The organism is Aquabacterium sp., from assembly GCF_041909175.1.
In the GTDB taxonomy this organism is placed as follows: domain Bacteria; phylum Pseudomonadota; class Gammaproteobacteria; order Burkholderiales; family Burkholderiaceae_C; genus Aquabacterium.
Genome location: NZ_JAYRDZ010000001.1, coordinates 396,476 through 575,760, shown reverse-complemented (window position 1 = coordinate 575,760; position 179,285 = coordinate 396,476). Strand labels below are relative to the sequence as shown.

Sequence of the window (179,285 nt, the reverse complement as noted above, 5' to 3'; positions counted from 1 at the left end):
CTGCTCGGGCGCGAGGGTGGCATCGACCGCCCGCACGTCTACTTGATGCAGCCCTACGATCCGAACAGGCGGATCATCGTCATGCTGCACGGACTGGCCAGCAGCCCTGAAGCCTGGGTGGAACTCGTCAACGAAATCCTGGGCGATGAGGCCCTGCGCCAGCATTACCAGATCTGGCAGGTCTACTACCCGACCAACATGCCAGTCGCGTTGAACCACGCCATGATTCGCAGGGCGCTCGGGGAGACGCTGACGCATTTCGACCCATCCGGCCAAGCGCCGGCGTCGTCCGACCTCGTGCTGGTGGGGCATAGCATGGGCGGGGTCATCGCGCGGTTGATGGTGTCGTCAACCGATCAATCGCTGGTGCAATTGGCTGCGGATCACAGTCGGTTGACGCCGCAGCAGATCAGGCGCATTGATCCCATGTTGCGCTTCGAGCCCTTCCCGAATGTCAGCAGTGCCATCTTCATCGCGGCGCCTCATCGGGGCACATCGGTCGCGGGTGGACGCCTGGGGCGCTGGATGGCGGGATTTATCCGCTTTCCCATTACGGTGCTCGAAGAACTCGCCCACACGCTGGTGCCCGATGCGGCTGCCAGCAGCCATGAAAGCCTGGGGCATATCCCCAATAGCGTCGACAATCTCGACGAAAACGATCCATTCGTGCGCACGGCTGCGGACTTTCCCATCTCTACCCAGGTGCGCTATCACTCGATCGTGGCCCAGGCCAATGCCGAAGTGGCCCTCGCTGATTCCGATGATGGTCTCGTGCCTTACCGCAGCGCTCATCTTCCCGGGGCGCAATCCGAGAAAATCATCATTTCAGGACACAGCGTGCAACAGAGCGCGGCGGCAGTGCTGGAAATCCAGCGCATTCTGAGAGAGGACATTGCTCTGCGGGAAGCGCATTTCATGCAGCCATAGACAACTGCCATCTGCTGTACGCAGCCGAGCTGATTTGGGCAAGCTTGGCGGATTCAAAAGTGAAGTGCAACACCTGCAACCCTGTAAGGTCCGCAGATGCAAAGCACCCCAAGACACTACCAGCAACTTCAGCCTGAAGAGCGCGTGACGTTGGCCAGTCTGGTCCAGCAAAAGTTCGGCATCAGAGAGATGGCCGGGATGCTCAACAGGTCTCCGAGCACCATCAGCCGCGAGTTGAGCCGCAACAGTGGCACAGAGGGCTACGCCAGCGCCCAGGCGCGTGAGCAAAGCACCCAGCGGCGCAAGGCTGCCCGCCCTGCCATCAAGCTCCATGCTGACGCCTTGTTGTTCGATGTGGTGTGCCACTACCGTTCCAACCATAGATCAGGTTAAATCGGCCGAAAGGTTCCAAGTCAGCTGGCCATGCGAAATGGTCAAAGATGCGATGCCCACGAATCTTGCTGATGCGATCGAGTTTCATTGGTCTCCCTGTGTCTGTTCAGAATATTAAGACACCCTCTGCTGACCTTGAGGGCAGCCCCCACCCATTTGAGCGTTAGTGCTGGTCGCTGCAAGTCGTGTAGACTTTTGCGACTAACTCGACTTCAGGCAAACCAACCAGCACCGCCCTTTCTTCATTGGCACGCACTGCGTGACCTTCGTTGACTATCGACCGGCAGAGACTTCGTCTATGTGCCGGATTGGATTAGCTCGTATCAACGAAAGGCAAGCCAATGAAAGTCGAGCTCAACGGGCAAAGCCCGACAACTGCTCCCACACATCACGTACCAACCCTTCACACAAGCCACTTCCGTGGTCAATGTGAAAAATTCCCGCAACGCATAAAAACTCTTATAAGAGTTTTACATACCATCTTTGGTGATTTCTCACCCCGAACGGGCCCAGCTCGTTCGCCCTCACCGGAGATGTACATGCGGATCAACGTGCGCCCTGCCGCATTCCCCTGCGCACAGGAAGGGGGGGCAGCATGACTGACCTCACCATCCCCAAGAAACATGGTCTGGCACAGACCAGCGCCACCGTCGCGCTCCAGGAGCGCATCGAATCCATCGCCTTCCAGTTACGACTGACAGCACCTGCCCGCCAGTACCTACACAAGTGTGTCAAGGACGGGCCATCACGTGATGTCTCTGGGCAACTGGGTAACGTCTGCTTCGACTTTCACAGTCACAAGATGAACGCTCGGCTGAGGCTCGAAAGCAGGCGGGGCGAGCATGTGCATGCCATCCTGCTCGAGAACGATCCAGAAGTGATCGCCTACTTCGCACAACCGCCCAACGTCACACTGGACATCAAGCGGGAAGACGGCATCGTCCGCTCCACGACCAACTACACGCCTGACATGCTCGTTGTGCGTGAAGCGGAAATCGTCATTGTGGAAACCAGGGACGATGCAAGGCTCATCCGAGCCATGGAGAAGAACCCTCATCAGTTTTACAAGGATGAGCAACACCGCTGGCGCTACCGCGCAGCCGAGGAGTTCTTCAGCCAGTTGGGGTTTCGGTTTGAGTTGCGCGCAAACAGTTCGCTACCAGCCATCCTGGTGGAGAACATGCGTTTTTTGGAGGATTACTGCAAAAATGACAGCCCTAAGCTGCCAGAACCGGTAGCAGCAGCCATCGAAGACCGTGTGCGAACACAGCGCATCGTCCCACTGGTCGCGCTGCTCAATGCCGGATTCTCTGCAGACGCTGTCTTCAAGTGCATTGCAGATCGGCGGATCTATGTAGATCTGACTTCAGACCGACTGGCATGCACACAAGATCTCGTCGTCTACTCCGACGTACACACGCAACAAGCGAATAAGGCCGTTGAAGCGGCCAAGCGTGAGCCACAACTCCCTATCCCGGGCACCTATGAGCTGAAGCCCAACAGCCGCGTAAGGTTCAACGGTAAGACCTACTTCGTTGTTCTCTGCGGCGAAAGAGATGTACTGCTTTCAGACGAGAACGGAGAGCAGTCTGCGCATGATCTCCAAGCGATTCTGGGCGGCCACAAGAACGGCATCGTTGAACTGGATCAGACGCCAAAAGGCAATAGAAATATCAGTTTTGCCGATGTACCGCCAGACGAGCTGAAACGAGCTCTCGGCAAGCTGGATGCCGTCCGCTCAGGAGACGATGCCAACTACTCCCAACGCAGCCTGGCTCGCTTTCGCGAGGCCATTACCCACGCTGACAACGACGTCGAAGCAATTCTTGCCCTGGTGGACAGCCGACAACATCGAGGCAATCGCAAATCCCGCATCAGCGATGCAAACAAAGCGCTAATCGAAAAGGCGATTGCCAAACATTACAACGACGAACGAAACACCAACAAGAAGGGTGCATGGGACAAGTATGTCGGTCTGTGCCAGGAGGAAACAGAGGACAACGGACAGCCTATGCGAGCGGTTTCGTACACAACTTTCTGCCGTCACGCGGAAGAGTTGGGTTCAACGCGAGCCAGAAAGGGCAAGCGTTCTGCTTACCAGTCCTCAGCGATACAGCAGGCACTGGATTGCTCCTTTCCAACACATGGTGTTCGACCTCATGAGATCTGCTACATCGATCACACCACAGCCAACATTGCACTAATTTCCCCTTCTGGCAACGAGCTTGGCAAACCAACACTGACGTTGGCGATCGATGGGCACACCGCGCAGACACGAGCCCTTTACCTCTCGTTCGATCCGCCCCGAACAGCTGTTGTGTTGATGGTGCTGCGTGACTACGTCCGGCGCCACAACAGACTACCAAGAGTACTGTCCGTTGACAACGGGAGCGACTTCCGCTCAAAGGAGCTCAGCGAGTTCTGCAAGCTGTACGGCATCGACTTGAGATTCAGAGCACCCGGGCAGCCAAGAGGCGGCGCGATGATCGAACGACTGCTGGGAGCAACCGAGGAAGAAGTGTTGTCGGAGTTGAAGGGCAACACCCGGATACTGCGTAACGACGCACGCCTCGTCACCAAGAGCGTGAACCCGTTTCGCTTTGCCGCGTGGACCTTACCCGGTCTATACGCCGTTCTGGAACATTACCTCTTCATCGAGCGTCCCGGTCGCCCACACCCCGCACTGGGTGTCACGCCAAACGAGTTCGAAGCACGCAGACTCAACGAGACAGGCGTCCGTGAGTTCAAAGGCGTGAAATTCGACGAAAACATCATGCTGCTAACCAGCCCTCACGCTGGCCGACCATTCCACAAGGTCGATCCACAAAGGGGAGTGTGGGTGGATGGCCTTTGGTACCAACACCCTGCACTACGAAAGGTGCGAAAGGGAAGCAAGGTGGAAGTACGTGTGGAGCCGTGGAATGCCAAAGTGGTCTACGTACAGGTCGCACAAGGCTGGGTCGCCGCCATTGGCAACGATCGCCGCTGGCTTTACCGTAATACGCGTCGAGAAATGGAGTTGGCGCTTCGAACCGAGAGGCGCAATGCCAAGCGTGAAGCAGCCAGAGCTCAGGTGAATCCAGCTCTACGTACCCACAGACAGAAGGCGTGGCAACCCATCGACTTCGATCCTCGCCTGGCTCTCATGCAGGCAGAAATGCGACACCTCTACGATTCAAAGGGCATGACGCTCGCCTTGCCGAAGGAGATTCCCGCAGATCTGGAGCGTAGCGATCCAGCAGTGGACACCCTCACACCTCCGACGTTCCGCGCCCTGACCAACAGTCAGATCGACCAGTTAGAACGGCCCCTCGAACCAAGGTTGTCTGAACTAGACAACTGCCCGGCAACTGCATCGATGAGCGACGACGAAATAGAAACGGCAGCTGCTGCCGTAATTGCGTCCGATATGACCGTCATCGAAGTCTACGAAGTAGTCGAACCAGCAATACCGGCAGGAACTCCAGCACGAGCTCCCAGTCTGCTTCAAAAGATTGGCCGGTTCCGCTAAATCGAAGGAAGGATCACAACCATGTCTGAAGATATCTGCGTCCCAAACACCCCCGACGAGAAATTACCTGCGGACGAGCTCATCTGGCAAACGTCTCATGCCGACATGCTCAAGCAAAGCAAGCTGTTCCGGAAGCGTTGGTACTACCTCCTCCAACTCTCTCACCGAGAACTCGAGCGTGTGGTCGGCGACTTACTTGAACTGATGGACCCTAACAATGACATCAAGATCGTGTCCATCATCGGCATGACAGGCATCGGCAAAACAACACTTGCCAAGGAACTGAGCTCGCTACTGGACAGCCATTACGGACCAACAGCAACGCCAGATCAGTGCCCAGTGCTGCACGTGAGCGCTCCGGCCAACGGTGAAAAATCACTCTCCTGGCGCATGCTCTATCGTCGGATTCTGGAGGCTGGAGCCGAACCAGAGATTGACCACAAACGGCCGTCCAAGGTCACAGAAGGCGAGCTACAAGGTGTTCGAGGCGATCGTCAATCGGTGGCGAGCTTACGCGGCCATGTCGAGAAGATGCTTCTTCGTCGCAAGGTGCGCGCACTGATTGTGGATGAAGCATTGCACCTGCTTCGCTTTTCCGAATACTCCGCCATCATGGACACACTGAAGAGCTTGGCCGACATCGGCGATACCAAGCTGGTGCTGATCGGAACACATCAGATCGCAGATTTGATGATCGAATACGGCCAAGTGGTTCGACGCAGCGAAATTGTCCACTACCAGAGGTACCAAGTCAGCTCGAAGAATGGCAAGGCCATGACCCCTGACGAGACTGAATACCGTGCGCAGCTTCAGAGGTTCCAAGAGCAATGGCCATGCCGTCAACGACCGAACCTGACCGCCATTTGGAAACCTCTGATGTTGGCGTCTCTTGGGTCAATCGGGCTAACCAAATCCATCCTGCTGCGCCTTCTGACTCTTCAAATGGATACAACAGATGAGCGACTCGACAAGGCCTTTTTCAGCAAGGCGATCAAGGGCGAAGTATCACTGAGCATCCTAGAGAAGGAGACCGTTGAGGGAGAGGCAAAACTCGCCGGCGCTTGCTATGGCGACGGTCAATTATCCGACGAGGCCCTCATGGCAGTAATGCGGCAGGAAGAACACGAGGTGGAACATGCTTGAGACGGTCATCTCACGCGCACAACCTGCATCAACACAGAAGCGCAAGGCCACACTTCTGTACAAGATCCCGCCAGAGGGACAGACCACTGCCCAGATCGAATCTTTGTACAGCCTGCTGCAAAGGCTGGCCCATGAGCACTCACTTCCACCAAGCAAGCTGGTCAACATCACCATGGCCAATGATCCTGACATCAGCTCAACGCTGGCGCCAAACAAGAAGGAGCAGCGCGTCATGCGCCGCATCTACCGGCAAGGATGGGGTTGGGGGTGGGGATGGGACAAGAACGCAGGCAACCTGATGATCGGGACAGGCCTTGGTGCCAAGAGTTGGGCTAAGGCACTGGAGATCGCGACTGGAAATCAGCAACTGGACCTCTGCACGCTGGCTGGCTTAACCAACCTGGTTTCGACCACCAAGCTCATCACCACGGAAGAACGTGTCTGCATCGACTGCCTACGGGAGGATCTAGCTGCCAGTCGAATGCCATACGAGCGACTGATGTGGCGGATGGGGCCGGTCTCGTGCTGTCCCGTGCACCGCAAGCCTTTGCTTCCCGCAAGATGCGGCAAGCCCCCCTCAGAAGCTCTAGATCCCTACCTTCGCGTCAAGCACTCTGGTGTTTGCGGAGGATGTGGCGCCCTCGGATTCTCGTGCATCCCAAAAAGTGCTGATACCTGCTCACCCTCAGAAATTTGGCGTGCAGAGCAATGTGCCCAGGTGTTGGTTGCACTAGGTACGAACTGGGTCCAATCTCCTACTCCGATGAAGCAACTTGTCCAGCAAAAGGCAGAGGATGCAGGAGGCGTCCAAGCGTACGCAGCCAAGGTAGGTGGCTCCAAGTCGATCTTCTCGAATTGGCTCAGAAAGCCCAACTCGCGAATGGCCATTGCACAGTTGCTGGACATCGCCTGGATCGAGGGAGTGTCTCTCGCATCTTTACTGCAAGGAGAATGGGTCCCCATAGAAATGCCCGAGAGCGATCGAAAGCCCTTGCGCAGACGCCGTGCCGTAAAGCGTGTTGATCATCAACGCCTGAGACAAGCCATGGCCGAAGCGATCACCCAGGGCAAAACTGCAAGCGAGGTTGCCAGAGCAATGCAAGTGGACTTGTCCACCATGCGGCGTCATGAAGACCTCTACATGCAGATGAGGGGGAACACGATCACTAACAAGCAGGCTGAAGATGAAAATCGGCGCACCATAGCGGTGTGCGAGGCTGAACAGATCGCCATCGATTTGATCCAGTCTGGGCAAACGCTCAGCTTGAGAAATGCCAGCGCAGCGGCTGGCACAAAGTGGTACCCGTCGCAACTCCGTGCCCAGGCGCTCAGGGCAATTGCAGCCACTCTCGAGAGCGGCAATACACCGAGTTCGCTGCGCATAGGCGCCACCACGCTGAGGTTGGCGACCGAGGCCGCTGAGAGGATTCGGATCAGATCCTGAATGTGACGGCCGTAGAGGGGGACACGCCACCAGCGAACTCCCCCTTTTAAGTGCATCGACCTCACAGCATGCCGAAACAAGGTTGCACACCTATCCAGAGACGCTCTGAAGGAACGTCTTGAAACCTGATCGTCAACGGGTTACTCATCCAATTCAAATCGGGCAGAGAATTGACTTCATAGTAGTTTCCGCCTCGCTCCTGGCCTCGATCAATGCACGCGAGAGCCTAGGGGCAGTCTCCAGCATCTGCGCCAAGAACATCACGGAGGTTCGTGGATCCTCGTTGGCCTGCGCCACCTTGCGCAAGAAACCAAGCAGGTCGAGTTCACCTGCGCCAACTGCCACCATCAAGTGCTCGAACTCCGCGATCGACGCAATGATGATGTTCTTGAGTGGCAGTCGAGCCAGCTGCTGCGCATCTGGACTTGGCGGACGTGAACCTGTTGACCGCTGCTCGTCCGGATCGAATACTCCTGGTTTGAAAAGACGGCGAAAGTGCTCCCCAGTGGCGCACATCATCTGCTGGCTCGTGACCACGATCAGGAAATCCTCCTGCGCTCTTGAGCAGGCCAGATCTGCAAAATCACCGCTGCGTAACGCAGTGGATACCGCCCACCCTTGAGCCATGGCTTGGCGGACACGTTTCAATCCTTGCCAAACCACAGGAGCCTGACCGCTAGCAGTCACTTCACTGGAGTAGGCTGTCATCTTCGACTCGACGAAAATGTTCGACCCATCTTTTGTAATGATGGCTTCCACGGTATTCTTGTCACGTCCGTAGCGCTTCTTGTACTCCTCTTCGCTCAAGTACACGGTTCCGCTTTCACTCAGCAACTCCAAGACATAGTCTTCGAACACCTTGCTGAACTCAGCTGCATACTCGTCCTTACGCCGTGATAGTCGGCGGTGAACGGCATTCTCCAATCCGCGCGCGAAGATCAACGGGTGCCAGACGGCATAGTCATTAGAACTGCGCTTGAAAAGAGGAAAGTTCGACAGCCATGGAAAGTCGTTGTACTCGCTGCGCGGGCGCCAGGGGTGCCCCTTGTCCAAGCGTACTTTGAGCTCTCGCTGCAACTCTGCACGCAGACCCAACAGGTCTCGAGAGAACAAGTCAAAGAATTTCTCCACACCTGCACCGAACGCTTGGCTCAGGTTCTTGAAGCTGCTCGGATGAAGAACGCGGTCGCCCTTAAAAATCAGAGCTGCACTTGCGTAACACAAACAAATGAAGACGTTCGGCGTCATGCCGAACTGCTGGTCGAACAACATCCGGCATGGGTGGTCCTCGGGTAAACGGCGAACAAGAGCTGGAAACCTCAGAAAGTCCCATCCTGGTTTGGATTGGAAAGCCAACTGCGCTTGCAGCATTGAACGAAACATCAAGTACACGCCACCGCGAGGGTCATCAAGTCGATCTTTACCTGCTTGCGCATCCCACAGAGCTTGGCGGCAACGATCAAAGACATGCTGAGGACATGCGCGCACACCGTGTCCGTGTAAAGGTATCGAGTCGTTCTCGCACGCAAGCTTGACCACCAGGCAGGTGATCCATGGCCAAGTCTGCAAGTGCTCATGGCTCTGCGGCTCTCCGTGTTGCAGCAACTCCAGAGCCAATGACACGACAGACTCCACGCTGTAGCGGCGCAATTGATTACGCACGTACATGGCAGCTTCTTCGTAAGTGATGGGTCGTGCATGCGCCTCAAGGCGAGCGGCTATCGGGTGAGTCCACGGGAGCTTCTTCATGCGGCTGATACTAAGAGACCCAGCCCAGGTATCCAGGGATACCATTCAAACGGGGGGATTTCTACGATGTGCGCCGCCCCAGGCAGCACGCAGCTCGCGCCCTTCTGGCGTCACTCAACGCGGTGCCGATATCTCGCGTTGTGCACGATCTTCCTGTGGTCACAAGGTCCCCCCAAACGGCTTCGATCACAAGTGACAGCAACAAGAACGAGCGCAGGTAGCATGGCCGATTGAGCTGCGCGTTTGCTTCCGCAGCAACGGGCCGCTAGACAACTGCTATCAAAGTGAGGGCAAGTCAATTGCATTGACTCCCATGGCGCGAGCCGCTCGCAAGAAAAAAGCGAAGGAGAACCGGCCACGGTTCACTTTGTTAGTCAGGGACTGCACCGACTCAATAGGACCATCGCCCTGCTGCGCAGCAAGAGCTTCAGCTAGCATCTTGTAACTGAACCCGCGACGAACCATCTCGGCTCGCAAGAGCCGCCTAGCCTCGTCGGCCATCAGCTCGTGCTCTTTGCCCGTGACACGACTTGGATGAGGATGGGATTTCGGGGTTGTTGCAGCCATGACCTTTGACAGGCTGAGTCAGCAAAACGCGAAAGATTTTTCGCTCGGCCTGAGCGCTACCCCTCCAAGAGGGTCAATAAAGCATTACGTGGCACAACTTCGCATAAAGCATTACGTGGCAATCGCGCCAAGTAATGCTTTACTTCACATCCGCTAAGGGCTTGATGTCATGGGGGCTCTATTGGCGCGCCCGGCTGGGATCGAACCAGCAACCCCTGCCTTCGGAGGGCAGTACTCTATCCATTGAGCTACGGGCGCGCAGCAGTGCAGTCGGGATTCTAACGCGGCAATTGACAAAGACCTTCTATAATTGAGGTTTTCACGATTTCCGTCGCGATTTGCGCCTCTGAGGATTCCATGAGCCAAGAACGCCAAGCCTCTTCCGCCTCTCTCGCCGCTGCTGCCCTGGTTTCCTTCGGGGTGCCAGTGCTGGCCATCTCCGCACTGGTGGCCTATGTGCAAGTGCTGCACACCAATGCAGCCCAAGCTTCGATGATGAGCCCGCAGGCAACCGGCCAGCGCATCATGCCGGTCGGCACGGTGGAAATCAAAGCGGTGGCCGCCAACACGGGCAACCGCACCGGTGAAGAAGTCTTCAAGGCGCAGTGCTCCACCTGTCACGCCACGGGTGCTCTGGGCTCCCCCAAGTTTGGTGATGCTGCAGCCTGGGGCCCACGTATTGGCGCAGGCCTGGAAGCGCTCGCGCAGTCGGCCATCAAGGGCAAGAACAACATGACCGCTCAAGGTGGCGGTCAATTCACTGACGTGGAAATCACCCGTGCTGCTGCCTACATGGCCAACAACGCTGGCGCCAAGTTTGTCGAGCCTCCGGTACAAGCTGCTGACGCTGCATCGAAGTGATCAACAGGCCTGACATCAGGCCTGCCGCATCGACCAAAAAGAGCCGACCTCAGGGTCGGCTTTTTTCATTGGGGTGCAGGGTGCAGCACGTAGGCGAACTGTCTGGGCAGGTCATCGAAGCGGATGTCCTGCGGCTCCCAGACACCGGCCTCGACCGCATCGGCCGCGGCATCCATGTCGAGTGAGCGCACCACGCCGAGGCCCCACTCCGTTTCCAGAAACAGGCGCCCCATGTCGTCCAGCCAGGCCGACTTGATGGTCTGCACCGGCTTGCCCGTGTGCGTGTCCACCTCGAACCGACCACCTTCGCGCCGCTGCACACCCAGCACCCACGGCGCGGCCTCCAGCGTCAGGTACACGCGCTGCGGGCCATTCTGAAAGAACCAGGCCCCTCGCTCATCGGATTCGTAATTGCGCCCGATGAACTCCTTGAGCTTGTCGTGCACGATGCGGCTGCCCTTGACCTGCGGGAAGGGGCCGGCATGCTGGGTGCGCTCGTCACGCATGTACCAGTCGCCCCGCGCATCCAGCGCGAGCCAGTCATAGCAATCAGGCACATTGGGCCACTTCTTCAGGGCGGCTTTGACGATGTCATCCATGGTGTTCCATCCGGTGGAGGTTCAGGTCAGGTGCTGAGCCAGCCAGTTGCCCACCGTGCGGGGCAGCGGCGTCACATAGCCCGGCACGGGCCCGCCAGGAAAGCCTACATGTCCGCCCTCGTCTGGCTGCCACAGCGTCACCCATGAGCTGACCTCATGGCGCTCGGGCAGACAACTGGCTGGCACGAATGGGTCATTGCGGGCGTTGAGCACCAAGGTTGGCAAACCGGTGATGTCCTTCAGCCAAGGCTTGGCGGAACACCGTGCCCAATAATCTTCGGTACTGGCAAAGCCATGCACCGGTGCCGTGAACGCATTGTCAAAAGCATAGAGATCAGGCGCCGCCATCAACGCAGCACGGTCGAACAAGCCAGGGTGCTGCTGCCACTTGGTCAAGGCACGCGGCTTGAGCGAGCGCATGAACATGCGGGTATAGACCAGCCGATTGAAGCCGCTGCCAATCGCCCGGCCAGCCGCGGCCAGATCAAGCGGGGCCGACACGGCCGCCGCAGCGCACACAGTGCTGGATGCCGTGCTGCCGGCCTCTTCCACCCAGCGCAACAAGGCGTTGCCGCCGAGCGAGATGCCCATGGCCATCACCGGGCCATGGTGTGCCGCCTTGAAGCGCGACAGGATCCAGCCAACCTCTTCGAAGTCGCCCGAATGATAGGTGCGGGGTGCGCGGTTCGGTTCGCCCGAACAGCCTCTGAAGTGCGGCACCGCATAGTCCCAGTCGCGCTCATGGGCCCAGTGCGCAAATGCCTGCGCGTAGTGGCTTTCAGAGGAACCTTCCAGGCCGTGGAACAGCACCAGCAAGGGCCGCTCGGCATCGGCGGGGCCGGCACAGTACCAGTCGACGTCGATGAAGTCCTCATCGGGCGTAGTCCAGCGTTCGCGCTGAAAGGGAACACCACGCGGGCGGCGGTCATCATGGTGGTGGGAGAACAAGGCCGGCCAGATGGTCTGGACATTGCCCCCCCAGGCGCCCACGCCTGCCAGCCAGGGCGGCGCCTTGTAGCCGTGCATGGGCATGGTGGTGCTCAGTGCAGCATGGTGGCCGGCTCAGCCACTTCCTGCATGTCATGTGGCTGACCCGGGCTGGCATGGTGCAGCACCATGCGCCAACCCAGCGCGGTGCGCATGTAGACGTTCGTTGCCAGGATATAGGCGGTTTGCGTGCCCTCGGGCGACTCGGCCTGCACACGCTCGATCACGTGGTGCACCGCGGCCGTACCCGACTCCAGGCGACGCACCTGGTGGATCGACACCTGGACCGGGCCATTGACGAAGATGGCCTCGAAGCCGGCCCGCACCGCCACCGGGCCGACCACGCGGGGGCCACTGGGGTGCACGCAGGCGATTTCGTCGTCATCAGCCCACACGCCCATCATGCGATCCAGATCCGCTCGCTGCATCGCTTCGTAGAAGGACGCTTCGGTGTCATCTGCCGAAGCCAACAACACCGCCTGTGAGGCCTTGCGGGCTCGTGAATCGCTCATGGGTTTTGCCTTTAACGGAATACCACGGTCTTGTGGCCATTCATCAGCACGCGGTGTTCGACGTGCCACTTCACGGCACGCGCCAGCACCACGCACTCCACATCGCGCCCCACTGCCGTGAGGTCTTCGGGGCTCAGGGCATGCTCCACACGGGCCACGTCCTGCTCGATGATCGGGCCTTCATCCAGGTCAGCAGTGACGTAGTGTGCCGTGGCACCGATCAGCTTCACGCCGCGGTTGTGTGCCTGGTAGTAAGGCTTGGCACCCTTGAAGCTGGGCAGGAAGCTGTGGTGGATGTTGATAGCCCGCCCCTTGAGGAACGCGCAGAACTCGGGCGAGAGGATCTGCATGTAGCGAGCCAGCACCACCAGGTCCACACCAGCCTGGTCGATCAGGGCCTCGACCTGCTGCTCCTGGGCCCGCTTCACGTCGGCGCCCGCCCCGGTGGGCAAAGGCAGATGGTGGAAGGGGATGCCATAGCTGGCGGCCAGTTCGGCGTAATCGGGGTGGTTGGACACGATAGCCGGGATCTCGACCGGCAACAGCCCCGAGCGCCAGCGGAACAACAGGTCATTGAGGCAATGGCCTTGCTTGCTCACCATGATGAGCACGCGGGGCTTGCGATCGCGCGCACGGATCGTGGCGGTCATGGAGAACTGCTCGCGCACATGGCCGAACAGGTTCATCAGGGTCGACTCGTCGGCCAGGTGCTCCGGCGCATCGAAATGCACGCGCATGAAAAACAAGCCCGTGCTGTCATCGCTTTGCACGTCGCCAAACTGTTGCGAGTCCACGATGTTGCAACCGGCCTGGAACAGGAGGCCGGAGACAGCGTGAACGATGCCCTTGGCATCAGGGCAGGACAAGGTCAGGACAAATTCGCGGGAGTTCTTCATGGTCGGGGCAATTGTAGGTGCGACAGGCCCCTGAGCAAAAAAGCCCGAGCGAGCTCGGGCCTCTTGCCATGGGGCAGTTTGGGCGGCGCAGACTCAGTGTCCGTGGCCGACCTTCTCGCCTTCCTTGAGCTTGTACTCGGTGCCGCAGTAAGGACACTTGCCGTGACCATGCTTGGCCACATTGATGAACACCTTGGGATGGGTGCTCCACTGGGCCATCTTCGGGTTCGGGCAGAACACCACGCCGTCGCCTTGCAGGTCGGCAGCAGACACTTCCACCACAGCTTGTGCTTGTGCAGTCATCGCAAACTCCTGATCAGACCTTGGTCAGCCACTCGGCGTACTTGGCGTTGCGGCCATTGACGATGTCGAAGAAGGCGCTCTGGATCTTCTCGGTGATCGGGCCACGCGAACCCTGCCCGATCTGGATGCGGTCCAGCTCGCGGATGGGGGTCACTTCGGCAGCGGTACCGGTGAAGAAGGCTTCATCAGCGATGTAGACCTCATCGCGGGTGATGCGCTTTTGCACGATCTCCAGGCCCAGGTCCTTGGCAATGTGGAAGATCGTGTTGCGGGTGATGCCGTTGAGGGCGCCAGCAGACAGATCAGGCGTGTAGATGACACCGTTCTTGATGACGAAAATGTTTTCGCCAGCACCTTCGGAGACAAAGCCGGCGGCATCCAGCAGCAGGGCTTCGTCGTAGCCGTCTTCGGTGGCTTCCAGGTTGGCCAGAATGGAGTTGGTGTAGTTGCTCACCGCCTTGGCCTGCGTCATCGTGATGTTCACGTGGTGACGCGTGTAGCTGGAGGTCTTCACGCGGATGCCGCGCTTGAGACCTTCTTCACCCAGGTAGGCACCCCAGGCCCAGGCAGCCACCATGACGTGCACCTTGGCACCCTTGGGGCTCACACCCAGCTTCTCGGAGCCGAGCCACACCAGCGGACGCAGGTAGCAACTTTCCAGGTTGTTGGCCTTGACCACTTCCAGCTGAGCCTGCTCGACCTGCTCCATCGTGAAGGGCATGGGCATACGCAGGATCTTGGCGCTGTTGAACAGACGCTCGGTGTGTTCACGCAGACGGAAGATGGCTGGACCATTGACGGTGTTGTATGCTCGTACGCCTTCGAACGCCCCGCAGCCATAGTGCAAAGTGTGGGTCAGTACGTGGATCTTGGCATCACGCCACTCCACCAACTGGCCATCCATCCAGATCTTGCCGTCGCGATCGTCCATCGACATGAGGGGTCCTTTCGGGAAAAGTCTTGCCCCGGCCATAACAGGGCGCACCGTGCGCACAACCGGGTAACCTGTGATTGTAGCCCCGCCGAGCAGTTGCCATCGCCCCTCCCCCGCAAAGTTCGGCCCACAAAGGAGATGCCAAAATGAAAAAGGCCACTCGGTTTCGAGTGGCCTTTTTTATAAGTGGTTGCGGGAGCCGGATTTGAACCAACGACCTTCGGGTTATGAGCCCGACGAGCTACCAGACTGCTCCATCCCGCGCCAATTTTTTTGGGGGTCAGATTTGACGCTTGACCCTGCAGCCGAGCCTTAAGCCAACTGCGACATACTTGGTTGCGGGGGCAGGATTTGAACCTACGACCTTTGGGTTATGAGCCCAACGAGCTACCAGACTGCTCCACCCCGCGACAGAGACATAGATCATAGCACGTTTCCGACAATAGTGCAGTATATCCAACAAAGATTTCACTGAACCAAGATCGGGGCGGCCATGAAAAAAGCCAGCTTGCGCTGGCTTCTTCCTCCGGGTCTACCTACAGGCAGATCAAGCAGCAGCTTGGTCAGCAGCAGGAGCCTCGGTCACTTCAGGACGGTCCACCAGTTCCATGAAGGCCATCGGTGCGTTGTCGCCAACACGGAAGCCCATCTTCAGGATACGGGTGTAGCCGCCAGGACGAGCCTGGTAGCGAGGAGCCAGCACGGCAAACAGCTTCACGACGTTGTCGCGGTTACGCAGACGGTCGAAAGCCAGACGCTTGTTGGCCAGGGTGTCCTTCTTGGCCAGGGTGATCAGCGGCTCGACGATGCGACGCAGTTCCTTGGCCTTGGGCACGGTGGTCTTGATGGCTTCGTGCTCGATCAGCGAGTTGGCCATGTTGCGGAACATGGCTGCGCGGTGAGACGAAGTACGGTTCAGTTTACGGAGGCCGTTTCCGTGACGCATGGTGCTTTCCTTTCCTTATGTTTGCCGGCGGCCGTTTCAAGGTACCGCCGGGTGCACCGGGAACCCGCCTGTAGACGGGTCACCCATTTTCAAAAAATCAACGCTTGTCGAGACCTTGGGGAGGCCAGCTCTCGAGACGCGAACCCAGGGCCAGGCCACGGGAGGCCAGGACTTCCTTGATTTCGTTGAGCGACTTGCGACCCAGGTTCGGAGTCTTGAGCAGCTCGGTCTCGGTACGCTGAATCAGGTCGCCGATGTAATAGATGTTTTCTGCCTTCAGGCAGTTGGCCGAACGCACGGTCAGTTCGAGCTCGTCGACCGGACGCAGCAGGATCGGATCGAAGTTCTGAGCAGACTTCGACGGCGATTCCATGATGCCGCCTAGTTCGCTGCCTTCCAGCTGAGCGAACACAGCCAGCTGTTCAACCAGGATCTTGGCCGAAGCACGGATCGCTTCCTCGGGCGAGATGGCGCCGTTGGTTTCGATTTCCATGACCAGCTTGTCCAGATCGGTACGCTGCTCCACACGGGCGCTTTCGACGGTGTAGCTCACGCGACGCAGCGGCGAGAACGAGGCATCCAGCACGATGCGGCCGATGGCCTTGGTGCTCTCTTCACCGTAGCGGCGGATGTTGCCCGGCACATAGCCACGGCCCTTTTCCACCTTGATCTGCATGTCGAGCTTGCCGCCTTGCGACAGGTTGGCGATCACGTGACCCGGGTTGACGATTTCGACGTCATGCGGCGTCTGAATATCGGCAGCCGTCACAGGACCTTCGCCGTCCTTGCGCAGGACCAGGGTCACTTCATCACGGTTGTGCAGACGGAACACCACGCCCTTGAGGTTCAGCATGATGTGCACGACATCTTCCTGCACGCCATCGATCGACGAGTACTCGTGGAGCACGCCGGCAATGGTGACTTCCGTCGGTGCAAAACCCACCATCGAGGACAGCAGCACGCGGCGCAGAGCATTGCCGAGCGTGTGACCGTAGCCACGTTCGAACGGCTCGAGCGTGACCTTCGCGCGGTGACCGCCGAGCGGCTCCACTTGGATGGCTTTGGGTTTCAGCAAATTGGTTTGCATGAGGTCTTCCTGTCAATACCCTCGGCTCGTTACACCGATAAGGCTGCTGGACCAACCGAAGCACCATGCTTCGGTTTCCGAAATCAGAACGCACAAAGGCCACGCATCGCGACATACCGTCACGAGGCGCAGCCTGAGCATCAATTAACGAGAATACAGTTCGACGATCAGCGATTCGTTGATGTCGGAGCCGAATTCGTCGCGGTCAGGCGACTTCTTGAACACGCCTTCGAGCTTGGCGCCGTCCACCTGAACCCATGCAGGCATGCCGATCGACTCGGCCAGCTTGTAAGCTTCCTGCACGCGCACTTGCTTCTTGGCCTTTTCACGCACGGCCACCACGTCATTCACCTTCACGCTGAAGGAAGGAATGTTCACAACGCCACCGTTGACCACCACACCCTTGTGCGACACCAGCTGACGAGCTTCGGCGCGGGTCGAGGCAAAGCCCATGCGATAGACGACGTTGTCGAGGCGCGACTCGAGCAGCGACAGCAGGTTGGCACCGGTGTTGCCCTTGCGGCGTTCGGCTTCTTCGAAGTAGCGACGGAATTGCTTTTCCAGCACGCCGTACATGCGCTTGACCTTCTGCTTTTCACGCAGTTGCAGACCGTAGTCGGAGGTGCGCGAGCCGGAGGTGCGGCCGTGTTGGCCAGGCTTCGAATCAAACTTGGCCTTGTCGCTGATGGAACGACGAGCGCTCTTCAGGAACAGGTCGGTGCCTTCACGGCGGGCCAGCTTGGCCTTGGGTCCGAGGTAACGTGCCACGTGTATATCCTTGATCAATCTGACGCCCGAGCAACCTGGAGGTCACTTCAGACGCGAGTCTGGCGCATGTTGTTCGTATGGCGTCCAGACGGTGGGCTTCAAAAACGCCGCAACAGACACCAAAGGCCCTCCAATCACGCACGTGATCAGAAGGCCGACAGGGCTAGCTGCAAGCGCAGGGAACTTTGAATTCTAGCACAGCATTCAGACTACTGCCTGAAGCCGCACTGACACACAAGCTCAACGCCTGTGCGTGGTCTCGGAGGCTGCCCGAAAGCAGACCCCGAAACAAACCACCCTCAGATGCGACGACGCTTCTGAGGACGGCAGCCGTTGTGAGGAACGGGGGTGACGTCCGAAATGGTGTTGATGCGGATACCCAGGGCAGCCAGGGCGCGCACCGACGATTCACGGCCAGGACCAGGACCCTTGATTTCGACGTCGAGGTTCTTGATGCCTTGTTCCTGAGCAGCGCGACCAGCCACTTCCGCAGCCACCTGAGCGGCGAACGGGGTGGACTTACGCGAGCCCTTGAAACCTTGGCCACCGCTCGAAGCCCAAGCCAACGAGTTGCCTTGGCGATCGGTGATCGTGATGATGGTGTTGTTGAACGAAGCGTGCACGTGAGCAATGCCGTCCGCAATGTTCTTGCGGACCTTCTTGCTCACACGTCGTGCAGCGCTGTTGGCAGGTGCTTTAGCCATGTTTACCTTCTCTCGCAGCTAGTCCAGTACGGGCTTAGCTCACTATCTATCGTTGATGACGACGGGCGCCCGAATTACTTCTTGCCAGCGATGGCCTTGCGCGGGCCCTTGCGGGTACGCGCATTCGTACGGGTGCGCTGACCGCGCATCGGCAGACCACGACGATGGCGGAAGCCGCGGTAGCAGCCCAGATCCATCAGTCGCTTGATGTTCATCGAGAGTTCGCGGCGCAGGTCACCTTCAATGGTGAGCTTGCCCACTTCCTCACGAATCTTTTCCAAGTCGCCGTCGGTCAGGTCTTTCACCTTCTTGTCGAAGGGGATGCCAGCCACAGAGCAGATCTTCTGCGCGGTGGTGCGACCAATGCCGTAGATATAAGTCAGACCGATTTCGGTGTGCTTATGCGGCGGAATATTGATGCCAGCAATACGTGCCATAACTGTCCTCTGAACGCGTGTGTCGTCGCCAGCCCAGGATTAACCTTGGCGCTGCTTGTGGCGGGGGTCGGTGCAGATGACACGAACCACGCCCTTGCGGCGGATGATTTTGCAATTACGGCACATCTTCTTGACGGATGCCGAGACTTTCATGGTCTTCTCCTGAACCGTTGACAACTCAACGGAAATTCGCCCACGTTTCCGGGGTCACCAAACTTAAGCTCACTTCGCCCGGAACACGATGCGAGCACGACTCAAATCATACGGAGTCATTTCTACGGTCACTTTGTCCCCAGGCAGGATGCGGATGTAGTGCATACGCATCTTCCCGGAGATGTGTCCGAGAACGACATGTCCGTTCTCAAGCTTGACGCGGAAGGTTGCATTCGGAAGGTTTTCCAGAATTTCACCTTGCATTTGAATGACGTCGTCTTTCGCCATATCTTCACGCTTGCGGTGCCACCGGGCTCCGCGCTCAGCTCGATTTAAAATTCGCCTTCTTCAGCAGAGATTCGTACTGCTGAGACATCACGTAGGACTGCACCTGGGCCCAGAAGTCCATCGTGACAACCACGATGATGAGCAGGGAAGTCCCACCGAAATAGAACGGCACGTTGTACTTGAGCACGAGGAACTCGGGCAACAGGCACACCGCAGTGATGTACACAGCACCAACCAGCGTCAGGCGGCCCAAGATTTTATCCAAATATCGGGCAGTTTGATCACCAGGACGGATGCCGGGTACAAATGCGCCACTCTTCTTCAGGTTGTCAGCCGTTTCGCGGCTGTTGAACACCAGTGCGGTGTAGAAGAAACAGAAGAAGATGATCGCAACAGAATACAGAATCACATAGATCGGCTGACCAGGCGAGAGCAGCGACGCCATGTCCTTCAGCCAACGCATGCTGTCACCCGTGGCAAACCAGCCCACCGCCGTGGTCGGCAGCAGAATGATCGACGACGCGAAGATCGGCGGGATCACACCAGCCATATTGATCTTCAGAGGCAGGTGAGACGACTGCCCGCCGTAGACACGGTTACCAACCTGACGCTTGGCGTAATTGACCAGGATCTTGCGCTGACCACGCTCGACGAACACCACGAAGTAGGTCACACCGAACACCAGGGCCACGATGAAGATCGCGCTCGGGATGCTCATGGCACCGGTATTCACCAGCCCGAAGAGACCACCGATGGCATTCGGCAAACCAGCCGCAATACCGCCGAAGATCAGGATCGAGATGCCGTTACCCAGCCCACGCTCGGTGATCTGCTCGCCCAGCCACATCAGGAACATGGTGCCCGCGGTCAGGCTGACGACCGTCGTCAGACGGAAGCCCATACCGGGGTTCAACACCAAGCCTGCAGTGCCCTCGAGCGCCACAGCGATACCGAAGGACTGGAACAACGCCAGACCAACCGTCGCATAACGGGTGTACTGCGTGATCTTGCGGCGACCTGCCTCACCTTCCTTCTTCAAGGCTTCGATGCTCGGAATCACGTAGCCCATCATCTGCATGATGATCGACGACGAGATGTAAGGCATGATGCCCAGGGCGAAGACGGTGAAGCGAGACAGCGCGCCACCCGAGAACATGTTGAACAGGCTCAGGATGCCGCCCTGCTGGCCCTTGAAGAGCTGCTGCAGTTGCGTCGGATCGATACCAGGCACGGGGATGTGTGCCCCGATGCGGTAGACGACCAACGCCAGCAGCAGGAAAACCAGCCGGCGACGCAGGTCACCGAATTTTCCGCTCTGAGCCAGTTGATTGGGAGATGTAGCCACGCCGAGTCCTGTTCAGGGTCGTTCTATCGTCAAGCCTTATTCGGCCAGGGCGCCACCAGCAGCCTCAATGGCTTGCTTGGCAGCGGCCGTTGCGCCGATACCCTTGAGGGTCACTTTCTTGCTCAGTTCGCCGGTGTTGATCACCTTGACGACCTTAGCTAGTTGCGACACCAGGCCAGCTTCCTTCAGCGTGAGCACGTCCACTTCAGCGAGGTCCAGAGCCTGCAGGTCACCCAGGGTGATCTCGGCATTGAACTTCAGCGAAGCCGACTTGAAGCCACGCTTGGGCAGGCGACGGTGCAGAGGCATTTGACCGCCTTCGAAACCGACCTTGTGGAAGCCACCCGAACGCGACTTCTGACCCTTGTGACCACGACCAGCGGTCTTGCCCAGACCAGAGCCGATGCCGCGACCGACGCGACGCTTGGCGTGCTTGGCGCCCGCTCCGGGCTTGATGGTATTGAGTTCCATAGTGTTCCCCTAGGCTCCGGTGACTCAGATCACCTGAACCAGGTAGCTGACCTTGTTGATCATGCCGCGCACAGCAGGGGTGTCTTCCAGGACAGCCGTGCTGTTGAGGCGACGCAGACCCAGACCGCGAACGGTCTCACGGTGATCCTTGCGGGTGCTGATGACGCTGCGCACCAGCTTGACCGTGATAGTTTTCTTTTCGCTCATGAGAGTTCTCCCGCGATCAGTTGAAGATTTCTTCAACAGTCAGACCGCGCTTGGCAGCGACTTCGGCCGGGGTGGTCGAGTTGGCCAGAGCATCGAACGTGGCGCGAACCATGTTGTAAGGGTTGCTCGAACCGAAGCTCTTGGCCACGATGTCGGTCACGCCCATCATTTCGAAGACAGCGCGCATCGGGCCGCCAGCGATGATACCGGTACCAGCGGGAGCCGGTGCCAGCATGACGCGGGCTGCGCCGTGTTCGCCGAACACGGTGTGATGCACGGTGCCGTTCTTCAGGCTGACCTTGATCATGTTGCGACGTGCTTGGTCCATGGCCTTGGACACGGCCAGAGGCACTTCACGCGCCTTGCCCTTGCCCATGCCAACGCGGCCATCGCCGTCACCAACGACTGTCAGGGCTGCGAAACCCATGATCCGACCGCCCTTGACCACTTTGGTCACGCGGTTCACCTGGATCATCTTTTCGCGCAGACCGTCGTCGCGACCTTCGTCTGCTACCTTGGGTTGAAACTTAGCCATTTTAAATTCCTTCCGGTTGCCGACGCGGCTTAGAACTGCAGGCCGGCTTCACGCGCGGCGTCAGCCAAAGCCTTGATGCGACCGTGGTACTGGAAGCCAGCGCGGTCGAAAGCGACCTTCTCGACTCCAGCAGCCTTCGCCTTTTCGGCGATGCGCTTGCCGATCAGCGTAGCAGCGTTGACGTTGCCACCCTTGCCAGTAGCGCCCAGCTGTTCGCGAACTTCCTTCTCGACGGTCGAGGCCGAAGCGATCACCTTGCTGCCGTCGCCAGAAATCACGCTGGCGTAGATGTGCAGGTTGGTGCGAAACACGGTCAGACGTGCTGCGCCTTGCAGGGCGATACGCGCACGAGTCTGACGCGAGCGACGCAGGCGCTGTTCCTTCTTGTTGAACATGATGAATCAGCTCCTTACTTCTTCTTGGTCTCTTTGAGAACCACACGCTCGTCGGCATAACGGATGCCCTTGCCCTTGTAGGGCTCAGGCGAACGGTATGCACGCACTTCAGCGGCGACCTGACCAACGACCTGGCGATCAACGCCCTTGATCAAGATTTCGGTCTGAGACGGGGTCTCAACCTTGATGCCGGCAGGCATTTCCTTGACCACGGGGTGCGAGAACCCGATTTGCAGGTTCAGCTTTTGACCTTGAGCCTGGGCCCGGAAGCCCACGCCGACCAGGGTCAGCTTCTTTTCGAAGCCCTTGCTGACGCCGTTGACCATGTTGGCCAGCAGTGCGCGAACCGTGCCAGACATGGCATTGGCTTCGGCGCTGTCGTCAGCGGGGGCCACCTTCAGCGAGCCGGCGTCGTTCTTGACGGTCACCAGCTTGTGCTGAGCACGCGTCAGGGAACCCAGGGTGCCCTTGACGGTGATTTGATCAGCGGTGATCTGCACGTCCACACCTTGAGGGACGGCGATCGGCATTTTTCCAACGCGGGACATTGCGATTGCTCCTCAAGTATTAGGCGACGTAGCAGAGCACTTCGCCGCCGATACCGGCAGCGCGAGCCTTGCGGTCGGTCATCACACCCTTCGGGGTGGTCACGATTGCCACACCCAAGCCATTCATGACGTGGGGGATATCGTGACGGCCCTTGTAGATGCGCAGACCGGGGCGGGACACACGCTCGATACGCTCGATAACCGGGCGACCAGCGTAGTACTTCAATGCAATTTCCAGCTGAGGCTTGGTAGCCTCGCCAGTGACGGCGTAACCGTCGATGTAGCCTTCGTCCTTCAGGACCTGGGCGATCGCGACTTTCAGCTTAGACGACGGCATCGACACGCTGGCCTTGTCGACCATTTGCGCGTTGCGGATGCGGGTCAGCATGTCGGCGATGGGATCACTCATGCTCATGGAATAACTCCTGTTCGTGCCCTGGCCGATTACCAGCTAGCCTTGGTGACACCGGGGATGTCGCCAGCGAAAGCCAATTCACGGATCTTGGTGCGGCCGAGACCGAATTGACGGAAAGTGCCACGAGGACGACCTGTCAGATTGCAGCGGTTGCGCAGACGGGTCGGGTTGGCATTGCGGGGCAGCTTTTGCAGCTCAAGACGGGCGAGGTAACGCTCTTCGTCGGACTTCTGGGCATCATCGATGATGGCCTTCAGTTCGGCGTACTTCTTGGCGTACTTGGCAACCAGCTTTTCGCGCTTGTCTTCGCGTTGCTTCAGAGAGACTTTTGCCACGATGTACCTCAGTTCTTGAACGGGAACTTGAAAGCAGCCAGGAGAGCCTTGGCTTCTTCGTCGGTCTTGGCCGTCGTCGTGATGCTGATGTTCAGACCACGGATGGCATCGATCTTGTCGTACTCGATTTCCGGGAAGATGATCTGTTCCTTGACGCCGACGTTGTAGTTGCCGCGACCGTCAAAAGAACGACCAGAGATACCGCGGAAGTCACGCACGCGAGGCAGCGAGATGGTGACGAAGCGGTCCAGGAATTCGAACATCTGGACACCACGCAGGGTGACCATGCAGCCGATAGGCACGTTTTCGCGGATCTTGAAACCGGCGATAGCCTTGCGCGACTTGGTGACCACAGGCTTCTGGCCGGCGATCTTGGTCAGATCACCCACAGCGTGATCCATGACCTTCTTGTCGGACACAGCTTCAGACACACCCATGTTCAGGGTGATCTTGGTCAGGCGAGGCACTTCCATGACGGACTTGTAGCCAAACTTGGCCATCAGTTCCGGCACGATCTTCTCGCGATAGACGTCTTGCAGGCGAGCAGTTTGTTGAGTCATGGTAAACCTCAAGCCTTGATTTCTTCGCCGCTGGACTTGTAGACGCGCACTTTCTTGCCGTCCTCCAGGAGCTTGATGCCAACACGATCAGCCTTGCCGGTGGCGCCATTGAAGATGGCCACGTTGGACTGATGGATGGGCATGGTCTTGTCCACGATGCCGCCTTGGGTACCCTTCATGGGGTTCGGGCGAACGTGCTTTTTGACCACGTTGACGCCTTCGACCACCAGATGGTCAGCATCGACGCGCGACGTCACGACGCCACGCTTACCTTTGTCACGACCAGTCAACACGATGACTTGGTCGCCTTTACGAATCTTGTTCATGGGCTGTCCTTTGCCTGATCTGTTGTGCCGAGGATCAGAGAACTTCGGGAGCCAGCGACACGATCTTCATGAAACGCTCGGTACGCAGTTCACGCGTCACCGGGCCGAAGATACGGGTGCCGATAGGCTCCAGCTTGCTGTTCAGCAGCACAGCGGCGTTGCCGTCAAACTTGACGAGCGAACCATCTTGGCGACGAACACCCTTGGCGGTGCGCACCACCACTGCACTGTAGACCTCGCCTTTCTTGACGCGGCCACGAGGTGCAGCTTCTTTGATGCTGACCTTGATGATGTCGCCGATGCCGGCGTAACGACGCTTTGAGCCACCGAGCACCTTGATGCACATGACGCTCTTAGCACCCGTGTTGTCAGCGACATCAAGTCGCGATTGCATTTGGATCATGGTGTACCCCAACTTGCCCCATCCGGCTGCGCAAACCACTGCACAACAACGGACGGTCAGTCTTGGGCCCGTAGAACGGGCGGATCTGAAAGAAGGCCTGCTTTCGAGAACACCCACCAGGAGCGGCGGGCCGAATACAGACATTCCAACAGCGAAGCATTGAATTATGCCCGAACTCAAACTGACGCGTCAAGCGCCCTTTGCAAATTATTTGCAAGCACATGGGCGATGCGCGTGGGCTCGGCGCACAACACGGGAAATCGGTCATGATCCGTCCGACTGGCGGAGCCAAACTTCGCCCAACCCAGCTGAACGAGAGCAGTACATGAGCACCATCATCGATGCCGCCAAGCGGCGCTACACCACCAAAGCATTCGACGCCAGCCGCAAGCTGACGGCGGAACAGATCGACCAGATTGAAACCCTGCTGCAACTGAGCCCGTCGTCCACCAATGCCCAGCCGTGGCACTTTGTGATTGCAGGCACCGACGAGGGCAAGGCCCGCATCGCCAAGGCCACACTGGGCGCCACCGCCTACAACGAACCCAAGGTCCGCCAGGCTTCGCATGTGGTCGTGCTGTGCTCTCGTGCGGTCATGACCGATGTGCATCTGGCGCAGGTGCTTGCCCAGGAGGAGCGAGACGGCCGGTTCGCCTCACCCGACGCCAAGGAAGGTCAACACCGCGGCCGCTCGATGTTCGTCAACCTGCACCGCTTCGAGCGGCGTGACGCGCAACACTGGACCGACAAGCAAGCCTATATCGCCTTGGGCTTCCTGCTGCTGGGGGCGGCAGCCATGGGAATTGATGCCTGCCCGATCGAGGGATTCGACCAATCGGTGCTGGACGCCGAGTTGGGCTTGCGCGAACAAGGCTTGTGCAGTGCCGTGATCGTGGCGCTCGGTCACCACAGCGAACAGGATTTCAATGCCAAGCTGCCGAAATCCCGGCTGCCCAAGGAGCAAGTGATCACACGACTGTGATCGCGCCGACCTCGACGGGTGAGCCGAACTCAGGCCGTCCCGCCGACGGTCAGCCCGTCGATGCGCAGCGTCGGCTGGCCGACACCAACCGGCACACTCTGGCCCTCTTTCCCGCAGGTGCCCACGCCGGAGTCCAGTTGCAGGTCGTTGCCGATCATGCTGATGCGGGTCAGGGAGTCCGGGCCGTTGCCGATCAGGGTGGCGCCCTTGACCGGATACTGGATCTTGCCGTTTTCCACCCAATACGCCTCGCTCGCAGAGAACACGAACTTGCCACTGGTGATGTCGACCTGGCCACCGCCAAAGTTGACGGCATAGAGGCCCCGGTCGATCGACGCGACGATTTCCTGCGGGTCGTGCTGGCCCGCCAGCATGTAGGTGTTGGTCATGCGGGGCATCGGCACGTGGGCGTAGCTCTCGCGTCGACCATTGCCGGTCTGGCGGGTCTTCATCAGGCGGGCATTGGTCGCGTCCTGCATATAGCCCTTGAGGATGCCGTCTTCGATCAGCACCGTGCGCTCGGTGGGGCAGCCCTCGTCGTCGATATTGAGGGAACCACGGCGATCGGCAATGGTGCCGTCATCGAGCACGGTGACACCCTTGGCCGCCACGCGCTCGCCAACGCGACCGGAAAACACGCTCGAGCCCTTGCGGTTGAAATCGCCCTCCAGCCCGTGGCCGACTGCCTCGTGCAGCAGGATGCCCGGCCAGCCACTGCCCAGCACGACGGTCATTTCTCCCGCCGGGGCGGGGCGAGCCTCCAGGTTCACCAGCGCAGCGTGCACTGCCTGGTCGACGTATTGCTGGAGCAGATCGTCGGTGAAGTAAGCCAGGCCGTACCGCCCACCACCACCCGATGAGCCCACCTCACGACGGCCGTTCTGTTCAGCAATCACCGTGACCGACATGCGGATCAGGGGGCGCACATCGGCGGCGAGCGTGCCGTCGGCACGCGCCACCATCACCACGTCGTATTCACAACCCAGCCCGGCCATCACCTGCACGACCCGCGGGTCTTTGGCGCGCGCACGGCGCTCGACGTTCTCCAGCAAGGCCACCTTGGCCGCGCTGTCCAGGGTGGCGATCGGGTCCAGACCCGGATAGAGCCTGCGCCCCCCTGCAATGGACGGCACCGCCGCGACCTTCACGCGGCGGCTCTGCCCTGCTGCGGCAATGGTCCGCACGGTTCGGGCGGCATCCAGCAAGGCCGCCTCGGAGATGTCGTCAGAGTAGGCGAAAGCGGTCTTCTCACCTGCAACCGCCCGCACGCCGACACCCTGGTCGATACCGAAGCTGCCCGACTTGACGATGCCCTCTTCAAGGCTCCAGCCTTCGCTTCGGGTGTACTGGAAGTACAGATCCGCATCATCGACCCGGTGGGCCGTGATGACGCCAAGCGCCTTCAACAGGGTGGATTCATCCAGGCCGTAAGGGGCGAGCAGCAACTCGCGGGCAGTCTGGAGGCGTTCGATGGTGGCTTCGCGGGCAATCATGTCCTGATTGTAGGAGGGGGATCCACCTTTTTGCACAGTAGGACATTGCCGCACTCGGCCGACACAGCGGCTTGCTTGCGGCGTTCAGTCTTCCGACTGCTGGTCCTGGCGCCACTGCAGCGCCTGTTCATACAGTTGCTTGCGGGGCAGACGGGTGACATCGGCCACCAGGCCGGCCGCCTGTTTGATGGGCAAGTGCGCGGCCAGGGTTTGCAGCAAAGTCTGCACTTCCGGGCTGAGGTCGGCGGCCTGGTCGGTGGACGGCGCTGCATGCACCACCACCACAAATTCGCCTCGTTCACGGTTCGAGTCTGCCTGGAGCCATGCGTTCAGACCGCCGGCCGTCACCGTTGCCACCTCTTCAAACTGCTTGGTGAGCTCGCGGCAGACCGTGACGCGCCGCTCCGCCGCCAGCGCTTTGTGCAGGTCCTTGAGCAAATCGGCAATGCGGTGGGGTGCTTCAAAGAACACGATGCTGCCTGGCCAGGCCAGCGCTGCATCCAGCGCATGCGCACGCTGCGCCCCTTTGGCTGGCAGGAAACCGGCAAAGTGGAATGCCGCAGACAAGGTGTCTCCACTGACGCTCAGGGCCGTCGTGGCACTGCTCACGCCGGGAATGGGGACCGCGCGCAAGCCGACGGCCTGCACCTGCGCCACCAGATGCGCGCCGGGGTCGGACACCGCCGGGGTGCCTGCGTCGCTGACGTAAACCACCCGCAACCCTTGTTGCAAAGCGTCAATGATGTCCGAAGCAGATCCTGCCTCATTGTGCTGATGAACCGACATCAAGCGTTTCTCCAGCCCCAGATGCTGCAGCAGTCGGGCCGTGACACGGGTGTCCTCACAGGCGACGATGTCGGACAGCGCCAGCACATGGATGGCACGCAAGGTCAAGTCCGCCAGATTACCGATGGGCGTGGCCACCAGATAGAGCGCACCTTTGGGATACTGCTGTCCAGCGGCCGCATGGGAGGCGGCCTGGAGCAACAAGTTGGCATCTAACGTCACGACAAAGTCCAGGGGTGATGCGGCAGAAGACCGCGCCCTGCTCTATTTGCAGAATCAGGGCTTGTTGTTGGTTGAGCGCAATTATCGGGTCGCCAGGGGCCCTTCTGCACGGGGCGCAGAAGTTGATCTCATCATGCGGGACCGCGATGGCACGCTGGTGTTTGTGGAGGTGCGCCAGCGCAGCAGCAACCAGCATGGCGGGGCGGCCGCCAGTGTGGGGCGCGGCAAGCAACAACGGTGCATTCGCGGGGCACAACACTATTTGATGGAACTAAATGCGTGGCCGCCGTGTCGATTCGATGTCGTGGCCATCGACGGCGATTTGCTGACGTGGTTGCCAGCCGCCTTTGACGCCGCCTGAGCCACGGCAACTGACTTATCATCGGCCCCCATGTCGGATCAACACCTTCAGCAGCCTTTCCTGCAACAGCCGTTTCTGGAAACGGCAGACCTGCTGTATCAGTCAGCCGACCGGCTGGCTTCGCAACTCCACTATGCAGCCCAGGCCATCACCCACACGCTCACTGCGGGTGGCAAGGTACTGTGTGCCGGGCAAGCCGAGGCCCATGGGCTGGCGCGTCAGGCAGCCCAGTGGCTGGTGCACGGCACCTCGGATCGGCCCCGGCCACCGCTGGCTGCCCTGGCGCTCGCACAGGACCCCAGCGATCTGGTCGCGCAGGTGCGCGCACTTGGTCACCCAGGCGACATCTGGCTGGCGTTTTCGCTTGAGCGGGACGAGCCGGGCCTGGCAGCCGCGACCGAAGCGGCGCGCGAGCAGGATCTGACCATCGTCGCCTTCACGGGGGAAACCGCCCTGGTACTGGGGCCGATGCTCAGAGACACCGATGTGTGGGTGCCCATTCCGGGCGCCCAGCCATCTCGATTGATGTCCGTCGCGTGGCTGGCCCTGCACGGGCTGTGCGAGGCGGTCGATACGCAACTGTTAGGAGAAGTGGCATGACGACTCGACAAACCCCGACCCTTTCGCGACTGGCTCGCTGGACAGCCCTGGCGGTCGCCCTGCAAGCGCTGGCGGGATGCGCCCCGCTGGTCCTGGGTGCTGCCGCTGGCGGCGCCTTTGTGGCCACTGACCGCCGCACATCCGGCACACAGCTGGAAGACCAGGGCATAGAGATCAAGGCGGCCAACCGCTTGCGTGATGCGCTCAATGGCCGTGGTCACATCAACACCAATGCCTATAACCGCAAGGTGCTGCTGACCGGTGAGGTGCCCAGCGAGGCCGACCGTCAGGCCGCCGAACAGGCTGTGACGCGCATCGAGAACGTGCAGGGCGTGATGAATGAGCTGGCTGTGATGGGCAACAGCTCATTGAGCGACCGATCGAACGACGTGTGGATCGCAGGCAAGGTCAAGGCCACCTATGTGGACGCCAAGGACGTCATCTCGAACGCCATCTCCGTGGTGGTCGAACGTGGCGATGTCTACCTGCTGGGCATGGTGACCGAGCGCGAAGGCAATCGGGCAGCCGAGCTGGCAGCCGGCGTCAAGGGCGTGCACAAGGTGGTCAAGCTCTTCCAGATCCTGACGGAAGAAGAGCTGGCCAACAAGCTGCCAACCCCCGCGCCTGCTGCCGCGAGCAAGTGATCAGCGCAGCCGTTTGATCAGGCTGGAGGTGTCCCAGCGCCCGCCACCCATGCCCTGCACATCGGCATAGAACTGGTCGATCAGGGCCGTGGTGGGCAACTCGGCACCGACACGCCGGGCCTCATCCAGACACAGGCCCAGGTCCTTGCGCATCCAGTCCACGGCAAAGCCAAAGTCGAACTGGTCATCGACCATGGTGTGACCCCGGTTGGCCATCTGCCAACTGCCGGCCGCCCCCTGGGTGATGGCGTTGAGCACGGCATGCATGTCCAGCCCCGCCTTTTGCCCGAAGGCGATGGCTTCAGCCAGGCTCTGCACCAGCCCGGCCACACAGATCTGGTTGACCATCTTGGCCAGCTGCCCCGACCCCACTGCGCCCAGATGGGTCACCGCCCGGGCATAGCACGACAGCACCGGACGCAGGCGCTCGACATCACTGTGCTCGCCGCCACACATGACAGTCAGCGCGCCGTTGAGGGCGCCAAGGTTGCCACCCGATACCGGGGCGTCCACGTAGGCAAAGCCCTTGGCTTGGGCTGCCTGCGCCAGTTCGCGGGCCACCTCGGCAGATGTGGTGGTGTGGTCGACAAACAGGCTGCCAGGCTTCATGCGCTGGAACGCGCCCTGCTCGCCCACAGTCACACTACGCAGGTCATCGTCGTTGCCCACGCAGGCCAACACGATGTCGGCAGACGCCGCAGCCGCTGCCGGGGTTTCGGCCGCTTGCCCACCATGCTCGGCCACCCAGGCCAACGCCTTGGCATGTGTGCGGTTGTAGACCGTGACCTGGTGCCCGCCTCGCGACAGGTGTGCAGCCATGGGCGCCCCCATGGTTCCCAGGCCCAGAAATGCCACAGACCGCGACGGTACGCCGCGGTCGTAATCCTTGTCGGGAATCATCAGACGATCTTCAGGTGTTCGGTGCCAGACGCCAGGTCGGCATTGCGTGCGCGATGGCTGTTGAGCTTGATCTGCAGACGCAGGTCATTGACCGAGTCTGCGTTACGCAGCGCATCTTCGTAGGTGATGTAGTTGCCTTCGTACAGGTCGAACAGCGACTGGTCGAAGGTCTGCATGCCCTGCTCGCGGGACTTCTTCATGATTTCCTTGATCTCACCGACTTCACCCTTGAAGATGAGGTCGGAGATCAGGGGGGTATTGAGCATGATTTCAACGGCGGCCACGCGGCCCTTGCCTTCCTGGCGAGGCAGCAGACGCTGTGAAATCAAACCGCGCAGGTTGAGCGACAGGTCCATCAGCAACTGCGCACGGCGCTCTTCAGGGAAGAAGTTGATGATGCGGTCCAGCGCCTGGTTGGCACTGTTGGCGTGCAGCGTGGCCATGCAAAGGTGACCGGTTTCGGCAAACGCCACCGCGTGTTCCATCGTTTCACGGTCACGGATTTCACCCATGAGGATGACATCCGGGGCCTGACGCAGGGTGTTCTTCAGGGCCATGCCCCAACCATCGGTGTCGATCCCGACTTCGCGCTGCGTGACGATGCAGTTCTTGTGCGGGTGAACGAATTCGACCGGATCTTCGATGGTAATGATGTGCCCGAACGAGTTTTCGTTGCGGTGGTCGATCATGGCCGCCAGGGTGGTCGACTTGCCGGAGCCCGTGCCCCCAACCAGGATGACCAGACCGCGTTTGGTCATGGTCACGTCCTTGAGGATCTGAGGCAGCCCCATGCCATCGACGGTAGGCAGCTGTTGCGGAATGGTCCGCAGCACCATGCCGACATAACTTTGCTGGACGAACACATTCACCCGAAACCGGCCGATACCCGCGGGGGCGATGGCGAAGTTGCACTCCTTCGTGCGCTCGAACTCGGCCGCCTGCTTGTCGTTCATGATGGCACGCGCCAGCGCCAGGGTGTGCTGGGCCGTCAGGGGCTGAGGCGACACCTTGGTGACCTTGCCATCGACCTTGATCGCAGGGGGAAAATCAGCTGTCAGGAACAGATCGGACCCACCTCGCGCCACCATGAGCTTGAGCAGGTCATTGATGAATTTCGAGGCCTGGTCGCGTTCCATGAGATGAAATCCTGAAAATTAATACTGATTGAAGGCTAATGTAAAGCCTTCGCCGTCTTCATGGGGGAAATTCACCCGGCGGTGAGCAAGGCCCCCAGTCGCGCACTCAGCTGACGCATGCGCAGGCTCTGGCGCCGCGCAATGGAGGCCATCAGGGCAAACGCCAGCCTGGGCTCTTCAATGGCAAATTCATCGAGCGCAGCGCGCGTGATCACGGCCACCGAGCAGCGACTCAAGGTGACACAGGAGGCGAAGCGGGCACCCGCATCCAGCAGCGACATCTCACCCAGGATGTCACCCTCACGGGCTTCAGCCAGGCGTGCGCGGGCCCCTGTGGGCTGAACACGGTCTACCGCGACAACCCCCTCCAGCACGATCAGGGCGTAGTCACCCTTCTCATCCTGAACGATCAACTCGCGCCCCGGCGGCACGGTCACGAACTCCAGGTGAGTCTGCAGCGCTACATGGTCCTCTGGCTGAACCAGGGACACCATGAAGGTGTCTTCAGACCACGCCTTCATGAGCATCTCGACTCCGGTCGCCACCGGCAGGGCATGCGCCCCCACCACCAGGGCGCGAGCAGCCCATGCCGACGGTGCACGGGTGGCCTCGGGCCGCTCCATGAACTGGGTGGCATAGAAGCCCTCGTCGTCCGCCTCGGGGGCATCCGACAGGGCACTCTTGAACCGATCCAGCAGACGCTTCATATCAGCCCGGGAAATTTTCTGGGAACTTCGCTTTTGCACGGGCCTCGGCCGGAGAAATCAGATTGCGACGGACGAGGTCGGACAGGTTCTGGTCCAGCGTCTGCATGCCCAGGGCATTGCCCGTCTGGATGGACGAATACATCTGCGCGATCTTGTTCTCACGGATCAGGTTACGGATGGCAGCGGTACCGATCATGATTTCGTGGGCAGCAACCCGCCCCGTGCCATCCTTGAGCTTGCACAGCGTCTGGGAGATCACGGCCACGAGCGATTCGGACAACATGGCGCGAACCATGTCCTTTTCTGCAGCTGGGAACACGTCCACAATGCGGTCCACCGTCTTGGCGGCGCTGGACGTGTGCAGGGTGCCGAACACCAAGTGCCCTGTTTCTGCCGCGGTCAGTGCCAGCCGGATGGTTTCCAGGTCACGCATTTCGCCCACCAGGATCGCGTCCGGGTCTTCACGCAGTGCAGAGCGCAGCGCATTGGCAAAGCTCATGGTGTGCGGACCGACTTCGCGCTGGTTGATCAGGCACTTTTTCGATTCGTGCACGAATTCGATGGGATCTTCCACCGTCAGGATGTGCCCGTACTCGGTTTCATTGAGGTGGTTGACCATGCCGGCCAGGGTGGTCGACTTACCCGAGCCGGTTGGCCCGGTCACCAGCACCAGCCCCCGTGGGCGCAAGGCCAGATCGGCAAACACCTTGGGCGCATTGAGCTGCTCCAGGGTGAGGATCTTGGACGGAATGGTCCGGAACACGGCGCCTGCGCCGCGGTTCTGGTTGAAGGCGTTCACACGGAACCGCGCCAGCCCCTGGATCTCGAACGAGAAGTCGCATTCCAGCGTCTCTTCGTACATCTTGCGCTGCGCGTCGTTCATGATGTCGTACACCATGTCGTGGACCTGTTTGTGGTCCAGCGCATCGACGTTGATGCGGCGCACATCGCCGTGCACACGGATCATCGGCGGCAAGCCCGCGGACAAATGCAGGTCAGATGCCTTGTTCTTGACCGAAAACGCGAGAAGTTGGGTGATATCCATGGATGATGTGAACCGGATTTCCTTGGAAGACCATTATGGCGACGATCGCTAGCAAGCTACAACTCGTTCAAAACCGAATTTTTCAGGCTTGTTCGACAGCAGGCCGCGCTGCCGACAGTGTGAAGCTGCTGGCTGTCAGCAAAACGTTTCCAGCTGTAACAGTGCGCGAAGCCTTTGAGGCAGGTCAACGCTGCTTCGGGGAAAACTACGTGCAGGAGGCGATCGACAAGATTCAGGCCCTGGCAGACCTGCGCAGCCAGATCGAATGGCACCTCATCGGGCCGCTGCAAAGCAACAAGACGCGGGTGGTGGCCGAGCATTTCGACTGGGTGCACACGGTCGACCGCCTCAAAGTGGCGCAACGGCTCAGCGAACAACGGCCGGCCAACCTGCCCCCTCTGCAGGTATGCATCCAGATCAACACCAGCGGTGAAGACAGCAAGAGTGGCGTTGCCCCCGAACACGCGGCCGAACTGGCTGACGCTGTGGCGCAACTGCCACGCCTGACACTGCGAGGCGTCATGGCCCTGCCGGCGCCAAGTGAAGACCCTGCCGTTCAACACGCGGCACTCCGGCAGGTGCGTGCCTTGTTCGACACGTTGCGAGCGCGCAACCCTGCGCTCGACACCCTGTCGATGGGCATGAGCGCCGACCTGGAGGCTGCGGTCGAGGAAGGGGCCACCATGGTCCGCATCGGGACGGCCATTTTCGGTCACCGGTGAGCCATGTCGGCCCACACTGAGGCATCATTGCCCATCATGAACACGCTCTACGACATCGCTTTCATTGGCGGCGGCAACATGGCCACGGCCATCATTGGCGGGCTGCTGCGACAAGGCACGCCAGCCCAACGGATCCTCGTCATCGACCCAAGTGACACGCAACGCGAACACCTGACGCTCACACTGGGCGTGATGACCGCGCCAGCACCAGACAGCACGCTGAAGGGCATTCCCACCGTGGTCTGGGCCGTCAAGCCTCAACAATTCAAGCTGGCCGCTGCGAACACGGCGCCCTTCACGTCGGCCGCGCTGCACTACAGCGTGATGGCGGGACTGCGGACAGATGACATTGCCCGCCTGATGGGGACGCCCCGCGTGGTGCGCGCCATGCCCAACACGCCTGCACTGGTTGGCCAGGGGATGACCGGTCTGTTCGCCCGCCCGGAGGTTTCCGCTGAAGAGCGTGCACTGATCGAGCAACTGGTGGCGCCCACCGGGCAGTGGCTGTGGGTCAGGCAGGAGGCGGACCTGGATGCGGTCACCGCCCTGTCAGGTTCCGGCCCGGCTTATGTGTTCTATTTCGTGGAAGCCATGATGGCTGCCGCCGTGGAAATGGGGCTGACCGAAGAACAGGGCCGCACCCTGGCGCTGGCGACATTTGGCGGAGCCACGATGCTGGCCAGCCAGTCAAGCGAAAGCCCGGCCGTGCTGCGTGAACGCGTGACTTCCAAGGGTGGCACCACCTATGCAGCGCTGACCGCCATGGACAGCGCCGACATGAAGCAGGCCTTTGTCAAGGCCATGCAGGCCGCGCAACAGCGCGCACGCGAACTGGGCGACGAATTCGGTCGTTGAGCAAAACGCTCAGTGGGGCAGCCAGCCGTCGAGCAGCAGCCCCACCCAAACCGTCAGGCCCAGCCAGTGGTTGAGGCGAAAGGCCTTGAAGCAGTCCGCCCGCTCACGGCGGTGGATGAGTTGCCAATGCCACAGTGCCTGGGCCGCCCCCACCAGCACGCCCAAGCCATACCAGAGCCCACGGCCGGCCAGGTAGCCTGCCAGCCCCCAACACAACAGGGCGCCGGCATAAAAGCCCATCACACCGAGCACATCAAAACGCCCCAGCGTGATGGCGGACGTGCGGATACCGATCTTCAGGTCGTCGTTGCGATCGACCATCGCGTATTCGGTGTCATAGGCCAGCACCCATAGCAGGTTGCCCACCACGAACCACCAGGCCACAGCCGGAATGCGGTGCTGGATGGCGGTGAAGGCCATCGGAATCCCGAAGCTGAAGGCGATACCCAGCACCGCCTGCGGCATCGCGAAGAAGCGCTTCGTGAAGGGGTAGATGATGGTGACCGCCAGCGCGCCAAACGACCACAGCACGGTCAGCCAGTTGGTGGTGAGCACCAGACCGAAGGAGACCAGCGCCAACACGGCGCCAACCAGCAGGGCCTCCTTGACGGAGACCCGCCCACTGGTGACAGGGCGTTGTGCGGTGCGCTCAACATGCCGGTCAAACTCGCGATCGGCGATGTCGTTGACAGCGCAGCCTGCGCTGCGCATCAGGACGGTGCCCAGGGTGAACACCACAAGCAGGTGCCACCCCGGGAACCCGCCGGCTGCAAACCAAAGGGCCGACCAGGTCGGCCACAGCAGCAGCAACCAGCCCTGCGGGCGGTTCCAGCGGATCAGATCCAGATACAGATCCAGACGAGACGGTGTCGGTGCGGCAGAGGTATTCACAGCCGACATTATCGCGAAGGTCAGTGGGTGCCGGACGCGTCCCAACCGCCACCCAGCGCAGCGTAGAGGCTGACATGGGCCAACTGACGCGAGAGCTGTGCAGAAATCAGCGACTGCTGGGCAGAAAACAGACTGCGCTGCGCATCCAGCAGGTCGAGCTGGTTGGCCACGCCCGAGTCATAGCGCAACAAGGAGAGCTTGTAGCGCGCCGCCTCGGCTGCGGTCTGCGCCTGCTGCGCGTCGAGCTGGTCGGTGTAGGTCTTGCGTGCAACCAGGGCATTGGCCACTTCACGGAAGGCGCTTTGCAGCGTCTTCTCGTACTGCGCCACCGCGATGTCTTTCTTGACCTTGGCCGAGTCGATGCCGGCCTGGGTGCGCCCCATGTCAAAGATGGGCACACTCAACGAGGGCACCAGACTCCATGCGTTGTGGTTGTCGCTGAACAGATTGGACAAGGCATCGCTGGCCACACCGGCCGTGGCCGTCAGGCTGATGCGAGGGAACATGGCCGCGCGCGCCGCGCCAATATTGGCATTGGCCGCAATCAGCGTTTGCTCGGCCTGAGCCACGTCAGGGCGCTTGAGCAACACATCAGACGGCGCACCGACGGGCACCGCACTCAACACCGGCCACAAGGAACCATCGCCCAGCTGGCTGGCCAGATCCTTCGGGCTGTCCATCTCGGCCACCATGGGCGCCGGTGGCAACAGGTCTGCAGGGACGGTGCCGCCGACCAGCAAGGTCAGGCCATTGAGATCCTGATCCAGCTGGCGACGAGCCTGCTCCACGCTGATGCGGGCCGTCTCGTATGAGGACTGGGCACTGCGCAGATCCAGCTCATTGAGAACGCCGGAATCGAACTTCATCTGAGACAGGTCCAGGCTACCCTTGCGCGCCTTGAGCGTGCGCTCTGCCAGCATCAGCTGCCAGCGATCGGCCCACACGGTGTAGTACTGCGTGGCGACCGATGAGATGAGGCTGATCTGCGTGACCTTGCGTGCTTCTTCCGTCGACAGCAACTGTGCTGCAGCGACATCCGTCAGGGCACGCACACGGCCGAAGAAATCAAGCTCATATGCCGGCACAGACAGACCGATCGACGCCACCGTACCCACGTTGTAAGGGGCATAGCTCGAGGTGCCACGCGAATGGGACGCCGCACCGTTGACGGTGGGGAACTCATCGGCACGGGTCACACGATACTGAGCTCGCAGCTGTTCGATGTTGAGGATGGCAACCCGCATGTCGCGGTTGTCTGCCAGCGCCTGGCGGATCAGGCCCTGCAGCCGAGGGTCCGGGTAGTACTGCTGCCAGTTCATCGCAGGCGCATCGGCTACGGCTGATGCCGCCTGCGCTTGTGGCCAGGCCGCTTCCACCGGCGCCACCGGACGCTCGTACGTTGGGATCAGGGAGCACGCGCCCAGCGTGCTGGCCAGCAGCACGACCGAGAGGCGCAGGGACAGGGATGTCATGGATTTATTCATGGGTTGCCTCCACCGAATCGGTCGAAGCGGGCTTGACCTTGTCTCTGGAGAGCCACTTGCGGACCACCACAAAGAACACAGGCACGAAGAACACGGCCAGCACCGTCGCTGCGATCATGCCGCTCATCACACCGGTACCGATAGCACGCTGGCTGGCAGAGCCCGCGCCGGTGGCCACCACCAGCGGCAGAACACCGAGGATGAAGGCGACCGAGGTCATGATGATGGGACGGAAGCGCAGGTGACAGGCCTGCAGGGTGGCCTCGACCAGACCCATGCCCTTTTGCTGGAGCTCTCGTGCGAATTCGATGATCAGGATGGCGTTCTTGGCCGACAGACCGATGATCGTGATCAGACCGACCTTGAAGAAGACATCGTTGGGCATGTCACGCAAGGTGGCACCCAGCAGCGAGCCCAACACCCCCAGCGGCACCACCAGCATCACCGCGAACGGGATCGACCAGCTTTCATACAAGGCAGCCAGACAGAGGAAAACCGCCAGCAGGGAGAAGGTCAACAGGATGGACGCTTCGGAACCCGCGAGCTGCTCTTCACGAGACAGCCCAGTCCACTCGATACCAATGCCGGCCGGCAGTTTGGCAGCCAGGGCCTCGACTTCAGCCATGGCCTGGCCCGTGCTGTAACCGGCGGCAGCGTCACCAGCCAGACGCATGGCGGGGTAGCCGTTATAGCGAACCGCCTGCATCTGCCCTGTCACCCAGCGTGCACTGACGAAGGCCGACAGCGGGATGTTCTGACCAGCGCTGTTGGTCACATTGATCTGCAGTACCTGGTCAGCCTGCATCCGCGCCTGCGTGTCGGCCTGCACCACCACCCGCTGCATGCGCGCCTGGTTGGGGAAGTCGTTCACATAAGACGAACCCAGGGCGGTCGACAGGGTCGAACTGATGGTGTCAAAGCTCACCCCCAGGGCATAGGCCTTGTCACGGTCGATATCGAGCTGCAACTGCGGCGCATCTTCCAGACCGTCGGGACGCACCCCCGTCACCACCTTGCTCTTGGAGAGCATGCCCAGCAACTGGTTGCGCGCAGCCAGCAAGGCGTCATGCCCCAGGCCACCACGGTCCTGCAAGCGCACCGAGAAGCCGGTGGCATTGCCCAACTCGCGGATCGGCGGCGGGTTCAGCGGATAGATGAAGGCGTCACGCACGCTCATCAAAGCACCAAAGGCACGCTTGGCCAGCGCCTGAGAGGAATGCTCGGCACCCTTGCGCTCCTCGAAGTCCTTCAAGGTGACGAATGCCAGCGCGGCGTTCTGGCCCGTGCCGGAGAAGCTGAAGCCCACTACGCCGACCACATCCTGCACCTCAGGCTGCTTGCGGAAATAGTCTTCGACCTGCGAGATCACTGCCTCGGTTCGAGGTGCCGTGGCACCCGGCGGCAACTGGACGTTGACGATCAGGTTGCCCTGGTCTTCACTCGGCAGGAAGGCACCCGGCATGCGCATGTAGAGCCAGCCTACGACACCGACGATCACCGCGTACAGGATCAGAACACGGCCGCCACGGTGCACCAGCTTCGACGCCAGGCCTTCGTACCCATGGGTGGTGGACTTGAAAAAGCGGTTGAACGCACCGAAGAACCCACCCTTTTCATGGTGGTCATCGGGCACCGGCTTGAGCAGGGTGGCGCACAAGGCCGGGGTGAGCGACAGTGCCAGGAACGCCGAGAAGAGCATCGACGACACCATGGCCATCGAGAACTGGCGATAGATGTTGCCAACCGACCCGGCAAAGAAAGCCATCGGGATGAACACCGACACCAACACCACGGTGATGCCGACGATGGCCCCACTGATCTGGGTCATGGCTTTCTTGGTGGCCTCGTACGGCGACAGGCCTTCTTCAGCCATCAGCCGCTCGACGTTTTCCACCACCACGATGGCATCGTCCACCAGGATGCCGATGGCCAGCACCATGCCGAACATGGTCAGCACGTTGATCGAGAAGCCCGCGGCCAGCATCACACCAAAGGTGCCCAGCAAGGCCACCGGCACCACCAGCGTCGGGACCAGGGTATAGCGGATGTTCTGCAGGAACAGGTACATCACCAGGAACACCAGGATCACGGCTTCCACCAGGGTTTCGACCACCTGACTGATGGAGATCTCGATGAAGCCCGACGTGTCATACGGGAAGGAGTAGGACACGGCCTTCGGGAAGTACTTCTGCAGCTCCACCATGCGCGCCTTGACCAGCTTGGCGGTCTCCAGTGCGTTACCCGTGGGTGACAACTGGATGCTCATGCCCAAAGCAGGTTTGCCATTGAGACGGGCATAGGTGCCATAGGTCTGAGCGCCCAGTTCCAGCCGGGCCACGTCCTTGAGCCGCACGGTCGAGCCATCGGTCTTGGCGCGCAGCACCAGGTTGCCGAACTGCTCGACGTTTTCCATCTGGCCCTGCACGATGACCGTGGCCGTCATGGTCTGATCGGTGAAGTTCGGGCGGTCGCCCAGCGCACCACCAGGAACCAGGACGTTTTGCGCCTTGATGGCGTTGTTGACGTCGGCCACACTCAAGCCGTAGGACACGAGCTTGGCCGGATCCACCCACACCCGCATGGCCCGCTCGGTACCAAACAGGGTGACCTGGCCGACGCCCTTGACGCGCTGCAATTCAGGCAGGATGTTGCGCGAGGCATAGTCGCCCAACGCCACCGGATCGTAAGCCGGGTCCTTCGAGGACAGCATCACGAACATCAACACATTGCTGCGCGACTTGTCGACCTTCACGCCCTGTTGGGTCACCGCCGAGGGCAATCGGGGCGTGGCACGCGACAGGCGGTTTTGAACGTCCACCTGAGCCATGTCGATGTTGGTGCCTGTCTCGAAGGTCACGGTGATCGTGCCCGTGCCATTGGCCTGGCTGACCGACTCCATATAGGCCAGACCCGGCGAGCCATTGAGCTCCTGCTCGATGACGCTGATGACGCTGTCATCCAGTGTCTTGGCAGACGCACCAGGGTAGGTGGCCGTGATCACCACGGAGGGCGGCGCCACCGTGGGGTACTGCGAAATCGGCAACTGGGTGATGGCCACCCCGCCGAAGATCAGGATAAAGATGGCAATGACCCACGCAAAGATGGGTCTCTCAATGAAAAACCGTGGCATGAACCGGCTCCTCTCAGCGCGATGCGGCAGAAGCAGCCGACGCGGCCGCCACCGGCGCAGACGCAGATGGCGGTGTCCACGGCACGGCCTTCACGGGCGCCTTCGGATTCATCATCTTCTGGAAGCCATCGACCATCACTTGCTCGCCATCATTGAGGCCGCCGAGTACCACCCACTGGTTGCCTCGTGCACCACCCAGCTTCACCGGGCGAGGAGAGACCATGCCCTGCGCATCGACCACCATCACGGTGTCACCACGGCTGGAGCGGGTGACTGCCTGCTGAGGCACCAACATGCCCCCATCTACCTCAGCCTGCTCGATGCGCACGCGCACGTACATGCCTGGCAGCAGCAAACCCTTGGGGTTGGGCAACTCTGCACGCAGAGAGACCTGGCCCGACGTGGCGTCCACACTCAGATCAGAGAACAACAGCTTGCCCTGCTGAGGGAACTCGCTGCCATCATCGAGCACCACGCGCACCGCCGCTGCACCCTGGCCAATACGCTTGATCTGTCCGGACTCCATGGCCTTCTTGAGCCGAAGCACCTCGTTGGCCGACTGCGTGAAGTTCACATAGAGGGGATCGATCTGTTGGACCGTGGCCAACTGGGTGACCTCACCTTGACCGACCAGCGCGCCTTCCGTCACCAAGGCTCGACCAATTCGACCAGAGATGGGCGACTCGACCGAGGCATAGCCCAGGTTCAGCCGCGCGGTCTGGACCGATGCCTTGGCAGACGCCACATCAGCTGAGGCCTGGCGGGCAGCCACCTCGGCGTTGAGGAACTCTTGGGGGCTGATGGCCTTTGCAGCGCGCAAAGGCTGATATCGCTCAACCAGCGCAGCGGCCTGGGCCAGGTTGGCCTCGGCCTTCACCTGGGCGGCCTGCGCACTGTCCAGCGCTGCCTTGTAGGCAGTCGGATCAATCTGAAACAGCGATTGCCCCTGCTTCACGTCGGACCCCTCGACAAACAGGCGGCGCTGAACCACACCCGCTACACGTGCACGAACCTGCGCTACACGGAAGGCCTCCAGCCGGCCGGGCAGTTCGTTGATGACCGGCACCGCTTGCTTGTGCACCACGATGACACCAACCTGCGCGGGCGGCATGGCGGGCGCGCCTCCGGCCGTTGGCGCCGCACCGTCCTTCTGCCCGCACGCAGCCAACACCACTGCTGCACCCACTGCGGTAAACAGACCCCAATGCGTCTGCGACCAACCCTTGTTCCGAACGGCCATGCGCTACCTCTTCAAACTTGATACATCAACAATTGATTTCAGTTTACATACATTCGTGTATGTATGCAGAACGATCTGTGATAATTCCCCGAAGCATTCAAAGACTTCACATTACTCAGGCAGGACGGGCCATGCGGCGCACCAAGGAAGACGCGCAACTGACACGCGAACGGCTGCTCGATGCAGCCGAGTTGCTGTTTGCCGACCGCGGCGTATCGGGCACGTCGCTGCAGGACATTGCTCAGCAGGCCGGGCTCACACGCGGGGCGCTCTACTGGCACTTCAAGGACAAGGGCGAGTTGTTCAACGCGATGATGCGGCGCACGACCCTGCCACTGGAGGAAGCGCTGCAACGCGCAACGGACCGCAGCAGCCTCCATCCCCTGCAAGATATTCGGAAAAATTTGCTCTACACGATGAGCCGCGTCGTGAATGACCCTCAAATGCGACGGGTCTTCGACATCGCAACACAGAAGATTGAATACATCAACGAGATGACGGCCGCCAAGGAGCGGCACCTGCAGGCACTGGGCAACAAGCGGCGATTCATTGAAGGCGCCATCCGGCGCGCCCGAGCACTCGGGCAGGTTGGCCCCAACGTGACGCCCAAGACCACCGGGCTGGGCTTGATGGCCCTGATGAGCGGCCTGCTCAACATCTGGATGCTCGACCCTGACCAGTTCAACCTCCAGGCAGTCGCGGCCAAGTCGATTGACGCCTTCCTGGCGGGACTGACCCGAGACGCCCCCACGCCCGACATCGACTAAGCGGCGTCAGGCAGGCGCCAGAACCCCGTCCGTGCTTTCATCAAGCCCGCCTGACTCAAGGTGGCGCACATCTGCCCAACTGAGCAAGCTGAACCCCTCCGGGCTGTAAAGCAGACGATTGATGCTGGCGTTGGAAATCACCCAGGTGCGCGGCACATTCAAGGCTACCCGATTGGCTGCACGGTAGAAGCAGTCAAGCACGCCGCCATGGGCCACCAGGGCCACGGTCTGGCCGGGATGCAGACTGGCCAACCGCGTGGCCGTCGCCACGCACCGGTCATAGAAGTCCTGCAAGGTCTCGCCACCTTCAGGCGCATAGGCTGGGTCGCGCTCCCGCCAGCGTCGACCGTCTTCCGGCCAGCGGGAGGACACTTCCAGTTGGGTCATGCCCTCGAACCGCCCAAAGCGACGCTCACGCAAACCGGGCTCGGCCGTCAACGGCAAACCAGTGACATCTGCGATGGCATGGGCTGTATCAAAGGCCCGACTCAGGTCGCTCGCATACAGCACATCAACCCCCTCATCCGCCACCGCCTCAGCCATACGCTGGGCTTGCCATCGCCCGGTGTCATTGAGGGGGATATCGATATGGCCCTGAATACGACCGTCCTGATTCCAGGCGGTCTCGCCATGACGGATGGCCAGAATGCGTGTGATGTGCTCGCTCATGACGACATGATGCCGCATTCATGCTGCACCGCACAACCACCAGGGGATTGTGGTGCTCAGACGCCCCAGACGATCGACGCGCCACCCGCCTGAGCCCGCTCGATCATCTGGATCAAGGGCCAGGCCCGCTGACGCAAACTGACATGCTCATCCGCGAATGACGGTGACGCAGGCGCCTGCCCGTCCTCATCCGGTTCAGGCGGTGTCTCTTCTTCTGTCGGCAGCGCCCTCAAGGCGGCAAGCGCCGCGGGCATGTCCTCGGGCTGCAGGATGCCGCGCACCGACGGCTCACGCCCGATGACACGCATCAGTGCCTCCGCGTGAGACGTCAACATCAGCAAGTCGCCGGTGACCTTGGACTTGAACTTCACAGCCATTGCAACACCTCCATTTGCTTCACATTGTGAACCGATCAAGGGCGGCTGCAATAGCCTGCACAAGGGCGCGCTCATGAAGGCAACCCGGCTTCCGGCACGCCCCCTACGACCCGCATGCTCATGGCTTTCGCCACGGCCTGCGCGCGGTTGGCCGCACCCAGTTTGCGCAAGATCTTCTGCACGTGGTTTTTCACCGTCAAGGCGCTGATGCCCAGCTTGGTAGCAATCTGATGATTGCTCAAGCCATTGCGCACCCACAGCAAAATCTCTCGCTCTCTCGCGGTGATGGATGCGGGACGGGCGGCCGCCTCGCGCCCCACCATCGGGTATCTGGCCGGCGCCATGTCACGCTCGGTATCCAGTACGTGAAGGCTGGTGCGCTGCAAGGACGGCAACAGCATGTCAAAAGCCGTGACCGCTTCGGATGTGTACCCGTGGCCTGGGCGCGCCACGATGAACAGGCACTCGGCCTCATCCGGCAAGCCGGCGCGGTGCAACCCATGGATCATCAACTCTTCGAAACCGGCCTGCCTCAGCCTTTCCGCACGGGGATCGAACTCCACCAGAGCCCGCACCGGCACCCTGGCGGGGCGGCCATTTGCCTGCCCCTGCACCATGCGGAGGTGTCCCATCAGTGGGGAATGGAATTGCCGCAAGGCGTCAACGAGGGACTCTGCCAGCGGCACGCTGTTGAACACATCCATGACCATCTCGCCCTGTTGATGGTCAAAGACGCCACAGACCATCAAGGCATGCGGAACCCAGCGCTGCAGATCGCCTTGCGTCCAGATGAAAAACTGCGGCCGGCGGCGGACCTGGAGTCCGGCTTCAAGAACCCGAACCAGGCTCTCGGAAGGGGCAGGAACAGGCTGAAGCATGATAGGGGCACCCTGGGTGAGGAGTCTGGGCGACTCTAGCCAGAAGGCGTGACGGTTTATTGACGCTTAGTGGTGCACCATACGGACCCTGGCACTCCTGCTTTGTCACCATGCGCCCCGCCCTGACCCACCTGCTCTACCTTCACGGATTCCGGTCATCGCCTCACTCGACCAAGGCCCGGATGCTGGCCCACGCGGTGTCGCCGCAGCAACTGGGCGAGCGCGCTCCGCAGTGGGTCTGCCCCCAACTGCCGCCCTCGCCGGCACAGGCCGCAACAAACATCAGGTCGCTGATCGCCGGCTGGCCCGTCGACAGCATGATGGTGGTGGGCTCGTCACTCGGCGGCTTCTATGCAACCTGGGTGGCCGAGCTCACTGGCTGCGAGGCGGTGGTCATCAACCCGGCAGTGGCCCCCGCCCGAGATCTGGCAAAGCACATCGGGCAGCAAAGCCAGTTTCACGACCCGACCGACACGTTCTTCTTCCGCGCCGAATTCATTGATGAATTTCGCGCACTGGCCCCCTACCCCATCCGTCACGCTGATCGTTACCACGCACTGATCACAACAGGCGACGAAGTACTCGACTGGCGCGAGATGCGAGCCAGCTACCAAGGGGCTGACATCGCCCTCGTGGAAGGATCGGACCACGCGGTCACCGACTTCGCGTCACACCTGCCCACCGTGCTCAGGTGGCTGAGGATGACGCCGCAAGCTGATCTCGGGTAAAGGCATAGAGCCAGGCATCGCGTGGGTGAGGCGCCGCATGCGGGTGCGATAGTGCACGTCGGGCCAGCCCCTCACGGACAAAACCCGCGCGGCCCAACAGCCTTGCCGAGGGTTCATTGTCGACATCGCACCAGGCCTCCATACGCCAGACGTGGGGCAGCACCGCCCAGGCCTGCGCCAGAACCACCTCCACGGCCTCTTGCATGAGACCCTGCCCCTGTCTTGTCGGGCTCAGTACATAACCCAGGCGCATGACATGGGACGTCTCCGCAGGCAGGCTGGCCGGCTTGAGTTCAATCTGCCCGATGACCTGCCCCGACGTGCGGCACGTGAGCATCCAGACCCAGGCCACCCCCTTGAGCCATCGGTGGGTTTCATAGCTCAGCAAGCGCCGGGTTTCCTCAACCGACACCTGAACCGGCCAATCCAGAAAGCGCAGCACGTCGGCCCGTGCGCCATAGCCCGCAAAGACCTGCTCGGCGTCGCCTGGGCGAGGCTCCCGCAATATCAATCTTGCTGAGAACATTTGACGCGGCAACAACGACATGCTGTCGACACCGATCCAAAAACAAAGGGGCCCAACGGCCCCTCTTCAAACCAGAGCTTGATCGAAGAATCGGTCAGCGAGCCCGACGGCGACGCCATGCAGCGATACCAACAACGCCAAGCCCTGCCATTGCCAAGGCATAAGTCTCGGGCTCAGGCACCGTGCTGCGAATAGGCGCAGAGTACGGGCCGGCATGCGATAAGCCTTGATCACTGATGTGCTGAAAGGATACTTGCTGGCCGTGTCCATTTCCACCGGCATTGTTACCTTGCCCGGCGTTGCCGTGACCATTGTCACTCTTGCCCGCGGCAAAAGCGCTGCTAGACAACAGAACGGCCATCAATACAAAAGACATCGTGCGCTTCATTGCAACTCCCAGCCATATGCCCCATGCAGCACGCCTCAGGAATCGAGACAAAACATCTGCGAGCAACTTCATGATATTGAACGGGTAAACGGCGCGCACCCCCTAGCCAAGGGGGGCATAGGTATATTTCATTATACAAAACCCTACCAGGTGGCGATTCTTCGCAGCGTTCGGACACAGGCTCTCAGAATGCAGCCCGAAATGGGAGAATCGGGGTCCAACGTTCGACTTTTCAGATTTGATGTTTGCCCTTTTTGACGACGCCGGCAAGTTCCAGGCCGGCCGCGTGATGTCCGAAGCCGACAGCTCCATGCAGATTGAGCTGGATTCCGGCAAGCGCGTGAAGGTGAAAACCGCCAACGTGCTGATCAAGTTCGCCAAGCCCGCGCCAGCCGAGGTGCTGGCCCAAGGTGCAGCCATGGCCGCCGACATCGACGTGGACCTCGTCTGGGAGGTCGCCCCGGTCGATGAGTTCGGTTTCGAGGATCTGGCAAGCGAGTATTTCGGCGCCAGCCCGGATGCTGTCCAGCACGCCGCCATGCTGATCCGCCTGTTCGAGACACCGCACTACTTTCATCGCCGGGGCAAAGGTCGCTTCCGCAAGGCGCCGGAAGACATCCTCAAGCAGGCCCTGCTGGCCATCGAGCGCAAAAAACAGCAGGCCCTGCAGATCGAACAATGGGCAACCGACTTGGCCGCCGGTGCCTGTCCGCAACCGATTCGCGAACAGCTCTACAAGATTCTGTTCAAGCCGGACAAAAATGGTCCGGAATACAAGGCGGTGGTCGAAGCTGCCAAGCGCAGTCAACGTGCGCCGCTGGACCTGCTGAAAGACGCGGGCGCCATTGACAGCCCCTACCAGTTCCACTGGAAGCGATTCCTGTTCGAAAATTTCCCGAAGGGAACGGGTTTCCCGCCCCTGGAAGCCCCCCCGATCAAGGACGAGTTGCCGCTGGCCTCCGTGCAGGCCTTCTCGATCGACGACTCGATGACCACCGAGATCGACGACGCCTTGTCAGTGCAGGGACTGGGCACGGGCACCGTGACCTACGGCATCCACATCGCAGCACCGGGGCTCGCCATCCAGCCAGGCAGTGCGGTCGATCAGGTGGCACGTGGCCGCTATTCGACGGTCTACATGCCCGGGCACAAGATCACCATGCTGCCCGATGAGGTGGTGCAGCGCTACACCCTGCTGGAGGGACGCGACTGCCCGGCGGTCTCCCTTTATGTGAGCTTCGACGAGGCCACACTGGAACGCAAGAGCAGCGAAACCCGACTCGAACGGGTGCCCATTGCCGCCAACCTGCGGCACGACCAGTTGGACACCGTCATCACCGAAGCCAGCCTGACTGGCGAGGCTCCGGCTTCGTACGCCTTCGCTGCCGAGCTGGCCTTCGCTTTCCGGCTAGCTCGCCATCTGAAAGCCCAGCGCGAAGTCGTGCGCGGCAAGCCTGAAAACTTCAACCGGCCAGACTACACCTTCAAGCTGCTGGGTGCCGGCGGCGAGAACACCATGAGCGACGGCATCGAGCCCGCCGGCTCGGAACAGGTCGTGATCGGCACCCGTCAACGGGGTGCGCCGCTGGATCTGATCGTGGCCGAAGCCATGATCCTGGCCAACAGCACCTGGGGTGGCTGGCTGGCCGAACTGGGCGTGCCCGGCATCTACCGCAGCCAAGCCAGCCTGCAACCCGGCATCAAGGTGCGCATGGGCACCAAGGCCTTGCCGCACGCCGGCATGGGGGTGGCGCAGTACACCTGGGCCACCTCGCCACTGCGCCGCTACGTCGACCTGGTCAACCAGTGGCAGATCGTGGCCTGCGCCCGCAATGGCCGCACCGCAGCGCTGGTCGCACCGTTCAAGCCGAAAGACGCCGAGCTGTTCTCCATCATCTCCGGCTTTGACGGGGCTTACAGCACCTACAACGGCTTCCAGTCAAGCATGGAGCGCTATTGGACGCTGCGCTATCTGGCACAGAACCAGATCACCGAACTGGACTGTGCGGTCATGATCAATGGCCTGGTCCGCGCCGACACCCTGCCCCTGGTGTTCAAGGCCATCGGTGCGGACAACCTGCCTCGCCACAGCCGTGTGCGTGTGCGCGTCACCGGCGTCGATGAGCTCACCCTGGACGTGCATGCCAGCGTCGTGGCGCGCCTGGATGAAGCCCAGGCTGTCGAAGGCGACACCGAAGCGGACGAAGCCGATGAGGCACTCGACAATGCCGGTCCATTGACCCTCGCCATCGACGTCACCGACGCCGACACCCCTGCCACACCCAACCCAGAGGCCTGACCCCTGCCATGCTGACACGCATCCGCTCGGCGCTGACCCACCTGACCCTGCTGCAAACAGCACTGCTCATTTCGCTGGGACTGCATGCAGCCCTGCTGACTGTGCGGTTTGTCGACCCGGAGGGCTTCAACCGGGTGTTCAAGGACACCCCGCTGGAAGTGGTGCTGGTCAATGCCGCAGGCGAACAGGCGCCGGACAAACCTCAGGCCCTGGCGCAGCAGAATCTGGCGGGCGGTGGAGAAACCACGGGCCGGGCCACCTCCCCGCTCCCACCCACACAACACACGGAACAAGGTGATGCGCTGGAGGAAACGCAGCGCATGATCGAGCAGATGCAGGCGGAACAGCAGTTGCTGCTCACCCAGATCAAGAAGGAGTTGTCAGCCCTGCCGCCGCCACAGGCACAGCCTCGCACCGACAGTGCCCAGGCCCGCGCCGAGGAAGAGCGCCGCAAGCAGTTGACTGACCTGCTGGCTGAAATCGACAAGCGCATCCGGGAAGAAAACGCGCGGCCCAAGAAACGCTACCTGAGCCCGGCCACCATGAAGTCGGCCGATGCACTCTATTACAGCCACTTCCGCACCATCGTCGAGCGCGCCGGGACCGAACATTTCCCGACCTACCATGGCCAAAAGCTGTATGGCGAACTGATCATGGAAACCTGGTTGAACCGCAAGGGTGACGTGGTGGAGGCCGTGGTGCTGCGCAGCTCGGGCAACAAGACACTCGACAAGCTGGCGCGCTCCATCGTCAAGCAAGCCGGACCGTACGGCAACATCCCACCCGAAGTCAGCAGCGGCCACGATTTGCTGTTGATTGCTTCACGCTTCCGCTTCACCCGGGAAGCCGGCCTGGAGGCCACCAACCAGGCACCCGCCCCGACCGGCCTGTCGACCGCACCATGACCCACCCAGACCTTGCTGCACCCGCCCGCTATGCCGTGGCAGGCAACCCGGTCGAGCACAGCCGCTCGCCCGCCATCCATGCGCTCTTTGCTCAGGCCACCGGCCAGTCGGTCGACTATGGCCGGCTGCTGTGCCCGCTGGATGGTTTTGCCACCACCATCCGCGCCTTCGCCGCAGACGGAGCCCAAGGCTGCAACGTGACCGTGCCATTCAAGTTTGAAGCGTTCGAGCTGGCGGCACGCCGCACGCGTCGCGCCGAACTGGCGCAGGCGGCCAACACGCTGCGATTCGACCCCACAGCCCAAGGCGGCTGGCTGGCCGACAACACCGATGGGGCTGGCCTGGTACGCGACATCACCGTCAATGCCGGCGTGACGCTGACAGGCCAACGGGTGTTGCTGCTGGGCGCAGGCGGGGCCAGTGCGGGTGTACTGGGCCCCTTGATCGAATCGCGCCCCGCTGAAATCGTGGTGGCCAACCGAACCGTGGACAAGGCCAAAGACCTGGTCGCGCGACACCAGGCCTGGGCTGACGAACACGGTGTGGCGCTCCGTGCCTCGACGCTGGCCGATGTCGGCACCGGCTATGACGTGTTGATCAACGGCACCGCCGCCAGCCTGTCTGGCGGCGGTGTGCCGGTGCAAGGCCCAGTCCTCAAGGCGGGGGCGCTGGCTCTGGACATGATGTACGGCCCCGCTGCCCGGCCCTTCCTGCGCTGGGCGCAGGCACAAGGGGCCAACGGCCGTGACGGCCTGGGCATGCTGGTGGAGCAGGCAGCAGAAAGCTTCGCGCTATGGCGTGGTGTCCGCCCCGACACCGCGTCGGTGCTGGCCAGCTTGCGCGCCGAAGTAGACGCCTTGCCTGACGGGACCCACTGATGGGACGGATCGGACGACTCATCACCCTGGTGGTGCTGGCCGGACTGGCCTTGCAGCTCTATTTTCTGAGCCGAATCGGCATGATGGCGGTACTGGGCCCGCAATCGACCACCTTCCAGCGCAGCGAAGCCGTGCGCATCCTGTTTTCAAGTGGTCGCCTGCCCTGGGCTCAGGAGTGGCGCCCGGGCAGTCAGATCTCCGACAACCTCCGCCGCGCGGTGATCGCCTCGGAGGACGCGAATTTTGTCGATCACCATGGTGTCGAATGGGACGCACTGGAAAGTGCCTGGCGCCGCAACAGCCTGGCCCAGGCGAAAGTCGACAAGATCAAGGACCAGGCCCAGGCACGCTATGAGCGGGCTGTGGAGCGCGCCAGGAAACGCGGCCGCAAGCCGCCCGAACCACCCACGGCCACCCAGCAAGCCGCCGCCAAGGTGGTCGGCGGTTCCACGATCACGCAGCAATTGGCCAAGAACCTGTTCCTCAGCAGTGAGCGCAACTTCATCCGCAAAGGCCAGGAGTTCGTCATCACCTTCATGCTGGAGGGTCTGCTGAGCAAGGACCGCATCCTCGACATCTACCTCAACAATGTCGAATGGGGCGAAGGTGTGTTTGGCGCGCAGGCAGCTGCACGCCACTACTTCCATGTGGATGCGAGCCAGTTGGGTGCGATGCAGGCGGCTCGCCTGGCCGTGATGTTGCCGGCGCCCAAGCGCTTCGAGCAAAACCCGGGCTCCGGCTATATCCTGGGGCGCTCCGGCATGATCGCCGCACGCATGGGCAGCGTCGAGATTCCCTGAGCACCAGCGGGGGCATCACAGGTGCCCCACGCACTCAGCCGATCAGCGCCGGGTCGTGCCGCTACCACCCAGCAAGGCAGCCACCTTGCGCTTGGGCTTGATGAAACGCGACAGACCCGAACCAGCAGCGCCCCCAGGCGTCGGCTCGATCTTCTTGTCCCAGGTGGGGTCGGCATCTGAGGCCGGCTCATAGGGCTTGTCAAAGAACGGGTCCGCAGGGGCCTGACGGCGCACGGGCATGGCCGGCCGCGCCGCACGCGGTGCGCGGCTCTCCTCACCATAAGCCTGTTCACGCGGGTCATCGCCACGGCTGTCGCGACGGGGACGACGCATCACTTCAAACGGCTCGACCTCGGGCTTCTTCTTGATGAGCTTTTCGATATCGGCCATCAAGCGGGTATCAGAGCCGGTCACCAACGACACGGCCAGACCACTGGCGCCAGCGCGGCCCGTCCGGCCGATGCGGTGCACATAGTCTTCCGCATTGAAAGGAATGTCGAAGTTGAACACCGCCGGCAACGCCGCGATGTCAATGCCCCGCGCCGCCACGTCGGTGGCCACGAGCACCTCGACATCGCCCTTCTTGAAGGCGTCCAACGACTTCAGGCGCTCATCCTGGGATTTGTCACCGTGCAGTGCTGCGGTCTTCAGGCCATCGCGCTCGAATGCACGCGCCAGGCGCCCCGCACCGAGCTTCGAATTGACGAAGACGATGCACTGCTTGATGTCGCGGTCGCGGATGATCTGACGGATGGTCGCGCGCTTGTCATCTTCGTCGACCTTGTAAAAGCGTTGCTCCACCGTCGATGCCGTGGCATTGGGGCGGGCCACTTCGACCAGGATCGGATCCTGCAGGTAGCTCCCAGCCAGCTTCTTGATTTCTGGCGAGAACGTGGCAGAGAACAGCAGGGTCTGACGTTGCTTGGGCAAGTAGCTCAGGATGCGCTGCAGGTCAGGCAGGAAACCGATGTCGAGCATGCGGTCTGCCTCATCGAGCACCACGTACTCGACTTGCGACAGGTTGCAGTTCTTGGCCTCGATGTGGTCCAGCAGGCGGCCCGGCGTGGCAATCAGCACCTCGACCCCACCCTTGAGCTCGGCGGTCTGGGGCTTCATGTCGATGCCGCCGAACACCACTGCCACGCGCAGATTGGTCTGCTTGGCGTATGCCTTGACGTTGTTGGCCACCTGATCGGCCAGCTCACGCGTGGGCGCCAGCACCACCGCACGCACAGGGTGGCGCGCAGGCGACATGCTCGCGTTCTCGTGCTTGAGCATCTTTTGCAGCAGCGGAATCGAGAAGGCGGCCGTCTTGCCCGTGCCGGTCTGGGCCGCACCCATGACATCACGCCCAGCCAGCACCACCGGAATGGCCTTGGCCTGGATCGGGGTCATGGCGGCGTAGCCCTGTGCCTCGATCGCGCGCAACAGTTTGGGATCGAGGGGCAGGGTGTCGAATCGGGCGGGAGCCTCGGGGGCGGCTGCCTCGGGCAGCGGCGCGGCCGTATCGGCCGGCGTGGAAGATTGTGAATTCATTGAGTGCGGATTATCCGCTTGTTGCTGCATTTTTGCGCAGGTTCAGAAAAACAGCGTGCTCAGAAGGTGTATCCGACCTGGGTCTGGACACCCCCGTTGGCCGCCTCGGCCTGCTCCAACAGGCGCAGCAGCGGGCCCAGGCCTTGATAGCGAGCGCACACTTTGTGGGCATACGTCCAGACGCGGGGGATGTCGTTCAGGTAGCCGCGCTTGCCGTCGCGAATGGCCAGACGGGCAAAAATACCCAGCACTTTCAGGTGGCGCTGCAGCCCCATCCACTCGACATCGCGCCAGAAAGCGCCAAAGTCGGCGTCTACCGGCAAGCCAGCCTTGCGGGCGCGCTCCCAATAGCGCACGGCGTAGTCGATCTGCACATCCTCATCCCACATCACGTAGGCATCACGCAGCAGCGAAACCAGATCATAGGTCAGCGGGCCCACCACGGCATCCTGAAAATCGAGCACGCCTGGGCGAGCCGAGGCGTCGTCCGGGTCGACCATCAGATTGCGGCTGTGGTAGTCGCGGTGCACCAGCGCCACCGGCTGGGCCAGCACCTGCGATTTGATCAGTGCAAAGGTGTTGTCCAGCATCGTCAGCTGATCGTCCGACAGCTTCAGTCCACGCAACTGGGTCAGGTACCACTGGGGGAACAGATCCAGTTCACGCTGAAGCAGGGCATCGCCATAGGGCGCCAGGTCGGCCGGTGCTGCCACCCGCTGCAACACGATCAACTCGTCGAGGGCGGCCCGGTATCGGGTCACATTGCCGGCCAGATGCGGCTGGTCCACATCGAGCGTGGACAGGAACGTGGTGTGCCCCAGGTCGGTCAGGAGCATGAAGCCCTGCGCTTCATCCCAGGCCAGCACTTCCGGCACCCGCACGCCACCGGCATGGAGCAGGCGAGCCATGGTCACAAAAGGATGGCAGTTTTCGTGCTGGGGTGGCGCATCCATGATGATGCGCGAAGCCCCCGTCGCCCCCCCCTGGGCATCCACCCGGAAATACCGACGGAAACTGGCGTCGGCACTGGCTGAGCGCACAGATTCAGGCACCAGCCCGTGAACAGGCGCCAACCCATGCAGCCAGGCATGGAAAGCAGCCTCGCGGGCCGGATCTGCCCAGATGATGGGCTCAGAATTGGAAGAAGTTGCAGAAGGAACACTCATTGCCGAAACAATCCGGCGCGAAGTGGGCCGGCCCCATGAAATAATCAGCCGATTGTAGGCAAGGCCGCCCATGCGGTGCTGCCCTCTTTTACCAGGACTGCGCCCGCCCGACACCGTGACCCGCCGCACCGTACGCCCCTTGTCCCTGAGCTGGACCCCCGTTGCCATCGCTGCCGCCCTTGTGGCGACCCAAATGGCTGGTCGACATGCCCATGCCGCAGATGCCGCACAGCCTGCTGCTGCAGCCTCCGCCCCGTCGTCGGACGAAATCGAGCAACTGCGCTCGACATTCAACCTGACGGTCCCGGTGGCCGGCAAAAAGCGCAGCAACCAGCTGCCGCTGTATTTCGAAGCCGACCACGTCGAAGGGCACACCGACGACAAGATGAAGGCCACCGGCACGGTCAAACTGCGCCAGGGCGACATCGCCATGCGCACGGACGAGGTGACCTACACCCAGGCCAACGACACGGCTCACGCTGTCGGCCGCGTCCGCATCACCCGTCAAGGCGATGTGTTCGTCGGCCCTGAGCTGACGCTCAAGCTCGACACGCTGGAAGGCGAATTCATCCGCCCCAGTTACTGGTTTGGGCGCACGGCAGCGGGCGGCCGCGCCAACCTGATCGAGTTCCTGGGGTCGAACCGCTTGCGCGCCACGCAGGCCACCTACAGCAGTTGCACGCCCAACGACCTGCCTGACGGCAGCCCTGGCTCGCCTGACTGGGTGCTGAGCACCAGCCAGGTCGACATGGACTTTGACGCCAATGAAGGGCGCGCGCAAAACGCCGTCATCCGCTTCCTGGGTGTGCCGATCCTCGCTGCGCCGGTGTTGACTTTCCCCCTTCGGGACGAGCGCAAATCCGGCTGGCTGGCACCGTCTTTCGATGTGGATAACAAGGCCGGCTTCGAACTGGCGGTTCCCTACTACTGGAACATCGCGCCGAACCAGGACATGACGCTGACCCCGAGCATGTCGACACGACGCGGCGGTGGCGCCGATGTCGAATACCGATACCTGACGCCCGAATACCGCGGCACCTTGCATGTCGCCGGCCTGCCATATGACCAAGTTGCTGGCGAAGCACGGGGCATGGTCGACTACCAGCATCAGGGCGTGGTCACCGAGTCCGACTCCCCCACCCTGACCAATTACGAGCTGCGCTGGCGCCGAGTGTCAGATGACGACTACTGGAAGGACTTCTCGGGCGAGTTGCCATCGTTGACCCCCCGTCTTTATGACAGCCATGCCAGTGTCGAGCGACAGCTCAACACCCGTAACTGGGGGCTGGGTGCCAGCCAGACCACGCTGTATGCGAACGTACAGACGTGGCAGACCTTGCGTGACATGGACACGCTGGGTGACCCCAGCACGCAAATCACGGCCCCCTACCGCAGAGAACCCCAGATGGGCGTGCGCAGTCGAAGCACCTCCGAGAGCGGCTGGACCTGGCAGATGCAAGGCGAGTTCAACCGCTTCACGAATGAAGATGCCACCAAGGTGGCTGGCAACCGCTTGCATGCCATCGGTCAGGTCGAGCGCACCTTCGGCGACCTCAATGGCTACACGCTCACACCACGCCTCAGTGTGCGCAGCGTGAACTATTCGCTCGACGGCAACACGACCACCTCGACCCGCGAGGCGTCCCTGACCGTGCCGACATTCAGCCTGGACGGCAACGTCACGTTCGAGCGCAACACCACGCTGTTTGGTCACGACATGGTGCAGACGCTGGAGCCGCGTGCCATGTACGTCTACACACCCTACCGCAAGCAGTCGAACCTGCCCTTGTTCGACACGGCTCAGCGCGACTTCAATCAATACTCGATCTTCTCGGAAAGCGACTTCACCGGCATGGATCGCATCAACGATGCGAACCAGTTGACCCTGGGTGTCACGACCCGCTGGCTAGACCCCAAGGATGGCGCCGAGGCGGTGCGCCTGGGCGTGGTTCAAAAGGTCTTGTTTGCAGACCAGCGCATCACCCCCAACGACGGTGCCCCCATCACCCAGCGCCTGTCCGACCTGCTGCTGTTGGCGTCTACCAACATTGCACAGCACTGGTTTGTGGACAGCACACAGCAGTCCAGCGCACAGGGCCACCAGAACCAGCGCACCACCATGAGCCTGCGCTACACGCCGGCCGACTGGCATACCGTGAGCCTGAGCTACCGTTACGCCCGCGACAGCAGTGAGCAGGTGGACCTGGGCTGGCAGTGGCCCCTCAGCCGCAACTTCACGCCGCCGACGCAAACCATGGCCCAGCAGGCGGCCAGCGCATCGGCATCCCTCAATTTCGATGGCCACCGCACAGGTGGCACCGAATGCAAGGGAACCTGGTACAGCGTCGGGCGTCTGAGCTACAGCATGCGCGACGAACACATGACCGATGCCCTGGTCGGCTTCGAATACGATGCTGGTTGCTGGATTGGCCGGATCGTGGCGCAGCGCTCCCTCACGGGCAGCGACGCCAGTACCAAGTTCATGTTCCAGCTCGAGCTCGTCGGCTTGTCCCGCCTGGGCTCCAGCCCCTTGCACCGTTTGAAGAACGACATCCCAGGGTACAAACTGCTGCGTGACGACAACAGCATGTTCATCCCCGCCAACTCCACGTCTGACCAGACCGATGACTGATTTCTCCAAGCACTCCCTCACCCAGGCCGCCTCCGGTGTGGGTCATCGCCTGCTGTCTACCCTGATGCTGGGGTTGGCCTTGCTGACCGCCGGGCAACAGCCCGCACTGGCGCAAGGCTTCCGCCTGGACTCCACCCCGACCCTGGGCGGTGGCCTGGGCAGCCCTGGCAGCCTCAGCACGCAATTGAGTCTGCCCGGTGCGCCCAGCACGGCGGACTACATCGTGGCCGTGGTCAACCAGGAACCCATCACCCATCAGGACATCGAGAAGCGGGTCAGCCGCATCATCGCGACCGCAGCGCCAGGTGCGCGTCTGCCGAACCGCGATGAGCTGCGCCGTCAGGTACTTGACGCACTGATCGACGAAAAAGTGCAACTTGGGCAGGCCAAGACACTGGGCATGGACATTTCTGACAGCGAGCTCGACGCCGCGGTCGAAAACATCGCCACGCAAAACCAGTTGAGCCTGTCTGAACTGCGTGCGCGCATGAAGCAGGATGGCCTCGACTTTGACCGCTATCGCAGCAGCCTCAAGGAACAAATGCTGCTCGAGCGGGTGCGTGCCCGTGAAGTGACAAGCCGCATCCAGATCAGCGATGAGGACATCGATGCCTTTTACGCTGGAACCAACGCCGCTGGTGTGGCCTACAACCTCGCCCACATCCTGATCCCCGTTCCGGAGAAGGCCAGCTCTGCGCAAATTGAAGCCCTGCGCGTCCAGGCTGAGGACCTGCGGGCACGTGCGGCACGCGGTGAAAGCTTCAGCGAGCTGGTCAAGGCCTACTCGGGTGACCCCACCACCAAGGCCCAAGGCGGCGTGATCGGCATGCGGCCTGCCACCCGCCTGCCCGATGTGTTCGTCGATGCGGTCAAGGACGTCAAGGTGGGTGGCATTGCCCCTGTCGTGCGTTCATCAGCCGGCTTCCATGTGGTCAAGCTGGTCGAGCGTGAAAACACGGCCAAGGCGACTTACACGCAACAGCGTGCCCGCCACATCCTCCTGCGCACATCGGCCACGCTCACGTCGGATCAGGCCAAGGCGCGCATGAATGAGATCCGACGCCAGATCGTGGACGGCCAGGCCAGTTTTGCGCAGATGGCACGCCAGTACTCCGAAGATGGCAGCGCCATGCGTGGTGGCGATCTGGGTTGGGCCTCCCCCGGCCAGTTTGTGCCAGAGTTCGAACAAGCCCTCAGCGCCCTGCAACCCGGACAGGTGTCGCAGCCCGTCGTGTCCCGCTTTGGCGTTCACCTGATTCAGCTCATCGAGCGCCGCGAAGTGGCCCTGAGCGACCAGCAAAAGCGGGAAGCTGCCCGCTCTGTGCTGCGCGAGCAGCGCTTTGACGCCGCCTACGATGAATGGGCTCGTGAATTGCGTGCTGCGGCCTGGGTGGAAATGCGCGATGCCCCCTGATCATCGCCACGGGGCCAAGGGCCCTTCCAGGGGCCCTCGCCCGCAACAAGGCCATGTCGCGCGCAAGCGTTTCGGCCAGCACTTTCTGTCTGACGATGGCGTGATCGACGACATCGTGCGGGCCATCAACCCCCGGCCCGGCCAGGCATTGGTCGAAATTGGCCCTGGTCTCGGGGCCATGACCAACCCGGTGGTCGACCGTTCCGAACGCCTCACCGTGGTGGAACTGGACCGCGATCTGGCAGCCCGCCTGCGCAAGCGGCCGGAATTGACCGTGGTCGAGTCCGACGTGCTGAAGGTCGACTTTGGTGCGCTGGCTCAGGCGGCCGGGCAGAAGCTGCGCATCATCGGCAACCTGCCCTACAACATCTCCACCCCCATCCTGTTTCACCTGCTGCCCTGGGCCGACCAGGTGGAAGACCAGCATTTCATGCTGCAAAAGGAAGTGGTGGACCGCATGGTGGCCAGCCCTGGCAGCAAGGACTATGGCCGACTCAGCGTGATGCTGCAGTGGCGCTACGACATGGAAAACGTCGTCGATGTGCCGCCTGAGGCATTCGATCCGCCGCCCAAGGTTGACTCTGCTGTGGTGCGCATGGTGCCATGGCCGGAAGTGGCCGCCATCGATTCGGACCGCCTGGGTGAACTGGTGGCCACGGCGTTCTCGCAGCGCCGCAAGATCCTGCGGCACACCCTCGGGGCCTGGATCGAGAAGCAGGGGCTGGTAACCGACTTCGACCTGCAGCGCCGGGCGGAAGAGGTGCCCGTCGCCGAATACGTGGCCCTGGCTCGCCTGAGCCCCTCGCCGACCTGAGCCACTGGCTACACTGACGGGATGCAGCGCTACCTCGTCGGTGGCGCCGTGCGTGACCGCCTGCTGGGCCGCCCCTGTGGCGACCGGGACTGGGTCATCGTCGGCGCGACACCTGAACAACTGATCGAACAGGGCTTTGTCCCTGTTGGCCGCGACTTCCCTGTCTTTCTCGACCCGCTCACCCGGGAGGAGTGCGCGCTGGCGCGCACCGAGCGCAAGACCGCGCCCGGCTACCACGGCTTTGTCTTCCACACATCCCCGGACGTCACCCTCGAAGAGGACCTGGTCCGCAGAGACCTCACCATCAATGCCATGGCAGAAGATGGGGAAGGCCATGTCATCGACCCCTATGGGGGGCAGCCCGATTTGCAGGCCAAGGTGCTGCGTCACGTGTCCCCCGCATTCGGCGAGGACCCGGTTCGCATCCTCCGCCTGGCCCGCTTTGCGGCACGCTTCCATGATTTCAGCATCGCGCCGGAAACCATGGCCCTGATGTCGGAGATGGTCCGACAAGGTGAGGTCGATCACCTGGTTGCCGAGCGGGTATGGCAGGAACTCGCCCGCGGGCTGATGGAGGAGCGCCCCTCTCGCATGCTGGAGGTGTTGCGTGCCTGCGGAGCCCTGCAAAGGCTGCTCCCCGAAGTAGATCGGCTATGGGGTGTACCGCAACGCGCCGAATACCACCCGGAAGTCGACACCGGCGTGCACCTGATGATGGTGCTGGACATGAGCGCCCAACTGGGCTGCAACCTGGCTACGCGTTTCGCCTGCCTCGGACACGACCTGGGCAAAGGCAACACGCCTGCGGATGTGCTACCCCGCCACATTGGGCATGAAGGGCGCAGCGTGAAGCTGCTCAAGGTTGTCTGCGAGCGCTTGCGGGTGCCGGTCGAGTGCCGGGAGTTGGCAGAAGTCGTGGCCCGCGAGCACGGGCACATTCATCAGAGTGCTGCGCTGGGTGCGGCAGCTTTGCTGCGTTTGCTGGAGCGCTGCGATGCCATCCGCAAGCCAACGCGCTTCCACGACGTGCTGATGGCCTGCGAGGCCGATGCACGTGGGCGACTGGGATTCGAGCAGACGGCCTATCCGCAAGCTGCTCGGCTGCGCGAGGCGCTGGCCCTGGCGCTGGCGGCCGACGCGAATGCGGCTGCACAGGAAGCGGTGGCACGGGGACTCAAAGGCCCAGCCATCGGCGACGCCATCCGACAGGTTCGAGAGGCGGCCCTGAAGCCATTGTCTGGCTGACTGAGAACACGGAAACAGAAGGCCAAAAGCCCCCGTGCCCGACATCGGCACGGGGGAAAAGGCAATGCTTGAAGGTACTGCTAACTAGCGATCAGTCGGCTTGCTTGCGCAGGAAGGCCGGGATCTCGATCTCATCCATGCCATTGCTGGCCAGCGCATCTACCTTGGCTGCTGCCTGGGTACGACCACTGCGCCACACGCTGGGCGTGTTCATGCCGCTGAAGTCGTGTGCCGGAGCGGCATGGCCCATGGCTGGTGCACCACCCACAGCCTGGCCAACGGGTTGCGTCAGCACCGGGATGTTGTCGGTACCCGTGCGGGCGTAGACCTGGGTCTGCGGGGCGCTGTGCACCACGGTCATCGGGGCTTGCTGACGCTTGGCGCCGCTCAAGCCGGTCGCGATCACGGTCACGCGCAGGGCGTCACCCAGGGTCTCGTCATAAGCGGTACCGTAGATCACGTGGGCATCATCGGCCGCATAGCGACGGATGGTGTTCATGGCATTGCGCGACTCGGACAGCTTGAAGTTGGCCTTGCCTGCAGCGATCAGCACCAGCACACCGCGTGCGCCGGACAGGTCGATGCCTTCCAGCAGCGGGCAAGCCACGGCAGCTTCAGCAGCCTTGTTGGCACGGTCCGGGCCGGTGGCAGTTGCCGTGCCCATCATGGCCTTGCCAGGCTCGCTCATCACGGTCTTGACGTCTTCAAAGTCAACGTTCACCAGGCCCGGGATGTGGATGATGTCGCTGATACCACCGACAGCATTCTTCAGCACGTCGTTGGCTTCAGCAAAAGCATCTTCCTGGGTGACATCGTCGCCCAGCACTTCCAGCAGCTTCTCGTTGAGCACCACGATCAGCGAGTCCACATTGGCTTCCAGCTCGGACAGGCCGGCGTCGGCCTGCTTCATGCGGCGGTTGCCTTCAAATTCGAACGGCTTGGTCACGACACCCACGGTCAGGATGCCCATCTCCTTGGCGACGCGCGCGATCACCGGTGCGGCACCCGTGCCGGTACCGCCACCCATGCCGGCCGTGATGAACACCATGTGGGCGCCATCGAGTGCGGTACGGATCTGGTCGACAGCCTCTTCAGCTGCAGCGCGGCCGGCTTCCGGCTTGGCACCGGCCCCCAGACCCGTGCTGCCCAGTTGCAGCTGCACGCCGGCCGTCGAGCGGTTCAGCGCTTGCGAGTCGGTGTTGGCGCAAATGAACTGCACGCCTTGCACACCCTTGTCGATCATGTGGTCCACGGCGTTGCCGCCGCCACCGCCCACGCCGATCACCTTGATCTGCGTTCCCATGTCGAAGCTTTCAATCATTTCAATAGGCATGTCGTACCTCCGTTATATCAAGCAGTTGCCAGTCAAATGTGATGAAGATCTGTGTCTTCAGAAATTACCAATGAACCAATCGCGGACCTTTCCGAACAGGCCCTGAACCGAGCCTGCCTTCTGAGCCGCTTTCATGCCGCGCATGCGCGCCAGCCTTGCTTCTTCGAGCAAGCCCATGACCGTGGCCGAGCGGGGGCTCGCCACCATGTCGTGCAGTGCGCCCGCGTACAAGGGCAGCCCCTTGCGCACGGGTTTGAGGAAGATGTCTTCGGCCAGCTCGACCATGCCCGGCATGACCGCCGAACCACCGGTCAGCACGATGCCCGACGACAGCAGTTCCTCGTAACCGGACTCGCGGATCACCTGGTGGACCAGCGAGAAGATTTCCTCGACGCGCGGCTCGATCACGCCGGCCAGCGCCTGGCGCGAGAGCATGCGGGGGGCGCGGTCACCCAGGCCCGGCACCTCGACTTGCTCGTTCGGGTCGGCCAGCAGCTGCTTGGCCACGCCGAAGTCGACCTTGATGTCTTCTGCGTCCTTGGTAGGCGTGCGCAGGGCCATGGCGATGTCACTCGTGATGAGGTCGCCCGCAATGGGAATGACCGCCGTGTGGCGGATGGCGCCATCGGTGAAGATGGCCACATCGGTGGTGCCGGCACCGATGTCAACCAGGGCCACGCCCAGCGATTTTTCATCGTCGGTCAGCACGGCTGCGCTGGAAGCACTGGGGTTGAGTACCAGCTGTTCGGCCTCCAGCCCGCAGCGTCGCACGCACTTGACGATGTTCTCTGCCGCGCTCTGGGCACCGGTCACGATGTGCACCTTCACCTCCAGCCGGCCACCACTCATACCGATGGGCTCTTTCACCTCATGGCCGTCGATGATGAATTCCTGGGGCTCGACCAGCAGCAGGCGCTGGTCGTTGGGGATGTTGATGGCCTTGGCGGTTTCCACCACGCGCTGCACGTCGATCGGCGCGACTTCCTTGTCCCGCACGATGACCATGCCGGTGCTGTTCTGCCCACGGATGTGGCTGCCTGTGATGCCCGTCCAGACGCGGCTGATCTTGCAGTCGGCCATCAGCTCGGCTTCCTTGAGCGCCTGCTGGATGGACTGCACGGTGGCGTCGATGTTGACGACCACGCCACGCTTGAGACCGTGACTCGGCGATACACCGAGGCCGGCGAGTCGCAAGTCGCCGCCAGGCAGGACTTCGGCCACAACCGCCATCACTTTGGCGGTGCCGATGTCGAGTCCGACAACCAGATCCTTGTATTCCTTGGGCATGGTGTGTGTACTTGAGTCGATTTAAGGTTTCTTGGGCGCCACGGGCGGCTTGCTGCCTTTGGTTTCCTGGGAGGTGCTCACGCCGCGCAAGCGCACGGCATAACCTTCCGGGTAACGCAGATCGGCATAGACCAGCGGTGCGGGGTATTGACGGTGCAGTACCGGCAGCGTGCGCACAAAGCGCTCGATGCGGGCCTGCAATTCTTCAGCGTTGCCTCGGCCAAGCTCGAGGTTCGCATCGTTGTCCAGCTCGACGCTCCAGGACCCGCGGTCGGTGAGCTGCAGGGTGTCGATGTCTCCCTGCAAGGGCTGCACCAGGGGTTGCAAGCGGTGCAGCATATCCAGCATGACGCGGGCTTCGTCGGGTGTGGGGTTGGCCGGGGCTGCCAGTGTGGGCAAGGGCTCGTCTTCCACGTCACCGATGTTGGCGTCAAAGACCTCGCCATAGGTATTGACCAGCTCGTCTTCACGGTCCGCATGGTGCCAGTAGGCAGCAGGGCGATGCTCTTCGAGCGTGACGCGCAACTCGTTCGGCCAGATGCGCCGCACGACCGCATGGCGCACCCACGGGAGCGCCTCGAAGGTGTCACGTGCACGCGCCAGGTCGATGGTGAAGAAGCCGCCTTTCAGATGGGGCAGCACATTGGCACGGACCGTGGCGAGGTTGTTGCGTTGCAGATCGCCTTCCACCGAGATGCGGCGGATGTCGAAGTAGGCCTGCCTCGACCACTTGATCAGACCCGCAGCCACCAGCAAGACCACCAATGCGGCGGCCAGTGCGGCGGCGGCAGCATTCATCCAGCGGATGTCCTGAGGCATCTCGCGGGGGTGGTTGAGGGCGGCAGCGGCTTGCATGGTCCGTGTCGTTCGTCAGGCCTGGTTCTGCACCGCATCCAGCGAAGCCGATGCGAGCAGGTGCAGACAAAGTTGTTCGTAGCTCAGGCCAGCCACGCGGGCCGACATGGGCACCAGGGAGTGGCCGGTCATGCCCGGCGAGGTGTTGATCTCCAGCAGGAAGGGCTGGCGATCCGTACGGCGGATCATCACGTCGGCGCGCGCCCAGCCCCGGCAACCGAGTGCCTTGAAGGCACGCAGCACTTCGCGCTGGACTTCGGCCTCTTCGTCAGCGTCCAGTTCGCTCGGGCACAGGTACTTCACGTCGTCGGTGAAATACTTGTTCTGATAGTCGTAGTTGCCACCTGGCGCGACGATGCGGATCACGGGCAAGGACGTGGCCTGCCCATTGACCACCAGCACCGGGCAGGTGGTTTCTTCGCCGTCGATGAACTGCTCGCACAAGACCTCGGGGTCATGCTGTGCGGCGGCGGCGTATGCTGCGGCGCATTGCGCGGCATCGGTCACCTTGGTCAGGCCGATCGACGAGCCTTCGCGCGCCGGCTTGACAATCATGGGGGCTCCCAGCGCGATGAGCGCCTGGGCACAATCTTCCGCGCTCGAGACCATGCGCCAGTCTGGTGTCGGCAGACCTTCGAAGCGCCAGATGCGCTTGGTCATGATCTTGTCCATCGCGATGGACGAAGCCATCACACCGGAGCCGGTGTAAGGAATCTTCAGCAGCTCCAGCGCGCCTTGCACGGTGCCATCTTCCCCGCCACGTCCGTGCAGGGCGATGAAAACCCGGTCCACGCCTTCGGTCTTGAGTTCCTGCAAGGGACGCTCGGCAGGATCAAAGGCGAAGGCATGGACGCCTTGCGACTGCAAGGCCTTGAGGACGCCCGCACCGGACATCAGCGATACCTCGCGCTCGGCCGAGGTGCCACCAAACAGGACGGCCACCTTGCCCAGCGAACGCGGGTCCACGGTAGAGGGGGTCAGGTGAACTTGACTCACGCTGCGTTACTCCTTCAGCAGGTCAACGACCTTGGCTGGCACGGCTCCGATGGAGCCCGCACCCATGCAGATGACGACGTCGCCATCACGGGTGTTTTGTGCCACGGCCTCCGGCAGGTCGTTCACGTTGTCGACAAACACGGGCTCGACCTTGCCCGCGACGCGCAGGGCACGCGTCAAGGCGCGGCCGTCAGCCGCCACGATGGGGGCTTCTCCGGCCGCGTAGACCTCGGTCAGCAGCACGGCATCCGATGTGCCCAGCACCTTCACGAAGTCTTCGAAACAATCACGGGTGCGGGTGAAGCGATGCGGCTGGAAGGCCAGCACCAGCCGACGCCCAGGAAAGGCACCGCGCGCCGCAGCGATCACTGCAGCCATCTCCACCGGGTGGTGCCCGTAGTCGTCGATCAAGGTGAACTTGCCGCCGTCAGCCGAGCGGCATTCGCCATAGCGCTGGAAGCGTCGGCCCACCCCGGTGAAGCTGGCCAGTGCACGCACAATGGCTTCATCCGGCAGATCAAGTTCGGTCGCCACGGCGATGGCCGCCAGCGCATTGCGCACGTTGTGGACGCCAGGCAGGTTCAAGGTCACCGGCAAGTCGGGCAGGGTATGCCCATTGCGACGCTGCACCACAAACTGCATCTGGCCACCAGGCAAGGCCTGCACGTCCACTGCGCGCACCTGCACGCCGTCGTCCAGACCATAGGTGACCACCGGGCGCGAGACCAGCGGAATGATCGAGTGCACACCCGGATCGTCAGCGCAGAGGATGGCCGCGCCATAAAACGGCATGCGGTGCAGGAAGTCCACAAAGGCGTGCTTCAGGCGCGCGAAGTCATGGCCATAGGTGTCCATGTGGTCGGCGTCGATGTTGGTGACGACGGCCAGCACGGGCATCAGGTTCAGGAAGGACGCATCGGACTCATCCGCTTCGACCACAATGAACTCGCCCTTGCCCAGGGCCGAGTTGGCGCCGGCGCTGTTGAGCTTGCCGCCAATCACGAACGTCGGGTCCACGCCGGCCTCGGCCAGGATGGACGTGACCAGGGAGGTCGTGGTCGTCTTGCCGTGGGTGCCAGCGATGGCGATGCCCTTGCGCAGGCGCATCAACTCGGCCAACATCACCGCGCGCGGCACCACCGGAATACGCTGCGCACGGGCAGCGATCACCTCGGGGTTGTCGCCCTTGACCGCGGTGGACGTCACCACCGCATCGGCACCTGCGATGTGGGCAGCGTCGTGCCCCACAAACACCTTGATGCCCAGGCTGGCCAGGCGGCGCGTGGTGGCCGAGTCGGCCTGGTCGGAACCCGACACGATGTAGCCCAGGTTGTGCAGGATCTCGGCGATGCCGCTCATGCCCGCACCACCGATGCCGACGAAATGGATGTTCTTGACGGCGTGCTTCATGCGGACGCCCCCTTTGCGTTGGTCTTCACCAGTTGTTCGATTTCATCGGCCACCGCCCCGGCCGCACGTGGGCGGCCGAGCGCGCGGGCCTTGATGGCCATGTCCAGCAGACCGGCGCGCGTGAGCCCCTTCAGGCGCTCGGCCAGGTTGTCGGCGTTCAGGTCGGACTGCGGCAGGTGCACCGCGGCACCGTGTGCGGCCATGTACTCGGCGTTGTCCTTCTGGTGCGAGGTCGTCGACAACACCAGGGGCACCAGAATGGATGGCACCCCGGCAGCGCACAGCTCACTGACGGTGATGGCCCCGGCGCGGCACACCAGCAGATCGCAATCAGCCAGGCGATGCGCCATGTTGTTGATGAAAGGCACCACTTCGACCTCGCGGACCGGGTCCATGTCCAGGCGCTTGTAGGCGGCCTTTACGGCATCGAAGTTCGCCATGCCCGTCTGGTGCGTCACCTTCGGACGCTCACCCGGCGGGATCTGAGCCAGGGCGGCAGGCAGGGCTTCATTGAGCACCCGGGCCCCGAGGCTGCCGCCAACCACCAGAATCCGCAAGGGGCCTTCCCGGCCGGCAAAGCGCTGCTCGGGACCAGCAATGGCCTCGATGTCGGCTCGCACCGGGTTGCCCGTCACCCGGGCACGCTTGCCCTTCGCGGCCGGGCCATCGAAGCCGAAGGCAATGACGTTCGTGATGGGCGCCAGCGCCCGGTTGCTCAACAGCATGGCGGCATCGGCATTGACCAGCACCAGGGGCAGACCACGCAGTTTGGCCATCAGACCGCCGGGGAAGCAGACATAGCCCCCCATGCCCAGCACCGCATCAGCCTGACGCTTGCGCAGGATGCGGAAGCACTCGATGAAGGCCTTGAGCATCAGGAAGGCGCCCTTGATGGCATGCCCCAGCCCCTTGCCACGCAGCCCCTTGAAGCTGATGGTGTCGAGCTCGATGCCGGCGGGCGGCACGAGGCGGTGCTCCATGCCATCTTCGGTCCCCAGCCAGGACACCGTCCAGCCACGGCTTTGCAACTCCTTGGCCACGGCCAGCCCAGGCATGATGTGGCCGCCCGTTCCAGCGGCCATGATGACGAGGTGACGAGGCTTGCTCATGCGCGCCCCCCTCTCATCAGTTGTCGATTTTCAATGTCCACACGCAACACGATTGCCAATGCCACGCAGTTGAGCATCACGCCCGAACCGCCATAACTCATCAGGGGCAGGGTCAGACCCTTGGTCGGCAGCACGCCGAGGTTCACACCCATGTTGATGAAGGCCTGCCCACCCATCCAAACGCCCACACCCTGGGCCACCAGGCCCGAAAACACGCGATCCAGCGCAATGGCCTGACGTCCGATGTGGAACAGCCGACGCACCATCCAGAAGAACGCCGCGATCACGATGGCCACGCCGACAAAGCCCAGTTCCTCACCGATCACGGCCAACAGGAAGTCGGTGTGGGCCTCAGGCAGGTAATGCAGCTTCTCGACGCTGGAGCCCAGTCCTTCACCAAATACCTCGCCCCGACCGAATGCGATCAACGAGTGAGTCAACTGGTAGGCCTTGCCCAGCGCGTTCTTTTCGGTCCAGGGGTCCAGGTAGGCGAAGATGCGCTCGCGCCGCCATGGACTCAGGGTCACCATCAGCACGAAGGCGCCCACCAGCACAGCGGTGATCAGGAAGAACATCCGGCCATTCACACCGCCGAGGAACAGGATGGCCATGGCAATCGCGGCGATCACCATGAAGGCGCCCATATCGGGTTCAGCCAGCAGCAACAGGCCGACCACGGCCACGGCCACGGCCATGGGTGCGACCGCACGGAAGAAGTGCTCCTTCACTTCCATCTTGCGCACCATGTAGTCAGCCGCGTACAAGGTGATCGCCAGCTTCGCCAGTTCGGAGGGCTGGAAGTTCATGATGCCCAGAGGCAGCCAGCGGCGTGCCCCATTGACACCCTTGCCGACGTGGGGGATCAGCACCAGCACCAGCAGCATCAACGCGGTCACGAACAGCCATGGCGCCAGGCGCTCCCAGGTGTCCATCGGGATCTGCGTCACCACGGCGGCCACCAGTGCCGCCAGCACCAAAGAGAAGATGTGGCGGGTGAAGAAAAAGGTGGGCGTGTAGGCCGAAAACTTCGGGCTGTCAGGCAAGGCAATCGAAGCCGAATACACCATGACCAGGCCGAGCGCCAGCAAGGCGAGCACCACCACGACCAGTGGCTGGTCGAAGCCCATCAGCGTCGAGGGGCGCGAGGTGATCCTGACCGAATCACGCACAGGCAAGGCACCGCCATCGCCGTCCCGGGAGGACAGGCGGGCACGCAGACCTTGCAGCCATGCCATCGGATTCAGGGCGCGCTCGCTCATGCCATCTCCCCAGCGTCGTGCGCCAGTTCGCGCACGGTGTCGATGAACACCTGCGAGCGATGGGCGTAGTTGCGGAACATGTCGAGACTGGCGCAGGCCGGGCTGAGCAACACCGCATCGCCGGGCACCGCCTGATCGAAAGCCCAGCGGGTCGCGTCCTCCAGCGTCGGCAGGGTGGCCATCACCAGAGGCAATCCAAGCGGGGTGGTCAGCCCGTTCAACACGTCAGCCAGGGCCGGCGCGTCACGGCCGATCAGGGCCACGGCACGGGTGTAGCGGCTCACGGGCTCGGCCAGTGGCGCAAAGTCCTGCCCCTTGCCATCGCCACCCAGGATGACGATGAGCTTGCCCGGCGACAGATCGGCACCGAGGCCCAGCAACGCTGCCACGGTGGCGCCGACGTTGGTGCCCTTGCTGTCGTCGATGGCGTCCACACCGCCGACCGTGGCCACATGCTCGACCCGATGCGGTTCGCCACGGTATTCGCGCAGTCCATGCAGCATGGGTGCCAGCGGGCAGCCGATCGCGGTGGTCAGCGCCAGGGCAGCCAGGGCGTTCGATGCATTGTGGCGACCACGGATGCGCAAGGCATCCGCCGGCATCAGGCGCTGCAGCACGATCTCTTCTTCTTCGCCCTTCTTGCGCTTGATGGTCGGGTCAGCTTCACGGGCACGAACCAGCCAGGCCATGCCGCTTTCCACCACCAGGCCGAAGTCGCCTGGGTTGCGGGGGGCATCCAGCCCGAATCGCACCACCTGGCGATGCACGGTGCGGGCAGGGCGACCGCGGACACCGGACTTGATCACCTCTGGTGGCGGCACCATGGCTTCGACCAACGGCTCATCGCGGTTGATGACCATCACGGCCTGCTTGCCATAGATGCGGGCCTTGGCATCGGCGTAGGCCTGCATGGAGCCGTGCCAATCCAGGTGGTCCTGTGTGACGTTGAGCACCACGGCCGCGCTGGGCTCGAAGTTGCTTACCCCATCCAGCTGGAAGCTGGACAACTCCAGCACCCAGACATCGGGCAACACCGAGAACACCGGCTCGGCTGGCGCGGGTGGCTTCAAGGCCACGGGCGCGGCATCCTCATCGTCCGAGAGCGTTTCCGGGGCCGGCTCATCGAGCGCCTCATCAACAGCGGTCTCTTCGCGGGCTGACTCGCCGCTCAACGGCGCGGCTTCCGGTACGTCCAAATCCGCAGCGGGAGCCGATCCAGGTGACAGCGCGTCACCCGCAGCGTCTTCAACGACAGGCTGCGCCTCGGGCTCCTGCTCCAGCGCCACACGCAAAGTATCCAGCAAGGTCGGGCCGATGTTGCCCGCCAGCCCCACGCGCTTGCCACACCGCTCAACCAACTGGGCGGTCAGCGAGGTGGTAGTGGTTTTGCCATTGGTGCCGGTGATGGCGAGCACCTTCGGTGCATAGCCACGCTCGGTCTTCAGGTCGGCCAGGGCCGATGCGAACAGCGACAGCTCGCCTCGCACGGGCACACCCAGCTCATCGGCACGCGCCCACAGGGCTGCGACCTCCGGGGCATGGGGGGCCAGGCCCGGGCTCTTCAAGACCAGGTTCACGCCGTCCAGCAGGGCGGGCGACAAGCCATGGTGCAAAGTGGCTGCGGGCACGTCTTGCGCCAGTGTGGCCGCTTGCGGCGGATTGGCTCGGGTATCGGCTACGCGCACCTGTGCGCCACACCGGGCGCACCAGCGCGCCATGGCCAAGCCCGAGTCACCCAGACCCAGGATCAGCACAGTGAGGTCACGTAGATAGTGCATGGTGAGCGCGTTCAGTGGTTTGAATCAACGGAGCTTGAGCGACGACAGGCCGATCAGACACAACAGCATCGTGATGATCCAGAAGCGGACCACCACCTGCGTTTCCTTCCAGCCGGATTTCTCGAAGTGATGGTGCAAGGGCGCCATCAACAGGATGCGGCGCCCCTCGCCGAACTTCTTTTTCGTGTACTTGAAGTAGGTCACCTGGATCATCACGGAGAGGGCCTCCAGCACGAAGACGCCCCCCATGATGGACAACACGATTTCCTGGCGCACGATGACGGCAATGGTGCCCAGCGCACCGCCCAATGCCAGCGCGCCCACGTCGCCCATGAAGACTTCAGCCGGGTAGGCGTTGAACCACAGGAAAGCCAAGCCGGCCCCCGCCAGCGCAGCGCAAAACACCATGAGCTCGCCCGCACCCGGGATGTGCGGCAGGAACAGGTACTTGGCATAGATGGCATTGCCCGTGACGTAGCAAAAGATGCCCAGCACCGAGCCCACCATCACCACCGGCATGATGGCCAGGCCATCCAGCCCATCAGTCAGGTTGACGGCGTTACTGGTACCCACGATCACGATGTAGGACAGCACGATGAAGCCCCAGACGCCCAGCGGATAGCTGACGGTCTTGAAAAAGGGCACGATCAGGTCGGCCTTGGGGGGCAGGTCATTCGAGAAGCCTGAAGCGATCCAGCGCAGGAAGAGTTCGATCACGCGCAGGCTGTTGACCTCGGACACATTGAAGGCCAGGTACAACGCTGCAATCAAGCCGATGAGGGACTGCCAGAAGTACTTCTCGCGTGAGGGCATGCCCTCCGGGTCCTTGTTGACGACCTTGCGCCAGTCGTCCACCCAGCCGATGGCGCCGAAGCCGGTCGTCACGATCATCACGATCCAGACGAAACGGTTGGCCCAGTCAAACCACAACAGGGTCGACGCCGCAATGGACAGCAGGATCAACACGCCGCCCATGGTCGGCGTGCCGCGCTTGCTGAGGTGCGTCTGCATGGCGTAGTCACGAATCGGCTGCCCGATCTTCAACTCGGTCAGACGGCGGATCACATAGGGGCCCAGGGCCAGACCCATGACGAGCGCCGTCATCGCGGCCATCACTGCCCGGAAGGTCAGGTACTGGAAGACCCGCAGGAAACCCCATTCGGGATGCAGCGACTGCAGCCAGAGCGCCAGACTAAGCAGCATGGGCGCCTCCGTTGAGCACAGCCACGATTTGTTCCATTTTCATGAAGCGTGAACCTTTGACCAGCACGGCGTTCACTTCCGGTGCCTGGTTGATGTCGTGCAATGCCGAGACCATCTCGGCTGCCGTATTGAAATGTCGGGCAGAGGCCCCATAAGCACGGGCGGCATGGGCACACAGCTCGCCTGCTGTCCAGACGTGCTCGATGCCCATCTCCTGCGCGTGGCGCCCCACCTCCTCGTGGAAGGCAGGCCCTTGTGTGCCCACTTCGCCCATGTCGCCCAACACCAGCCAGTGCGGCCCCGGCAAGGCAGCCAGCATGTCGATGGCGGCACGAACCGAATCCGGATTGGCGTTGTAGCTGTCGTCGATGAGGGTCACGTCTCGGTCATGGAGCCGTGCCGTCTTCAGCTGCGAACGTCCCTTGACCGGCTCGAAAGCCTCCAGCCCGTCGACCACGCTGTTCAGCGGCACCCCGGCCCCCAGCGCACAGGCTGTGGCAGCCAGGGCGTTGCGGACGTTGTGGCGCCCCGCCATGCGCAGCTTCACGCTGGCAACGCCTTCCGGGGTTTGCAGCGTGATGAGCCAATGTGGCGTCGGTGTCGAGGACCACACCGCATCGCCGTGCACCTTGGCTTCAGGGTTGAAACCGAAATCGATCACCTTGCAGCCATTGGCGAGCTCACGCCAGATCGGGGTGTGCTCGTCGTCGGACGGGAACACCGCCACGCCATCACGCGACAAGGCCTGCAGCACCGCGCCGTTTTCCCGCGCCACGGCTTCCACCGTGTGCATGAACTCCTGGTGCTCGCGCTGAGCGTTGTTGACCAGGGCCACCGTAGGGGCCGCCAGCGCGGCCAGCTGCGGGATTTCGCCTGGGTGGTTCATGCCGAGCTCGACGACCGCACACTGGTGCACGCCCTCTCGCAGACGCAGCAGGGTCAGCGGCACGCCGATTTCGTTGTTGAAGTTGCCACGGGTGGCCAGCGCTGCATCAGGACAGCCTTGCGCCACAACCCAGGCCTGCAGGATGGATGCCACCATCTGCGTGACCGTGGTCTTGCCATTGCTGCCGGTCACGGCCACCAGCGGGATGTCGAAACGGGCACGCCAGCCACTGGCCAGCCAGCCCAGTGCGGCACGCGTATCGGACACAATCAGGCCCGGCATGCCGGCCTGCTCCAGCCCGTGCTGGGCAACGGCCGCCACGGCGCCAGCGGACTGGGCCTGCGGCAGGAAGTCGTGGGCATCGAAGCGCTCGCCGCGCAAGGCCACGAACAGGTCGCCGGGCTGCAGCGTGCGGGTATCGGTGTGTACGCGCAGGAACGGCGTTGCGGGATCGCCAGACAGGCTCGAACCAGGCAACAACTTGTGCGCCAGTCCCAGCGTCATCATGGGGTGGGTGCGGGACGCCCGCTTGAGCAAGGCGCGGGTGGCCTCCTGCACATCGGACAGCGGCGTCTTCACGCCCGCGATCTCCTGCGTGCTTTCATGGCCCTTGCCAGCCAGCAGGACCACGTCGCGGCTGTCACAGCGTGCGATGGCATCGGCAATGGCCTCGCGACGGTCTTCCATCACGCAGACATCGTCATGCCCCGCGATGCCTGCCATGATCTGGGACAGGATGAAGCACGGGGCTTCATCGCGCGGGTTATCGCTGGTGAGCACGACCTGATCGGCATGCTGCTCGGCAATGGCGCCCATCATCGGACGCTTGAGCGGGTCGCGGTTGCCACCGCAACCGAACACGCACCACAACTTGCCGCCGCGCGCCTGAGCGAGCGGACGCAAGGCCTCCAGCGCCTTCTTCAAGGCATCAGGCGTGTGGGCATAGTCCACCACCGCGAGCGGCAGGTCTTGCGTCACGCTGGCAGGCAGTTCTTCCGAAGCAGCGACGCGCTGCATGCGGCCCGGCACCGGCTGCAAGGTACCGCAGGCTTCAACCGCCTGAGCCAGCGAGATGCCCAGGGCGCGCAAGGCCCCCACCACCGCCAGCAGGTTGGAGACGTTGTAGTCGCCCACCATGAAGGTATGAACTTCGGCGTGGTCCACCACCTCGGAAAGGTCTTCGCTGCGCTCGACCAGGGTGAAGCTCATGCCATGGACATCGTGTTGCAGGCTGTCCGCCTGCAGTCGGGCATGCTGCACGAGTCCATAAGTCCACAGCTCCAGACCGTGGGCCTGACAGACATCGACCAGGGTCTCGCCCATGGGGTCATCCACGTTCACCACAGCCGCACGCAAGCCAGGCCACTGGAACAGGGCCTGCTTGGCTGCCCAGTAGGCCTCCATGCTGCCGTGGTAGTCGAGATGGTCTTGCGTGAAATTGGTGAACTGGGCCACCGCGATGCGTGTAGCGTGCAGACGCAGCTCTTCGATGCCGATCGACGAGGCTTCGATGGCCGCAGCCTGACAGCCTTCTGACACAAAGCGGCGGAAGGTTGCGTGCAGCGTGATCGGGTCCGGCGTGGTCATCCCGGTCGACAGAAAACCCTGTCCGTTGGGGCGCCCCACGCCCAGGGTGCCCACCACACCGCATGGCCGGCCGACGGCGGACAAGGCCTGAGCGGTCCACCAGGAGGTGGACGTCTTGCCATTGGTACCCGTCACAGCCACCACGTCGAGTGCCGCACTGGGCTCGCCAAAGAAGCCGTGAGCAATTTCTGCGCTGGCGGCCTTCAGCCCCTTGAGCGCCGCGATGCGGGCATCGGCGAAACCGAAGTCTTCGACACCATCGGCCTCGACCAGACACAGACGCGCGCCGTCGGCCAGGGCCTGCGCCACAAAAGCACGGCCATCTTTGGCTGCCCCTGGCCAGGCGATGAAGGCGACACCCGCTTCGGCCATGCCAGCCACTTTGCGGCTGTCTACCGTCAGAGCGGACACGCCTTGCTGGTGCAACCAGGTCAGGGCATCACTCACGTCGGCCAGGATCATCGGAGACGCGCTCATTGGAAACTTTCCTCCACAGCCGGCGCTGCGGTGATGCGTGGCTGGACCTCCAGATCAGGCATGACACCCAGTCTGTTGAGGGTTTGCTGAACCACCTGCGCAAACACGGGGCCGGCTACCGCGCCACCGAAATAGACACCGTCTCCGGGCTCGTCGACCATGACCGCCACCACGATGCGTGGATGGTTGATAGGGGCGATGCCCACAAACCACGAACGGTACTTGTTGCCTGCGTAGCCCTTGCCCTCTTGCTTGTGGGCCGTGCCGGTCTTGCCACCCACGCTGTAGCCCTGAGCCTGGGCCTGGGGTGCCGTGCCCCCCGGGCCGATGACCATGGCCAGCATCTTGCGCACCTCACGCGCCGTTTCAGGCGAGATCACCCGGCGCCCCTTGACAGGCACGGGATCAGCCAGCGCCTGACGGGCAGAATCTGCTGCAGGGTCACCATCATCCGAACGAAACCCGGTGCGCACAGCCAGGGGGCGCACGCGCTCCGGCTGCTCATCGCTGTCGCGCTTGAGGAGGGACACCGGGATGAGCTCGCCATCACGTGCGAACACCGTGTAAGCCTGAGCCAGCTGGAACAAGGACGCCGACAGGCCGTAGCCGTAGCTCATGGTGACCTGCTCGATGCGGCGCCAGCTCTTGTAGGGGCGCAAGCGCCCTGTCACCACGCCCGGGAAACCGATCTGGGGCTTTTGACCCAGGCCTGCCGCGGTGAAGATCTCCCACATTTCGCGGGGCTGCATCTGCAAGGCAATCTTGGCCGTGCCCACGTTGCTCGACTTCTGGATGACCTCTTCCACGGTCAGATCGCCGTGGGCATGGGAATCCGAAATGGTGGCACCGTCGATGGTCAGCCGACCAGGCGCCGTCTGGATGACCGTGCTAGGCTTGACCCGCCCGGTTTCCAGCGCCAGGGAAATGGTGAACGGCTTCATGGTCGAGCCCGGCTCGAAGGTGTCCGTCAGGGCTCGGTTGCGCAACTGGGCGCCGGTGAGGTTGCGCCGGTCGGCCGGGTCATAGCTCGGCACATTGGCCAGCGCCAGCACTTCGCCGGACACGGCGTCGATCACCACCACGCTACCCGCCTTGGCCTTGTGCAGCGCGACGGCATCGCGGATGCGCTGGTAGGCGTAGAACTGGATCTTCGCGTCGATCGACAGGCGGATGTCACGGCCATCATCAGCCGGGATCAGGTCACCCACCGATTCGACCACCCGGCCCAGACGGTCCTTGATCACGCGGCGCTCGCCATCACGCCCCAGCAACTGCTTCTGGTACGCCAGCTCGATGCCTTCCTGGCCCTGGTCTTCGATGTTGGTGAATCCGACGATGTGGGCTGCCGCCTCCCCTTCAGGGTACTGGCGACGCGACTCCTTGATGTCGTGGATGCCCTTGATCTTCAGGTCGGCCACTTTCTGCGCCACGGCATCGTCCACCTGGCGACGCAACCAGACAAAGTTGGGGTTGCCATCGAGGCGCTTGCGCAACTCGGCCGGCGTCATGTCCAGCAACTTGGCCAGGGCGCGCAACTGCTGGTCACTGGCCTCCACATCCTTGGGAATGGCCCACAACGAGGGCGCGGGCACCGACGACGCCAGGATCTCACCATTGCGATCAAGGATACGGCCGCGGTTGGCCGGCAACTCGATGCGGCGCTCGTAACGGTTGGCGCCTTGCTGCAGATAGAAATCGTTGTGGATGATCTGGATCCAGGCAGCACGGCCAATCAGCACGGCAAACCCGATCCCCACCAGCGCCACGAGGAACTTCGCACGCCAGGACGGCGTCCGCGAGGCCAGCAGCGGGCTGGTCGCATAGCGGACGGTGGGCATGGCGGCCGCCGACTGGCGACGCGGCAGCCTGACCAGCCGGCGAATGAAGTCCCCCACGCTCACTTGGCGGCCTCCGTGTGGGAAGCCGCCTGGCTCACGTAATGCGTGACAGCCGGGGTGGCATTGAACATCTGCAGTTTTTCGCGCGCAAGCTTTTCAACCCGCAGCGGCGTGGCCTGCGCCCGCTTTTCGAGCACCAGGCGGTCATGGTCGGTTTGCAGCTCCTGCGCCTGGTTCTGCGCCTTGTCCAGCTCGACAAACAGACGACGCGACTCGTAGCTGGAGCGAATCAGCCAGAAACAGCTCAGCAGCAACACCACGGCCAGGAAGATATTGAGGCGCGCCATCATCGACGACCTCCCTTGCGGCCCCGGGCGGGAGCCTCGGCCTTGGGTTGCCAGGGCGTGTCGGTGCGCTCGGCCACACGCAGCACGGCGGAGCGGGCACGCGGGTTGGCCTCCACTTCGGCCTCAGACGGTTTGATGCGTGCCACGGCGCGCAACATCATGGGCTTGGGTGGCGCAAATGGTGCACGGCGATCCACCTCCTCGCGGCTGTGTCGCGCGATGAAGGTCTTGACGATCCGGTCTTCCAGGGAGTGGAAGCTGATGACCGCCAGTCGACCGCCGGGCGCCAGCATTTTCAGGGCTGCCTCCAGCGCGTCCTCGAGTTCGCCCAGCTCGCGGTTGACGTGAATCCGTAGAGCTTGAAAGGTACGCGTGGCTGGGTTCTGGCCGGCTTCGCGTGTCTTGACCGAACCAGCCACGACCTGGGACAGCTCTCCGGTAGTTCGGACAGGCTGTCCTGCTGCGCGACGAGCCACAATCGCCTTTGCAATCGGGCGAGCAAACCGTTCTTCGCCATAGGTCTGTATCACCTCCGCCAGCTCTTCAACCGAAACGTGCGAGAGGTAGTCGGCCACGCTCTCGCCCTGCGTCGTGTCCATGCGCATGTCCAGCGGCGCATCGAAACGGAAACTGAAGCCCCGATCGGGGTTGTCGATCTGCGGGGACGACACCCCGATGTCCATCAGCAGCCCGTCGACCAAAGGCCAGCCGCGAGACTCGACCACGTCGGCCCAGCAGGAAAACGGGGAATGCACGATCTGAAAGCGCGGGTCGGTCACCGCATCCGGCCCCTGCGTGGCATGGGCGATGGCATCCGGGTCGCGATCGAGCGCCAGCAACTGCGCCTGCGGACCCAGCTTCGACAGCAGCAGACGCGAGTGCCCGCCACGACCGAAGGTCGCGTCCACATAGCGGCCCTGCGGCAAAGGCCCCACCGACTCGTCCCACAAGGCATTGACGGCCTCGTGCAGCAGGACGGTGGTGTGCTGCCACGGTGTGTGCTCCCCTTGCATGTCGGTCAGAAAGTGAAGTCCTGCAGGGCCTCGGGCATGGGCTGGGCCATGACCTCGGCTTCGTGCGCTGCATAGCGCTGGGCATCCCACAATTCAAAGTGGCTGCCCATACCCAACAACATGACGTCCTTCGTGATCCCGGCTGCCGCTCGCAACTCGGGCGAAATCAGCACCCGCGCCGAGTTGTCGATGTCCACATCCTGGGCATTGCCCAGAAAGATGCGCTTCCAGCCGGCAGCCGACATCGGCAAGGCGGCCACCTTGTCGCGGAAGGTCTCCCACGCCGGGCGAGGAAAGACCATCAGGCAGCCATCAGGGTTCTTCGTGATGGTGAGCTGCCCTGCGCAAAGCGCTTGCAGGGCATCGCGATGGCGCGAAGGGACCGCCATGCGGCCCTTGGCGTCCAGCGACAGCGCTGAAGCTCCTTGGAAGACGAGACTCACACAAAACTCCACTTATTTGCACTTATTCCCACTTTAACCGAAGCAAAGGGGCAAAACAAGGCTGGAAGTGAAAAAATTCCCAATGAAATCAAAGACTTACAAGCGTTTCCTGCCGTATTTTCGGAGCCAAAAAATCGTTCAAAAATAAGGACTTGCAAAAGCCTGTGGAAGTGCTGGTTGAGGATTACTCCCACTTTGAGGGGGCTCACCCCATGGCAAGGACAATCCCGGGGACCAGGTGGAAGCGCGGAAACGAGTGACCCAGATCAACACTAGGCTATTGCGAATAGTTCGCATTCGATCCTAGAATGGGCTCCATGAAACCGCACCACTACGCATCGCATCACAGCACGCAAGCAGCAACGACTCTTGACAAGCTGCCGGCTCGTGCGGTGGCGGTCATCAGCGAGGTCCACGCCAGCCATCACGATGGCGGCGCCCTCAAGCGCCGACTGCTTGAACTGGGCTTCGTGCCCGGCGAGCGCGTGCAGGTCCTGCGTCGGGTGTTCGCCGGTCATGGCCCCCTTGCCGTGCGCGTCGGCACCAGCACCTTCGCCATGCGTAAACTGGAGTCCTCCCTGATCGAGGTCATTCCAGCCTGAGCTGGCGTCCACCATTCATGAGTGCTGTTCCACTGATCGCGCTGGTTGGCAACCCCAACTGCGGCAAAACTGCCCTGTTCAACCGCCTGACCGGCGCCCGCCAGAAGGTGGGCAACTATGCCGGCGTCACGGTCGAGCGCAAAGAGGGTCAATTCGTGTCCCCCGCTGGCCAGGCCTGGCGCATCCTGGATCTGCCAGGCGCCTACAGCCTGCTGGCAGCAACCCCGGATGAGGCCGTGACCCGCGACGTGATCGCTGGCGCACGTGCCGGCGAGATGCCCCCGGTCGGGCTGGTCTGCGTGGTCGATGCCACCAACCTGCGCCTGAATCTGCGCATGGTGCTGGAGTTGCAGACCCTGGGCATCCCCATGGTGCTGGCCATCAACATGATGGACCAGGCCATCAAGCGCGGCATCCACATCGACGTGGCGCGCCTGCAAGAAAGGCTGGGCATCCCGGTTGTCGAGACCGTGGCCATCCAGTCGGGCGGCGAGCAGGCACTGCTGACCCAACTCGATCAACTCGGCTGGCGCGACCGTCCGGCAGCCGAGGTCACCACTCAACTGGACAAACTCGCTCATCTGGATGTGCAGAGCACCCACCAGCGGGTCGGCGCCCTGCTCGACGAGTGCGTGAGCACCAGCCAGGCCAGAGAAAGCCTGACCGCTCGGCTGGACCGATTCGCCCTGCACCCGATCCTGGGTCCGGTCATCCTGGCGGCCCTGATGTTCCTGGTCTTCCAGGCCGTGTTCAGCTGGGCCAGTGCGCCCATGGACTGGATCGACGAACACATGTCAGCCCTGGGCCAATGGGTGCAGGCCCACATGAGCGACGGCCCGCTGCGCAGCCTGCTCGTGGACGGGGTCATCAGCGGCGCCGGCAGTGTGCTGGTGTTCCTGCCGCAAATCCTGATCCTGTTTGCCTTCATCCTGGCCCTGGAAGACTCGGGCTACCTGCCCCGAGCTGCCTTTCTGCTGGACCGGGTCATGGGTAGCGTGGGCTTGTCGGGTCGTGCCTTCATCCCGCTGCTGTCGAGCTTTGCCTGCGCCATTCCCGGCATCATGGCCACGCGCACCATCGCCAATCCACGCGATCGCCTGGTCACCATCCTCATCGCGCCGCTGATGACGTGCTCGGCACGCCTACCGGTCTATGCGCTGCTGATTGCGGCGTTCATCCCCTCGCGCACCGTGGGCGGCTGGTTCAACCTGCAAGGCCTGGTGCTGTTCGGGCTGTACGCAGCAGGCATCCTGTCGGGCCTGCTGGTGGCACTGGTGCTCAAGCTGTTCATGAAAGATGCGGGTCCACAACCTCTGTTGATGGAACTGCCTGACTACCACTGGCCCCACCTGCGCAATCTGGCCATCGGCCTGTGGGAGCGTGCACGCATCTTCGTGCAACGCGTCGGCACCATCATCCTCGCGATCATGATCGTGCTGTGGTTCCTGTCGAGCTTCCCGGCGCCGCCAGCCGGTGCAAGCGAGCCCGCCATCAACTACAGCCTGGCCGGCATGCTGGGCAAGGCGCTGGAAGTGATCTTCAAGCCCATTGGCTTCACCTGGCAGATCTGCATTGCGCTGGTGCCCGGCATGGCCGCACGGGAAGTCGCGGTCGGGGCGCTGGGCACCGTCTACGCACTGTCCCAATCAGGTGACGACCTGTCGAACGCCCTGGTATCGGTGGTGCAACATGCCTGGTCACTGCCCACTGCCCTGTCGCTGATGACCTGGTATGTCTATGCGCCCCAGTGCCTGTCGACCATCATCGTCGTCAAACGCGAAACCAACGGCTGGAAGATGCCCTTGCTGATGCTGGCTTACCTGTTCGGTCTGGCCTACGTCGCATGCTTCATCGTCTACCGACTGGCCCTCTATTGGGGAGCATGACATGAGCACCCAAAGTCCTCTGTGGCAAGACCTGCTGGCGATCGCCATCGCGCTGGGCGCCTTCGCCTACCTCGGACGGCGCTGGTGGCCCGCCTGGCGTGCGGCATTCCGTGGCCGCGCACAGACCGCTGCGGGCAGCCATTGCGCGACAACCGACAGCAGCGCCAGTTGCGGCAGCGGCTGCGGGCGCTGCGGTCAAAGCCAGGACACGCCAAGCAAGGACCACCGCGTCCACGTGACACCCCGCGCCTGAGCCGCTACACTGCAGGCTTGCTCCGGGGTGCACCCACTGTGTATGCAGTGGTTGCTGAGATGGCTTGCCGAACCCGTTGAACTTGATCCGGCTCATACCGGCGAAAGAAGAGCTGTCCTGTCGAGGCCACATGGTGCCTGGGTGGGTGCGGCCTTCAGGATCGTGCCCCGTGCCCGCACCTGATGACCACCCCGCCAGACCACACCACGAATCCGTCAGGGCGCCCTCGGAGCATGTGACCACCACCTGCTGCCGAGGAGACCGCCCATGAATGCCCCCGACCGCGCTGCGGCGCTGCACACGCTCGACGAACTCACGCGACTCACGCGTGAGCCTTTGCCCGCTTCACGCAAGGTCTATGTGACCGGCAGCCACCCCGGCGTGCGCGTCCCGATGCGCGAGGTATCACTCACCAATGGCGAAGCAGTCACGTTGTACGACTGCTCCGGGCCCTACACCGACCCGAACGTCAGCATCGACGTGACCAGGGGGCTGCCCCCCGTGCGCGAGGCGGCGGTGGCAGCCCGCGGCGACACCGAGCCATACGAAGGTCGCGCCATCCTGGCCGTCGACGATGGGCTGAAGGATGGCGAACGCCACGACGCCCGCATGGCGGCCTTGCGTGAAGCGGCGGCTGGCCTGCAACGACAGCCGCGTCGAGCCCTGGCTGGACGCAATGTCACGCAGATGCACTACGCCCGCCAAGGCATCATCACCCCTGAAATGGAATTTGTGGCCCTGCGCGAAAACCAGCGCCGCATCGACCAGGCCGAAGACTGGCGCGGCCGATATGGCGCCGATGCCGAGCGTGAAGCCCGCCTGCGCGGCAACCCCATGGGCGCCATGATCCCGCGCGAGATCACGCCCGAGTTCGTGCGCGATGAAGTGGCCCGTGGCCGCGCCGTGATCCCCGCCAACATCAACCACACCGAACTCGAGCCGATGATCATCGGCCGCAACTTCCTGGTGAAGATCAACGCGAACATCGGCAACTCGGCCGTGACGTCGTCGATCGAGGAAGAAGTCGAAAAGCTGGTGTGGTCGATCCGCTGGGGCGGCGACACCGTGATGGACCTGTCCACCGGCAAGCACATCCACACCACGCGCGACTGGATCGTGCGCAACAGCCCCGTGCCCATCGGCACTGTGCCCATCTACCAGGCGCTGGAGAAGGTGGGCGGCGTGGCAGAAGACCTGAGCTGGGAGATCTTCCGTGACACCCTGATCGAGCAAGCCGAACAGGGCGTGGACTACTTCACCATCCACGCCGGCCTGCGCCTGCACCACATCCCGATGACGGCCAGACGCCGCACCGGCATCGTGTCGCGTGGCGGCTCGATCCTGGCGAAGTGGTGCATCGCGCATCACCAGGAAAACTTCCTGTACACGCGCTTCGAAGAGATCTGCGAGATCATGAAGGCGTACGACGTGACCTTCTCGCTGGGGGATGGCCTGCGTCCGGGTTGCCTGAGCGACGCCAACGACGAAGCGCAATTCGCCGAACTGCATACGCTGGGCGAACTCACCCAGATCGCCTGGAAGCACGATGTGCAGACCATCATCGAAGGCCCGGGGCACGTGCCGATGCACATGATCCAGGCCAATATGGACGAGCAGCTCAAGCACTGCCATGAAGCGCCCTTCTACACCCTGGGCCCGCTGACGATCGACGTGGCGCCGGGCTACGACCACATCGCCTCGGCCATCGGTGCGGCCATGATCGGCTGGATGGGGACGGCCATGCTGTGCTACGTGACGCCGAAGGAACACCTGGGCCTGCCCAACCGTGACGACGTCAAGCAGGGCCTGATCGCCTACAAGATCGCAGCCCACGCTGCCGACATCGCCAAGGGCCACCCTGGTGCCCGCGCCCGTGATGATGCGCTCTCCGAAGCCCGCTTCGACTTCCGCTGGGAAGACCAGTTCAACCTGGGCCTGGACCCGGAGACCGCGCGCGACTTCCACGACGAGACGCTGCCCAAGGACTCGGCCAAGGTGGCGCACTTCTGCTCGATGTGCGGGCCCAAGTTCTGCTCGATGAAGATCACGCAGGAAGTGCGTGAATTCGCCGAGAAGGGCATGGCCGAGAAGTCGGAAGAATTCAAGCAGGTCGGCGGTGAGCTCTACATCCCCATTCAGCCCGCCCATCCAACCAACTGAGCACGCCGCCATGACATCCCCTCGACACATTGGCGTGGCCGGCGCCGGCTTGCTCGGCCGACTGGCCGCGTGGACCCTCGCCCAGGCCGGCCACCAGGTGACGGTGTTCGACCCGGCCGACAGCGCCAGCCCGCCCTTCAACGGCCATGGGGCCGCCGGCTTCACCGCCGCAGGCATGCTCAGCCCGCTGGCCGAACTCGACGCGGCCGATCTGGACGTGGCCGAGCGCGGCTGGTATGCCATTGACCGCTGGGACGCCATCACCCGACAGTTGGGCGAACTCAGCGGACAACGCCCCTGGTTCAACCGACAGGGCAGCCTGATGGTGGCCCACGCGCCGGATCTCGGTGCCGCCCGCCGGGTACTGGCGCGCATCGAGTCAGGCTCGGTGCAATGGCCGCACCAGGTTCAAGCGCTCGATGCCGCTGCGCGGCAGGCATTGGAGCCCGCCTTGCACAGTGCATCAGGCACCCTGCATGCCTGGCTCCTGCCGGGCGAGGGCTCCATCTGCACGGTCAGCACACTGGAGGCCCTGCACGCCACCGCGCCGGGCGTGCAATGGCGCTGGGGCGAAACCGTGGTCGAGACCGGTGCCGGCTGCTTGCGCACTGCCGATCAGACCCATCTCTTCGACACCGTGGTCGACACCCGCGGCCTGGGCGCTCGGCCGCAACTGCCGATGCGCGGCGTGCGTGGCGAAGTGGTGTGGCTGCATGCACCCGGCGTCGTGTTGCACCGGCCCATTCGGCTGCTGCACCCCCGCTACCGCGTCTACATCGTGCCGCGCCCGGGAGACGTCGTGCTGATCGGTGCCAGCGAGATCGAAAGCGAAGACCGCTCCCCCATGTCCCTGCGGTCCGCGGTCGAGCTGATGGCCGCCGCCCACAGTGTGGTGCCGGATCTGGCCGAAGCCCGCATCATCCGGCTCGACACGAACCTGCGTCCGGCTTTGCCTGACAATCGGCCCGATATCCATGTCGAGCCCGGACTGGTCCGCCTCAACGGGCTGTACCGACACGGTTGGCTGCTGGCGCCATCCGTGCTCGATGAGGCGCTGGCCCGCACCGACCTGCTTGGCTGAAAAGGCCCGCACACATGAGCACCGACACCATCACGATTCAGACTGACCGCGGGCCGCTGGGCGTGCCCCGCGGCAGCACCCTGGCCGACGCCTTGCCCGCCTTGCTGGCTGGCTCGTCGCTCGATACACACAGCGTCGCCACCGCGGTCAATGGCGACTTCGTGGCCCGCGCCGACCGCGGCCACCATGTTCTGCAAGAGGGCGACGCCGTGCTGTGTTTTTCGCCGATCACCGGAGGTTGACCCATGAGCGAACTCATCAAACCCGAAGCCGACACCTGGCAGATTGGTGACACCACCCTGCACAGCCGCTTCCTGCTGGGCACCGCCCAGTACCCCTCGCCCGACACCCTGCGCCATGCCATCCAGGCCTCTGGCTCCCAGGTCCTGACGCTGGGCCTCAAGCGCACGCTCGCCGTTGGCGGCGACAACGGCTTCGTGCAGATCATCCGCGACACCGCCAAGGAGCAAGGCGCACACCTGTTGCCCAACACGGCGGGCTGCCGCAGCGCACGCGAGGCGGTCACCCTGGCACGCATGGCCCGCGAACTGCTGGGCACGAACTGGATCAAGCTGGAAGTGGTGGGCGACGACCAGACCTTGCAGCCCGACCCGTTCGAACTGGTGGAAGCCGCTCGCCAACTCGTCAATGACGGGTTCGTGGTGCTGCCCTATTGCACCGACGACCTGGTGAGCTGCCTGCGCCTGGTCGATGCCGGCTGCCGCATCCTGATGCCCTGGGCAGCGCCCATCGGCTCCGGCCTGGGGCTGCTCAACCCCTGGGCCTTGCGCACCTTGCGCGCCCGCCTGCCCGACATCACCCTGATCGTGGACGCAGGGCTGGGCGCCCCATCGCACGCCACAGCGGCCATGGAGCTGGGCATGGATGCCGTGCTGCTCAATTCCGCCGTGTCTCAGTCTGGCCACCCCGTGCGCATGGCCCGCGCCTTCAAGCAGGCAGTCGAGGCCGGTCGCCAAGGTTACCTGGCTGGGCTGATGCCCACCAGCGATGTGGCCGTGGCCTCTACCCCGGTCACGGGGCAACCCTTCCTGCTGTGAGCCTGCCATGAGCCACCCACCCATCATCTGGAGCATCGCCGGGCTGGACACGGCCGGTGGTGCAGGCCTGAGTGCCGACCAGCGTGCGGCAGACGCCATGGGCGTGCATTGCTGTCCGGTGGTGGCCGCCCTGACGGCCCAGCACTCGCGCGGGGTCGAGGCCATCTTTCCCGTGACAGCCGAGCAACTGCATGCCCAACTGCTGGCCCTGGCGTCCGACCTGCCGCCGCGCGTCATCAAGACCGGACTGCTGGGCAGCGTGCATGCCATCGAGGCCCTCGTGCGCTGGGTGGATCACTTCCGCGCCCACACCCCCGCTGGCGACGACCCGCACCGTCAGCTGGCACTGGTGGTGGACCCGGTGCTGGGCGCATCGGCCGGCGGCAGCGCATTCAGCAACGAGGCCGTTCTGCAGGCTTACCGTGACCTGGTGCTGCCGCGCACCACGGTGCTGACACCGAACCGCGCCGAGGCGGCACGCCTGCTGGGGCGCCCGGGCAAGCACGATCAGCCTCATGACGAGATCCCCGAGCTGGCTTCTGCATTGCAGGGCCTGGGTGTACGCACGGTGGTCGTCACCGGAGGCGATGCGCCGGATGCCGCGCACAGCCTGGACTGGCTCGCCAGCCCACAGGCGCAAGGCTGGCTGACAGCCCCCCGGGTCGACACCCGTCACCACCATGGCACCGGGTGCACGTTCGCGTCTGGCGTGGCCAGCGCACTGGCGCTGGGTCACGTCGAGGCAGACGCCGTGGTGCTGGCCAAGATGCTCACCCACCACGCCTTGATGCACGCGCACGCTGCGGGCTCAGGACCCGGCCCCGTCATGGCGCGCCCCGGCTTTGCGGCCGGACTGCAAGCCGGTGGGGCACCCCTGCCCTGGCTGGGCCTGGGCACCGAACTGCCCTGGCTGTTGCAGGCAGCGCAGCCCACTCGTTTCCAGCCATTCACACCACCGGCAGATGGGCTCTACGGCATCCTGGCAACCAGCACGCAACTGGATGCTGCACTGCAAGCGGGCCTGCGGTGCCTGCAGTTGCGCCACAAGGCAGCCGCTGGCGTGGAGCCCCATATCGATGCCAGCCTCGCGGCGGCAGCCCGGCATGGTGCGCAAGTCTTCATCAATGACCACTGGCAACTGGCCTTGAGCCGCCCTGCCCCCGGTGGGTCCTTGGCAGGCTTTCAGTGGGGCCTGCACCTGGGTCAGGAGGACTTGCTGGCCCTGTCCACGGCCGATCAGACGCTGCTGCGCCAGGCAGCCGATCGCGTGATGCTGGGCTTGAGTTCGCACAGCCTGTGGGAACTGGCACGCGCAGCCGGCTGTGGCGCGAGCTACATCGCCTGCGGCCCGGTCAAGGCCACCACCACCAAGGACATGCCCTGGCTGCAGCAAGGTCCTGACAACCTCCGCTGGTGGGTGCAGCAGGCACCTGTGCCCGTGGTGGCCATTGGCGGCCTGCTGACACCAGCCGAGCTGCAGATGGCAGCAGCTTGCGGCCCGGCTGCGGTGTGCGTGGTGCGGGGTCTGGGCACCGAACTGCCGGACATGCAGGCGCGTCTGCCGGCCTTGCGCGACGCGGTGTGCAACGGCCGGAGCCAGGGCGACGACGCCGCGCCGACGGTGACATCATTGCCACATCCCGTGCTGCCATTTGCAAACCCCATAGCCTGAATATTTTTTATATGGTGAAATAGCTCGTTGGTGCAATCTCGCACCAACTGGCGACTGCATACCTGCGAGGGTCGTCATGCGGCCCACCGTCATCGCAGGAGCAGTGTTCAACCATGCAGCGGTCAGATACCCAGCGCAAGCTGGGTTGGCTTTATTTCCGTGTCCTGGCACCTCTGGTGCTGGTGGTGGCAGCCGTGTCTGCGCTGTCGGTGGCGAGCGTCCATGTCCTGGGCGCGGTACGCGCCTACGTCGGCGGAGAAAGCCGCTGGTCCAAGGCCCGCAGCCTGGCCGTTCAAGCCCTTCGCGACTACGCCGCCTCACACGATCCCGCTGACCTGGCCCGCTATCACGCGGCGCTTGCCGTGCCCCAGGGAGATCGGCAGGCACGCGAGCAGCTCTCACAGCCCATGCCGGACATGGCTCTTGTGCAGCAAGGTTTCCTGCAGGGAGAAAACCACCCGGAAGACATCGCAGCGATGGTGCAGCTCTTCAGACGCTTGAGCTGGTTGCCGGTGTTCAATCAGGCGCTGAGCACCTGGACCCACGCCGATGCACTCATCGCGCAGTTGCAGATGCAAGCCGCCATGCTGAGCAGCCAGGTCAAGGGCGCAGACCTGGCCGGCCAGCAACGCACCCTCACGCACATTCAGCAGATCGACCGCGACCTGCTGCAGACCGAGAACGCCTTCAGTGCCCGCCTGGCCGAGGCCTCCCGGCAGACCGTGATGGCGTTGACCCTGGGCATCACGCTGTCAGCCATCCTCCTCACACTGACCTCGGGCTGGCTCATACACCGCAGCCTGCGCCGTCAGCACGCTCAGCATCTCGCCCGGGCCGAGCTCGCCGCACAGGCCCAGGCCGCCGACAAGGTCGCCCAAGCCCAACGGGCTTTCCTGTCCAGGCTCAGTCACGAGTTGCGCACGCCACTCAACGCCATCCTCGGTTTTGCACAGTTGCTCGCCATGGATCAGACCGAACCGGCGACCGACACCCAGCGCCAGCGCATCAACCTGATCCTACAGGCAGGCCGACAATTGCGCAGCTTGATCGAAGACGTGCTGGACCTCACCAAGGTCGAGTCAGGCGACATGGCCTTGACCATCGAGCGCGTCGATGCCCGCGAGTTGCTGAACCAGAGCCTGCTGCTGGTGGACAGCACACGTCAGCAGCACGGCGTCGAGATCGTCAATGCCATGGCATCGCAGCCCCTGTGGGTGATGGCCGATGCCCGACGGCTTCAGCAGATCTTCCTGAACCTGTTGTCCAACGCCTGCAAGTACAACCGCCCGCAGGGTCGGGTCCGCATCTGGGCCGAAGAGCGCCGCCCGGACGCCACCCTCATCCATATCGAGGACACTGGGATCGGCTTGCGCCCAGACGAGATCGGTCAGCTCTTCCAGCCATTCAGGCGCATGCCCACGAAAGCGCGGGAAGTCGAAGGCACGGGCCTGGGGCTGTACATCGTGCAGCAGTTCATCGAGCGCATGCAGGGGCGCATCGAGCTGCGCAGCGAGTTCGGCGTCGGCTCATGCTTCACGCTCAGCTTGCCGCCAGCCCCGCACGACGACACGCAGCCCACCGAGCTCGGGTGACCGGTCCACGGCCACAGCCAAGCCCAGCATCAAGGCGATGCGCCGCACGATGGACCAGCCCAGCCCGCTGCCACTCTGCCCCGTCCCCAGCACGCGGAAGAAACGCTCGCCCAGCCGGTGAAGGTCCGCCCCGGACAAGCCAGGCCCACTGTCTTCCACCGTCAGGCTGACCTGGCCTGCCTCGCCTTCATCCACACGCACCCTCACCCGAGCACCGTCCGGGCTGTAGCGGCAGGCGTTGTCGATCAGGTTGCGCAAGAGCACACCCACCAGGGTGTCGTTGGCCGACACCCGTGCGTGGCTCACACCATCGACTTCGATGTCCTGGTGACGGCCCATGGCGTGCACCGCCAGATCACCCGCCACCAGGCGAGCCTGGGCGGACAGATCCACGGCCGTGCCCACCGACTGCGGGTCGGCCTCCAGCCGCGACAGCATCAGCAATTGCTCGACCAGACGGGTCAACCGGTCACACCCGCTGAGGGTCAGGGCCAGGGCGTGCCGGCGCTCTTCATCCTGCGTGGCCGACAACGCCACCTGCGCCTGTGCCCGCACACCGGCAATGGGTGTGCGCAATTCATGGGCCGCATCGGCGGTGAAGCGCCGCTCGGTTTGCAGCAACTCGTTGACCTGACCAAACAGGCTATTGAGCGCAGAGACCAAAGGGGCCAATTCCTGCACCGAGCGCGACAGCACGAGCGGCTGGAGGTCATCGGGCGCACGCGCACTGACCGCCTGGCTCAGGCTGCGCAAAGGCCGCAGCCCCTCCCGAATGGCCAGCCAGGTCGCCAGCGCCAGCAGAGGCAGCATCACGGCCATCGGCCAAGCCAGGCTGCGCAACAGCGCCCACAGGATTTCCCTGCGCGAGCGCAGCTCTTCGCCCACGAAAACCTGCATGTGATGCGACTGGCCCTGGGCGGCAAACACGCGCCAGCTTCGGCCGTTCATGTCCACCGTGGAGTAGCCTTGCGTCTGGGCACTCATGGGCTGGGCTGACGCGCCAGGCGAGCGCATCACCAGCTCACCACGATTCCAGACCTGGAATGCGACGCGGTCGGCATGGCGATGCAGCTCGGGCATCTCGGCCAGACCATCATCGTCGTCGTCCAACTCATGGGCCTGCCGCACCACCAGCATCGCAGCACCCTGAGCCAGGTGGCTGTCCAGCAGCTCATCGAGCTCGTGCTGGGCCTGGTACCAGGTGAGCGCCGCCGTGCCGCACCACACCACGGCCACCAGCACCAGCACCATCAGGGTCAGACGCCCTTGCAAAGAGGGCAGACGTTGCGGCGACTGGTCCGAGGCACTCATGGCGACACCTCATCGGCCATGAGGGCGTAGCCTACGCCGCGCACCGTACGGATCAAGGAGGGCCGCAGCTTGCGTCGCAAATGGTGCACATGGACCTCGATGGTGTTGCTCTCCACCTCATGCCCCCAGCTATAGAGCTGCTGCTCGAGCTGATCACGCGACAACACCCGACCGGGCTGCAGCATCAGGGCGTGCAGCAGGTCGAACTCGCGGGTGGACAACTCCACGGCCACCCCATCCAGGGTGGCGCGGCGCGCAGCGACATCCAACTCGACCCCATGGGCCTTGAGTGTTTCCTGCACCTGCCCGTGCGCACGACGCACCAGGGCGCGCAGGCGCGCGGCCAGTTCGGCCAGATCAACGGGCTTGAGCACGTAATCGTCCGCGCCCAGGTCCAGCCCCTTGATGCGGTCTGGCACAGCATCTCGTGCGGTCAGGATCAGCACCGGCGTGCTCACGCCCGACGCACGGGCACGCTGCAAGACCACCAGGCCATCGCACAGCGGCAAGCCCAGATCCAGCACCGCTGCAGCGTAGGGCTCCGCCCGCAGTTCACGCTCTGCGGCCAGCCCATCGCGCACCCAGTCCACCTGGAAGCCGGCTTGCCTCAAACCCGCCCGCAGGCCATCGCCCAGCAGGGGGTCGTCCTCAGCCAGCAAGATCCGCATGTGTCAGTCCTCGTCTGCATCGTCGTCGTGATGTCGCTCATGATGACGCCCCGAATGGGCGCCCCCCACCGGCTCGTCCTGCGAGATGTCGCTGCCCGTGCCGCCCGAAGTCGGCGCCTGGCTCCATTGCCAGCCCCAGAAAGACAGCACGCAGCACAGCATCAACGCGGCCATCCAGCCTTGATTGCGCTGCACCACATCCTGCCCGGCACCCGGGGTGCGCCCCGACACCATCGGCATGACCTGATTTTGCCGCCGCCAGATGCTGCTGACCACGATCAAGCCCACATGTCCCAGCACCAGCGCCAGCAGGGTATTGCCAGCCACCTCGTGCACCTCTTCCAGCGCATCGTCCCACCATTCCTGGTAAACCGCATAGCCACTGGCGGTGGTCAGCACGATGGTGGCCATCAGGGCCAGCACACCGAATGCCAGCAGCACATTCTGCAGCAGCCGGGCCGAGGGTTGCGCGCGGTTGGCCCACAGATTCCGCCAGCCCTGCGCCTTGCGCCACCACGCACTCAGTCGGGCATGCCGAGGCCCCAACAACCCCCACAACACGCGCCAGGCCATCAGCCCGACCATGGTGTAGCCCAGGGTGACATGCACCAGGCGCCAACGCTCCCCCTCCGAGGTCAGGTAGGCCCCGAGAAAGCAGGCCGCCAGCAGCCAGTGAAAAGCCCGTGTCGGCGCATCGATGGTGCGGCGACTCGGCTGAGGCGTCGCTGTACGGTGGTCCAGTCCGGTGGATGTGTTCATGATCGTGTCCTTGCTGTCGCGCACGCCGTCCGCTCACCGCGGAATGCGCACGCTGTCCTCATCAAACAAGCCGCGGTCGGCTTCGCGGTGGCAGGCGATGCAGTTCGACGCACTGCGCACCGAGGCGCGCTTCCAGACCGACGGCGAAATCTCGTCGTGTTCATGCTCGAACCATGTCGTGCGGGTGATCCGGTCCTGCGGTGGCTCGGTGCGGGCACGCCGCCCCGTGGCCGCATTCGCCTCCAGCCAGCCCGCCAGCTTGCGCACCGTAGCGGGGTCCAGCGAGGCATCGGTACCGAAGTGCTGTGGCAAATGACCCATCAGGCGCCGCCACGATGCGGCAGGCAACATGCCGGGTGGATAAGCCAGGTGACAGGCTGCGCACTCCTGCTGATACAAGGGCAGCAAGGGGGTGCGAGGGCCGTGCTCATCTGCGCCGGCCCAGTCTGCCAGCCCGAGGGCCAGACAGCAGCCTGCCAGCCAGCGCATGCCGGTTCCTTGTTTCATGTCGTTCTCCTGGGGTGCGCTCAGCGCTGAAGGGATACCAGCCACGCCAGCACATCGGCCTTTTCGGCTGAAGTGCACTCGCGCGCCAGCACGTCACGGCAATTGCGCCGAAACCACTTGTCGACCTTGGCTTCGTTGGTGAGCCGCTCCGGGTTGAAGGCGGGGGCCAGTGGTGCGATCACCTTGCCGGTGCTGGCGTGCTTGCCCTGCCCGGTCGGCGGGTTGCCATGGCAGGATGCACAAGACCACTCCCCGCCGTGGCGGCTGGTGAAAAAGCGCTGGCCGCGCACAGCCTGCGCCGGCGCGCCCGAATCGGCCTGGTAACGCGCCAGCAGTTCAGCTGGCGTCGCTGCGCGCACGCCCGCTGCGGACATGGTCAGCACCAGCCCGCTCAGGCAAATCGATATGACATGGGGCTTCATGGCAACTCCTTGGGTTGCCATATTGGCTGCGCAGCCTTAAACGAGTCTTAAGACACGCGCCCGGGCCTGCTCACAGCCCTTCGTCCGTCAGCCACTGGCGCAAGGTGCGCACCATGTCGCGGTCGTTGTGCAGCCAGGCGTTGTGGCGGTACTCGTTGTAATACGCCTCTTCCTGGCTCAATTCGCCCAGGGGTTCGTACACGAAGCGCAGCACCATCCGACCGGCTTGGGGCTCTTCGATGGTCATCGTCAGCTGCACCGGGGTGGTGTCGCCATGCGCCTCTGGTGTGAATTGCAGGCGGCTATGGGGGCTCGTCAACACCACATCGCGGAAAACATGCTGGCCAAAATGCAGGGTGCGCTGAAACACACCGGGCTCTGGCTCAGTCCAGTCAACCCGCTCGGGGCCCATCGGGAAGCGCTGCGGCGCCTTCACGCGGATCATCAAGCCATTCCATAGCTGCTCGCGCGAAAACGTCGGCACGACCGTCTGCAGGCCAACCTGCGGGGAATTGATCTCGATGATGTGTTCAAAGCGCATGGCGAGAGCTTAAACCACCCACAGACAAGGCTGGCCCCGATCGCCTACACTAGGCCCCTCTTTGCTGATTCCGGAGCCCGCGTCCGGCGGGTCCATCTGCTTATGTCGACCTGTTCCTCCTCCACCCCCGTGAAGGACGCCGATACCGCGGCGCAACCGATGACGTGGCACCCCAAGAGTGTGCTCAACAGCCATGGCTGTGGTGGTGACTGCACTGACCCCGACTTCGAAAATGGCCGGTGGCCGCGTGCCAAGGTGATGGCCCTGTTCAACCTGCCCTTCAATGACCTGCTCTGGCAGGCCCAGCAGGTGCACCGCCAGCACTGGGATGCCAACGAGATCGAACACGCCACGCTGCTGTCGGTCAAGACCGGTGGTTGCCCGGAAGACTGCGGCTACTGCCCGCAATCGCAGTCGTACGACACGGGTGTGGAAGCCAGCAAGCTGATGTCGCCAGAAGAAGTGCGCGAAGCCGTGGTGGCCGCGCGCGACGCCGGTGCCAGCCGCTTCTGCATGGGTGCAGCCTGGCGTGCGCCCAAGGACCGCGACATCGAGAAGGTCGCAGAGCTGATCGGCGTCATCAAGCAGGAAGGTCTGGAGGCCTGCTGCACCCTGGGCATGCTGACCGACACCCAGGCGCAGTCCCTCAAGGAGGCCGGCCTCGACTACTACAACCACAACCTCGACACCGCGCCCGAGCTTTACGGCGACATCATCACCACACGCGAGTTGCAAGACCGTCTGGACACGCTGGACCACGTGCGCAAGGCCCACATCAAGGTGTGCAGCGGCGGCATCGTCGGCATGGGTGAAACGCGCGAAGGCCGTGCCGGCCTGATTGCCCAACTGGCCAACCTGCCCACCTACCCGGAATCGGTGCCCATCAACGACCTGGTGCGCGTGCCCGGCACGCCGCTGGCCGACACACCACAACTGGACCCGCTGGAATTCGTGCGCACCATCGCCGTGGCCCGCATCACCATGCCCACCGCCCGTGTGCGGCTGTCGGCCGGCCGCCAGCAGATGAGCGAGGCCGTGCAGGCCCTGTGCTTCCTGGCCGGGGCCAACTCCATCTTTTATGGAGACAAACTGCTGACCACCGGCAACCCCGAGTTCGACAAGGACAAGGCGCTGATGGACAAGCTCGGCCTGCGCAGCGGCAAGGCCGTGACCGCCAAGGTGCAGGCAGCCTGATTCAGCCAGGCCGTTCGCTGACCGACTTGCCTTTGAAGGGGGCGGTCAGCGCAGGCTGCTCACTCAGAATCGATAGCCAATGTAGAGGCCCGCGATGATCGGGTTCAGCGTGGCATCGATCTTCTGTCCGGTACTCAGCTTGGCGGTCACCTTCAACAGGGTCTGCCCAGCCATGGCTTCGGCAAACCAGTGGTCGTCGATCGACCAGGTCACCCCCACCTGTGGCGTGATCGCGAACTTGTCGCTCACCCGCATGGTGGTACTGCCACCTGGGTCGGTGATGGCCGTGAGCGTGCCGTTGCCGGTCTCGTTGATGAAGTTCACATAGGTGATGCCGAGGCCCACGTAGGGGCGCCAGCGGGCGTTCGCCTCGAAAAAGCGGTACTGCGTGAACAGGGTCGCCGGCACCACCTCAACGGTGCCGATTTCACCCACGCCCTTGATCGCACCATCACCCTTGATGTGGTGCTTGAAAGGCACGGCCAGCGGCACATCGAACGAGATGTGGTCCGTCCACATGTAGCTGATGCCCCCACCCAGGGTGGTTGCACTGTTCACCTGGATGCGCGTATCGGGCAGGGAGGGCGCGGTCATCGCGCCACTGTCCACCTGGGGCGCGATGATCATCGGGCCACCACGCAGCATCCACGTCCCGGCCGATTGAGCCTGTGCACTGTGCATGGCGCCCAGGCCGGTCAGCAGGATCAGGCCGAGGGTCTTCGTCATCATGGTCATGTTGTTGCCTCCGCAATCACAGCCAACCGGCTTCGGTCAGGCGCTTGGCCACCATCTGGGCCAGCAACTGGTGACCGTAGGGCGTGGGGTGGAAGTTGTCGGCGTAGAGGTACTTCTTCCACCAGGTCGTTGTGCCATCGGCGCCCGCAGAAGGGGTGATGGACGAGGCGGACGTATCCGTGCAGGCCCCCACGGTCGACAAGGTGGCCAACGAGGTGACACCCGGCGAGGTGCCGCCCGTCACCACCTCGTCGCACACCGTGTGGCTCACATTGCTCAAGCCATATTGCGCGGGCGAATCCATCTCGTCATTGAAGCTGGTGTAGAAATCCACCACCACCATCTTGCTCGAGTAGCTGGCGACATCGGTCGCCAGGCGGGTGTTGTAGGCATTGATCCACGCCGTGGCCAACTGGCTGAGCGCGGTGGCATTGGCCGTGCTCAAGGAGGCGAGCACCGCCTGGAAGCGCGGCGTACGGGTCACGTCCAGGATATTCAGGACCGCCACGTGCTCTGCGCCCTTGTCGATGGCATTCGTCACCACGGCATCGACCAGCTTGTCTGCCAGCGCCTGGAAATACAACACGCCGGCCGTGGCGCCGGTCGAGTCATTGGCCATGGCCGTCGCAAAGGTCGTGGAGTCCAGCAACGTCAGCATGATGCCGGCGAACTCGGTCGAGTTGCTCAGCGCAGACAGCACCGTAGCCATGTCATTGGCCGAGGCCTCGCCCACGACCAGCAGGTCCTTGCTGGTGAAACCGGCATTGCCCGCATCGACCAACTGCTGGATCTGAGACACGGGCACGCTGTCATAGGCTGTGACAGTCGAGCCCGATGTCACCGTGTAGTTCACCCGTGCGCCGGCGACCGCATAGTTGGTGCAGCCACTGTTGCTGGAGAAGGTCGAGCCATCCGACGAACTGTAGGCATTGCAGAAGCCGCTGACGCCGAAGGTGGATGCCAGGCGCTCGGTATAGACCTTGTAGGCCGTGGTGCCACCCGACTGCACCGTGAACTTGTAGCCGAAGGTGCCGGAATCGGCGAGGCTGGCGCCCACGACCTTGACGGATGTGATGTCGGACTTGGTATCGCCCGAATTGCCGCCGCCACCGCAGGCGCTCAAAAGTGAAGCGGCCGCTATCGCGGCCCACAGAAATCGTTGCACGTCTTGTCTCCTCGGCGAGTCACCTGCCCGCGTTTGAAACAATTGTGACGATGACGTGAAGTGCTTGTCTCTCGGGGAAAACCTGCTCTTTTCGCGTAAGGTCGCTGACGTTGCGTAAAGTTGATTAAACCTTACGCGCACATCACGTCAGTTGCGTTTCTTGGGCACCCAGGCCCAGATCATCTCGGCCTGAATGGGCTCCTGTCCCGAGGCGTCCGTGATGGTCACCGCCACCGTCACCTCGCCCTTGTCCTGCGTCTGAAGTTGCTGGATCTGCGCCGGGGTCAGCTTGGCCTCGGCACGCATGTCGCCTTGCGAGCGCTTGTGGTAGTCCACCTTCAGGGTCTTGATGAGCGGCAGCTTGTCGTCGGGCACATTCATGCCGACGCAGAAGCCCGTTGCCGTTTCTGCCAGCAGCGCCATGGCCGCCGCGTGGACACCCTGGATGTGGTTCTGGACCTTGCGCTGGTTGCGGATGCTCACCACCACCCGCTCAGGCGTGATGACGTCATAGCGCAGGCCTGCGGTACCGACCAGGGGCACCACCTTGCCCAGCACCTTGCTGACAGCCCAGGTTCGCATGCCAGCGGGCAGGGCATTGAAACGCGCCACCGTGCGGCACAACTGATTCGGTTTGCTCATCTTGTCATCCTCTTGGGGTCTGGCGCCGATGGTAAGGCCCACACGCACAACTCTTGTCCGGAAACAAGAGGCCCGGAAATAAATGAGGAAGTCACTGCAACATCAAATTGTCTTGCATGGCCGCTAGGCGTACGCTGTCAGTTTTACCCAGAACATCATCGACTACGACATGGAAAAAGCACCTAGCGCAGCCCGTTCAAGAACAGCCAAAACAACGAAGAGCACCCCGCTCCGCAAGGCAGCCCAGGGTGACATCGCCCCCTCCACATCGCAAGCCCGCATTGCCGACTATGTAGCCGAGCAGGCCACCGAGGCCGCACAGGAATCCAAACTGGTGGCGCTGCACGACATCGTGCGCAAGACCGCCCCCGGCGAACTGGCCGGCGCCATTGAAGCCGTGCTGGATGGTGCCTCTCCGGACGATGCAGCCATGCTGCGCAAGGCCCTGCAGGGCAAGCTGGACCGCCATGCGGCCCGCACCAACCCCGACGACGAACTGGCGGCCACCTGGCGCGATGCGACCACGTACCCGTACCAGAACCTGATGACCCGCAAGAGCTATGAGAAGCAGAAATACCGCCTGCAGGTCGAGTTGCTCAAATTGCAGGCCTGGGTCAAAGCCACCGGGCAGAAGGTCGTGATCCTGTTCGAAGGCCGCGACGCGGCTGGCAAGGGCGGCACCATCAAGCGTCTCATGGAGCACCTCAACCCGCGCGGCGCCCGCGTGGTGGCACTCGAAAAGCCCAACGAAGTCGAACGCGGGCAGTGGTACTTCCAGCGCTATGTGCAGCACCTGCCGACCGCCGGTGAAATCGTGCTGTTTGACCGCAGTTGGTACAACCGCGCCGGGGTCGAACGCGTGATGGGCTTTTGCAGCGACGAGGAGTATCAGGAGTTCATGCGCCAGGCGCCGGAGTTCGAGCGCAACCTGGTCCGTGCCGGTGTGCACGTGATCAAGTTCTGGTTCTCGGTGAGCCAGAAGGAGCAACGCCGCCGCTTCAAGGAGCGCGAAACCCATCCGCTCAAGCAGTGGAAGCTTTCGCCCATCGACATGGCTTCGCTCGACAAGTGGGATGACTACACCCGCGCGAAAGAAGCCATGTTCTTCCACACGGACACGGCCGACTCGCCCTGGACCGTGATCAAGAGCGACTGCAAGAAGCGCGCACGCCTGAACGCCATGCGCTACGTGCTGCACAAACTGCCCTATACCAACAAGGACATGGCCAATGTGCCGCAACCCGACCCCCTGCTGGTCGGTCGGGCCAACGTGGTGTATGAACGTGGCGAACACCCCACCTTGATGCAGGACGAGGGTTAACCCCAGACCCCATGACCAAAATGGCCGCGCATGCGGCCATTTGTCATTTGTGATCGTGAATTGCGGCACGAAGCACTTGCTTCTCTAACCTTACGTTTGGTTCCGATTTTCCGAAGATACAGACGTACGCGCCCGATGTAACGAAGCCCGGGCGCCCTTTCCGTCTCCAGGGGAACACTGTGACCGCACTCAGAAACATCAAGATTGGCGCCCGACTGGGCATCGCTTTCGCCGCGATGCTCGTCCTCATCGGCATCGTGGCAGGCATGGGCGCTTGGCAGATCGCCCGGGTCAATGGCGATGCACGGGAACTGGGCACCAACTGGCTGCCCAGCATCCGATCACTCGGGGAAGTCAAATCTCAGATGAACCTCATCCGCCGCCTGACGATGCGCATCGTGATGGAAACGGACGAACAGGAACGCGCCAAACTCACGGTGCGGCATACCGAAGCCACGCAAGGCATGAAGCCGGTTTTGGAGACCTACGAGAAGCTGGTCAGCTCGCCAGAGGAAGGCAAGATCCTCGATACGCTCAAGACCCAGTGGGCAGCCTATGGCGCAGCAGAAGCCAAAACCCTCTCTGCAGCCGACAGGGGTACGGCGGGCCTGGCCGAAAGCAATGAGCTTTTCAACGCGGCCATGAAAACACTGGATGAAGACATTGCCCTCAACGACCGCAGCGCAGCCCAGGCCACGGCCACCGCCGAAGCCAACTACCGCCAGGCGATCATGTCCAGCTTGGTGATGGTGGCGATTGCGCTGGGTGTGGGCATCGCCATGGCCATGCTGATCACCCGCTCGATCACCGTCCCCATTGGTGAAGCGGTCACCATTGCCGAAACCGTTGCCAAGGGTGACCTGACCTCTCGCATTGAAACCGACGGCAAGGATGAAGCGGCACAACTGCTCGCGGCCTTGTACGACATGAACAGCAGCCTGGTGCGCATCGTGGGTGAAGTGCGCCAGAGCAGCGACAGCATCGCCACAGGCTCGGCCGAAATCGCCATGGGCAATGCCGACCTGAGCCAGCGCACCGAAGAACAGGCCAGCAACCTGGAAGAAACCGCAGCATCGATGGAAGAGCTCACCAGCACCGTCAAACACAACTCGGACACCGCCAACGAGGCCAACCGCATGGCATCGTCTGCGGCCAATGCTGCACGCAGCGGCGGTGACCTGGTGCGGCAGGTGGTCGACACCATGAACGACATCACCCACTCCTCGCGCAAGATTTCCGAGATCATCACCGTGATCGACGGCATTGCCTTCCAGACCAACATCCTGGCCCTGAACGCGGCAGTGGAAGCCGCCCGCGCAGGCGAGCAAGGGCGCGGTTTTGCAGTGGTTGCCGGCGAGGTACGCACCCTGGCGCAGCGCTCGGCCAATGCCGCCAAGGAAATCAAGTCCCTGATTGGTGACAGCGTGGAAAAGGTCGACACCGGTGCCCGCCTGGTTAACAGCGCCGGCCAATCCATGCAGGACATCGTGGACCAGGTCAACCGCGTCAGCCAGTTGATCAACGAGATTTCAAGCGCGACCAGCGAACAAAGCTCCGGCATCAGCCAGGTGGGCGATGCGGTCAACCAGCTCGACCAGGTGACGCAGCAAAATGCCGCCCTGGTGGAGCAAAGCGCCGCCGCCGCAGAGAGCCTGCGTCATCAGGCGGCCAAGCTGACCGATCTGGTGAGCGTGTTCCGGCTGCAGCACGGCTGAGGCCGGCCGCAGCGGGCCTTACCAGGCATCCACGAAGGGGCGCTTGCGCCCCTTTCTGCTTTCTGTGGCCGGCATGGATGCCAGCCCGCGTGCCAGCCACCGGCGTGTGTCTGCCGGGTCGATCACATCGTCGAGCTCCAGGTGGGACGCCATGTTCAGCGCCTTGCCACGCTGGTAGGCCGCCGCCACCAGCTGATCGAACATCTGCTGCCGGGCAGCTGGGTCCTCGATCGCCTCGAGCTGTTTGGCAAAGCCCAGGCGCACCGCCCCTTCGAGCCCCATGGGCCCGAACTCACCGGTGGGCCAGGCCACCGTGAAGTCAGGCGCCAGCATGCTGCCAGCCGTCATGGCCTGAGCACCCAGGCCATAGCCCTTGCGCAAGACCACGGTGAAATACGGCACCGAGATGCTGGCCGCAGCCAGGAACATGCGCGAGAAGTGGCGCACCGTTGCGGTCTTCTCGGCATCTGGCCCGACCATGAAGCCCGGTGTGTCGCACAGCACCACCAGCGGGATGTCGAACGCATCGCACAGCTGCATGAAGCGCGCCGCCTTGTCGGCACCGGGCGCGTCGATGGCCCCGCCCAGATAGCGTGGATCGTTGGCGATCACCCCCACCGGACGGCCCTCGATACGGGCCAGTGACGTGATCATGCCGGCCGCGAAATCACGCCGCAGCTCCAGCACCGAGCCCTGGTCAAACAGGGTGTCGATGATCACCCGCACGTCGTATACCCGGGTGCGCTTTTCCGGCACGGCGTGGCGCAGCATGCGCTGGTCAGCCACCTGCCAGCCGGCGGTACGGCCCTGGAAATAGCCCAGATACTGCTTGGCAACCAGGGCGGCATCGGCCTCGTTGTCGACCACGATGTCGATCACGCCGTTGGGGGCCTGCACACTCACCGGCCCAACCTCTTCGGGCTTGAATCGGCCCAACCCGCCGCCTTCGATCATGGCCGGGCCGGCCATGCCGATGGTGGTGTCGCGTGTGGCAATGATCACGTCGCAGCAACCAGCCAGTGAGGCATTGCCGGCAAAGCAGCGCCCGTTGACGATGGCCACCGTGGGTGCCAGGCCGCTGAGCCGCGCCATGCCCAGGAAGGTCATGTTGTCGAGCAGGCTGACGCCAGGGTATTCGTCATTGGGTCGCCCGCCACCGCCTTCGGCCCACAAGACCAGCGGCAAGGCGCGCTGCTCGGCCAGGTGCAACATGCGGTCCGTCTTCTTGTGGTTGACGATGCCTTGCGTCCCGGCGAACACGGTGTAGTCATACGCCAGCACCATGCAGCGCGCGGCCTGCTCGCCAAACTGCTCGGCATTGACCGTGCCCAAACCGGCGATCAGTCCGTCTGCCGGGCTGCGTGCAATCAGCTCGTCTTCCTTCAAGCGACGCCGCTGTGAGGCCAGGGCCAACGCCCCGTACTCGATGAAGCTGCCTTCGTCGATCAGCGAGGCCACGTTTTCTCGCGCCGTGCGGTGGCCTGCAGCATGGCGGCGCGCCACCGCCTCCGGGCGCTGTGCATCCAGCGTGGCGGCATGGCGGGCACGGACCTCGGCCAGATCCGCGCGAATGGCGTCCGGGTCGAGCGTCTGCTCCTGAGCGTCGTGCACCAGGCCGTCGTCCTCGCTGGGGTCGATGGCCAGCAAGGCCTGCCCTTCGCCAACCACCACCCCGGGTTCGGCCAGCCACATCGCGACCCGGCCCCCTTGGGAAGCGGTCACATCGAACTCCATCTTCATGGCTTCGATGACTGCCAGACGCTGCCCGGCCCGCACCCGCTCACCCGGCTGCACCAGGATGCTGTTGAGCTGCCCCGGAACCTGGGCGCGCAGCACCACACTGCCTTCCGGCACATCGGATGGCGTGGCCTCGACCGCATCGGCCGAAGCCGGATGCCAGGCATGCTGCAGCTCAGGGGGACGCGGCTGGTGCGGGACCTGCGTCAGCAAGGCCACCACGTGCTGCTGGAGCCAGCGGGTGGTGACCTGGTAGCTGGCCGCATCGCCATGGGCGAGCAAGGCCTGCAGGAAACCGATGTTGCTGTCGACCCCATCGAGGCGGAACTCGGCCAGGGCGCGCCGCGTGCGCAGCAAGGCCTGTGGATACCCTTGCGGGTGATGCACGATGACCTTGGCCAGCAGGGTATCGAACCCCGGGTGCGGCTGCATGCCCGTGTGGCCATGTCCATCCACCCGGATGCCGGGCCCCGCCGGCGGCTCGTAGGCACGGATCGCGCCACCTGCGGGCATGACCCGGCCATCGGCCATCATGCGCTCAACATTGACACGCGCCTGGATGGCGCAACCGCGTGGGCGCGGGATGTCGGCTTGCTGGATGCCCAGATCAGCCAGGGTCACGCCTTGCGCCAGTTGCAGCTGAATCTGCACCAGGTCCAGGCCGGTCACCGCCTCCGTGATGGTGTGCTCCACCTGCAGGCGCGGGTTCGCCTCCATGAAGTAGTAGGTGAAGGAACTGGGGTGGTCCAGGTCGACCAAAAACTCGAAGGTGCACAAGCCGCGCAGTCGCACCGCCTTGGCCAGCGTCACGGCCGCATCCAGCAGATGCTGCCGCAGGGATGGGTCCAGATCAGGCGCCGGTGCGATCTCGATGAGTTTCTGATGCTGACGCTGGATGGTGCAGTCACGCTCCCAGGCATGGCTGACCGCGCCCGTGCCGTCCCCCATCACCTGCACCTCGACGTGACGCGCCCGGCGCACCAGTTGCTCCACGTAGACATCGGCCACGCCAAAGGCCGCTTGCGCTTCGGCCTGGCAACGAGCCAGGGCATCAGGGATGTCTTCGGCATGTTCGACCACACGCATGCCGCGCCCGCCACCGCCCGCCAGGGCCTTGATCATCATGGCGGTGGCGGCCCCCTGCTCATGCGAGAGCGCCACAAAGAAATCTTGTGCTTGAGGCAGGCTCACAGCGTGGTCGACGCCGGCCGTGACCGGCACATGCAGCCGCCGCGCCAGCGCACGGGCCTCGGCCTTGTCGCCAAGCAGGTCCAGAACCTGCGGGTCCGGACCCACAAACACCAGCCCCGCCTGGGCGCAGGCGCGTGCAAAGCCGGCGTTTTCGCTCAACAGGCCGTAGCCCGGGTGCACATGGGTGCAGCCGTGGGCCTGCGCCGCGTCAATCACCTGCTCGATGGCCAGAAAGGCGGGCACACCCTTGCCGGGCAAGACCGCCACCGCATCGACATGGCTGGCATGCTGTGCCTGCTGGTCATCCTGGGCGACGAGGCCCACGGTGCGCCAACCCAGTTCGGTCGCTGCCCGCGCAATGCGGATGGCGATCTCACCACGGTTGGCAATCAGCAGAACAGGTTGAACGTGGGTCGACATACGGGGCTCTCTGGTGGATGCGGTTGTGCCGAAAAAGACCAACGCGCATCCTAGCCCCAGTCGCGTCTGCTGCCGATCAAGAAACCTGCAACTTCTCGCGCAAGGTGTGCGCCGCCTGCACCATGTTGGCCAGGGCAGCCTCGGTCTCCGGCCAGCCGCGGGTCTTGAGCCCGCAGTCGGGGTTGACCCACAGGCGTTGCGGGTCGATCACATCGCAGGCCCGCTCCAGCAGGTGCAGCATGGCATCCACACCGGGCACGCGTGGCGAGTGGATGTCATAGACGCCCGGTCCGATCTCGTTCGGGTAGTCGAAGTCGCCAAAGCCATCGAGCAGCTTCATGGCCGAGCGCGAGGTCTCGATCGTGATCACATCGGCATCCATGTCGGCGATCGAGGGCAGGATGTCGTTGAACTCGGAATAGCACATGTGGGTGTGGATCTGGGTGTCGTCACGCACGCCGCACGAGGTCACACGGAAAGCCTTCACCGCCCAGGCCAGGTAGGCCGGCCAGTCACGCTTGCGCAGCGGCAGGCCTTCGCGGAACGCGGGCTCGTCAATCTGGATGATGCGGATGCCGGCTTTTTCCAGGTCCACCACCTCGTCGCGGATGGCCAGGGCCAGTTGCAGCGCGGTCTGCTCTCGCGGCTGGTCATCGCGCACGAAGGACCATTGCAGCATCGTCACCGGGCCGGTCAGCATGCCCTTCATCGGACGCTCGGTCAGCGACTGCGCAAAGCGGGTGGTCTCCACTGTCATCGGATCAGGGCGGTAGACATCGCCATAAATGATGGGCGGCTTCACGCAACGCGAGCCATAGCTTTGCACCCAGCCATTGGCCGTGAAGGCATAGCCCCAAAGCTGTTCGCCAAAGTACTCCACCATGTCGTTGCGCTCGGCCTCGCCGTGTACCAGCACGTCCAGTCCCAGTTCCTCCTGCTTGCGCACGGCCAGCTCGATTTCGGCACGGATGCGGCGCAGATAGTCGAGCGAGCCGATCTCACCGCGGCGCCAGGCGGCACGCAGTTGACGGATCTGCGAGGTCTGCGGGAAGGACCCAATGGTGGTGGTCGGCAGCAGCGGCAAACCAAGGGTGCTGCGTTGCAGCGCCGCGCGTTCACCATAGGCCTGGCCCCGTGTGGCCATCTCGTCGGTCAGGCTGCGCAGTCGACGCTGGACCAGGTCGCTGTGCACGCGACGCGAGACCCGACGCGCCTGTTGCGCCGCATCGGATTCCTTGAGCGCATCGGCCACGACCACCTCGCCCTCGTTGAGGGCCCGGCCGAGCACGCGCAGTTCATCGACCTTTTCCGTGGCGAAGGCCAGCCAGGCACGGATATCCGGATCAAGGCGGTCTTCGCCATGCAGCGACACCGGCACATGCAGCAAAGAACACGAAGGAGCCACCCACAGGCGCTCACCCAATTGCTCGGCCAGCGGCTTCAGCCGGGCCAGACAGGCGCGCAGGTCGGTACGCCAGATGTTGCGGCCATCGATCACGCCGACCGACAGCACCGCATCGTGGGGCAACACGGCCAGCCAGGCATCGAGCTGCTGCGGCGCCCGCACCAGGTCGATATGGAAGCCCTGCACCGGCAGCTCGCAGGCCAGTTTGGCGTGGTCGGCAGCCGAATCGAAATAGGTGGCCAGCAACAGCTTGACGCCAGCCTCCGCCAGCTCGGCATAGGCGGGCGCGAGCGCAGCCAGCCAGGAGGCATCCAGATCCAGGCTCAACACGGGCTCGTCGATCTGCACCCATTGCACCCCCTGTTGGGCCAGGCGGCGCAACACGCGCACATAGCCGTCCACCAGACGCGGCAACAAGGTCAGGCGGTCCATGCCGGCAGCACGCCCGTGGCAGCGCGACAGCCACAGGAAGCTGACCGGACCAGGGATCACCACCTTCACCTGGTGACCCAGCGACTGGGCCTCGGCCACCTCGTCAAACAGCCAGTCCACCCCACCATCGAAGCGGCTGCCCGGGTCCAGCTCAGGCACCAGGTAGTGGTAGTTGGTGTCGAACCACTTGGTCATTTCCATGGCCGGTTGTGCCGCGTTGCCACGCGCCAGCTCGAAGTACTGGGCCAGGCTCAGCGAGCGGGCATCCAGCGCGAAGCGCGAGGGCAAGGCGCCCAGGGTGGCGCACCAGTTGAGCATCTGGTCATACCAGGCGAAATCGCCCACTGTGACGACATCCAGGCCGGCATCGCGCTGGATCTGCCAGTGGCGTTGACGCAGCGTGGCAGCGGTTTCCCGGAGGGTCGATTCGGACTGCTCGCCGCGCCAGAAGGCTTCCTGAGCAAACTTCAGTTCACGCTGTGCCCCAATGCGGGGAAAGCCAAGGATGTGTGTGCGGGCCATGTGCAGCCACCTTCTTCATGTTGTTCGGAAAGGTGGGCAGTGTGGCCAGCCGCCACACATGAATCAAGCGATGAATTTTCAATCAGACATGAATGAAATTCATGTCAGGCGACGCAGCAGGTTCACGCGCATCGGACGGGTGAAGTGCGCCCCATCGGCGCCCATATGGGGCTCGAATCGGGCCCGCACGGCCTCACGCAACGCCTCACTCAGGTGCCGCTCGGCAAAGGTGACGTTGATCATGCGCTGCTCGAACTCGGCGAAATCCCGGAAACGGACTGGCATCTCGAAGAAAAGTTCACCCTCTGCCTGCCACAAGGGCCCTTGCCCCGCGCGGTGCACCGCAGCCAGCGCAGCCTCGCGCACCAGCCCCTCGTCGTTGTACAGGCGGATGACCTCATTGAGGCCGCCGTGGAAGACAGGCTCCGACACATACAGCAGCCCACCCGGGCGTACCACCCGGGCCACCTCGGCCAGCGCCTGATCCATCAGCGGCAAGGGCACGTGGTGCAGGGACTTCAGCATCAGCGCCAAGTCAAAGCTGGCACCGGGCAAAGGAATGGCCTGTGCGCCAGCCAGCAGAAAGCGCATGGTCCCCATCGGGGCCGACACGTTCTTGGCGTGCTGCTGCTGGTCGACTTCCAGTCCGGTATAGCGAGATCGGGGGTGCGCGGCCAGCAGCCCTTGCGCCAGGCGTGCCGCCCCACACCCCAGTTCGATGATGTCGATGTCGTCCAGCTCGACTTGCTCGGACAGGATGGTCAGCTCGTCGGTCACCGAGCGCGCCGCCGCGGGAAAGTAGGTGCTGCTGTTCATGCCCTGATGATAGGCCGATCAGAACAAGGCGGCCTCGTCCAGCAAGGTTCTGGCATCCTTGAACGCCAAGCCCTGCACGGCACGTTTCAGATCCTCGAAGGCGGCCTCCGGCAGCCGTTGTCGCAGGCCTGGAGCCAGGGATTGGAAGCGGTCAATGGCGGCAAGATCCTGACGGTCCAGCTGCGCGGCCCATTGCTTCAGGGCCTCGACATCGAGTTCAACCGGCGCGGTGGGGGCGGCCTCGCTCTGTTGTTGTCGTTGCGCCATGCTGTCCAGCCAAGGCTGGCAGGTTTCATGCAAGCCGCGCAAAGTCGCTGCCAGTTGGTCAAATGCCGCCTGGGTCGCCTCGCCAGCATCATGTTGCCGCAGGGCCGACTCAAGCCGCTCGGCCTGGGCCTGCACACCACGGGCACCCAGCATGCCGGCGCTGCCACGCAGCTTGTGCAGGCGGGCGGCCAAGGTGGGCCACGCCGCGTCATCTGCTGGCGGCTGCAATGCGCCATCAGCCACATCGCTGTATTCCGCAAACAGCCGCCGCAGCATGTTGGCGAACAAGATGACATCGCCTCCAATGCGCTCGATCACATCTGCATCGTCAATGCCGGCCAGGCGCGGCCAGGGCTCTTTCATGACCGCGTCGTCTGCATGTCGGGCAACCGGGGCCAGCGCGCTGCCCCGTCCGCGCTCCACATGCTGCCGCACCGTGCCGACAAGCAGGTGCGGGTCCAGCGGCTTGCTCACAAACGCATTCATGCCCGCGTCAATGGCGCGCTGGCGTTCAGACACCAGGGCGCCGGCCGTGAGGGCAATCACCGGCAGATCATGCAGACCCAGCTCCGTTCGCAAGCGACGGGTGGCTTCATGCCCATCCATCACCGGCATCTGCACATCCATGAGCACCACATCGAAGCCATCAGGCTGTGCTCGCAGCACAGCCAGGGCCTCTGCCCCGTTGTGCGCTGTGGTGGGCAAGGCCCCTTCACGCGCCAGCAGGCGTTGCGCGACCTCCAGATTGATGTCGCTGTCATCAACGATGAGCACGCGCACATCGGGCAACTGACACATATCGGGTTCATCGTGTGCCAGCAACAGTTCGTTCATCTCGACCGGCGCCACCCGCTCTCCCGAAAGGGCCAACGGCAAGGTGAACCAAAAGGTACTGCCCTGGCCTTCCACACTGTCCACCCCCACCTCGCCCCCCATCAGCACCACCAGGCGCTGAACGATCGACAGGCCCAGCCCGGTGCCACCGAACCGGCGGGTGGTCGACGCGTCGGCCTGCATGAAGGGGGTGAACAGATGCGGCACCACCGACTGCGGGATGCCGATGCCGGTATCGACCACTTCCCAGCGTGTGAGGACATGGTCAATGTGGTGTGCGTCGAGCCTGAGCTTCAAGTTCACCGAGCCGTGCTCCGTGAACTTGAGGGCGTTGCCCAGCAGGTTGACCAGGACCTGCCGCAGGCGGGTCACGTCGCCCCAGACCGGCTCGGGCAACTCGGCAGGGGCGTCGATGCGGAAGGTGATGCCCTTGTTGTCGAACTGCAGGCGGAAAAGCTGATCCATGCTCACCAACACAGGCGTGATCTGGAAGGGCGCGACCTCGGGCTGCAACTCGCCGGCCTCGATCTTCGACAGATCCAGCACATCGTTGATGATGGCCAGCAAGGAGGCACTGGCGTTCTGGATCTTCTGCACGAATTGCAGCTGTTCCGGATCCAGGCTGGAGGACCGCATGAGGTAAGCCAGACCAATGACGGCATTAAGCGGGGTGCGGATTTCATGGCTCATATTGGCCAGGAACTCGCTCTTGGCGAGGCTGGCCGCCTCGGCCGCACGGGTGGCTTCGCGCAGCGCATCTTCTGCCTCGTGTTTGGCCGTGACATCCTGAAGCGCACCGATCAGGCGTGCGGGCCGACCGCCCGGGTCCTCTTCCGCATCATATTCAGGCTCGCCCACCGACCGTACCCAGATGCGCCGCCCATGCGCCGTACGGAAGGGCACCTCCAGGTCCCAGCCCTGCCCCCGCTGGATGGCAGCCAGCACTGCTTCACGGATGGTTTCGCGCGCTTCCGGTTCATAGAACTGCACCGCATCCTCCAGGCTGAGACTCTGGGTGTCGTCCAGCTCATGGATGCGCCGGGTCTGCCCGGTCAGGATGGCCTCCCCCGTGGACAGATCAAACTGCCAGCCCCCGACCCCGGCGACCCGCCCTGCCCGCTCGATGAAGGCCTCGCTCGTCGCGCGCAGCTTCTCCTGCGCATATTTGCGCTCGGTGATGTCCATGTGCGTACCGGCCATCCACAAGGGTTTGCCGTCATCGTCCCAGCGCAGCACCTTGCCGCGGTCCAGCACCCAGACCCAGTGGCCGTCCTTGTGACGCATGCGCGCCTCGCACTCATAGGTCGGGGTCTTGCCATCGAAATGTTGGCGCAGCGCTTCGTTGGAGCGCCGCAAGTCATCCGGGTGGGTGAAGCGCACCCAGGTCTGGATGCTGACGGGCTCCAGTTCGGCCAACTCATAGCCCACGATCTGCGCCCAGCGCTCGTTGAAGCGGGTCTCTCCGGTCTGGATGTGCCACTCCCAGGTCCCCACATTGGTCCCCAGCAGGATGTTGTCCAGCCGCTCGCGTTCCTGATTCAAGGCCTCGGTGGCCTTCACCCGGTCCGTGACATCGGTGCGCAAGGACACGTAGCGTTCGATGCGCCCGTCCTGCCCGATGAAGGGCGCAATGATGCTGTCAACCCAGTAGAGCGAGCCATCTTTCGCACGGTTGCAGATCTCCCCGTGCCAGGAATGCCCCGCGCCCAATGTGCGCCACATCGCCACCCAGAAGGCATGGTCATGGGTAGCGGAATTGACGATGCGGTGATCCTGCCCGATCAGCTCTTCACGGGCATACCCGCTGATCTGACAGAAGGCATCATTGACATCGATGATGCGGCCCCGCCGGTCTGCTACGGAGTAGATTGAATGCTCGCGGATGGTGCGCAACAGGGCTTCGCTTTCGCGCATCGCGGCATCAAGCTTCTGGCGGCTTTCGGTCAGCTCGGTCACGTCATGCACCAGCACGTGAAAGCCTTTGACCTCACCATCCACGACATCCGGAATGTAGTGTGTGAGCGCGTGACGCACTCCCGGCCCGTCCGGACGAGGAATCGTGCGCTCGAAAGTCTGACCCTCGCCGCGCAAGGCCGCCTCGATGAAAGGCCGGTTGCGCTCATACAGGTTGTCGCCCAGCAGGCTGCGCAGTGAATTGCCCGGCAGGCTGGCCGGATCCACCCCGAACCAGCGGCCATACGCCTTGTTCGCAAAGCGGTTGATCTGGTTCTTGTCCCAGTAGCCCACCATGGATGGCAAGCCGTCGAGTACCGCCTGCAGGTGGCGGTGGGCTGCGCCCAGTTCGGCCGTCCGCTCCTGCACCTCCTGCTCCAGCCTGGCATTGAATTCGCGCAGCTGGCGTTCGGCTTCTTTCTTGTCGCCGATATCCCGGATGGTCATGCCGATGCCGATCACGCCGCCCGTGGGCGACAGGATCGGCGCTGCGCTGACCGACACGTCGATCAGCCGTCCATCCTTGCCTTCACATACGGTATCGAAAGCATGGACCGACCGCCCCTGAGAGATGGCGCGCCGGATCTCGTTTTCGTGCTCTGCCAGCGCGGCACCGCGCATCAGCAACGACAGCGGCTGTCCCAACGCTTCCTGCTCGGTATAGCCCATGATCTTCTCTGCCGCGGCGTTCCAGCTCTCGACCATGCCATCCAGCGACTGGCTGACGATGGCGTCGCTCGCACTCTCGACAATCGTGGCCAGTCGCAGTTGTTGCGACCGGATCATCTGCTGCCGCTGTCGGCCTAGCAACTGGCCGTAGACCACCGCCGCCAGCAGGACGGAAGCCAAGCCGCCCCCCATCATCACCCAGCGGGGCTGCACCTGGTGCAAGGCCGCCATGAAAGCCGGCGTCGGCACCATGTCGATCTGCCAGGCACGACCGAACACGGTGGTGGTCGTGCGGTAGTGCAGATTTGTGCGCAAGTCCGGGCGCTGGCTGCGCTCGGTCGAAAAGAAGGCGACCGGCTCACTGCCATTGGTGACATCGGTCAGAGTCAACACATAGTCAGCCTTGCCCAGATCAAAGTCGGCCAGCACCTCGGTGATCACCAACGGTGCATAGGCCCAACCTTGCCCCAGGGCCAGGCGCCTGGCCTCCGTGTCCACCACCGCGCCATGCTCATAGATGGGCAGCAGCACCAGAAAGCCCTGCGAGCGCTGCCCGGTGGCCTGGACCAGCGTGATGGGCGCCGTCAAGGCCACCTCGCCACTGCGCATCGCGCGGTCGGCTGCTTCCTTGCGGCGAGCCTCCGAGGCGATGTCAAGACCGGCTGCCTGGGTGTTCGACTCGATCGGCTCGATGTACTGGATCACATAGCGATCGCCATCATGCGGAGACAGCTGGCGGACCTCGAAGCCAGGCATGCCATCGCGACGGATGCGGCTGACGTAGGCCGCCTCGTCTTCCGGTCTGACGCGCCGGATGAAGCCGAAGCCGCGGGCACCGGCAAACTCGACAGGCAAATCTCGGGACTCGTGGTAGGCCCGAAAGGCCTTGCGGGTCAGCTGATCAGCGCCCGCCGTCATGATGGCTCCCCGCGCACCACGCAAACCGTACTGATAGCGGTAGACCCGCTCCGTGATGCGCCGCTTGAGCTCCTGGGCACTCTTGTCAAACCGCTCCAGAGCCTGGCGATCATTGAGCACGCCCTGATAGACCGTCAACAATCCCGTGATGAACAGGCCCGCGCAGAACACGGCCAGCGCGCTCCAGGCAGCTCGTTCGGTCATGGACTTAGGCATGGCCACCCAGGTCCAGCATCATGAAGCGCACATCGTTGCGCCCCATCTCCTTGGCCTGATAGAGCGCCTTGTCAGCACACTGGAGCAGGTCTGCCGGGCTGGCTGCCAGGCTGCTTCCGCCAGAGGCAACCGCTCCGTCTCGCATCAGATGGAATGGTGCCGTTGCTGCACCGACCGACAACGTGACATGGTCGGACGAGGATGACCGACTGTGGGGCCACGCCAGCGCCGTCATGCTGTCGATCAGGCGTCGCCCCATGTGCACGGCCCCGTCGGCATCGGTATCCGGCAGCAGCACCACAAACTCCTCGCCGCCAATGCGGGCGACTTCGTCGGCCGGCCGACGTATCGTCAGCTGGATGCTCTGTGCCACCACCTGCAGGCAGCGGTCCCCTTCCTGGTGGCCATAGTGGTCGTTGAACTGCTTGAAGTGATCGATGTCGAGCATCAACAAGGACATGGGCGAGGCGGCCCGACGCGCCCGGTCCCACTCGCGTTCCAGGCAGCGATCGAACTGCCGCCGGTTCGACAGGCCCGTCAATGCATCGGTATGCGCACAACGCATCAGCTCATCGGTGGCATGCTTGAGTTGCAGGTGGGTGCGCACCCGCGCCAGCACACGCCCAGGACGAGGCGGCTTGCCGATGAAGTCGACCGCACCGGCCTCCAGGCCGCGCACCTCGCTGTCGTTGTCATCATGGCTGGTCACGAAGATCACGGGGATGGCGGACAGCTCGTGATCGGCCTTCAAGGCACGACAGACCTCATAGCCATCCATGCCCGGCATCTCGGCATCCAGCAAGATGATGTCGGGCAATTGCTCGCGCGCCATCTGCAGGCCTTGCACGCCAGACAGCGCAAACCGCACCTCACCAAGCTCCGTGAGCATGCGCCCGAGCATCTGTACCACCACCGGATCGTCATCGACGATCAGAATCGATCCTTGGCGCATGAGCGTCCTCAAGGTCCCTTGCACGGGGTGTTGTTCTAGTCAACGACACCGGTCTGGCCCCGTACTGGCCAGGCCCGGCATGACACGCACGGTCAGTCGAGCACCGACGCCGGCGTGGAAGGCACGAGCGGCAGGTCGATTTCAAACTCGCTGCCTTGATTTTCGGCACTACTGACGAAAATTTCACCCCCCATGGCACGAATCAGGTGTTTTGTCACAGCCAGCCCCACGCCAGCCCCCTGGATACCACTGCTGGCGCGCCCCAGCCGGTTGAACGGCTGAAAGAGCTGGGCCTGTTGATCAACGGTCATGCCCATGCCGGTATCGCGCACCTTGATGCGCATCCTCGCACCATCGGTGCGGGCCGAAACGATGATCTGCCCACCTTCCCGGTTGTACTTGGCGGCATTGGTCATCAAGTTGAGCACACACTGCCGCAGGCGCAGGGCATCGGTCATCAACGCGGGCAGGTCGTCGGGCACATCAAGAACCAAGGTCAGCTTGCGCATGGCCACCACCGATTCGATGGCATGGGCACAGTCCTGCAGCCCGCGCCGGATATCGACCGGGCCGACAGCCAACTCGAACTGGCCACGCTCGAAACGCCCCAGATCCAGCACATCTCGCAACAGGGCCTGGAGATGCTCGGCCGCAGTCAGCATGTTCTGCAGGCGTTTCAGCTGGGTGCCTGTCAGGGGGTCCCCCGGGTCCATGGTCAGCAACTGCCCGAAGCCCATGATGGCGTTGAGCGGGTTGCCGATTTCATGCGCGATGTAAGACAGCATGAGCGACTTGGTGCGCCCCACGGCCTCGGCTTCGACACGGGCCCGGTCGGCCTGCTCGAGCTGTTCCGCCTCGGTCAGGTCGTGCAGCAGCACAGTCGTCACGCAGTCGGCCCCCTCACCCATGTGCCACAAGGATGCCTCGGCAGAAAAGGTGCTGCCATCGCCCCGGTGGACCTTCATGCGGCGGCGCCACACGCCCTGGTTGGCCACATCCCCACCGTCGGCGAGTGCCGTGCTCAGCGGCAGCAACTGGTCGAGGGGCGTGCCCACCACAGTCTGTGCCGACACCTGCAACAAGGCGCAGGCCGCATCGTTGATCAGCACCACCACGCCCTGGGCATCGGTCGAGATGATGGCATCGGATGCCGCCGCCACCATGGCCGCGATCTGCGAATCACCCAGGCGCCGCCAGCGCTCGCGCTCCATGCGCAAGGCCGCATCCATCTGCTCCTTGAGGCGCAGGACGTTGCGCACCCGTGCCTTCAGCACGGCCTGTGAATAGGGTTTGGAGATGAAATCCACCGCCCCCAACTCCAGCGCCCTGCGCTCGGTTTCAGCGTCGGAGTAGCGTGTCACGAACACGATGGGCGTATGCCGCAGCCGCTCGTCCTGCTGGAAGCGCCCGCACACCTCGAAGCCGTTGAGGTCGGGCATGTGGGCATCAAGCAGCACCACATCCGGTTCTTCGTGCTGCGCCCTGGCCACCGCTTCGCTTCCGGTGGTCGCGAAGTAGAACTGGGCCCCGGGTTCGTCCAGCGCCTGCCGCATGAAACGGATGGATGACACGTCGTCATCCACGATGAGGATGCGCGGCGGGCGGGTGGCACCGCCTACCTTGACTGGCAGACGTTCGTGCACGTGTCGCAAGCGCAGCTGATTGCGTACCCGCGTGATGACCTGGGAGGGCTTGAGTGGCTTCGACACGAAGTCCACCGCTCCGGTTTCGAGCGCACGCGCTTCGGTGGCGCTGTCGCTGAAGCTGGTCGCAACGATGATGGGCACGCTGGCCAGTTGTGGGTCGCGCTTGAGCTCCTTGCACACGTCGAAACCACTCTGCCCAGGCATTTCCAGGTCAAGTAGGATCAGATCGGGCGGGTCGGAGCGCGCCAGTCGGATGGCATCGGTACCCGTGGTGGCGAACTGAAGCTCACCATCGCCTGACAGCATGTTGCCAAGCAGATTGATGGTGGAGACATCGTCATCGACGAGCAGCAACCTCGGCCTGGAGGGCACCTCACTGAATGGGGTCATGCCGGGCCTCTTCCTGATTTCTTTTTCGGATGCCCAGCCTAGCAAACTGTCTAAGGTCTGTGTTGGGATCTTTCCCTCAGATGCGCCTCAGGCGCACGCAGACCCCCAACTGCACCAGCAGCAGGACCAGGGTCATGCCGGCCACGCCTGGCCAGCCCCCGTGCGACCAGAACCACCCGCCGCACGACCCCAGCACGCTGGAGCCCAGGTAATAGGCAAGCAGGTAGAGCGAGGCCGCATGGCCTTTGTGGGTGGCGGCCAGTCGGCCCACCCACCCGCTCGCCACCGCGTGCGACACGAAGAAGCCGATGGTCAGCAAGACAATGCCCAGCACCACGAGCGCCAGGTGATCAGACAAGGTCAGCAGCACCGCCGAGATCATCATCAGCACGCCAGCCATCAGCACCGCGGGCCGGCCCTGTCGATCTGCCATGGCCCCGGCCATGGGCGACGCGACGATGCCGAAGACGTAGACGCAGAAGATCAAGCCGATGTGGGTCGGGCTGAGCTTGAACGGCGCTTGCAGCAGGTGGAAGCTGACATAGTTGAACACGGTGACAAACACCCCCATCACCAACCCACCCGTGGCAAACAGCCAGGGCAGCGCGGTGTGCTGCAGGTGTCCGGACCAGGCTTTCAGATGGGGCGCCAGTCGGAGGTGGATGGGCACAGAACGGCCGGGCTGACGCGGCAGCAAGGCCATGAAGCCCAGCGCTGCCGCGATGTCGATCGCACTCAGCAAGGCCAGCGCCCCTTGCCAGGGCAACACATCGACCAGCAGGCTGGTGCCGACCCGGCCAGCCATGCCGCCGAAAGCGGTGCCGCCCACATAGAGGCCGACCGCCAGGCTCATGCCCGCACCGGCCATGTGCTCGGCCAGGTAGGCCATCGCCAGCGCCGGCACACCGCCGAGCGCCAGGCCCACCATCGCCCGCGCGAAGAGGAAGGCGTGCCACGACGGCACCACCGACGCGATCAGGTTCGACACCGCGGCCAGCAGCATGGAAATGAACATGAAGCGCCGTTGATCCCGCCCCTCCGCCAGGGCGCCGGACACCAGGATGGAGAAGGCCAGACAGCCCGTGCTCAGAGACAGCGCCAGCGAGCTGCCGGCAGGGCTGACTGAGAAGGTGTCGGCAAACAGGGGCAGCAGCGGCTGCACGCAGTACAGCAGGGAAAAAGTGGCGAAACCCGCGAGGAACAAGGCGATGTTGATATGCCAGTAGCGGGTCCGCGCGCCAGGCGAGGTCATGTCGAGGGCAGAGGTCGGATGCACACGGCCAGTATCCAGAGCGGCACACCATCTGTCCAATATATTATTCAGGCTATCACCATATGTATTACATATGCTATGGAGCTTCGACACCTGCGCTACTTCCTGGCCGTGGCCCAGGAACGCAACGTCACCCGTGCGGCCGCACGCATCGGCATCAGCCAGCCTCCGCTGAGTCAGCAGATCAAGGAACTGGAACAGGAGATCGGCACGCCGCTCTTCGTGCGCACGCCGCATGGCGTCGAGTTGACCGATGCCGGCCAGGCGTTCTTGCAGGAAGCCGAGCGGGTGCTGGGTGGCGCCGAGCGTGCTCGCACCATGGCCTTGCGGGCCGCGCGGGGCGAGGTGGGTCAGTTGCGCGTAGGCTTCACGGGCTCAGCCGCCTTCAACCCCGTGGTGGCACGCACCATCCGCGACTTCCGCCGCACGCACCCTCAGGTCTTGCTGACCCTGGAGGAAGTGAACACCACGCGGCTGCTCGATGGCTTGTCCAGGCAGCAACTCGACGCGGCCTTCATCCGTCCCGGGCTGACACCCATCGAGGGCATGGCGCTGCACCGCTTCCCGGACGAGTCCATGAAGGTGGCGTTGCCCAGTGGCCACCCGCTGGCCAGACAAACCACCATCCGGCTGGCCCAACTGGCAGACGAGCCCTTTGTGCTGTTTCCTCGCACCGTCGGCCTGAGCCTGTTTGACGAGGTGATCAATGCCTGCCGACGCGCCGGCTTCGAGCCCCGCATCGACCAGGTGGCCCCGCAGATTTCCTCGGTGGTCAACCTGGTGGCCGCCGAACTGGGACTCTCCGTCGTGCCTGCGTCGATCTGCCAGGTTCAGGTAGCGGGCGTGCACTATGTGGACATCGAAGGCGACGCCCCGGTAGCGCGCCTGGCTCTGGCCTCCCGCGAGACCGACCGCAGCGCGGTCGTCAGCCACTTCACCAAACTGGCGCTCAGCCCACCAGGCTGAACAGCGTAGGCTCGGTCAGGTGCCGATCCCAGGACAGCTGCGCACGCCCACCCCGCTTGGCACGGTACAGATGCTCATCAGCGCGCCGCACCAGGTTCACCAGGGTTTCGCCCGGCAGCCACTCGACCACCCCCGCGCTGAAAGCACAGACGATGTCGCCAGCCGAGGTTGGAATCGGGCTGGCCGTGACGGCTTGCAGCATCTTCTGTCCGGCTGCCACGGCATCATCCAGCGCTGTTTCGGGCAGCAGCATGATGAACTCCTCGCCGCCCCAGCGCGCCACCTTGTCTGAGGTGCGCAGCAGCACGCGGAAACGACAGGCCATCTCGCGCAGCACCTCATCGCCGGCGTGGTGCCCATACTCGTCGTTGACCAGCTTGAAGTGGTCCAGATCAAGCAGGACGAGGGAGAGCTGGCGCCCATACCGCGTGGCCATCGCCATGGCTTCGGCCGCTTCCTCTTCGAAGGCCCGTCGGTTGGCAATGCCCGTGAGGGCATCTTCGCGAGACAGCCGGCTGAGGGCATGGTTGAACTCCGCCAAAGCCCGCGTGCGCTCGGTGACCTGGCGCTCCAGTGAGTCATTGAGCTGGATCAGCGCCTGCTGCGTGGCCTGCAGTCCTTGCGTAGCTTGTTCCAGCGCGGAGACATCGGTGAGCACCGTGAGGATGCGCACGCTGCCATCCGGGCGACATACGGACCGAAAAGCAGCCCGCACCGTCAGCAGATGCCCATCGGCGTGCTGCACGCGCCAGACATCCGGGGCCGTGCAGTCATTGTCGAGTGCCCGACGTAGGTATGCCGCCTCGTGGAATTTGTCGTCATCCCGCAGGATCAGGCCGAAGGTCCGCCCCAGCAGTTGCTCGGCGGTATAGCCGAACATCTCGCAGTAGGTCCGGTTCACATGGACATACCGCCCACGCTCGTCAGCGATGGCCACACCGCCCGGCGCCAAGTCAAACAGCGCCTCCAGCAAATCCAGATCCACGATGGCCACGCCCAGCTCCCTGCATCAAAACGGTCGTTTTTTTCTTCTTTTGTGATCTCATGTTAACGGCATGCTGCGTTGCAACAGCCCCCCTAGAGCTAGGGGGCCCATCACGCACATAGACAAGTTGAATACAATTCAATCATTCTTGAATATTCATCGTTTTGTTCATGCTTGAGATCCGCCACTTGCGTTCACTGGTGGCCATCGCCGACACCGGCAAACTGGCCACGGCGGCAGAGCGGGTACACCTGAGCCAGTCGGCGCTGTCCCATCAGATCAGGGCCATCGAAGAGGTCTACGCGCAGGCCTTGTTCGAGCGCACCAGCCAGGGGCTGCGCTTCACCCCGGCCGGCGAGCGCCTGCTGACGCTGGCGCGCACGGTGCTGGCCGATGTCAGCGCCGCCGAACGCGACCTGCAACGCATGAAAGGCGCCACCCAGGGCGAGTTGCGCATTGCTCTGGAATGCCACACCTGCTTCGACTGGCTGATGCCGGTGATGCACGCCTTCCGCCAGCGCTGGCCCGAGGTGGAGGTGGACCTTGTGGCGGGCTTCCATGCCGACCCGCTCACCCTGCTCAAGGAAGGCCGCGCCGACCTCGTCATCGGCTCACGCCCGAAAGCCCAACGCACGTGGTCGGTGTCGCCGCTGTTTCGCTTCGAGATCCTGGCGGTCGTGTCCAATGACCACCCTTTGCGCCACAAGCGCTTTCTGAGCGCCGACGACTTCGCTGACGAAACACTCCTCACCTATCCCGTACCGGAACAACGCATCGACCTGATCCGCGAGGTGCTGACACCGGCTGGCGTTCACCCCGCCCGCCGCACAGCCGAATTGACCGTGGCCATCGTGCAGTTGGTGGCCAGCCGCCGCGGTGTCGCAGCACTGCCCAACTGGGGGTTGCAGAGCTATCTGGAACACGACTATGTGAAGGCTGTGCGCATCGGCCCAAAGGGCCTGTGGAGCGAGCTGCACGCCATCTGCCCGAAGCCGCTGGCGACCCGCCCCTATATGCAGGACATGGCCGAGATCATCCGCGAACAGTGCGCCAGCCTGCCCGGCATCGAGTGGCTGGCGTGATCACAAGGGCACGTGCGCGCGGGCCTTGTCGAGCATGAAATCGATGAAGGTGGACGCGGCACGGGTGTGGTGCCGATTGGGCATGTAGAGCATCACCATCCGGGTGCCGAAGATGCTCAGGCGCCACGGGTCGAGCGTGGTCACCACCTCGCCGCATGCCACCAGGTCCTGCACCACATAGTCGGGCACCAACCCTACACCCAGCCCAGCCACGATGGCTTCGCGCAGGAACAGGAAATTCTCGGACGTCAACGTGGGTGCCAGCGGCACCTCGTAGCGCTCACCTTCCAGATAAGCCGCCAGGCGCAATTGACGTCCCACCACGGCCGAAGTGATCAAGGGGGCCGTGGCCAGCTCGTCCAGCTCCGTGGGCATGCCCTGTACACGCGCATAGTCAGCCGAGGCGCAGGCCACATAGCGCACGGGCCCCATGTCACGCGCCACCAGGTTGTCCGGTGGGTCGGACATCACCCGCACGGCGATGTCGACCTCGTCACGCAGCAGATCGACCACCCGGTTTTCAAACACCACGTCGAGCACGATGCCTGGATAAGCGCGCTTGAAATCGATCAGCCAGGGCGACATCACCAGCTGGCCGTAGCCGCTGGGCACGCTCAAGCGCACCCGCCCCTGCAGGGTCTGCCCCAGCGCCGCCACCGACTCCCTGGCCGCTTCGAGCTCCTGACGGATCTTGCGGCCATGCTCGTAGAGCTGCAAACCGACTTCGGTGGGCTCGATGCGGCGCGTGGTGCGGCGCACCAACTGCACCCCAATCGCCTTTTCGAACTGGTTGAGGTGGTAGCTGACGTTGGCCCGGCTCATCTTCAGCCGACGGGCGGCCTCGCTGAGGTTACCCGCATCCAGGATCTCGACCAGCAGGGACAGCGATGGCAGGTCCAAGCCCACTCCTTGTCAAAAATGACTTGACAGTCTGTCAACCAGGCGACGGATTGTCAAGACAGATGACAGGCCGAACAATCAACGGCTTCCGAGGAGACCTTCACACATGAGAGCTGACACCGTGGCGGATGCGCCAGTGCACTATGCGGTCGAGGGCCGCGTGGCCGTCCTGACCATGGACAACCCGCCCGTCAATGCCCTGGGGCAGGCGGTGCGCGCCGGGCTGCTGGCCGCTGTGCGCCGCGCCGAGGCCGACGCCGACGTGCAGGCGGTGCTCCTCACCGGGGCAGGCAAAACCTTCATCGCCGGGGCAGACATCCGAGAGTTCGGTTTGCCCCCGCAGCCACCGTTGTTGCCCGAGGTGTGCCTGGCCCTGGAGGCCTGCACCAAGCCCGTGATCGCGGCCATCCATGGCCCGGCACTGGGTGGGGGGCTGGAGGTGGCGCTCGCAGCACACCATCGCCTGGCCACGGCCAGCGCTGCCACCCGCCTGGGTTTGCCGGAGGTGCAACTGGGCTTGCTGCCCGGCGCCGGCGGCACCCAGCGCACACCACGGTTGATCGGCGCCGCAGCCGCGCTGGACCTGATGCTGTCAGGCCGCCATGTCGGCCCGGCGGAAGCCTTGCAACTGGGCCTCGTCGACCGCCTGGCGGACACCGATGACGCCCGCAACGCAGGTCTGCGCTATGCAGAGGAACTGCTGGCCGGCCAGGCCCCGGTGCGCCGCACCTGTGACCGCACCGAGGCTCTGTCAGACCGTGCCGCGCAGCAAGCCGCCATCGATGCCGCCCGCACGGAGGCAGTCAAGAAGCGGGGCTTGTTCTCGCCGCGGAAGATCGTCGACTGCGTGCAGGCGGCCCTGGACGAGCCGTTTGAAGCGGGCATCCGCATCGAGCGCGAGTTGTTCAACCAGTGTCTGGCCAGCCCGCAGCGCGCCGGCCTGATCCATGCCTTCTTCGCCGAGCGCGAGGTGGCCAAGGCGCCGGAAACCCGCGCCGCCCGCGCCCGCCCTGTGCTGCATGTGGGGGTGATCGGTGGCGGCACCATGGGGGCGGGCATCGCCGTGTCCCTGCTGGACGCCGGCTTGGGTGTGACCCTGGTCGAGCGTGATGACGCCGCCTTGCAAGCCGGCATCGGCCGCATCAGCAAGGTCTACGACGGGCTGATCGCGAAAGGCCGGCTCACTGCCGAGGGCAAGGCCCGTGTGCTGGAGCGCCTGCAAGGCGCGACCAGCTATGCCGCGCTGGGCGACGTCGACCTCGTGATCGAGGCCGTGTTCGAAGACATGGCCGTCAAGAAAGCCGTGTTCGCCGAGCTTGATCGCGTCTGCAGACCCGGGGCTGTGCTGGCCACCAACACGTCCTACCTGGACATCAACGAGCTGGCCGGCAGCATCTCGCGGCCACAGGACGTGATCGGCCTGCACTTCTTCTCGCCAGCCAACATCATGAAGCTGCTCGAGATCGTGGTGCCTGCCCAGGTTCAGGCCGATGTGGTGGCCACTGCCTTCGAACTGGCGCGCAAGCTCAAGAAGGTGCCCGTGCGTGCTGGCGTGTGCGACGGCTTCATTGGCAACCGCATCCTGGCGGTGTACCGCACCGCCGCCGACCACATGATGGAAGACGGCGCCTCGCCTTACGAGATCGACCAGATGGTGCGCGACTTCGGTTTCCCGATGGGCCCGTATGAGATGAGTGACCTCGCCGGGGGCGACATCGGCTGGGCCACGCGCAAGCGCCGTGCTGCCACACGCGACCCGCGTACGCGCTACGTGCAGATCGCCGACCGCCTGTGTGAGCGCGGGTGGTTCGGGCAGAAAACCGGGCGTGGCTGGTACCTGTACCAACAAGGCAGCCGCAGCGGCCAGCGCGACCCCGAAGTGGAAGCCATCGTCGCGGCCGAACGCACCCGCGCGGGCATCACCCCACGCACCTTCAGCACCGATGAGCTGCAGCGTCGCTACCTGGCGGCCATGGTCAACGAAGGCGCCAAGGTGGTGGACGAAGGCATCGCGCTGCGACCGCTGGATGTGGACGTCACGCTGGTGCACGGCTATGGCTTTCCACGCTACCGCGGCGGCCCGATGAAGTACGCCGACACCATCGGTCTGCCGCAGATCCTGGCCGACATCGAACGCTACGCCCAGGAAGACCCCTTGTTCTGGCAACCGGCTGCGCTGCTGCAACGCCTGGTCGCCGAAGGTCGTGATTTCGACAGCCTCAATCAACAGGAGACAACCCATGCGTGAAGCCGTCATCGTGTCCACGGCACGCACCCCGCTGACCAAGTCGCACCGAGGTGAGTTCAACATCGTGCCCGGCCCCACCCTGGCCTCGTTCGCCGTGCACGCGGCCGTCGAGCGCGCCGGTATCGACCCGGCCCTCATCGAAGACACGGTGCTGGGCTGCGGCTACCCGGAAGGCCGCACCGGCCGCAACATCGCCCGCCAGGCGGTGATCCGCAGTGGCTTGCCCCTCAGCATCGCGGGCACCACCATCAACCGCTTCTGCGCATCGGGCTTGCAAGCCGTCGCCCTGGCGGCCGGCCGCATCGTGGTCGATGGCGCACCGGCCATGATCGCCGGTGGCATCGAAAGCATCTCGGGCATCCGCACACGTGAAGATGGCGAAAGCGGCATCGACCCCTGGATCGAAGCCCGCAAGCCCGCGCTCTACATGGCGATGATCGAAACCGCCGACATCGTGGCGCAACGCTATGGCATCAGCCGTGAAGCCCAGGACCGCTTCTCGGTCGAGAGCCAGCGCAAGACGGCTGAAGCGCAGGCAGCCGGCCGCTACCGCGAGGAAATCATCCCGGTGACCACCACCATGGCGGTGACCGACAAGGACACCCAGGCAGTGCGCCATGTCGAGGTCACCGTCGACCATGACACCTGCAACCGCCCGGGCACCACCTATGACAGCCTGGCCAAGCTCGCCCCCGTGCGCGGACCGGACCAGTTCATCACGGCGGGCAATGCCTCGCAACTGTCCGACGGGGCCTCGGCCTGCGTGCTGATGGAGGCACGGGAAGCGGAACGCCTGGGCCTGCAGCCTCTGGGCGCGTTCCGAGGCCTGGCACTGGCCGGGTGCGAACCCGACGAGATGGGCATCGGCCCCGTGTTCGCCGTGCCCAAGCTGCTCAAGCGCTTCGGTCTGAAGGTGGACGACATCGACCTGTGGGAGCTGAACGAGGCCTTTGCCTCGCAGTCCATCTACTGCCAGCAACAGCTCGGCATCCCGGATGAGCGCCTCAATGTCAATGGCGGCGCGATCTCGATCGGCCACCCCTTCGGCATGACGGGCGCCCGCCTGGTCGGCACCGTGCTGTTGGAAGGCCGGCGCCGCAAGGCTGCCAACCCCGCGGTGCGCTGGGCTGTGGTGACGATGTGCATTGCCGGTGGCATGGGTGCCGCCGGTCTGTTTGAAATCTTCTGAGCAAGGCCGACCATGGATCTGAATTTCACCCCTGAAGAACTCGCCTTCCGCGATGAGGTCCGGGCCTTCCTGAACCACGCGGTGCCAGCCGAACTCAAGCAGAAGGTGCACGAAGGCGAGCACCTGAGCAAGGCCGACCATGAAGCCTGGCACGCCCTGCTCAACCAGCGGGGCTGGCTGGCCAACCACTGGCCACGTGAGTACGGTGGCACAGGCTGGCATGCCGTGCAGAAGTTCATCTTCGAAAACGAATGTGCCCTGGCCTGGGCCCCGCGCACGGTGCCCTTTGGTGTGAACATGCTCGGCCCGGTGCTCATCAAGTACGGCAATGAGGCACAAAAGCGCCACTGGCTGCCCCGCATCCTCAGTGGGGCCGACTGGTGGTGTCAGGGCTATTCGGAACCCGGGGCCGGCTCCGACCTCGCCTCCGTCAAGACCACGGCCGTGCGACAGGGCGACCACTACGTGGTCAACGGCCAGAAAACCTGGACCACGCTGGGCCACCACGCCAACATGATCTTCTGCCTGGTGCGCACCAACCGCGAGGCCAAGCAGCAAGAGGGCATCAGCTTCCTGCTGATCGACATGAGCAGCCCGGGCGTCGAGGTGCGCCCCATCATCACGCTTGATGGCGCACACGAAGTCAACGAGGTGTTCTTCACCGACGTGCAGGTGCCCGTCGAGAACCTGGTCGGCGAGGAAAACAAGGGCTGGACCTGCGCCAAGTACCTGCTGACCTATGAGCGCACCAACATCGCCGGCGTGGGCTTCTCGGTGGCCGCGCTGGAGCGGCTCAAGGTGATCGCCGCCCGCGTGATGAAGAACGGCCAGCCCTTGTTGCAAGACCCGCTCTTTGCGGCCCGCGTCGCCCGTGTCGAGATCGAACTCGAGAACATGAAGACCACCAACCTGCGCGTGATCGCCGCGGTAGCCGGTGGCGGCGCCCCCGGGGCAGAAAGTTCCATGCTGAAGATCAAGGGCACCGAGATCCGCCAGGAGATCAATGCCCTCACCCTGCGCGCCATGGGCCCTTATGCCTTGCCATGGCAGGTCGAGCACATCGGCCCCGAAGGCGCCTCCAGCGCCGCCACGCAGTATTTCAACAACCGCAAGCTGTCGATCTTCGGCGGCTCGAACGAGATCCAGAAGAACATCATCTCCAAGATGATCCTGGGCCTGTGACCCCCGCGGCAAGGAGCTCGACATGAATTTCACCCACACTGAAGACCGCCGCATGCTGGCGGACACGCTGGACCGCTATCTGGCCGACCAGTACCCGATCGACACACGCCATGCCATCGTGGCCTCGGGCCGGGGCCACAGCCCGACACACTGGCAGACGCTGGCCGAACTGGGCACGCTGGCGGCCCTGTTCGACGAAACCCACGGTGGCTATGGTGGCACCGGCTTTGATCTCGCCGTGGTGTTCGAGGCCCTGGGCCGCGGCCTGGTGATCGAGCCCGTGCTGCACAGTGCCGTGCTGGCTGGCAGTGCCCTCGCCCACGCCGGCAACGCCGACCAACTCGCCCTGCTCGGCCGCATCATGGATGGCAGCCTCATCGCCACCCTCTCGCACGAGGAACCGACATCCCACTATGCCTTGCAGCGTGTGGGCACCCAGGCCCGACGCGAGGGCGACCACTATGTGATCGACGGCCACAAGGCCGTGGTGGGCCACGCCGATCAGGCCGGCCTGCTGATCGTGTCGGCGCGAACCGATGGTGCGCTGGATGACGCCGATGGCCTCTCGCTCTTTCTCGTCGAGGCCGGCACGCCAGGTCTGAGCCTGCAGGCCTACAACAACATCGATGGCACCCGCGCTGCCGAAGTCCAGCTGTCTGCTGTGCGGGTGCCCGCCACGGCCCTGCTGGGCGCAGAAGGCCGAGCCCTGGCCACGCTGGAGCACGCCATAGGTCGCGGTGTGCTGGCCCTGTGTGCCGAAAGCCTCGGGGCCATGGAAGTGGTCAAGCAACAGACCATCGAATACCTGCAGACGCGCAAGCAGTTCGGCAAGGTCATCGGCAGCTTCCAGGCCTTGCAGCACCGCATGGCCAGCTTGCTGATCGAGATCGAACAGGCCCGCTCGGCCGTCATCAATGCCGCGGGCGCACTGGATGCCGACCGCCTGAGCCGCGAACGCGCCCTGTCCGCAGCCAAATACAGCATTGGCCGCATTGGCACCCTGGTCGCTGAAGAATGCATCCAGCTGCATGGGGGCATTGGCATGACCTGGGAGCTGCCCATGCCACACTACGCCAAGCGTCTGGTCATGATCAATCACCAACTGGGTGATGACGACCACCATCTGGCGCGCTTCATCGCGCTGGGGTCGTCACACTGACCAGACCGATGCTTTTGCCGTATGTCTGATCGCCATCTCGCTCATTGGCCACCCCAGGTGCCCCTGCACCTGGACGTGCCGGCCACCCATCTCTACGCCAACGTCGACCGCGCGGTGGCACAGAGCCCCGACAAGCCCTACCTGATCTTCTACGACAGCCCGCTGAGCTTCCGGCGCTTCAAGGACGAGACCGAGCGACTGGCCGGCTATCTGCAGCAGGTCTGTGGCGTGCAGGCCGGCGACCGCGTGCTGCTGTTCATGCAGAACAGCCCGCAGTTTGCGCTGGCCTATTACGCCATCTTGCGGGCTGACGCGGTGGTCGTGCCGGTCAACCCGATGAACCTCACCGATGAGCTGCGCCACTATGTGGACGACGCCCAGGCCAAGGTGATCTTCACGCCGCAGGACCTCTACGCCCAGGTGCGCCCGTTGATGGGGGCAGGCGGCCTGCAGCACGCCATCATCGCCACCTACAGCGACTACCTGGAGCGCGACACCGACCTGCGCATCCCGGCCTTCGTCTCCGCCCCACGGGCCGTGCCCGATGAGCCCGGCTGCGTGGCCTGGTCTCATGCGCTGGCAGCGGGGCTCACGCCCACGCCCATGCAGGCGAGCCCTGATGACCTGGCCGTGATGCCTTACACCTCGGGCACCACCGGCCAGCCCAAGGGCTGCATGCACACCCACCGCAGCGTCATGTACAACGTGCTCGCACGCGGGGTCTGGCTGGGCTCGCGCGCCGACAGCATCCAGCTGGGTGTGCTGCCCTTCTTCCATGTCACGGGCATGCAGAACGCCATGAACGGCACGCTCTACCTGGGCGCCACGGCCATCGTCATCCCCCGCTGGGATCGCGATGTGGCCTTGCAGTGCATCGCACGTTACCGCGTGACCGGTGCACAGCTCATCTCGACGATGGTGGTCGACATGCTCTCGCATCCCGATGTGGCTTCGTTCGACCTCAGCAGCATCGAGACTATCGGCGGCGGCGGTGCGGCCATGCCCGAGGCCATCGGCATCAAGCTGCAGCAGCTCATCGGGGCCGACTACATCGAAGGCTATGGCATGTCGGAAACCATGGCCGCCACCCATATCAACCCGACGCAGCGCCCCAAGAAGCAGTGCCTGGGCGTGCCCATCTTCGACGTCGACGCCCGTGTCATCGATCCCACCACGCTGCAGGAACTGCCCGCAGGCGAGGTTGGTGAAATCATCGTGCATGGGCCCCAGGTCATGGCGGCCTACTGGCGCGCACCCGATGCCACGCAACAAGCCTTTCTGCACATCGACGGCAAACGCTTTCTGCGCACGGGCGACCTCGCCTATGTCGATGAAGACGGCTACTTCTTCATGGTCGACCGCCTCAAGCGCATGATCAATGCGTCGGGCTTCAAGGTCTGGCCGGCCGAGGTCGAAGCCATCCTCTATCACCACCCTGCCATTCAGGAAGCCTGCGTGGTGGGCGTGCAAGACGTACGCCGCGGCGAGACCGTCAAGGCCGTCGTCGTGCTCAAGCCCGAGCACCGGGGCAGCCTGACTGAAGACGCCCTGCTGCACTGGGCCCACGAGCACATGGCCGCCTACAAGGCCCCCCGCATCGTGACCTTCACCGACAGCCTGCCCAAATCCGGCGCAGGCAAGATACTGTGGCGCCAACTGCAGGATGCCCCCGCCGCCACCGCCCACACCTCTGACCACAGGACCACACCATGAGCACCAACCCTGCCTTCCATTGGGCCGATCCCTTGCTGATGGACGACCAGCTGACCGAAGAAGAACGCATGATCCGCGATGCAGCGCGCGACTATGCGCAAGGCCGCCTCGCCCCACGTGTGCTCGATGCCTTCCGGCATGAACAGACCGACCCAGCCATCTTCCGCGAGATGGGCGAACTGGGTCTGCTGGGCCCCACCATCCCGACCGAATACGGTGGCGCCGGCCTCAACTACGTCAGCTACGGTCTCATCGCGCGCGAGGTGGAACGGGTCGACTCCGGCTACCGCTCGATGATGAGCGTGCAGTCTTCCCTGGTGATGGTGCCCATCTTCGAATTCGGCAACGAAGCCACCCGGCGCCGATACCTGCCCAAGCTCGCCTCCGGTGAATTCATTGGCTGCTTCGGCCTGACCGAACCCAACCATGGATCGGACCCGGCCAGCATGCTGACACGCGCCACCAAGGTGGACGGCGGCTACACGCTGCGCGGCAGCAAGATGTGGATCAGTAACTCACCCATCGCCGACGTGTTCGTGGTGTGGGCCCAGTTCAACGAGAACGGCAAGGATCAGATCCGCGGTTTCGTGCTGGAGAAAGGCTGGAAGGGACTGAGCGCCCCGGCCATCCACGGCAAGGTGGGCCTGCGCGCCAGCATCACCGGCGAGATCGTGATGGACGATGTGTTCGTGCCGGAAGACAACGCCTTCCCCGAGGTGCGCGGCCTGAAGGGCCCCTTCACCTGTCTGAACAGCGCCCGCTATGGCATCTCGTGGGGTGCCATGGGCGCGGCCGAAGACTGCTGGTTCCGGGCACGGCAGTACGTGCTCGACCGCCAGCAGTTCGGGCGCCCGCTGGCCGCCAACCAACTCATTCAAAAGAAGCTGGCCGACATGCAGACCGAGATCACCCTCGGCCTGCAAGGCAGCTTGCGTCTGGGACGGCTGAAGGACGAGGGCAAGGCCGCTGTCGAGATCACTTCCATCATGAAGCGCAACAACTGCGGCAAGGCGCTCGACATCGCCCGCATGGCCCGCGACATGATGGGCGGCAACGGCATCAGCGACGAGTTCGGCGTGGCGCGCCACCTCGTGAACCTCGAAGTGGTCAATACCTACGAGGGCACGCACGACATCCATGCCCTCATCCTGGGCCGCGCGCAGACAGGTATCCAGGCCTTTTTCTGACGCCCAAGCTGGCCGACTTACCCGACGAACTGCTTCATCATCTCGGCGAGCCGGCTCGATTGATGACGCAGGGAGTCGGCGGCAGCGGCGGCCTCCTCGACGATGGCGGCATTCTGCTGGGTGTTCTGATCCAGTTCCCCAATGGCGGACGTCACCGAGCCGATGCGTGTGGACTGCTGCCCGGTCACCACACTGATGTCCCGGATCAACTGTTCCACCTGGTGAACCGATTCACTCAGCCGGTTGAACGACTCTTCTGCCTGCTGGATCAGCACGCCACCGGTGCTCACGCGTTGTTCGGAGTCGGCAGACAGCGAACGGATGTCCTTCACGGCCTCTGCCGAGCGGTGCGCAAGCGAACGTACCTCGTCGGCCACGACCGCAAAGCCGCGCCCTTGCTCCCCGGCCCGGGCGGCTTCCACCGCCGCATTCAAGGCCAGGATGTTGGTCTGGAAGGCAATCGTGTCAATCAGCGCACTGATCTCGACAATGCGCCGGCTGGAGTCACTGATCTGGTCCATGGCTGCGCGGGCTTCCTGCATCACACCCTGCCCATCCGATGCGATCGACACCGCACGCTGCGCCAATTGGGCCGCATGGCTGGACGAGTCGGCGCTGTGGCCCACCGCATCCCTCAACTCACGCAAGGCGGATGCACTTTCCTGCACATGCGATGCCTGCCCCTCGGTGCGCGCCGACAGGTCTGCATTGCCACTGGCAATCTCGTGCGAGGCTTGCGCCACTGAATGGGAAATGTCCCCGATCTCTCGGAAAGCACCAAACAGCTTGGCGGTGAACTGGTTGAACCCTCCACTGATGGCGCCCAGCTCATCCTGACTCGTGACAGGCAACTGCACACGCAAATCTGCTTCGCCAGACGCCAGCGACGTGATGGTGCGACTCAGGTCAGTCAAGGGGCGCATCAGCACCTTGACCAGCCACACCATGGCCAGTGCGGCCACCACGCTGGCAATGGCCGCCCCGATGATCGCCAGCGTGACAAAGCTGCGCGCCGCTGCCGCGGCCAACTCACGTGGGTAGGTGACCTGAACGCTCCAAGGCGCCACGCCATCCACCACATGCACCGGCGTCAGCACATGGGTGTCCCCCTGTGCATCTTCGAACTGCGCGGGTTCGCCGCGGGCCACCTTGTCCAGGACGGCAGACGGGATGTCGTCGGCTTTCTTGCCGAGCTTCTTGGCATCGGGCACCGACACGTACACCCCGCCGGTCGACAGCAAGGCCACATGGGCGCCAGGCAAGGGCTCCATGGCCGAGAGACGCTCAGCCAGGGCCTGCAGCGGCAGGTCGGAGCCAGCCACCCCGACAACCTTGCCGCCCACCATGATCGGCGACACCAAGGTGCTCATCAGCACATCCTTGCCAGCCACCTGGTAGATATAGGGTTCGATGAGCGCATCCTTGCCGGTACGCCTTGGGATGTCATACCAGTCATTGGCTCCCGGCTTTTCATAGTCCAGCAGCGGCTCGACCTTGATGTCACCGCTACCGCGATTCCAGTAGGCAATGTAGCGACCGGTTCCGTCTGTTCCCGGCCCTTTGTTGACGAACTCGGCGTCCCGCCCATCCAGGGCATTGGGCTCCCAGATGGAATAGGTGCCGATGAACTCGGGGTGGAGCGTCAAGGTCTGCCGCGCCATGTCGTCGAGCTGATCCCGGCTTGGCGCATGCTGGCCTGACCGCATGCCCTGCATCGCCGCAGCCAGGGTTTTGACGGCCAGGAAGCTGCGCCCGAGCTCCCCGCCCACCATGGCCGCCGTTTCCCGGGCCACCGCAGCAGCCTGCTCGGACGTCGCCCGTCGGGCCTCGTCGGCGGCCCGCCATCCCAAACCGAGACCGGTCACCGACACGGCCACCGCGCACAGCAGGGTGGCCGCAGCGGCCAGCTTGGTCGTCAAGGAAAACCGTGAAGAAGGTGGGGAAGAGGTGCGTGCGTGTGCTGAAACTGCCTGAGACATGCGTGGGATCCGGTAAAGCCTGATCCCCTCTACTATCGGCAGCTCCAGTCTGGGGTAAACCCCTGATTTGACCGGTTTGTGACAGTCAAATCCTCACGCACTGCGGGCCACGGCCTCCGCCAGCAGCTGGGCCAACGGGGTAGTGGGGCGGCCAATCAAGTTGCTCAGTTGGTGGCCATCGTCGAACAGTCCTCCTCGTGCAGCCCCCGCGTCCGAATCGGCCAGCAGGGCGGCAACCGGTTGCGGCAAGCCGGCCCCAGCCAGCGCCGCCTCGTATTCGTGCTGCGGCAAGTCAACATAGGGAACGGCCTTGCCGCTGGCCTGGCTGAGGGCCTCGGCCAGCTCTGCCAGCGTATAGGCCGTGTCGCCCGCCAGCTCGTAAACCAGGCCCGCCTGCCCGCTCCGGATCAGGACCGCAGCGGCAGCCGCGGCGTAATCGGCCCGCGCAGCCGAGGCAATGCGCCCCGTACCAGCACACCCGATGAAGGCCCCATGCTGAAGCGCCGCCGGCACGCTGGCCAGGTAGTTCTCGGTGTACCAGCCGTTGCGCAACAGCACGGCGGGCACGCCTGCCTCGCGGATCGCAGCTTCGGTGGCCACGTGCTCCGCCGCCAGACCCAATGGGCTGGTATCTGCGTGCAGCAAGCTGGTGTAGGCCAACAACGACACCCCTGCCCGCTTGACCGCGTCCACCACATTGCGGTGCTGCGCGGTGCGCTGCCCCACCTCGCTGGAAGAAATCAGCAACACCTTGTCTGCGCCCTTGAACGCCGCATCCAGGGTGTCGGGACGCGTGTAATCGGCTTCGCGAACCTGCACCCCCTGTGCAGCCAGATCGGCCACGCTGGCAGGCTTGCGCACGGCAGCCACGATGCTGGCGGCAGGCACCTCCTTCAGCAAGGCTTGAATCACGAGACGGCCCAATTGGCCCGATGCTCCGGTCACGACGATCATGTTCTCAGCTCCTGTCTAGGCAATGAATCAATGAGCTGTCAGAATATCGTCACCACTTACTTTTTGTAAGTACGCACCAAAAGGTTAGTTTATGAATACACCCAGAAAGTCGCTGCGCACACAGATTGGCAAAGGCAATGTATTTGCCGAACTCTGCCCTTCGCGCGAGGTGCTCAAGCACGTGACCAGCCGCTGGGGCGTGCTGGTGCTCGTGGCCCTGATCGACGACACCCACCGCTTCAGCGACCTGCGCCGCAAGATCGGGGGCGTGAGCGAAAAGATGCTGTCGCAAACCCTGCAATGGCTGGAAAGCGATGGCTTCGTGTTGCGCCAGGCCTTCCCCGTGGTGCCCCCGCATGTCGAGTACAGCCTCACGCCCATGGGCCGCGAGGTGGCCGAGCATGTCGAGAAGCTCGCAGACTGGATCGAGGACAACATCGCCAGCATCCTCGAAGCCCGGGTTCAACTGGCTGAAGCCGAGTTGGCCCGACTGAACTGAATGCCTCAGCTGGCCTGTTGCGAAGCCAGCTCCCGCAAGGCGCCTGCATAGACCTCGGGCGGCTGCCCGCCCGAGATCAGGTGGCGGTCGTTGATGATGACGGCCGGCACCGCCGAAATGCCGTGTGCCGCATAGAAGGCCTCCTGCTCACGCACCTCTTCGGCCAGCTCGCCTGAGGCCAGCACGGCGCGGGCGGCCTCGACATCCAGCCCGGCCTCGGCCACAGCGGCCAGCAGCACCGCATGGTCATCCATGGCCAGACGATCGCGGTGACAAGCCCGCAGCAAGGCCATTTTCAGAGCCACCTGCTGAGCTGGCTCGTGGTAGCCCGCCCAGCACAGCAGCCGATGGGCATCAAAGGTGTTGTAAATGCGGCCTCGCCCGTCCGCGTTGAACTCGAACCCGACTGCGGCACCGCGTGCCCGGATCATGTCGCGGATCTGCGCCTGCTGCTCCGGGGACGAGCCGTACTTCTCGGTCAGGTGCTCCCGAATGTCTTGCCCGCCGGGCCCCATTTTCGGATTGAGTTCGAATGGCTGGCAGTGCAGGGTGACATCCACCTCGCCCTGCAATTGCGCGATGGCCTGCAGCAAACCACTGAGCCCGATGGCGCACCAAGGGCACGACACGTCCGACACGATGTCAATTTTCAAGGCAGGCACAGCAAGGCTCATGGTTTTGTCCAGGTCACGCGACCATGGGTCGCATCGTTCAAACGGGCCTCCAGCGCAGGCCAGTGGGTTTCGTCCATGTCGAAGGTGAAGGTCACCACATCGCTGTGCGCAACCTCACGCAGTCGGGCCTGGGCCAGATCCAGCTCGCGCCGAACCAGCCCCTCCTGAGGATAGGGCACCGCACAAGACACTTCACGCAGCCGGGTTAAGGGCACTTTCTCTGCGCCCAGCAGGGCCTGGGCGACGCTGTCCGTATAGGCCCGAACCAGCCCACCTGCCCCCAGTTGGATACCGCCGTAATAACGCACCACCGTGGCGAGCACGCCTTCCAGGTCCTGGCGCCGCAGGACTTCCAGCATGGGTCGGCCTGCGGTACCACTCGGCTCGCCATCGTCCACAGCGGCAGATTGCCCGCCAGCCAGCAAAGCCCAGCAGACATGCGTGGCCGTCGGGTGGGCCTGCCACAACTGCGCCACCACGGCCTGAGCCTGGGCGCGGTCGGCCACCGGCTGCACGCAACCGATGAAGCGGCTCTTCTTGATGATCAGCTCGCTGTGGACGGCCGAAGACAGGGTCTGCGTCATGGCGGCAGTGTAGTGGTCTGGCCTGCTTGCTGCCGGCATGTGGTTGTCCGCAGCACCGGGCTCCGGCACATGCTGGGCCCCATCATCGGCATGCTCTAGGCTTGCTTGGTTGACTTCGCAGGCTGCTCTCGAGAACAGACCAGGCCTGACACGCAGCGCCAGGTTCAGCGCGGGATGCCTTCGTGCGCCTCGAACGCCATGATGGCGAGCGCAGCCGCCAGCATCACGTACTGAGCCCCGTATTTCCAGCGCTGGGCGGGCGACTGGATCGTCGCATGCTGCGCTGCCTGCCCGCGCAACACCGACCACACCTGGGGCGCCGCAGCCAGAGCAATCAGCAGCAGTAATGGGCTGGGCCGCCACGCAAACAGCGCCAGCAGCATGGGGGCGCCCAGCAGCCACAACTTGGGCGACAGCACGCCCACCAGGCGACCGCCATCAAGCGGGCTGAGCGGAATCAGGTTGAACAGGTTCAGCATGAAACCAGCCTGAGCCAGCGCCAGGTAAAGAGGCCCGTGCCCGGACACGCCCAGCAGGTAACAGCCAAACGCGGCCACGCTGCCCAGCATGGGCCCCGCCATCGCCACGTGGGCTTCGACCGTGGGCGTCAGCTGGGTGTCTTTCAGCGTGATCCAGGCGCCAACAAAGGGGATGAAAACCGGCGCGCCCACATCGAGCCCGCACTGGCGCGCCGCGATGAAATGCCCCAGCTCGTGCACGAGAATCAGCAACACGAAACCCACGGCATAGGGCCACCCAAAGCTCATGGCATACACCGCCATGGACACCAGCATCGAGCCCCCGGTCAGCAGCAATTTGCCCAGCCCGCCCTTGAGCGCCAGCAACAGCAGCCACTTCATGGCAGCAAGCCTCGCGCGGCCATGCCCTGTCGGTAGGCTGCGGTGATGGCCTGCGCCTTGTCATTGGCCAGCTCACGGATCTCGGGGCCCATGCTGGCGACCTTGTCGGGGTGGTACATCGACATCAGGTGCTTGTAGGCTTGGCGGATCTCGTCTTCGGATGCGTCCTCGCGCACACCCAGCACGCTGAACCAGGCGGTCGGACTTGGCTGAGCCGGTCTGGCTGGTTCAGCTTGCGCCGGCATATCCGGTCTGGGCGACTTGAAAAAAAAGTTGACCAGCCAGTAGCCGGCCAAGGCCCCAACGATCACCACCAGTACTTCAAGACCACTCACCCCGGCTCTCCCGTTTTCAGGCTGGCCAAGGTTCGGGCCAGCGACGCGGCACGCGCACTGCCTTCCGGCTCGACGCTGAGCTCGTATCGAATCCGGGACGCCAACTGTAGATCAAATGCCGTATGGGCATGTTCGTCCGCACTGACCAAGCTGGTCACCGCATCAAGCGGCCATGTCACCACCTCACGCAGGCTCAGCTTGCGCACGATGTTGATGCAAAACGGCGGACAGGTGAGGCATTCGAAGCACAGCTTGGCCGCCTCGCGCGAGCTCATTCCCAGTGCCTGCCGCTGCCACCAGACCAGTGCCAGGGTGACCATGCAGGCGAGGTAGATGGCCGCCATGACCAACAGGGCCATTGCGCTGTCCACACGGATGAACAAGGCATAGGGCAAGGCCAGCACCATCAGCAGGAAGATGGCGCAGGCACCGATCGCGATACCGGCGCCCACCTGCCCGGCCGGCAAGGCCGCCGCGCCTGTGCGGGTGCCATCGGCAGCTTGCCAGATGGCGCGCACATGGGCGCGCCACGGCATCAGCAAATTCGGCACAAACACCTCGCGGCCCCGCAGGCGCCAACCGTCGATACCCAGTTGAGGCTGCCAGCGGCCTCGTCGGGCCCGCACCAGAACCAGCTCTTGCGGCCCCAGCAGCCAGGCCGCGTCATAGACATACAGCGCCAGCGCAACCAGCATCAACCACGCAGACGCACTCATGCTCAGCGGGCGCTGTCACCGCGCTTGAAGAACCGGCCAAGACCGGCGAACACCGCCACCACCGCGGCCAGGATCAGCTTCCAGCCCGCGGCCAGGGCGCCCACGATGACTTTCCAGAAGCCCGTCTTCGCTGCCACGGCCGCAGCACCACCGGCCACCAGTGCAGCCAGTCCGAACTCGGCTACCCGGTCACCAGGCTTGAATTCGCTGTAGCGCTCACCGGCGTTGAAATTGAAGCCTGCCAGCGCCGCCTTGAATTCGGCGACGTCGCCTTCCAGCGTTTCAGGTGAAGACACCAGCACGGCACGCTCGTAGCCACTGCGACCCAGCATGCGAACGGTGTAGTTGATCACCGGACGGGGATCGTCCGAGGCATGCAGGCGCAGCGCCCACTCCAGATACTTGGTCTTGGGGTCGTAGTGTGGCTGGATGTACCAGCCATCGGTGATCAGCTCGGGCATGCCGCGCTTGCGACGCTCCTCATTGGACGGCCCGTCGGACTCCTTGAGTGTCTTGAGCAGGGCATCGGCATCGATCTTCTCGTCATCCTTGACATAACCGGAATCATCAAAGTCGAAGGTGGCCCACCAGTTGCCCTTGACCATGATGGTCGTGCCGGGCGATGGCAGGTTGCCAGTCAGCTCCAGGAACTTGTTGCTGTCAGCCTCCTGCAAGGCCCCGGATCGCTCCGGCAACTGGATGCTGGCACGCGAGCCCAGCTTGAATTCGGACGGCCCCTTTTGCCAATTGAGGTCGTCGAAAGGACTTTTCCCACCTTGGGCGGCCTCTTCGGCGTGAAGCCCTCCAGACATGACCAGGCCCAAAGCCATGACCAAGCCGCATAGCCAACGTGTCGACATGTGATCTCCCTGATGATCAGAGCTGCCTTGGGCAGCGGGCGCTTCTGTATGAAGCTGTGTAAAGACATTCTGTCAGAAGCCCCTGAACAACCCGTTGACAAATCACAGCACTCAACTTCAGTTGAGTCTCGCCGGCATCACAGCGTGGCACCCACCCCGTATGCCGAGAGGAACACCGCCACGGCGCGGTGAACACCCGACGCGATGTCCTCCTCCGACACCGTGTCGATCACCTGCAGCAGAAACCGATCCAACCACTCGGACTCAAGCAGCGCCCGCAGGTGCCGCGCCGCCACCACGGGGTCGGCCTCGCGCAAGCGGCCCTGGGCCATGGCCTCGCTCAGGAAAACGGCCACACGGGACTCGTCTTTCTGCGGCCCGATCTCGTAGGTTCGCAAGCCCAGCCCGGAGCGCCCCGCTTCGGAGACCACCAGCCGGCGCACCGCCCGCACGTCGGGCTTGTACAACAACCCCAGCAGGCGGCGGCCATAGTCTTCCAGCGTGGCCGCCATGTCCGGCCCCTGAGGGTCGAGCGCCAGATGCGCGGCCTCGAACTCGGCCTCGGTCGCCTGCAGCACCACCTCGAAGAACAACTCCTCCTTCGAGGTGAAGTAGTTGTAGATGGTGGCCTTGGACCCGCCCACGCGCGAGCAGATCTCCGACATGGAGGCCCGCTCGAACCCCATTTCGCGGAACACGTCTGCAGCCACATCCAGGATGGCCTGGCGCTTGGTTTCGGTCTTAGTTCTCACTTCACCCAACTTAACTGTACTGGAGCGTACAGTTTATCGCGCAACGTTTTGAAATTCAATATAAACTGTACCGTACGGTTCAACAAATGGAGCAGCAATGCCTCAGACCCCCGCATTTCGGATCAAGGCCACCGCGCTGAGCGTGGTCCTCGCGCTGGCGGGTTGTGCACAGTTACCCGCCTCGGAGCAGGCCAGCCAGATGAAGGCGCCCGACGCTTTGCGCGCCGACCGCGCCCTGGCCGGCCCCCAGGCCGACTGGCCCACCGACACGTGGTGGACAGCCTATGGCGATGCCCAACTCAACGCACTGATTGACGAAGCCTTTGCCGGCGCGCCGGACCTCGCGGTCGCCGCTGCCCGCCTGCGCCAGGCAGAGGCCGTCACGGAGGTGACCGGCGCGGCGAACAAGCCGCAGGTCAACGCCAATGTGCAAATCACCGAGCAAAAGCTCAGCTACAACTACCTGTACCCCAAGGACTACAGCCCCAGTGGCTGGACGGACTACGGCACCGCCACGCTGGACTTCAACTGGCAACTCGACTTCTGGGGCCGCAACCGTGCGGCCCTGGCGTCGGCCACGTCACAACTCGATGCCGCGCGCGCCGAGCAGGCACAAACGCGTCTGACCCTGGCAGCCGGGGTAGCCTCGGCTTACGCTGAACTCAACCGCCTGTTCGAAGCCCGCGATGTGGCCAAACAGTCGGTCGAGGTGCGCAGCAAGACGGCACAGTTGTTTGCCGAACGTTTCGCCAACGGCCTGGAAACCCGCGGCAGCGTGAAGGAGGCGGAGACCAACCGCGCCGTGGCAGAAGGCAACCTGCTGCAGATTGAGGAAGCCATCGGGCTGCAGCGGCACCGCATCGCGGCCCTGATCGGCGCCGGCCCCGACCGCGGGGAAGCCATCCAGCAGCCGCACCTGAAGATCGATCACGGCTTTGGTCTGCCGGCCAACCTGCCAGCGAACCTGATCGGGCGCCGCCCCGACATCGTCGCGGCCCGCCTGCAGGCTGAGGCGCAGTCACACCGCGTCGACCAGAAGCAGGCGGACTTCTATCCCAACATCAGCCTCACGGCCATGTTCGGCTGGCAAGCCATCGGGGTCGACATGCTGCGCCGCAGTGGCTCGGACATGGGCAGCATCGGCCCGGCCATTTCGCTGCCTATTTTCAGTGGCGGCCGCCTGCGTGGCGAACTGCGCAATGCCCGTGCCGGCTACGACGAAGCTGTCGCCAACTACAACGCCACCTTGACCCGCGCCTTGCAGGACGTGGCTGACAGCGCCCTGAGCCAGCGCGCCTTGCAGGCCCGCCTCGACAAGGCGAACGAAGCCTACCAGGCCTCGACAGAGGCCTACCGCGTGGCCCGCAACCGCTACGAAGGCGGCCTGGCCACCTACCTGGAAGTGCTCTCTGCCGAGAACGGCATGCTCAACAGCCTCAACGCGCTGAGCGAGTTGCGTGCACGCGCCTTCACCCTCGACATTGCCCTCAAGCGCGCCCTGGGTGGCGGCTACCAGGCATCGAACGATCAAACCTGACCCGATAGGACAAGAACATGACTGACAACACCGAAGATTTGCAGCAGATCAAGGCCCGTCGCAACAAGCGCCTGCTGGTGCTCGCGGCCGTGGTGGCAGCCGTCGGCCTGGGGGTCACGGCTTACTGGGAACTGTATGCCTCGCACTTCGTGACCACGGACAACGCCTACACGGCTGTGGAAGTGGCCCAGGTGACCCCCGCCGTGGGCGGCACCATCGCCGAGGTGCGCGTGAAGGACACCGAGGCTGTCAAGAAGGGTGACGTGCTGGTGGTGATCGACCCGACCGACGCCAAGCTGGCCCTGGCCCAGGCCGAAGCCGAACTGGGTCGCGCCATCCGTCGCGTGAAGGGCTACGAAGCCAATGACAGCAGCCTGTCTGCCCAGATCAGTGCGCGTGAAGCCGATGAAGCCCGCGCGGCAGCGCAGTTGTCGGCGGCTGAGTCGGACCTGGAACGCGCCAAGGTGGACCTCAAGCGCCGCGAAGCGCTGGCCTCCTCGGGCTCGGTCTCCGGTGATGAGCTGACCCGCGCCCGCAATGCCTTCCAGTCGGCCGAAGCCAACCTGGCCGCGGCCAAGGCTGCGGCGGCACAGGCCCGCGCCAACCGCACCGCGGCCGTCGGCGCCAAGGAAGCCAACAGCGTGCTGATCGCCAATGCCACGCTGGACACCAACCCGGAAGTGGCCCTGGCACGCGCCCGTCGTGACCAGGCCAAGGTGGACCTGGACCGCACCGTGGTGCGCGCGCCGGTCGATGGCGTGATCGCCAAGCGCACGGTGCAGGTGGGCCAGCGCATCGCCGCCGGCACCCCGCTGCTGGCCGTGGTGCCCGTGCAGGACATGTACATCACCGCCAACTACAAGGAAGTGCAGTTGCCGCATGTGCGTGAAGGTCAGACCGCCGAAGTGGTGTCCGACCTGTATGGCGACGACGTCGTCTTCCACGGCAAGGTGGAAGGCTTTGCAGGCGGATCCGGCTCGGCTTTCGCGGCCATCCCGGCACAGAACGCCACCGGCAACTGGATCAAGGTGGTGCAGCGCCTGCCGGTGCGCATCCATCTGGACCCGAAGGAACTGGCGGCCCACCCACTGAAGGTCGGCCTGTCCATGACTGTGAAGATCGACACCCGCACGGGCGAGCAACACTGACAAGGACTGCGCCATGAGCCAAGCGTCTTCAAAGGACGAACTGGCACCACTGACGGGCGGCATGCTGTGGCTGGCCGCTCTGGTGCTGGCTTCGGCCAACTTCATCGCCGTGCTGGACATGACGATCGCCAACGTGTCGGTGGCCGCCATCGCCGGTGGTCTCGGCACCAGCACCAGCCAGGGCACCTGGGTGATCACCTCCTATGCGGTGGCCGAAGCCATCACCGTGCCGCTGACGGGCTGGCTCGCCTCGCGCTTTGGTGCGGTTCGGGTGTTCGTCACCGCCATGGCGCTGTTCGGTGTGTTCTCGGCACTGTGCGGCCTGTCCACGTCGCTGGGCATGCTCGTGGCCGCGCGGATCTGCCAGGGTCTCGCTGGTGGGCCGCTGATGCCGCTGTCGCAAACGCTGCTGCTGCGCATCTTCCCGGCTGAAAAAGCGCCCGCGGCCATCGGCATGTGGTCCATGACCACGCTGGTGGCGCCTGTGCTCGGCCCCATCCTCGGGGGCTATCTGTGTGACCAGTATTCCTGGCCATGGATCTTCCTGATCAACCTGCCCATTGCCATCCTCTGTGCCTTCATGGCCTGGCGCCTGCTGAAGCGCTACACAGAGTCGCTGCAACGCAACCCGATCGACCGCATCGGGCTGGCCTTGCTGATCATCTGGGTGGGTGCCTTGCAGTTGATGCTTGACGAGGGCAAGAACCTGGACTGGTTCGCGTCGACCGAGATCATCGCGCTGGCGGTGGTGGCCGTCATCGGCTTTGCCGCCTTCCTGATCTGGGAGTTGCATGACCCGCACCCCATCGTCGATCTCAGGGTGTTCCGACACAGGGGTTTCTCGGTGAGCGTGCTCACCATCAGCCTGGCGTTCGCGGGTTTCTTTGGCATCAGCGTGCTCACCCCGCTCTGGCTGCAAAGCAATATGGGCTACACCGCCACCTTGGCCGGTGAGGCCACGGCCTGGAGTGGCGTCTGCGCGCTGTTCACGGCACCGATTGCTGCCGGCCTGTCCGCCAAGGTAGACCCCCGCCGCCTCATCTTCGGCGGCGTGCTCTGGATGGGCCTGGTCACGCTGTGGCGGATGACCTCCAACACCGACATGACCTACTGGGACATTTCCTTCCCGCTGATGGCACTGGGGCTCGGCATCCCATTCTTTTTCGTGCCGACCACCGGTCTGGCCATGGCCAGCGTCGATGAGCCCGAAATGGCCAACGCAGCCGGGCTCATGAACTTCCTGCGGACCCTGTCGGGCGCCTTTGCCACGTCGCTGGTGACCACCGCCTGGGAAGACGAGACCACCCGCCACCATGCCGACCTGGTCGGGCTGGCCGATGCCGATCAGACCGTGCACACCATGCTGGAGTCATCCGGTATGGCTACCGACGGCATCCTGCAAGGCATCGACAACCTGGTTACCGGGCAAAGCGTGATGCTCGCCACCAACGAGCTGTTCGGCGTGGTGGCCGTGCTGCTCATCGTCGCGGCAAGCGTGATCTGGCTGGCCCCCAAGCCCACCCGTCAGGTGGACCCGGGCGCGGGCGGGCATTGATCCGTCCGCTTCACAACAAGGAAGACAATCATGTTCAAGCATCTGTTGGTCCCTACCGATGGCTCACCGCTGTCACAGGCCACCGTGGCCCAGGCCGTCGCCTTCGCGCAAAGCTGCGGCGCCCGGATCACTTTCTTCCATGCCGCACCGAACGCACCGGCCATCCAGGGCGGCGCGGGCGCGCTGTCCGACCCCACGATCGCCAAGGCCTTTCACGAGAAGGTCGACGCCGCTGCCAACCAGGCTTTGTCTGCGGCCGCGGCCCAGTCGGCCCAGGCCCACGTGGCCTGTGACACCGTGCTGGTGCATGGCAACCAGCCAGCCGAGGCCATCGTACAGGCCGCATCCCAGCAGGGCTGCGATCTGATTTTCATGGCTTCACACGGTCGCCGCGGCGTCAGTGCCCTGCTGCTGGGCAGCGAGACCAACAAGGTCCTCACCCACTGCAAAATACCGGTTCTGGTGTACCGCTGAAGCGGTGGGCTATCGCCTTTCCCGGGGGCTTGGTAAAATCCGGATACACCCAATTGATGTCATCCGGATGACACCACCCGAGAAAATCCATGATCTTCGGAAAACTGCTGCCCCGTGAGGGCAATTTTTTTGAGCTCTTCAACCAGCACGCCAACCACATCGTGGCGGCGGCGAATGCCTTTGCCGAACTGGTGAAGAACTACAGCGACCCGGCTCTGCGCGAAAAATACAACCAGCAGGTCGACGATGCCGAAGGCGCTGCCGACAGCGTGACCCTCGAAGTCAACCGCCTGCTGCACAAGACCTTCATCACCCCGATCGACCGTGAGCAGATCCACTCGCTGATCAACACGATGGACGATGTGGCCGACCTGCTGCAAGACTCGGCCGAAACCATGGCGCTCTACGACGTGCGCCACATGACGGAAGAAATCCAGCGCCTGACCGACCTGTGCGTGAAGTGCTGCGAACGCCTGCGCTCGGCCGTGTCCCTGCTCGGCGACATCGCCAACAGCAAGACCGCTGAGGCCGCACTCAAGACCTGTACCGAAATCGACCAGCTCGAAACCGATGCCGACCGTGTGCTGCGCACCGCCATGAGCAAGCTGTTCCGCACCGAACCCGATGTGCGCGAAGTGATCAAGCTCAAGGCGATCTACGAACTGCTGGAAACCGTCACCGACAAGTGCGAAGACGTGGCCAAGCTGATCGAGGGCGTGATCCTCGAGAACTCCTGATCCCGGAGGCTCGACCATGATGACCATGCAGGTGGCCCTTTGGGTCATCATCGCACTGGTGGTGCTCGCGCTGCTGTTCGATTTCATGAACGGCTTCCACGACGCTGCCAACTCCATCGCCACGGTGGTGTCGACGGGCGTGTTGCGCCCCACGCAAGCCGTGTTGTTCGCTGCGTTCTTCAACTTCCTCGCGCTGTTCATCTTCCACCTCAGTGTGGCGGCCACCGTCGGCAAGGGCATTGCCGACAAAGGTGTGGTGGACGTCTACGTGGTGTTCGGAGCCCTGGTGGGCGCCATCACCTGGAACGTGATCACCTGGCTCTATGGCATCCCGAGCAGCTCTTCGCACGCACTGATTGGCGGCATCGTGGGCGCCGTGATGGCCAAGGCCGGTGCGGGTGCACTGATGGCGGAAGGCATCTTGCGCACGGTGATCTTCATCTTCGTGTCGCCCCTGCTTGGCTACATTTTCGGCTCGCTGATGATGGTGCTGGTGGCCTGGATCTTCCGCCGTATGCATCCCTCCCGGGTGGACCGCTGGTTCCGGCGTCTGCAACTGGTGTCAGCCGGGGCCTACAGCCTGGGCCATGGCGGCAACGACGCACAAAAGACCATCGGCATCATCTGGATGCTGCTGATCTCGACAGGCTATGCGGCGGGAAGCGACAAGATGCCCCCCACCTGGACCATCATCGCCTGCTACATGGCCATTGGCGCGGGCACCATGTTTGGCGGCTGGCGCATCGTCAAGACCATGGGACAGAAGATCACCAAGCTCAAGCCGGTAGGGGGCTTCTGCGCCGAAACCGGCGGTGCCATCACGCTGTTCATCGCCACGGCGATGGGCGTGCCGGTGTCGACCACCCACACCATCACCGGCGCCATCGTCGGCGTGGGCTCGGTGCAGCGCGCCAGTGCCGTGCGCTGGGGCGTGGCTGGCAACATCGTCTGGGCCTGGATACTGACCATCCCGGCGGCAGCTTTTGTGGCCAGCATCGCCTACTGGGTCAGCAAGCAATTGTTCTGACATCAGAACGGCCGCACAGAGAGAGGGCCCCGAGGCTCTCTCTTTTTTGGCAATAAAATTGCGCGCAATTAAGTTGTCAGATATATTTTAGGCATGCCTACCCAGCCACCTCATTCGCTGCTCCACCTGGACCAGCAGTTGTGTTTCCCCCTCTACGCGGCCAGCAATGCCATCACGCGCGCCTATCGCCCGTTGCTGGAGCCGCTGGGGCTGACCTACCCGCAGTATCTGGTGATGATGGTGCTCTGGGAGCAGGCACCCCAGATGGTGAGCGAGATCGGCCACAAACTGCATCTGGACAGCGGCACCTTGACGCCATTGCTCAAGCGATTGCAGAACCAGGGGCTCGTCGTGCGTCAACGCGATGCCGCCGATGAGCGCCGGGTGCTTGTCACCCTGACGGAAGCGGGCCAGGCCCTCAAGGCACAAGCCGAATCGGTACCTCGCAGCATGGCCTGCCACCTGCTCAACAGCGCGATTGACCTGCCCCAACTGCGACAAGAGTTGCGGCAGTTGCTTCAGGCGCTCACAGCGGGCACCACGATTTCCCCGAAAACAAACACCAACCCAACGCAGGACCAAGCAGCATGACCCAGGACCTCCGCACCATCTCCGTCAAGACCATCGATGGCCAGACCAGCCCGCTAGGCGACCACCTGGGCAAGGCCACCCTCATCGTGAATGTGGCCAGCAAATGTGGCTTCACGCCGCAATACAAGGGCCTGGAGGCGCTGTACCGCCAGTTCAAGGATCAGGGTCTGGTGGTGCTCGGCTTCCCCTGCGACCAGTTCGGTCACCAGGAGCCGGGGGACGAAGCCGAGATCCGAAACTTCTGCTCGCTCAGCTACGACGTCACCTTCCCGATGTTCGCCAAGATCGACGTCAATGGGCCACAGGCGCACCCTGTGTACCAGGCCTTGAAGAAGGCAGCCCCGGGCATCCTCGGCACCGAATCCATCAAATGGAACTTCACCAAATTCCTGCTCGATGCCAATGGCAGTGTGGTGGACCGCTACGCCCCCACAGCCAAGCCGGAGAGCCTGGAAGGCGATATCCGCAAGATACTGGGAGCCTGACCCACTCCCGCCCTACGCCGTGCAGGCTTTCTACGCGACCGAGTTCGTCCTGCCCTTGCCGGCAGGCCATCGCTTCCCGATGGCGAAATACGCCATGCTGCGTGATGCGGTGAAAGCCCATCTGCCCGGGGTGCAGCTCTACCAGGCCCACGCAGCCTCGGATGGCGAGCTGGCCTTGGCGCACACGCCCCGCTACATCCGTGCCGTGATGGACGGCCAGCTCAGTGCCGCCGAGATTCGGGAGATCGGCTTCCCCTGGAGCCCCGGCATGGGCGAGCGCGCCCGCCGCTCGGTCGGGGCCACGATACAAGCTTGCCGCACGGCCCTGTTCGAAGGAGAAGGCGTCGCAGCCAATCTGGCGGGCGGCACCCATCATGCGTATGCCGACAAAGGCAGCGGCTTTTGCGTGTTCAACGACGTGGCGGTAGCCACCCGACTGATGCAGGTCGAATGGCAACGCCGCCCAGGGGCATCAAGCCAGGCGCCCTTGCAGGTGGCCGTCATCGATCTGGATGTGCACCAGGGCAATGGCACGGCCAGCATCTTTCAGGGCGACACCTCGGTGTTCACGCTGTCCTTGCATGGCGCCAAGAACTTCCCCTTCCGCAAGGAGCCCAGCTCCTGCGACATCGACCTGCCGGACGGCTGCACAGACGAGCCCTACCTCGATGCCCTGGAGCAAGGCCTGGCGACCCTGGACGCCCGCTTTGAGCCCCAGTTGGTCATCTACCTGGCTGGAGCCGACCCGCACGAAGGCGATCGCCTGGGCCGACTCAAACTGAGTGCCGACGGCATGGCCCAGCGCGACCAACGGGTGTTCGAATGGGCCTGGCAACGGCGCATCCCGGTCGCCATGGCCATGGCCGGCGGCTATGGTCATGACATCGGGACGACGGTCGCCGTACAGCTTCGCACATTTGAAGTGGCACAAGCCGCCTGGCAGCGGTGGCAGCCCGCCCACAATCCGAGCTGAGCGGTCACGCCACCGTCAATGCTGCGGAAACCGCAACCACAACTCCGGGCGGGACAAAGGCGTCTCGGGGGGCAGCAAGGGGTTGCGCAACTCGATGACCCGGCGACGCGACAGCCGCGCCCTTTCGATCTGCTCGGCGTGGTACGAGTAGAAGAGCCGGTCGAATCGCCCATCAGCAATGAGTCGCTCCAGCCCCAGCCGGATGCGCTCGGCCAGCGCAGCATCGGACTTGGCCACGAAAAAGTACACCGCAGCCGGATAGTGCAGAACGATGCTGTCGTCCACCATCAGGCCATCTGCGCGATGCCAGTTGGCTTCGGTCCAGATCTCACCGACAGACCTGGGCATGTAGTCGAAGCGCCCCCGGCCCAGCATCTTGAACAGGCTGCCGTAGTTGGTGGAGGTCATCACCTTCAAACCATTCGCCCGCAGGATATCGGTATCCGGCCACTCCGCAGCCTGACCCGCTGTCAGCTGAGCCAGCTGAGCGGCATCTGAGACACGGGCCAGCATGCCGCTGCGGCTGGCATGAATGAGCGCCAGCCTCCAGCCGATCAGCCCTTTGTAGATCGGAATACGGATAGGCAGAACCATCTTTTCGCGCTCGACCGTGGTCATGCTCCACGTGACCCGCAAGCCTTGCCCGCTGCGCAAGGCCAGCAGCGCACGTTCCTGGTTCATGACTTCGGCCGCCGGACGCAACTCAACGGGAGTTCCCCCGTCACTCAAGGCCAGACGGAGCAATTCCACAGCGTAATCACCTCGGTGATCGCCCGCCGACTCTGGCCGTGGGTAGGTGATCACCTCGGCCGCCAACACGACTGATCCCCCCATGCAGGCCAGCAGGCCGATGAGGAGCAGCTTTCTCAGCATGACCCGTCCTCTCTGTTGCGTCCGCGCATGGGGGACCGCATTGCGGCCCATGCACGCTACTATGTGACTACCATAGCATCTCTGCAGCACGCGCCTTGCAGGGAAAGGCCCTCAAATCGGCAGGATGAAACGATGCGGCCCTCGATCTCGCGACTGATGACGGTGATGGTCCTGGCAATCAGCCTCTTCGTGGCGTTGATTGCTGCCGCATATCAGGTTCATGCAGCCTACCGCAACGGCATCGCCGACATCGAGCAGCATCTCAAGCTGATCGAGTCCACCCATGTGCCGTCCCTTGCTGCCCAGGTCTGGGCGCTCGACCATGCCCTGATCGATCGGCAGATCGAAGGCATTGCCCAGCTGCCCGATGTGAGCCATGTCAGCGTGACCGGAGACCTGCCCTTTCCGGTGCGCATGATCGGGTCGCCTACGCCCCCTGATGCCGCGGCCAGCGCCCCGGTGCTGCAGCGCACCTTCAAGCTCATGTATGCCGATCCCGAAAGCGATGCGCCCGCCCAGCAGGTCGGCGAGTTGCATGTCGAGGCCTCGCTGGTCGGGCTGCATCACCGACTCACCCAGATGGCATGGACCATCGTCACGACCGAACTGCTGCGGGCCCTGGCACTGGCTACCGCCATCATCATCGTGATGCGCCTGTTCGTGCTGCGCCCCCTGGCAAGCATCGCCGACCATGCCCGAAGCACCAGACTGGACCAGCTGGACCAGTCCTTGACGCTGGACCGACCGGGTGGCACCCGCCACGACGAAATCGACACCCTGGTGCAAGCCTTCAACCAGATGCGAAGCTCGCTCAAGGAGGAAATGGAGAAGCGGGAGGAAACCGAGCGCCGCAGTCGTCAATGGCAGATCGACCAGGAAGCCCGGCTGCTGGCCGACGAAGCCAAGCGGGCGTTTTTCTCACACATGAGCCACGAGATCCGCACGCCCATGAACGCGATCATCGGCATGTCCGAACTGGCGCTGCAACATGAGCTGGCCGAACAACCGCGCCGCTACATCAGCAAGGTTCAGACGGCCAGCAAGATGCTGCTGGCCCTGGTCAACGACGTGCTGGACTACGCCAAGATCGACTCCGGTCAGCTGCAACTTGAGCGGGTTGAATTCACGCTCGACGATCTGCTCGACGGGGTCGTCGACCTCGTTGCCCAGCAGGTGGCGGACAAGGGCATCGAGTTGCTGTTGGACACGCCCGCCAGGTCGCCGCAACGGCTGTTGGGCGACCCGCTGCGGCTCCATCAGATTTGCTGAACCTGGTCTCCAATGCCGTGAAATTCACCGATGCGGGCGAGGTCCGCATCAGCGTGGTGCCCACCCCGGTCGGCCCGCAGCGCGTGATGCTGAGACTCGCCGTCGATGACACCGGACCGGGGCTGACGGCCGAGCAGCAGGCCCGCTTGTTCCAGCCTTTTGTGCAGGCCGACCGGACCACCACCCGCCGCTATGGCGGAACCGGCCTGGGGCTGGCCATCTCGCAACGCCTGGCCGAGCTGATGGGGGCGGAAATCGACGTCCGCAGCAGTCCCGGTAAAGGCAGCACCTTCGCCCTGACGATCACGCTGGACACGCCGCCAGACGCCATCGAGTCCCCAACCGTCATGCCGCGACTGGACAAGCGCAACGTGCTGTTGGTGGACGACAACCAGGCGGCCCTCGACCTGCTGGCCAACATGGCAAGCCAGTTGGGAGCCCAGGCCCTCACCACGATAGATGGCGCATCGGCGCTCAAGGTCATCGCCGACGGCCTGGTGAAAGGTCATGCCCCCGATCTGGTCGTCATCGACTGGCTGATGCCCCATATGGATGGCTTGACGTGTGCACGCCGACTGGACTCGCTGGGCTACACCGGCACCATCTGGCTGATGTGCCCGGCCTTCCAGCGAGACGAGCTGGACAGGCTGCAGGAGCGCAGCCCATGCCAGATAGTCAGGCGTATCGTCGACAAGCCGCTGTCGTGGTCGAGCTGGCGTGAAGCCGCCCCCGAGACAGCCCCAGCCACGGCAAGCCTGACCCATGAAGACGCCTTGAACGCGCTCACCGGCAAACGGGTGCTGGTGGTTGAAGACACCCCACTCAATCAGGAACTGGCGGTGGCCCTGCTCAAGCAGGCGGGCATCACGGCCAAGGTGGCGGCACACGGCGAAGCGGCCATCGACGCGCTGCAGGAAGCCGATTTCGACCTCATCTTGATGGACTGCCGCATGCCCGTCATGGATGGCTACACGGCCACCCGGCTCATTAGACAAGACCCTCGCTGGCGCAAACTGCCCATCCTGGGCATGTCCGCCAACACCAGTCAGGAAGACCAGGCCTTGGCCCGGGCCGCAGGCATGGACGACTACATCGGCAAGCCGATCGACACCCGGGTGCTGTTCAGCACGCTGGGGCGCTGGTTGTCTACGCCGCCCACACGCACCTGATCAATCTGAGTCCTTGTGGGGAGAGATCGGCTGCACTGACTCCAACTCGGCCGTGGTCCACTCGTTCAGCAAACGGTAGCCCAGTGCCAGCATGGTGGGGCCGAGGAACACCCCGATGACACCGAAGGCGAGCACCCCCCCCAGCACGCCAAGGAACACGATGGCAAAAGGCAGGCTGGAGCCTCGGCTGATGATGAAGGGCTTGATGACGTTGTCCACCGTGCTGACGATGAAGAAACCCCAGGCGGCCACAAAGATGGCCCAACCCATGTCGCCCTGCTGGAACAGCCAGATGGCTGCACCGCCCCAGATCAAGGGCGGCCCCACCGGGATCACCGAGAAGAAGAAGGTCACGACGCCCAGCAGCATGGCCCCCGGCACCCCGCCAATGGCAAAGCCGATGGCGGCCAGCACCCCCTGCGCCAGCGCCGTGCCCAGGATGCCGTAGATCACCCCGGTAACGGTCCCGCGAGCGATGTCGAGCAGGTAGCTGGCCCGCTGGCCCGCCAGACGCACCATGGCAATCCGCAAACGGCGCGCCAGGGCCTCGCCGTGCAGCAGCAGGAAGAATGCCAGGAACACCGACATCGCCAGATCGATGACACCTTTGCCGATGGCACGGCCACCCATGAGGGCCCAATCACGCGCCGGCTCGGCCAGCTTCTGCAACTCGTCAATGAGGCGTTGCCCGTTGTGCGCAAACTGCTGCCAATAGTCGTACACCGCATTGCCGATGAGTGGAATGCGGCGCAGCCAGTCCGGTGCATCGGGCAAGCCGCTGCGGGTGAAGGCCGTCATCGCCCGCCCCAACTCGGCCACGTTGTCTGCCATCCCGAGGGCGACCGCCACCACCGGCCCCAGCACGACCACCGTCACCAGGAGGGTGACCAGGGCAGCTGCCAGTGTGCGCCGACCACCCACCCAGCGGTCCAGCACCACCAGCAGATGCCAGCAGGTGGTGGCCAGGATGGCGGCCCACACCAGCGAAGTCAGGAAGGGCCACATGACCAGCACGCAACCTGCCGCCAGCAGGCTCAGGGCCACAGTGGCCAGCAATCGATCAGAACGGGGGCTTTCCATGAACGGCAATCAGGAGGGGCGAGAACAAGCCGTCATCCTCCCACAAACAGCCAACCCGCAGCTACACAACAGAAGCCACATGCCTCCGCCGGTCTGGCGTGGTCAATCATTCGTAGGCTGACAAGCGCAGTTGTTCGTTGGGAGAAAACAGCTGGTTCTTGAGTTGTTCCGCGCGAGCCGGATCACTGGCCTTGGCGGCCTTGTACTGCTGGATCCGATCTTGCCAATCCGCCTCCTCCCGATCCAGGGCTTCGAGCCGGCGCGTCGCGTCGGCGCCTACCATCTCGGTACGGATCTCTCTGATCTGCGCAGCGGTGGCCCCTTCACGCCGGGCCTGCTCCACCCGCTCCGACAGCGTCAGGTGCAACAGGGGCTGCTCCACATCGGCACGGGCCGCCGGACTCAACTGGCCTGCCAGCGACGCCAGCGCCTCGCGCCGCTGCGCCTCGGTCAGGCTCTTGTCCTGAAGGATGCTCATCTTGCGAACCATGTAGTCCTCGTACTCGTCGCCTTGCGCAAACAGCGCTGCAATCTCCGCGGCATCGAAATACTGGGCACGCAGGTCACGGATGACCTGGAATGAGTGCGCCAGTGCCGCAGCAGACCCGTCGCTGGACTGGCCCGCTTGCACCGAGGCCAGTGCCGTCTTGAACTGCAGGTATTTGTCCAGCAGACGCGTGGCCTCACTCAAGCCTTTCGCATTCAGGCTTCGCCGCAGATCGTTCAGGATGGCTTCACGGATTTGAGGCACCGTGCGCTCGCCAATGGCCGCCAGATGGTACTCAAACCGCTTGATCAACTCGGGACTCATGAGCAGGTCTCCGTTGCCCTGTGCAAAGCGCCCATCGGCCTCGGTACCCACGTGCGTCCGGGTCCCATCGTCGCCTGAAGCCGCGGTGGCAGAAGCGGCGCTTGAAACCGCATCGACCGATTGCCGAGCCCCCTCACCACCCGACATGACCTGTACGGCCGCCACGATCACCCCTGCGGAGACCAGCCCCAAGGCCAGTGCCCACGAACGCCCAGTCCGGCCCTTTCGCTGTATGACCACGTGTTTGTTCATCCTGCCAACTCACTTCAAGCCAATCAAAAAGGGACCGCCTTGGCGGTCCCTGCGTCATGAGGGCGGACTCCCTCAGACGCCAGCCAACTTCAGGCGGTTGGCATGCTGGCGATACAGCTGAACCGGGTTGGTTTCGAAGATGTTGACCAGGCCCAGGGTCTGGTTGACTTCGTCCATGTGGTTCATGCCGTAATCCACACGGATGACCTTGCCCAGGGCCATGGAACAGGTCGACACCAGGCCATCATTGGCCGAACTGAAGAAGGCGCTCGACAGCGTCAACACCGGGTCCATCGGGTCGAGCACATTGGTGTAGGGCTTGTTGCCACCCCAGGAGTAGTAACGCACACCACGCACGACCTCGGCCCCACCCGAGCACCCACTGGTGGGCACCCCTGCCGGGAACTTGGCGTTGAAAGCGGTCGAGCCCGCCGTGGTCAGGGACACCAGCGCGGCCTCGGCATTGGCCGGCAGCGACGAGTTGCCAGACAACGCCTGGATCAGGGCCACCAGGGTGCTGTTGGCCACCTTCGCCACGGCAGATGTGATCGGACTGCCACTGGGCAGCACCCCACGCACCGCATCCGCAAAGTCGGAACCTCGGTTGACACCGCCCACACTGGTGACGGAAGCCACCAGTTCCGGTGCCACACCGGCCACATAGCGCGCAGTCGGGCCACCATGGCTGTGGCCAATCAGGTTGACCTTGCTGGCACCGGTGATGGCCAGGATCTGCTTGACCTGGGTGAGCAGCTGCTCGCCACGCACTTCGGTCGAGTTGGCCGCCGACACCTGGGTCACGTAGACCGTGGCCCCATCAGAACGCAAGGCGGACGGAATGCCATACCAGTAGTCAATGCCCAGAATGCTGTCAAAGCCGAACAGGCCATGCACCAGCACGATGGGGTATTTAGTCTGGGTATAGCCGGTAGCAGCTTGTGCTGGCTGGAAGGCCAGCATCACGGCAGCGATGATGGCCATGGCCATCGCGAACAGACGATTCTTCATCCATGTCTCCTCAAGCGGGTGGTTCGGTGGAAACGGTCCTCGCTGGGGGCGCTTGATGGGGTCTATCGCCCCTTGCGCCTCTGTCATCCGTGTCATGCGTCATGAACCCTTCGGCTCATGGACGGAAATGGTCGTTTCAAACGCATGACCGGCCTCTTGGAACAAACCCCAGGAAACGCTGCCCCCCATGTTTGGAGGCCTGGAAATCACCCTGGGTTAACCCGCCACCACAGGCAAGTCCTGATGGGGTTACCCCCAGACACGGAAAAACCTGCTTTTCACCCGTGCGCGGCACCCTGCTCCGGCACAATGTGGCCCCATGATCGAAGCGACCATTCCAGATCAGAACGAGAGCCACAGCTTCGAAAGCTACTTCCGCGATCCGGACTACCCGCCGGCGCAGCCCCTGGCCTGGGCCTTGAGCCAGCGCCTGGATGCGCTGGACGCCTTGCGCGGCCTGTTTTCCGGCCCGCAGGCCTTGGTGCAACTGCGCCTGTGGTGTTTCATGGAGCTGGCCAGCCAGCCGCAGGCCCGCCTGTCACGCGATGACCTGAACCGCCTGTTCCATGCCGTGCTGCCAGAGGCCCTGGACAGCGTGCTCAAGCGGCTGCGTGAACTGAACCTGCTGGTCTGGGATGCCACCCCGCAGGACTACCACCTCTCCCCCCTGGCGCAGCAGGTGCATGCCTTGCTGGCCCCCCTCACGGCACCGACCACCGACGAGCACGACGAGATGGGTGCCTTGCTGGCCCAGGTGGCCGGCGCCCAGCAACTGGGCCTGGTGACCACCAACCAGCTCAAGCACCTGCACGCCCAGCTCGCCCGCCTGCACGACGAGTTTGCCGAAGCCATTGCCAGCGGATCGGAGGCCCGCCTGCGCGCCGCCCAGCCGCGCTTCGACCGCGCCCTGCAGTTGGTCGACCGGGCCGGCCAGGCGCTGACCGCACTGATCCGCGCCGAGCACGAAGACCCACGCCTCGAACGTGAAGCCCGCGCCATCGGCCACGAGCAGGCCAGGCTGCTGGCCATGGCCAGCCAGTTCACCCGCGCCCTGCAACAGGCCGACCGCCAGCGTGTCACCCTGGGCTCCACGGGCCTGACCACCTCTGATGTGCGCGCCTGGCTGCAAGCGCACCCCGCTCTGTATGAGCTACTGGGCAACGCTCTGTCACTGCCTGTGCGCCCGGTCATGGTCAGCCAGCATGATCTGGTTGACGTGGCCGAGGGTGAGTTCGAGCGTGATCGCCCGGACCCAAGCCGCAGCGCGGGCCTGCCGCCGCCGGCGGAAGCCGCATCCGGTTCCATCGAAACCCTGAGCCTGCCTGCCGAACTGGGCGCCCTGCTCACCACGCTCACACGCTGGCAGACCACGAAGAACGACCCCGCACCAGTTCTGGAGGCCCGCCCGGTGAGCGACGCCATCCTCGGCGGGCGCTTTGCCCAGGCGGCCTACCGCATGCAGCTGATGCCCCTGTTGGGTGACGCCCAGGCGCAAACCCTCAAGGGCCTCACCGGTGACCTGGCTCGGGCCCCCTGGCACTACCAGCTCACCGCCACCATCCTGACCACCGACGACGAAGCCGTGGCCCGCATCAGCGAGGGCACCCTGACCCCGCAAGCGGCCCCCGTTGCGTCGGCCGACCTTTCCGATTCCGAACAAGCATGAGCACCCATCTGGATGACGCCGCGCTGCTCGCGGCCGAACTGCTGGCGCGTCGCTGGCTGCCCCGCCAGCACCCCAAGGTCAAGCGCGCCCTGATCGATGCCGACCTGTGGGCGGCCACGCAGGAGCGTCTGGCCCAGGTCGGCCTGCGCCTGATCGACAACCTCTACGCCGACCATGTCAGCGTCGCCCTGCTGCGCCCAGCCGAAGCCAGCGTGTTTGGCGAGGCCGGTCTCAACAGCCACAACAACATCGACCTGCCCCGCGATGCCGTTTCACTGCTGGTGGTGCTGTGGGCGCTGATCGTGCTGCCCAAGCGCGAGCGCCAGGCCGCCCGCGCAGCCAACACCGACGGTGAAGACCAGAATGACATGTTCGGCAAGGAGCGCCCTGTGCCCACCGCGGCCAGCGTCAGCCCCATGGTGTCCTACCGCGCCTTGCTGGCCGACTTCGGCGTGCAGCTCGGCAAGAAGACCCGCCTGGACACCAACCTGAAGCGCCTGGAACACCACGGCTTCATCGTCCGCAAGGGTGAGGACATCGCCGAAGGCCCGCTGCTCGATCTGCTGATCGATTACGACGCCATTGCGCCGCGCATCCTGCAAGGTGCCCTGGGCGATGTGCTGGCCCAGGCCAAGCAACTCACGGCCAACCTGCCGCTGGCCCTGCTCCATCCAGAACAGGAAGCCCTGGAAGAGCTGCCCGACGAAGCCGCTGACGACGACACGAACCCCAACGAGGCCTGACCCCGATGTTTCACCTGCAAAGCCTCGAACTGCTGCATTGGGACTACTGCCAGCGCCTCACCCTGCCGCTGGATGGCGCCATCATCACCGTGGCCGGCCCCAACGGTTCCGGCAAGACCACCCTGCTCGATGCCATGCGCACCCTGCTGGGCCTGGACTGCTCGGGCGGCCGCAACTACAAGACCTACGCCCGCCACGCCAATGCCGACAGCGCCTGGCTGCGCGCCACGGTGGACAACCGTCCGCGCAACCGCCAGTCGTCCAACCGCCCCTTCGCCCGCTGCCTGCTCTACAGCGACATGGTCACCCTGGCCTGCCGCATCGACCGCAACGGTGGTGACTGGGTGCGCCGCTACATCATGGTGGAAGGCGATGTGTCCATCGAAGAGCTGATCGCCCGTGGCGACCGCGACTGGCTAGGCATCGACAACTGGCGCAAGCGCCTGGAAGGCGCCGGCCTGTCCCGCGCGATTGCCAAGGTGCTGGCCCTCGAACAAGGCCAGACCGACCGCCTGTGCGAATACAGCCCCAAGGAGCTGCTCAAGCTGGTGTTCGACGTGTTCGGCGACCAGGAAGTGCTGGACCGCTACGAAGAGGCGCGTGGACACCAGAAGCAGCTCACGCAGGAAGTGGAAGGGGCCGAGCGCGAGCTCTCGCACGGCAAGGCTCAGCGTGCCGAGCTCGAATCCCGCGTCAACCTGTTCCGCCAGTACGAACTCAAGTGCCAGGAGCGCGAGACGCTCTCGACCGAAGTGGTGCCCGTGCTGAGCAGCCACGAAACCCGCCGCAGCCTGGCCAACAAGCTGCGGGATCTGCACCGCCAGCGCCTGCAATGGACCGACGATCGGCGCCAGCACAGCCAGGTCAAGACCGACCTGCTGCAGCGCTTGCAGGACCAGACCGATGCGGCTGCCCGGGTGGAAGCCCTGGAGGCCCAGGTCCGCACCGCCCGTCGCGTGCAGGAAGAAGCCCGAGAAGCCGAGCGCCCTGTCGAATTGCTGGTCAAGCGTGCCGACGAACTCGCCGGCTTGGCCATCGTCGAAGGCGATGCCGACAAGCTCACCGTGCGCATCAAGGAGCTCAGCGAACACAAGCAGAAGCTCTCGGCCCAATGGCAGCGCCTGAAGGACCAGCGTGACGACGCACAGCAATCGCTCGCCCAGCTCAAGGGGCAGCGTCAGGCGCCACCGCCGCCCGATGTGGTGCGCTTCCGCCGCGCACTCGACGAAGCCGGTATCCGCCACCACCTGATCGCCGAGATCATCGAGATCACGGACGAACGCTGGCGCGCCGCCGCAGAAGGCGTGCTGCGTGGCAGCCGCTGGGTCGTGGTGCTGGGCGATGAACGCCAGGAAGCCCAGGCCATGGCCCTGGCTGAAAAGGAACGCTACCGCCACTACATCGTGGCCGACGCCGAAGACGCCCCGGCGCAGCCCGACGCCACCAGCCTGCTGGCTGTGCTGCAGTTCAGTGCGCCGGCTCCGCGCTGGCTGCTGCGCCAGCTCGAAGGCATCCGCCGCGTGGCCAGCACCGAAGAAGGTGTCCGCGCCCGCGGCGAATGGATCACCCCCGAGGCTTACCACCGCGACAACCGGGGCGGGCGTTCGGTCTGGGTCGACCCGGGTCAGCACCAGTTCGGCGCCAGCGCCATCAGCAACCGCCGGGAAGCCCTGGAAGAACGCCTCACCCAGCTCGATGAGGAGATGACCCGCATCGTGCGCGACCAGGCCTTCTTCGATCGCCAACTGCAGGATGCCCGCCAAGCCGCACAAGGCTTCACCGCAGCCACAGAACTGGCTGACCGAGAAGCAGAATTTGCAGAGGCTCGCCGGCAACTGCCTGTGCTCAAGCAGGCCCGCGCCGATGCTGGCGAGCGCTGGCAACAGCTCGAAGCGCAGCTCAAGCGTGCCGTCGTGGAGCAGACCAACGCCCAGCATGGCTACCGCCAGGCCCAGGAGCGTCTGGCCCACATCGAGCAGCGCAGCGCCCAGCACGAACGCGAGTGGCAGGTGCGCTTCGACGATGTCATCGCCCAGGCCGTGATGGCCCGCGAAGTGAAGCTGCAGCTGCCGGCGCGCTGGCGTGCTGCCGAGCGCATTGCCGACATGCAGGAGCGCTACGGCAATGCCACCCAGGCGCGCCTGCGTGCCGAGGCGGTCGAGCGCGAGCTCAACGAAGGCCAGTGGGAAACCGATGCCACCGTGCTGGAACAGCTCACACTGATGAACGCCAACGTGCTGCGCCAGGAAGACGAGCTCGCCCAGCGCAAGGCGGCCAACGTGGCGGCCGCCATCGCCGTCGACAATGCCCGCGCACGCTACACCGATGTGCTCAAGGTCACGGTGCGGCGCTACCGCAAGAACATCATCGAACTGGGTCAGCTGGCCGGGGTGGAAGTCTCGGCCGAACTGCCCCACCTCGACACCGACGACGCCGGCCTGCGCCAGGCCGAACTGAAGGTGCACTTCAACTTCGACGGCAAGGGCCACATCGGCCTCAACGACGGTGAAGCCTCTGGCGGCCAGCAGGTGATCAAGTCCCTGATCCTGCTGGTGGGCCTGATGAAGGATGATGAAACGCCAGGCGGGTTTGTCTTCATCGACGAACCCTTCGCCCACCTGGACGTGCGCAACATCCAGCTCGTGGGCCACTTCCTGCGCTCCACCCGGGCGCAGTACGTGCTCACCACTCCCATCACCCACAACGTCGAGGTGTTCGAGCCCGCCGATGTGACCCTGGTGACCGCCAAGAAGCCCAAGGGCGCGCGCTGGGCGCCCCCGATCGGGGTGCTGCAACGCCGCCCCCCATCCGACACGTTCTGACCGCCCGGCATGGCCGGATGCGGGAGAACCCCGCCCGCCGTGCCGCGCAAGCGTCAGGCAGCCGACAGTTCCGCCCCCCTGATCTGCGGGGGGGCTGGTCGACCTGCCGCACAAACCCGCAGCAACAAAAAACACCGTTATTCAAAACTGGTCGGGCACCACCACAACCATGTTGAGGAGCCCACCATGTCCCTGCGTTCTCTTCTCCTGGCCTCAGCCAAGGCGCTCGGCGCCAGCCTGCTGTGCAGCCTGGCCGCCCAGGCCGCCTACTTCCAGTGGGAAACCGTGGAATTGCCCGCCTCGTCGGGTGCCACCTGCGGCAATGGCACCCCCTACCGCTTCTTCGTCAACCGAACCCCCTTCACCAGCAAGACGGTGGTGATGTTCGAGGGCGGCGGGGCCTGCTGGGATCAGAACGCCTGCAAGGGCGGCACCCTGCTCGATGCCGTCAACCCCGACGGCATCCCCAGCAACTACATGTCCGACTTCAACCGCCAGGCGCACTGGGGGCTGGTCACCCCCTTCACGGCCCGCATCGACCCTCTCCAGGCCGTGCAGACGCAAAGCTGGAACATCGTCTACCTGGCCTACTGCACCGGTGATGTCCATACCGGCAACCAGACCAATGTGTACGACAACGTCGACCCAAGCAAGCCTCTGGTCTACGCCCACAAGGGCATGGTCAACGCCCAGGCGGTCGCCAAATGGATGGCAGCCAACCTGCCGCGCCCGGCCCACCTGCTGCTGACGGGCTTCTCGGCCGGCGGTGTCGGCTCAACCGCCCTTTACCCCTGGTTCCGCGAAACCATCAACCCGAAAAAGATGGCGCTGCTAGCCGACGCCGGCCCGCTGTTCAACGTACCGCGCACGGCCTCGGCCAGCGAGGCACCGTCCGTGCTGCTGCACAACAAGATCCGGGCGGTCTGGGGGCTCGACGGCACCAATGGCCTCGTCACCCAACTGGTGAGCAAATACCCCAGCGCAGGCAGCGCTGACAACCTGGGCTCCATCACCAGCGGCCTGGGCAAGCTCTACCCCAATGACCGCATTGGCTATGCCGTGGCGCAAGAGGATGCGATCTTCTCGGCGTTCTCGTACCAGAAGTTCTACCCGGAGATCGCCAACGCGGCATCAGACGACGAACGACTGGCCCTCATCAACGCCAAGTGGCGCCAGGAAATCCAGCCCTGGCTGACGATGATGTCCCCCTACAGCAACGTGGGCTACTACGTGCCCAACTGGCGGGAACTCAACGATGCCCACTGCCTGACCATCGTGACCTTTGGCGGCACCAGCATCACCGAGAAGAACCTCGATTCGATCAACGTCTTCGTCAACAACCTGCTTGATGGCTCCGGGCCGGTCATGCGTGCCTATGAGACCAACCGCAGCCACAACCGCATCCTGCTGAGCGACATCCTGGCCGACCTGCTCGCCAAGATCCTGCCCATCTGATGGGCTGACAACGCACCATGAAAAAAGCCGGGCATGCAGCCCGGCTTTGCTTTGCTCAATGCCCTGAGGGGATCATGCAGCCAGACGCTGCTCGATCTTGGCCTTGGTGGCCGGCATCTCTGCAGGCAGATGGAAGGACAGTTGCTGGAAAAGCTCTTCGTGCAGCTTCAGCTCTTGTGCCCAGGCCGCCTTGTCGATGCCGATCACGGACTGGAACTGTTCCTTGGTGAAGTTCAGGCCATTCCAGTTGATGTCTTCGTAGGTCGGGCTGATGCCGAAGGCGTTCTCGACACCCTTGGCCGAACCCTGGATGCGACCCAGCATCCATTCCAGCACGCGCATGTTTTCGCCGTAGCCAGGCCACACGAACTTGCCGTCGGCACCCTTGCGGAACCAGTTCACGCAGTAGACCGGCGGCACCTTGTGGCCAGCGGCCTTCAGCTTGGCGCCCACGTCCAGCCAGTGCTGGAAGTAGTCGCTCATGTTGTAGCCGGCGAACGGCAGCATGGCGAACGGGTCGCGACGCACCACACCTTGCGCGCCAAAGGCGGCAGCGGTGGTTTCGGAACCCATGGTGGCAGCCATGTAGACGCCTTCGGTCCAGTCACGGGCTTCGGTCACCAGCGGCACGGTGGTGGAACGACGGCCACCGAAGATGAAGGCATCGATGGCCACGCCAGCGGGGTTGTCCCACTCGGCATCCAGTGCCGGGTTGTTGGTGGCAGCCACGGTGAAGCGGGCGTTCGGGTGAGCGGCCTTGGCACCGGTTTCCTTGGCGATGGCCGGCGTCCAGTCCTTGCCTTGCCAGTCGATCAGGTGAGCCGGGGCGGTGTCGGTCATCGATTCCCACCACACGTCGCCATCGTCGGTCAGCGCCACGTTCGTGAAGATCACGTCGCGCTGCAGCGAGTTCATGCAGTTCAGGTTGGTCAGCGTGTTGGTGCCAGGGGCCACGCCGAAGTAACCGGCCTCAGGGTTGATGGCGTACAGCTTGCCATCGGCACCCGGCTTGATCCAGGCGATATCGTCACCAATGGTGGTGACCTTCCAGCCGTTGTAGCCCTCAGGCGGAATCAGCATGGAGAAGTTGGTCTTGCCGCAAGCCGAAGGGAAAGCGGCTGCCACGTGGTACTTCTGGCCTTGGGGGTTGGTCACGCCCAACAGCAGCATGTGCTCGGCCAGCCAGCCTTGTTCGCGGCCCATGGTCGAGGCGATACGCAGGGCGAAGCACTTCTTGCCCAGCAGGGCGTTGCCGCCGTAGCCGGAGCCGTAGGACCAGATTTCGCGGGTGGCAGGGTAGTGAACGATGTACTTGACCGTGGGGTTGCAAGGCCACTTCACATCGGCCTGACCCGCTTCCAGCGGCGCACCGACGGTGTGCATGCAAGGCACGAATTCACCATCGGCACCCAGCACGTCGATCACGCCCTTGCCCATGCGCGTCATGAGCTTCATGTTGACCGCCACGTAAGCGCTGTCGGACAGCTCCACACCAATGTGGGCGATGTTCGAGCCCAGGGGGCCCATCGAGAAGGGCACCACATACATGGTGCGGCCCTTCATGCAACCCTTGAACAGGGCGCCTTCGCCAGTCTGCAGCTTGGCGCGCATTTCAGCAGGCTCGCACCAGTTGTTGGTGGGGCCGGCATCTTCCTTGCGTTCGGAGCAGATGAAGGTGCGGTCTTCCACGCGGGCCACGTCGGACGGGTCGGTGCAAGCCAGGAAGGAATTGGGACGCAGCTCGGGGTTGAGCTTCTTGAAGGTACCGGCGGCGACCAGCTGGGCGCACAGGCGGTCATACTCTTCGGTGCTGCCGTCGCACCAGTAGATGTCCTTCGGTTGGCACAGGGCGGCCATTTCGGCTACCCAGGCGATCAGCTTGGCATTCTTGACGTATGCCGGTGCATTGACCTGTGCGGTTTGAGTCATGACAAAGCTCCAAAAAATGAAAAAACAGGGTCTCGACAACGCGGCTTGCTTGAAGCTTGAACTGCGCTCTCGACACCCCGCGGCAAAAAACGGGGAGCCTGCTATTTTAATCCACCTGGAAATTTTTAGGTTCCCCCCTCTTCCCAGGGGTTTGCCTGGGGCTGCCAACTCCGTCACACCGTACGAGGCAGAAACATGCTGGTACAAGCCCGTAGACGGGCACGGATCGAAGACAGCCGTTCTTGCGGTTGAATAGGAAGCACGATGAATCGACGTGAATGGATGACGGCATTGACCCTGGCCGCCTGCGGGGTCCGAAGCAGCCAGGCACAGCCCGTGGCGCGCTTGCGCCTGGGCGTGGATGGCCTGGTGTTCGACACGGGCCTGGCCGCGAAATGGAAAGCAACCATGGGCAGAGACGTGGGCCTGGGGGTGGACTGGGTGCGCTCGACCACAGCTGACGTGCTCACCGGCCTCGACAACGGCAGCATGCAGGCCGGCCTGTTCTTCTCGTGTGCGCAGGCCGACACGCTCTCGCGCCAGGGGCTCATCCATGACCGCCACCCGCTGGCTCGCACCGGCGTGCTGCTGGTCGGGCCACAGGACGATCTGGCCGGCATCGGCAGCGAGCAGGACGTCGGCAAGGTGATGCACCAGATCCTGGCCGGCCAGGCGGCTGGCGCCTGCCGTTTCGAGGCGCCGGCGCGCGGCTCCGGTCTGGATGGCCTGAGCGAGCGCCTGCAGGCCGGACTCGCTGTCAAGCAACTGCCCCAGGCTCGCGCCCCCTCGTCGCAGGTGGCCAGCCAGCCGGCCTACCAACTGCTCACGTCCGGGCAATGGCAAGCCTTGCCGGCCCCCCAGCGCAAGCGCATGAAGGTCATCCTCAACCAAGACCCCCGCCTGACGCTCACCTGCGAAGTGGCCCGATCCTTCCGCTCGGCCCACCCGGCCGGCAAACTGATGGTGCAGTGGTTGCAGGGGCCCCTGGGGCGCCGTGCCGTGGCCGCCAGCGGTTGGCAGCCTGCATAAGCCATGCAGGCCTGGGAGAGCCAAGCCCTCTGGAGCAGCCTGCAGGTCGCCGTGGTCACGGTGACGCTCTGTACGCCCCTGGCCGTGTCGATCAGTTATGCACTGGCGCGCTGGTGCGGCCCGGGCAGCTGGATACTGGCCAGCCTGGTGTTGCTGCCGGCGGCCCTGCCACCTGTCGTCATCGGCTACATCCTCCTGGCCGGCCTGAGCCCGGCGAGCGCGTTCGGCCACTGGCTCCAACAGGGAACCGGCTGGCACCTGCGCTTTTTCCCGGATGGCGTGGTGCTGGCAGCCTCGGCGGCCACGCTGCCCATGATGGTCAGGCAGTTGCGCCCGCACTTTGACACGCTGGCGCCACAGCACGCCCTGGCTCTGGCCACCCTGGGCGCCTCGCCATGGCAGGTCTGGCGTCAGCTGTGGCTGCCCAGGCTGGCCCCCGGCATCCTCTCGGCGGTCTGCCTGGGACTGGCCCTGGCCTGGGGCGAATCAGGTGCCACGCTGGTGCTCGGTTTTGCCTTGCTGCCGCCCGGCAGCCAGAGCTACGCTGGCACCGTGCCGCTGGCCCTCGTACAAGCCCTGCAATCGCCTGACACGCTGGACGCAGCGGCGCGCCTGGCTGGTCTGAGTTGCCTCATCGTGCTGGCAGCCCTGCTCGCCAGCGAAGCCCTGCGTCGGCATGGCTTGCAACGCGCGGCCCTGCCATGAAGGGCGCACACCAACCACCCCAGGCGCTGAGTGTGGAGTTGCGTGTGCAGCAGCCAGGCCTGGACATCCAGGCCCAGTTCCGCGCGCTGCCCGGGGAAACCTGTGCCCTGGCAGGCCATGCTGGCGCCGGCAAGACGGCCTTGATGCGCACCCTGGCAGGCCTGCAGCCCGCTCAAAGCGGTCGCATCGCCCTGGGCCCCTACCCGCTCTACGACAGCGCGGCGGGCATCAACCGGCCCCCTCATCAGAGGCGGCTTGCCTGGCTGGATGACACGGACTCGGTGCTGCCTCACCTCGACGTCCAGGCCAACCTGAAACAGGCTGCACGGCTTCACCCCGATGCGCAACCCGCCTGGCTGGCCGACACCATCGCCTGGCTGGGGCTGGAGCCCTTGCTGCAGCGCCCGGTCCGCAGCCTGCACGCGGGTCAGCGGCTGCGGGTGGCCCTGGCGCGCACCGCACTGGCAGGGCCCAATGCCGTGTTGATGGACGACCCGCTCCGCCGTGTGCCAAGCGAAGAGCGGCCTGCGCTGCTGGATCTGCTCGCCGACTTGCCCCGCAGGCTGTGCGTGCCGGTGGTGCTGGTCACCCCGCGCATGAACGAGGTCGTCCGCATGGCCAGCGAGCTGATCGTGCTGCACGAAGGACGCATGACGGGTGCCGGCCCCGCGGCCCGCATGCTGTCCGACGTCGCCATTGCCAACTTCCTGGAAGGCGCCGACGCCGGCAGCGTGCTCGAAGGCCAGATCGTGCGGCACGACGTGCGCTGGATGTTGACCGAAGTCGACGTGGGCGGGCAACGCATCACCGTGCCGGCGGCCCCCTGGCCCATCGGCAGCAGCGTGCGGCTGAAGATCCGCGGACGGGATGTCAGCCTGCACCAAGACACGGTCCGCGACACCACCCACAGCAACCAGCTGCGGGGGCGCATCGCCCAGGTGATGCTGGCGGGCGAGCACGGTGCCTACGGCGCTGTCACGGTGATCCTGCTTCACCCGCAGCAAGGAGCAGACAAACACCAGCCGCTGCCCCACCAGATCTGGGCCATGCTCACGCGCAAGTCCATTCAGGAGATGAACTTGGCACCCGGGCAGGACTGCGTGGTCGGGTTCAAGGCGATGGCCGTGTCGGTCTCAGGGTGGCGTCAGGCTTGATATGCTCAACCACCTCAGCCCTTCTGCCCCTGTCTGCCCATGACCGCCGCCCGCCGCCTTCTGTCCGTCAATGTGGCCCGCCCCACCCCGATCGAGATCGACGGCAGGCAGGTGATGACCGCCATCCGCAAGCGGGCTGCCAGCAGTGCAGCGCAGCCAGAGCGCCTGGCAGTGGCGCCGCTGGGTATCGACGGCGATGAGCAAACCGACCTGACCGTGCACGGCGGACTGTCCAAAGCGGTCTACGCCTACCCCCACGAGCACTACAAGGTATGGCAGACCATGCGGGCCCAGGCCGGCGTGCAGTCCTGGGATGACGACCTGCCCTTTGGCATGCTCGGCGAGAACCTGACGATCACCGGCTTGCTCGAGAGCGACGTCTGGGTGGGCGACCTGCTGAAGTTCCCGGACTGCACCCTGGCGGTCAGCGAACCCCGTCAACCGTGCTTCAAGTTTCAGGCGGTGATGGGCTTCAAGCAGGCCTCGAAGATGATGGCGCAGTCGGGCTACTGTGGCTTTTACTTGGCAGTGCGCGAGCCAGGCACCATTGCCGCCGGGGACAGCTTCGAACTCATCGCCGGCCCACGCGAAGTCAGCATCAGCGAGTTGTTTGCCAACAAGATGCGCCGCCGCGACGTCTGAACCTCAGCGGTTGGTGACACCCGCAGCCACGTGCCCGGCAGGCACATGCGGCGCGGCATTCTCGACATGACCGGTCTGGTCATCAAAGAAGAAATCCGGCTCGAACTCGCGCAAAAACGGCCCCTTGGGCAAACCGCCGAGGAACATCGCTTCGTCCACGTCAATGCGCCAGTTCATCAGGGTGCGGATGGCGCGCTCGTGCGCAGGCGCACTGCGTGCCGTCACCAGTGCCGTGCGCACCCGCATGGCCTGATCCGGGCTGCGTTGCTGCAACACCTGCAGGGCTTGCAGCAGGGGCTTGAATGGGCCGTCCGGCAGGGGCTGATCGGCCAGCGCCACCTCGTGCTCGTGGAAGGCATGCAAGCCATCATGCTGGAACACCTGCTCGGCCTCATCCGAGAACAGCACCGCATCGCCATCGAAGGCGATGCGCACCTCATGGGGGTGGGCATCGACGGCACGTGCCGCATGGGGCAAGACGCGCGCAGCCGGCACCCCGGCCTCCAGGGCAGAACGCACATCGGCCTCGTTGGCCGACAGAAACAGGTGCGCCCCCAGGGGCCGCAGATAGCGCCAGGGGCTGGCACCCCGCGTGAACACGCCCCGCTCGATCGGCAGACCGTAATGCTGCGCCGAGCGGAATACCCGCAGCCCTGAAGCGGGGTCGTTGCGCGACAGGATCACCACTTCGACACGAGGCTGCTCAGGCGTGTTGAACGCCAGCAGCTTGCGCACCAGCGAGAATGCCACGCCAGGCTTGGCTGGTTCGCTCATGCGGTCGATCTGCAGGGCCATGTAGGCCCGGTCGTCCGTGCCCTCGAACAGCTCATTTTCAGCCTCGAAGTCGAACAGGGCCCGGGAGGAAATGGCCACCACCAGGCGGCCAGACAGAGAGGCGGGCATCGCGGGCGTCCTTACTTGACCCAGGTGTTCATCTGCATGATCGGCATCATCACGGACATCACGATCAACATCACCATCAGCCCCATGAACACGATCAGCAAGGGCTCGAGGATGGTGGCGATGGCCAGCGCCTTGCGCTGCACCTCGGTGCTGAGTTGGTTGGCTGCACGCTGCAGCATGACGGGCAATTGCCCGGTCTGCTCACCCAGCCGCGCGAACATCGACAGCAACCCGGGAAACCGCGCTTTGGCGGCCAGCGCCGAAGCCAGTGGGGCGCCCTCGCGCACCTGCACCAGTGCCTCCAGTGCATCGGCCCGCATGGCCCGGTTGGACAAGGTTTCAGCCGCAGCCTGCAAGGCCTTCAGGATGGGGACACCGGAGCCTGCCAGCATGGCCAGCGTGCCGGCAAAGCGGGCCGCGTTGTAGCCCCGTGAGAGCCGGCCAATCAAGGGCAACTCCAGCCAGAAGGCATCGAAGCGTTGCCGGAACCCTTCATCTCGTCGCGCGAACATCAGCGCGGAGACGCCACCGATCAGCGCCAGCGCCAGCAACCACCCCCACTCGCGCATGAAGGCACTGATGCCCAGCATCACCCGGGTCAGCAAGGGCAAGGCCCGCTTGCTGCTGGCGAAGACCTGCGCCACCTGCGGCACCACGAACACCAGCAAGGCGATCACGATGATGATGGCAAACACCGACACGATGGCCGGGTACAAGGTTGCGCCGATGAGCTTCGAGCGCAAGGCTTGCTGCTCTTCCAGATCGGTGGCGAGCTTTTCGAGCACGGTGCCAAGCTGCCCGCTTTGCTCGCCAGCCGACACCACCCCGCGGTAGACCTCATCAAACTCCCGCGGCGAACCCGCCAGCGCACGCGCAAACGTCGAGCCGGCATTCACCTCGGAACGCAGGTGGGCGACCAGCTCTCGCTGACGAGGGTCTTCGGCTTCATCGGCCAGCGCGGTCAGTGCGCGCTCCAGCGGCAAGCCGGCCACCACCAGGCCAGAAAGCTGCCGCGTCCAGATGGCCAATGCCGTGGCATGGAACACCCTGCTGGCGAACAGCTTGCGCGGCTGCCCTTCGACCTCGGCCACCACCACCAGATCAACCTTGATGGGCACCAACTGCTGACCGCGCAGCTGCGCACGCGCAGCCTTGGCGTTGTCCGCCTCGACCAGGCCATTGACGGTCTTGCCAGCGGCATCCAGTGCCTCGAATCGGAACGCAGCCATGTCACAGCATCCTTATTCGCGCGTCACGCGCAGCACTTCCTCCAGCGAGGTCACGCCTTGCGCCACAAGGCGGTCACCGTCTTCACGCATGAGCTTCATGCCCGTCTGCGCGGCGGCCTCAAAGATCTTGGCTTCCGATGCCTGCGCATGGATCAGGCTGCGGATCTGGTCATCGCACACCAGCAACTCGTAGACCCCTGTGCGCCCCTTGTAGCCGCTCATGCCGCACTCCGGGCAACCCACGGGGTGCCAGCGCCCTTGCTCATCCTGACGCTTGCAGTGCGTGCACAGCTTGCGCACCAGGCGCTGCGCCTGCACGCCCAGCAGGCTGGAGCTCAGCAGGAAGGGCTCGATGCCCATGTCGGTCAGACGGGTCACCGCGCTGACGGCATCATTGGTGTGCAAGGTTGCCAGCACCAGGTGACCGGTCAGCGAGGCCTGCACCGCAATCTGTGCGGTCTCCAGGTCACGGATTTCACCGATCATGATGACGTCCGGGTCCTGACGCAGGATGGCGCGCAGCGCCTTCGCAAACGTCAGGTCAATCTTCGCGTTGACCTGGGTCTGACCGATGCCGGGCAGCTCGTATTCCACCGGGTCTTCCACGGTCAGCACATTGGTCGTGCTCGAGTCGATGGTGCTCAGACCCGCGTACAGCGTGGTGGTCTTGCCGGAGCCGGTCGGGCCGGTCACCAGCACGATGCCGTGCGGCTGACGCAGCAGGCGCTTGAACTTGTCGAGCAACTCGCCACTCATGCCCAGCGACTCCAGCGTGAACTTGGTCGAGTCGCCCTTGTCCAGCAAACGCAGCACGGCGCGCTCGCCATGAGCCGACGGCAAGGTCGACACCCGCACATCCACCGCACGACCACCAATGCGCAAGCTGATCCGGCCATCCTGAGGCAGGCGCTTTTCGGAAATGTCGAGCTCGGCCATGATCTTCAGGCGCGAGATCAGCGCCGCGTGCAATGCCTTGTTGGGTTGCACCACTTCACGCAAGGTGCCATCCACCCGGAAGCGCACCGAGGAGCTGCGCTCATAGGGCTCGATGTGGATGTCGGAAGCCCCATCCTTGGCGGCCTGCGTCAGCAAGGCATTGAGCATGCGGATGATGGGCGCGTCATTCGACGCTTCGAGCAAGTCTTCCACCGCGGGCAGGTCTTGCATCATGCGAGACAGGTCCACCGCGCTTTCGACTTCCCCGACCACTGCGGCGGCACTGCTTTCGCCGCCAGCGTACGCCGCAGCAATGCGCCGCCCCAGCGATTCACGCTCCTCGCGCTCGATCACATCGATGGCAAACAGCCGGGTCACCTCGGACAGCGCCGAAGGCGACACCGATTCGGATGCCCACAGGGTGGCACGCTCGTGATCGCATTCGAGCAGCAGGTTATTGGCCTTCGCAAAGGCATACGGCAAAGGGTGGCGAGCGGCCATGGCGTGTTCTCCGCAGTAGCCTCAGGGGGTGGTGGTCGCCGGGGCCAGCTTGGGCACATAACCGGAGTTGCCCGGCATCACCACCGTCGGCGGAGTCGCCTGCGGATCATCCAGCGGCTGATTGACCGACGGCATCTTGATCGAGTTCGACAACTTCAAGGGGTCCATCTGCGGCACCTCATTGATAGGCAGCAGCGAACTCTCTGTCGGCTTGGATTCGACCTGACGTTGGCGCATGTATTCGTAGCGGTCCATCGTCATGGTGTTGCTGGCTTCCTGGGTGCGCATCACGATCGGGCGCAGGAAAACCATCAGGTTGGTCTTCTTGCGGGTACGCGACTGCGCCTTGAACAGGTTGCCGATCCAGGGCAGGTCACCCAAGCCCGGCACCTGGCTGTTGTCCAGCGAATAAGAGTCCTCCAGCAAGCCGCCCAGCACCATCACCTGGCCATCGTCGACCACCACCGTGGTTTCAATGGAGCTCTTCACGGTGGTCGGACCATTGGTATTGGTTTCCGTGCCCGACTGGATGTCCGACTTCTCCTGGTACACGGTCATGCGCACTGTGCCACCCTCGCCCACTTGCGGTCGCACCCGCAGGGTCAGGCCCACATCCTTGCGGTCCACCGTCTGGAACGGGCTGACCGTGCCACTCGACGTGGTCGTCGTGGTGTAGGTGCCGGTCACGAAAGGCACGTTCTTGCCCACCACGATCTTGGCCTCTTCATTGTCCAGCGTGATCAGGTTCGGCGTCGACAGCACATTGCCATCGGCATTGGTCTGCAGGAAAGTCGCCAGCGACGACAAGCCGTAGGTGCCGTTGCTGTACTTGTGGACCGTCCCGATGTTGAGCCCGCCCGCACTGGCCAGTGCCGTGGTCGCATCAGAGGCCACACTCACGATGCTCGGAATGGTGCCTGCCGTCAGCGAGGTGCCCAGCGCCAGCAGGTTGCTCGAACCGGTGTTGCCCAGCGCACCCGCCCACTGGATGCCAAACTGCGCCGCCTTCTCGGCATTGACCTCGACCACCATCGCTTCGATGTAGATCTGCGCACGGCGGCCATCCAGCTGGTCGATCACGGCACGCAGTTGCCGGTAGACCGCATCCGTGGCCGTGATGATCAGGGAGTTGGTACTCGGATCAGCCTGGATATACCCGCCCGTGTTGGGCTGCGCTGCGGCCGTCACGGGGGTGGTCGACTGCGTCGATGTGCTGGATGAGCTGGACGAACTGCTGCTGGAGCTCAGGTTGTTCTGGGACGGTTGATTGCCTGACTGGCTCGGTGTGCCACTGCCTTGCGTGGCCGTGCCGCCATTGCCGGCATTCGGATAGGCCGCACGCAGCACCTGTGCCAGTCGGACCGCGTCGGCGTTGCGCAGGTAAACCACATGGATGCCACTGCCGCCCAGCCCGGACGTGCCGGGCTTGTCCAGTCGCTGGATCAAGGTGCGCACCAGGGCCAGCCGGGCCGGGTTGGGCGCCTTGACCAGCAAGGTGTTCGTGCGCGAATCAGGCAGCACCATCGTGGTCTGGCCTGTCGCTGCCGCACCGGGCGCGGTGGCGGTACCGCCACCATCGGCCAGCTTCTGCACAATCGGAGCCAGATCAGCCGCCACAGCGTACTGCAGCGGCATGGCTTCCATGTCGGTTGCGGCCGGCACGTCCATGGCCGCGATCATTTGCCCAATGCGCTTGAGGTTGTCCGCGTAATCGGTGATCACCAGCGTGTTGCTGGCCGCATTCGCATTGATCGTGTTGTTCGGGCTGATCAAGGGGCGCAGCACCGGCACCAGGTTATTGGCGTTTTCATGCTGCAGGCGGAAGATCTGCGTGATCACCTGATCCCCCGAGCGCTTGACCGCGCCCACCTCGACCGTGCCGGTCTGCAGCTTGGCCTCCGCTTCCGGCACAACCTTGAGCAGCCCGCCGGTTTCGACCACGGTATAGCCTTGGCCCCGCAATGCGGCCAGGAAGTTCAGATAGGCCTCACGCGGTGTCAGGGGCTGCTCGCTGTACAGCGTGATGTTGCCCTTGACCCGTGGGTCAACCATGATCTGGTGGCCCACGATGGCCGCCATGGCACGCGCCACACCCTCGATTTCCGCATTCACGAAATTGAGCGTGACCGCAGCCTCTCCCTTTTTGACACCGGCCGCCAGGGCCGCTCCCCCCATCGATGCGGGCAGCAGGCCACCAGGCCCCAGGCACAGCGCCAGTGCGGTCACCAGCGCCAACGCGCGAGATGGAATCTGAGGATGGGTCATCATGACTTATCCAATCGTTATGACAGAGCGGTCGCCAGAGCGACGACCGATGATGTTCAACAAATTATCGAGTGCCCCCCGCTCTTGCGGTGTGGCACTGGCCTCCCCGCGGAAGCGCATTCCGCGGGGGCCCAACTCCCCTTGCCCGGACAACTGCAAGGCGCCGTCCAGCGTAGACAGGTTCAAGGTGATCGGCCCCTGCGGCTCACCCTGGACATCCATTCGATATGAACCCAGCCGGTCCAGGGTCGACAGACTGGAGGACATGTTGTCCAGCACCACCGTCGCCTGACCATCCATTTTCAATACACCACTGCGCGTCCACACCAACGCCAGTTGCTGGCCGGACAAGTGGATGGTGCCTCCCAGCTGGAGCGTGTTCCAGGGTGTTCCCAATCCGGTCAACCAGGCCGCCGGCCAATGGCCGAGCTGAGCCCCCCGAGGCCCACTCTGGCCCGGCTGAACCGTCAGACGTGTCTCGGACCAACGAGGCTGCACCAGCAACACCAGCGGCGTCGGCACACAGCAATCCTGCTGCAAGGTCAGACGCAGCCCTCCGGACTGCCAGCCGAGGTCCCAGTTCAAGCGGCCAGGCAAGGCCGCCGCGTCCCGGCTGCCTCGCCCGCCGGTCAGGACCACGACGGCACTGCCGTGCCAGACGGTGCCGCTGGACTCGGCCAACAACACACGCCCCTGCGATGTTTCAACCACCAGTTGCGCCAGCCAGGGGGCGGGCGCGTAGGCCAGCAATCCGATCACGGTGCCTGCCGCAGCACCCCACCAGCCCCATCGACGGCCCGCGCGGCGCATGTTTTCCCAGCGCACAACCTCCAGGGTGGACTCCATCCAGCGCGTGGTGGCCGCCATGCGGCCTGCCCACCAACCGGCTGGATTGGAACGGGGGAACGCCGCCATGCTGACGCTACCCTCAGCGTGGTGCACCGGCTGGCAGGGCCAGCGCGATGCTTCCGTTGTAGACACCCGGCTCGACCTCCTCGAGATCAGCCTCCAGCGGACGAACCCGTGCAGACGAGCGCACTTCAGTCAGCCAGTCGAGCAGGTCGCCGCCCGACACCGACTTCAGCACGACGGTGATGCGGTCACCCTGACTGGACAGCTTCGCCCCATCACCCAGCCGGTCAATCGAGGCCTCCAGCGCAGCCTTGGCCTGTGCAGGTGGCACAGGCGGCAACTGCTTGAGCGCCACGGCCTCTGCCGCGAAACGGTTCATCTCGTCCAGCTGGGCATTGACCTCGGCCAACTGGGCGGGCGTCTCACGCAAGGTCTTCACCGCCGGCCGAATGGCCAGCATGACCAGCAACACCAGCCCTGCCAGCCAGGCTGCGGCCAGGACCAGCTGGCGCTCCCGTGGCGCCATGGTTCGCCAGCGCGCCAGCCATTGCTGCTTGAACTCTGCCACGGAGGATGGCTCTACTGCACTCATGTCCAATCCCCTCAACCTTTCTGTCCGCGCCGAACCACCAGACGACCATCGGACGCCTCGACCCAGGCACCCGTTGCGCACACCTTGCTGCGGAACTGTTCAATATCCGCAGGGCCCCAGGCGCGGGGTTGAGCCACACTCAGCGAGGTGCCGTCATAGCGCAAGCGCTCGGTCGGTTCGCCTTTCGGCCAGGCCACCGCCATGGCACCCATCAACGACTCCAGATCGCTGTCGCCGGGCAGTCCACCCAGCGCGCGCAAGATCTCGGTTTCCCGGCGCATCTGCACAGGTGCATCGATCACGGCACGTACCTGGGGATAGGTTTGCTGCAGCACACGCACCATGTCTGCCTTTTTCAGCTTGACCTGACGGGCCTCGTGCCAAGCCCACAGATTCAGCCCCAGCAACTGCACAGCAGCCAACACCGCCACCCCAACCCGCGCAGCACGCCAGGATGGACTCTGGAACTGACGCCAGTAAGCGCTCACCGCGTTGAGCCCCTTGCTGCGTGGCGTCAGGTCGAACTGCAACAAGTTCCACAGCGAGCGATTGGCCTGCAAGAGGTGCTCGGCGTGTGACTGAACCGTCACCACGTGCCCCAGCCAGCGCTCTGCTGGCGCCGCAACCGGCGGGGTCGCGAAAAACCGCGCCTGCGGTGGCAACACCTCAGGCAGCAGTCCACGAGCCAGGCTGCCGGTCAATGGCCAACTGGCTACGCCGTCCTGCGTCGACCAGGTGAGCATCACTGTCGGGGTGCCCGCTGCGCTGGATGGCGCGCTGTCGGTACCCGCCTCATGGAAATAGCCGGATGCGGGCTCATCGGGCCAGACCCCAGGCACCACCCGGTCCAGCCGAATGCGCGCCTTCTCGACCTGCATCAGCAAGCCTGTCAACCAGGTGTGGTCGCAAGCAGCCACCCAGGTGGGTTGCCCCGCCTTGCCTCCGGGCGCCAAGGCGAAGTGCATGTCCTCGGCGTCCGTGAGCAGAAACTCCTCCAGCATGCTCGCCAGTGCTGCACGCAATTTCGCTGCTGGCGCCTTGGGCAGACTCAGTCGGTGCCAGCTGACATCGGCTGGGGCCATCACCGCCACCACCGTGTCGGCACGGGGCATCAGCGGCAGGGCGCAACAACCATGACGGGCCACGCTGTCACCATCCTCGGTCAGGACATAGGCAAATTCCTTCGGGCCGACCGCTGCGGACGCAGAGGAATCGGTCCCGGCCGAATCAGTCAGGAAGCGCGAACGCGCCGGCAATTGGATGATGAGGGTAGTCATGTCTGCTCACGATGAGAGACGAACATGTCACAAAAGGACAAGGGTAAACGGTTCCGCATTGTAGAAGCGTGAAAACACGCGACATTTAAGGATTGATACGCCCCTCAACCGCGGCGGTGACACGCGGGTCCGTGCTCGAAGAGGTGTCCTGGAACCGCACGATGACCTCGTTTCCATTGACCCGTCGCTGCACCAGATGACGCTGCTCGATGATGTTGTCCTCCAGACGCAGGCGTCCGCGCACGAAGAAATAGTCCGAAGCCACGTCCATCCTATCCAGGTTCAGACTGGACTTGCCCAGTTGCTTCAACGCCTCGCTCAGTGAGTCGAAGGGGTTGCGTTGACGGATCTGTACCAGTCGCTCTGCGCCAGCCAGGTCAAGGCCATCGACCACCGCAGCGATCACCTCTCGCGGCGCCGTATTGATGTTGACCTTGGTCCCGCTCGCCTGATAAGGCAGCAGCGTGACCCACGGCCGCAAGCGCTCCACAGTAGCGGCATCCACCCCCAGCCACACCAGCTGGTCCATGCTTTGCGGCATCAGTGGCGCCTGTGCCCGCGCCTGACTGCCCCCCAACCGATCCATGGCGCTGGTGTCCGAGGAGGACATCACCGCCAGCGTCGCCTTGGCCAGTGCCTTGGCCAGGAAATCCGCGACGGACGACTGCACCCCCGCGTATTCACAGAGACGCTTGAGCACGCCAAGCTCCTTGGTATCGATCTGGCCGTCGCTGCCCAGGACATGCCGGAGGTTGTAGCGCGCCGTCGCGTCTTCAATCTTGCCCGACAGGAATGCCTCCGGACCGTCGTCGGTGTTGTTCTTGTCCGCGGCCAGAAAGCTTGACAGACGCGCCTCGGCCAGCTCGACCGCCCAGGGCTCGCCCAGGTGGTCAACGAGCTGACCATCCGTCTTGGTATTCGCGTCCTCGCGCAAGATGAGGCGGGACCAGTCCAGTGCGCCGACCAGCACCCAGTGGGCCTGCGATCGGGCGCGCTCTGCTGCTTCGACCTGCACAGCACGCCACTGCTGCCACACCATGGTAGAAGCGATGGTCGCCACCAGGGTGACAATCACCATGGCCATCAACAAGGCCGCACCACGCTGTTGCACACGTGCAGGGCCGATAGCTGCCATCAACTGGTCCCTCCTGGTTGCGCTGCCATCAGCACATCACGGGTCAGCGTGCCGCCGAACCCGCTGCCCTCACCGAGGGTGAACACCGTGCGGACGCCGCTGGGCAACAACACCCGCTTGCTGCTGCTCAATGTCGAGGAGGAACTGCTCACGTCACCTGACGACTGGCAATTGCTCCAGGCGTTGGCGCGATAACAGTAGGCCTGCCACTGCACCACCCCAGGCAACGCCACCAATGTGCCGGGCTCCTGCCCCTGGAGCTGGTAGGAGCGGCGCCACGCCGACTCCAGATCGCCAACCTGCGTCACCACCGGGCTGGCCCACCGCTCAAGCTGTCCGTTTCGAACGCTCCAGACCACAACCTGCATGCCGCCGGGTGCCCGTCGAGTCAGGCGCATGCGTGCCCCGTCGAACTCGAATGCATCGACCACCAGGGTGTCCATCACGGCGCCGATATCCAGCTCCCACTGAGACAGCACCGATTGCAGACGCAAGGTACGCTGCAGTTGACCTTTCGAGATGTCGCGTGCGCGGGTAATCGCATCCATGCCCTTCCACGCCGTTGCGGCCAGCACAGACAGGATCAGCAGAGAGACCAGCACCTCAATGAGGGTGAAGCCTCGGCCGGAATGGCGTCGCTCGCGTCTCATATATCAGTACCTCGGCAGCACAGTCGACAGCTTCACCACGGGCTGGTTGGCTTCATCAAACATCTGAACGTCCACCCTGCGGAAATTCGCGTTCGGGGTCGGTCGCACCCCCATCTTGCCGATAAAGGCGCGCCCAAGCTGCCCACAGGAGAACTGGCTGTCCCCGACCGACGGATACGCATCGGCCAACACAAGGGCCGTCAGTTGGTTCTCCGCGCACCACTGCGCCAGCGTCAGGTCGCTCATGCGCTGCGCATTCATGGTCAGTCCACCCGCAGCCTTGATACCTGCCGCCAGTGTGATGGCGACAATCGCCAGCGCCACCAGCACCTCGATCAGGGTCATCCCGGTGCCAGTGCGCCCCCCACCGGAAAAATGCCGTCCGTCAGCCATCATGAGCCGCCATCCTCGGTGTCGTTGGCCAGGGCAAAAGGCGACAACCCATCCGTGCGAATCACCACCTGGCGATCGGCCAGCCGCAGCACCACGCTTTGCGCACCGATCACCGGCTCAGGGCCCAGCACGATCGACCGGCTGCCCAGCACCTCAGCCTGTACCTCCCGATCATCCCAGCGCAAGGAAGGCAGCAAGGCCTCGGGCAAACCAATGAACTGGTAATCGGTATCCGGCCCCTTGGACTGCGGCACCCAGACCACCGTCATGGCACCGGCTCTGGCCTGCGCCCTCGCGGACTCCAGGATCGCTGCCAGGCGCACGCCCTCACGCTCCAACCGCGTCGATGATGGGTCAGGGACGGTCAAAGCAACCACCGCGGTGGAAATGGCGATCAACGCCACCACCACCATCAACTCCAGCAGCGTGAAGCCGCGGGCCGGTTTCACCTTACTGCCAGGAGCCGATATCGGCGTCCTTGCCCTCGCCACCCGACTGACCGTCTGCCCCGAAGCTGAACACGTCGATCGGCCCCTTGACGCCCGGGTTCACATATTGGTAGGGGTGACCCCATGGGTCATTGGGCAGCTTCTCCAGGTACTGCTTCCAGTTGGGCGGAATCGAACCCGTCGTTGGCCGGATCACCAGGGCCTGCAACCCTTGCTCTGCAGACGGGTAGGTCTGGTTGTCCAGGCGATACAGCTTGAGCGCCTGCATCAGGTTGTTCACATCGGTCCGCGCGGTCGTGACACGCGCGTCGTCTGCCCGGTCGAGCACATTGGGAACGATCAGGGCCGCCAGCAGGCCAATGATGACCAGTACGACCATCAGTTCGATGAGGGTGAACCCCCGCGCCGCAGCACGTCCAAAAGGGGTCCATGCCGACTTGATTCCTTGCTGCAACACCTTCATTTTCTGATCCATATCGTGACAGTGGGTCTGGGAGCCTGACCTGGGTGGTTTGGTTCCCTCGGGCACCGGAGTGGCGAGCATGCCTGAGACCAACAGGAATGACATGCGGGATCTACCCGAGCCCCGCTGACTGTTTCTGACATCTTCCAGCCAGCAAAGCGCATGATAATGGCCCATCATGACAGCTCGTGTCTCCGCCTTCATCATCTGGGCCGCCGTGGCGGCCAGTATCGCCTATTGGGGCCTGCGCTGGCTTGCGCCAGCCACGGGCGTGCCTGCTCAGGCCGTCACGGTCAGCGCCGGAGCCGGTACCCATGGTGACATCCGCAGGCTGCTGGTCGCCTCAGCTGACGGCAGCAACCGCCCGCCTGACGCAGGCTCTGCCTCGGCACTCGCCGGCCGGATCAGGCTGCTGGGTGTCGTGGCACTGCACGACGGCAGTCGGGCTGGCGGGCTGGCCCTGCTGTCGGTTGACGGGAAACCGCCTCGCGCTGTCGGCATTGGCCACGCCATTGACGGTGATCTGATTCTGCAAAAGGTCAGCCAGCGGCAAATTGAAGTCGGTCCAGCAGGCAGCCCGGCCGCTGTGCGGCTTGACCTGCCCGCTTTGCCCATGCCCGCCACCGGAACGGTTGCACCGGCACCGGGGCTGAGCACCTCCGCCAACCTGCATCCACCACAGCAGCCAGCGGTGCCCCAGGGTGGGAGCAACAGCAACGAACCCCGCATGGCGCCCCCCGGTGGCCCTGGAGCCGAAAACGGGGCGCTCAGCAGCGTCCCGCAGGAATACCGCTGAGCACAGCCGTTCAGCGCAGGAACAGCCGGTAAGCCGGGTTACGGCTTTCGTCAACGTAGATACAGCCTAGTCCGTCGAGCACTTTCTTGATGGACTTCACTTCTGCCTTGGGCACTTGCAACCCCACCAGGATGCGGCCATAGTCGGCCCCCTGGTTGCGGTAGTGGAAAAGGCTGATGTTCCAGCCCGGCGGCAGGCCCGTCAGGAAGGACATCAGCGCCCCGGGTCGCTCGGGGAAAATGAAGCTGTAGAGACGCTCGCCTTCTGCCAGCGAGGACCGCCCACCCACCATGTGCCGCAGGTGCGTCTTGGCCAGTTCGTCCTGCGTCAGGTCGACGGTGGCAAAGCCCTGCTTCACGAACTGGGCCGCCATCTTGCGAGACTCGCCCTTCTCCTTGGTGCTCATGCCAACGAAGACATGGGCCTGCTTTTCGTCCGAGATGCGGTAATTGAACTCGGTGACACTGCGAGAACCGATCATCTCGCAGAAACGCTTGAAAGAGCCTCGTTCTTCCGGGATGGTCACAGCCAGCAAGGCTTCGCGCTCTTCACCCACTTCCGCCCGCTCCGCGACAAACCGCAGGCGGTCGAAGTTCATGTTCGCGCCGCAGTTGATGGCCACATAGGTCTTGCCTTGACCACCATGGCGCTCGGCATACTGCTTGATCGCAGCCACGCCCATGGCACCAGCGGGCTCCACAATCGAACGGGTGTCCTGGTAGATGTCCTTGATGGCAGCGCACACGGCATCGGTGTTGACGATCACGAAGTCATCCACCACCTGGCGCGCGAGTCTCAGCGTCTCTTCGCCAACCAGTTTCACGGCGGTCCCATCAGAGAACAGGCCGACGTCCGACAAGGTCACGCGCTTGCCCGCCTTCACCGACCGCACCATGGCGTCGGAGTCGTTCATCTGCACACCAATCACCTTGATCTCCGGGCGCACTGCCTTGATGTAGGCAGCCACCCCGCTGATCAATCCACCACCGCCGATGGCCACAAAGACAGCGTCGATCGGACCCGAGTGCTGGCGCAAGATTTCCATGGCGACCGTCCCCTGCCCCGCGATGACCTCCGGGTCATCAAACGGGTGCACGAAGGTCATGCCTTTTTTCTTCTCCAGCTCACGCGCGTGGAAAGCTGCATCGGTGTAGCTCTCGCCGTGCAGCACGATCTGGACGTTGTCGCCGCCGAAGGCGCGCACGGCATCGATCTTCACCTGCGGGGTCGTGGTCGGCATCACAATCGTGGCCTGACAGCCCAATCGACGGGCGCCCAGGGCCACACCTTGTGCATGGTTGCCGGCAGACGCGCAGATCACACCCTTGGCCATGTGTGCCTTGCTGAGCTTGGCCATCTTGTTGTAGGCGCCACGCAGCTTGAAGCTGAACACCGGCTGCTGGTCTTCGCGCTTCAGCAGCACCTTGTGGCCCAGCCGGCGCGACAGATTGCGCGCCTCGTCCAGAGACGTCTCGACTGCCACGTCGTACACGCGGCTGGTCAGAATCTTTTGCAGGTAGTCCTGAATGGTGAGGTGGCGTACGCGGGGCTTGGCAGGACTGGTGGTGGTCTTCTTGGTGGGGCGACGCTTTGCGCTCGCCTCGGTACGCACGGTGGACATCGAAACGACTCCGGTATCGGAATGGGAAAGGAGCTTCACAGTCTACTCTTGCGCAGCCCCAATGAAAAAGCCCACGGGGCTAACCGTGGGCTTGACTGGCTTGGGCAGCACACCTTGCGGTGCACCACCACGGCAGATCACTTCTTGCGCAGACGGCGGATGGCAGCCAGTTGGGCGACCATCGTGACCAGTTCGCTCTGGGCACGAGCCAGGTCCAGTTCGCCCTTGGCGTTCTGAACGGCCTCTTCAGCCAGACGCTTGGCTTCCTGAGCCTTGGCCTCGTCCAGGTCCTTGCCGCGGATGGCGGTGTCGGCCAGAACGGTCACGCATTGCGGTTGCACTTCCAGGATGCCGCCGGCCACGAAGACGAATTCTTCTTCGTTGTTGTCGGCACGCTGAATGCGCACGGCGCCCGGCTTGATGCGGGTGATCAGCGGAGCGTGCTTCGGCAGAATGCCGAGCTCGCCCACTTCACCAGGCAGGGACACCAGCGTGGCTTCGCCCGAAAAGATGTTCTCTTCGGCCGAGACAACGTCAACGTGAATGGTGGACATGGTGCTCTCTCAGTGAGAGCGACAGACCTGGCGCCGGAACGGTCCGGCGCCCTGTATGCCGCTTAGTTGAGGCTCTTGGCCTTCTCGAAGGCCTCGTCGATGGTACCAACCATGTAGAAGGCTTGCTCGGGCAGGCTGTCGCACTCGCCGTTCACAATCATCTTGAAGCCACGGATGGTTTCCTTCAGAGGCACATACTTGCCAGGCGAGCCAGTGAACACTTCGGCCACGTGGAAAGGCTGCGACAGGAAACGCTGGATCTTACGAGCGCGTGCCACGGTGAGCTTGTCTTCCGGAGCCAGTTCGTCCATACCCAGAATGGCGATGATGTCGCGCAGTTCCTTGTAGCGCTGCAGCGTGCCTTGCACGGCGCGGGCCACGGAGTAGTGCTCTTCACCAACCACGTGCGGGTCCAGCTGACGCGAGGTCGAGTCCAGCGGGTCCACAGCGGGGTAGATACCCAGCGAAGCGATGTCACGAGACAGCACGACGGTGGAGTCCAAGTGGGCGAAGGTGGTGGCAGGCGACGGGTCAGTCAAGTCATCGGCTGGCACGTACACGGCCTGGATCGAGGTGATCGAGCCGACCTTGGTCGACGTGATGCGCTCTTGCAGACGGCCCATTTCTTCAGCCAGGGTCGGTTGGTAACCCACAGCGGAAGGCATACGACCCAGCAGAGCGGACACTTCGGTACCAGCCAGGGTGTAGCGGTAGATGTTGTCCACGAAGAACAGCACGTCCTTGCCCTCGTCGCGGAACGACTCGGCCATCGTCAGACCGGTCAGGGCCACGCGCAGACGGTTGCCCGGCGGCTCGTTCATCTGACCGTAAACCATCGCAACCTTGGACTCGCCCAGGTTGTCTTGCTTCACCACGCCAGCGTCCGACATTTCATGATAGAAGTCGTTACCTTCACGGGTACGCTCGCCCACACCAGCGAACACCGACAGACCCGAGTGAGCCTTGGCGATGTTGTTGATGAGTTCCATCATGTTCACGGTCTTGCCCACACCGGCGCCACCGAACAGACCCACCTTACCGCCCTTGGCGAACGGGCAGACCAAGTCGATCACCTTGATGCCGGTTTCCAGCAGCTCGGTCGAGGGAGACAGTTCGTCGTAAGCGGGAGCCTTGCGGTGGATCGACGCGGTTTTCGTCAGGTCCACAGGGCCACGTTCGTCGATGGGGTTGCCCAGCACGTCCATGATGCGGCCCAGGGTAGCGGGGCCGACCGGCACGGTGATGGGGTTGCCGGTGTTGCTCACGACCATGCCGCGGCGCAGACCGTCAGAAGAACCCAGCGCGATGGTACGGACCACGCCGTCGCCCAGAAGCTGTTGAACTTCCAGGGTCAGCGTCGAGCCATCCATCTTCAGGGCGTCGTACACCTTGGGCATCTGGTCGCGGGGGAATTCCACGTCCACCACGGCGCCGATACACTGAACGATCTTGCCCACTGCTTGAGTGTTCGCCATTTTTCGTTCCTTCAATCAATAAAATCTTGCGTCAAACCGCAGCCGCACCGGCAACGATTTCAGACAGTTCCTTCGTGATACCAGCCTGACGGGTCTTGTTGTAGACCAGCTTCAGCTCGTTGATCACGTTGCCAGCGTTGTCGGTTGCGGCCTTCATGGCCACCATGCGCGCCGATTGTTCGGACGCCATGTTCTCGGCCACGGCCTGATACACGAGTGCCTCGACATAGCGAACCAGCAGTTCATCGATCACGGCCACGGGGCCGGGTTCGTAGATGTAATCCCACTGGTAGCTCTGTTCGCCTTGCATGCTGTCAGCCTTGAGGGGCAACAGCTGCTCGACCATCGGCTCCTGCTTCATCGTGTTGATGAAGCGCGTGTAGCACAGATAGACCGCTTCGAGTTCACCCGCAGCATAAGCGTCGAGCACCACCTTGACCGGACCGATCAGCTTCTCGAGGTGAGGCGTGTCACCCAACTGGGTGGCATGCGACACCACTTTGGCGCCGATACGGTTGACA

General features: G+C 63.6%; 168 protein-coding genes, 3 tRNA genes and 1 riboswitch (1 of these 172 cut by a window edge). Of the genes, 63 read left to right on the top strand and 108 right to left on the bottom strand.

Annotation, left to right across the window (positions count from 1 at the left end; all coding sequences use genetic code 11):
• From ACE3PH_RS02595 to ACE3PH_RS02575, 5 genes are all read left to right on the top strand, one after another.
• Nucleotides 1-927: esterase/lipase family protein (locus ACE3PH_RS02595; RefSeq protein ID WP_374316197.1), on the top strand; the 927-nt coding region annotated here is incomplete at its 5' end.
• 96 nt (nucleotides 928-1,023) lie between these two features.
• Nucleotides 1,024-1,320, top strand: a complete 297-nt coding sequence (locus ACE3PH_RS02590) for a helix-turn-helix domain-containing protein (protein WP_374316195.1) — start codon at nucleotides 1,024-1,026, stop codon at nucleotides 1,318-1,320.
• A 595-nt stretch (nucleotides 1,321-1,915) separates the two neighbouring features.
• Nucleotides 1,916-4,831: a TnsA endonuclease N-terminal domain-containing protein gene (locus ACE3PH_RS02585; protein ID WP_374316193.1), complete on the top strand. Its 2,916-nt coding sequence runs from the start codon at nucleotides 1,916-1,918 to the stop codon at nucleotides 4,829-4,831.
• Between the two features lie 21 nt (nucleotides 4,832-4,852).
• Nucleotides 4,853-5,974, top strand: coding sequence for an AAA family ATPase (locus tag ACE3PH_RS02580; protein WP_374316191.1), 1,122 nt, complete (start codon nucleotides 4,853-4,855; stop codon nucleotides 5,972-5,974).
• Entirely contained in the window at nucleotides 5,967-7,418 is a 1,452-nt protein-coding gene (locus ACE3PH_RS02575; RefSeq protein ID WP_374316189.1) for a TniQ family protein, read from the top strand. The genes ACE3PH_RS02580 and ACE3PH_RS02575 overlap by 8 nt, the downstream gene beginning before the upstream one ends.
• A gap of 153 nt (nucleotides 7,419-7,571) precedes the next feature.
• Here the strand turns inward: ACE3PH_RS02575 and ACE3PH_RS02570 are convergent, their stop codons facing one another.
• The 3 genes from ACE3PH_RS02570 to ACE3PH_RS02560 form a co-directional block, all read right to left on the bottom strand.
• Nucleotides 7,572-9,167, bottom strand: coding sequence for a hypothetical protein (locus ACE3PH_RS02570; RefSeq protein ID WP_374316187.1), 1,596 nt, complete (start codon nucleotides 9,165-9,167; stop codon nucleotides 7,572-7,574).
• Between the two features lie 279 nt (nucleotides 9,168-9,446).
• Nucleotides 9,447-9,668 (bottom strand): DUF6471 domain-containing protein, encoded by a 222-nt coding sequence (locus tag ACE3PH_RS02565; RefSeq protein ID WP_374316233.1) that lies wholly within the window; start codon nucleotides 9,666-9,668, stop codon nucleotides 9,447-9,449.
• A gap of 248 nt (nucleotides 9,669-9,916) precedes the next feature.
• Nucleotides 9,917-9,992, bottom strand: a tRNA-Arg gene (locus ACE3PH_RS02560).
• Nucleotides 9,993-10,091: 99 nt separating this feature from the next.
• Here ACE3PH_RS02560 and ACE3PH_RS02555 point away from each other — a divergent pair.
• Entirely contained in the window at nucleotides 10,092-10,595 is a 504-nt protein-coding gene (locus ACE3PH_RS02555; protein WP_374316185.1) for a cytochrome c5 family protein, read from the top strand.
• Between the two features lie 65 nt (nucleotides 10,596-10,660).
• On the opposite strand, the gene ACE3PH_RS02550 is transcribed toward ACE3PH_RS02555, so the two are convergent.
• The 26 genes from ACE3PH_RS02550 to rplN form a co-directional block, all read right to left on the bottom strand.
• Nucleotides 10,661-11,194 (bottom strand): DUF2946 family protein, encoded by a 534-nt coding sequence (locus ACE3PH_RS02550; protein WP_374316183.1) that lies wholly within the window; start codon nucleotides 11,192-11,194, stop codon nucleotides 10,661-10,663.
• Between the two features lie 21 nt (nucleotides 11,195-11,215).
• Nucleotides 11,216-12,220 (bottom strand): YheT family hydrolase, encoded by a 1,005-nt coding sequence (locus tag ACE3PH_RS02545; RefSeq protein WP_374316231.1) that lies wholly within the window; start codon nucleotides 12,218-12,220, stop codon nucleotides 11,216-11,218.
• A 14-nt stretch (nucleotides 12,221-12,234) separates the two neighbouring features.
• Nucleotides 12,235-12,693: a nuclear transport factor 2 family protein gene (locus ACE3PH_RS02540; RefSeq protein ID WP_374316181.1), complete on the bottom strand. Its 459-nt coding sequence runs from the start codon at nucleotides 12,691-12,693 to the stop codon at nucleotides 12,235-12,237.
• An 11-nt stretch (nucleotides 12,694-12,704) separates the two neighbouring features.
• A complete protein-coding gene (gene purU, locus ACE3PH_RS02535) occupies nucleotides 12,705-13,589 on the bottom strand; it encodes a formyltetrahydrofolate deformylase (protein ID WP_374316179.1) in 885 nt (294 codons plus the stop codon).
• A gap of 93 nt (nucleotides 13,590-13,682) precedes the next feature.
• Nucleotides 13,683-13,892: a zinc-finger domain-containing protein gene (locus ACE3PH_RS02530; RefSeq protein WP_374316177.1), complete on the bottom strand. Its 210-nt coding sequence runs from the start codon at nucleotides 13,890-13,892 to the stop codon at nucleotides 13,683-13,685.
• 13 nt (nucleotides 13,893-13,905) lie between these two features.
• Nucleotides 13,906-14,829: a branched-chain amino acid transaminase gene (locus ACE3PH_RS02525; RefSeq protein WP_374316175.1), complete on the bottom strand. Its 924-nt coding sequence runs from the start codon at nucleotides 14,827-14,829 to the stop codon at nucleotides 13,906-13,908.
• A gap of 184 nt (nucleotides 14,830-15,013) precedes the next feature.
• Nucleotides 15,014-15,090 (bottom strand) — tRNA-Met (locus tag ACE3PH_RS02520).
• A 69-nt stretch (nucleotides 15,091-15,159) separates the two neighbouring features.
• A tRNA-Met gene (locus ACE3PH_RS02515) sits at nucleotides 15,160-15,236 on the bottom strand.
• 137 nt (nucleotides 15,237-15,373) lie between these two features.
• Nucleotides 15,374-15,772 carry a 50S ribosomal protein L17 gene (rplQ, locus tag ACE3PH_RS02510; protein ID WP_374316173.1) on the bottom strand — a complete coding sequence of 133 codons (399 nt, stop codon included), beginning with the start codon at nucleotides 15,770-15,772 and terminating at the stop codon, nucleotides 15,374-15,376.
• A gap of 97 nt (nucleotides 15,773-15,869) precedes the next feature.
• The gene (locus ACE3PH_RS02505) at nucleotides 15,870-16,859 is read right to left on the bottom strand and encodes a DNA-directed RNA polymerase subunit alpha (RefSeq protein WP_374316171.1); all 990 of its coding nucleotides are present in this window, start codon (nucleotides 16,857-16,859) and stop codon (nucleotides 15,870-15,872) included.
• Between the two features lie 144 nt (nucleotides 16,860-17,003).
• Complete coding sequence (gene rpsD / locus ACE3PH_RS02500) at nucleotides 17,004-17,627, bottom strand: 30S ribosomal protein S4 (protein ID WP_374316169.1); 624 nt, start codon at nucleotides 17,625-17,627, stop codon at nucleotides 17,004-17,006.
• A 299-nt stretch (nucleotides 17,628-17,926) separates the two neighbouring features.
• Nucleotides 17,927-18,331 carry a 30S ribosomal protein S11 gene (gene rpsK / locus ACE3PH_RS02495; protein ID WP_374316167.1) on the bottom strand — a complete coding sequence of 135 codons (405 nt, stop codon included), beginning with the start codon at nucleotides 18,329-18,331 and terminating at the stop codon, nucleotides 17,927-17,929.
• A gap of 74 nt (nucleotides 18,332-18,405) precedes the next feature.
• Nucleotides 18,406-18,768 carry a 30S ribosomal protein S13 gene (rpsM, locus tag ACE3PH_RS02490; protein WP_374316165.1) on the bottom strand — a complete coding sequence of 121 codons (363 nt, stop codon included), beginning with the start codon at nucleotides 18,766-18,768 and terminating at the stop codon, nucleotides 18,406-18,408.
• A 39-nt stretch (nucleotides 18,769-18,807) separates the two neighbouring features.
• The gene (gene rpmJ / locus ACE3PH_RS02485; RefSeq protein WP_035036301.1) at nucleotides 18,808-18,921 is read right to left on the bottom strand and encodes a 50S ribosomal protein L36; all 114 of its coding nucleotides are present in this window, start codon (nucleotides 18,919-18,921) and stop codon (nucleotides 18,808-18,810) included.
• A gap of 69 nt (nucleotides 18,922-18,990) precedes the next feature.
• A complete protein-coding gene (infA, locus tag ACE3PH_RS02480) occupies nucleotides 18,991-19,209 on the bottom strand; it encodes a translation initiation factor IF-1 (protein WP_374316163.1) in 219 nt (72 codons plus the stop codon).
• A 34-nt stretch (nucleotides 19,210-19,243) separates the two neighbouring features.
• Nucleotides 19,244-20,554 carry a preprotein translocase subunit SecY gene (secY, locus tag ACE3PH_RS02475; RefSeq protein WP_374316161.1) on the bottom strand — a complete coding sequence of 437 codons (1,311 nt, stop codon included), beginning with the start codon at nucleotides 20,552-20,554 and terminating at the stop codon, nucleotides 19,244-19,246.
• A 36-nt stretch (nucleotides 20,555-20,590) separates the two neighbouring features.
• Entirely contained in the window at nucleotides 20,591-21,025 is a 435-nt protein-coding gene (rplO, locus tag ACE3PH_RS02470) for a 50S ribosomal protein L15 (protein ID WP_374316159.1), read from the bottom strand.
• Between the two features lie 24 nt (nucleotides 21,026-21,049).
• Nucleotides 21,050-21,232 carry a 50S ribosomal protein L30 gene (gene rpmD, locus ACE3PH_RS02465; RefSeq protein WP_374316157.1) on the bottom strand — a complete coding sequence of 61 codons (183 nt, stop codon included), beginning with the start codon at nucleotides 21,230-21,232 and terminating at the stop codon, nucleotides 21,050-21,052.
• A gap of 16 nt (nucleotides 21,233-21,248) precedes the next feature.
• Nucleotides 21,249-21,767: a 30S ribosomal protein S5 gene (rpsE, locus tag ACE3PH_RS02460; RefSeq protein WP_374316155.1), complete on the bottom strand. Its 519-nt coding sequence runs from the start codon at nucleotides 21,765-21,767 to the stop codon at nucleotides 21,249-21,251.
• A 29-nt stretch (nucleotides 21,768-21,796) separates the two neighbouring features.
• Nucleotides 21,797-22,162 (bottom strand): 50S ribosomal protein L18, encoded by a 366-nt coding sequence (gene rplR / locus ACE3PH_RS02455; protein WP_374316153.1) that lies wholly within the window; start codon nucleotides 22,160-22,162, stop codon nucleotides 21,797-21,799.
• Nucleotides 22,163-22,176: 14 nt separating this feature from the next.
• Nucleotides 22,177-22,710 (bottom strand): 50S ribosomal protein L6, encoded by a 534-nt coding sequence (rplF, locus tag ACE3PH_RS02450; protein ID WP_374316151.1) that lies wholly within the window; start codon nucleotides 22,708-22,710, stop codon nucleotides 22,177-22,179.
• 19 nt (nucleotides 22,711-22,729) lie between these two features.
• Entirely contained in the window at nucleotides 22,730-23,125 is a 396-nt protein-coding gene (rpsH, locus tag ACE3PH_RS02445; protein WP_374316149.1) for a 30S ribosomal protein S8, read from the bottom strand.
• Nucleotides 23,126-23,154: 29 nt separating this feature from the next.
• Nucleotides 23,155-23,460: a 30S ribosomal protein S14 gene (rpsN, locus tag ACE3PH_RS02440; RefSeq protein WP_374316147.1), complete on the bottom strand. Its 306-nt coding sequence runs from the start codon at nucleotides 23,458-23,460 to the stop codon at nucleotides 23,155-23,157.
• An 8-nt stretch (nucleotides 23,461-23,468) separates the two neighbouring features.
• Nucleotides 23,469-24,020, bottom strand: coding sequence for a 50S ribosomal protein L5 (gene rplE, locus ACE3PH_RS02435; RefSeq protein ID WP_374316145.1), 552 nt, complete (start codon nucleotides 24,018-24,020; stop codon nucleotides 23,469-23,471).
• An 8-nt stretch (nucleotides 24,021-24,028) separates the two neighbouring features.
• Nucleotides 24,029-24,346: a 50S ribosomal protein L24 gene (gene rplX, locus ACE3PH_RS02430; protein WP_374316143.1), complete on the bottom strand. Its 318-nt coding sequence runs from the start codon at nucleotides 24,344-24,346 to the stop codon at nucleotides 24,029-24,031.
• Nucleotides 24,347-24,380: 34 nt separating this feature from the next.
• A complete protein-coding gene (gene rplN / locus ACE3PH_RS02425) occupies nucleotides 24,381-24,749 on the bottom strand; it encodes a 50S ribosomal protein L14 (protein ID WP_157269304.1) in 369 nt (122 codons plus the stop codon).
• Nucleotides 24,750-25,074: 325 nt separating this feature from the next.
• Here rplN and nfsB point away from each other — a divergent pair, with 325 nt between their 5' ends.
• Nucleotides 25,075-25,731, top strand: a complete 657-nt coding sequence (gene nfsB / locus ACE3PH_RS02420; protein ID WP_374316140.1) for an oxygen-insensitive NAD(P)H nitroreductase — start codon at nucleotides 25,075-25,077, stop codon at nucleotides 25,729-25,731.
• Nucleotides 25,732-25,760: 29 nt separating this feature from the next.
• On the opposite strand, the gene tldD is transcribed toward nfsB, so the two are convergent.
• Entirely contained in the window at nucleotides 25,761-27,224 is a 1,464-nt protein-coding gene (gene tldD, locus ACE3PH_RS02415) for a metalloprotease TldD (RefSeq protein WP_374316138.1), read from the bottom strand.
• Nucleotides 27,225-27,308: 84 nt separating this feature from the next.
• Nucleotides 27,309-28,232: a 16S rRNA (cytidine(1402)-2'-O)-methyltransferase gene (gene rsmI / locus ACE3PH_RS02410; protein WP_374316136.1), complete on the bottom strand. Its 924-nt coding sequence runs from the start codon at nucleotides 28,230-28,232 to the stop codon at nucleotides 27,309-27,311.
• Between rsmI and ACE3PH_RS02405 the strand changes: the two genes are divergently transcribed.
• The 3 genes from ACE3PH_RS02405 to ACE3PH_RS02395 are packed head-to-tail and all read left to right on the top strand — an operon-like array spanning nucleotide 28,216 to nucleotide 29,837.
• The gene (locus tag ACE3PH_RS02405; protein ID WP_374316134.1) at nucleotides 28,216-28,593 is read left to right on the top strand and encodes a YraN family protein; all 378 of its coding nucleotides are present in this window, start codon (nucleotides 28,216-28,218) and stop codon (nucleotides 28,591-28,593) included. The two genes, rsmI and ACE3PH_RS02405, sit on opposite strands and share 17 nt — an antisense overlap.
• Before the next feature lie 30 nt (nucleotides 28,594-28,623).
• The gene (locus tag ACE3PH_RS02400; RefSeq protein WP_374316132.1) at nucleotides 28,624-29,193 is read left to right on the top strand and encodes an SIS domain-containing protein; all 570 of its coding nucleotides are present in this window, start codon (nucleotides 28,624-28,626) and stop codon (nucleotides 29,191-29,193) included.
• Nucleotides 29,190-29,837, top strand: coding sequence for a BON domain-containing protein (locus tag ACE3PH_RS02395; RefSeq protein WP_374316130.1), 648 nt, complete (start codon nucleotides 29,190-29,192; stop codon nucleotides 29,835-29,837). Before ACE3PH_RS02400 ends, ACE3PH_RS02395 begins: the two co-directional genes overlap by 4 nt.
• On the opposite strand, the gene ACE3PH_RS02390 is transcribed toward ACE3PH_RS02395, so the two are convergent.
• The 4 genes from ACE3PH_RS02390 to ACE3PH_RS02375 all read right to left on the bottom strand — a co-directional run bounded on the left by ACE3PH_RS02390 (nucleotide 29,838) and on the right by ACE3PH_RS02375 (nucleotide 33,625).
• The gene (locus ACE3PH_RS02390) at nucleotides 29,838-30,737 is read right to left on the bottom strand and encodes an NAD(P)-dependent oxidoreductase (RefSeq protein WP_374316128.1); all 900 of its coding nucleotides are present in this window, start codon (nucleotides 30,735-30,737) and stop codon (nucleotides 29,838-29,840) included.
• On the bottom strand, nucleotides 30,737-31,873 hold the full coding sequence (locus ACE3PH_RS02385) for a PilT/PilU family type 4a pilus ATPase (protein WP_374316126.1): 1,137 nt from the start codon (nucleotides 31,871-31,873) through the stop codon (nucleotides 30,737-30,739). Before ACE3PH_RS02385 ends, ACE3PH_RS02390 begins: the two co-directional genes overlap by 1 nt.
• 71 nt (nucleotides 31,874-31,944) lie before the next feature.
• Entirely contained in the window at nucleotides 31,945-32,580 is a 636-nt protein-coding gene (locus tag ACE3PH_RS02380; protein WP_374316124.1) for a Crp/Fnr family transcriptional regulator, read from the bottom strand.
• Between the two features lies 1 nt (nucleotide 32,581).
• Complete coding sequence (locus tag ACE3PH_RS02375; protein ID WP_374316122.1) at nucleotides 32,582-33,625, bottom strand: type IV pilus twitching motility protein PilT; 1,044 nt, start codon at nucleotides 33,623-33,625, stop codon at nucleotides 32,582-32,584.
• 35 nt (nucleotides 33,626-33,660) lie between these two features.
• Between ACE3PH_RS02375 and ACE3PH_RS02370 the strand changes: the two genes are divergently transcribed.
• Both ACE3PH_RS02370 and proC read left to right on the top strand, forming a co-directional pair.
• On the top strand, nucleotides 33,661-34,347 hold the full coding sequence (locus ACE3PH_RS02370; protein WP_374316120.1) for a YggS family pyridoxal phosphate-dependent enzyme: 687 nt from the start codon (nucleotides 33,661-33,663) through the stop codon (nucleotides 34,345-34,347).
• 36 nt (nucleotides 34,348-34,383) lie between these two features.
• Nucleotides 34,384-35,202, top strand: a complete 819-nt coding sequence (gene proC, locus ACE3PH_RS02365) for a pyrroline-5-carboxylate reductase (protein WP_374316118.1) — start codon at nucleotides 34,384-34,386, stop codon at nucleotides 35,200-35,202.
• A 9-nt stretch (nucleotides 35,203-35,211) separates the two neighbouring features.
• On the opposite strand, the gene ubiA is transcribed toward proC, so the two are convergent.
• Genes ubiA through ACE3PH_RS02345 form a run of 4 tightly spaced genes read right to left on the bottom strand, consistent with a single transcriptional unit; the run spans nucleotide 35,212 to nucleotide 41,947 of the window.
• Nucleotides 35,212-36,102, bottom strand: coding sequence for a 4-hydroxybenzoate octaprenyltransferase (gene ubiA / locus ACE3PH_RS02360; protein ID WP_374316116.1), 891 nt, complete (start codon nucleotides 36,100-36,102; stop codon nucleotides 35,212-35,214).
• An 11-nt stretch (nucleotides 36,103-36,113) separates the two neighbouring features.
• On the bottom strand, nucleotides 36,114-37,577 hold the full coding sequence (locus ACE3PH_RS02355) for an efflux transporter outer membrane subunit (RefSeq protein WP_374316114.1): 1,464 nt from the start codon (nucleotides 37,575-37,577) through the stop codon (nucleotides 36,114-36,116).
• A complete protein-coding gene (locus ACE3PH_RS02350; protein WP_374316112.1) occupies nucleotides 37,570-40,707 on the bottom strand; it encodes an efflux RND transporter permease subunit in 3,138 nt (1,045 codons plus the stop codon). Before ACE3PH_RS02350 ends, ACE3PH_RS02355 begins: the two co-directional genes overlap by 8 nt.
• 13 nt (nucleotides 40,708-40,720) lie before the next feature.
• A complete protein-coding gene (locus ACE3PH_RS02345; protein ID WP_374316110.1) occupies nucleotides 40,721-41,947 on the bottom strand; it encodes an efflux RND transporter periplasmic adaptor subunit in 1,227 nt (408 codons plus the stop codon).
• A gap of 131 nt (nucleotides 41,948-42,078) precedes the next feature.
• Between ACE3PH_RS02345 and ACE3PH_RS02340 the strand changes: the two genes are divergently transcribed.
• Entirely contained in the window at nucleotides 42,079-42,714 is a 636-nt protein-coding gene (locus tag ACE3PH_RS02340; RefSeq protein WP_374316108.1) for a TetR family transcriptional regulator, read from the top strand.
• Between the two features lie 6 nt (nucleotides 42,715-42,720).
• Here the strand turns inward: ACE3PH_RS02340 and ACE3PH_RS02335 are convergent, their stop codons facing one another.
• From ACE3PH_RS02335 to ACE3PH_RS02325, 3 genes are all read right to left on the bottom strand, one after another.
• Complete coding sequence (locus ACE3PH_RS02335) at nucleotides 42,721-43,383, bottom strand: histidine phosphatase family protein (RefSeq protein ID WP_374316106.1); 663 nt, start codon at nucleotides 43,381-43,383, stop codon at nucleotides 42,721-42,723.
• Between the two features lie 56 nt (nucleotides 43,384-43,439).
• Nucleotides 43,440-43,760 carry a DUF1840 domain-containing protein gene (locus ACE3PH_RS02330; RefSeq protein ID WP_374316104.1) on the bottom strand — a complete coding sequence of 107 codons (321 nt, stop codon included), beginning with the start codon at nucleotides 43,758-43,760 and terminating at the stop codon, nucleotides 43,440-43,442.
• A gap of 71 nt (nucleotides 43,761-43,831) precedes the next feature.
• Complete coding sequence (locus ACE3PH_RS02325) at nucleotides 43,832-44,638, bottom strand: LuxR C-terminal-related transcriptional regulator (RefSeq protein ID WP_374316102.1); 807 nt, start codon at nucleotides 44,636-44,638, stop codon at nucleotides 43,832-43,834.
• A 110-nt stretch (nucleotides 44,639-44,748) separates the two neighbouring features.
• Between ACE3PH_RS02325 and ACE3PH_RS02320 the strand changes: the two genes are divergently transcribed.
• The gene (locus ACE3PH_RS02320; protein ID WP_374316100.1) at nucleotides 44,749-45,366 is read left to right on the top strand and encodes a YqiA/YcfP family alpha/beta fold hydrolase; all 618 of its coding nucleotides are present in this window, start codon (nucleotides 44,749-44,751) and stop codon (nucleotides 45,364-45,366) included.
• Here ACE3PH_RS02320 and ACE3PH_RS02315 read toward each other — a convergent pair.
• Nucleotides 45,326-45,871, bottom strand: a complete 546-nt coding sequence (locus tag ACE3PH_RS02315; protein ID WP_374316098.1) for a GNAT family N-acetyltransferase — start codon at nucleotides 45,869-45,871, stop codon at nucleotides 45,326-45,328. The genes ACE3PH_RS02320 and ACE3PH_RS02315 overlap by 41 nt on opposite strands.
• Before the next feature lie 115 nt (nucleotides 45,872-45,986).
• Nucleotides 45,987-46,280, bottom strand: a complete 294-nt coding sequence (locus ACE3PH_RS02310) for a PEP-CTERM sorting domain-containing protein (protein WP_374316096.1) — start codon at nucleotides 46,278-46,280, stop codon at nucleotides 45,987-45,989.
• A 241-nt stretch (nucleotides 46,281-46,521) separates the two neighbouring features.
• Here ACE3PH_RS02310 and ACE3PH_RS02305 point away from each other — a divergent pair, with 241 nt between their 5' ends.
• From ACE3PH_RS02305 to ACE3PH_RS02290, 4 genes are read left to right on the top strand one after another with little or no spacing between them, the layout of a single operon-like run.
• Nucleotides 46,522-48,579 carry a ribonuclease catalytic domain-containing protein gene (locus ACE3PH_RS02305; protein WP_374316094.1) on the top strand — a complete coding sequence of 686 codons (2,058 nt, stop codon included), beginning with the start codon at nucleotides 46,522-46,524 and terminating at the stop codon, nucleotides 48,577-48,579.
• 8 nt (nucleotides 48,580-48,587) lie between these two features.
• On the top strand, nucleotides 48,588-49,484 hold the full coding sequence (locus ACE3PH_RS02300) for an energy transducer TonB (RefSeq protein WP_374316092.1): 897 nt from the start codon (nucleotides 48,588-48,590) through the stop codon (nucleotides 49,482-49,484).
• Nucleotides 49,481-50,362, top strand: a complete 882-nt coding sequence (aroE, locus tag ACE3PH_RS02295) for a shikimate dehydrogenase (RefSeq protein ID WP_374316090.1) — start codon at nucleotides 49,481-49,483, stop codon at nucleotides 50,360-50,362. The genes ACE3PH_RS02300 and aroE overlap by 4 nt, the downstream gene beginning before the upstream one ends.
• Complete coding sequence (locus ACE3PH_RS02290; RefSeq protein ID WP_374316088.1) at nucleotides 50,362-51,162, top strand: transglycosylase domain-containing protein; 801 nt, start codon at nucleotides 50,362-50,364, stop codon at nucleotides 51,160-51,162. The genes aroE and ACE3PH_RS02290 overlap by 1 nt, the downstream gene beginning before the upstream one ends.
• A gap of 42 nt (nucleotides 51,163-51,204) precedes the next feature.
• On the opposite strand, the gene ACE3PH_RS02285 is transcribed toward ACE3PH_RS02290, so the two are convergent.
• Both ACE3PH_RS02285 and ACE3PH_RS02280 read right to left on the bottom strand, forming a co-directional pair.
• Nucleotides 51,205-52,698 (bottom strand): DEAD/DEAH box helicase, encoded by a 1,494-nt coding sequence (locus tag ACE3PH_RS02285; RefSeq protein WP_374316086.1) that lies wholly within the window; start codon nucleotides 52,696-52,698, stop codon nucleotides 51,205-51,207.
• Nucleotides 52,699-52,757: 59 nt separating this feature from the next.
• Nucleotides 52,758-53,864, bottom strand: a complete 1,107-nt coding sequence (locus tag ACE3PH_RS02280; RefSeq protein ID WP_374316084.1) for an aminoglycoside phosphotransferase family protein — start codon at nucleotides 53,862-53,864, stop codon at nucleotides 52,758-52,760.
• Nucleotides 53,865-54,057: 193 nt separating this feature from the next.
• On the opposite strand from ACE3PH_RS02280, the gene ACE3PH_RS02275 reads away from it, so the two are divergent.
• Genes ACE3PH_RS02275 through ACE3PH_RS02260 form a run of 4 tightly spaced genes read left to right on the top strand, consistent with a single transcriptional unit; the run spans nucleotide 54,058 to nucleotide 59,969 of the window.
• Complete coding sequence (locus ACE3PH_RS02275; RefSeq protein WP_374316082.1) at nucleotides 54,058-56,496, top strand: LPS-assembly protein LptD; 2,439 nt, start codon at nucleotides 54,058-54,060, stop codon at nucleotides 56,494-56,496.
• Complete coding sequence (locus ACE3PH_RS02270) at nucleotides 56,489-57,910, top strand: peptidylprolyl isomerase (RefSeq protein ID WP_374316080.1); 1,422 nt, start codon at nucleotides 56,489-56,491, stop codon at nucleotides 57,908-57,910. The genes ACE3PH_RS02275 and ACE3PH_RS02270 overlap by 8 nt, the downstream gene beginning before the upstream one ends.
• On the top strand, nucleotides 57,900-58,724 hold the full coding sequence (gene rsmA, locus ACE3PH_RS02265) for a 16S rRNA (adenine(1518)-N(6)/adenine(1519)-N(6))-dimethyltransferase RsmA (protein ID WP_374316078.1): 825 nt from the start codon (nucleotides 57,900-57,902) through the stop codon (nucleotides 58,722-58,724). The genes ACE3PH_RS02270 and rsmA overlap by 11 nt, the downstream gene beginning before the upstream one ends.
• Before the next feature lie 21 nt (nucleotides 58,725-58,745).
• A complete protein-coding gene (locus ACE3PH_RS02260; protein WP_374316076.1) occupies nucleotides 58,746-59,969 on the top strand; it encodes a multifunctional CCA addition/repair protein in 1,224 nt (407 codons plus the stop codon).
• 91 nt (nucleotides 59,970-60,060) lie between these two features.
• Here the strand turns inward: ACE3PH_RS02260 and ftsZ are convergent, their stop codons facing one another.
• From ftsZ to mraZ, 14 genes are read right to left on the bottom strand one after another with little or no spacing between them, the layout of a single operon-like run.
• The gene (ftsZ, locus tag ACE3PH_RS02255) at nucleotides 60,061-61,302 is read right to left on the bottom strand and encodes a cell division protein FtsZ (protein WP_374316074.1); all 1,242 of its coding nucleotides are present in this window, start codon (nucleotides 61,300-61,302) and stop codon (nucleotides 60,061-60,063) included.
• Nucleotides 61,303-61,359: 57 nt separating this feature from the next.
• Nucleotides 61,360-62,589 (bottom strand): cell division protein FtsA, encoded by a 1,230-nt coding sequence (gene ftsA, locus ACE3PH_RS02250; RefSeq protein WP_374316072.1) that lies wholly within the window; start codon nucleotides 62,587-62,589, stop codon nucleotides 61,360-61,362.
• A 21-nt stretch (nucleotides 62,590-62,610) separates the two neighbouring features.
• Nucleotides 62,611-63,444 (bottom strand): cell division protein FtsQ/DivIB, encoded by an 834-nt coding sequence (locus tag ACE3PH_RS02245; protein ID WP_374316070.1) that lies wholly within the window; start codon nucleotides 63,442-63,444, stop codon nucleotides 62,611-62,613.
• A gap of 15 nt (nucleotides 63,445-63,459) precedes the next feature.
• Nucleotides 63,460-64,440: a D-alanine--D-alanine ligase gene (locus ACE3PH_RS02240; RefSeq protein ID WP_374316068.1), complete on the bottom strand. Its 981-nt coding sequence runs from the start codon at nucleotides 64,438-64,440 to the stop codon at nucleotides 63,460-63,462.
• A 6-nt stretch (nucleotides 64,441-64,446) separates the two neighbouring features.
• Nucleotides 64,447-65,850 (bottom strand): UDP-N-acetylmuramate--L-alanine ligase, encoded by a 1,404-nt coding sequence (murC, locus tag ACE3PH_RS02235; RefSeq protein WP_374316066.1) that lies wholly within the window; start codon nucleotides 65,848-65,850, stop codon nucleotides 64,447-64,449.
• Entirely contained in the window at nucleotides 65,847-66,959 is a 1,113-nt protein-coding gene (murG, locus tag ACE3PH_RS02230) for an undecaprenyldiphospho-muramoylpentapeptide beta-N-acetylglucosaminyltransferase (protein ID WP_374316064.1), read from the bottom strand. The genes murC and murG overlap by 4 nt, the downstream gene beginning before the upstream one ends.
• Nucleotides 66,956-68,218: a putative lipid II flippase FtsW gene (gene ftsW / locus ACE3PH_RS02225; protein WP_374316062.1), complete on the bottom strand. Its 1,263-nt coding sequence runs from the start codon at nucleotides 68,216-68,218 to the stop codon at nucleotides 66,956-66,958. Before ftsW ends, murG begins: the two co-directional genes overlap by 4 nt.
• Nucleotides 68,215-69,996, bottom strand: coding sequence for a UDP-N-acetylmuramoyl-L-alanine--D-glutamate ligase (gene murD, locus ACE3PH_RS02220; protein ID WP_374316059.1), 1,782 nt, complete (start codon nucleotides 69,994-69,996; stop codon nucleotides 68,215-68,217). Before murD ends, ftsW begins: the two co-directional genes overlap by 4 nt.
• Before the next feature lie 24 nt (nucleotides 69,997-70,020).
• Nucleotides 70,021-71,199 (bottom strand): phospho-N-acetylmuramoyl-pentapeptide-transferase, encoded by a 1,179-nt coding sequence (mraY, locus tag ACE3PH_RS02215; RefSeq protein ID WP_374316057.1) that lies wholly within the window; start codon nucleotides 71,197-71,199, stop codon nucleotides 70,021-70,023.
• Nucleotides 71,189-74,149 (bottom strand): bifunctional UDP-N-acetylmuramoyl-L-alanyl-D-glutamate--2,6-diaminopimelate ligase MurE/UDP-N-acetylmuramoyl-tripeptide--D-alanyl-D-alanine ligase MurF, encoded by a 2,961-nt coding sequence (murF, locus tag ACE3PH_RS02210; RefSeq protein WP_374316055.1) that lies wholly within the window; start codon nucleotides 74,147-74,149, stop codon nucleotides 71,189-71,191. The genes mraY and murF overlap by 11 nt, the downstream gene beginning before the upstream one ends.
• Entirely contained in the window at nucleotides 74,146-75,987 is a 1,842-nt protein-coding gene (locus ACE3PH_RS02205; protein WP_374316229.1) for a peptidoglycan D,D-transpeptidase FtsI family protein, read from the bottom strand. The genes murF and ACE3PH_RS02205 overlap by 4 nt, the downstream gene beginning before the upstream one ends.
• A 59-nt stretch (nucleotides 75,988-76,046) precedes the next feature.
• Nucleotides 76,047-76,337: a cell division protein FtsL gene (gene ftsL, locus ACE3PH_RS02200; RefSeq protein ID WP_374316053.1), complete on the bottom strand. Its 291-nt coding sequence runs from the start codon at nucleotides 76,335-76,337 to the stop codon at nucleotides 76,047-76,049.
• Nucleotides 76,334-77,347: a 16S rRNA (cytosine(1402)-N(4))-methyltransferase RsmH gene (gene rsmH / locus ACE3PH_RS02195; protein WP_374316051.1), complete on the bottom strand. Its 1,014-nt coding sequence runs from the start codon at nucleotides 77,345-77,347 to the stop codon at nucleotides 76,334-76,336. The genes ftsL and rsmH overlap by 4 nt, the downstream gene beginning before the upstream one ends.
• Nucleotides 77,348-77,352: 5 nt before the next feature.
• The gene (gene mraZ, locus ACE3PH_RS02190; protein WP_374316049.1) at nucleotides 77,353-77,790 is read right to left on the bottom strand and encodes a division/cell wall cluster transcriptional repressor MraZ; all 438 of its coding nucleotides are present in this window, start codon (nucleotides 77,788-77,790) and stop codon (nucleotides 77,353-77,355) included.
• 317 nt (nucleotides 77,791-78,107) lie between these two features.
• Here mraZ and ACE3PH_RS02185 point away from each other — a divergent pair, with 317 nt between their 5' ends.
• The 9 genes from ACE3PH_RS02185 to ACE3PH_RS02145 all read left to right on the top strand — a co-directional run bounded on the left by ACE3PH_RS02185 (nucleotide 78,108) and on the right by ACE3PH_RS02145 (nucleotide 88,094).
• On the top strand, nucleotides 78,108-78,392 hold the full coding sequence (locus ACE3PH_RS02185) for a ferrous iron transport protein A (RefSeq protein ID WP_374316047.1): 285 nt from the start codon (nucleotides 78,108-78,110) through the stop codon (nucleotides 78,390-78,392).
• Between the two features lie 17 nt (nucleotides 78,393-78,409).
• Entirely contained in the window at nucleotides 78,410-80,278 is a 1,869-nt protein-coding gene (gene feoB, locus ACE3PH_RS02180; protein WP_374316045.1) for a ferrous iron transport protein B, read from the top strand.
• Nucleotide 80,279: 1 nt separating this feature from the next.
• Nucleotides 80,280-80,531: a hypothetical protein gene (locus tag ACE3PH_RS02175; protein WP_374316043.1), complete on the top strand. Its 252-nt coding sequence runs from the start codon at nucleotides 80,280-80,282 to the stop codon at nucleotides 80,529-80,531.
• Nucleotides 80,532-80,544: 13 nt separating this feature from the next.
• Nucleotides 80,545-80,657, top strand: a riboswitch (TPP riboswitch).
• 141 nt (nucleotides 80,658-80,798) lie between these two features.
• Nucleotides 80,799-82,691, top strand: a complete 1,893-nt coding sequence (gene thiC, locus ACE3PH_RS02170) for a phosphomethylpyrimidine synthase ThiC (RefSeq protein ID WP_374316041.1) — start codon at nucleotides 80,799-80,801, stop codon at nucleotides 82,689-82,691.
• 10 nt (nucleotides 82,692-82,701) lie between these two features.
• Nucleotides 82,702-83,772 carry an FAD-dependent oxidoreductase gene (locus ACE3PH_RS02165; protein ID WP_374316039.1) on the top strand — a complete coding sequence of 357 codons (1,071 nt, stop codon included), beginning with the start codon at nucleotides 82,702-82,704 and terminating at the stop codon, nucleotides 83,770-83,772.
• 14 nt (nucleotides 83,773-83,786) lie between these two features.
• A complete protein-coding gene (locus ACE3PH_RS02160; protein ID WP_374316037.1) occupies nucleotides 83,787-84,014 on the top strand; it encodes a MoaD/ThiS family protein in 228 nt (75 codons plus the stop codon).
• A gap of 3 nt (nucleotides 84,015-84,017) precedes the next feature.
• On the top strand, nucleotides 84,018-84,830 hold the full coding sequence (locus tag ACE3PH_RS02155) for a thiazole synthase (protein WP_374316035.1): 813 nt from the start codon (nucleotides 84,018-84,020) through the stop codon (nucleotides 84,828-84,830).
• Between the two features lie 7 nt (nucleotides 84,831-84,837).
• Nucleotides 84,838-86,502 carry a PfkB family carbohydrate kinase gene (locus ACE3PH_RS02150; RefSeq protein WP_374316033.1) on the top strand — a complete coding sequence of 555 codons (1,665 nt, stop codon included), beginning with the start codon at nucleotides 84,838-84,840 and terminating at the stop codon, nucleotides 86,500-86,502.
• A gap of 113 nt (nucleotides 86,503-86,615) precedes the next feature.
• On the top strand, nucleotides 86,616-88,094 hold the full coding sequence (locus tag ACE3PH_RS02145) for a sensor histidine kinase (protein ID WP_374316031.1): 1,479 nt from the start codon (nucleotides 86,616-86,618) through the stop codon (nucleotides 88,092-88,094).
• Here ACE3PH_RS02145 and ACE3PH_RS02140 read toward each other — a convergent pair.
• The 6 genes from ACE3PH_RS02140 to ACE3PH_RS02115 all read right to left on the bottom strand — a co-directional run bounded on the left by ACE3PH_RS02140 (nucleotide 88,029) and on the right by ACE3PH_RS02115 (nucleotide 92,302).
• Complete coding sequence (locus tag ACE3PH_RS02140; RefSeq protein WP_374316029.1) at nucleotides 88,029-89,405, bottom strand: ATP-binding protein; 1,377 nt, start codon at nucleotides 89,403-89,405, stop codon at nucleotides 88,029-88,031. The genes ACE3PH_RS02145 and ACE3PH_RS02140 overlap by 66 nt on opposite strands.
• On the bottom strand, nucleotides 89,402-90,073 hold the full coding sequence (locus tag ACE3PH_RS02135) for a winged helix-turn-helix domain-containing protein (RefSeq protein WP_374316027.1): 672 nt from the start codon (nucleotides 90,071-90,073) through the stop codon (nucleotides 89,402-89,404). Before ACE3PH_RS02135 ends, ACE3PH_RS02140 begins: the two co-directional genes overlap by 4 nt.
• Before the next feature lie 3 nt (nucleotides 90,074-90,076).
• Complete coding sequence (locus ACE3PH_RS02130) at nucleotides 90,077-90,832, bottom strand: cytochrome b/b6 domain-containing protein (protein ID WP_374316025.1); 756 nt, start codon at nucleotides 90,830-90,832, stop codon at nucleotides 90,077-90,079.
• 33 nt (nucleotides 90,833-90,865) lie between these two features.
• A complete protein-coding gene (locus ACE3PH_RS02125; RefSeq protein ID WP_374316023.1) occupies nucleotides 90,866-91,339 on the bottom strand; it encodes a diheme cytochrome c in 474 nt (157 codons plus the stop codon).
• Nucleotides 91,340-91,359: 20 nt separating this feature from the next.
• Nucleotides 91,360-91,761, bottom strand: coding sequence for a DUF1924 domain-containing protein (locus ACE3PH_RS02120; RefSeq protein WP_374316021.1), 402 nt, complete (start codon nucleotides 91,759-91,761; stop codon nucleotides 91,360-91,362).
• Between the two features lie 70 nt (nucleotides 91,762-91,831).
• On the bottom strand, nucleotides 91,832-92,302 hold the full coding sequence (locus tag ACE3PH_RS02115) for an AtaL-like protein (RefSeq protein ID WP_374316019.1): 471 nt from the start codon (nucleotides 92,300-92,302) through the stop codon (nucleotides 91,832-91,834).
• A gap of 102 nt (nucleotides 92,303-92,404) precedes the next feature.
• Here ACE3PH_RS02115 and bioB point away from each other — a divergent pair, with 102 nt between their 5' ends.
• Entirely contained in the window at nucleotides 92,405-93,496 is a 1,092-nt protein-coding gene (gene bioB, locus ACE3PH_RS02110) for a biotin synthase BioB (RefSeq protein WP_374316017.1), read from the top strand.
• Between the two features lie 63 nt (nucleotides 93,497-93,559).
• Here the strand turns inward: bioB and ACE3PH_RS02105 are convergent, their stop codons facing one another.
• From ACE3PH_RS02105 to ACE3PH_RS02095, 3 genes are all read right to left on the bottom strand, one after another.
• On the bottom strand, nucleotides 93,560-94,231 hold the full coding sequence (locus tag ACE3PH_RS02105; RefSeq protein WP_374316015.1) for an OmpW family protein: 672 nt from the start codon (nucleotides 94,229-94,231) through the stop codon (nucleotides 93,560-93,562).
• 16 nt (nucleotides 94,232-94,247) lie between these two features.
• Entirely contained in the window at nucleotides 94,248-95,396 is a 1,149-nt protein-coding gene (locus ACE3PH_RS02100; RefSeq protein WP_374316013.1) for an SGNH/GDSL hydrolase family protein, read from the bottom strand.
• A 147-nt stretch (nucleotides 95,397-95,543) separates the two neighbouring features.
• Entirely contained in the window at nucleotides 95,544-96,038 is a 495-nt protein-coding gene (locus ACE3PH_RS02095; protein WP_374316011.1) for a DUF4442 domain-containing protein, read from the bottom strand.
• Between the two features lie 169 nt (nucleotides 96,039-96,207).
• Between ACE3PH_RS02095 and ppk2 the strand changes: the two genes are divergently transcribed.
• Both ppk2 and ACE3PH_RS02085 read left to right on the top strand, forming a co-directional pair.
• On the top strand, nucleotides 96,208-97,359 hold the full coding sequence (ppk2, locus tag ACE3PH_RS02090; protein ID WP_374316009.1) for a polyphosphate kinase 2: 1,152 nt from the start codon (nucleotides 96,208-96,210) through the stop codon (nucleotides 97,357-97,359).
• Between the two features lie 179 nt (nucleotides 97,360-97,538).
• Nucleotides 97,539-99,074 carry a methyl-accepting chemotaxis protein gene (locus ACE3PH_RS02085; RefSeq protein ID WP_374316007.1) on the top strand — a complete coding sequence of 512 codons (1,536 nt, stop codon included), beginning with the start codon at nucleotides 97,539-97,541 and terminating at the stop codon, nucleotides 99,072-99,074.
• Nucleotides 99,075-99,092: 18 nt separating this feature from the next.
• Here ACE3PH_RS02085 and ACE3PH_RS02080 read toward each other — a convergent pair whose 3' ends face one another.
• The 7 genes from ACE3PH_RS02080 to ACE3PH_RS02050 all read right to left on the bottom strand — a co-directional run bounded on the left by ACE3PH_RS02080 (nucleotide 99,093) and on the right by ACE3PH_RS02050 (nucleotide 114,718).
• Nucleotides 99,093-102,422, bottom strand: coding sequence for a carboxyl transferase domain-containing protein (locus ACE3PH_RS02080; protein ID WP_374316005.1), 3,330 nt, complete (start codon nucleotides 102,420-102,422; stop codon nucleotides 99,093-99,095).
• Nucleotides 102,423-102,498: 76 nt separating this feature from the next.
• Nucleotides 102,499-104,781 carry a 5-methyltetrahydropteroyltriglutamate--homocysteine S-methyltransferase gene (gene metE, locus ACE3PH_RS02075; protein WP_374316003.1) on the bottom strand — a complete coding sequence of 761 codons (2,283 nt, stop codon included), beginning with the start codon at nucleotides 104,779-104,781 and terminating at the stop codon, nucleotides 102,499-102,501.
• A 99-nt stretch (nucleotides 104,782-104,880) separates the two neighbouring features.
• Nucleotides 104,881-105,597, bottom strand: coding sequence for a methyltransferase domain-containing protein (locus ACE3PH_RS02070; RefSeq protein ID WP_374316001.1), 717 nt, complete (start codon nucleotides 105,595-105,597; stop codon nucleotides 104,881-104,883).
• Nucleotides 105,598-105,615: 18 nt separating this feature from the next.
• Nucleotides 105,616-110,454 (bottom strand): PAS domain S-box protein, encoded by a 4,839-nt coding sequence (locus ACE3PH_RS02065; protein WP_374315999.1) that lies wholly within the window; start codon nucleotides 110,452-110,454, stop codon nucleotides 105,616-105,618.
• Nucleotides 110,447-111,406: a diguanylate cyclase domain-containing protein gene (locus tag ACE3PH_RS02060; protein ID WP_374315997.1), complete on the bottom strand. Its 960-nt coding sequence runs from the start codon at nucleotides 111,404-111,406 to the stop codon at nucleotides 110,447-110,449. The genes ACE3PH_RS02065 and ACE3PH_RS02060 overlap by 8 nt, the downstream gene beginning before the upstream one ends.
• Nucleotides 111,407-111,498: 92 nt before the next feature.
• On the bottom strand, nucleotides 111,499-113,442 hold the full coding sequence (locus ACE3PH_RS02055) for a response regulator (protein ID WP_374315995.1): 1,944 nt from the start codon (nucleotides 113,440-113,442) through the stop codon (nucleotides 111,499-111,501).
• Nucleotides 113,443-113,518: 76 nt separating this feature from the next.
• Nucleotides 113,519-114,718, bottom strand: coding sequence for an MFS transporter (locus tag ACE3PH_RS02050; protein WP_374315993.1), 1,200 nt, complete (start codon nucleotides 114,716-114,718; stop codon nucleotides 113,519-113,521).
• Between the two features lie 75 nt (nucleotides 114,719-114,793).
• Here ACE3PH_RS02050 and ACE3PH_RS02045 point away from each other — a divergent pair, with 75 nt between their 5' ends.
• The gene (locus ACE3PH_RS02045) at nucleotides 114,794-115,681 is read left to right on the top strand and encodes a LysR family transcriptional regulator (RefSeq protein WP_374315991.1); all 888 of its coding nucleotides are present in this window, start codon (nucleotides 114,794-114,796) and stop codon (nucleotides 115,679-115,681) included.
• On the opposite strand, the gene ACE3PH_RS02040 is transcribed toward ACE3PH_RS02045, so the two are convergent.
• A complete protein-coding gene (locus ACE3PH_RS02040; protein WP_374315989.1) occupies nucleotides 115,665-116,675 on the bottom strand; it encodes a diguanylate cyclase in 1,011 nt (336 codons plus the stop codon). The genes ACE3PH_RS02045 and ACE3PH_RS02040 overlap by 17 nt on opposite strands.
• Nucleotides 116,676-116,836: 161 nt before the next feature.
• Here ACE3PH_RS02040 and ACE3PH_RS02035 point away from each other — a divergent pair, with 161 nt between their 5' ends.
• Nucleotides 116,837-117,748: a LysR family transcriptional regulator gene (locus ACE3PH_RS02035; RefSeq protein WP_374315987.1), complete on the top strand. Its 912-nt coding sequence runs from the start codon at nucleotides 116,837-116,839 to the stop codon at nucleotides 117,746-117,748.
• On the opposite strand, the gene ACE3PH_RS02030 is transcribed toward ACE3PH_RS02035, so the two are convergent.
• Entirely contained in the window at nucleotides 117,749-118,648 is a 900-nt protein-coding gene (locus tag ACE3PH_RS02030; RefSeq protein ID WP_374315983.1) for a LysR family transcriptional regulator, read from the bottom strand. It abuts the gene before it with no gap.
• Between the two features lie 106 nt (nucleotides 118,649-118,754).
• On the opposite strand from ACE3PH_RS02030, the gene ACE3PH_RS02025 reads away from it, so the two are divergent.
• Genes ACE3PH_RS02025 through ACE3PH_RS02000 form a run of 6 tightly spaced genes read left to right on the top strand, consistent with a single transcriptional unit; the run spans nucleotide 118,755 to nucleotide 127,326 of the window.
• Nucleotides 118,755-120,896: a 3-hydroxyacyl-CoA dehydrogenase NAD-binding domain-containing protein gene (locus ACE3PH_RS02025; protein ID WP_374315981.1), complete on the top strand. Its 2,142-nt coding sequence runs from the start codon at nucleotides 118,755-118,757 to the stop codon at nucleotides 120,894-120,896.
• The gene (locus ACE3PH_RS02020; protein WP_374315979.1) at nucleotides 120,889-122,085 is read left to right on the top strand and encodes an acetyl-CoA C-acyltransferase; all 1,197 of its coding nucleotides are present in this window, start codon (nucleotides 120,889-120,891) and stop codon (nucleotides 122,083-122,085) included. The genes ACE3PH_RS02025 and ACE3PH_RS02020 overlap by 8 nt, the downstream gene beginning before the upstream one ends.
• 12 nt (nucleotides 122,086-122,097) lie before the next feature.
• Nucleotides 122,098-123,267, top strand: coding sequence for an acyl-CoA dehydrogenase family protein (locus ACE3PH_RS02015; RefSeq protein WP_374315977.1), 1,170 nt, complete (start codon nucleotides 122,098-122,100; stop codon nucleotides 123,265-123,267).
• A gap of 22 nt (nucleotides 123,268-123,289) precedes the next feature.
• Nucleotides 123,290-124,426: an acyl-CoA dehydrogenase family protein gene (locus ACE3PH_RS02010; protein ID WP_374315975.1), complete on the top strand. Its 1,137-nt coding sequence runs from the start codon at nucleotides 123,290-123,292 to the stop codon at nucleotides 124,424-124,426.
• A 21-nt stretch (nucleotides 124,427-124,447) separates the two neighbouring features.
• Complete coding sequence (locus ACE3PH_RS02005) at nucleotides 124,448-126,139, top strand: long-chain fatty acid--CoA ligase (protein WP_374315973.1); 1,692 nt, start codon at nucleotides 124,448-124,450, stop codon at nucleotides 126,137-126,139.
• Nucleotides 126,136-127,326 carry an acyl-CoA dehydrogenase gene (locus tag ACE3PH_RS02000; protein ID WP_374315971.1) on the top strand — a complete coding sequence of 397 codons (1,191 nt, stop codon included), beginning with the start codon at nucleotides 126,136-126,138 and terminating at the stop codon, nucleotides 127,324-127,326. The genes ACE3PH_RS02005 and ACE3PH_RS02000 overlap by 4 nt, the downstream gene beginning before the upstream one ends.
• Before the next feature lie 17 nt (nucleotides 127,327-127,343).
• On the opposite strand, the gene ACE3PH_RS01995 is transcribed toward ACE3PH_RS02000, so the two are convergent.
• A complete protein-coding gene (locus ACE3PH_RS01995; protein ID WP_374315970.1) occupies nucleotides 127,344-129,305 on the bottom strand; it encodes a methyl-accepting chemotaxis protein in 1,962 nt (653 codons plus the stop codon).
• Nucleotides 129,306-129,398: 93 nt separating this feature from the next.
• Nucleotides 129,399-130,259 carry an SDR family oxidoreductase gene (locus ACE3PH_RS01990; protein ID WP_374315968.1) on the bottom strand — a complete coding sequence of 287 codons (861 nt, stop codon included), beginning with the start codon at nucleotides 130,257-130,259 and terminating at the stop codon, nucleotides 129,399-129,401.
• Nucleotides 130,260-130,350: 91 nt separating this feature from the next.
• Here ACE3PH_RS01990 and ACE3PH_RS01985 point away from each other — a divergent pair, with 91 nt between their 5' ends.
• Nucleotides 130,351-130,758, top strand: coding sequence for a winged helix-turn-helix transcriptional regulator (locus ACE3PH_RS01985; protein ID WP_374315966.1), 408 nt, complete (start codon nucleotides 130,351-130,353; stop codon nucleotides 130,756-130,758).
• A 5-nt stretch (nucleotides 130,759-130,763) separates the two neighbouring features.
• Here the strand turns inward: ACE3PH_RS01985 and ACE3PH_RS01980 are convergent, their stop codons facing one another.
• The 7 genes from ACE3PH_RS01980 to ACE3PH_RS01950 form a co-directional block, all read right to left on the bottom strand.
• Nucleotides 130,764-131,432 carry a DsbA family oxidoreductase gene (locus ACE3PH_RS01980; protein ID WP_374315964.1) on the bottom strand — a complete coding sequence of 223 codons (669 nt, stop codon included), beginning with the start codon at nucleotides 131,430-131,432 and terminating at the stop codon, nucleotides 130,764-130,766.
• Complete coding sequence (locus tag ACE3PH_RS01975; protein ID WP_374316227.1) at nucleotides 131,429-132,016, bottom strand: YigZ family protein; 588 nt, start codon at nucleotides 132,014-132,016, stop codon at nucleotides 131,429-131,431. The genes ACE3PH_RS01980 and ACE3PH_RS01975 overlap by 4 nt, the downstream gene beginning before the upstream one ends.
• A 164-nt stretch (nucleotides 132,017-132,180) precedes the next feature.
• Entirely contained in the window at nucleotides 132,181-132,876 is a 696-nt protein-coding gene (locus ACE3PH_RS01970; protein WP_374315962.1) for a site-2 protease family protein, read from the bottom strand.
• Nucleotides 132,873-133,211, bottom strand: coding sequence for a DnaJ family molecular chaperone (locus tag ACE3PH_RS01965; protein ID WP_374315960.1), 339 nt, complete (start codon nucleotides 133,209-133,211; stop codon nucleotides 132,873-132,875). Before ACE3PH_RS01965 ends, ACE3PH_RS01970 begins: the two co-directional genes overlap by 4 nt.
• Nucleotides 133,208-133,927, bottom strand: coding sequence for a hypothetical protein (locus ACE3PH_RS01960; protein WP_374315958.1), 720 nt, complete (start codon nucleotides 133,925-133,927; stop codon nucleotides 133,208-133,210). Before ACE3PH_RS01960 ends, ACE3PH_RS01965 begins: the two co-directional genes overlap by 4 nt.
• 2 nt (nucleotides 133,928-133,929) lie before the next feature.
• A complete protein-coding gene (locus ACE3PH_RS01955; RefSeq protein ID WP_374315956.1) occupies nucleotides 133,930-134,787 on the bottom strand; it encodes a DUF2167 domain-containing protein in 858 nt (285 codons plus the stop codon).
• A gap of 137 nt (nucleotides 134,788-134,924) precedes the next feature.
• Entirely contained in the window at nucleotides 134,925-135,539 is a 615-nt protein-coding gene (locus ACE3PH_RS01950; RefSeq protein WP_374315954.1) for a TetR/AcrR family transcriptional regulator, read from the bottom strand.
• Nucleotides 135,540-135,636: 97 nt separating this feature from the next.
• Here ACE3PH_RS01950 and ACE3PH_RS01945 point away from each other — a divergent pair, with 97 nt between their 5' ends.
• From ACE3PH_RS01945 to ACE3PH_RS01905, 9 genes are all read left to right on the top strand, one after another.
• A complete protein-coding gene (locus ACE3PH_RS01945; RefSeq protein WP_374315952.1) occupies nucleotides 135,637-137,076 on the top strand; it encodes an efflux transporter outer membrane subunit in 1,440 nt (479 codons plus the stop codon).
• A 17-nt stretch (nucleotides 137,077-137,093) separates the two neighbouring features.
• Nucleotides 137,094-138,224 (top strand): biotin/lipoyl-binding protein, encoded by a 1,131-nt coding sequence (locus tag ACE3PH_RS01940; RefSeq protein WP_374315950.1) that lies wholly within the window; start codon nucleotides 137,094-137,096, stop codon nucleotides 138,222-138,224.
• A gap of 13 nt (nucleotides 138,225-138,237) precedes the next feature.
• Nucleotides 138,238-139,779, top strand: a complete 1,542-nt coding sequence (locus ACE3PH_RS01935; protein ID WP_374315948.1) for a DHA2 family efflux MFS transporter permease subunit — start codon at nucleotides 138,238-138,240, stop codon at nucleotides 139,777-139,779.
• Nucleotides 139,780-139,809: 30 nt separating this feature from the next.
• The gene (locus ACE3PH_RS01930; RefSeq protein WP_374315946.1) at nucleotides 139,810-140,253 is read left to right on the top strand and encodes a universal stress protein; all 444 of its coding nucleotides are present in this window, start codon (nucleotides 139,810-139,812) and stop codon (nucleotides 140,251-140,253) included.
• Nucleotides 140,254-140,342: 89 nt separating this feature from the next.
• Nucleotides 140,343-140,990: a DUF47 domain-containing protein gene (locus ACE3PH_RS01925; protein ID WP_374315944.1), complete on the top strand. Its 648-nt coding sequence runs from the start codon at nucleotides 140,343-140,345 to the stop codon at nucleotides 140,988-140,990.
• 16 nt (nucleotides 140,991-141,006) lie between these two features.
• The gene (locus ACE3PH_RS01920; protein WP_374315942.1) at nucleotides 141,007-142,017 is read left to right on the top strand and encodes an anion permease; all 1,011 of its coding nucleotides are present in this window, start codon (nucleotides 141,007-141,009) and stop codon (nucleotides 142,015-142,017) included.
• 93 nt (nucleotides 142,018-142,110) lie between these two features.
• A complete protein-coding gene (locus ACE3PH_RS01915) occupies nucleotides 142,111-142,608 on the top strand; it encodes a MarR family winged helix-turn-helix transcriptional regulator (protein WP_374315940.1) in 498 nt (165 codons plus the stop codon).
• Entirely contained in the window at nucleotides 142,605-143,093 is a 489-nt protein-coding gene (locus tag ACE3PH_RS01910; protein WP_374315938.1) for a glutathione peroxidase, read from the top strand. The genes ACE3PH_RS01915 and ACE3PH_RS01910 overlap by 4 nt, the downstream gene beginning before the upstream one ends.
• 19 nt (nucleotides 143,094-143,112) lie before the next feature.
• Nucleotides 143,113-144,066: a histone deacetylase gene (locus ACE3PH_RS01905; protein WP_374315936.1), complete on the top strand. Its 954-nt coding sequence runs from the start codon at nucleotides 143,113-143,115 to the stop codon at nucleotides 144,064-144,066.
• A gap of 15 nt (nucleotides 144,067-144,081) precedes the next feature.
• Here ACE3PH_RS01905 and ACE3PH_RS01900 read toward each other — a convergent pair whose 3' ends face one another.
• Nucleotides 144,082-144,939: a substrate-binding periplasmic protein gene (locus ACE3PH_RS01900; RefSeq protein WP_374315934.1), complete on the bottom strand. Its 858-nt coding sequence runs from the start codon at nucleotides 144,937-144,939 to the stop codon at nucleotides 144,082-144,084.
• A 132-nt stretch (nucleotides 144,940-145,071) separates the two neighbouring features.
• Here ACE3PH_RS01900 and ACE3PH_RS01895 point away from each other — a divergent pair, with 132 nt between their 5' ends.
• Together ACE3PH_RS01895 and ACE3PH_RS01890 are read left to right on the top strand one after the other, a co-directional pair.
• Nucleotides 145,072-146,208, top strand: coding sequence for a histidine kinase dimerization/phospho-acceptor domain-containing protein (locus tag ACE3PH_RS01895; protein ID WP_374315932.1), 1,137 nt, complete (start codon nucleotides 145,072-145,074; stop codon nucleotides 146,206-146,208).
• Between the two features lie 17 nt (nucleotides 146,209-146,225).
• Complete coding sequence (locus ACE3PH_RS01890) at nucleotides 146,226-147,377, top strand: response regulator (RefSeq protein WP_374315930.1); 1,152 nt, start codon at nucleotides 146,226-146,228, stop codon at nucleotides 147,375-147,377.
• On the opposite strand, the gene ACE3PH_RS01885 is transcribed toward ACE3PH_RS01890, so the two are convergent.
• From ACE3PH_RS01885 to ACE3PH_RS01875, 3 genes are all read right to left on the bottom strand, one after another.
• Nucleotides 147,378-148,457 carry an AI-2E family transporter gene (locus ACE3PH_RS01885; protein ID WP_374315928.1) on the bottom strand — a complete coding sequence of 360 codons (1,080 nt, stop codon included), beginning with the start codon at nucleotides 148,455-148,457 and terminating at the stop codon, nucleotides 147,378-147,380.
• Between the two features lie 106 nt (nucleotides 148,458-148,563).
• Nucleotides 148,564-149,520: a lipase secretion chaperone gene (locus tag ACE3PH_RS01880; protein WP_374315926.1), complete on the bottom strand. Its 957-nt coding sequence runs from the start codon at nucleotides 149,518-149,520 to the stop codon at nucleotides 148,564-148,566.
• A 72-nt stretch (nucleotides 149,521-149,592) separates the two neighbouring features.
• Nucleotides 149,593-150,528 carry a lipase family alpha/beta hydrolase gene (locus ACE3PH_RS01875; protein WP_374315924.1) on the bottom strand — a complete coding sequence of 312 codons (936 nt, stop codon included), beginning with the start codon at nucleotides 150,526-150,528 and terminating at the stop codon, nucleotides 149,593-149,595.
• 319 nt (nucleotides 150,529-150,847) lie between these two features.
• Between ACE3PH_RS01875 and ACE3PH_RS01870 the strand changes: the two genes are divergently transcribed.
• From ACE3PH_RS01870 to ACE3PH_RS01855, 4 genes are all read left to right on the top strand, one after another.
• Nucleotides 150,848-152,194, top strand: coding sequence for a hypothetical protein (locus ACE3PH_RS01870; protein WP_374315922.1), 1,347 nt, complete (start codon nucleotides 150,848-150,850; stop codon nucleotides 152,192-152,194).
• Nucleotides 152,191-152,937 (top strand): hypothetical protein, encoded by a 747-nt coding sequence (locus tag ACE3PH_RS01865; RefSeq protein WP_374315920.1) that lies wholly within the window; start codon nucleotides 152,191-152,193, stop codon nucleotides 152,935-152,937. Before ACE3PH_RS01870 ends, ACE3PH_RS01865 begins: the two co-directional genes overlap by 4 nt.
• A 5-nt stretch (nucleotides 152,938-152,942) precedes the next feature.
• On the top strand, nucleotides 152,943-155,759 hold the full coding sequence (locus ACE3PH_RS01860; RefSeq protein ID WP_374315918.1) for an ATP-binding protein: 2,817 nt from the start codon (nucleotides 152,943-152,945) through the stop codon (nucleotides 155,757-155,759).
• 186 nt (nucleotides 155,760-155,945) lie between these two features.
• On the top strand, nucleotides 155,946-157,214 hold the full coding sequence (locus ACE3PH_RS01855; protein WP_374315916.1) for a pectin acetylesterase-family hydrolase: 1,269 nt from the start codon (nucleotides 155,946-155,948) through the stop codon (nucleotides 157,212-157,214).
• Nucleotides 157,215-157,286: 72 nt separating this feature from the next.
• On the opposite strand, the gene ACE3PH_RS01850 is transcribed toward ACE3PH_RS01855, so the two are convergent.
• Entirely contained in the window at nucleotides 157,287-159,143 is a 1,857-nt protein-coding gene (locus ACE3PH_RS01850; RefSeq protein ID WP_374315914.1) for a phosphoenolpyruvate carboxykinase (GTP), read from the bottom strand.
• A gap of 264 nt (nucleotides 159,144-159,407) precedes the next feature.
• Here ACE3PH_RS01850 and ACE3PH_RS01845 point away from each other — a divergent pair, with 264 nt between their 5' ends.
• Genes ACE3PH_RS01845 through ACE3PH_RS01830 form a run of 4 tightly spaced genes read left to right on the top strand, consistent with a single transcriptional unit; the run spans nucleotide 159,408 to nucleotide 162,673 of the window.
• A complete protein-coding gene (locus ACE3PH_RS01845) occupies nucleotides 159,408-160,172 on the top strand; it encodes a hypothetical protein (RefSeq protein ID WP_374315912.1) in 765 nt (254 codons plus the stop codon).
• 3 nt (nucleotides 160,173-160,175) lie between these two features.
• Nucleotides 160,176-160,877 carry a molybdate ABC transporter permease subunit gene (locus tag ACE3PH_RS01840; protein WP_374315910.1) on the top strand — a complete coding sequence of 234 codons (702 nt, stop codon included), beginning with the start codon at nucleotides 160,176-160,178 and terminating at the stop codon, nucleotides 160,875-160,877.
• On the top strand, nucleotides 160,874-162,031 hold the full coding sequence (locus ACE3PH_RS01835) for an ATP-binding cassette domain-containing protein (protein WP_374315908.1): 1,158 nt from the start codon (nucleotides 160,874-160,876) through the stop codon (nucleotides 162,029-162,031). Before ACE3PH_RS01840 ends, ACE3PH_RS01835 begins: the two co-directional genes overlap by 4 nt.
• Nucleotides 162,032-162,070: 39 nt before the next feature.
• Nucleotides 162,071-162,673 (top strand): MOSC domain-containing protein, encoded by a 603-nt coding sequence (locus tag ACE3PH_RS01830; RefSeq protein ID WP_374315906.1) that lies wholly within the window; start codon nucleotides 162,071-162,073, stop codon nucleotides 162,671-162,673.
• A gap of 3 nt (nucleotides 162,674-162,676) precedes the next feature.
• Here ACE3PH_RS01830 and ACE3PH_RS01825 read toward each other — a convergent pair whose 3' ends face one another.
• From ACE3PH_RS01825 to gspG, 12 genes are all read right to left on the bottom strand, one after another.
• The gene (locus tag ACE3PH_RS01825; protein ID WP_374315904.1) at nucleotides 162,677-163,576 is read right to left on the bottom strand and encodes a 5'-nucleotidase; all 900 of its coding nucleotides are present in this window, start codon (nucleotides 163,574-163,576) and stop codon (nucleotides 162,677-162,679) included.
• Between the two features lie 11 nt (nucleotides 163,577-163,587).
• Nucleotides 163,588-164,805 carry a type II secretion system inner membrane protein GspF gene (gene gspF / locus ACE3PH_RS01820; RefSeq protein ID WP_374315902.1) on the bottom strand — a complete coding sequence of 406 codons (1,218 nt, stop codon included), beginning with the start codon at nucleotides 164,803-164,805 and terminating at the stop codon, nucleotides 163,588-163,590.
• Between the two features lie 12 nt (nucleotides 164,806-164,817).
• Nucleotides 164,818-166,242 (bottom strand): type II secretion system ATPase GspE, encoded by a 1,425-nt coding sequence (gene gspE / locus ACE3PH_RS01815; RefSeq protein WP_374315900.1) that lies wholly within the window; start codon nucleotides 166,240-166,242, stop codon nucleotides 164,818-164,820.
• A gap of 21 nt (nucleotides 166,243-166,263) precedes the next feature.
• Nucleotides 166,264-168,510, bottom strand: a complete 2,247-nt coding sequence (gene gspD / locus ACE3PH_RS01810) for a type II secretion system secretin GspD (protein WP_374315898.1) — start codon at nucleotides 168,508-168,510, stop codon at nucleotides 166,264-166,266.
• Nucleotides 168,511-168,513: 3 nt separating this feature from the next.
• Entirely contained in the window at nucleotides 168,514-169,422 is a 909-nt protein-coding gene (gene gspN / locus ACE3PH_RS01805; RefSeq protein WP_374315896.1) for a type II secretion system protein N, read from the bottom strand.
• Nucleotides 169,423-169,435: 13 nt separating this feature from the next.
• Complete coding sequence (gspM, locus tag ACE3PH_RS01800) at nucleotides 169,436-169,951, bottom strand: type II secretion system protein GspM (protein WP_374315894.1); 516 nt, start codon at nucleotides 169,949-169,951, stop codon at nucleotides 169,436-169,438.
• Nucleotides 169,952-169,962: 11 nt separating this feature from the next.
• A complete protein-coding gene (gspL, locus tag ACE3PH_RS01795; RefSeq protein WP_374315892.1) occupies nucleotides 169,963-171,228 on the bottom strand; it encodes a type II secretion system protein GspL in 1,266 nt (421 codons plus the stop codon).
• Nucleotides 171,229-171,313: 85 nt separating this feature from the next.
• On the bottom strand, nucleotides 171,314-172,363 hold the full coding sequence (gspK, locus tag ACE3PH_RS01790; RefSeq protein ID WP_374315890.1) for a type II secretion system minor pseudopilin GspK: 1,050 nt from the start codon (nucleotides 172,361-172,363) through the stop codon (nucleotides 171,314-171,316).
• Nucleotides 172,363-173,013, bottom strand: a complete 651-nt coding sequence (locus ACE3PH_RS01785; protein WP_374315888.1) for a type II secretion system protein J — start codon at nucleotides 173,011-173,013, stop codon at nucleotides 172,363-172,365. Before ACE3PH_RS01785 ends, gspK begins: the two co-directional genes overlap by 1 nt.
• Before the next feature lie 3 nt (nucleotides 173,014-173,016).
• Nucleotides 173,017-173,409, bottom strand: a complete 393-nt coding sequence (gene gspI / locus ACE3PH_RS01780) for a type II secretion system minor pseudopilin GspI (RefSeq protein WP_374315885.1) — start codon at nucleotides 173,407-173,409, stop codon at nucleotides 173,017-173,019.
• On the bottom strand, nucleotides 173,406-173,855 hold the full coding sequence (locus tag ACE3PH_RS01775; RefSeq protein ID WP_374315883.1) for a Tfp pilus assembly protein FimT/FimU: 450 nt from the start codon (nucleotides 173,853-173,855) through the stop codon (nucleotides 173,406-173,408). Before ACE3PH_RS01775 ends, gspI begins: the two co-directional genes overlap by 4 nt.
• 1 nt (nucleotide 173,856) lies before the next feature.
• Entirely contained in the window at nucleotides 173,857-174,318 is a 462-nt protein-coding gene (gene gspG / locus ACE3PH_RS01770) for a type II secretion system major pseudopilin GspG (RefSeq protein WP_374315880.1), read from the bottom strand.
• Between the two features lie 178 nt (nucleotides 174,319-174,496).
• Here gspG and ACE3PH_RS01765 point away from each other — a divergent pair, with 178 nt between their 5' ends.
• A complete protein-coding gene (locus ACE3PH_RS01765; protein WP_374315878.1) occupies nucleotides 174,497-175,114 on the top strand; it encodes a hypothetical protein in 618 nt (205 codons plus the stop codon).
• A gap of 10 nt (nucleotides 175,115-175,124) precedes the next feature.
• Here ACE3PH_RS01765 and ilvA read toward each other — a convergent pair whose 3' ends face one another.
• The 4 genes from ilvA to atpG all read right to left on the bottom strand — a co-directional run.
• Nucleotides 175,125-176,735 (bottom strand): threonine ammonia-lyase, biosynthetic, encoded by a 1,611-nt coding sequence (gene ilvA, locus ACE3PH_RS01760; protein WP_374315876.1) that lies wholly within the window; start codon nucleotides 176,733-176,735, stop codon nucleotides 175,125-175,127.
• A 137-nt stretch (nucleotides 176,736-176,872) separates the two neighbouring features.
• On the bottom strand, nucleotides 176,873-177,289 hold the full coding sequence (locus ACE3PH_RS01755) for a F0F1 ATP synthase subunit epsilon (protein ID WP_374315874.1): 417 nt from the start codon (nucleotides 177,287-177,289) through the stop codon (nucleotides 176,873-176,875).
• Between the two features lie 62 nt (nucleotides 177,290-177,351).
• Nucleotides 177,352-178,764: a F0F1 ATP synthase subunit beta gene (gene atpD, locus ACE3PH_RS01750; protein WP_374315872.1), complete on the bottom strand. Its 1,413-nt coding sequence runs from the start codon at nucleotides 178,762-178,764 to the stop codon at nucleotides 177,352-177,354.
• Nucleotides 178,765-178,795: 31 nt separating this feature from the next.
• A protein-coding gene (atpG, locus tag ACE3PH_RS01745; protein ID WP_374315870.1) for a F0F1 ATP synthase subunit gamma crosses the window boundary here: on the bottom strand, nucleotides 178,796-179,285 show its 3' portion. It continues 377 nt past the right edge of the window; only the last 490 of its 867 coding nucleotides appear in the window; its start codon lies off the right edge, out of view; its stop codon occupies nucleotides 178,796-178,798.

Bases quoted from the DNA above. Each gene is read 5' to 3' on its own strand.
- ACE3PH_RS02555 (WP_374316185.1), top strand. From the start codon at position 10,092: ATGAGCCAAGAACGCCAAGCCTCTTCCGCCTCTCTCGCCGCTGCTGCC.
- ACE3PH_RS02300 (WP_374316092.1), top strand. From the start codon at position 48,588: ATGCTGACACGCATCCGCTCGGCGCTGACCCACCTGACCCTGCTGCAA.
- rplQ (WP_374316173.1), bottom strand. From the start codon at position 15,772: ATGCGTCACGGAAACGGCCTCCGTAAACTGAACCGTACTTCGTCTCAC.
- gspI (WP_374315885.1), bottom strand. From the start codon at position 173,409: ATGATGGCTGACGGACGGCATTTTTCCGGTGGGGGGCGCACTGGCACC.
- gspL (WP_374315892.1), bottom strand. From the start codon at position 171,228: ATGACTACCCTCATCATCCAATTGCCGGCGCGTTCGCGCTTCCTGACT.
- ACE3PH_RS02580 (WP_374316191.1), top strand. From the start codon at position 4,853: ATGTCTGAAGATATCTGCGTCCCAAACACCCCCGACGAGAAATTACCT.
- ACE3PH_RS02310 (WP_374316096.1), bottom strand. From the start codon at position 46,280: ATGAAGCGCACGATGTCTTTTGTATTGATGGCCGTTCTGTTGTCTAGC.
- ftsA (WP_374316072.1), bottom strand. From the start codon at position 62,589: ATGCCCAAGGAATACAAGGATCTGGTTGTCGGACTCGACATCGGCACC.
- ACE3PH_RS01985 (WP_374315966.1), top strand. From the start codon at position 130,351: ATGAATACACCCAGAAAGTCGCTGCGCACACAGATTGGCAAAGGCAAT.
- ACE3PH_RS01925 (WP_374315944.1), top strand. From the start codon at position 140,343: ATGATCTTCGGAAAACTGCTGCCCCGTGAGGGCAATTTTTTTGAGCTC.
- ACE3PH_RS01990 (WP_374315968.1), bottom strand. From the start codon at position 130,259: ATGATCGTCGTGACCGGAGCATCGGGCCAATTGGGCCGTCTCGTGATT.
- gspN (WP_374315896.1), bottom strand. From the start codon at position 169,422: ATGGCGGCGTTCCCCCGTTCCAATCCAGCCGGTTGGTGGGCAGGCCGC.
- rplX (WP_374316143.1), bottom strand. From the start codon at position 24,346: ATGAACAAGATTCGTAAAGGCGACCAAGTCATCGTGTTGACTGGTCGT.
- ACE3PH_RS01850 (WP_374315914.1), bottom strand. From the start codon at position 159,143: ATGACTCAAACCGCACAGGTCAATGCACCGGCATACGTCAAGAATGCC.
- ACE3PH_RS02280 (WP_374316084.1), bottom strand. From the start codon at position 53,864: ATGAGTGTTCCTTCTGCAACTTCTTCCAATTCTGAGCCCATCATCTGG.
- gspK (WP_374315890.1), bottom strand. From the start codon at position 172,363: ATGGCAGCTATCGGCCCTGCACGTGTGCAACAGCGTGGTGCGGCCTTG.
- ACE3PH_RS02160 (WP_374316037.1), top strand. From the start codon at position 83,787: ATGAGCACCGACACCATCACGATTCAGACTGACCGCGGGCCGCTGGGC.
- ACE3PH_RS02185 (WP_374316047.1), top strand. From the start codon at position 78,108: ATGAAACCGCACCACTACGCATCGCATCACAGCACGCAAGCAGCAACG.
- ACE3PH_RS01960 (WP_374315958.1), bottom strand. From the start codon at position 133,927: ATGAGTGCGTCTGCGTGGTTGATGCTGGTTGCGCTGGCGCTGTATGTC.
- rplN (WP_157269304.1), bottom strand. From the start codon at position 24,749: ATGATCCAAATGCAATCGCGACTTGATGTCGCTGACAACACGGGTGCT.
- ACE3PH_RS01855 (WP_374315916.1), top strand. From the start codon at position 155,946: ATGTCCCTGCGTTCTCTTCTCCTGGCCTCAGCCAAGGCGCTCGGCGCC.
- ACE3PH_RS02000 (WP_374315971.1), top strand. From the start codon at position 126,136: ATGAGCACCAACCCTGCCTTCCATTGGGCCGATCCCTTGCTGATGGAC.
- ACE3PH_RS02575 (WP_374316189.1), top strand. From the start codon at position 5,967: ATGCTTGAGACGGTCATCTCACGCGCACAACCTGCATCAACACAGAAG.
- ACE3PH_RS02125 (WP_374316023.1), bottom strand. From the start codon at position 91,339: ATGAAACAAGGAACCGGCATGCGCTGGCTGGCAGGCTGCTGTCTGGCC.
- ACE3PH_RS02375 (WP_374316122.1), bottom strand. From the start codon at position 33,625: ATGGATATCACCCAACTTCTCGCGTTTTCGGTCAAGAACAAGGCATCT.
- ACE3PH_RS02395 (WP_374316130.1), top strand. From the start codon at position 29,190: ATGACGACTCGACAAACCCCGACCCTTTCGCGACTGGCTCGCTGGACA.
- ACE3PH_RS02335 (WP_374316106.1), bottom strand. From the start codon at position 43,383: ATGAGCGAGCACATCACACGCATTCTGGCCATCCGTCATGGCGAGACC.
- gspD (WP_374315898.1), bottom strand. From the start codon at position 168,510: ATGATGACCCATCCTCAGATTCCATCTCGCGCGTTGGCGCTGGTGACC.
- ACE3PH_RS02285 (WP_374316086.1), bottom strand. From the start codon at position 52,698: ATGAATTCACAATCTTCCACGCCGGCCGATACGGCCGCGCCGCTGCCC.
- rpmJ (WP_035036301.1), bottom strand. From the start codon at position 18,921: ATGAAAGTCTCGGCATCCGTCAAGAAGATGTGCCGTAATTGCAAAATC.
- ACE3PH_RS02035 (WP_374315987.1), top strand. From the start codon at position 116,837: ATGCTTGAGATCCGCCACTTGCGTTCACTGGTGGCCATCGCCGACACC.
- ACE3PH_RS02115 (WP_374316019.1), bottom strand. From the start codon at position 92,302: ATGCGCTTTGAACACATCATCGAGATCAATTCCCCGCAGGTTGGCCTG.
- ftsZ (WP_374316074.1), bottom strand. From the start codon at position 61,302: ATGCCTATTGAAATGATTGAAAGCTTCGACATGGGAACGCAGATCAAG.
- ACE3PH_RS02045 (WP_374315991.1), top strand. From the start codon at position 114,794: ATGGAGCTTCGACACCTGCGCTACTTCCTGGCCGTGGCCCAGGAACGC.
- murF (WP_374316055.1), bottom strand. From the start codon at position 74,149: ATGAGCGCGTCTCCGATGATCCTGGCCGACGTGAGTGATGCCCTGACC.
- infA (WP_374316163.1), bottom strand. From the start codon at position 19,209: ATGGCGAAAGACGACGTCATTCAAATGCAAGGTGAAATTCTGGAAAAC.
- ACE3PH_RS02155 (WP_374316035.1), top strand. From the start codon at position 84,018: ATGAGCGAACTCATCAAACCCGAAGCCGACACCTGGCAGATTGGTGAC.
- rsmA (WP_374316078.1), top strand. From the start codon at position 57,900: ATGCCCCCTGATCATCGCCACGGGGCCAAGGGCCCTTCCAGGGGCCCT.
- bioB (WP_374316017.1), top strand. From the start codon at position 92,405: ATGTCGACCTGTTCCTCCTCCACCCCCGTGAAGGACGCCGATACCGCG.
- ACE3PH_RS02550 (WP_374316183.1), bottom strand. From the start codon at position 11,194: ATGGATGACATCGTCAAAGCCGCCCTGAAGAAGTGGCCCAATGTGCCT.
- ACE3PH_RS01920 (WP_374315942.1), top strand. From the start codon at position 141,007: ATGATGACCATGCAGGTGGCCCTTTGGGTCATCATCGCACTGGTGGTG.
- ACE3PH_RS01755 (WP_374315874.1), bottom strand. From the start codon at position 177,289: ATGTCCACCATTCACGTTGACGTTGTCTCGGCCGAAGAGAACATCTTT.
- ACE3PH_RS01910 (WP_374315938.1), top strand. From the start codon at position 142,605: ATGACCCAGGACCTCCGCACCATCTCCGTCAAGACCATCGATGGCCAG.
- ACE3PH_RS02150 (WP_374316033.1), top strand. From the start codon at position 84,838: ATGAGCCACCCACCCATCATCTGGAGCATCGCCGGGCTGGACACGGCC.
- ACE3PH_RS02340 (WP_374316108.1), top strand. From the start codon at position 42,079: ATGCGGCGCACCAAGGAAGACGCGCAACTGACACGCGAACGGCTGCTC.
- ACE3PH_RS01995 (WP_374315970.1), bottom strand. From the start codon at position 129,305: ATGTCTCAGGCAGTTTCAGCACACGCACGCACCTCTTCCCCACCTTCT.
- murD (WP_374316059.1), bottom strand. From the start codon at position 69,996: ATGCACTATCTACGTGACCTCACTGTGCTGATCCTGGGTCTGGGTGAC.
- ACE3PH_RS02065 (WP_374315999.1), bottom strand. From the start codon at position 110,454: ATGCCTAAGTCCATGACCGAACGAGCTGCCTGGAGCGCGCTGGCCGTG.
- ACE3PH_RS02585 (WP_374316193.1), top strand. From the start codon at position 1,916: ATGACTGACCTCACCATCCCCAAGAAACATGGTCTGGCACAGACCAGC.
- ACE3PH_RS02105 (WP_374316015.1), bottom strand. From the start codon at position 94,231: ATGACCATGATGACGAAGACCCTCGGCCTGATCCTGCTGACCGGCCTG.
- ACE3PH_RS01885 (WP_374315928.1), bottom strand. From the start codon at position 148,457: ATGGAAAGCCCCCGTTCTGATCGATTGCTGGCCACTGTGGCCCTGAGC.
- ACE3PH_RS01880 (WP_374315926.1), bottom strand. From the start codon at position 149,520: ATGAACAAACACGTGGTCATACAGCGAAAGGGCCGGACTGGGCGTTCG.
- ilvA (WP_374315876.1), bottom strand. From the start codon at position 176,735: ATGTCCACCGTGCGTACCGAGGCGAGCGCAAAGCGTCGCCCCACCAAG.
- rsmH (WP_374316051.1), bottom strand. From the start codon at position 77,347: ATGCAAGGGGAGCACACACCGTGGCAGCACACCACCGTCCTGCTGCAC.
- rplO (WP_374316159.1), bottom strand. From the start codon at position 21,025: ATGGAACTCAATACCATCAAGCCCGGAGCGGGCGCCAAGCACGCCAAG.
- ACE3PH_RS02330 (WP_374316104.1), bottom strand. From the start codon at position 43,760: ATGGCTGTGAAGTTCAAGTCCAAGGTCACCGGCGACTTGCTGATGTTG.
- ACE3PH_RS02290 (WP_374316088.1), top strand. From the start codon at position 50,362: ATGGGACGGATCGGACGACTCATCACCCTGGTGGTGCTGGCCGGACTG.
- ACE3PH_RS01765 (WP_374315878.1), top strand. From the start codon at position 174,497: ATGACAGCTCGTGTCTCCGCCTTCATCATCTGGGCCGCCGTGGCGGCC.
- ACE3PH_RS02140 (WP_374316029.1), bottom strand. From the start codon at position 89,405: ATGAGTGCCTCGGACCAGTCGCCGCAACGTCTGCCCTCTTTGCAAGGG.
- rpsM (WP_374316165.1), bottom strand. From the start codon at position 18,768: ATGGCACGTATTGCTGGCATCAATATTCCGCCGCATAAGCACACCGAA.
- proC (WP_374316118.1), top strand. From the start codon at position 34,384: ATGAACACGCTCTACGACATCGCTTTCATTGGCGGCGGCAACATGGCC.
- ACE3PH_RS02270 (WP_374316080.1), top strand. From the start codon at position 56,489: ATGACTGATTTCTCCAAGCACTCCCTCACCCAGGCCGCCTCCGGTGTG.
- ACE3PH_RS02545 (WP_374316231.1), bottom strand. From the start codon at position 12,220: ATGCACGGCTACAAGGCGCCGCCCTGGCTGGCAGGCGTGGGCGCCTGG.
- murC (WP_374316066.1), bottom strand. From the start codon at position 65,850: ATGAAGCACGCCGTCAAGAACATCCATTTCGTCGGCATCGGTGGTGCG.
- ACE3PH_RS02025 (WP_374315981.1), top strand. From the start codon at position 118,755: ATGAGAGCTGACACCGTGGCGGATGCGCCAGTGCACTATGCGGTCGAG.
- ACE3PH_RS02505 (WP_374316171.1), bottom strand. From the start codon at position 16,859: ATGCAAACCAATTTGCTGAAACCCAAAGCCATCCAAGTGGAGCCGCTC.
- rplR (WP_374316153.1), bottom strand. From the start codon at position 22,162: ATGTTCAACAAGAAGGAACAGCGCCTGCGTCGCTCGCGTCAGACTCGT.
- rpsE (WP_374316155.1), bottom strand. From the start codon at position 21,767: ATGGCTAAGTTTCAACCCAAGGTAGCAGACGAAGGTCGCGACGACGGT.
- ubiA (WP_374316116.1), bottom strand. From the start codon at position 36,102: ATGTCGGCTGTGAATACCTCTGCCGCACCGACACCGTCTCGTCTGGAT.
- ACE3PH_RS02135 (WP_374316027.1), bottom strand. From the start codon at position 90,073: ATGCGGATCTTGCTGGCTGAGGACGACCCCCTGCTGGGCGATGGCCTG.
- ACE3PH_RS01840 (WP_374315910.1), top strand. From the start codon at position 160,176: ATGCAGGCCTGGGAGAGCCAAGCCCTCTGGAGCAGCCTGCAGGTCGCC.
- ACE3PH_RS01955 (WP_374315956.1), bottom strand. From the start codon at position 134,787: ATGTCGACACGTTGGCTATGCGGCTTGGTCATGGCTTTGGGCCTGGTC.
- ACE3PH_RS01915 (WP_374315940.1), top strand. From the start codon at position 142,111: ATGCCTACCCAGCCACCTCATTCGCTGCTCCACCTGGACCAGCAGTTG.
- ACE3PH_RS02400 (WP_374316132.1), top strand. From the start codon at position 28,624: ATGTCGGATCAACACCTTCAGCAGCCTTTCCTGCAACAGCCGTTTCTG.
- ftsW (WP_374316062.1), bottom strand. From the start codon at position 68,218: ATGAGCGAGCGCGCCCTGAATCCGATGGCATGGCTGCAAGGTCTGCGT.
- ACE3PH_RS02245 (WP_374316070.1), bottom strand. From the start codon at position 63,444: ATGCAAGCCGCTGCCGCCCTCAACCACCCCCGCGAGATGCCTCAGGAC.
- ACE3PH_RS01975 (WP_374316227.1), bottom strand. From the start codon at position 132,016: ATGACGCAGACCCTGTCTTCGGCCGTCCACAGCGAGCTGATCATCAAG.
- ACE3PH_RS02145 (WP_374316031.1), top strand. From the start codon at position 86,616: ATGCAGCGGTCAGATACCCAGCGCAAGCTGGGTTGGCTTTATTTCCGT.
- ACE3PH_RS02205 (WP_374316229.1), bottom strand. From the start codon at position 75,987: ATGCCCACCGTCCGCTATGCGACCAGCCCGCTGCTGGCCTCGCGGACG.
- ACE3PH_RS02540 (WP_374316181.1), bottom strand. From the start codon at position 12,693: ATGAGCGATTCACGAGCCCGCAAGGCCTCACAGGCGGTGTTGTTGGCT.
- ACE3PH_RS02275 (WP_374316082.1), top strand. From the start codon at position 54,058: ATGGCTGGTCGACATGCCCATGCCGCAGATGCCGCACAGCCTGCTGCT.
- ACE3PH_RS02010 (WP_374315975.1), top strand. From the start codon at position 123,290: ATGAATTTCACCCACACTGAAGACCGCCGCATGCTGGCGGACACGCTG.
- ACE3PH_RS01900 (WP_374315934.1), bottom strand. From the start codon at position 144,939: ATGCTGAGAAAGCTGCTCCTCATCGGCCTGCTGGCCTGCATGGGGGGA.
- rpsK (WP_374316167.1), bottom strand. From the start codon at position 18,331: ATGGCTAAAGCACCTGCCAACAGCGCTGCACGACGTGTGAGCAAGAAG.
- mraY (WP_374316057.1), bottom strand. From the start codon at position 71,199: ATGCTGCTTAGTCTGGCGCTCTGGCTGCAGTCGCTGCATCCCGAATGG.
- ACE3PH_RS01935 (WP_374315948.1), top strand. From the start codon at position 138,238: ATGAGCCAAGCGTCTTCAAAGGACGAACTGGCACCACTGACGGGCGGC.
- ACE3PH_RS01860 (WP_374315918.1), top strand. From the start codon at position 152,943: ATGTTTCACCTGCAAAGCCTCGAACTGCTGCATTGGGACTACTGCCAG.
- ACE3PH_RS01865 (WP_374315920.1), top strand. From the start codon at position 152,191: ATGAGCACCCATCTGGATGACGCCGCGCTGCTCGCGGCCGAACTGCTG.
- ACE3PH_RS01830 (WP_374315906.1), top strand. From the start codon at position 162,071: ATGACCGCCGCCCGCCGCCTTCTGTCCGTCAATGTGGCCCGCCCCACC.
- ACE3PH_RS02055 (WP_374315995.1), bottom strand. From the start codon at position 113,442: ATGACCCCATTCAGTGAGGTGCCCTCCAGGCCGAGGTTGCTGCTCGTC.
- murG (WP_374316064.1), bottom strand. From the start codon at position 66,959: ATGAGCAAGCCTCGTCACCTCGTCATCATGGCCGCTGGAACGGGCGGC.
- ACE3PH_RS01940 (WP_374315950.1), top strand. From the start codon at position 137,094: ATGACTGACAACACCGAAGATTTGCAGCAGATCAAGGCCCGTCGCAAC.
- ACE3PH_RS01930 (WP_374315946.1), top strand. From the start codon at position 139,810: ATGTTCAAGCATCTGTTGGTCCCTACCGATGGCTCACCGCTGTCACAG.
- ACE3PH_RS01835 (WP_374315908.1), top strand. From the start codon at position 160,874: ATGAAGGGCGCACACCAACCACCCCAGGCGCTGAGTGTGGAGTTGCGT.
- aroE (WP_374316090.1), top strand. From the start codon at position 49,481: ATGACCCACCCAGACCTTGCTGCACCCGCCCGCTATGCCGTGGCAGGC.
- ACE3PH_RS01970 (WP_374315962.1), bottom strand. From the start codon at position 132,876: ATGAAGTGGCTGCTGTTGCTGGCGCTCAAGGGCGGGCTGGGCAAATTG.
- ACE3PH_RS01875 (WP_374315924.1), bottom strand. From the start codon at position 150,528: ATGAAGAATCGTCTGTTCGCGATGGCCATGGCCATCATCGCTGCCGTG.
- purU (WP_374316179.1), bottom strand. From the start codon at position 13,589: ATGAAGAACTCCCGCGAATTTGTCCTGACCTTGTCCTGCCCTGATGCC.
- ACE3PH_RS02345 (WP_374316110.1), bottom strand. From the start codon at position 41,947: ATGGCCGTTCGGAACAAGGGTTGGTCGCAGACGCATTGGGGTCTGTTT.
- ACE3PH_RS02385 (WP_374316126.1), bottom strand. From the start codon at position 31,873: ATGGAACGCGACCAGGCCTCGAAATTCATCAATGACCTGCTCAAGCTC.
- rplE (WP_374316145.1), bottom strand. From the start codon at position 24,020: ATGACTCAACAAACTGCTCGCCTGCAAGACGTCTATCGCGAGAAGATC.
- ACE3PH_RS02005 (WP_374315973.1), top strand. From the start codon at position 124,448: ATGTCTGATCGCCATCTCGCTCATTGGCCACCCCAGGTGCCCCTGCAC.
- gspF (WP_374315902.1), bottom strand. From the start codon at position 164,805: ATGGCTGCGTTCCGATTCGAGGCACTGGATGCCGCTGGCAAGACCGTC.
- ACE3PH_RS02070 (WP_374316001.1), bottom strand. From the start codon at position 105,597: ATGAACAGCAGCACCTACTTTCCCGCGGCGGCGCGCTCGGTGACCGAC.
- ACE3PH_RS02530 (WP_374316177.1), bottom strand. From the start codon at position 13,892: ATGACTGCACAAGCACAAGCTGTGGTGGAAGTGTCTGCTGCCGACCTG.
- rpmD (WP_374316157.1), bottom strand. From the start codon at position 21,232: ATGAGCGAAAAGAAAACTATCACGGTCAAGCTGGTGCGCAGCGTCATC.
- thiC (WP_374316041.1), top strand. From the start codon at position 80,799: ATGAATGCCCCCGACCGCGCTGCGGCGCTGCACACGCTCGACGAACTC.
- ACE3PH_RS02590 (WP_374316195.1), top strand. From the start codon at position 1,024: ATGCAAAGCACCCCAAGACACTACCAGCAACTTCAGCCTGAAGAGCGC.
- tldD (WP_374316138.1), bottom strand. From the start codon at position 27,224: ATGATTGCCCGCGAAGCCACCATCGAACGCCTCCAGACTGCCCGCGAG.
- ACE3PH_RS02175 (WP_374316043.1), top strand. From the start codon at position 80,280: ATGAGCACCCAAAGTCCTCTGTGGCAAGACCTGCTGGCGATCGCCATC.
- ACE3PH_RS02370 (WP_374316120.1), top strand. From the start codon at position 33,661: ATGGCGACGATCGCTAGCAAGCTACAACTCGTTCAAAACCGAATTTTT.
- ACE3PH_RS01785 (WP_374315888.1), bottom strand. From the start codon at position 173,013: ATGAGACGCGAGCGACGCCATTCCGGCCGAGGCTTCACCCTCATTGAG.
- ACE3PH_RS02120 (WP_374316021.1), bottom strand. From the start codon at position 91,761: ATGAAGCCCCATGTCATATCGATTTGCCTGAGCGGGCTGGTGCTGACC.
- ppk2 (WP_374316009.1), top strand. From the start codon at position 96,208: ATGGAAAAAGCACCTAGCGCAGCCCGTTCAAGAACAGCCAAAACAACG.
- ACE3PH_RS01845 (WP_374315912.1), top strand. From the start codon at position 159,408: ATGAATCGACGTGAATGGATGACGGCATTGACCCTGGCCGCCTGCGGG.
- ACE3PH_RS02260 (WP_374316076.1), top strand. From the start codon at position 58,746: ATGCAGCGCTACCTCGTCGGTGGCGCCGTGCGTGACCGCCTGCTGGGC.
- gspG (WP_374315880.1), bottom strand. From the start codon at position 174,318: ATGAAGGTGTTGCAGCAAGGAATCAAGTCGGCATGGACCCCTTTTGGA.
- ACE3PH_RS02570 (WP_374316187.1), bottom strand. From the start codon at position 9,167: ATGAAGAAGCTCCCGTGGACTCACCCGATAGCCGCTCGCCTTGAGGCG.
- ACE3PH_RS02060 (WP_374315997.1), bottom strand. From the start codon at position 111,406: ATGCGCCAAGGATCGATTCTGATCGTCGATGACGATCCGGTGGTGGTA.
- ACE3PH_RS02165 (WP_374316039.1), top strand. From the start codon at position 82,702: ATGACATCCCCTCGACACATTGGCGTGGCCGGCGCCGGCTTGCTCGGC.
- gspE (WP_374315900.1), bottom strand. From the start codon at position 166,242: ATGGCCGCTCGCCACCCTTTGCCGTATGCCTTTGCGAAGGCCAATAAC.
- atpD (WP_374315872.1), bottom strand. From the start codon at position 178,764: ATGGCGAACACTCAAGCAGTGGGCAAGATCGTTCAGTGTATCGGCGCC.
- metE (WP_374316003.1), bottom strand. From the start codon at position 104,781: ATGGCCCGCACACACATCCTTGGCTTTCCCCGCATTGGGGCACAGCGT.
- ACE3PH_RS02525 (WP_374316175.1), bottom strand. From the start codon at position 14,829: ATGTCGATGGACGATCGCGACGGCAAGATCTGGATGGATGGCCAGTTG.
- ACE3PH_RS02390 (WP_374316128.1), bottom strand. From the start codon at position 30,737: ATGATTCCCGACAAGGATTACGACCGCGGCGTACCGTCGCGGTCTGTG.
- ACE3PH_RS02355 (WP_374316114.1), bottom strand. From the start codon at position 37,577: ATGAATAAATCCATGACATCCCTGTCCCTGCGCCTCTCGGTCGTGCTG.
- ACE3PH_RS02305 (WP_374316094.1), top strand. From the start codon at position 46,522: ATGTTTGCCCTTTTTGACGACGCCGGCAAGTTCCAGGCCGGCCGCGTG.
- ACE3PH_RS01980 (WP_374315964.1), bottom strand. From the start codon at position 131,432: ATGAGCCTTGCTGTGCCTGCCTTGAAAATTGACATCGTGTCGGACGTG.
- ACE3PH_RS02020 (WP_374315979.1), top strand. From the start codon at position 120,889: ATGCGTGAAGCCGTCATCGTGTCCACGGCACGCACCCCGCTGACCAAG.
- ftsL (WP_374316053.1), bottom strand. From the start codon at position 76,337: ATGATGGCGCGCCTCAATATCTTCCTGGCCGTGGTGTTGCTGCTGAGC.
- ACE3PH_RS02130 (WP_374316025.1), bottom strand. From the start codon at position 90,832: ATGAACACATCCACCGGACTGGACCACCGTACAGCGACGCCTCAGCCG.
- ACE3PH_RS02380 (WP_374316124.1), bottom strand. From the start codon at position 32,580: ATGAAGCGTCTGCTGGATCGGTTCAAGAGTGCCCTGTCGGATGCCCCC.
- ACE3PH_RS01895 (WP_374315932.1), top strand. From the start codon at position 145,072: ATGCGGCCCTCGATCTCGCGACTGATGACGGTGATGGTCCTGGCAATC.
- rplF (WP_374316151.1), bottom strand. From the start codon at position 22,710: ATGTCCCGCGTTGGAAAAATGCCGATCGCCGTCCCTCAAGGTGTGGAC.
- gspM (WP_374315894.1), bottom strand. From the start codon at position 169,951: ATGAGTGCAGTAGAGCCATCCTCCGTGGCAGAGTTCAAGCAGCAATGG.
- ACE3PH_RS02095 (WP_374316011.1), bottom strand. From the start codon at position 96,038: ATGAGCAAACCGAATCAGTTGTGCCGCACGGTGGCGCGTTTCAATGCC.
- ACE3PH_RS02565 (WP_374316233.1), bottom strand. From the start codon at position 9,668: ATGGCCGACGAGGCTAGGCGGCTCTTGCGAGCCGAGATGGTTCGTCGC.
- ACE3PH_RS01945 (WP_374315952.1), top strand. From the start codon at position 135,637: ATGCCTCAGACCCCCGCATTTCGGATCAAGGCCACCGCGCTGAGCGTG.
- ACE3PH_RS01870 (WP_374315922.1), top strand. From the start codon at position 150,848: ATGATCGAAGCGACCATTCCAGATCAGAACGAGAGCCACAGCTTCGAA.
- ACE3PH_RS02350 (WP_374316112.1), bottom strand. From the start codon at position 40,707: ATGCCACGGTTTTTCATTGAGAGACCCATCTTTGCGTGGGTCATTGCC.
- ACE3PH_RS02080 (WP_374316005.1), bottom strand. From the start codon at position 102,422: ATGTCGACCCACGTTCAACCTGTTCTGCTGATTGCCAACCGTGGTGAG.
- feoB (WP_374316045.1), top strand. From the start codon at position 78,410: ATGAGTGCTGTTCCACTGATCGCGCTGGTTGGCAACCCCAACTGCGGC.
- ACE3PH_RS02015 (WP_374315977.1), top strand. From the start codon at position 122,098: ATGGATCTGAATTTCACCCCTGAAGAACTCGCCTTCCGCGATGAGGTC.
- ACE3PH_RS02325 (WP_374316102.1), bottom strand. From the start codon at position 44,638: ATGCTTCAGCCTGTTCCTGCCCCTTCCGAGAGCCTGGTTCGGGTTCTT.
- ACE3PH_RS01825 (WP_374315904.1), bottom strand. From the start codon at position 163,576: ATGCCCGCCTCTCTGTCTGGCCGCCTGGTGGTGGCCATTTCCTCCCGG.
- nfsB (WP_374316140.1), top strand. From the start codon at position 25,075: ATGAGCACCATCATCGATGCCGCCAAGCGGCGCTACACCACCAAAGCA.
- ACE3PH_RS02320 (WP_374316100.1), top strand. From the start codon at position 44,749: ATGCGCCCCGCCCTGACCCACCTGCTCTACCTTCACGGATTCCGGTCA.
- rpsH (WP_374316149.1), bottom strand. From the start codon at position 23,125: ATGAGCATGAGTGATCCCATCGCCGACATGCTGACCCGCATCCGCAAC.